Genomic DNA, 230,686 nt, shown 5'->3' with positions numbered 1-230,686 from the left:
GACGTGCGGACTCAGATGGCGGGTAGCTCCGCCAGCGGCCAGCGCGGACGCACGGTGACGCTTAACCCGGCATGGGTGCCGCCTTTCATGCGCACCATCCCGGCATAGGCGATCATCGCGCCGTTGTCGGTACAAAACTCCGGCCGGGCATAGAACACCTCTCCCCCGCGTTTTTGCATCATCTCAGCCAGTTTGCTACGCAGCGTGCGGTTGGCGCTGACGCCACCGGCAATCACCAGCCGCGTAAAGCCACTCTGATCCAGCGCACGACGGCACTTAATCGCCAGGGTATCGACCACCGCATCTTCAAAAGCGCGGGCGATATCGGCGCGGGTCTGCGCATCGTCCGGGTTGTCGCGGATGGTGTTGGCGGCAAACGTCTTCAGACCGGAGAAGCTGAAGTCCAGCCCCGGACGATCGGTCATTGGCCGCGGGAAGACAAAGCGTTTTTCCACGCCCTGCTGCGCCATTTTCGCCAGCATCGGCCCGCCCGGATAGTCCAGCCCGAGCAGTTTGGCCGTTTTATCAAAGGCTTCACCCGCCGCATCGTCAATTGACTCGCCGAGCAGCGTATATTCGCCGATGCCGGTGACGCTAATCAGCTGGGTATGGCCGCCGGAAACCAGCAGCGCGACAAACGGAAATTCTGGCGGGTTTTCTTCCAGCATCGGTGCCAGCAGGTGACCTTCCATATGGTGCACGGCGATCGCCGGCACGTTCCAGGCAAACGCCAGCGAGCGGCCAATGGTGGCGCCGACCAGCAGCGCGCCGACCAGACCCGGCCCGGCGGTGTAGGCCACGGCATCGATATCCTGCGCCTGCAGCCCGGCCTCTTTCAGCGCCGCCTGAATCAGCGGCACCGTTTTGCGCACGTGATCGCGCGACGCCAGCTCCGGCACCACGCCACCGTAGTCGGCATGAAGCTTCACCTGGCTGTAAAGTTGATTGGCCAGCAGGCCGGCCGTATCGTCATAAATGGCTATGCCGGTTTCATCGCAGGATGTTTCAATTCCGAGAACACGCATGTTTTTTCACCTCATTCAAGCGGCGCGCAGTGTAGCATGACCGCGCTTTTACTGGCGGCAATTATATGCACGCAGCGCTTACTTACTGTACAACAAGGCGATTTTTTTTAGGCGTGGCGGGCTGATTGATGTATAATCAGCGCCCTGAAAAAAGCCGGCAGCCGCACAGGCGCATCTGTTGGTGAAGATATGCTATGGTGCTTTACAACGAAGCCTGTGTTGGAGTAAAATTCCGCACCATTTTGAAATGAGCTGGCATCGACGCCAGCGGCAAAAACCGATTTTATCGAGGTGAGAGTTACATGCCGGTAATTAAAGTACGTGAAAACGAGCCATTCGACGTAGCACTGCGTCGCTTCAAGCGTTCTTGTGAGAAAGCAGGCGTTCTGGCTGAAGTTCGTCGTCGTGAGTTTTATGAAAAACCTACTACCGAACGCAAGCGCGCTAAAGCGTCAGCCGTTAAACGCCACGCGAAGAAACTGGCTCGCGAAAACGCACGCCGCACTCGTCTGTACTAATATCCTGAGGGGTCACCCTCACGTTTCACAGACAAGTTAGTAGTTATCAGGCCGTGCTTCCGAAAGGAATGCGCGGCTTGTTGCCGTTTATGGCAGTTGAAGGGGATTTATGGCTGGACGCATTCCGCGTGTATTTATCAATGACTTACTCGCACGCACGGATATCGTGGATCTGATCGATGCCCGGGTTAAGCTAAAAAAGCAGGGTAAGAACTATCACGCATGCTGTCCTTTTCATAACGAGAAAACCCCCTCCTTCACCGTCAACGGTGAAAAGCAGTTCTACCACTGCTTTGGCTGTGGTGCCCACGGCAACGCCGTCGACTTCCTGATGAACTACGATCGTCTGGAATTTGTCGAAAGTATTGAAGAACTGGCGACGCTGTACGGTCTGGAAGTGCCCTATGAAAGCGGTAGTGGCCCCAGCCAGTTAGAGCGTCACCAGCGTCAAAGTCTTTACCAGTTAATGACCGGCCTGCGGGATTTTTATCAGCAGTCGCTGGCCCAGAGCCCATCGGCAGGCGCACGTCAGTATCTGGCGCAGCGCGGCCTGAGCGATGAGGTCATTCAGCACTTCTCCATTGGTTTCGCTCCGGCAGGCTGGGATAACGCCCTGAAACGTTTTGGCCGTAATCCCGACGATCGTCAGTCACTGACGGACGCCGGCATGCTGGTGACCAACGATAAAGGCCGTACCTACGATCGCTTCCGCGAGCGGGTGATGTTCCCGATCCACGATAAACGTGGGCGGGTGATTGGCTTTGGCGGCCGGGTGCTGGGCGACGGGGTGCCGAAATACCTCAACTCGCCGGAAACCGATATATTCCATAAAGGTCGCCAGCTGTACGGCCTGTATGAAGCGCAGAAAAACCATCCACAGCCGGCCAGGCTGCTGGTGGTGGAAGGCTATATGGACGTGGTGGCGCTGGCCCAGTTTGGCGTCGATTACGCCGTAGCCTCGCTCGGCACCTCGACCACGGCGGAACATATTCAGTTACTGTTCCGTACGACGGACACGGTGATCTGCTGCTATGACGGTGACCGGGCCGGCCGCGAAGCCGCCTGGCGGGCGCTGGAAACTGCGCTACCTTATATGAATGACGGCCGTCAGCTGCGCTTTATGTTTCTGCCGGACGGCGAAGATCCGGATACGCTGGTGCGTAAAGAGGGCAAAGAGGCGTTTGAAGCGCGTATGGAGCAGGCCACGCCGCTCTCCGCGTTTCTGTTTGACACGCTGATGCCGCAGGTTGACTTACGTTCACCGGACGGGCGGGCGCTGTTGAGCACCCTGGCCCTGCCGCTGATTAGCCAGGTTCCCGGTGAAACGCTGCGCATCTACCTGCGCCAGGAACTGGGTAACAAGCTGGGGATTCTGGACGACAGCCAGCTGGAGAAGCTGCTGCCGAAACAGGCTGAAAATGCGAAACAGCCGCCTCAGCCCCAGCTAAAACGCACAACCATGCGTATACTTATTGGGCTGCTGATACAAAATCCGCAGCTGGCCGCTCAGGTTCCGTCGCTTGAAGGCCTGCAGCAGTCAGACGTGGCCGGTTTTTCTCTGTTTGTTGAGCTGGTCAACACCTGTGTTGCCCACCCCGGTATGAGTACCGGGCAGCTGCTGGAGCTGTATCGCGGCACAAAATTTAGTCAAAGCCTTGAAACGCTGGCCACATGGAACCACATGATCGTGGATGACGAAGTGGAAACCATGTTCCAGGACTCGCTGGCCAGTATGTACGATGCCGCACTGGAGCAACGGCTGGAAGAGCTGATTGCCCGTGACCGTACCCATGTACTGAGCGCTGAAGAACGCCGCGAATTCTGGGCACTGAGCCAGGCGCTGAAGAAACAATAATTTTTGCAGTGAGTGGCCGCCCACTCACTGCCCCAAATCAGAATCAAGAAGCGTTATCGGCGCAGCCAGTTTGGCCACCGCCTGCGCGCAGCACCCGCAGCGTACATCAGTACGTGAGGAGTGCGAGCACAGCCGGGGGGCAAAATGGCAAGCGAGATAGCGTCGCACAGAACATCAAGCGGCTTGAGTGCCGATACTCCGTCAGGTTGACCCTGACAGCCGCCACGACGGGCAGCGGCAATAATCCAAACGCCCTCACTGTTATTGTTGGCCTCATAGCCGACCAACACCAATCTAATTTAACAGAAGTGTGGATACCGTCTTATGGAGCAAAACCCGCAGTCACAGCTGAAACTTCTTGTCACCCGTGGTAAGGAGCAAGGCTATCTGACCTATGCCGAGGTCAATGACCATCTGCCGGAAGATATCGTCGACTCCGATCAGATCGAAGACATCATCCAGATGATTAACGACATGGGTATTCAGGTGGTGGAAGAAGCGCCTGATGCCGATGATCTGATGCTGAATGAAAGCAGTAACGATACCGATGAAGATGCGGCAGAAGCGGCTGCACAGGTATTGTCCAGCGTTGAATCTGAAATTGGCCGCACCACCGACCCGGTGCGCATGTACATGCGTGAAATGGGTACCGTTGAGCTGTTGACCCGCGAAGGCGAGATCGATATTGCCAAGCGTATTGAAGACGGTATTAACCAGGTCCAGTGCTCTGTTGCAGAGTACCCGGAAGCGATCACCTACCTGCTGGAGCAGTACGATCGTGTTGAAGCAGGTGAAGCCCGCCTGTCTGACATGATCACCGGCTTTGTCGATCCGAATGCACAGGAAGATATCGCTCCGACCGCGACCCACGTCGGCTCCGAATTGTCTGAAGAAGAACGTAACGACGACGAAGAGGAAGATGAAGAGTCCGACGACGACAGCAGCGAAGACGATAACAGCATCGATCCTGAACTGGCGCGCGAGAAATTTAACGACCTGCGCGTCCAGTACGAAAAAGCCCGTACGGTAATCAAAGCCAAAGGCCGCAGCCACGCAGACGCCGCCGCCGAGATTCAGGCGCTTTCCGACGTCTTTAAACAGTTCCGCCTGGTGCCGAAGCAGTTCGACTACCTGGTGAACAACATGCGTACCATGATGGACCGCGTTCGTACTCAGGAACGTCTGATCATGCGTCTGTGTGTTGAGCTGTGCAAGATGCCGAAAAAGAACTTTATTACCCTGTTCACCGGCAACGAAACCAATGAAACCTGGTTCAAAGCCGCGCTGGCGATGAACAAGCCGTGGTCTGAAAAGCTGAACGAAGTGTCTGACGACGTGCATCGTGGCCTGCAGAAACTGCAGCAGATCGAAGCAGAGACCGGCCTGACCATCGAACAGGTAAAAGACATCAACCGTCGCATGTCGATCGGTGAAGCGAAAGCGCGCCGTGCGAAGAAAGAGATGGTTGAGGCCAACCTGCGTCTGGTTATCTCGATTGCCAAGAAGTACACCAACCGTGGCCTGCAGTTCCTTGACCTGATTCAGGAAGGTAACATCGGCCTGATGAAAGCGGTGGATAAGTTTGAATACCGCCGCGGCTACAAGTTCTCGACCTACGCCACCTGGTGGATCCGTCAGGCGATTACCCGTTCTATCGCCGATCAGGCGCGTACCATCCGTATTCCGGTGCATATGATTGAGACGATTAACAAGCTCAACCGTATTTCGCGCCAGATGCTGCAGGAGATGGGCCGTGAACCGACGCCGGAAGAGCTGGCCGAACGTATGCTGATGCCGGAAGATAAGATCCGTAAGGTGCTGAAAATCGCTAAAGAGCCGATCTCCATGGAGACGCCGATTGGTGATGATGAAGATTCGCATCTGGGCGACTTCATCGAAGACACCACGCTGGAGCTGCCGCTGGACTCTGCCACTTCAGAGAGCCTGCGTTCTGCCACCCATGACGTGCTGGCCGGCCTCACCGCCCGTGAAGCGAAGGTGCTGCGCATGCGTTTCGGTATCGATATGAACACCGATCACACGCTGGAAGAGGTGGGCAAGCAGTTTGACGTAACGCGTGAGCGTATCCGTCAGATCGAAGCCAAGGCGCTGCGCAAGCTGCGTCACCCAAGCCGCTCCGAAGTGCTGCGCAGCTTCCTGGACGACTAACCTTTCGGTTAACGTCCTGCATGCTGCATAAAAATGGCCCCTTCACAGGGGCCATTTTTTTTTGAGTAAAGCATGCAAAAGGGTGCTCATCGACCTCCACCCGGCAATGTGCCTGACGGGCGGGCACAGGGCCCGCCGTCAGCTGGCTTTACCTTACGGGTGACAGGCTAAGCTGGCTTGCAACTCTATCCCTCCCTGTTTATACCGCAGTTCACAGAGTGAACCGCGGGTAACCAGAGCCAGCAAAACCGCGGTCACACAGACCACAATAATGCACAGGGCTAGCAGTTTCTTTGCCATCTTTGGCCTCCTTTTTCCATTGCTTTGCAGCAGGTAAAAGGCTACCCTCACACTGTCGGGTGTAAGGAGCAGCCTCACGTGATTAACATCATGTGGGGCTTTTTCTCTTTACGTCCCTTACCAGAATGGCTCAGGACATAAGATCCTGAGCACCCGCCACGCAGTCTACTCCTTTACTTTTAAATCAACGACTTCAGTTGCACTAAATCAGCGCCGCGTCTGAATTCTATGCAACAAGGCTGTAATTCCTGAAAGGCGTAACAGGCCGTTTTAACACAGTCATCTAACCGATATGCGCAGCCGGTACCTGCCCGTTAACGACCTGACATTCAGACTTTAACAGCGATCATCTGCCATCAAATTGCCGCGATCACTGCCGCCGTAATCTGTTCCGTTTTCAGCCCACCGCCGTTGCCCGCCTGCGCCGTTACCGTTTCCACCGCCCTGAGGATCGCCGCCGCCGCGTCACGCTCGCCGAGGTGCTCCAGCATCAGCGCCGCTGACCAGATGGCGGCGATCGGGTTTGCAATCCCCTGCCCGGCGATATCCGGTGCCGAACCGTGTACCGGCTCAAACATCGACGGCACGCCCGGCTGCGGGTTGAGGTTGGCGGAGGCCGCGTAGCCCAGACCGCCCTGGATCGCCGCACCAAGGTCGGTGAGGATATCGCCAAACAGGTTCGAGGCAACGATCACGTCCAGCGTCTCCGGGTTCATCACCATCCGCGCGGCGATGGCGTCAATGTGATAGCGGTTCACCGTCACGTCCGGGTATTCCCGGGCGATCTCTTCGGTGACCTCATCCCACATCACCATGGTGTATTTCTGCGCGTTGGACTTGGTGACCGAGGCCAGCCGCCCGCTGCGCTGACGCGCCATCTCGAAGCCGTAACGCAGAATGCGCTCGACGCCGCGGCGGGTAAAGATCGAGGTTTCCACCGCTACTTCATCCGGCGTGCCCTGATGGATACGGCCACCGGCGCCGCTGTACTCGCCTTCGGTATTTTCACGAATGCACAGGATATCAAAGTCGCCCTTGCGCAGCGGCCCTTCCACCCCGGCCAGCAGCCGGTGCGGGCGCACGTTGGCAAACAGGTCGAACTGCTTGCGGATCGGCAGCAGCAGCCCGTGCAGCGAGACGTTATCCGGCACTTTATCCGGCCAGCCCACCGCGCCCAGCAGCACCGCATCAAAGCGCTTCAGCATGGCGATGCCGTCCTGCGGCATCATTTCACCGTGCTCAAGATAGTACTCACAGGACCACGGGAACCACTCACCGCCGAGGGAAAAATCAAATTTTGCCGCGCTGTGTTCCAGCACCTGCCATGCGGCCCGGGTGACGTCAACGCCAATGCCGTCGCCGGGGATCACCGCTACCTGATAGCTATTCATAACTCTCCTTAACCGTTATTCAGGGCACAAAACCGGGCGGTGCAACGGCGAGGTAGCACCCAGCCGCCCGTCTCCTGCCCTTTATCATCGCCGATGCGGATAACCGGTGCTGCTTTTTTCAGAGCGATCGGCGGCAGAAGCTGCCGAATACGCGCCAGGCGCAGTCGGCGGAGGGTGCAGAGGGGCCAGGAGGCGTGACGTTACATGACCTGCCGGATCGCCCACACCGCCAGCGCATGGTCCTCATGGGAAGGCAGGCCGCTGACGGTAACCGCGCCAATCACGCCACCGCCGGCCAGCAGCAGCGGGAAGCTGCCGCCGGAGTCGGTGTAGCGCTGCGGATCCATATAGCTCATCTGCTCCATCGCCACGCCGTTGGCCTTGTTCAGCTCGCCGGTATACAGCGAGGCGTGGGCGTTGCGCAGCACGGTGTTGCGCTTACGGGCAATCCATTCGAGGTTTTCTGCGCTGGAGCCGCTCAGCGAGGTGCTGAACAGCACCTGACCAAAGGCATAAACTTCAATCGCTACCGGCAGGTTTTCGCGGGCGGCACGTTCGCGCAGCAGGCTGCCGATCTGCCAGGCGGTATCAAAACTGAACTGGCTGACGCGCACGTGGGCTTCCTGCTCAAGCAGGGTTTCAAGACTGGGAATGGCGGACATAAATCGTCTCCGGCAAGGTTAACGGTCAATGCCCTGCAGGATAGGTGAATTTATTATTTCACAAAACAACAAAAAGAAATAAAAATTTTATTTGTGAGCTTAGTCAAATATCGTGTTGCAACAACGGCAAAACGGGCCATCGCTGGCCCGTCCGGGGGTTAGCGGAAAACGCTGACCGCCTCCACCAGCCGCTGCGCCTGGTACTTCATACGCTGTGCCGCGCGAGCCCCTTCCGTGACCAGCGCACTGTTATCATGGGTCAGACGATCCAGCGCCGCTACGGCCTGGCCGACCTCGTTCAGGCCGCTGCTCTGCTCGGCGGTAGCCACGCTGATCTGCTGCAGCAGTTCGGTGACGTTCTGCACCTTCTCAACGATATCGCTGATGGCTTTGCCGGCTTCATGCACCTGCCCGGCGCCGGACTGCACCTTGAGATTACTGGCCTGAATCAGCTGGCGGATCTCGCTGGCGGCACCGGCGCTGCGCTGCGCCAGGTTACGCACCTCGCCGGCCACCACCGCAAAGCCCTTGCCCTGCTCGCCCGCCCGCGCGGCTTCCACCGCCGCGTTCAGCGCCAGGATATTCGTCTGGAACGCGATGCTGTCGATCAGCCCGGTGATGGTGGCGATCTGCCGCGCGCTCTCGGCGATCTCGTCCATGGTCACCACCACGTCCTGCATCACCTCGCCGCCCTTCGCCGCCGCACTGCTGGCGGTACGCGAGAACTGGTTGGCCTGCTCGGTGCTCTCGCCGTTGCGCTGCACGGTGCTGGTCATCTGGTTCATGGTGCTGGCGGTCTGCTGCACGCTGGCCGCCGTCTGCTCGGTGTGGCTGCTGATCTGGTCATTGCCGCGCGCCAGCGCGTCACTCGCCTGGTGCACGTCGACCACCTGATCACGCACGTCGTTGATCAGCCAGCTGAACATCAGCCCCAGCTGGCCGACGGCGCGCAGGGTCATGCCGATCTCATCCACCCGGTTCAGATGGCCCACCTGCGGCCGGGCACCGGACGCCACGTCCAGCGCCTGGCGGCACACCGACTCCAGCGGGCGCGAGATCTGGCTCTCCAGCCACAGGCTGCCCAGCAGCAGCAGCAGCGCCGAGACGCCGCTAAAGCCGGCCAGCGCCAGGCCGGATGCGCCAGATGCGGCGGCAGCCGCGATCAGCGGCAGCCACAGCGCCAGCAGCGCGCTGCGGATGCGCCAGCGCAGCGGCAGGGTTTTCAGGATGCTCAGACCGCTGAGCCAGCCGCTGCGCAGCAGCAGCCCCTTATGCAGCCGCCAGCCCTTCATTTTTCCCTGATTGATCTTCTGATACAGCTGCTCAGCCGCCCGCACCTCTTCCGCCTGCGGTTTGGTGCGCACCGACATATGCCCCTGAATCTCACCGTTACGGACCACCGGCACCACGTTGGCCCGCACCCAGTAGTGGTCACCGTTTTTACGCCGGTTTTTTACCAGCCCGGTCCACGGCAGCCCCTGGTTCAGGGTGGCCCACATATCGGCAAAAGCGGCTTTTGGCATATCCGGGTGGCGCACCAGGTTGTGCGGCTGACCGTCGATCTCGTCGCGTTCATAGCCGCTCACCTCAATAAACGCGTTGTTGGCGTAGGTGATGTAGCTGCTGGCATCGGTGGTGGTCATCAGCGTGATATCGTCGTCGAGCGGATGTTCCTGTTGTGTAACAGGTTTAGGGCTGTGCATATAACGGCCTTGTTATAAATAAGTTCACTGGCAGGGTTTAAGCACAGTTGTCGGCAGGAGGAGGAGAAACTTTACCGGTATCGGGTGGCTTTGCGTGCCGCGTCACGAAAGCAGGACAGACCCGCCGGCCGCATGCGGCGGTCAGCGAGTACGAAGGGCACCGGAGTACTGAGGTCAGTGGGTGCGGTGGTCGACGGTGTGCGGCGGTCAGTGGGTACGGTGGTCGACGGTGAGCAGCGGTCAGTGGGTACGGTGGTCAACGGTGTGCGGCGGTCAATGGTTACGGCGATCGCCGGAGTGAGGCGATCGGGCGGTCGACGGGGGGTGACGATCGGAAGCAGGCCGATCTCCCGCGTGGCCGGCGGGCAGGCGATCGGCAAACGCCTCGCGCAGCCAGTGGATAAATCCGCTGACCGCCCGCGGCACCTGCGCGGACCACGGGCGCACTACATAGAGCATATCGGCAAAGGCTCCGACGGTGTGCCACTGCGGCAACAGCTGCACCAGCGTGCCCTCCTGCAGCGCGGCGCGGGCGCTGAAGTCCGGCAGCAGGGCGATGCCCAGCCCGGCCAGCGCGGCATCGCGGATCGACTCGCTGTTGTTGGTGGCAAACGGCCCGCTGACGTTAACCGACTGCCGCTCGCCCCCGTCCAGCGGGGCAAAACTCCAGCGCGGGGTCTCCACGCCGCGCGGATAGTAGAGGCACTGGTGGTCGGCGAGCGATGCCGGGGTCGCCGGCGTGCCGGCGTGGGCCAGATAGCCGGGGGACGCCACCACCAGCGCCTGGGTGCGGCACAGCGGCAGCGCCACGTGGGTTTCCGGCAGCGTGTTGCTGTGGCGGATGGCCAGATCGAAGCCCTCGCTGGCCAGCGAGATAATCCGGTCTGACACCTCCAGCTGCACACGCACCTGCGGATGCTGGCGCAGAAACGCGGTGATGTGCGGCACCAGCTGCTGGCGGGCAAAGGCGACCGGCGCGGTGACCCGCACCAGGCCACGCAGCGGACCGGCCGAGTCACGCACGCTGAAGAAGCTCTGTTCAATGCGGGCAAAGGGTTCACGCAGATCCTCCACCAGCTTTTCGCCGGCGCTGGTCAGCCGCACGCTGCGGGTGGTACGCGTGACCAGCGGCACGCCGGCCAGCTGCTCCAGCTCTTTGATCTTCTGCGACATCGCGGCTTTGCTCACCTCCAGACGGTCGGCGGCGGCGGTAAAACTGCCCTGCTCGGCCAGCACCGTCAGCCAGTGCAGGTGATTCCACAGCGCGTCGGTTTTTAGCTCTCTCATCAGCATTGTTCACTATAGTAAATAATCATTTCAAGTATAGCGGTTTTTCCCGACGAAATAAGGGGGTAAGTTGTGCATCAGAGACGGGCAGATACAGCAGGGTGCTACCAGCAGACCCGCTGTTCACTGGCCGCATAAATCCAGCAAACAAGACAATGTCGAGGTATCTATGCCGTTACTGCAATTTGATGTGATCCAGGGCCGTTCCGAGTCTGAACTGAAAACGCTGCTGGACGCCGCGCACCGTGCCGTGCTGGCCGCCTTTAAGGTGCCTGAGCGCGATCGTTATCAGATTGTTCAGGAAAACAAGGCTTATCAGATGGTGTTTGAGGATACCGGCCTCGGCTTACAGCGCACCGATAACCTGGTAATGGTGCGGGTGTTTACCAGCCCGCGCAGCAGCGAGCAGAAACAGTTCTTTATGGCTGAGCTGTGCCGTGAGTTTAAAGAGAGCTGCGGTATTCTGCCCTCCGACGTGATGATCACCTTTATCACCAATGAGAAAGGTGACTGGAGCTTCGGCAACGGCGTGGCGCAGTATCTGACCGGCGAGCTGTAATGCTCGGACCGTACCGCCGCTGAGACGGCGCCAGGGCCACAAAAGTCAGGGGGTGCTGAACGCAGTGGTCAACGTGGTGGTGAGCGTGACGGTGAGGATAACGGAGAGAAGGCAGCCTGGGGTGGCGGCGTGCTACCGCAGGAAGTCCCCGGCGAACGCCGGGGAGCAGGTTACGCTTAGAAGTCGTAACGCAGACGCACCAGGTTCATATCACCCAGTTTGTCGGTGCTGGAGGTAAATACGTGTTCGTAGTCAACACGGAAACCGTAGTCCAGCTTGAAGGTCACGCCCAGGCCGTTGTCGATGCGCTGGTAGTCACGGCCGGAGACGTACTGCAGACGGTCACCCATCACATACGGCATCACCGACTTCAGACCATACTGATCCACCGGTACGGTGTAACCCGCCAGGTATTCGATACCCCAGGCATCACCGGCGAAGTAGTCATGCACGTTAGCTTTTTTGGTGGTCAGGAAGTTGTTGTAGTAACCGCCGCCGAAGCTGAAGGTCCAGTTATCCGGTTTCCAGGTCAGCGCGGTACCGAAGATATTCTGGTCCCAGGACTCGCTGTCGCCGTTGCCCGGGTTACGCATTTCGGCGCGGGTATAGTTCCACGCGGTGCCCCACGTCAGGTCTTTGGTGATATGGGTATCCACGCCCAGCGAGCCGCCGCCCTGGCGCTTGTAGCGCAGGCCGTTGCCCGGCAGGTATTCGCTGTCGGCAAACAGGTAAGAGGCGTAGAAGTCGGTGTTGCCGTAGCTGCTTTTGTACTTCAGCATCTTACGTGAACGGTATGAGCCGTCGTAATCACCGTTGATGCCGTTACCCGGCGCCTGGCCGACCATATCGTAGTCCCAGATATCGGTCTTCGCACCGACCACATCGTAGTAGACGCTGTTCTGCTGGCCGAAGGTCAGCGTACCCCAGGTGTCACTCTTCAGGCCGGTATAGAGCATACGACGGGTGGTGTCATGCGCGCCTTTTGCGTGGTGACTGTCCCAGTCAAACACCGCCGGGATATTCACACCCAGCTCGTAATAGCTTATCCAGCTGATGTCATCGAACAGGTAGTAATCTGCCGCGAAACGGAAACGGGTACCGCCGTCAAAGCCGTTACGCTTATAGGCATTGCTGCCGTCCGGGCCGGTGATGTTATTGAACTGCGGACGAATGCTGCCGCCCACGGTAAAGTTCAGGCGGCTCAGCGGGTTACCCGCCTGCGGATCCTGTTTCAGTACGGTAATCTCTGCGTTAGCGGCAAACGATGCACTGCCCACCACCAGTCCCAGGCCAATGGCCTGAGTTAAAATGCGCATTTTAGTTAACATTTATTTCTATCCCTTATTATTTTTTAAGAATTGTTGCGCGAAAATAATACCGCGATCTGTAAGATAAGAAATTAGCAAAAATTACTATTCTGTGCTTTCACGATGTGAATTTCTTAAATTAATATTTCAAAATATTTATTTTTTAATCGATTTAATCATTTCGTGCTTATTTACTCTAGCCAACCTAAACGAAAGTAAATAAGCGCACTCAGAAATCATAACGCAGACGCATAAAGTTGATGTCGCCCATACGATCGTTGCCTGAACGAAAAACGTGCTGATAATCAATGCGAAAACCTTTTTTTAAATAGAAGACCACGCCGAGGCCGTTCTCACGTATAAAGCGCCGCTGCGGCCCATGCCCGGCGCGCAGCCGATCGCCAAACCAGATCGGCATAACGGATTTCAGTACCGGCATCTGCACCGGGAAGTCGCGCCCGACAAAATAACTCGCCCCCCAGGCATTGTGCGCAAAGTAGCGATCTGCAGGCTGACGCGCCAGCGCAACGAAATGGTGATACCAGCCGCCACTGACCGCCACCGTCCACAGCCCCGGCTTCCAGCTTACGGCGCTGCCCAGCAGCTGCTGATTCACCCGCCGCGCGTCGCTGTGGTCATCATTGCGCAGCGAGTCGCGGGTCATCACCCCCGCCACGGCCAGCGTCAGGTCGGGGGTGACCCGATAGTCAACCGCCAGCCCCGCGCCGTTATGACGCTTAAAGCGCAGGCCGTGGCGTAACAGCCGTTCGTGCGCGCTGCTCATATAGCTGGCATACAGGGTGGCCGGCCCGAACGGCCTGACGTACATCAGGGTGTTGCGCGTTCCCCAGGATCCGTCGATGCTGAAACCGGCGCCCAGCGTGGCCGGTTCAGCGTGCAGGTCGTTACCCCAGATATCTGTTTTAGCGCTGATGGTTTCGTAATAGACGCTGTTGCGCTGCCCCCAGGTCAGCTCGCCCCAGCGCTCGCTGCGTAGCCCGCTGTACATCTGGCGGCGGACGGTGTTGCGGGCACCGCTGGCGTAGTGGCCCTTCCAGCCGACGATTTTCGGGATATCCATGCTGTTTTCATACAGGTTAACCAGCGACAGATCCTCATCAAGATTGTAATTAAGCCGCAGCATATAGCGCGAGCTGCCGTCATACAGATTGCGCTGGTATGAACCGCGATCGCTGCTGCCCATCACGTCAATCACCACGGCACGGATGCTGGCCCCCGCCGCCACATGGATGCGGCTCAGCCCCTGCTCACCGCTGCGTTTGCCTTCTTTCAGAGTAACTTCAGCCGCGACGGGGCGGGATAACAGCAGCAGCCCCAGGGAAAAAACGATCAGACAGTCTCTGCGCGCAGTATACATAGCCATCCCTCCGTGACGGATTACCCTGATACTGCGCTCGTGATCATTCAGAGTGGAGAGCACACTTAAACGCTCATTTTGTCATCATGAACGGCAATACGTGCGGGCAGCACAGATTGCTGAGGGGTTAAGCGCAAAAACTTGCACCGGATAACACTTCTGCACCGTGCACATCCCGCAGCGTCTGCCGGCTGGATTACGGGCTTCACTATCAGATGGGCCCGTCGCTCCGGGACGTTAGCGCGGGCTGTGCGATGTGGCTGACGACTTTTGTCGCCGATTCCGAAGCAGAAATATGGCCTGCTTAACACTTCTGCAACTCTGTGGCGCAGCGTCTCCCCAGCCGGGGCGTAATCGGTTAATTTGACCACGCGATGTGCTCTGCTGGTGAAGTTAAACAAACGTTAAACAAACCCGTTACCATCAGTAACCATCGCCTTTTTTCACTGTTCGCCAGGCGGCCAGGCGGGGATAATCCGTCCTATTACAAAATATTTCAGTGTGCATTTTTTACGCTTCGCCTCTGCATGACAGGGACTGCGTCACACCAGGGGAAGACCGATTTAATGATTTCTGCCACCTTATCGCTGCTACTGTTTGCCGCCTCGGCGGCGCTCTATTCGTGGAAAGCCGGACGCCACCGGCTGTGGTTTACGCTGCTGCTGATCCTGCTGGGGACCAGCCTGATCCTCAACGCCACGCTGTTGGCCAGTAATTACTTCACCGGTGACGGGATTAACGATGCGGTACTCTATACCCTGACCAACAGCCTGAGCGGTGCCGGAATGCAAAAGTATCTGCTGCCCGCCGCCGGGCTGGTAGCCGGGCTGGTGGCGATCGTTGCCCTGCTGGCGTGGGTGCTGCGGTTGCGCAGGCATACCCCTTACCGTCGGCGCTGGAGCCTGCTGGCGCTGCTGCTGGCGATCGCTTCAGTTGCAGCGACCCCCGCCTGGCACCAGACCACCGCGCTGGTGAAGTCGCAACTGGCGCGCGCCGATTCGGATTTTTCCAGCCACTATCAGGTACCGTCGAAGAACCTCTCCGGCGACCGGCCCAACCTGGTGTGGATCTACGCGGAGAGCCTGGAGCGCACCTATTTTGATGAGCAGGCGTTTCCCGGACTGGCACCGGAGCTGAACAGCATCCGTGCCGAAGCGGTCGATTTCAGCCACACCGAACAGCTGCCCGGCACCGAATACACCATCGCCGGCATGGTCGCCTCACAGTGCGGCATCCCGCTGTTCGCCCCCTTTGACGGCAACGCCTCCAGCTCACTCTCCACGTTTTATCCGCAAAACGTCTGCCTGGGCGATATCCTCAAGGCTGCGGGTTATCAGAACTGGTTTTATCAGGGGGCCAGCCTGAGCTTTGCCGGTAAAGATCTGTTCCTCTCGTCGCACGGTTTCGACCATCTGTACGGCTTTAACGAGCTGAAAAGCGTGGTGAAGGACCCGAAATACCGTAACGACTGGGGCTGGTATGACGACACGGTGCTGGATCTGGTGTTTGATAAGTACCTGGAACTGGCGAAAACCAACCAGCCGTTCTCACTGTTTACGCTGACCGTTGATACGCATCATCCGGACGGGTTTATCTCGCGCAGCTGCCAGCGCAGGTCTTATCCGTTCGAGGGCAAAGAGAACAAATCCTTTGCCGCCGTGGCCTGCGGCCAGGAGCATATTGCCCGGCTGATTGAGCGCATTCGCGCCACGCCGTACTTTAAGAACACCATTATCGTGGTCAGCTCTGACCATCTGGCGATGAACAACACCGCCTTTAAGTACCTGAACCAGCACCCGCGTTCCGATCTGTTCTTTATGCTGCGCGGCGACAGCGTGCGCAGCGATGTGCTGACCATGAAGCGCAGCACGCTGGATAACGGGGCCACGGTACTGGACGCGATGGGCGGCGATAACTTTATCGGCCTCGGGCGCAGCAGCCTGTCGTCCACCTCGCTTTCCACCACCTTCCTGGATATCAAAGAGAAGATTAACGAGTGGAAGCCGGACGTCATCGCGCTGTGGAACTTCCCGAAAACCATTAGCGACTACAGCGTTGATACGGTGAAAAACAGCTTCAGCTTCTCCGGCACCCACTTTACGCTGCCGCTGCTGCTGTCGGTTCAGGACGGACGCATCGAACCGAAGCTGGATGCGTATCTGGCCACGCCGCTGAAGCAGCAGCTGGCAAAATTTGCCGCCGGTGAGCGCTTTGTCTGGATCGACCGCTGCTACAAAATCGGCAGCGTGTGGGATGAGTCGAAGATGCTCAACAATAATCTGTGCATCGCCAGCGGCACGCTGAACGCGCCGCCGCTGATAAGTGAAGTACAGCCCGGCAGCAGCAAGGGTAAAATCAGCTTCCCGGACACTGAGGCTGATGAAAACAGCTGGCAGCAGGCGGTTGCCCGCCTGAACGTCAGCGACGCCGACCTGAAATACCGCGCAGACCGCATTCTGTTTAACCTGCCGGGGCTGCCGCAGGAGGTGCAGAAGGTGAGTGGCCTGTCATACGTTGAGCCGTGGGGCCGCTGGTCCGATGCCAACCTGCAGCCGCAGGTGACGGTGCAATACCTGCAGCCGCTGCCCGCGCGCTTCCGCCTGACCCTCACCGCCCGCGCGATTGGCCCGAACGCCCTGCGCCCGGTAACGGTACAGGTCGGCGGCTGGCAGCAGCAGGTGACCTTCAGCGAACAGGCGGGCAACGTGCAGCTGGAGGTGGATAACCCCGACGGCGCACGCGTGATAAGCCTGGTGCCGCCGGAGCCGGTGGAATCCAGCGAAGGACTGACTGACGGGTTTACCGCCCGCAGGCTGGGCATCGGCCTGGTGAGCCTGCAGGTAGAGCCGCTGCCGTAAAGCTGCAGAACGCGACGCAGCAACGGAGCTGCGTCGCGCTGACTGACGGCGGCGGCTCCCTACAGCACCAGCTCGACCTGATAGTTCTGCAGCCAGCGGTTCAGCCCGATCACCATCTCCAGGCCAACGCGTCCATCCAGCATGCTGCTGCTGCCCGGCGCTTCTGCCAGTTTTGCCCGTATCTGCTTCTCGTCCAGCAGCCCCCGCACCGGCGCATTGCTGTCCTGCAGGATCGCCGTGGCCTCTTCGCGCAGCGCGCGTTCATAGGCCGGGTCCTGGGTGGAGGGATAGGGGCTTTTCAGCCGCTGATACACCGACTGCGGCAGCAGATCTTTGCCCGCCTCACGCAGGATGCTCTTCTCGCGGCCGTCGAAGCACTTCATCTGCCACGGAATGTTAAACACGTACTCCACCAGCCGGTGATCGCAGAACGGCACCCGCACCTCCAGCCCGACCGCCATGCTCATGCGGTCTTTGCGATCCAGCAACGACGGCAGAAAGCGCGTCAGGTTCATATAGCTCAGCTGACGCATCCGCTGGTTTTCGGCGCTTTCACCGGGCAGTACCGGGCAGGCCTGGCGCGCCTGCGAGTAGCTGTCGTGCAGGAATTCATCGATCCGCAGCTGCGTCAGCAGCGCCGGATCCAGCAGGCTGGTGTTGTCCACGAATTTTCCCGAGACCGAACTCAGCCACGGGAAGATATCCCCCTGTACCGAGCCGGGGTCGAAGAACCAGCGATAGCCACCAAACACCTCGTCGGCCGACTCGCCGGAGAGCGCCACCGTTGAGTGCCTGCGCACCGCCTGAAACAGCAGATAGAGCGACGGCCACAGATCGCCAAAATGCGCCGGCGGCAGGTCCATCGCGTGGATCACCCGATCGCGCACCTCGCCGCTGGCCATTTGCAGGCTGTCGAGGATGATTTCGGCGTGCTCCGATCGCAGCATCGCGGCCACATCACGCACGAAAGGCGCATCCGGGGTCGGCCGCAGGTCATCACCGATAAAATCCACCCCGTGCGGGCGAAAATCCACCGAGAAGGAGCGAATATTCTCGCGCCCCTGCTCCAGCAGTTTTTTCGAGGCCAGCGAGGTCACCAGCGACGAGTCCAGCCCGCCGGAGAGCAGGCTGCACATCGGCACGTCGGCGACGATCTGCCGCGCGATAATGTCATCCAGCAGCTCACGGGTATGGCCGATGGTCTGCTCCAGCGAGTCGCTGTGATCGTTAGCCTCCAGCTGCCAGTAACGGTGGCGATGGTTGCCCTGCGGAGTAAACTGCATCATCTCGCCGGGCTGCAGCTCCGCCATGCCGCTGAATACCGCATGGCCGGGGGTTTTGACCAGTTCCAGCAGCTCGCGCAGGCCATCGGCGTGCACCCGCGCGGGCACCAGCGGATTGGCCAGCAGCGCTTTCGGTTCAGAGCCGAAAATCACCCCGTCGGGGGTGGTAAAATAGTACAGCGGTTTGACCCCCATCCGGTCACGCACCAGCAGCAACGACTGTGCCCGCAGATCCCAGATGGCAAAGGCATAAATGCCGTTGAGACGGCCGACAAAATCATTGCCCCACTGCAGCCAGGCGCGCAGCACCACCTCGGTATCGCTGCGGCTGGTGAAGCGCTGCCCGAGCCCTTCCAGCTCGGCTCTCAGCTCTTTGAAGTTATAGACCTCACCGCTGTAGGTGATAACGGCATCCACGCCGCGGTGTCCTGCCATCATAGGCTGTGCGCCACCCGCCAGATCGATCACCGACAGGCGCCGGTGCCCGAGGCCAACCGGCCCGGCAATCCAGATACCCTCCGCATCGGGTCCCCGCAGTGCCATGGTATCGGTCATTTTTTGCAGCGTGTCGCGCTGATCCTGCATCTGACGGCTGTAAGACAACCATCCCGTTATTCCACACATTTTTTAACTCCTGTTGGTTGTTTTTTAAATACCTCCTTAGCTTTAGCCTGTCCGGGATTAAACTTCATCTCAAAGAAATTTATTTAGTAAAAATATGATGATACGAGATTTTCTATTTTGACTGATACCTGTTTTCTTATTAAAAAAGGCCTATTACACCCCGATATTATTAAACGGCTGACGCGGATGATACGCTCGTTTCCGGAACGCGTTGTCCTCATCCGCTGCCGGGGTTTCACGAAACGCTTGCAGTTAAAAACAAAGAATTTACACTGCCAAGTCATCACTCACTGACAGGGATGCTCCCCCGTTGAAACACCTACTGCCCGCCGTGCTGCTCACCGCCGTAACCCTGCCACTGCACGCGTCCGCCCGTACCGCCCCCGACCCGCTGCTGGCGTCAAAGGTGGTTGACCGTTACGCCGATAATATCTTCTATAACACCAAGGCCAGCGGGATGGCGATCGTGGCGATTGATGCCAATCAGCGGGTGTTTGCCAGCCGCGGCGCGGTACGCCCCGGCAGCCCGCAGCGGCCGCAGAAGGATTCGGTGGTGCGCATCGCCTCGCTGACCAAGCTGATGACCAGCGAACTGATGGTTAAGCTGGCAGAGGAGAACAAGCTCAAACTTGACGATCCGCTGAGCAAATACGCCCCGCCCGGCAGCCGGGTGCCGGTGTTTAACGGCCAGCCGATCCGGTTGATCAACCTGGCCACCTACACCAGCGGCCTGCCGCGCGAGCAGCCCGGCGGCAAAGCCAACCGCGCCGTCTTCACCTGGCCGACCTACAACCAGCGCTGGAACTGGCTGAGCACCGCGAAGCTGACCTGGACGCCGGGCGAACGCGCCAGCTACTCCAACGTCGCCTTCGACCTGCTGGGGGATGCGCTTTCCCGCGCCGCAGGCAAGCCCTACCCGGCGCTGTTCCAGGAAAAAATCACCCGCCCGCTGGGGATGAAAGACACCACCTTTACGCCGTCGCCGGACCAGTGCCGACGCCTGATGATCCCGGCGAAAAGCCCGAGCCCGTGCAATAACTCGCTGGCGGCGATCGGCAGCGGCGGCGTCTACTCGACGCCGGACGATATGGGCCGCTGGATGCAGCAGTTCCTCTCTTCCGACGTGCAGGCGCGCAGCGCGCAGGTCGACCGCCTGCAGACCATGATTTACCAGCGCAGCCAGCTCAGCCAGGTGGTAGGCATGGACGTGCCGGGCCGCGCCGATGCGCTGGGCATGGGCTGGGTCTATATGGCACCGCGCGACGGTCGCCCCGGCATCATCGAGAAAACCGGCGGCGGCGGCGGCTTTATCACCTATATGGCGATGGTGCCGCAGTACAGCGTCGGCGTGTTTGTGGTGGTCGCGCGCTCTAATGAAACCCGCTTCACGCCGATGAGCGACGGCGTACACAACCTGCTCACCGAGCTGATTGGTAACACCTCCGACAGCGCGAAGCTGGCCGCCAGCATTATGGCAGACTGACCCTGCCCCGCTGGCGTCGCCGTTGCAGACCGGTTTGAGGCGGGCAACGCGCATTAACGGGCAGTGATACCGGAGTCAGCCGGTTTCAGGCGGGCATGCGCGCAGGCCGGACGCGGCGGCAAACCGGGGTTAGCCCGTTTTGCTGCCCGCCGGGTGCGGTGCCACAACGCACAGCCGCGGGCTGCGCATCAGCCGTTCCCGCGCCAGCAGCCGCCCGCGCTGATCGAAATAACGGCTGGGCCAGATCACCGACGGGTGTACCCCCAGCGCGCGGGCGATAATAAACTCACCCTTCGGCCACGGCTTTTTCAGCGCATTGGCCAGGGTGCCGGAACTCAGCCCGGCCTGGCGGGACAGCGCCGCCAGCGAGCTTTTGCGTTTCTTAATCGCCGCAACGATGTCAGCCGGATGCATATCACTTTTCATCTTCATAACGTCCTCTCCTTGTGTTTGGCACCTCATCTCCTTCAAACTTATCACTAAGTATTACTTAGTACAATTTACATGAGCAGCTTAGAGAATCCTGTTAATTGTTCAGAAGTCAGGATCGACATGCTGCCACACCGTCTGAAAGAAGCCCGTCTGCAAAAAGGGATTTCACAACAAAAACTGGGGATCCTGGCCGGTATCGACGAAGCCACCGCCAGCGCCCGGATGAACCAGTACGAGCGCGGTATTCACGTGCCCGATTTCGAGCTGGTCTGCAGGCTGGCAAAGATACTCGGCGTGCCGTCGTGCTTTTTCTACACGCTGGAAGATGAGCTGGCCGTGCTGGTGGTGGCGTGGTATCAGCAGAAGCCTGATTAATATGGCCGGGTGGCTGTTCAGGATGGGAGCCGACTCCATCCGATTGGGCCACAGGTTTTACTCTTTTTTGATCGGGCAACTGGCTTACTCTGAGAACCCGGCTTTCTTCAGGTAAGTGACCTGCGCGACAGGTCATGCAACCTGATTATATCTTGTTCCTTTTTATCATAAGCCTGCACGATTGACTCCGCCTGCCTTTCGCGGATAGTGATGCGTTTTCTGCTTCTGAATGAAAGGATTAACCCGTGAAATACTCCACTCTCCCCCTCGTTGCCGGTGCGCTGGCGCTGGGCCTGCTGCTGGCAGGCTGCGATAACAAAAAACAGGATACTCACCACATCAAGGTCGGCGTAATTAACGGTGCCGAACAGGACGTTGCCGGGGTGGCGAAGCAGGTGGCCAAAGAGAAGTACGGCCTGGAGGTCGAGCTGGTCGGCTTTAGCGGATCGCTGCTGCCTAACGACCCGACCGCCAGCGGCGATCTCGATGCCAACGTATTCCAGCACCGCCCGTTCCTCGAGCAGGATAACAAAGCCAAAGGCTCCACGCTGGTGGCGGTGGGCAACACCTTCGTCTTCCCGATGGCCGGCTACTCGAAGAAAATTAAGCAGGTCAGCGAGCTGAAGGACGGCGACACCATCGCCATGCCCAACGATCCGACCAACCTTGGCCGCGCGCTGCTGCTGCTGCAGAAAGAGAAGCTGATTACCCTGAAAGCCGACACCGGGCTGCTGCCGACCGCGGTGGATATCACCAGCAACCCGCTGCACCTGAAGATTATGGAGATCGAAGGGGCACAGCTGCCGCGCGTGCTGGATGACAAACAGGTGACCGTGGCGATTATCAGCACCACCTACCTGCAGCAGACCGGCCTTAACCCGGTGCGCGACAACGTGTTTATCGAAGATAAAGAGTCGCCGTACGTCAATATCATCGTCACCCGTGAAGACAATAAGGACGCCGCCAACGTGCGCGACTTTATAAAATCCTACCAGTCGCCGGAAGTGGCGGCGGCGGCAGAGAAGATCTTTAACGGCGGTGCGGTGCCGGGCTGGTAAATACTCCGCCCGATGCGACATCCACGCCTGAAACGCCCGCTTCTGGCGGGCGCTGCCGGGCCATTTAACGTCGGATGCCCGCGGCTGGAGCGAGTATCCGCTACCGCCCTTGCCCGTCAGCTGCTGCCCTTACACTCGGGGTAACGGCTGCAGGCGGTGAAGCTGCCGCCATCCCGCCGCGTTTTAGGCACCATAAAGCCCTGCCCGCAGCGCTTACAGCCAGCCACCGGCTGCCCCTCAACGCTCTCCACATGCAGATCCTCACCGGCAATCTCGCGCAGCTCCTGCAGATACACCGACGGTTTTTTCTGATCTGCCAGCAGCCAGACGCCACGGCTGGCGCGGGTCAGCGCCACGTAGAACAGCCGCCGCTCCTCGGCATAGGCGAAGGTTTCCGGCTGCGGGATCACCAGGTTAAGCAGCTCATCGTCCTCGATGCGGCTCGGCACGCCGTAATCCCCTTCGCTGACGTCCAGCAGCACGCTGTAATCCGCCTCCAGCCCCTTGGCGCGATGGAAAGTCATGCTGCGCAGCGCCAGATGGCTGAACGACGGCGGCTCCCCTTTCCACGGATTGACCCGGTTATAGCGCGACAGGATCAGCACCTGCAGCTGGCGTTTCTCCGCCGTCTGCCACTTACCGGCGATGCTGGCCGCAAAGGCGTTGAGCCGCTGCAGCAGCGCCAGACAGGCATCCTTCAGCGTGCTGTCGCCCCACTGAATATCCAGCGGTATCACCCGCAGCGAACGGGCAATCCCCGGCCGCGCTGAACGCACCTGCTTGCCTATCTGCGCCGGATTACGCTGCACAAAGGCCGCCGCCGCGTCAGTAATCACCTGGTTACAGCGGTAGGACTGCTGCAGCCTGCCCAGCCAGCTGCTGCCAAAATCGGCCTCAAATTCGGTGAAGATGGTGATATCCGACCCGGCAAAGCGGTAGATCGACTGCCAGTCGTCGCCCACCGCGAACACCTTGCTGTAAGGCTTCTGATACTTCAGCGCCTTGATCAGCCGGGCGCGCGGCTCTGAGATATCCTGAAACTCATCCACCAGGATCAGCGCCCAGGGGCTCTGCCAGCGCCCGGTCTCCAGCAGCGTCACGGCATCACCGATCATCGAGTCAAAATCGATATGCTGCTGCTGGTTCAGCTTCGCCGTCCAGGCTTCGGTAATCAGCCAGACCGCCTCGGCGAACAGTCGGGCGCGCGTTTTATCCTGCAACGACTCTGCCCGCTTCAGCAGCATTTCACGCGTCAGATTGCCGGAGCGGATATGGCGGATGCACACCGAGACCAGATGATGGAAGCGGTGGATATCCTTGTCGCGGATCGCCGCATCCCGCTCCTCCGGCGGCCGTGGGTCGGGCATGATGCCCAGCGCCCGCAGCAGCGCTTCCAGATGCGGCAGCAGCGTACCGTTCTCCGCCATCGCGCTGGTGGTTTCAATACAGGGGATGCCGGCCTGCTTAAAGGCTTCGCGTTTCAGGTTGGCGTGCTTCAGGTAGTCAACAAAGGCCGGCGGTGCCTTGCCGTTTTTATCCAGCGCATAGTGTTCATGCCACAGCCCCACCTGCGGGTAATGGAAGTCGGGATGGATAAAGCGTGGCTGCCCGTCGGCGTCGGCCACCTGCAACTGGCGTTCGTAGTCGAAGGTGATGCGATTGATCCACAGCCAGTTAACGATGCTGCGCTCCTGGAATGAACGCACGGTGAGGCCGGAGAGCGTACTGACCTGGCGATCGCCACCGCTGCGGCGGTCCGAGATATAACGCTGGTACTCCTCCAGGCTGCCAAAAGTGCTGACCGGGCGATCCGCCTGCGGATAGAGCGTCAGCAGCTGCTGCCAGATATCGGCAAAGCGGGCGTTGTCCGCGCTCAGCTGGCGGATAATGCCGCTAATCACCTGCGCCTCGCCGCCCGGGTTTTCCGCCCAGTTAGCCAGCTGCGGCGGCTTACCGGTCACATTCTCAATGATCGTACGGCCCAGCGCGTGGAAAGTGGCGACCTGGCAGCCCGCTTCGCCCTCCTGCAACCGCAGCTGCTGCGCCAGCCGCTCGCGCAGCTCACGGGCGGCATCGCTGTTATAGGCGAGGATCAGGATCTCCTCCGGCCGGTAAAGCCCTTTTTCCAGCACGTAGGCCACCTTGCCGACCATGGTCGCGGTCTTGCCCGACCCTGCCGAGGCCACCAGCAGATTGTTATCCTCCAGGCGGATACAGGCCTCGCGCTGCTCGTCGGTGAGCGAGTGGCCCGCCAGCCGGTCAAAGAAGGCGCGATAACGCTGCATCTCCAGCGGCACAAACTGCTCGTTATAACGGTGACGCAGATTGGGATTGGTGATCAGTTCGAACGAGCGCGGGAAACGCAGCCGCAGTGCCTCCGGAATGCGCCGCTGATCCAGCAGCGGATGCGCCAGCGCCCGCGCCACCGTACCCGGCAGGCGGGAGAGCGCCTGCGACACGTCGGCATTCGCCAGATAGCGTGACTGCTGCGCGGTCAGCGCCTGCAGCGTGGCATCTACCTGTGAAAGATTGTCGATATCCTGCGCGAGCGCCACCGCCAGCTGGCCGTTAACGGCGTTGAGCACCGCCTGCTGCAGCAGCGCGACCTTCGCGGCGGAGAGCCCGGCCAGCCGATCGGTGCGCCCGGCGGAGCGGATCTCCAGCGTATGCCACAGCAGCCCCTGCACCGTTGTTACCGCCTGAATCTCCAGACAGGGCAGCCGGCGCGGCTCCCCCTGCGTTAGCAGCAAGTCCGGCAGCTTAGGGTCGAGGGTGAGTTTCCACGGTGAAGGTAAAAACAGCCGGGCCCAGAGCCCCGGTTTCCAGGTTTTACTGCGGGAAAGCATAGGCGTTTACTTAGGGTTATCATCAGCTTCACATAAGATTATCCCTATCGCCGACGGCTGGCTATGTATCCCTAAGATTTTTCTAATGTATTACGCCGCTTAGCCTTTTCTGTCTGCTAAAAACGCCACCGCCCCCGGCAGACGGGCTGGCGGGGGCGGTGAACGACGGGCGATGGCCGGGCGGCTTAGTGCACCTGCCACTTCTCCGCCAGCTTCAGCGCCGCGGCGCGGATTGCCGCCACGCTCTCTTCGTAGTCTTCGGCCGTCAGCGTCTCCAGCTGCGCGGCGTTCTGCTCCGGCTGGCCGTGCAGCGCGATGGTTGCCAGCGCCGGCTTCATCGCCTCCGGCAGCGTCGACCAGTCGCCGAGCGCCACGCCCTTCATATAGCCGACGCACCAGTCTTCCACCACGGTGAACTCCTGGCCTTCCATCTCATTGGTGCCGAACAGCGGATCGAACTGATCCGGGTAGTCGCGCAGGCGATCGACGATATCGTTGGTCTGCTGCGCCACCAGGTTCATAAAGGTCTGGAACTGCTCTTCTGACTCCCAGTCCGGGAAGTCGCCGCCCCAGATCGTCGGCAGCCACAGCTCCACCGCTACCGGCTGCGGTGGGGTGACAACGGCGGTCAGCAGGCCGTCCAGCTCGGAGGCGTCCAGTACCGAATCATCGTTGCCGTATTCAGCCAGCACATCGTCCAGCCATTCCAGTTGTTCAGCGCTCAGTGGGCCCTGGGTCATTATTCTCTCCTCAGCGTTCGGTTGCCCGCGGCGGCGCCGGCGGGATAACAGTGCAATGGCGGGTATTCTCCCGGTCGCGGCGGCAAAAAGCTACCTTTGCCGCATGTTGTGCGGTTACAGCCGGATTATCACCCCCTGGCCGGACTGCTACAGCGAAGGCAGCGATATCAGCCTGACCGGCACCCTGCTGCGCATCACCTGGCCCGGCCCGCCAAACTACGAGAGCGTGGAACAGGGCGACGAACCGGAGACCTACTGGGCGCTAAAGAGCGATAAGCCGGTCTGTGCTAACGATGCACCGGACTGGGGGGATGAGAAGCTGCTGCAACTGACGGTAGATCCGGCGATGTATAAGACGCACCGTAACCTGATTGACCAGCACGTGCGCGTCAGCGGCACGCTGCTGTATGCCGAGACCGGGCACCACCATACGCCGATGATGATTGGGGTGGGGACGCTGGCGGCCGAGCCTGAGTAAAGCAGTGCCGGGCGCGGCATGTGCCCGGTTCTTATGCCCCTTAAAAAAGGCATAACAGCGTTAATGCATTATTTCAGGTGCATTCACCCGGATGCGCTGCGCAGCCAAAAAAACGCCCGGCCATCCCGGCCAGGCGTTTTCCTTATCGGCTGACGAACGTGCAACTTACCTTCTCGCCACCCGAGGCGCACGAAACACCAGCATAATACCGCCGATAATCGCCGCCATCCCGGCGATACCGGACCACGGCAGCGCGTTGCCGAGCAGCAGATAGTCGAGCAGCGCGGTGATCACCGGCACCAGGTAGAACAGGCTGGTGACGTTAACGATACTGCCGGCGTTGAGCAGCCGGTACAGCAGCAGCTGCGCCACCACCGAGATCAGCACGCCGAGGAACAGCACCGCGACGATAAACTGCCCGCTCAGGTCGGTGTGAAAGCCGCCGACGGGCACCAGCAGCACGCAGAGCAGCAGGCTGACGGCGTACTGCAGCGGCAGCACGTCGGCGGGCGGCTGGCGGATCTGCTTTTGCATAATCGAACCGAAGGTCATCAGCAGCAGCGCCGCCAGCGCAAACAAAATGCCGGAAAGCGCGAGGTGCGAAGCGGCCAGGCTACGCCACACCAGCAGCACCAGCCCGGACAGCGCCACCAGCAGCCCGAGCAGCCGCAGCCCCTGCATCCGCCGCTCGACCAGCGCCAGCGTCAGGATCGGCTGGATGCCCATAATGGTGGCGATCAGCCCCGGCGTTACCCCGCGATCCATCGCCTCAAAATAACAAATCGCATAACCGCCGATGATCATCAGCCCGGTCAGCGCCACCTGGCGGGCGCTACCGCGCTGCGGCAGCAGGCGACGGCGCAGCAGGCCAATCGCCAGCAACGCCAGTAGCGCAATGGCAAAACGGCAGATCAGCAGCGCCATCGGCGAGGCGTGATCGAGCCCGAGGCGGGTAAAAATCGCGGCGCTGCCCCACAGCAGCACAAAGCCTGCGGTCGCACCCTGAGATGCGAGGTGGGAAGTATTAAAACGCATGAAAAACTCCGGTTACCTGGTTTTGTAGTCGTTGGCGCAGTCAGCCGGCGGCAGACAGGTGCAGGGCGTGAACTGGCCGTTAGCGTTCGGGGCGCTTATACCCCGGCAACAACAACAGCAACAACGCGAGGTGGCGGACAGGTAACGGAGTAAAGGTGATGACGCCATGCCACAGCGACAGCCGCCGCAGGCGCGGTGCGGGCAGAAACGGGCTGTGGTCGTGGGGTTGAGAGGGTCATCACTGTTTTGTCGGTTTGATTTGATTGGGAATTAACTTAGCATGTGAATTGAGCGTAAACAACCGCTGGGGAATGCCCTGTGCGGTCATTGCACGATTCGGCATTAAGCGGTGGGGTATGCAGATTGATCAGCCCGAGCCGGGAACAGCATAATTTGCAAGCAGGACCCATAGTGTTGATTTCACTTCCTGCCGATGAGCCTGCTGGTTTAGTATTGAACCCTGAGATACAAGAAAAGCCCGCAATCAAGGTGTTTCTGTGGGTACATTTAACGGGTAATAGCTTTTAAAATAATCCTTATCACCCCACTTATACGGTTTTCTCTGATTATCGCGCTTCATCTCAGCAATAGCTTCACCCATGAGTTCCAGACATGATCTCCCCGCCTTACCCGCTTGAGGAAGCACCCTTTGAGCCCGTGCGAAGTATTCAATAACCGACTGCTTATTATAAATTTTCGGATCAGGCGTATATACGCAAATGATATAGGAACCGAATCTGTCGCGTTCCGTCGATTGTTCTTCTCTGGCGATCAGCTTATCAACCTGCGCAAGTACCTTCAACGTTGCGGGAGCCGAGCGGATCAGTGATGCAGCCAGCGCATTCATTAGCGGTATATATTGTGATTGGGGAATACTGTCGATAATACCCGGAACCACCTCCAGCCATGCCGGCTGTGATGACTTAACGCCATTAATAAGTTCATCAACGTTGGCTGTGTCTGTCAAAAGCAGATGTTTTTTATGACTGTCTACCGTTAGTAACTCCTTAGGCTGCAAAGCACTCGCAAACACTGGAACCAGTAATGCAAAGATAGCTAATAATTTCATGGCACTACCACCAAAACTTTATCAGCAGAGTTAACAACTTCTCTCCGGGTACCCAGTCCCATAACGATACACCCTTCAGAAGCCCAACCAGAAGGCCCCTTGACACGCTCACCGTGTATTCTGAATTCACTCCGACCAAAACTTTCTCCTGAAACTTGCGTTAAAATAATGGTGAGCGGTCCTTTAGAACGGGTATGAATCCCTATCCTGTAGGTTCCCTGCGGAATTGGCCCTAACCCCTTTACCTGCTGACGAGAAGGATTGTTTTTATTCGTCATCCTTCCAGAATATCCTGTCTCAACATGCCGTCCGTTATAGGAAAGCTCACCGGTGCTTTGGCTGTAAACCCACATAAATCTGTCTCCTGGTATCAGATAGCAACGGTGTTACGCTCATTCCAGCTATCCGAATGAACGATATTACCTTTCAGGTAATGCCACTTGATTTTTTCATACTTCAATTCAATACACTCAAGATGATTACATTTTTCACCATAGTCACTCTTGATGTCATACATTAGTGAGGAGATGGCTTCTACTTTTACATTCTCCATAACAATGGAAAAGTAATGCTCTTCCATACCAGCATCATTTATATTGTAGAACCTTAGCTCAGCAAGCCTGAGGGTTTTCCCCGTCGTTAACGCCTGATATAAATACGGGCTTGACGAGTCAACCTCCTTATCAACACAAAATGCTGAATGAATACGCGTTCCTGTAACTTTTCCGTTGGCATTGTCTGTCGGAGTTTCAATGCAGTGATTTAAGCATATGATTTCGATGCTGCTTTCACGATCCTGAACATCGACACTTCCTTTAATGAGGTTCCCGGCATCGTCATAGAGCCATAGATAAACGGGTATTGCCATGGTCAAATCCTGTGATGAGTTCAAAGAAGATTCTAATCTACTCAGAATGTGCGCTACGGATTTTGTCTTTACGTGGCATTGAAGAAAAGTAAATCGAAAATCAATTTTCATATGATATGAAGCAAGCAAGACAGAAAAAAAGCAAAAACAGACTTGAGTCATGAGAGAAAGCAGAATCTTACTGAGCGGCTTAAATGCAGTGGTTGTAAATTAAATCGCCATGCTCATTACCGATTATACACGGCCAGACATTGCCGATTATCTGATACTCCGCTGAACGTCTTCAAGACTGGTACACCAGCCCTGCCGTGCAGGTTGGTTGATAAGCTGGCACCCTAAAAACCGCCCTTGCACTCCGGAATGTAGCTATTACATTTTTATTCGAGCCACACTGCACATATTGAATTTAAATTAAATTAATCAGGATTTAGCAAGGCATGAGGAATATAATTACCGGGTACTCAGACGCGGGGCGAATGTGTCTCACCACATTCGCCCCGCTAACCACAAAAACTATACGGAGTAGTGATCATGGCTAAGCAGGAGTGTAATGCAGCAGAAGACAGATCAGAAGTTGCCGTTTCATCGATTCGGCATTTAACGGTGGGATATGCGAGCACGCTTCCGGATTATCAGCACGTTGCGGCGCTAAACATGAAGGGCAAGTGGCTGGAGGCGGCAGGTTTTACCACCGGTACCGAAGTGGATGTGCGGGTGATGGCCGGCTGTCTGGTGATCACCGCGCGGGAACCGGAGCCCCAGCTGATGAAATCACTGCGTAAGGTATGCAAATTTTCCGGGCGTAAACAGCAGCAGGTAGAGGCGTTTATAGGTGCGATGGCAGGTAAGTAACTGGCAGCCACCGTTCAACCGCACCACCCCCGGAAACAGCCGTGAAAACCAGCATACCTGCTGATTAATTGTTCAGCTATTGAATGCTAAGCAGGCAGCCCACATACTACCAGCCAGACGAAACTGAACGGGATTACACTGCGTGAGCAAGGCACATATCAATCCGGCAATGCTGACCTGGGCGCGCGAGCGTTCAGGTATTGCCGTGGAACGATTTGCCCGGCTGTGCGGCGTTGATGAGCAGCGGCTGAGAGAGTGGGAAGCCGGAAGCCACAGTATCACCTTCAACCAGGCGATGACCTTTGCGCACAAGGCCCATATCCCGTTTGGTTATCTGTTCCTGGCCCTGCCGCCGGTTGAACAACTACCGGTGCCGGACCTGCGCACGGTGCAGGGCAAAGGCGTTAGCCGCCCCAGCGCCGAGCTGTTGGATCTGCTGAAAATTATGCTGCAGCGGCAGGAGTGGTACAGAGAGTATCTGCAGCAGCAGATGATACCACCTGGCCGGCTTTCCGGCCGCTTTTCACGCCACGATGCGGCAGACGCTATCGTCCGGGATATGCGTCAGACGCTTAACGTCGACGCCCATCCCTCCCGCGGAAGCTGGGAAGAGTATTATCGCGAGCTGGTGAATAAAATTGAGCAGGCTGGCGTGCTGGTGATGCGCTCCGCCAGCCTCGGCCACCACAGCCGCCCCTTTAACGTGGAAGAGTTCCGGGGTTTTGCCATCGCCGATGACTATGCGCCGATTATTTTCGTGAATCATGCCGACGCCCCCGGCGCGCGGTTATTTACCTTAATCCATGAGCTTTGCCATATCTGGATTGGACTGTCTGGCGTCTCCGATGGGGGTGTTACAGCTCATCTGCAACAGGAAGCGCTGTGTAACCACGTAGCGGCAGAGTTCCTGGTGCCCGCAGCCGAGTTTATGGCCCACTGGCGCACGGACTATCCCGACTGGCAGAGCAACCTCGCTCCGCTGGAGAGCCATTTCCACGTCAGCCGCTGGGTACTGACCCGGCGGGCGTTAACGCTCGGCCTGATCGACAAAACGGCTCACGATGACTATATCCGCTCATTACAGGCGGCTTATGCCGCCCGGGAAAAAGAGCCCGGTGGCCCGAACTATTACCGGACCAAAAAAGCGCAGATTAGCCCTTCTTTCTCCCGGGCGGTGGTGAGCCAGGCGTTGAGCGGGCAGCTGCTGTTACGTGAAGCGAGCGATCTGCTCGATGGGATTAAACCTGGAAAGATTGCCCGATTTGCCGGAGAACTGGGACTATGAAATATCTTCTGGATGCCAATACTTACATTGAGGCCAAAAACTTCTATTACGGCATGGATATTTGCCCGGCCTACTGGCAGTGGCTCGACTGGCAATTTGAGCTGGGCACGGTGGCAAGCGTAGATATGATTGGCAGAGAGTTGAGAGACGGTGACGACGAGCTGGCGCAGTGGGCCAGACAGCGCCCGGCGCACTTTGTTGCTAATGATGACGAAGCAACACAGCAGATATTTCAGCAGATCCTGTCTGATGTTATGGCTGGCGATTACAACGCACGTGAGCGTGATAATTTTCTGGCAAAAGCCGATCCGTGGATCATTGCGAAAAGTAAAGCCATTGGCGCGACACTCATTACTCATGAGTCGCTGTTGCCTGTCACATCCCGCAAAATCCGCATCCCCAATATCTGCCAAAATATCGAGGTTCCGTGGATGAACACTTTCCAGTTTTTACGGCAGTTAAATGCACGCTTTGCGCTGGAATCCCGCTAATCAAGAAGTGGAATTGGACAATCTTCAGTGGTTCTGGCCGGGTATAAACCTCGCTCGAAAAAATGAAACTATCAACGTTAGCAGGTTGAAGATAACGGGTTACTCCAGAATTAGTCTCATCCCTGACATCCTCAGTTGCTCTGCATACTCCTCCCCCAGCCCCGTATCACTGACAATATGCGTAAACGCTGCCAGCGGCACCACGCCGAACAGCGCGTGCTGGCCGTACTTGCTGCTGTCGGCGATCAGCACCTTCTTTCCGGCGTTAGCCATCGCCGCCTGCTTTATCGCCGCTTTCTCCTCCGTTGGCGCGGTCACGCCCTGTTCCAGGCTCCACGCGTTGCAGCTTATAAAGGCCACGTCCGGGTGGATGCCGCGCAGCAGGCTGCGGCCGGGATCGCCGATGCAGGACTGGCTGCTGCTGTCGATGCGCCCGCCGATCACCGTCACGTCAATCTGGCGGAACGCCGATAAGAACAGCGCGACAGGCAGATCGCCGGTAAACACCCGCAGCGGCAGATGCACCAGGCAGCGCGCCAGCTCCAGCGCGGTGGTGCCGGCGTCCAGCACTATGGCATCGCCCGGCTGCACCAGCGTGGCGGCAGCGCGGGCGATGGTCTGCTTCTGCTTAAGATTGCGCTGCTGCTTCTCCGGCGTGGTCGGCTGCAGGGGAACAAACTGCTTCAGCGCCACGCCGCCGTGGCTGCGGACGATCGCGCCGCGATCGTCCAGCTTGATCAGATCGCGACGGATCGTTGCCGGGGAGGCGCGGGTGGCCGCCACCAGCTGTTCAACGGTGACCAGGTTGTGGCTTTTCAGCACCGCCATGATCTGCTCAATACGCTGCTGCGTGCTCATACAGACCTGCCTGCCATGCTTCCCCGATCCGTACCCGCGCCCGGCTGCTCCACTGCATCTGCCTTCTCTCTGCCTGATCGGGTCACAGGCTCTTTTTCTCCGCCGGCGTCTGTCACATACCGGACTTCCCCCACCAGCTTCATCGCCAGCTTAATCGCCGCCACCATGCTGGCCGGCTTGGCCTTACCCTGCCACGCAATATCAAACGCCGTACCGTGATCGACGGAGGTGCGGATAAACGGCAGCCCGGCGGTAATATTCACTCCGTCGTAGAAGCCCAGCAGCTTCAGCGGGATATGCCCCTGATCGTGATACATCGCCACCACCATATCGTACTGCCCCTCACTCGCCTGCAGGAACACCGTATCCGGCGGGCACGGGCCGGTCACCTGCCAGCCCTGCGCCCGCGCGGCGGCGATGGCCGGCGCAACGATGGCGATCTCCTCATCGCCAAACAGCCCGTTCTCCCCGGCGTGGGGGTTGACCCCGGCCACGGCGATACGCGGTGCCGCATAGCCCACCAGCTGCAAAAACCGCCCGGCGAGTGCAATTACCGAGGTAATCCGCGCTGCGCTGAGCGTATTTAAAAACTGCCGCAGCGCGATATGGGTGGAGACATGGATAACCTTCAGCCGGTCGGTATACAACAGCATCGCGACATCGCGGCTGCCGGTCAGCTCTGCCAGCAGCTCGGTGTGGCCGGGATAAGGGTGCCCGGCCAGATGCAGCGCTGCTTTGTTCAGCGGGGCGGTGGCGATGGCCTGCACCTGTCCCGCCATCGCCAGTTCGGCCGCCCGCTTCACGCAGCGGTAAGCCAGATCCCCGGCCTGCGACTGTACCCGGCCCGGCCGCAGTGCGCCGGGATCGGCCAGCGGCTCGTCCAGCACGTGGACAACACCTGGCATAAAGCGTGCCTGGGCAACCTGTGAGATGGCCCGCAGTTCGACCGCCGGAACCAGCCCCGCCGCATATACCCGTTGCAGGGTTGCCAGGCACCCGACCACCAGCACCGGTGCGCCGCTCAGCTCACCGCCCAGCGCGTTGAGAATGATTTCCGGGCCGATGCCGGCCGCATCGCCCATCGTTACCGCAATTGTGTTCATCAGTACCTCTCCTCAATAAAGGTCAGCGCGTCGCACAGCGCACTCTCTGCGCCAAAACCGCCCGCTTTGGTGATCACCGGGATATCGTCGATTTCACCGCCCGTCAGCGTGCCGAAGGGAATACAGGCGGCAACCTCACCGGCAATCCGGTAGCCATGCGCCCCCAGCGCGACGGCCACCGCGGCGGCGGTATCGCCCCCGGTGAGGATCAGCCCGCCGATGCGGGTCAGCCCGGTCACCCTATGCGCCAGCCTGCCGAGCTGCTGGCTAATCTGCCCGGCCACCTGGCGACGGGTGAGCAGATGCTGCTGGCAGTAGCGGCTGACCGTCGTGCGCTCCCGCGCCTGCTGGCGGGTGCAGAGAATGCAGTGCCGCCCGTGGGCCAGGTGACGCGCCACCTGCTCCGCCAGCTGTTGCAGTTCGCTACCGGAGGCGCTGCCAAGCAGCACGGCCATCGCCACTTCAACCACCTCAGCGTGACCGCGCTGCCTGGCCGCCTCCACCTGACGGCGGGTGACCTCATTCATCGATCCGGCCACCACCAGCACCGGCAGGGCGTGATGACGATAGGCCGCCACCGGCAGCGCGTGCGCCAGCCCGGCCGCCCCGACCAGCAGCGGCACCTGCGGCATCGCCAGCGCCGCGCGGGCAATCTGCTGCAGATCGTCGTCCGTTACCGCATCCACCACCACCATCGCGCGGCCACCCGTGCAGAGCCGGGCTAACGCACTCCCCAGCTGGTGATACCTGACCTGATGCAGGCCAATCTCATACACCGGCAGACGGCTCTGCGCGGCGATCAGCGTGCGGATGCGGGAAGAGGCCAGCGGCGTAACCGCATCGCGGGCAAACGCCGTCTCCAGCAGCGGCACCTGATGCACCCGGCACTCGCCCTGCTCGGTGGTGCGCCCGGCGGCGGGGATGGCCGCTGCGATCACCGCCAGCCGCTTGCCCGCCGCAAGCATCGCAGCTTCCACCTCGGCCCCGACGTTGCCACGAAAGGTCGAATCAATTTTTTTAAACACCAGCGGCGGATCCTGACCGGGCGTGCACCACGGATGCAGCACCTGAGCTACGGTGCGTGCCGCCGCCGCCGCCGCGCTGGCACGACTTTCGGTATTCACCACCAGCACATCGCTGCACGGTGACGGTCTCTGCTGCGGGGTGAGCAGCACCTCGGTGCGTACGCCGTTTTTTGCCAGCTGCGCGCCGGTATCGCAGGCACCGGTAAAATCATCGGCTATCACAATCAGCTTCATGCGGCCTCCTTCAGCGGATTGCGCGCGCTGCCTGTTTCTCTCCACGGGGCCAGTAACGGCGTAAGGTTCGCAGTGGTGATTTCCCTTAGCTCCATATTGCCTCCTTTAATTGGCTGTGCGCGCTGCCTGTTTCTCTCCACGAGGTTAGTAAAGGCATCAGGTTCGCAGTGGTGATTTCCCTCAGCTTCATACTGCCTCCTTTAACGGCCTGCGTGCGTTGCGCCTTGCCACCCACGAGGTCAGCAGCGGCGTCAGAATGGCGGTGGTTATCACCGACGCGGCAATCAGCGGTGCGGCGGCGGCTGCCACCTGCGCCAGCGACGGGTCGGCCTGCGCGATCGCCAGCGGCGTGGCAACCGCATTACCGGCGGTGCTGGACGCCGCCGCCCCGGCCACCCCGGAGCCACCCACCAGACGATCGGCTGCCATATTAAACAGGCCACCAACCAGCGTGGTCAGCACGCCCAGCACAATACCGGCCAGCCCGCCCTGCAGCAGCATCTCCAGATTGATGCCCGCCCCCAGCGCAAAGGCAAACAGCGGTATCAGCACCGGCCCGCCGCGGGTTAGGAACGCGCGCATCTGCGGGTCAAGATTGCCCAGCAGCATCCCCAGCGCCAGCGGCACCAGCACCGCCACCAGCGACATCAGCGGAATGCTCGCCATCCCGGCCGCGCCCAGCGCGATCATGGTAAAAAACGGCCCGTCGTTCAGCGACAGAATCGAAATCGCCCCCACGTCCCGCTGGTTGCCGAACTCGCCGACCAGCGCGGCATACAGCCCGCCGTTGGAGTTGCTCATCGCCGCGATAATCGCCAGCCCGCTCAGGCCAAACAGCCCTTCTGTTCCGAACGCGCGGTCAACGGCCAGCCCGAGCACAACGGCGACCAGCAGCTTGGTCAGGGTGATGGTGCTGCCTGCCAGCAAGGCTTTGGGGGCGGTTCTGAGGGTGATGCCTGCACCCATGCACAGCAGAAAGGCGGCGATCAGGGGGGCGGCGCCGTTTTTGAAGAGTACGGTGGTGAAACCGCCGATCTCGAGTGCCTGGGGGTGGAAAGTGTTGAGCAGTGCGCCGAGGGCTAAGGGGATCACCATCATGCCGCCGGGGATGGATTCTATTCGTTGCTTGAGGTTCATTGGGTGTGAGTCCTTTCTGGGTGATTGGGATTGGTCAGGGTGACTGTAAATAATCAGGTCGCGGGGAGGTTTGAAGGGGGTCACAGGGTGGGGAGTTTGGATGAAGTGCTATGGGGGGCAGCGGAGAACTGGTGGGCTATAGGTTAGTCGTAGAGGTATAAGTAGACCTGTTTTAGTTCCAGCCACTTTTTGAGATTTTCGGGTTTCAGCCATCAGCCGGTACTCGTCCGGCGTCAGGTTGTTCAAGGACTCATGAGGGCATTCGCCGTTGTATTCGGTAAGCCAGCGCTCTGTGATTTCCCTTGCTTCGTTCAGCGTACTGAACAGATAAAAATCCAGTATTTCTGTCCGGTACGTCCGGTTGAACCTTTCGATAAAGGCATTCTGCGTTGGCTTTCCGGGCCTGATAAATTCCAGCATTACCCCCTGCTCTTCTGCCCACTGGGCTAGAACCAGTGAGACCAGCTCTGGCCCGTTATCCATACGCATCTTCAGCGGATATCCACGGTTTGCCACGATCCTGTCCAGCACTCTCACGACCCGCTGCGCCGGGATATTCAGGTCAATTTCTATTGCCAGCGCTTCCCGATTAAAATCATCCACCACGTTAAAAGTCCGAAAGCGCCTCCCGCAGACCAGTGCGTCGTGCATAAAATCGATGGACCAGCTCTGATTAAGCGCCTCAGGCGTTGCCAGTGGAGCCGGGTTACGTACCGGCAGACGCTGTTTTCCCTTGCGGCGAAAATTCAGTTTCAGAAGACAGTAAATCCGGTGAACACGTTTGTGATTCCATGCATACCCCTGCCGACGAAGTACCTGAAAAAGCTTCTTAAATCCGTACCGCGGATAGCGTTCAGCCGCCGCGATCAGCACCACAATCACCGGCTCATTACGTCGCGTATCTGGCTGATAACGAAATACCGTCCTGCTCAGCGACAATGTCCTGCATGCCTGACGTAAGCTCATGGCAAACTACGCGGTCAGATAGCTGACCAGCTCACGCTTTATCGCTGGTCTTAAAGCTTTTTTTCAATAACGTCTTTCAGGGCGCGGCATTCGAGACTCAGGTCCGCAAACATCTGTTTCAGCCGACGGTTTTCATACTCGAGGTCTTTCATCTTTTTGATATCAGAAGCTTCCATACCGCCAAACTTCGCTTTCCAGTTGTAATACGAGGCCTCAGAGATCCCGGCTTCGCGGCAGACATCTTTAACGGTACGTCCGGCTTCGACGGACTTCAGAACGGTGATGGTCTGGTGTTCGGTGAATCGTGCTTTGCGCATGGCGATCTCCTCCAAGGACACAATCAGTATGCCGGAAGATCTCTAAAAGTGAATGGTGCGTTTAGCAGGGATACTTACATTCTGGCATTGCGTGTGGTGCGGAAATCATTACAGTGGGAGAAAGCATTGCACTTGATGCGGAACAGGCATCTTCAGTATCGAAGAAACTGACAAGCAATCAGATGCGAACTGATGGGGCATGGGTCATTTACTTAATATGATGAAGATCATTTTAACACTCATGTTATTTCAGGAAATCTTATGGAGTATTTAAACGATGAGCTGAAAGAAATACAGCAAGTAAAACGTGTGGTTCAGCAGGCCATCGACCAGTACCCTCGCCTGGCTGTATTTTGGTAAAAAACCACCTCCATAGGAGGTGGTTTAAAATTGATAATTAATTAAGTTCAATAATGTCCCTCAATGTACCCATACGCTTTCCGGAACAACTCTTTATCTTTCCCTAATCCAAACTGAGCCAGAGTCAACAAAAGCGCCTTTTGGATTTCACGCGGGCCACTGTTGGAATTTTGCCAGCCATCAAAGCGGGTAACTTTCACGATTTTATCAATTTGCTCTACAACATCACCGATTAACTTAGGGGTAGTTTCTGGGCGTGTTTCGAGGAAAAGCTTGGTCAAAGCCTGTTTATTATCAGCTTCAGTTACTGGGCGCTCGCCCGTTTCGCGCTCGGCTTGTACGGTATCTTTCGCAGCATCCAACAGGCCTTTCAACCAGTCGATGGCCTTGATAACACCAGCTTCATAGTCCTGACGCAGTTTTTCCAGACGCTCACCCAATGCCACAAATTTAGGATCATGGCTACCGCGTAAACGCCCCATAAGATCAATCTCCAGGCGTTTTGCGCGTTGTTCCTGTTCTTTAGCCGTCAGGGTAAAAATTGCGTGCTCATCCATGATCAACTCGTCAATATCATCGCGAATACGATTGATATCAGTATGCTCATGGATCATTTTGATGGTTTCAGGACCAAGCGCAGCCCAAACAAGCGCACCTGTCTGCCCCACCGGACGCACCGATTCATAAATTTGCGCCAGCCATTTATAGTCCTGACGATAAGGGGTTAAAAAAGGATCTGGATTGATAGCTGACCATAACTTGGATAACACACCAAAGCTGGCAGCGAATTCATCGCGTTTCTCGTTGGTCGGCAGGCATTCCTGCGCAGCCATAATACCTTCAAAACCTTCTATGGAACGATCCACACCAGGGAAGAAGGCCAGACATTTATTCAGTTGTAACGGCAATAGCTCTTTAAATGCCTCGATTCCCTCTACAACCCCTTCAATTTCTTCAGGGTTGTAGGCCAGAGCGGTACGCAGATTTTCGAAAACGCCGAGGTAGTCGATAATTAACCCCATGTCTTTGCGTGCATCATCGGTTTCATACAACCGGTTGGTTCGGCACATGGCCTGAAGAAGAGTATGATCGCGTAGAGGCTTATCGAGGTACATGCAGTAGCAAATTGGTGCATCAAAGCCCGTAAGCAGCTTGGCGGTAACGATGATAAGCTGTAACGGATGCACAGGATCTTTAAAGCATTCAATCAGATCCTTTTGTACCTGCTCTTCTGCATCAATGTGCTGCCAGCGTTCGAAATCAGCTTGTTTAACAGGTAGCTCCAATTCGTCATGCCATTTGAGCCAGTCCTTGTTGAGCTTATCTTTTTTACCACCCTCTTCAGCTTTAACCGGAGCCTGGTCAACGTTCATAACCACTTCAACTGCATCAAAACCGAGCTTTTCACCGAGCAAATAATACATCTGCACACAGGCTTCGCGATCGTATACCACAACCATGCCTTTCATCTTTTTCGGCATAACATGGCTGGTAAAATGCTCAACAATGTCATTACTCACCGCAGCCATGCGTCTCGGAGATTTCAGCATGACGGCCAGCTTGCCGGCGCGTCTGGACAATGCTGCTTTTTCTTCTTCATCCAGGTTGTTTTCGGTAGCCAGTTGCTCGAATTCTTCGTTGATAGCATCACGATCCACTCGGAGTTCAGCCAACCGAGGTTCGAACTTCACCGGGTTAGTCGCGCCGTCACGGATCGACTGCTTATAGCTATAGCGGCTCATATAGCGGCCAGGATCTTCTTCGGCACCGAACAACTTAAATGTATTACGATCAATGCCAGAAATCGGAGTACCCGTCAGGCCATAGAAGTGGGCATTGGGCAACGCCCAGCGCATTTTCTCGCCTAACCCACCTTCTTGGGTACGGTGAGCTTCGTCAACTAACACAATGATGTTGTCACGGTTGTTCAGGCCATTGGGGTTGCTATCGTCAATTTCGATATCTTTAAATTTAAAGATGGTGGTGATTAAAATGCCACGGCTGTCTTGCTCAATGTATTCGCCAAGTTTTTTACAACTTTGCACTTTAATCAGATTCTTAACGTCGGCCCCACCAAAGGTCTCATTAATTTGGCTGTCCAGATCTCGCCGATCCACAACGATGAGTACCGTCGGATTTTTTAACGCATTGTCGGCACGCAGCATTTTAGCAGCGTAAAGCATCAGCAAGGATTTGCCCGATCCCTGGAAATGCCAAATCAGACCTTTTTTTGGATAGCCTCTGCGAACACGCTCAACGATTTGTTTTGCTGCTTCAAATTGCGGATAACGCGGCAGGATTTTAACTCGTTTAGGTGGAGTATTTTTTCCCGTTTTGACGGTTGAAAATAATGCAAATGATTCCAGTAGCTGCAATAAGGTCTGTGGATTTAACAAACTCTCGCAACTGTTGAGTACTGATGCTAATCCCGGCAGAATCTCATCACGAAGCTCAGTTTTATGCCAGGGCCCCCAGTCTTTAACTCGGGCATTAATTGCGCCATAGGCAAAGGTTTTTCCTTCGCTGGCAAAACACAGCAAGTTAGGTACAAAGAAAGATTCAACGTTTTTCCAGTAATACTTTTTGCCGCCCATGAAATCGGCGGCGCCGTCTTGCCAGGTCACGCTAGGGCGTGTGGCGGTTTTAACTTCGCCTACTACCAGTGGTATACCGTTCACATAAAGGACAATATCAAAATAAACTTCAGTGGCCGCGACATAGTGGACCTGCTGTGCCACCACAAAGTGGTTGTTCTCTATATTGTCAAAATCAATCAGATTGATGGTGATATGGTCGCCATTTTCGCCAAAAGGCAAGGTTTTGTCAGCCATCAACCATTCCTGGAAGTTTTCATTGGCTTTTACCAAACCGGTATGGCGAGCCTCTAAAACCACTCCCCGCAGTTTATATATGACCTCATCGGCATAGTCAGATTGTCTACCTATGTAGGGGTTTAACGAACAAAGCGCGTCTTTTAGCCACTCATCAACGAAGATATCCTGCGCTTTTTTAGGCAGTTTTTCACCATGGCAATATGTCCACTTGACCCCGTTTAAACCTTTTAAACGTTCGATAATTCCATTTTCTGTGACGGTTTGTTCGCTAAACATATATTACCCCAAAAGTCTATCTGTGAGTGATATTTGCAACTCTTTTGTTAATCGTAATTGCTCGTTTAAATATGACAGTTGATCATAATATGCCTTTGCTATTTTAGTATATTTCTCATCCAAAAAAGAAGCTGGTATAGTATGTTTCTGCAAAACATTCCAATCAGCTCGAGGCATTTTAGAACCCTTTGCTGATGACATGGCTACGTTAGAAAAATACGTGCTTTTTAGGTACCAAGCTATATTAATGGCAGTCTCGGTTACTTCTGGTCTTAATACTAAAATATCTGAGCTACAGACACCTTCCATATTAGAAAGTGCAACCTTCCTTAAGTACGGCCTTATTTTACCGTATAGGATATCACCATATTCGAAAAGGCTTTTATGAGAGTTTATTTGTGAAACCTCCTCGCACTCTCTGACAAATAAGTCATCAGAGTTAATATGTTCAAAACCGATATGTTTTGAAGCACTCGACAAATCACTCACTGATCTTTTTGTTTCGGTCAGCAATTTTGATAATGGTAGTGATGGGGCTGATTTTTTTAAACTATCGCTCAACAATACGTCATTGAGTTTAATAAGTGAAGATATAGAATCAACAAGTGCATGCTCATTCCCTTGGATTTTATTTAAAATATTTAATATTTTATTCTGTTCAGCAACTCCAGGTAGTGAGAACTCAAACCCTTCCAAATCCTTATAATTAATATATGGATTGGTTGAACCCTTTGAATATAAGACAGAATGCTGAGTAAAATTTGAAGACAACATAATAAATGGCAATAGTTGAGGAATAAAACCATCAACAACTTTAGGTTCAATGACAAAAGTTGTGTTGGAAGTAATTCCATCAAAATGAGGGACTGCTACTTTCTTTAAATACGTTCTTCGTGAGCAATAAAGTATCTGTCCTTTTTTAAATACACGATGAAAAGCTGGGCCAACATATTGATCACCAAAAACACCCCATTTTCTTATCTTCAATGTATTGCTTTCAATATGCCCTCCTTCAACATATTTATCATAGGGATTATCATCCCTATTTATTGAGATTGTGGATTGCATCGCAATTTCAGAGAAATTAAAACTTTGCCTTTTTTTAGTACTCATAGATAACTCACTCACTCAAAGAACCAAAATTAGTGATATAACTATTTGTTGCTTTTTTTCTTTTTTTAATTGTTATTTTAAAAAGCTCCAATGTCTTATATACATCCACTTTCTTGTTTCTAGAATCATTAGCAACATAAAGCGGAATAGATAAATTAAATCCATTTTCCTTTATCATTCCCAACGGCACAAGTGTAGAAACCCCCATGTTTTTCTCGGGATATTTAAATGCTAAAACTATGGCGTTAATGTTCTCTTCAGATAAATAACTATGATTCCTATCACTTACAATTTCGGAGGATCCATCAATAAAAATGATATTGCCCTTCCTACTTGTGCGCTTGCATTTATTCAAAACAACAATGCATGATTCCATCGTTGAGTTATAGAATAGATTCGGCCCCAACCCAATAACGGCTTCAATAATATCAGATTCAATCACCTGCTTCCGAATGGCTTGCTCAGAATCACGGAATAGAACACCATGCGGCCAGAGCATGGCAGCACGACCGGTATCTGGCTTCAGGCTTTTGATAATATGGGTGTAAAACGCATAATCAGCACAACCCTGCGGTGGTACGCCATAGAGATTACGTCCATAAGGATCGGCGGAAAATTTGTCACGGTTCCATTTTTTTATAGAATATGGAGGATTGGCAAAAATTACATCAAACTGCTTGAGCCGGTCATTTTCAATAAACTTAGGTTCAGCCAGAGTATCACCGCGCAGCACATCAAATTCTTCAATATCGTGCAAGAACATATTCATACGGGCGATTGCGGAAGTCAGCAAGTTTACTTCCTGGCCATAAAGATGCACAGAGCGCCACTCTTCCCCTCTTGAACGAAGATCCATCACTGCATTTAGCAACATCCCGCCAGTGCCGCACGTTGGATCATAGGCAGTTTCACCCGGTTTTAAGCCCATAATGCGCGTCATTAAATGCACGACAGTACGATTGGTGTAAAACTCTGCAGCCGTATGGCCGGAATCATCAGCGAACTTTTTAATCAGGTATTCGTAGGCTTCACCAAGATCATCCTGGGCAACAGATTTAATACCGAGCGGAATTTTACTGAAATGCTCAATCAGATCAGCCAGCAGATGATCGGGCAGGCGCTCTTTATTGGTCCACTGTGCATCACCGAAGACACCATGTAAGCGTGGATTTTTGGCTTCAATCAGTCGAAGCGCATTCTGGATCGCTTCACCAATGTTTTTACTGGTATTGCGGACCTTTTCCCAAGCTGCCTCAGAGGGAATGTTGAAACGGTGAAACATCGGCATGGCGGCGTATTCAGCATCACCTTCATGGAGTTCCAGCGCTTCGTTATATTCTTCCAGATAGACATCTGACAGGCGTTTGTAAAACAGCAACGGGAAGACATACTGCTTGTAGTCTGATGCGTCGATTTGGCCACGAAGAAATTCGGCGGCTCCCCAGAGCAGCTCTTCCAGCTTTTTATTACTCATAGTACTCATACCTCGAACCCTTCTTTGATAAGCAGGGCTTCCAGCTCCTCTTCTGCTTTTTCCAGCTCAGCCAGCTTCCGTTGAAAATCTTTAAGCGCTTCTTCCACAGTGATGGTTTCTTCTTCGAGTGGTTTTTGCACATAACGAGCAATATTAAGATTGAAGTCATTTTCTTCAATCTCCTTTAGAGGAACCCAGCGCGCAACGCCTTCGATTTCTTTTGCATCTGGCCCTTGTTCAGCCTGGTCATGGTAGATTTGGTATATGTCATCAGCCTGTTTGTTGGACAGCGTATTCTGCGCACGCCCCTTGGTATAGATTTCTTCAGCATTGATGATCAATACATGATCTTTATGCGTTGCCGGGCGTGATTTGCGTAGCACCAAAATACACGCAGGAATACCAGTCCCATAGAATAGATTGGAAGCGACACCAATAATCGCCACAATGCGATTTTCTTGCAGCAATTTGGTTCGAATTACTCCCTCAGCTCCGCCACGAAATAGCACACCATGAGGTAACACGACAGCCATACGCCCATTGTCGTTAAGTGAGGCAAACATATGCTGCACCCAGGCAAAATCACCGTTTGTTTTAGGCGCTAGGCCATATTGCTTACGGCCATAGGGATCGTTCGACCACAGATCGTATCCCCACTCCTTTAAGCTAAACGGCGGGTTGGCAACAACACAGTCAAAGCGTTCTAAACGATCGCTTTGTAAAAACTTAGGTTCACGCAACGTATCCCCACGAACAATATCGAAATCCTCCTGACCGTGCAGGAACAGGTTCATTCGCGCGATGGCTTCGGTGGTCAGGTTTTTTTCCTGACCTTTAATTTTTAGCAAGCGCGGATCACCACCGTTTTCTTTTACATGGTGGATAGTCTCAAGCAGCATCCCACCAGTACCACAGGCGGGATCATAAACGCTCTCACCGGCTTTTGGATCAAGAATATTAACCATCAAGCGAACAATAGTGCGTGGGGTGTAGAACTCACCGGCTTTCTTATTGGCTTTGTCTGCAAAACGTTTGATTAAATACTCGTATGCGCGCCCCATATCATCATCACGAACACTGGCAACGCCCAGATTCACCTTATTGAAATGATTAAGTAGCGTAGCCAGTAGCTCATCTGAAAGGCGTTCTTTATTGGTCCAGCTGGCATCGCCAAAAATGCCATGCAGTTTAGAGTTTGCCAGTTCTATACCACGGAAAGAGTCTTTCAGGGCCTGACCTATGTCTTTGGTCTCAGCGAAAACATCGCGCCAGTGGCAATTTTCAGGTATCTGAATACGGTGAAACATCTTACCCTTGGCAAGTTCTGCATCCCCAACGCTCACCATCGCATCGGCAACTTCTTCGTCATATACATCACAAATGCGCTTGAAGAACAGGATGGGGAAAATGTACGTTTTGTAATCTGACGCATCAATAGGCCCAGTAATGATATGGGCAGCATGCCAAAGATGGGCCTCAAGATCTTTTAGATTAATCAGTGTCATTAATTTTTCTCTATACGATTCTGCGAAGCAGGAACCTTTTGCAGTAAATCGTGTATTTCACAGTCAAAAAGCACGCAAAGCCTTTCTAATGTATCCAGGTCAACTTTCTGAGCCGTCTCTTTGTAAAGCAAAGTGATAGTGTTGCGACTCAGTCCAGTTTCCCTGACAACATCGGCTATTCGCATCTTATGTTCGCCCATGAGCAGAGCAAGATGGCAGCGGATCATAATGGTCCTTATCGTTGTGCTTAACGATGCAAATCGTATCCCAAAATGCGAAAAAAGTAAAAAAATTCAAGCTGAAATGAAATTAAATCAGTTGGGAAAACACGTATGGACAGGAAGACATGCATGATCAACACGTTTCAGTTCAGGACACATGTCGGGCATAAATACTCGATATGTGTTCCAGTGAGGTCATATGCCAATTGGCAATACTTTTGTCTGCAGGTGCTTATAACAAATCATAGCTATCGCTATTTGTCTTTCGAGTAATCAAACGGACTAACCCCTTTCTCCCGATTAGCATCCAGATAATCCGCCCACCACTGCAGCATCAGCCTGCGCTCTCCCAGATGCTCGGCCTTATGAATGTAGGCCGCACGCACAGAGTTACGCTCCTGATGACTCATCTGCCTTTCTACCGCATCCTTCGACCACAACCCTGATTCAATCAATGAACTACATGCCATAGTCCTGAAACCATGCCCGCAAACCTCAACCTTCGTATCGTAGCCCATCACACGCAAAGCCTTGTTAACCGTGTTCTCACTCATCGGCTTACGCGGATCGTGATCGCCAACGAAGATCAGCTCTCGGTTCCCATTCATGCTTTTGATCTTTTCCAGAATAGCTAAGGCCTGACTCGGTAAGGGAACAAGATGGGGAGTGCGCATTTTTGAACCTCGATGTGAATGCTTAACACCTTCCAGTGGTTCACGTTCTCCGGGGATGGTCCACATGGCGGTTTCAAAATCTACTTCTGACCAACGGGCAAAACGCAGCTCGCTTGAACGGATGAAAACTAACAAAGTGAGTTCAACCGCCAGTCGGGTTAACGGCCTGCCAGAATAGTGATCAATGCGGTGAAGTAATTCAGGAATGCGGTTAAGTTCTAATGCAGCACGGTGCTGTCTTTTCGCCGTAGCAACCGCACCGGCAATCTCTTGCGCGGGGTTGTAGTCGATTAAGCCGCTCTGAACGGCAAAGCGCATAATCGCGGTAGTTCGCTGCTGTAAACGGGCGGCGACTTCAAGACGCCCGGATGACTCCACCGCTTTAATGGGTACAAGAAGATCCCGAGTCTTAAGCTCTGCAATGTTCCGCTTACCGATAGCAGCAAAGAGATTATCTTCTAGGCTTTTCAATACACGAGCACTATGCGATGCAGACCACTTCTGATTACTGGCATGCCAGTCTCTAGCGACCACTTCAAACGTTATCGCCTCTTGCTCCTGCTCTACCTTAACAGCTTTCTTATTATCACCAGGATCGACGCCGTTAGCTAACAACTCACGGGCTTCATCCCGACGATTTCTGGCATCAGCTAATGACACTTCAGGGTATTTCCCCAGCGCCAGCATCTTCTCCTTGCCGCCAAAACGATAACGAAGCCGCCAGTATTTGGAGCCGTTAGGGTGAACCAGCAAAACCATGCCTTCACCGTCAGTCAGTTTATAGGCTTTTGCTTCAGGCTTAGCCGAACGAACCTTGACATCACTCAGAGCCATGATGAATATCCTTTCAAGGGTTCTGTGTGGGTACAAACATTATCGAACCGGGATATACCCGCAGATGTACCCACATCATTAAGTTGATGTAGATTGAATCAGGTTGACTTATGTTGACTGAAAAAGCGAGGAAAGTCTTGCGGGGACTGGATTTTAGGCATAAAAAAAGACCTCAGTTGAGGTCTATTTACATACTGTTGGTGCCGAAGGCCGGAATCGAACCGGCACGTATCTCTACGGTTGATTTTGAATCAACTGCGTCTACCGATTTCGCCACTTCGGCACTGAAGGGTATGCGGAAAACGTTGTGGATTATACCGTTACCCCCTGCATACGCAACCGGATTCCGCATCCTTTGCGCTGAGTGTCGAAAAAACGTGCATTACTGAACCAGACTCCTCTGCTGGTTTCTACCCTACGCCCGCCCCGCCCCAGCCCAGTTATACTGGCAGCTTCACCCCAACTCTATCTTCGCAACAACCTACCCCGCGCGCCGCGAGCACCCTACAAATCTTAACGGCTTGTCGCCTTCTCACTTTCACACCCCAACCCCCCAACACCTCAGCACCTAACATGTTTACATCCCCATCATTTTGTTATCAGATCCGCTTACCCGATTCACTTAAGAATCTTCGTAGCTTACGGATACCGCATGCACTTCTATCAGGTCGATCCCACGCTTGAGAACTACTGGCGCGGCATCATTCTGTTTGGCCGTAACGTGGCCTCTTACAAGTTTGCGCTGGCGAAGGCGCTGTATGAGCTGCGCGATGCGCAGAACGAGCTGATTACGCTGGACGACCTGGCGCTGCCGTTTGCCCGGCATATCTGCGAGCACCTGCAGCAGGCACCAAAGCAGAACACCTCGAAGCAGAGCCAGTTCCTGAACGCCTGTAACGCCTTTAACCGTGGTGAGCTGGATCCGGCTGCGCTGCAGGCGGCAACGGTAAAGCTGGGCTTTGGTGCGGTGATCGATGCCTTCCATAACGTGAATAACGGCGAGATAGATAAGCGCTTCTTTCTCGACGAACGCCGCAGCCATAAGGGCATCCGTCTGACCGATAACTTCTTCCGGCTGACCGAAAGCGAGCAGTTCGCAAACCTGCTGCCGGAAACCGAAGCGCGCTGGCGGCTGGTCGAGCAGGCGTGGGCGCTGGGCGTGTCGCGCAATATGATTGCGGTCGAGTACGACGCCGCGGACCAGATGCTGTTCAGCAGGCAGGGGCTGCGGCGCACAACCATAACCAGCTGCCGCGACAGCCTGAACGGCTACCAGAAGGGAAAATGCTTTTACTGCTATCGCAGCATCAGCATCCTGTCGGGGGATGATGCGCTGGCGCAGGTCGATCACTTTCTGCCGTGGAGCCTGATGCCGCAGGGCATTCTGCGCAACCTCGACGGGGTGTGGAACCTGGTGTTGGCCTGCCGGGCGTGCAACGGCAGCAAGTCGGCGCGGATTCCCTCCGTGCCGCTGCTGAGCCGCTTGCATACGCGTAACGAATACTTTATCAACAGTCATCTGCCGCTGCGTGAAACGCTGCTGGAGCAGACCGGCAAAAGTGAGAAGGTACGCAGGCAGTACCTCAACGACCGCTGGAACACCGCCCGGCAAAGCTTACTGCATACCTGGGAACCCGAAGCACAGGGAGAGGCCACCTTCTGATGAGCATTGATTACTACCAGCGCCACGCACAGCGCTTTTTTGACGATACGGTGAACGTTGATATGTCTGCGCTGTATCAGCCGTTCCTGGCGCAGCTGCCGGCGGGCGGGCGCATCCTCGATGCCGGCTGCGGTTCGGGACGCGATGCGCAGGCGTTCCACCAGCTCGGCTATCAGGTCGATGCCTTTGACGCCTCCAGCGAGATGGTGGCGCGGGCCACGGCGCTGAGCGGGTTGCCGGTGCAGTGCCTGCGCTTCGATCGGCTGACGGCGGTGGAGCAGTATGACGGTATCTGGTGCTGCGCCTCGCTGCTGCACGTGCCTGCCAGTGAACTACCGGGTGTAATGGCAATTCTGGCGCGGGCGCTGAAGCCCAGCGGCGTATGGTATCTGTCGTTTAAGTTGGGCAGCGGCGAGCGGGAAGTCGACGGAAGGTCGTTTACTGATTTAGACCAATCACGGATTGAAACGCTGCTGGCTGAACTGCCACAGTTGTCGCTGAGATCGTGCTGGCAGACGACGGATAACCGGCCGGTTAATGCAACGCAGTGGCTTAACGCCATCGTAATCAGGCAACGTTAAGGATTAAGCCTTACCTGGCGGTGAACACGGCGCTGCTCTTTAGCGCCGGTGATACTCGACAATCACCTCTGCCAGCCCGTCATCCTCCGCATAAAAATAGGCGACGGGTACCTCCAGCACTTCAGCCAGTCGCTGTGCAGTATCGAGATCCACCTGATGGATCCCTTTCTCATAGCGGTTGATGCGCGTGCTGGCGACAAACTCATCCAGCCCGGCGGCGATGCCGAGGCTCTTCTGTGACAGGCCCTGAGATAACCTCGCCTGTTTCAGTCGTTTGCAGAAGATTTCATGGATGTTTGCTCTCGATTTCGTACGCTCGCCAAACTCCTTCCCACCTCCCCCCTAACCCAATCCCAAAACGCCCCCGCGTCAGACCCAGCCGTAATCTCCTCCTTCGCCAGCAGCCAGTACCCACTCCCGTCCTGCACAAATCCCCATGGAGCCACCAGCTGCCCGCTGTTGAGTTCATCCTGCACCATCAGAAACGACATCATCGCCACGCCCAGCCCGGCCAACGCTGCCTGGGCGCAGAGGTAGAAGTGTTCATACTCCGCCCGGCTGCTGCCCGCCGTGGAGATGCCGCTGACCTGCTGCCACTGCTGCCACGCGCCGGGACGGGTAGCGCTGTGCAGTAACCGCTGGCCGTGCAGGCTCAGGTCACTGTTCTGCTGCTCGCAGCTCTTCAGGCTCAGGCTGCTGCCCTGATGCGCGCTGCCGCTCAGCCTCAGCTCACTGTTCTGCTTCGCACCGCTGTCTACACCCAGCCCACCGCTAAGAGCACCCGCATCCCGACAAACCGGCCCCATCCACTCGTCGCAGATTTTCTCCGCGTGCTGGCCGTGAAAGCTGAAGTCGTCGCGGCGCAGCGCGAGGTCGATGCCGCTGCGGGTGAAGTCCACCGGGCCGCCGGCGGCCACCAGCTGCAGGGTGATGTCAGGGTGCTGCTGCTGGAATGAGGGCAGGCGCGGGATCAGCCAGCGCATGGCGATGGTTGGCTCGCAGGAGACGGTCAGCGCCTGCGGGCGCGTGCCCTGCTGCAGCTGCTGTACGGTGTGCTCCAGCTGTTCAAACAGCGGGGCGGTGGTGTTAAGCAGGGTTTGCCCGGCGGGGGTGAGAAATACCGCGCGGTTGCGGCGTTCAAACAGGGTAACGCCCAGCGCCTCTTCCAGCTGACGTACCTGGCGGCTGACCGCGCCGTGGGTGACGTGCAGTTCGGCGGCGGCCTGCACAAAGCTGCCGCAGCGGGCGGCGGCGTTGAAGAAGCGAAATGAGGCGAGCGGCGGCAGTGGCATAATCGTCGATGAATTCTCACAGGTTGGCATCACGATAAATCGTTTTTACCGGGCGGGCAAGCGGCTGATAATCCGGGCACTTCCCCGATCTTTGATGAGAGTTTAATTATGTTGAGCGAGCTGTTAGGCGTCGCCTTTATCACCGTTCTGGCGGTGATCAGCCCCGGCCCCGATTTTGCCATGATCACCCGCAACAGCTACGCGTACGGCGCGCGCAGCGGGCTGATGTCGGCCTTTGGTATCGCCTGCGGCGTGCAGGTGCATGTGATTTATACGCTGTTCGGTATTGCGCTGCTGATCGTGCAGTCGCCGCTGCTGTTCACGCTGATGAAGCTGGCCGGGGCGGGGTATCTGGTGTATCTCGGCTGGCGTTCGCTGAGAAGCCACGGCGCGCTGCAGGTGAGTGAGGCACGGGGTGCGGCACCGTCGCCGTTCGCCGCCTGGCGCAGCGGATTTTTAACCAACGCGCTGAACCCGAAGACCATGCTGTTTGTTGTCGCCACCTATACCCAGCTGGTGCAGCCGGGCAGCCCGCTGAGCCACGGCATCGGCTACGGGCTGTTTATTTCGGCGGCGCACTGGCTGTGGTTCAGCCTGGTGGCGCTGTTTTTCAGCGCGCCGCCGGTGCGCCACAGGCTACTGGCGTATCAGCGCCACGTGGATCGGCTGCTGGGCGTGGCGCTGATAGGGCTGGGGGCCGCGCTGGCGATGACCGGTATCACGACGTAACTCCGCGATATGTCCCGGCACGGGGCGACCGCGCAGAGAGCAACGCTGGTGATGGCGATGGCGCTGGCGATGACCGGTATCACGGCCTGAATCTGCGATATGCCCCGCTGTTGAAGGTGGCGATGCCTGGACTGGGATTCACGTTGGCACCGCCCGCCATGCTCCGCGCCGGCAATATCGCGCATCGCTACCCCGCTTCCCTTAATCCCCTTATCCCCCCTTTACAGAACACTCTGAATTCCATTACCTTGCGTGCCGCACGCAGGGTGGCTGCGGAACCTCCGCGTTTCGCGGTAGTCTGAGGATCGGGTCGCCGCGTGCCCCTTCGGGTGGCAGCGGTAAAGCACAGCAGGTTGATACAAGGCATAACAATGAAAGCAGCAGGTAAATTCTTAATCGCCGCGATGGCCGCTTCCGCCCTGTTCTCAGGGGTGGCGAACGCCGCCAGCTGGCAGGATCAGCTAAGCTCGGCAGCAAATGCGCTGGGCCAGAGCAACGGCGGCAGTGCCACCACCGCTGAAAACGGCGCGACCAGCGCCCAGAGCGGCACCTCGCTGACCGCGCTGGCCGGGCTGCTGAACGGCGGCAGCCAGTCGCTGAGCGCGGGTACCATGAGCAACGCGGCAGGCATTTTGTCGTACTGCGTGAAGAACAATCTGGTGGATAACAACGTCGACGCGCTGAAAAATCAGGTGCTCGGCAAGCTGGGGCTGGAAGATACGCAGAAGCAGCAGGAAACCACCGACTATCAGCAGGGGCTGCTCGGCCTGCTGAATACCGGCAGCAACCAGCAGGTGAACCTGAAGTCGCTGGGTGAAACCCCGCTCGGCAAGCAGGTGAAAACCAAAGCCTGCGATCTGGTGCTGAAACAGGGTATGCACTTTATCTCTTAATTGACTACGCTTAACCAGCGGCGGGGCTGTCCCCCTGCCGCCCCGACTTTACCCGGCCACCCTGCGTGGCCTTTTTTATGTCGGGATAAATCAGGTTAATCCCGGCAGCAGGGCGATGACTGCCCCTGCCACCGCAGGATAGCGCGGCAAAGCGCCCGCTCCTTACTTCACGATCAGCCGGATGCCCAGCGCCGCCATCACCGTGCCGCCCAGCCGATCCAGCGGGGCCTTAAAGCGCAGGTAGGTGTTGCGCGGCCCGCGCGATGAGAGAGCGTAAGCCACAAACAGATACCACAGGCCGTCAATCATCATCGCCACCAGCGGGATGGCGATAAACATGCCGGTGCTGACCTGCTGCGGCAGCAGCGCGGCAAATACGCCGCTGAATACCAGCGCGGTTTTTGGGTTGCTGATCTGGGTGGTGAAGGCGGTGAGAAACGCCCGCTGCATGGTTTTGCCGTTGCTGCCCGGCAGTTCGAGAGCCAGCGGATCGCGGGCGCCACGAAACATCTTATATGCCATCCACAGCAGGTAGAGGCCACCGAGGGTCTTCATTACCAGCCACAGCACCGGTACGGCGGTAAGCAGCGTATGCAGGCCGAGCAGCGCGATGGTGGCAAACACCAGGCTGCCCGCGCCCATCCCCAGTGCGGCACCGATGCCCGCCCGCCGCGATGAGGCCACCGCCGTGCGCGCGACCAGAATAAAGCTCGGCCCCGGGCTGATTGCCCCTAAGCCCAGCGCCGCCCCAATTGAAACCACCGACAGTACCGCTGCGTCCATTTCATACCCCGCTCAGTTGATGAATGATTAACATAACGGCTAAGCGTTAATGTGGGCAAGCACCGTCATGCACAGTCTGCTGCGGGTACGGTCAGTAAAGCCGGCTGTCCGCACAGTCTGCTGCGGGTACGGTCAGTAAAGCCGGCTTTCCGCACAGTTCCCCCGCTACCACAGGCTGCGCCGGGCATACCGGCAACGCATCTTCCCCGCCCGCACAGCACAATGCGCGGAGCATTCGCGGTATCGGTAAACTCGCCTTCAGCCGATGCTGCCGCCAGGGATATGATCCGCATCGCCTTTTTCCCGCCTGCCCTGCAGCCAACGTGCTCAGAGCCGCGCAGCGCCTGCTATGCTTACAGGCATCTTCCCCTGCCACGCCACCGACGGATGCCGCCATGACCGAGCCGCTGCTGATTGCCCAGACCCCTGAACTCCAGCTCCACCTGCTGCCCGCGATGGCCAACCGCCACGGGCTGATTACCGGTGCCACCGGCACCGGCAAAACCGTCACCCTGCAGAAGCTGGCGGAGAGCCTTTCCGCCGCGGGGATGCCGGTGTTTATGGCCGACGTGAAGGGCGACCTCACCGGCGTGGCGAAGCCGGGCGTTGCCAGCGACAAGCTGAACGAGCGGCTGGCGAAGATCGGCGTCAGCGACTGGTCGCCGCAGCAGAGCCCGGTGGTGCTGTGGGACGTGTTCGGCAAGCGAGGCCATCCGCTGCGCGCCACGGTGAGCGATCTGGGTCCGCTGCTGCTGGCGCGGCTGCTGGATCTGAACGAGGTGCAGAGCGGCGTGCTGCAGATCGTGTTCCGCATCGCCGACGACGAGGGGCTGCTGCTGCTCGACTTTAAGGATCTGCGGGCGATCGTGCGTTACGTCGGCGATAACGCCAAAGCCTTCCAGAACCAGTACGGCAATATCAGCAGCGCCTCGGTGGGGGCGATCCAGCGCGGGCTGCTGACGCTGGAGCAGCAGGGGGCGGAGCACTTCTTCGGCGAGCCGATGCTGGAGATCCGCGACTGGATGCGCACCGACGACGCCGGGCGCGGCACCATCAATATCCTCGCCGCCGAGCAGCTTTACCAGCAGCCGAAACTGTACGCCACCACCCTGCTGTGGCTGCTGTCTGAGTTGTACGAGCAGCTGCCGGAGGCGGGCGATCTCGATAAGCCGAAGCTGGTGTTCTTCTTCGACGAGGCGCACCTGCTGTTCAGCGAGGCGCCGGCGGTGCTGCTGCAGAAGATCGAGCAGGTGATGCGGCTGATCCGCTCCAAAGGGGTCGGCGTGTGGTTCGTGTCGCAGAACCCGGCGGATATCCCCGATGCGGTGCTCGGCCAGCTGGGCAACCGCGTGCAGCACGCGCTGCGCGCCTTTACGCCGAAGGATCAGAAGGCGGTGAAGGTGGCGGCACAGACACTGCGTGCCAACCCGGCCTTTGATACCGAACAGGCGCTGCAGCAGCTGGCGACCGGCGAGGCGCTGGTGTCGTTCCTTGATGCCAGAGGCAGCCCGTCGGTGGTCGAACGCAGCTGGGTGATCGCCCCCGGCTCACGCATGGGGCCGGTGACGGACGACGAGCGTAACGGCCTGCTTAACCACTCGCCGCTCTCCGGCAAGTATGACGAGGAGATCGACCGCGAGTCCGCTTACGAACGGCTGCAGCAGGGCGTGCAGGCGGCGGGCGACAGGAGCGGTGCCCCGCCGGTGGCCGGAGAACAGGCGGCAGCGGATGGCGGCCTGCTCGGCGGGCTGAAGGATATTCTGTTCGGCAGCACCGGGCCGCGCGGCGGCAAGCGCGATGGCGTGGTACAGAGCGTGGCGAAGAGCGCCGCACGCCAGGTAACGAATCAGATTATTCGCGGCGTTCTGGGCAGTATTATGGGTGGCCGCAGGAAGTAGCCCGCTGGCTGTCGGTGTTACCCCCGTTGTGACCAACATCGGTATCAATGAGCAGGCACCTGGCATAGCCAGGCAGCATTATGGTGAGCCGTAAGAAGCAACCGGTAAGCCAACGGTTTTGGCCGTGCCTGTGACAGGGCAGCTAACCGGTATCGGCTCAGATGGGAAGCAAACCCTATATCGGCAGCGGACTGCGGGCCACGAGATTACAGATAGCTGAAAGCAGTCAGTCAGTCAGTCAGTCAGTCAGTCAGTCAGTCAGTCAGTCAGTCAGTCAGTCAGTCAGGATAAGTTAAACGAAAAACGGATAGTTATGGATAAAGAACTCGAACTCAAACGCGCCAAACGCCTGCCGCTGTTACTGCTGCTGGCGGCAATGCTGGTGTTTACCGGCACCGTACTGTGGCCGGTGTGGTATGCGCCGAACCCGTGGATCGCCGGGCTGAAGGCGGTGTCGGAGGCGGCGATGGTCGGCGCGCTGGCCGACTGGTTCGCGGTCAGCGCGCTGTTTCGCCGGGTGCCGATCCCGCTGGTTGGCCGCCATACGGCGATTATCCCGCGCAATAAAGACCGTATCGCCGTGAACCTGGCGGCCTTCGTGCAGGACAAGTTTCTCAGTACGGCGTCGCTGCTGGAGCTGATCCGCCGGCACGATCCGGCGCAGATGCTGGCCGGCTGGCTGGCGGCACCGGATAATGCCGCACGAGCAAGCGGCTGGCTGCTGAAGATGGTGCGCGGCTTTCTCGATCTGGCCGACGACCAGCGCATTCAGGCGTTTATGCGCCGCGCGGTTCATCAGGCGATCGATAAGGTCGATCTCAGCCGGTCGGCGGCGCTGGTGCTGGAGAGCCTGACCAGGAACAACCGCCACCAGCAGCTGCTGGACGACGCGCTGGCGCAGGTGCTGCAGCTGGTCAACCGCCCCGCCACCCACGAGTTTATTGCCCTGCAGGTGGTGCACTGGCTGAAGCGCGAGCATCCGCTGAAGGAGAAGATGCTGCCGAGCGAGTGGCTGGGCGAGAAGAGCGCCGGACTGGCGGCCAGCGCGGTGCAGTCGATTCTGAACGAGATTGAGAACGATCCTGACCACCAGCTGCGCCAGGGCTTTAACCGCGCGGTGCAGCGGCTGATCGTCCGTCTGCGCAGCGATCCGGAGATGGCGCAGAAGGCGGAAGAGATTAAGCAGTACCTGAAGGAAGACGAAACGCTGAACCGCTATATCGGCCAGCTGTGGGGCGATCTGCGCGGCTGGCTGAAAGAGGATATCGCGCGTGAGGACTCAAAACTGCACGCGAAAATCAGCGCCGCCGGGCAGTGGTTCGGCGAAGCGCTGCTGAATGACGCCACCCTGCGCGCCTCGCTGAACCAGCATCTGGAAGAGGCGGCCAGCAGCGCCGCGCCGGAGTTCGCCGAGTTCCTCAGCGTGCACATCCGCGACACGGTGAAAAACTGGGACGCCGCCGATATGTCGCACCAGGTCGAACTGAACATCGGCGCCGATCTGCAGCGCATCCGCATCAACGGTACGCTGGTCGGCGGCGTCATCGGGCTGATCCTCTATCTGCTGTCGCTGCTGCCGCAGGTGATATAAAAAAACAGGGGCCGGTATCAATCCGGCCCCTGCTCTTATCGTCCCTGCCCGGCTTCGCGCCGGCGGGTGCCCTTGCAATCGCACCGCGCCAGCGGATAGCCCTCGCGTCTATCGACGCTTCAGCAACATATACAAACTCAGCGCAAAGAACGCCGCGCTCGGCAGCAGCGCGCCGAGCACCGGCGGGATGCTGTACACCAGGCTCAGCGGGCCGAAGATCTGATCCAGCACGTAGAACAGGAAGCCGAAGCTGATGCCGGTGATCATCCGCATGCCCATCGACACGCTGCGCAGCGGGCCGAAGATAAACGACAGCGCCATCAGCATCATCACCGCCACCGACAGCGGCTGGAAGATCTTGCTCCACATGTTCAGCTGGTAGCGGCCGGAAACCTGGCCACTCTGCTTGAGATATTTGGTGTAGGCATACAGCCCGCTGATCGACAGCGCTTCCGGATCCAGCGCCACCACGCCAAGCTTGTCCGGCGTCAGGGTGGTTTTCCACTCGCCGGTCAGCGTCTGGCTGCCGCGCACCTGTTTCGGGTCGGTGAGATCGGACTGATCCACCTGCGACAGCTGCCAGATCGCCCGTCCGGCATCGTATTTCGCGCTTGCCGCGTAGCGCACCGACTGCAGGCGGCGCTCGTGGTTAAAGCTGTAGATGCTGATGCCGGCCAGTTCGCTGTTGTCGCGGATGCGTTCGATAAAGATAAAGTTATCGCCGTCCTTCGCCCACAGCCCGTTCTGAGTTGAGAGCAGCGAGCCGCCCACCAGCTGCTGCGCGCGGTAGTTACGCGCCATCTGCTCGCCTTTTGGCGCAACGAACTCGCCGATGGCCATGGTGAGGATCACCAGCGGAATGGCGGTTTTCATCACCGAGGCGGCAATCTGCAGGCGGGTAAAGCCTGAGGCCTGCATCACCACCAGTTCGCTGCGCTGCGCCAGCATGCCGAGGCCCAGCAGCGCGCCAAGCAGCGCGGCCATCGGGAAGAAGATCTCCACGTCCTTCGGCACGCTGAGCAGGGTGTAGATGCCGGCACCGAGCGCGGTGTACTCGCCCTGCCCGGTTTTGCGCAGCTGATCGACAAACTTGATGATGCCGGAGAGCGACACCAGCATAAACAGCGTCGCCATGATGGTGTTAAAGATGGTTTTACCGATATAACGGTCAAGTACGCCAAACATCAGACCGACCCTCCGCGGGTAAAGCGCGCACGCAGGCGGCGCATCGGCACCGTATCCCACAGGTTAAGCAGCACCGCCAGCGCCAGGTAGCTGAGGTTAACCAGCCACATCCAGACCGCCGGATCGAGCCGGCCCTTGTTGCCGCTGGAGCGCAGCGAGCTCTGCAGCAGGAAGAACACCAGGTAGAGCAGCATCGCCGGCAGCATCGACAGCACGCGGCCCTGGCGTGGGTTGACCACGCTGAGCGGCACCACCATCAGCGCCATCACCAGCACCGAGAACACCAGCGTCAGCCGCCAGTGCAGCTCGCTTCTGAACTCGGTTTTGTCTGACCGCCACAGCGCCAGCAGCGACATCTGTTCGGCGTCATTCGGGTCGAGCGTCACCGTCTGGTGACCAATAATTGCCTGGTAGTTCTCGAAATCGGTGATGCGGAAGTCACGCAGCAGCGCGGTGCCCTCAAAGCGGGTACCGTGATCGAGGGTCACCACCTGCGAGCCATCGGCGCGCTGGTTCATATGCCCCTGATCGGCCACCACCACCGACGGGCGGGCGTTGCCGTTCGGCCGCAGCTGGGCTAAGAACACCTTGCCAAAGTTGTTGCCTTTGACGTTCTCGATAAACAGCACCGACTGGCCGTCACCGGACTGCTGGAACTGGCCGGCGGCCAGCGCCGCCGCGCCCGGGTTGGCCTTGGCGTTCTGCGTCACTTCGCTCTGATAACGCGACGACCACGGGCCAAGCCAGCCAACGTTGACCGCCGCCAGCAGTGCGGTGAACAGCATCAGCAGCATCGCCGCTTTGACCAGCACGCTCTTACCGAGGCCGCAGGCGTGCATCACGGTGATTTCACTCTCGGTGTATAACCGGCCGAGCGTCATCAGAATGGCTAAAAAGAGGCTTAACGGCAGGATCAGCTGCGCCATTTCGGGCACGCCGAGGCCGAGTAAGGTGAGGACTAAGTTTGTTGGAATTTCGCCATCCACCGCGGCTCCCAGTATCCTGACTAACTTCTGACAAAAGAAGATCAGCAGCAGGATGAACAGGATAGCCAGCTGGCTTTTGAGCGTTTCCTTAACCAGATATCTAATGATGATCACGCTGAATACGCCTGTGAAAACTTGTCTTTTTGCAGGAAAATCGCTAGTTTCATCGCTTATACGCCATTTTTTCTCATCAATGGCCCATGTCATAGCTAAAATAGTATGACAATAATCGCGTTCCGGTGGGGTTAAAACTTAAAAACTTCCCCGGAACTGACTCTGACGTTCGTGACTAAACGACGTTTACGCAACGGCACTTTTCGTTACGGAAGCGCTACATTCTAGCCGCAGCAGCCGCCGTTGTCTTTAAGATTCAGGAGAATGCATGGAGTTCAGTGTAAAGAGCGGTAGCCCGGAAAAACAGCGCAGTGCCTGTATTGTAGTGGGTGTTTTCGAACCGCGCCGGTTATCACCGATTGCTGAACAGCTGGATAAAATCAGCGATGGCTATATCAGCGCCCTGCTGCGCCGCGGCGAGCTGGAAGGCAAAGTGGGGCAAACCCTGCTGCTGCATCATGTGCCGAACATTCTCTCTGAGCGCATCCTGTTGATCGGTTGCGGCAAGGAACGCGAACTGGACGAGCGCCAGTACAAGCAGGTGATCCAGAAAACCATCAACACCCTGAACGACACCGGATCGATGGAAGCGGTCTGCTTCCTGACCGAGCTGCACGTGAAAGGGCGTAACACCTACTGGAAAGTGCGCCAGGCGGTGGAGACCTCGAAAGAGACGCTCTACAGCTTCGATCAGCTGAAGAGCAACAAGGTCGAGCCGCGCCGCCCGCTGCGCAAGCTGGTGTTTAACGTGCCGACCCGCCGCGAGCTGACCAGCGGCGAGCGCGCTATCCAGCACGGCCTGGCCGTGGCCTCCGGCGTTAAAGCGGCGAAAGACCTCGGCAATATGCCGCCAAATATTTGTAACGCGGCGTATCTGGCCTCGCAGGCGCGCCAGCTGGCGGACGCCTACAGCAGGAACATCACCACCCGGGTGATCGGCGAGCAGCAGATGAAAGAGCTGGGCATGAACGCCTACCTCGCCGTCGGCCAGGGCTCGCAGAATGAATCGCTGATGTCGGTGATCGATTACAAGGGCAACCCGGACGCGGATGCGCGGCCGATCGTGCTGGTCGGTAAAGGCGTCACCTTCGATACCGGCGGCATCTCGCTCAAGCCGGGCGAAGCGATGGACGAGATGAAGTATGATATGTGCGGCGCGGCGGCGGTGTACGGCGTGATGCGTATGGTCGCCGAGCTGAACCTGCCGCTGAACGTGGTTGGCGTGCTGGCGGGCTGTGAAAACATGCCCGGCGGCCGCGCCTACCGTCCGGGCGACGTGCTGACCACCATGTCCGGCCAGACCGTCGAGGTGCTGAACACCGACGCCGAAGGCCGCCTGGTGCTGTGCGACGCGCTGACCTACGTTGAGCGCTTCGATCCGGAAGTGGTGATTGACGTGGCGACGCTGACCGGGGCCTGCGTGATCGCGCTTGGCCACCATATCAGCGGCCTGCTGTCGAACCACAATCCGCTGGCGCACGAGCTGATCGGTGCCTCCGAGCAGGCCGGCGACCGCGCCTGGCGTCTGCCGATGGCCGACGAGTATCAGGAGCAGCTGGACTCGAACTTTGCCGATATGGCCAATATCGGCGGCCGCCCCGGCGGTGCCATTACCGCCGCCTGCTTCCTGGCGCGCTTTGCCCGTAAGTATAACTGGGCGCACCTCGACGTGGCCGGTACCGCCTGGCGCTCCGGCAAGGCCAAAGGCGCCACCGGCCGCCCGGTCGCCCTGCTGTCGCAGTTCCTGCTGAACCGCGCGGGCCTGAACGGCGACGATTAACGCCGCCACCGCCGTACAGGGCCGGTTCACCGGCCCTGTACGCTTACCCGATTAAACGAGCACCCTGATGAAAAACGCCACCTTCTATCTGCTGGAAACCGACACCCCGGTTGACGGGCTGAGCGCGCAGGAAGCGCTGGTCTGCGATCTGGCCGGCGCCCGCTGGCGTGAAGGCAAGCGGGTGCTGATCGCCTGCGCCGATGAAGCCCAGGCGATCCGGCTGGATGAGGCGCTGTGGCAGCGCCCGGCCGACGCCTTTGTGCCGCATAATCTGGCGGGGGAAGGCCCGAAATACGGTGCGCCGGTCGAGCTGGCCTGGCCGCAGCGCCGCGGCAACGCCCCGCGCGACCTGCTGATCAGCCTGCTGCCGCAGTTTGCAGATTTTGCCACCGCTTTCTATGAAGTGATAGACTTCGTTCCCTACGAAGAATCTTTGAAACAGCTGGCGCGCGACCGCTATAAAGCGTACCGCAGCGTTGGATTCCACTTGAATACGGCAACGCCGCCCATTGCCTAAGACATAGCAGATATGGAAAAGACATATAACCCGCAAGATATCGAGCAGCCGCTTTACGAGCACTGGGAACAGCAGGGCTACTTTAAACCGCATGGCGATACCAGCCAGGAAAGCTTCTGCATCATGATCCCGCCGCCGAACGTCACCGGCAGCTTGCATATGGGTCACGCCTTCCAGCAGACCATCATGGACACCATGATCCGCTACCAGCGCATGCAGGGGAAAAACACCCTGTGGCAGGCGGGCACCGACCACGCGGGCATCGCCACGCAGATGGTGGTGGAGCGTAAGATCGCCGCTGAAGAGGGGAAAACCCGTCAGGACTACGGCCGCGACGCCTTTATCGAAAAAATCTGGCAGTGGAAAGCGGAGTCCGGCGGCACTATCACCCGCCAGATGCGCCGCCTCGGCAACTCCGTGGACTGGGAGCGCGAGCGCTTCACCATGGACGACGGCCTGTCTAACGCGGTGAAAGAGGTGTTCGTTCGCCTGCATAAAGAGAACCTGATCTACCGCGGCAAGCGCCTGGTGAACTGGGATCCGAAGCTGCGCACCGCCATCTCCGATCTGGAGGTGGAGAACCGCGAGTCAAAAGGCTCAATGTGGCACCTGCGCTACCCGCTGGCCGACGGCGTGAAAACCGCCGACGGCAAAGATTACCTGGTGGTCGCCACCACCCGCCCGGAAACCATCCTTGGTGATACCGGCGTGGCGGTCAATCCGGAAGATCCGCGCTATAAAGACCTGATCGGCAAGTTCCTCGTGCTGCCGCTGGTTAACCGCCGCATCCCGATCGTCGGCGACGAACACGCCGATATGGAGAAAGGCACCGGCTGCGTGAAGATCACCCCGGCGCACGACTTTAACGACTACGAAGTGGGTCGTCGTCATAAGCTGCCGATGATCAACATCCTGACCTTCGACGGCGATATCCGCGATGCGGCACAGGTTTACGACACCAACGGCGAAGAGTGCGATGCGCACGACGATTCTATCCCGGCGGAGTTCCGTGGCCTGGAGCGCTTTGCAGCGCGTAAAGCCATCGTTGCCGCCATCGACGCGCTCGGCCTGCTCGACGAGATCAAACCGCACGATCTGACCGTTCCTTACGGCGATCGCGGCGGCGTGGTGATCGAGCCGATGCTGACCGATCAGTGGTACGTGCGCACCGCCCCGCTGGCGAAAGTGGCGGTGGAAGCGGTAGAGAACGGTGATATTCAGTTCGTGCCGAAGCAGTATGAGAACATGTACTTCTCGTGGATGCGCGATATCCAGGACTGGTGCATCTCCCGTCAGCTGTGGTGGGGCCACCGTATCCCGGCCTGGTACGACGACGCCGGTAACGTCTATGTTGCCCGCAGCGAAGAAGAAGTGCGCGCCGAGAACAACCTCGGCCCGGACGTGGCGCTGCGCCAGGACGAAGACGTGCTCGATACCTGGTTCTCCTCCGGGCTGTGGACCTTCTCCACCCTCGGCTGGCCGGAAAACACCGAAGCGCTACGTACCTTCCACCCGACCAGCGTGCTGGTCAGCGGCTTTGACATCATCTTCTTCTGGATTGCGCGCATGATCATGCTGACCATGCACTTTATCAAGGATGAAGACGGCAAGCCGCAGGTGCCGTTTAACACCGTCTATATGACCGGGCTGATCCGCGACGACGAAGGGCAGAAGATGTCCAAGTCGAAGGGTAACGTGATCGATCCGCTGGATATGGTCGACGGCATCTCGCTGGAAGACCTGCTGGAGAAACGCACCGGCAACATGATGCAGCCGCAGCTGGCGGAGAAGATCCGCAAGCGCACCGAGAAGCAGTTCCCGAACGGCATCGAGCCGCACGGCACCGACGCCCTGCGCTTTACCCTGGCGGCGCTGGCCTCTACCGGCCGCGACATCAACTGGGATATGAAGCGCCTGGAAGGCTACCGCAACTTCTGTAACAAGCTGTGGAACGCCAGCCGCTTTGTGCTGATGAACACCGAAGGCCACGACTGCGGCTTTAACGGCGGCGAACTGGAGCTGTCGCTGGCCGACCGCTGGATCCTCGCCGAGTTTAATCAGACGGTGAAAGCCTACCGCGAAGCGCTGGACAGCTACCGCTTCGATCTGGCGGCCGGTATTCTCTACGAGTTTACCTGGAACCAGTTCTGCGACTGGTACCTGGAGCTGGCCAAGCCGGTGATGAACGGCGGCAGCGAGAACCAGCTGCGCGGCACCCGCAACACGCTGGTGACGGTGCTGGAAGCGCTGCTGCGCCTGGCGCACCCGATTATCCCGTTCATTACCGAAACCATCTGGCAGCAGGTGAAAGTGCTGAAGAACATCAGCGACGACACCATTATGCTGCAGCCGATGCCGGAGTTTGACGCCGCGCGCGTTGACGAGGCGGCGATGGCCGATACCGAGTGGCTGAAGCAGGCGATCGTTGCGGTGCGTAACATCCGTAACGAGATGAACATCTCCCCTGCCAAACCGCTGGACGTGCTGCTGCGCGGCGCCAGCGACGACGCGGCCCGCCGCGTGCAGCAGAACCACACCTTCCTGCGCACCCTGGCGCGCCTGGAGAAGCTGGAGCTGCTGCCGGCCGGTGACAAAGGCCCGGTTTCCGTCACCAAGCTGGTCGACGGTGCCGAGCTGCTGATCCCGATGGCCGAGCTGATCGACAAAACCGTCGAGCTGGAGCGTCTGGCGAAGGAAGTGGGCAAAGTGGAAGCGGAGATGGAAAAAATCACCGCCAAGCTGGGCAACGAAGGCTTTGTGGCACGCGCCCCGGAGGCGGTGGTCGCCAAAGAGCGCGAGCGTCTGGCCGACTTCGAACAGGCGAAAATCAAGCTGATCGAGCAGCAGGGCGTGATTGCTGCGCTGTAAGGCTTAGGTAATGCCAACCGGTTAACGGCCGGTTAAAGGGCGATGCGGGTGAGAACCTGTATCGCCTTTTTTATTGGTGGCCGATGATGGCGCGATTAATATAGTTTTCATGGCAGAAGAAAAGCAGCAACCATCATGACAATAACAAACACACCAACAGCTTGCATGGCAATATTCGCAAAGATATAAGCCATAAAGATACCAAAGAGGATTAACAGTGTGAGTGGGAGATAAATCAAACAGGACCAAACAATCCTGTTCTTCAACCACTTCCTCAGAAATGTCATCATACCTTCGCCCTCTCCCTGTGCCGTTGCGTTTGTAATCCCACGATCTGAAGAGGTTAACAATGAAGCATTGATATTTCATCAACATGGGGTCAACGGAAGGGAACACGCTATTAGTAAATAATCCATTTTTATTATTATTTGTAGTACATCGCGCGACAAATTTAAAACCCGTTATTCGCCAGTATCCGAACGAATCTGCCTGACACTATTCCAGCCGCGACGCGATAAACTGCCTGTTGTTTTCGTGAGGCAAAAAAAACGCCCGACGAATTTCGTCAGGCGTGGATGATTATGCAGAGGTGTAAAGCGTTACGGTTTCGGCTGCGCGTCCTGAATGGCCTTAATACGCTCCGGCATATCCGGGTGGCTGCTGATCCACTCCGGCAGCTGCAGGCCGTGGCTCTGCCTGTCGCCTTCCTGCTGCAGGCGGGTGTAGATCGCCTGCATCTCGGCCAGCGAGCGGCCCTGCGCCTGCATCTGCGCAATGGCGTACTCGTCCGCCTCGCGCTCCATGCCGCGTGAGAACTGCATCTGGTCGACAAACGCCGCCGACTGCAGAATCGTGTCGCCGATGCCGCTGACGTCGCCGGTCAGCCACATATAGCCCAGCGTTACCAGCGACGAGCGCACCAGCATCTGCAGCGGATGGCGGTGATGATGGTGGCCCATCTCGTGCAGCATCACCGCCACCAGCGCATCGTCGCTTTTTGCCAGCTTCAGCAGATCGTCGCTGACGATTAGCGTGCCGTCGGCCAGCATAAAGGCGTTAGCGCCGCCGTCGAAGTGCATCACCTTCAGCTGCAGCGGCAGCGTGCCGTCGCGCAGCTCGGGGGGGATCGCCCTGCTGAACAGCTGCTGCAGCCGCTGCCGTTCGGCGGGCGGCAGCGTCACCTCGCTGAATCCCCCGTGCCGCAGCAGGGTCTGCGTCTGCTGCCCTACCTGGCGGGCGACCACGTCCGGCAGGTTACGCGCCAGCAGGTCGCTGGCGGCGGGCAGGATCACCCACAGCCATAAAGCAATGCTGGCCAGCGTTGCCAGCAGGGTCAGCGCCACGCCGCGGCGGTAGCGTTCCAGCCGGTGCACCAGCCCCGGCCGGTGGCGCTGCTGCCACCACTGGCGAAACTGTGCGTCACTCTGCGGCACAAAGCGACCGCCGTCCGGGAAGGTCAGGGTCAGCGGAATGGTGCCCAGTGCGTCAGAGACCTGCACCTCTTTCAGCAGCAGCACCTGCTGGTGACCGTCCTGCATCAGGGTCAGATGGCGATCGTTAAGCGTCAGGCGGGCCACCTCACGGGCGGCCCGTCCGGGATACTGGTAGAAGCCATCCAGCTGCAGCATCAGATCCCCACGTTAAGATCGAACGCCGCCGCCACCTCTTCGGCTACCGCCGTTCCGGCGCTGTCATGGTGCGCCTGTACGGTCACCAGCGAGATATCACCGGTCAGCGCGGTGCTGCTGGCCATATAGCGCGCCAGGCGCACTTCGGCGATCGGCGTACCGAGCCCCAGCGTGAACAGAACGATCAGGCTGTTGGTCAGCACCAGACCGAGGAAGGCACCGGTAGAGAGGGTCGATTTAAGCTGTAACGCCTCGCCGAGTTTAGTCTGGCCGAAGGCGTAGTTGCGCTGCGCCACCACCAGGTAAGCGGAGGAGAACAGGCCGCCGACGATCAGCACAACTATGGCAAGGAACAGGCTGAACAGGTGTTCGGCCATCAGCGCGCCCATCATCTGCGGATCGGTGACGCCCATTGCGGCAGCGTACACCAGGCCAACCATCAGCGAACCGATCAGCAGCCCGGTGACCACCAGGAACGGCAGGAAGATCAGGAAGCTGACCAGCACGATTTTAATAAACGCTTTTTTGCTCAGCTGCGCCTTAAACGGCAGCGTGCCGAACGACATATTATTGATATACAGGTCGTGGTTCAGCGCGCTGACCACCCCCTGAACTACCGCACCGCCGACCAGCAGCAGCACCAGCGCGATGACGCCAATGGCTAATGAGGCGCTGACGCTGCCGAGGTTGATCGCCGACAGCGCCACCATGCTGACCAGCAGATACAGGCCAATCACCATCAGCAGCGGGCAGAGGTACATCACCCAGTAGGCGCGGCCGATGCGGCACAGGTAGTTAAAACGCACGCCGCGGAAGCTGCTCATCAGCGCGTTATAGCGCCAGCTGCGGATCACAATCCACGGGATCAGCGCGAAGAACGCCAGCACAAACAAGAGCGACAGCGTCGGCAGCAGTGAAGAGAGGATAAAGAACAGCACCAGGCCCACAAAGACGATAATCCGCCCTTTAAGGATATCCATCGGCCGCGCATGGTAGTCAAAACGGTCGCCGGCGATTTCGGTGTTGCCGTAGAAATAGCGGCGGCGGCGCACGGTGGCCCACGCGGAGTAGATGCCCAGCGTGATCATGGTGAGTAAGGCATTCACCAGCCAGATCGAGAAGTACTCGCCGGCCCGGCCGTGGAACAGCACCGGGTGCTGCTGGTTGGGAGAAGTTTGGTTTTCCATTAAATTTTCTTCCTGAAAATAGAGGGGGAGAGATGATGATGAGAATAAGAAGTATCTAACTTAACCGCGTATTTTTACCACAAGGTTAAAGATGCGACAATAAATGTTTCCGGTTGTGTCATTTAAGGTTAAATAGCAGACAGGCTGGGCGTAATGTCACGGATTCAGGTCATTTAAAGAGAGAAGAGCCCTTAATGTCCCCTTTGCGGGACACTATGCTGACCCTGACGATTGCCTGAGGGCGGTAAACCCGGTTCGGTGAACGGTTGAGAAGCGGCTGTGAGCTGACCTCAACCGGCCTGCTGAACAAAGCCAGGGCCGCTAACGTTGCATCTTTACGTCAGCAATGTTATTACACGTTTCTTCCTGACCCTGACCCAGAGCGAGACGTATGACCACCGCTATACACGCCACCCTGCGGGTACGCCCGATTACCGCTGCTGATAATCCGCTGATTGCACAGGTGATCCGCACCGTCTCTGCCGAATTCGGGCTGACCGCAGATAAAGGCTATACCGTTTCCGACCCTAACCTTGACCGGCTGTTTGAGCTCTACAGCGAGCCGGACAGCGCCTACTGGGTGGTCGAGGTGAATGGTCAGGTGGTCGGCGGTGGCGGCGTGGCACCGCTGCAGGGCGGTGAGGCGGACGTCTGCGAGCTGCAGAAGATGTACTTCCTCAGCGAGGCGCGCGGCCTCGGCGTGGCGCGCGATCTGGCTATCCAGGCGCTGGAGTACGCCCGCACGCTGGGCTTTAAGCGCTGCTATCTGGAAACCACCGCCTCGCTGACCCGCGCGATCCGCCTGTATGAGCACCTCGGCTTTGCGCATATCGACGGGCCGCTGGGCTATACCGGCCATGTTGACTGCGAAGTAACGATGCTGAAGACGCTGTAACACCGCTGACCGCCCTGCCACTGCGGCAGGGCGGGGTCACGATCCCCGCATCAGCATCCGCCCGGCCAGGAAACCGCCGCGCTAAGATCGCGCGGGCCACCCGCAGCTTACCTGCCAGTGGCTGACGGCTATGCCGGATTAGCAGGCAAACGCCGACACACCGACAGTGGCTGACGACTATCCCCGGCTAGCAGGCAAACGCCGGTACGCCGCTGTGAAAACGCAGCCTGTCGTCCGGTTCGCTAATCAGTTTCGCCTCGGTCTCGCCGATCTTCTGTACCCGCGCGCTGATATCCTTCGGTGAGATCAGCTGCGCCAGCTCAAGATAATCCTGATAGTGGCGCGCTTCCGAGCGCAGCAGCGAGACGTAAAACGCCGACAGGCGATCGTCCAGATGCGGGGCCAGGCTGGCGAAGCGTTCGCAGGATCGCGCTTCGATGTAGGCACCGCAGATCAGCTTATCCACCAGCGCCTGCGGCTCATGGGTGGTGATTTCACGTATCAGGCCTTTGGCATAGCGGCTGGCGGTGATCTTCATATAGGGGATATCGCGCGCCTGCATGATCTCCAGCACCTGATAGAAGTGGTGCAGCTCCTCTTTGATCAGCAGCACCATCTTATCCACCAGCGCGTCGCCGTAGGGCAGCTCTTCACGGCTGATGATGGTTTTGGACAGCGCCTTATGCTGTTCCAGAAACCCGAGGTCGGCCTGGTCGTTATGAACAAAATCTTCCCAGGGTCTCAGCCACGCCAGCAGCGCGTCGCCGCTGGCTTTATCCGCCACGTATTTGCGGATCAGCCACATCGCGGTCTGGGCGGCTTTCAGCTCGCATACCAGGTGGTCGGTGAGTAACAGCGGCAGGTTTTCCGGCTTGCGCGCTTCGTCGATCCACGCCTGCGGAGTACGGCAGTGCAGAAAGCCGTGGATCGGGGCTAACAGAGTGTCAAACTGGGTCATAGTCATCAGAAAGGTCAGTGAAAGCGGTTAGTGGCACAGATTTGGGTTCAGAGGGCGCTGAACGCAAAGCACGGTTGCTGACGAACCCGGCAGCCGGTCTTTGCGTTAACGCGGGTCAGCGTTTCTGACACGGGCAGCAACACTGGCGTCAGTAAACAGGCCGTGATAACCCGCAACGCGCGGGCCACTGTGACCTGTTCAGAACAGCGGCCAGGGGATTACGGCGACAGCAGCCATCAGGCAGGCCGCCGCTTTTCTCCCGGCCGGCCAGATCAGTGACGGACGCCGTTGTCGTCGCCGTCTTCCTGCTCGTCTTCCTCTTCGCCTTCGTCGTCTTCGTCCTGCGCATCCGGATCTTCGAAGTAGGTGCCCCAGCCGTCGTAGTCAACGTTGAACTGCGCCACCAGATTCACCAGCTGCTCGACCTGCTTGTCGATCAGCTCGGCGTTCAGCGCGCCTTCGCTGAGGATGTCACAGCACATCACCGTGGTACCGTCGTCCAGCTCCAGCTCTTCCGGCTCGGTCACTTCGTAGCCCAGCTTGAAGGCCTCAACCGCCGCTTTCTCCAGCGCATCAAAGCTGCTGCAGGAGAAGTGGTGCTCGATGGTATAGAGCGCATCCGGATCGCTGCCGTCTTCCAGCAGTTCTTCAATAATCAGCCGTGTCTCTTCGCGCTGCTCTTCCAGTAATGCTTCGTTAGCCATAATCCATTCCTCAAGTCAAAGGTACCCTGCGTCTGTAGTGACGGCACCGGCAATTTTTAGTATTTTCCCACAGCGCCCGTCGCGCCACTACCTTTATAAAAAAGTTTCTGCATGCCGGGGTTGAAAATGAATATTCATACGGTTAAATTGAATTTTAATTCATTAATTAGTTACCGGAGTGCGTTATGAGTCAACTGTACAAACGGCATTTTCTCAGGCTGCTGGATTTTACCCCCGCCGAAATCAACGGCTTGCTGGCGCTGGCCTCGACACTGAAGACCGACAAGAAAAACGGTGAAGAAATTCAGCACCTGAAGGGCAAGAATATTGCGCTCATCTTCGAAAAAGACTCGACCCGTACCCGATGCTCTTTCGAAGTTGCCGCTTACGACCAGGGGGCTAACGTCACCTATCTCGGCCCGAGCGGCAGCCAGATCGGCCATAAGGAGTCGATGAAGGACACCGCACGCGTTCTCGGCCGCATGTATGACGGCATTCAGTATCGCGGCCACGGCCAGGCGCTGGTCGAGTCGCTGGCCGAACACGCCGGCGTGCCGGTGTGGAACGGGCTGACCAACGAGTTCCACCCGACCCAGCTGCTGGCCGACCTGCTGACCATGCAGGAGCACCTGCCGGAGAAGGCCTTCAGCCAGATGACCTTCGTCTATGTCGGCGACGCACGCAACAATATGGGTAATACCATGCTGGAAGCGGCAGCGCTGACCGGGCTGGATCTGCGGCTGGTAGCACCGAAGGCGTGCTGGCCGGACGCGCAGCTGGTGGAAGAGTGCCGGGCAGCGGCGGCGAAAACCGGTGGCAAAATCACCCTGACCGAGGATATCGCCGCCGGGGTGGCCGGTGCCGACTTTATCTATACCGACGTCTGGGTGTCGATGGGCGAGCCGAAAGAGGTGTGGGCAGAGCGGATTGCCTTACTGCGCGCCTATCAGGTCAATAAAGCGATGCTGGATCTGACCGGCAATCCGCAGGTGAAGTTCCTGCACTGCCTGCCCGCCTTCCACGACGATCAGACCACGCTGGGCCAGCAGATGGCGCAGCAGTACGATCTGCACGGCGGTATGGAAGTCACCGACGAGGTGTTTGAGTCGGCGCACAGCGTGGTGTTCGACCAGGCGGAAAACCGCCTGCATACCATCAAGGCGGTGATGGTCGCCACCCTGGCGCAGCTGGTGTAAACCGGGGCCGGGCAACCGATTACGTGGCAGGTGATTTCCGCTTGCCGTGCCATGCCGAATGCGTATAATGCCCCCCGTTTGCCGGGAGGAACCATGCCACAGAACGTTACTTATCGCTTCGTTCAACCACGTCTGCACGCAGGCGGGCAGCCGCGTTTTTCCGTTAATGGCATCACCGATCGCGTAAGAAAAGCCCCTCGCTGAGGGGCTTTTTTTTGCCCAAATTTTCACCCCCGCGACAGCGGCCCGGGTACAGCCGGGGCAACCAGGAGAGTGAGCATGGCGAATCCGTTGTATCACAAACATATTATTTCCATTAACGATCTCAACCGTGACGAGCTGGAGCTGGTGCTGAAAACCGCGGCAAGCCTGAAGGCCACGCCGCAGCCGGAGCTGCTGAAACATAAAGTCGTCGCCAGCTGCTTTTTTGAAGCCTCCACCCGCACCCGCCTGTCGTTCGAAACCGCCATTCACCGGCTGGGTGCCTCGGTGGTCGGCTTTGCCGACGGCGGCAGTACCTCGCTGGGCAAGAAAGGTGAAACGCTGGCCGATACCATTTCGGTGATTGGCACCTACGTCGATGCCATCGTGATGCGTCACCCGCAGGAGGGCGCGGCGCGCCTGGCCACCGAGTTTTCCGGCGGTATCCCGGTGCTGAACGCCGGTGACGGTGCCAATCAGCACCCGACCCAGACGCTGCTGGACCTGTTTACCCTGCAGGAGACCCAGGGCCGGCTGAACAACCTTAACGTGGCGATGGTCGGCGACCTGAAGTATGGCCGTACCGTGCATTCACTGACCCAGGCGCTGGCCAAGTTTGACGGCAACCGCTTCTACTTTATCGCGCCGGACGCGCTGGCGATGCCGTCCTACATTACCGATATGCTCGACGAGAAGGGCATCGCCTGGAGCCGCCACGACAGCATTGAAGAGGTAGTGCCCGAGCTGGATATTCTGTATATGACCCGCGTGCAGAAAGAGCGGCTGGATCCGTCCGAGTACGCCAACGTCAAGGCGCAGTTTATTCTGCGCGCCGCCGACCTGGCCGGCGCCCGCGACAATATGAGGGTGCTGCACCCGCTGCCGCGCATTGACGAAATCGACACCGACGTCGACAGCACGCCGCACGCCTGGTACTTCCAGCAGGCCGGCAACGGCATTTACGCCCGCCAGGCCTTGCTGGCGCTGGTACTGAACAGTGAACTGGATCTGTAAGGGGAACCACGATGACACAGGATAATAAGTTACAGGTTGAAGCGATCAAACGCGGTACGGTGATTGACCATATCCCGGCGCAGGTCGGGTTTAAGCTGCTGTCGCTGTTCCGCCTGACCGAAACCGATCAGCGCATCACCATCGGCCTGAACCTGCCGTCCGGCGAGCTGGGGCGTAAAGATCTGATCAAGATCGAGAACACCTTCCTGACCGACGATCAGATCAACCAGCTGGCGTTCTACGCACCGCACGCCACCGTTAACCGCATTGACGAGTACGACGTGGTGGCCAAGCTGTCGCCGGTGCTGCCGGAGCGCATCGAGCGCGTGCTGACCTGCCCGAACGGTAACTGCATCAGCCGCAGCGAACCGGTGTTCTCCAGCTTTACCGTTAAGCAGCGCGCCGACGATCTGCACCTGAAGTGCAAATACTGTGAGAAAGAGTTCGCCCACCACGTGGTGATGGCGGCGGATTAAGTCGCCGCCCGCACGCTGGCGTGAAGGCCGTCGGTCAGGCGGCAGCAGCCCGCACGCTGGCGTGAAGGCCGTCGGTCAGGCGGCAGCAGCCCGATCGCCTGAACGCTGGCGTAAAGGTCTACGGTTAAGCGGCAGCGGCCTTACGCCCGCGTAACAGCCGCCGCTGCAAGATGGCTGGCGCTAAGCGCGATTGCATTCCGCCGTTAAGGCGGGCAAGCTGTCAGCGACGCCGGGCGGGCACCATCCCGCCCGCATCCTATACACCTTAAGGAGAGAGTATGTCCCGCGAAATCAGTACTGAACACGCCCCTGCTGCCATCGGCCCTTACGTGCAGGGCGTCGATCTCGGCAGCCTGATCTTCACCTCCGGCCAGATCCCGGTGGACCCGAAAACCGGCAACGTGCCGGAAGATATCACCGCGCAGACGCAGCAGTCGTTGGCCAACGTGCAGGCGATCGTTGAAGCCGCCGGCCTGAAGGTAGGCGACATCGTGAAGATGACGGTATTTGTGAAGGATCTGAACGACTTCACCACGGTAAACGCCGCCTATGAAGCCTTCTTTACCGCGCACCAGGCGAGCTTCCCGGCGCGCTCCTGCGTGGAAGTGGCGCGTCTGCCAAAAGACGTGAAGATTGAGATTGAAGCGATCGCGGTACGCCGCTAAGCGCCTGCTTTATCCGGCAGGGGCCCCAGGCCCCCTGCCTTTACTGTGAGAACAGCAGCGTCAGATCGTCCGCGCTAAAGCTGGACGGCTCGCTCAGTTCGTCGGCCAGAATATCCCCCGCCAGCTCCGCCTTCTGCTGCTGCAGCGCCACCACCTTCTCTTCGATGGTATCCGCCGCGATCAGCTTGTAGACAAACACCGGTTTATCCTGGCCCAGTCGGTAGGCGCGGTCGGTGGCCTGGTTCTCTGCCGCCGGGTTCCACCAGGGATCGTAGTGGATCACCGTGTCCGCCGCCGTCAGGTTGAGACCGACACCGCCGGCCTTCAGGCTGATTAGAAACACCGGCACTTCGCCGCGCTGGAAGCGCGCGACCGGCGTTTCGCGATCGCGGGTGCTGCCGGTCAGGGTGACAAAAGCGATACGCGCCTTCTGCAGCTCTTCGGCGATGATCGCCAGCATGCTGGTGAACTGCGAGAAGATCAGGATGCGCCTGTCTTCCGCCAGCAGATCGCTCAGCATCTCGCGCAGCAGCGCCAGCTTGGCGGAGTGTCTGACCTTCTCCGCGCGGGCGTCGGCCACCAGCCGCGGATCGCAGCAGATCTGCCGCAGCTTGAGCAGCGCGTCCAGCACCAGTAGATGGCTGCGCCCCGCCCCCTGCTGCTGCACCGCCAGCTGTACGCGATCCTGCATCGCACTGCGCAGCTGGTCGTACAGCTCGCGCTGGCCCCCCTCCAGCGCCACGCTGCGCACGATGGTGTTCTTCGGCGGCAGCTCTTTCGCCACCTCCTGCTTGCGGCGGCGCAGCATAAACGGCCGCACCCGCTTTGCCAGCAGTTCGCGCCGCACCCGATCGCCGTCGCGCTCCACCGGTATGCGCCACTGCTGGGTGAAGTCGCGTTCGCTGCCGAGGAAGCCCGGCAGCAGGAAGTCAAACTGCGACCACAGCTCGCCGAGGTGGTTCTCCAGCGGCGTGCCGGTCAGGCACAGGCGGTGGCGGGTTTTCAGCGCGCGGATCACCGCCGCCGCCCGCGAGGCGCTGTTTTTCACGTACTGCGCTTCGTCGAGGATCAGCAGATGGTAATGGTGCGCCACCAGCTGCGGCTGATCGCGCCACAGCAGCGAATAGGTGGTGATCACCACGTCGTACTGCGTCAGCCGGTCATAGAAGGCTTTGCGCTGCGGTCCGGTCAGCGCCAGCACCTTCAGGTCGGGCGCGAAGCGCGCCGCCTCGCAGCACCAGTTGTGCACCAGCGTCGTTGGCACCACGATCAGCGCCGGGCGATCGAGGCGGCCGGCCTCTTTCTCCAGCAGCAGGTGGGCAAGAGTCTGGATGGTTTTGCCCAGCCCCATATCGTCGGCCAGCACTCCGGCCAGCTGATGCTGGCGCAGGAACTGCATCCAGTTCACCCCCTGCAGCTGGTAGTCGCGCAGCTGCGCCTTCAGGCCTTGCGGCGGGCTGACCGGCTGCACGCCCGCGTTGCCGCTGAGGCGCTGCGCCAGCTGGTGTACCGGGTTTTCACCGTCGAAAATCCAGCGGCTGCGCTCGTCACTGCTGCTCAGGCGGCCGACGTCCCAGGCCGCCAGCCGCAGCGGCCGATCCGGGGTAGCAAACAGGTCGATCAGGTTGGCCACCAGCGGTTTCAGCTGCGCGGCGCGAAACAGCAGCCGCTGCTGGCGATCGTCACGCAGCTCGATCGCTTCATCGTCGGCGATCAGGCTGAGGTTGCCGGCGGTCCAGCGGCGGTCTTCGCTGAACAGCTTTGCCAGCAGCGGCTCCAGCCGCAGGCGTCGGCGGCCAACCTTCATCGCCAGCTCAAGGTCAAACCAGCCGTCGGCCGCCTGGATCGCCCGCCCCTCGATAGCGCTGACCTCGGTGAAGTTGCCGCTGAACTCCCGATCAATGCTCACCCGCCAGCCGCGCCTGCGCAGCGCCGGGACGCTTTTTTTGATAAAGGCGTGCCACCGCTCGGGGGCCTCCGGCGCGAAGATCGCCGCCGGCAACGGCGTCGGGGTGTAGATATGTCCGGCGGGGATCGGGCTCAGGCCGAGCGCGTGGATCTCCGCCAGCCAGGCGTTCTCGGCGGCGGGCTGTCGCTGTACCTGATAGCGGCGACCGTCGGCGGCGGCGAAGCTCTCCGCCTGGCTGGCGGCCTCAACCGCCACGCCGTCGTAGTCAAAGCTGACCGTGGCGAAGTCCAGCCGCTTCTGACGATGGCCGTAGTGGCCGTAGCCGCTGACAAAATTGGCCCGCGACTCCAGCTGCAGCAGCGGCTGCGGGTCGCCACCCACCGTTGTCAGCGCTAAGGTCGCCTGCTCCTCGCGCGGCTGCAGGTTGGCCAGCATCACCGCCGCCACGTGCTTGCAGTTGTTTTTCACCGCGCAGCTGCACTCGCCGCTGGCGGAGAGCCGCCCCTGCGGCCGGCTGAAGTGGACAATCACGCTGAACGGCTCGGCTTTGCGCCCCGGCACTTCGCCGGTCAGCAGGGTGTTCTGCCACCGGATGTTCTGCACGCTGGCCACCAGTTCGCGCGCGCGGGCGACGGTACGCGTCCCCAGCCAGCGCATGATCTGATTTTGGTTATAGGTGACAGATGACATCGGGCACAATTCCTGATCAACCGGAGCAGTGAGGTTTCGCTCCACGGCAACCGGCAATAGTAGTGACTCCGGCGGGTTGAATGCAACCGCCGCCGCACGGGATGATGGCAAAATGTGCCTAAGCGTTCAGCTAACGCGCAGCCGGAGGATAAAACCACGGCGGCGGCGGGGCACTGCTCAGCAACTGTCCGCCCCTCCCGCTTCTTTGCGATAAATCAACAAAGCGCCGATTTCTTCGGCAAAAACGCTACATATAGCGCTTACTATAGCCACCACCAACAATATGTAGTGTTTCCACAGGAGGATCCCGGTGGCAATTCAGGTCATTAAACGCGACGGCTGTCTGGCAGCCTTTGACAGCAACCGTATTCTGACGGCGATCCGCGCCGCCGCCCGCGCCGCGCAGGTCGAGGATGAGGCGTACTGCCGCCGCGTTGCCGCCGCGGTCACCCGGCAGCTGGCCGGGTCGGGTAAAAAGGCACCGACGGGCAACCCGGCACAACGGAGTGAAAAGCTGCCACCAGGGGAACCCGCACAGACCGGCGAACCGCTGCAGCAGAGTGAGCAACGGCAGGCGGATGAACAGCTGCCGCTCGCTGAGCCACGACGGCTGGATATTGCGCTGATCCAGCGGGCGGTGGAGGACCGGCTGATGGCCGGGCGCTACCCGCAGCTGGCGCGGGCCTATATCGAGTACCGCCACGATCGTGACGTGGCGCGCGAGCAGCGCGGGCGGCTCGGCAGCGAGATCCGCGGGCTGGTGGAGCAGACCAATTCGGCGCTGCTGCATGAAAACGCCAATAAGGACAGCAAGGTGATCCCCACCCAGCGCGATCTGCTGGCCGGGATCGTGGCGAAACACTACGCCATGCAGCAGCAGCTGCCGCGCGAGGTGGTCAACGCCCACCGGCGCGGTGAGATCCACTATCACGACCTCGACTACGCGCCCTTCTTCCCGATGTTTAACTGCATGCTGGTGGACCTGCGCGGCATGCTGACCCACGGCTTTAAAATGGGCAACGCCGATATCGAGCCGCCGAAGTCGATCGCCACCGCCACCGCCGTCACCGCGCAGATTGTTGCCCAGGTGGCCAGCCATATCTACGGCGGCACCACCATCAACCGCATTGACGAAGTGCTCGCCCCCTACGTTGAGGCCAGCCTGGCAAAGCACCGGGCGGTGGCCCGCGAGTGGCAGGTCAGCGACGTGGAGGCCTTTGCCCAGGCGCGCACCGAGAAAGAGTGTTACGACGCCTTCCAGTCGCTGGAGTATGAGGTCAACACCCTGCACACCGCCAACGGCCAGACGCCGTTCGTCACCTTTGGCTTTGGACTTGGCACCAGCGCGGCGGCGCGGATGATCCAGCGCGCCATTCTGCAGAACCGCATCGCGGGGCTGGGGAAAAACCATAAAACGGCGGTGTTCCCCAAGCTGGTGTTTGCCATTAAAGCCGGGCTGAACCGGCGCCCCGGTGAGCCAAACTACGACATCAAGCAGCTGGCGCTGGCCTGCGCCAGTAAACGTATGTACCCCGATATCCTCAACTACGACCAGGTGGTGCAGGTCACCGGCTCGTTTAAAACGCCGATGGGCTGCCGCAGCTTCCTCGGGGTGTACGAGGAGCAGGGCCAGGCGGTGCACGAGGGGCGCAATAATCTCGGGGTGGTCAGCCTCAATCTGCCGCGAATTGCGCTGGAGTCGGCTGGCGATCGCGACCGTTTCTGGGCGCTGCTCGACGCGCGGCTGCAGCTGGCCAGAACTGCGCTGATGACCCGTATCACCCGGCTGGAGAACGTCAGGGCGCGGGTGGCGCCGATCCTCTATATGGAAGGCGCCTGCGGCGTGCGCCTGGCGGCTGACGATCCGATCGCGCCGATCTTCCGCAACGGTCGTGCCTCGATCTCGCTGGGCTATATCGGCCTGCATGAGACGCTGAACGCCCTCAGCGGCGGAGAGGTGCATCCGTACGACGATCCGAAGCTGCGGGCGCTGGGCGTGGCGATTATCAGCCGGCTGCGCGCTGCGGTGGAGGCGTGGAAAAGCGAGACCGGCTACGGTTTCAGCCTCTACAGCACGCCGAGTGAGAACCTGTGTGACCGCTTCTGCCGTCTGGATGCCGCTGAATTTGGCCTCATCCCCGGCGTGACCGACAAAGGCTACTACACCAACAGCTTCCACCTCGACGTCGAGAAGAAGGTCAATCCCTATGACAAGATCGACTTCGAAGCCGCTTACCCGCCGTTAGCCAGCGGCGGCTTTATCTGTTACGGCGAGTACCCCAGCCTGCAGCATAACCTGCAGGCGCTGGAGGACGTCTGGGATTACAGCTACGACCGGGTGCCCTACTACGGTACCAATACGCCGATTGACCAGTGCTACGACTGCGGCTTCAGCGGCGAGTTTGACTGCACCAGCAAGGGCTTTACCTGTCCGGCCTGCGGCAACCACGACAGCCGCCGCGTGTCGGTGACGCGCCGGGTGTGCGGCTATCTCGGCAGCCCTGACGCGCGGCCGTTTAACGCCGGCAAGCAGGAGGAGGTGAAGCGGCGGGTGAAACATCTGGGCAACGGGGAGCTGGGGTGAATATTCATCAGTACTATCCGGTGGACGTGGTCAACGGCCCCGGCACGCGATGTACGCTGTTTGTGGCGGGCTGCGAGCATCAGTGCCCGGGCTGTTATAACCGCAGCACCTGGCGGCTGAACTCCGGCGTGCCGCTGACCATCGCGCTGGAGGAGCGGCTGATTGCCGATCTGAACGATACGCGTATTCCGCGCCAGGGGCTGTCGCTCACCGGCGGCGATCCGCTGCACCCGGCCAACGTGGCGGAGGTCGGGCGGCTGGTGCGCCGGGTTAAGCGCGAGTGTGCGGGCAAGGATATCTGGCTGTGGACCGGTTACCGCCTGGCGGAGCTGAGCGCCGCGCAGCGGCGGGTGGTCGCCGGGGTGAACGTGCTGATCGACGGCCGCTTTGAGCAGGCGCTGAAGGACCCGGCGCTGCTGTGGCGGGGCAGCAGCAACCAGGTGATCCACCGGCTGCGCTGAGACTTAACAGACCTGGGGATTCACCGGCTGCGCTAAGAGTTAACAGATCTGAGGATCCAGCGGCTGCGTGAAGGCTTAACAGACCCGGGGATTCACCGGCTTCGCAAGGGTTCAACGCACTCTGCATGCATCGAGTGTGCCGCCGTCGCGCGGTGGCGCACTTTGCGTTACAGTAGCGCCATGTTAACTGAAGCGAAAGAACCGCTGCCGGCTGCCCCGTCCGCCGACTGGCGTCTGTACATTCTGCGCACCGCCAGCGGCGTGCTGTATACCGGCATCACTAACGATGTGCTGCGGCGTCTGGCACAGCATCAGAGCGGCAGAGGGGCGAAAGCGCTGCGCGGCAAAGGTCCGCTGACGCTGGTTTTTCACTGCGCGGCGGGCGACCGATCGCAGGCATCAAAGCTGGAGTATCAGGTAAAGCAGCTGACCCGCCAGCAAAAGCTCGGACTGGTCAGCCACCCGCCGGCCTCACTGGCCGACTGGCTGGGGGCGCTTAAAAGCGGCTGAACGGCGCGGCAAACTCGACTTCACCGGCCACGCCGTCAAACACGCCGTCGCTCAACGGATGGATCTGGAAGCTGCTGGCGCTGTCCGGCCAGCGGCAGGTCAGCTGCTGGCTGGCCGCAACGGTAAAGCCGACGCGCCCGTACCAGGCGGGATCGCCCAGCACCACCACCGCCGCGTAACCAAACTCGTTCAGCGTATCCAGCCCTTCACGGACCAGCTGCTGACCCAGCCCCTGGCCGCGTACGCTGGCATCCACCGCCACCGGGGCCAGCGCCACCCAGTGCAGGTCTTCACCGCTCAGAGTGACCGGGCTGAAGGCCGCATAGCCCAGCACCTGGCCCTCATCGTCGGTGGCCACCACGCCCAGCGTCAGCAGGCCATCTTCCCGCAGCTGCTGCACCAGTTCGGCTTCCGCCACGGTGGCGAAGCTGCGGCGCAGCAGGCCGTCTATGCTGGCGGCATCAACGCCAATTTCAGTACGAATTAACATGCTATACCTGCGCGTGCCTCCGGGGGAGCCGCGTCCTGTTTCATTCCGGCCTCAACAAAATCAGCCAGTTGCATAAGACCGATGCGCAATGGCGTCGGCATAGATTCGGGGTCGAGCGCGTCCATCAGGTTTTTCACCTGCAGGCCCAGCTCGGTATCCCCTTCAATGGTCAGACGACGCTGGAAAAACAGCGTGTCCGGATCCCGCCGGCGTGCCGCAATCAACAGCAGATCGCCAGCCGTGGCACGAAACCAGACGTCACACGCGTCGCGGTCGGCCACCCGCAGCTGTCCGTCGGCCAGGGTGACCGACCAGCGCAGATCCAGATCGCTAATCTCAATGCCTAACCAGCGTTCAGCCAGGAAGTCCACCTCCCCTTCCACCAGCGCCTGCTGCAGATGCCCGCGCAGCAGCGCTTCGATCAGCGGCTTTTTCAGCGCGAAAGGCGTAACGCCGAGCGGAAGACGCAGCAGCTGCGGGGCCTGTTGCACAACGTAATGACGTAGCCGATCCAGTCTCATTATGACTCCTTACCGATAAATTTCGGCTATTTTGCCACAATCGCCAACGGCGGCAGGCGGCTGGATCAACAAACGGGCAGAACCTCGTCGGTTTTATCAGGGAATCCGTGCCTCATCAATACGCCATTAGCTGCCTTAAATCAAAATTTGTCGCCGCCATCCTCACTACACTCATCGACTCTGCTAACCCGTGAGACTCAGTTATGGAACTGCTCTGCCCGGCCGGCAATCTGCCGGCGCTAAAAGCCGCCATCGCCAGCGGCGCGGACGCCGTCTATATCGGCCTGAAGGATGACACCAACGCCCGCCATTTTGCCGGGCTGAACTTCAACGATAAACGCCTGCAGGAGGCGGCAAACTACGTGCACCAGCGCGGGCGCAAGCTGCACGTGGCGATTAACACCTTTGCCCACCCGAACGGCTTCAGCCGCTGGCAGCGGGCGGTGGATATGGCCGCCGGTGCCGGTGCCAATGCGCTGATCCTCGCCGATCCGGCGATCCTCGACTACGCCGCCCGGCGCTATCCGCAGATTGAACGCCACGTCTCTGTACAGGCCTCGGCCACCAACGCCGCCGCGATCCGTTTTTATCAGCGTAACTTTGATGTGGCCCGGGTGGTATTGCCGCGCGTGCTCTCGATCCATCAGGTGCGGCAACTGGCCCGTGATACCACGGTGCCGCTGGAGGTGTTTGCCTTCGGCAGCCTGTGCATTATGGCCGAGGGGCGCTGCTACCTCTCCTCTTACCTGACCGGCGAATCACCAAATACCGCCGGGGCCTGCTCCCCGGCCCGTTTTGTGCGCTGGCAGCAGACCGCCGCCGGGCTCGAGTCACGGCTTAACGAGGTGCTGATTGACCGTTACGACGACGGTGAGAACGCCGGTTACCCGACGCTGTGCAAAGGTCGTTATCAGGTCGACGGGCCGCGCTACCACGCGCTGGAGGAGCCCACCAGCCTGAATACCCTGGCGCTGCTGCCGGAGCTGATGGCGGCGAAGATCGTTTCGGTCAAAATCGAAGGCCGCCAGCGCAGCCCGGCTTACGTTGCCGAGGTGGCGCGCATCTGGCGCCAGGCGATCGATCGCTGCCAGCAGGACCCGCAGCAGTTTATTCCGCGAGCCGAGTGGATGGCGGCGCTGGGCGCGCTGAGTGAAGGCACGCAAACCACCCTTGGCGCGTATCATCGCGACTGGCAGTAGGACATTATCATGAACTATTCACTCGGACCGGTGCTGTGGTACTGGCCCAAAGAGACGCTGGCCGACTTTTATCAGGCGGCCGCAGAGAGCGAGGCGCAGATCGTTTACCTCGGCGAGACGGTGTGCAGCAGGCGGCGGGCGATTAAAGTCGCCGACTGGCTGGAGATGGCCCGTCAGCTCGCTGCGGCGGGGAAACAGGTGGCGATCGGCACGCTGGCGCTGCTGCAGTCGCCGTCCGAACTCAGCGAGCTGAAACGCTACGTCGATAACGGCGAGTTTATGATCGAGGCCAGCGATCTCGGCACGGTGATGCTGGCCAGCGAGGCACGACTGCCGTTTGTCGCCGGCCCGGCGCTGAACGTCTATAACGCGCAGACCCTGCAGCTGTTGCTCAACCTCGGCATGACCCGCTGGTGTATGCCGGTGGAGCTGTCGCGTGACTGGCTGGTGGCGCTGCTGCAGCAGTGCGAGACGCTGGGCATCCGTCACAAGTTTGAGGTGGAGGTGCTGAGCTACGGCCACCTGCCGCTGGCGTATTCGGCGCGCTGCTTTACCGCCCGCTCGGAGAACCGCAGCAAAGACGCCTGCCAGACCTGCTGTATTAACTACCCGCTCGGGCGGCCGCTGCGCAGCCAGGAGGATCGTCAGGTGTTTGTGCTCAACGGCATCCAGACGCTGAGCGGCTACTGCTATAACCTCGGTAACGATCTGATCTCCATGCAGGGGCTGGTGGACGTGGTGCGCCTGTCGCCGCAGGGGAAAGAGACGCTGGACATGCTTGCCCGCTTCCGCGCTAACGAAACCGGCAAACAGCCGCTGATGCTGGCGCGGCAGGCGGACTGCAACGGCTACTGGCGGCGGGTGGCCGGGCTGGAGCTGGTCAGCTAACGGCGGTTTTACGCCGCCTGCGCGGATTGCGCAGGCGGGCGATAAGCAGCCCGAGCAGCGCATACCCCGCACCGAGCAGTAGCAGCATCATGACATCGCCGCTCACTTCCCTCAGCGGTAGCCCCATCTGGTTGACCCCGGCAATCATCCGCGTGCCCCAGGTCGACGGCAGCATCATCGCAAAGCCGCGCACCCAGTCCGGCATCGACTGCACCGGCCACAGCGTGCCGGAGAGGTAGTAGACCGGTGTGGTAATAAACGACAGCGACAGATAGATGTGCTCAATGCGGTGCAGGCATTCGGTGACCAGCTTGCCGAGACCGAGCACCGCCAGCTGAAACGGCAGCGTCAGCAGCAGCAGTTCCGGCAGGGTGGCGGTCTGGCGGTAGCCAAGCAGCCACGGCCACAGGCCGAACAGCACCAGCGACAGAAACAGCCATACCGGGATCAGCGCCGACAGCGCCCCGAGCGTCACCGCCAGCGGGGGCTGGCCCTGGCTGCGCAGGGTGATATTTACCCGCACGCTGGCAATCAGCAGCGTATGCTGCATCATCATCACCAGCAGGCCGGGGAATACGATGGCGGCAAAGCTGATCCCCGGATTGAACAGATCCTGCGTCTGGCCGATAAACGGCGTCAGCACCACCGCCGCCTGACGGGCGCTGAACCCCTGCTGCTGCATCAGCGCGCGGTTGTAGTGGCCGAGCACCTGCTGCCAGGCCGCCAGCACGTCGACCTGAATCTGCCCGTTGGCCATGCGGTTGGTGGCATCGCCGAACACCGGCAGCGATACCGCATTGCCCGCCAGCATCTTTTTCTCCAGGTCCTGCGGCAGTACCAGCACCGCAAACACCTTACGCAGCCCGAGGTCGCGCTGCGCCTCGGGCAGGCCAGGGTAGATCACCGCGGTCATTTTCGGCGTGGCGTTCAGCTGACGGATCAGCATGCGGCTGGCCGGGCTGTGATCCTGGTCAACCACCGCCACCGGCAGGTCCCAGACCGTACCGTGCAGATAAACCACGCTCATCAGGCACAGCGAGCCGATCAGCATCATCCACATCGGCTTCTGCAGCATGCCGCTCAGCGTATTAGTCAGGGTCTGCCACCACAGTTTCAATGCGCCTCCTCCGGCTGGCACAGCCGCCGGAACAGGCGGCGGCGCACCAGCAGCGCCACCGCCAGCGGATAGAGCAGCAGCACGCCGCAGACGCTGGCCACCGGCGTGCCCGGTACGTCACGCAGGAACAGGTCAAACATCGCGTTCAGCGCGTGGGTCAGCGGCTCCAGGTTGGCCACCAGCTGCGCCGGCCACGGCATCGACAGCACCGGAATGGCGGTGCCGGAGAAGGTCAGCGCAATGCTGACCAGGATCCCCATCAGGGTGTAGGCGGTGATGGCGCTGGCGGTGAAGGTAAACAGCAGCACGCCGAGGCTCTGCGCCGCCATCACGTAGAAAAACGCCACGCAGACCATATACAGCGGATTGCCGACCACCCGCGCGCTGAACACGCCGATCAGCAGCGCCAGCTCGACCATCAGCAGCACGGTGTAACAGAGCGTATACGGGGCCAGCTTGCCCAGCAGGGCCATGGCAAAGTGGCGCTGATGGATCAGCGGCCGGGCGCGCGCCAGCATATAGATAGTGCAGGTGACGGTGAACAGCTGCAGCAGGTGGATGCAGGCGGCAAACTGCTGAAAGTAGATGTAGCTGCCGCTGGCGTTAAACAGGCTGTCATACTCCAGCGTGGCCCTGGGCAGCGGGGCCATCGCCCGGCCGCTGGCGGCCGCCAGCACCGTCTGGTACGGGGCACTGAGCGCGCTGACCAGGCCGCTGAAGTCCTGGGTGGAGTAGAACCCGGCACCGTAGAACAGCGCGTTGTAGTAGAGGGTCAGCTGCGGCTGGCGGCCGGCCAGCGTGTCGGCTTCAAAAAACGGTGGGATCAGCAGCACCGCGTAGGCGCGGGCGCTCTGCAACGCCTCCAGCGCCTGGCTGCTGTTGCCGGCCAGCGTCACCTGCGCGTGCGAACCGGCATTCAGATCGCGGATCAGCGTGCGCGACAGCGTGCTGTGATCCTGGTCGACCGCCACCACCGGCAGGTTCAGCAGGGTGCCTTCAGAGAAGTCGCTGGCGATCAGCGCAAACAGCAGCAGCGGAAAGCACCAGCCGAGCCAGTGCACCACCGGCTTGCGCCAGCCGTTGAACACCTCATGGCGGAAGGCGTGCAGAAAACTCAGCAACGCCGGAACTACTTTTGCCACAGCCATAAGGCACTCATCCCCTGACGCAGGTCGGCAACCGGCCGGTCGGGATAGAGGCGCACCTCGAAGGTTTTCAGATCGAAGTCGCCGGTGGCGCGGGTGGCGCGTTTGGTGGCGTAGTCGCCCAGCGGGGCGATGTAACGCACTTCGGCGGCAATCATGCGGTTATTCAGGGCCGGCACCCGCAGCTGCACCTTATCGCCTTTGTGCACGTTCGCCAGGATATCCTCACGCAGGTCGAAGACAAACCACGCCGACGGCAGTTCCACCAGCGTCACCAGCGGGCTGCCGGCGTTCATCAGTTCACCCTGCTCCGCCGGGATTGGGCCGACCTCCCCCGCCACCGGTGCCCGCACCAGCAGCTCGTCCGTCTGTGCCTTGATCTGCAGCAGGTCCTGCTCCGCCTGGCGCAGCTGGGCGGAAAAGGCCTGCCGCTGCTCAGTACGATCGCCATGCAGCCCCTGGTCGAGGTTCGCCAGAGCCGCCTGCACCTGCTGCTGCGCGCTGTCGCGCGCCTGGCGGGCGTTATCCAGCTCCTGCGCTGAGATAAAGCCCTTCGCCGCCACCGCCACGTCACGCCGCCAGGCGGCCTGCGCATTGACCAGCCCGGTCCGCGCCTGGTCCAGCAGCGCCTGCAGGTTGCGGATGGTCTCTTCACGGGTGCCGTTCAGCGACTGGTCGAGAACCGCCTGCGCCCGATCGCGGGCGGCCTCACTGGATTTTAGCTGGGCAATCAGCTCCGGCGCGTCCAGCCGGAGCAGCGGCTGCCCGGCGCGCACGTCATCGCCTCTGCGCACCAGTTTCGCCACCACCCGCCCCCGCGCCTTAGAGGAGACAATCACCTCGCGGGCATCGACCTCCCCCTGCAGCAGCAGGTCGCGGCTGTGGGCGCGGAACAGCACGGTCAGCGCCACCGCCAGCACCATAACCAGCAGGGTAATAAAGACGTTTTTTTTCACTAACGGGCCCCTGAGACAACGGGCAGGCGGGAACGGGAGAGGCAGAACATTGCAGTATCCTTCGCAATCGACAAATCCGGAGGCGCTTACTATAAATGCAGCAGTGATGCGTTTATTGACGTTAAACCACTTTGCCGCGCCGGTGTTTGTCTTTTAACAGTGCTCGAAACGGACAATCGCCGCGCAACAGGATCGCGTAGCCTTGAGGTTTTCGTGTTTTGCCTACAGGACATTAACTGAGTGAGCCACTATGTCTGAGATCAACCCCGTTCCGCTGTCCCTGCTCGACCTCGCCCCGATCCCACAGGGCGCCACCGCGCGTGACGCCTTTCATACCTCGCTGGCGCTGGCTCAGCAGGCGGAGAAGCTCGGCTTCCACCGCTACTGGCTGGCGGAGCACCACAATATGACCGGCATCGCCAGCGCCGCCACTTCGGTACTGATCGGCTATCTGGCGGCCAATACCCGCACGCTGCGCCTCGGGTCCGGCGGCATCATGCTGCCCAACCACGCGCCGCTGGTGATTGCCGAACAGTTCGGCACGCTGGAGTCACTCTATCCGGGGCGGATCGATCTGGGTCTCGGCCGCGCGCCCGGCTCCGACCAGCGCACCATGATGGCGCTGCGCCGCCATATTAACGGCCAGGGCGATACCTTCGCGGAAGACGTGTCACGGATGGTGAGCTGGTTTGACGCCGCACAGGGCGATGCCCCGACGGTGCAGCCGGTGCCCGGCCTCGGGCTGAAGATTCCGGTGTGGCTGCTCGGTTCCAGCCTGTACAGCGCGCAGCTGGCGGCAAAGCTCGGCCTGCCATTCGCCTTTGCCTCACACTTTGCGCCAGAGCTGCTGCTGCAGGCGCTGCACCTGTACCGCGAGAACTTTACGCCGTCCGCGCGGCTGGAGAAGCCTTACGCCATGGTGTGCATCAACGTGGTGGCCGCCGACAGCGATAACGACGCGAACTTCCTGTTCACTTCGATGCAGCAGCAGTTTATCAACCTGCGCCGCGGGCAGCCGGGGCCGCTGCCGGCACCGGTAACCAACCTGCATCAGCTGTGGAGCGCCGGTGAGCAGTACGGCGTGCAGCAGGCGCTGAGCATGTCGGTGGTCGGCGGTAAAGAGAAGGTGCGCCACGGACTGGCCGCGCTGCTGCGCGAAACCCAGGCAGATGAGATTATGATTAACGGCCAGATCTTCGATCCCCAGGCGCGGCTGCACTCGTTCGCGCTGGCGATGGAGGCGTACCGGTCGCTGTGAGACGGCCCTTAATACAATACAGAACATTAAGCGATGGGAGCCGGTACACGGCATCACTGATGGCCCGTGCTGAGCTGTTACGGATGACGCTTCTGGCGTCTTTACGGAGTGTAGATGCTTCGTAAGCCGGGCACGATGCCAGCAGGCGAGGCGACCTGAAACGGGCGCAGTGTTCGCAGACAACCGGTGCCCGGCACAGTATCAGCCGCAAAAAAAAACCAGCCCGCAGGCTGGTTTTTTCTGTGCATCAGCGGCTATGCCGCCTGCGACAGGTGATTATGCATCACGACGACGGGCAGGTGCTGCACCGGCTTCTTCGCGACGCGGGCCACGGGAAGCGCCACCGTCACGGCTGAAACCGCCGCTGCGACGCTCACCGCTGCGCTCGTTGCTGAAGCGACGACCGCCTTCAGAAGGACCACGTGCGCCATCAGCAGGACCACGACGCTCACCGCCGCCGAAACCACGGCCCGGGCCGCCTGGACGACGTTCGCCGCCACGGTCAGCGCTGCGTTCAGGACGCGGCTGCGCGTCACCGATCAGCTGCATGTTCATCGGCTTGTTCAGGATGCGCGTGCGGGTGAAGTGCTGCAGAACTTCGCCCGGCATGCCTTTCGGCAGCTCGATGGTGGAGTGGGTACCGAACAGCTTGATGTTACCGATGTAACGGCTGCTGATGTCGCCTTCGTTAGCGATAGCGCCAACGATGTGACGCACTTCAACGCCGTCATCACGGCCCACTTCAATGCGGTAAACTTCCATATCGCCAACTTCGCGACGCTCGCGACGTGGACGGTCGCCTTCTGCACGGGCTTCACGCGGACCACGGTCCGGACGATCGCCACGACGGTCATCACGACGATCGTCACGCTCACGGAATTCACGGCGCGGACGCTGTGGTGCATCAGCAGCCACGATCAGTGGACGTTCGCCCTGGGCCATTTTCAGCAGTGCTGCGGCCAGCGTTTCGATGTCCAGCTCGTCTTCCGGCTGCATTTTAGCCAGCAGCGCACGGTACTGGTCCAGATCGCTGCTTTCCAGCTGCTGCTGAACTTTAGCCGCGAACTTCTCCAGGCGACGCTGGCCCAGCAGTTCTGCGTTTGGCAGATCCACTTCAGGAATGGTCAGCTTCATGGTGCGTTCAATGTTGCGCAGCAGACGACGCTCGCGGTTCTCAACGAACAGCAGCGCACGGCCAGCACGGCCCGCACGACCGGTACGGCCGATACGGTGAACGTAAGACTCGGCATCCATAGGAATGTCGTAGTTTACTACCAGGCTGATACGCTCAACGTCCAGGCCACGGGCCGCAACGTCGGTGGCGATCAGGATGTCCAGACGACCGTCTTTCAGACGCTCCAGCGTCTGCTCACGCAGTGCCTGGTTCATGTCACCGTTCAGCGCGGCGCTGTTGTAACCGCTGCGCTCCAGCGCTTCGGCCACTTCCAGCGTGGCGTTTTTGGTACGCACGAAGATGATCGCAGCGTCAAAGTCTTCAGCTTCCAGGAAGCGGGTCAGCGCGTCAGTTTTACGGCCGAATGCAGTCCAGTAGCTCTGGCTGATGTCCGGACGGGTGGTCATGCTTGACTGGATGCGCACTTCCTGCGGATCTTTCATGAAACGCTTGGTGATGCGACGGATCGCTTCCGGCATGGTGGCAGAGAACAGCGCGGTCTGGTGACCGTCCGGGATCTGCGCCATGATGGTTTCAACGTCTTCGATGAAGCCCATACGCAGCATTTCATCGGCTTCGTCCAGCACCAGGCCACGCAGGTTAGACAGGTCAAGGGTACCGCGCTTCAGGTGATCCAGCAGACGACCCGGGGTGCCCACAACAACCTGTGGACCCTGGCGCAGAGCGCGCAGCTGAACGTCATAACGCTGGCCGCCGTACAGGGCCACCACGTTCAGGCCTTTCATGTGTTTAGCGAATTCGGTCATTGCCTCAGCAACCTGCACCGCCAGTTCGCGGGTCGGTGCCAGCACCAGAATCTGTGGTGCTTTAACGGTTGGATCAATGTTGTGTAACAGCGGCAGAGAGAAGGCCGCGGTTTTACCGCTCCCGGTCTGCGCCATGCCTAACACGTCACGGCCCGCCAGCAGGTGAGGAATACACTCAGCCTGGATTGGGGATGGCTTCACGTAGCCCATGCCGTTCAGTGATTCAAGGATGTCAGCGTTCAGGCCAAGGTCGGAAAAAGTGGTTTGGATATCAGTCATGTAGTACACGTGCCTCTTAGATTGCGGCGGCCAGTCTACATAACTCGTCGTGAAAATTTTCAGTCATTTTCATCAAAAAGTGTGAACCGGCTCAAATTAGTGGTTTCGACGAACAAAAAGGCCCTCATCCGTTAAGATGATGACTTTTCGAAAATTGGGCAAAAAAAGTTCGTCAGCTATTGCTGGTCAGATTCTGATAGATCGTCTTGTGTCTGGCCAAGTAGCGCCAGCTCCAACAATGCATATCGGTGCTCAACGAAGTTGTGTACGTTGTTAGCGACCGTCAGCTTGAACAACGCTTCTGCGTTGTCCTTCTCCCCCAGACTTAGGTAGTACTTACCTAAATAGAAGTTGGTTTCACTGAGATGTTCAGCGAGCGAGGTGTTATCCGTTGCGTCCGCCTGGAGTCGTTCTGTCAGCGTTTTATTGCTGATGTCGCCCAGGTAGAACTCGACAATATTCCATCCCCATTGCTCCTTAACCGCTTTGTCGTAGCGCTGCTTTAGCGCGACTTTGGCCTGGTCTGCGTCGATCTCGCGTTCTGCGAGATACAGCCACAGGCTGCGGAAGGGATCGTTGGGATCGTCTTGATAAAACGCCAGCAGATCATCTTGCGCCAGCTTAAATCTACCGCCGTAATACAGGGCGATGCCTCGATTTAAATGCGCATAATTGTAAGTTGGATCAAGCTCAAGTACAGAATCGAACGCTTCATAGGCAGCATCATAGTTGCCTGCCTGCGTTAAATATATGCCTAAGTAATTGAATACTTCCGGCATATCTGGTCGGATGGATAGCGCTTGCGAAAAGTCATTCCGCGCCAGTGCCCTCAGACCAAGACTATCATACAACACTCCGCGCTCATATAACAGCTGTGCGCGTTCATCATCGGTCAATGACCGACTGGCAAGTATTTGTTCCATGCGAGCAAGAATGACTTCCTGTTGCAGCGTAGGCTGCAGAGGAACGGCCAGTACTTCGTTCTCACGCCATGCGGTGTTGCTGCATCCTGCCAGCGTTAAAGCTGTCGCAACAAAACACCAGCGCAAAAATGGCTTCATTACCTACTCCCGAAAACAAACATAAGGGATAATCCTGTCACCCGCCTGCCGTCCACAAGGTATCCAGCCCTCGCGATGAAACGACGTGACCTGAAAGACGGCGGGCTTTGCCCGCCGTCATCCGGGTCACGCGTAAAGGTCGTGGTACTTATTCTGCTGCAGGTGCTTCAGAAGCTGCGGCTTCAGGCTGTGCCTGCTCGCTGGCTTCTTTGATGCTCAGGCGCACGCGGCCCTGACGGTCAACTTCCAGTACCTTAACCGGTACTTCCTGACCCATCTGCAGGTAGTCGGTCACTTTCTCAACGCGCTTGTCAGCGATCTGAGAGATGTGGACCAGACCTTCTTTACCGCCACCGATCGCCACGAAGGCACCGAAGTCAACGATGCGGGTAACCTTACCGCTGTAGATACGGCCCACTTCGATTTCTGCGGTGATCTCTTCGATACGGCGGATAGCGAATTTCGCCTTCTCACCGTCGGTTGCGGCAATTTTCACCGTACCGTCATCTTCGATTTCGATGGTTGTGCCGGTCTCTTCGGTCAGCGCACGGATCACCGAGCCACCTTTACCGATCACGTCTTTGATCTTATCAACGCTGATCTTGATGGTGTGGATACGTGGTGCAAACTGAGAGATATCGCCACGCGGTCCGCTGATCGCCTGTTCCATCACGCCGAGGATATGCAGACGCGCACCCTTAGCCTGGTTCAGAGCCACCTGCATGATTTCGCGGGTGATACCTTCGATTTTGATGTCCATCTGCAGCGCGGTGATACCTTCACGGCTACCGGCCACTTTAAAGTCCATATCGCCCAGGTGGTCTTCGTCACCGAGGATATCAGACAGGACTACGAAGTTGTCTTCGTCTTTCACCAGGCCCATCGCAATACCGGCTACGGCGGCCTTGATTGGCACGCCCGCATCCATCAGCGCCAGGGATGCGCCGCACACGGACGCCATTGACGAGGAACCGTTAGATTCGGTGATTTCAGACACCACGCGCACGGTGTACGGGAACGCGTCGCCTTTCGGCATAACGGCCAGCACGCCACGTTTCGCCAGACGACCGTGACCAATTTCACGACGCTTCGGCGAGCCGACCATGCCGGTTTCACCGACAGAGTACGGAGGGAAGTTGTAGTGGAACAGGAAGTTGTCGGTACGCTCGCCCATCAGCTCATCCAGGTTCTGCGCATCACGTGCGGTACCCAGAGTGGCAGTGACCAGCGCCTGCGTTTCACCACGGGTGAACAGCGCAGAGCCGTGGGTACGTGGCAGTACGCCGGTACGCACGTCCAGACCACGGATCATGTCTTTTTCACGGCCATCGATACGCGGTTCGCCACGCAGAATGCGGCTACGCACCACGTTCTTCTCCAGCGTGTGCAGGATGTCGCTGATTTCACCGGCGTCCAGTGATTCGTCTTCCGCCTGCAGTGCTGCAGTGGTTTCAGACTTGATCACGCCAACCTGAGCGTAACGCTCCTGTTTTTCGGTGATGCGGTATGCGTCGCTCAGGCGGGTTTCAGCCAGCGCGGCGATACGTGCAGTTAACGCTTCGTTGACGGCTTCTGGCGTCCAGTCCCAATGCGGCTTGCCGGCTTCGGCGACCAGCGCGTTGATGTTGTCGATGACGATCTGCTGCTGGTCGTGGCCGAACACCACGGCGCCCAGCATCTGCTCTTCGCTGAGGATTTCCGCTTCAGATTCAACCATCAGTACCGCGCCCTGGGTACCGGCAACCACCAGATCCAGCTTGCTCACTTTCAGCTCGTCGCTGGTTGGGTTCAGCACGTACTGGTCGTTGATGTAGCCAACGCGGGCCGCACCGATTGGACCGTTGAACGGCAGGCCAGACAGCGCCAGCGCCGCTGAAGCACCGATCATCGCCACGATATCCGGGTTAACCTGTGGGTTAACGGAAACCACGGTGGCAATCACCTGCACTTCGTTAACGAAGCCTTCCGGGAACAGTGGGCGGATTGGGCGGTCAATCAGGCGTGAGGTCAGGGTCTCGCCTTCGCTTGGACGGCCTTCGCGACGGAAGAAGCTGCCCGGAATACGACCGGCAGCGTAGGTACGCTCCTGGTAGTTAACGGTTAACGGGAAGAAATCCTGGCCTGGCTTAGATTTTTTCTGACCGACGACGGTCACGAACACGGCGGTGTCGTCCATGCTGACCATAACGGCAGCCGTTGCCTGGCGAGCCATCATGCCGGTTTCAAGCGTGACGGTGTGCTGGCCATACTGGAATTTTTTAACGATCGGGTTCAGCAAAATGCGTTCCTTAACATCAGGGCAGGACGTTTTACCTGCCATGGATTTTTAATCTTCGCTTGCATCTCGCGACTAATGACAACCCTCATCCCCGGCAGGATGAAGCCTCTCATTAGCCGCGCGAAACTCTGCAACTGAAGATCACACTCAGCAACAATACAATAGTTTGTGTTTAATTGCTGCCGCTCGCGTGAAAAAAGGGGCCATAAAGGCCCCTTTCCAGCGATACGCGTACCAGGCTGCCCGTTTCATCACGTGACGTTCAGATTGCTCTGAAAACGGGAGAGGGCAGCAAGGCAGACTTAGCGACGCAGACCCAGACGCTCGATCAGGCTGGTGTAACGTGCAACGTCTTTGCGCTTCAGGTAGTCCAGCAGCTTACGACGCTGGGATACCATACGCAGCAGGCCACGACGGCTGTGGTGGTCTTTTTTGTGCTCAGAGAAGTGACCCTGCAGATGGTTAATCTGTGCGGTCAGCAGAGCAACCTGAACTTCGGTAGAACCACTGTCGTTTGCGCCGCGACCGAAATCAGCAACGATCTGCGCTTTAGTTTCAACACTTAGAGACATGTTACAACTCCAAATTATAAGATAAATGTACAGGTGCCGATCTCTAATTCAGCTACCCAGTGTAAAGCCGCGCCATTCTACTCTGCGCATTGCTTAAGCGCAAATACCGCCGTCAACTTTCACGCAGCAGAAGCGCTGGTGCCGCACAGACCCGCGCTCACCCCGTTATCACAAAGACCTGCGCCTGGCGGATTGCCCGGCGCAGTCAGCTCAGGTTAGTCGGCGTATTCCACGACCAGCCGGCGCGGAGCCACGCGGCCGTCGTCGGCGATTTCCGCCATGCCGATAAACGCATGCTCATCACCGGCGGTGACCCGTACCAGCCCGCTGGCCGGCGCCCCGGCGGCCTGTACCGGCATCCCCTGCTTAAAGTACGCAGCAACGCTGGCGGCCAGATGCACGATCGGGTACTCCGACGCCGGGCTGTCCATCGGCATCAGCAGCGCGTCGAGCAGCTCTGCCGGCGCACGCTCGCTGCGGTGCGCTTCTTCAGTCAGCGCCTGCAGCTGCTCCAGCGTCACCATTTTCTCAATCGGATAGGTCGCCACCTGCAGACGACGCAGGTAGGTCACGTGCGCGCCACAGCCGAGCTGCTCACCGAGGTCGTCGATGATGGTGCGGATGTAGGTGCCTTTGGAAACGTGGATTTCCAGCTCCAGTTCATCGCCCTCATGGCGGATAAACAGCAGCTCAAACACCTCAATCGCCCGCGATTCGCGCGGCACTTCAATGCCTTCACGGGCATATTCATACAGCTTGCGCCCCTGATACTTGAGCGCCGAATACATCGACGGGATCTGCTGCGTTTTACCACGGAAGCTTTCCAGCGCCAGCTGCAGCTGCTCTGCGCTGAAGGTGACCGGCCGCTCGCTGACCACTGAACCATCAGCGTCCGAGGTGTCGGTACGCAGGCCCAGCCGGGCGATCACCCGATAACGCTTGTCGGACTCCAGCAGATACTGCGAGAACTTGGTCGCCTCACCCAGGCAGATCGGCAGCATGCCGGTCGCCAGCGGATCCAGCGCGCCGGTATGACCGGCACGGTTGGCGTTATACAGGCGTTTTACTTTTTGCAGCGCATCGTTGGAGGAGAGCCCGGTGGGCTTATCCAGCAACAGCACGCCGTGAATATCGCGACCGCGACGGCGAGGACGGCTCATTACTCTGCTTTGCCTTCTTCCGGTTCATCATCCACCGGGCCACGGCGATCGGCGTCGTTCTTGATCACGTTGGAGACCAGGTTTGACATACGCATCCCCTCGACCAGCGAGTTGTCGTAGAACCAGGTCAGCTCCGGCACGATGCGCAGACGCATCGCTTTACCCAGCAGGGAGCGGATATAACCGGAGGCGTCGCCAAGAGCACGCAGGCCGGCTTTGATCGCATCTTCATCTTTGTCATTCAGGAAAGTAACAAACACCTTGGCGTAGGCCAGGTCGCGTGACACTTCCACCGCGGATACGGTAACCATCAGACCCAGACGCGGATCTTTAATCTCGCGTTGCAGAATGATGGCAATCTCTTTTTGCAGCTCTTGTGAAACGCGCTGCGGGCGGCCAAATTCTTTCGCCATAATTTTTCTCTCCAAATAATTCGGGAGGCCAGAAGCCTCCCAAATACAGTCACGCTGACCTTTCTCATCTTTCTGGCCGCCCTGAAGGGCGGCCCGATGAGGGGTTCCGGGACGCTTAGTCGATGGTACGCTGGATTTCGATAATTTCGAATACTTCGATCATATCGCCAACGCGGACGTCGTTGTAGTTCTTCACGCCGATACCACATTCCATACCGTTACGGACTTCGTTAACGTCATCTTTGAAGCGGCGCAGGGATTCCAGCTCGCCTTCGTAGATCACCACGTTGTCACGCAGTACGCGGATTGGGTTGTGACGTTTGATGTTACCTTCGGTCACCATACAACCGGCGATGGCACCAAACTTCGGTGATTTGAACACGTCACGTACCGCAGCCAGACCGATAATCTGCTGTTTGTACTCTGGTGCCAGCATACCGCTCATCGCCGCTTTCACTTCGTCGATCAGATTATAGATAACGGAGTAGTAACGCAGATCCAGGCTTTCTGAATCGATGACGCGACGCGCAGAGGCATCAGCACGGACGTTGAAGCCCACCAGGATCGCGTTAGACGCGGCAGCCAGCGTGGCATCCGTTTCGGTGATCCCACCGACGCCGGAACCGATGATTTTCACTTTCACTTCATCAGTAGACAGCTTCAGCAGTGAGTCGGAGATCGCTTCGACAGAACCCTGAACGTCCGCTTTCAGCACGATGTTCAGTTCAGATACTTCGCCTTCGGTCATGTTCGCAAACATGTTTTCCAGCTTGGATTTCTGCTGACGCGCCAGCTTAACTTCACGGAATTTGCCCTGACGATACAGCGCCACTTCACGCGCTTTCTTCTCGTCACGCACCACGGTTGCTTCATCACCCGCTGCCGGCACGCCGGACAGGCCAAGGATCTCAACCGGGATAGATGGACCGGCGGTCATAACTTCACGACCCAGTTCATCACGCATCGCACGCACGCGGCCGTATTCGAAGCCACACAGCACGATATCGCCTTTATTCAGCGTACCTTCACGTACCAGCACGGTAGCCACCGGGCCACGACCTTTATCCAGGAAGGACTCGATCACCACGCCGCTTGCCATACCCTGACGTACCGCGCTCAGCTCCAGAACTTCCGCCTGCAGCAGGATTACGTTCAACAGGTCGTCAATACCGGTACCGACTTTCGCCGAGACGTTGACGAACATGTTCTCGCCGCCCCACTCTTCCGGGATGATACCGTACTGAGTCAGTTCGTTTTTAACACGATCCGGATCGGAATCAGGCTTATCGACTTTGTTCACCGCAACCACAACCGGCACTTTGGCCGCTTTGGCGTGCTGGATCGCTTCGATAGTCTGTGGCATCACGCCATCGTCGGCCGCCACCACCAGGATAACGATATCCGTCGCCTGAGCACCACGAGCACGCATAGAGGTGAACGCGGCGTGGCCTGGGGTGTCGAGGAAGGTGATCATACCGTTGTCGGTTTCGACGTGGTATGCACCGATGTGCTGAGTAATGCCGCCCGCTTCGCCAGAGGCGACTTTAGTGGAACGGATGTAGTCCAGCAGTGAGGTTTTACCGTGGTCAACGTGGCCCATGATGGTCACGACTGGCGCACGGGATTCGTGGTCAGCATCGACATCACGATCGCTCATTACCGCTTCTTCCAGCTCGTTCTCGCGGCGCAGCGTCACTTTGTGACCCATCTCTTCCGCGACCAGCTGAGCAGTTTCCTGATCGATAACCTGGTTGATGGTCGCCATGGCGCCCATCTTCATCATCGCTTTGATAACCTGGGAGCCTTTTACCGCCATTTTATTGGCCAGTTCAGCTACGGTTACGGTTTCGCCGATGATGACGTCACGGTTAACAGCCTGCGCTGGCTTGTTGAAGCCCTGCTGCAGGGTGCTTGGCTTACGCTTGCCACCTTTACCGCCGCGAACCTGCGCACGCGCTTCTTCACGGTCAGTTTTCGCTTCAGAATGCTTGTTGCCTTTCTTACGCACCGGAGCTTTAGCCGGACGTGCAACGGTGCGGCTGCGGCGATCGCCTTCAACCTGCGCATCGTTTTCATCTTCGGCGGCACGGGCGTGAGTTGAAGTGGTCACGTGGTAGTCAGAGGTGTCTTCAACCTCTTTCGCCTGGGTCCACTCTTCGCCTTTCTCTTCTGCCATTTTACGTGCTTCTTCTGCGACGCGCTTCGCGTCTTCTTCAATCTTGCGGCGCGCTTCTTCTTCAGCTTTACGCTTCAGTTCTGCGGCTTCCGCTTCACGGCGGGCTTTGTCGGACTGCGAAGCCCGGGTCATATCGTCGGTATGTTGATTGCTCACTTTATCTCTTTCCGCTGCTTCACGTTTGGCTTTATCAGCTGCCTCACGCTTGGCCTGCTCCTCGGCTTCACGCTTCGCTTTCTCTTGAGCTTCGCGCTGGGCTTTTTCTTCAGCCTCGCGACGAGCCAGTTCTTCCGCTTCACGCTGCGCCTGAGCCTCAGCTTCTGCCTGTTCAGCTTCAGCCTGCGAGCCTGTTACATAGGTGCGCTTTTTGCGGACTTCGATTTGCACCGACTTGCTTTTGCCACCGGTGACGGGGATGTTCAGGGTGCTGCGTGTTTTACGCTGCAGAGTCAGTTTATCAGATCCGCCACCGTGTTCGCGATGCAGATGATTAAGTAATGTCTCTTTTTCCTGCTGGGTAACAGAGTCAGTTTCAGACTTGTTAATCCCTGCATCAGCAAACTGCTGTACCAGGCGATCAACGGAGGTCTGAATCTCTGCGGCCAGTGATTTTACGGTTACATCTGTCGTCATGCTGTTCCTTCCTGCTCGTTTATTACGCGTTGTCGCCGAACCAGCAGATATTACGTGCAGCCATAATCAGCGCACCCGCCCGTTCATCGTTCAGGCCATCAATATCTGTCAGGTCGTCAACACCCTGCTCGGCAAGATCTTCCAGCGTGCAAACGCCTTTAGCGGCCAGTCTGAAGGCCAGCTCACGATCCAAACCTTCCAGCGCCAGTAAATCTTCTGCCGGCTGGTTATCGCCGAGGCTCTCTTCTTTAGCCAGAGCCAAAGTGGTCAACGCGTTTTTAGCCCGGTCGCGCAGCGCTTCAACGGTGTCTTCATCCAGACCGTCGATCTCCAGCAGCTCGTTGATTGGCACGTAGGCCAGCTCTTCCAGCGAGGAGAAGCCTTCTTCTACCAGTACGGTAGCAAAGTCTTCATCGATATCGAGGTGTTTGGTAAAGACGTCGATGGCAGCATGAGCCTCGGCCTGGTGTTTGGCCTGCAGGTCGTCGACCGTCATCACGTTCAGCTCCCAGCCACTCAGCTGTGAAGCCAGACGCACGTTTTGGCCATTACGGCCAATCGCCTGAGCCAGGTTTCCGGCTTCAACGGCGATATCCATGGTGTGATTATCTTCATCCACCACGATAGAGGCGACATCCGCCGGGGCCATGGCGTTGATCACGAACTGCGCCGGATTATCATCCCACAGTACGATGTCAATGCGCTCGCCACCCAGCTCGCTGGATACCGCCTGAACACGCGCACCACGCATACCCACGCAGGCGCCGACCGGATCGATACGCTTGTCGTTGGTTTTTACGGCGATCTTGGCACGGGAGCCAGGGTCGCGCGCGGCGGCTTTAATTTCAATCACTTCTTCGCCGATTTCCGGCACTTCAATGCGGAACAGCTCAATCAGCATTTCCGGCTTGGAACGGCTGACGAACAGCTGCGCACCGCGTGCTTCAGGACGCACGTCATACAGCACGCCGCGGATACGGTCACCCGGACGGAAGTTTTCGCGCGGCAGCATGTCTTCACGAATGATCACCGCTTCCGCACTGGTGTTAGAGCCGTCTAACGGGCGCACTTCCAGTGAAATGTTGTCGCGGTTAACTTTCTTCACCACGCCGGTGATGATCTCACCCTGCTGATCGTGGAACTGATCGATCACCATCGCACGTTCCGCTTCGCGGACTTTCTGCACGATAACCTGTTTTGCAGTCTGGGTGGTGATACGGTCGAAGGTGACAGATTCAATCTGGTCTTCAACGAAGTCGCCCGGGTTGAACGCTTCGTCTTCGTAACGTGCCGCTTCCAGCGTGATTTCACGGGTCGGCTGAGTAACTTCTTCTACGACTAACCAACGGCGGAAGGTATCGAAGTCGCCACTTTTGCGATCGATGGTGACGCGAACGTCAATTTCCTGCTCGTATTTTTTCTTGGTGGCTGTAGACAGCGCGCTCTCCAGCGCTTCGAAAATCTTCTCGCGTGGGAGGGACTTCTCATTGGAGACCGCTTCTACAACAGCTAAGATTTCTTTGTTCATCCTGGTATGCCTCAATCCGGACTTTTAAAAGTGGGGAACCAGGTTCGCCTTCTGGATATTACTCAGCGCGAACACTTCGTCACGACCCTCAACGGTCACCGTGATCATCTCCCCATCGACAGATTTAATGATTCCCTGCCATTTGCGACGGTTCTGTACCGCCATACGCAGCACCAGGCTCACTTCTTCGCCCGTAAAACGGTCATAATGTTCAGCGGTAAACATCGGGCGGTCAAGGCCAGGTGAAGAGACTTCAAGGTTATATGGCACGGTAATCGGGTCTTCGACATCGAATACCGCACTCACCTGATGGCTCACATCAGCGCAATCATCAACATTGATGCCGTCTTCACTATCAATATAGATGCGCAGGGTGGATGTGCGGGCGCGGACAAACTCAATACCGACCAGTTCGTAGCCAAGCGCTTCTACCGGTGCTGAAATTAGCTCTGTTAATTTTTGCTCTAATGTGGACAAGGCCACCCCCAAGACATAAAAAAAGGGCTTAATAGCCCAGTGATGCTGATTCGTAATAACAAAAAACCCCGAAAATTCGGGGCTTTAAGTGACTGGACCCTGTGTATCACCAGCGGTGATACGGCACGATCCAAAAGAATTTTTTTCAAAATCGCTGTAAACAACGTTGTTTGCCTGCATACAGAATATTTGAAAAAGAACTCTAAGGGAAAGTGGTTGCGGGGGCCGGATTTGAACCGACGACCTTCGGGTTATGAGCCCGACGAGCTACCAGGCTGCTCCACCCCGCGTCCGAATACTACGCAAAACTTGCATATATAGCAAGCAAAACTGAGATTTGGTACCGAGGACGGGACTTGAACCCGTAAGCCCATGCGGGCACTACCACCTCAAGGTAGCGTGTCTACCAATTCCACCACCACGGCACTAAAGTTGCGATTTTTTTGTTTCTATCGCGTCGAAATTTTACTGAGAACTGCGTACTGCTTACTGCGGGATGTCACTGCCCGTTGCCGGTTTAGCAGGCTGAGTCTGTTGAGACTGAGCTGGTGCTGTCAGATTTTCCCACTCGCTTCCTTTCTGCGTTTTGTTGCTGTTCAGGTTACCCAGGATCAGGCTGATAATGAAGAACAGGGTCGCCAGAACTGCGGTCATACGGGTCATAAAGTTGCCTGAACCGTTAGAACCAAACAGTGTGCCGGAAGCGCCTGCACCGAATGATGCTCCCATATCAGCGCCTTTACCTTGCTGCAACATGATCAGACCCACCAGGCCGATTGCCACAATAAGGAAAACTACTAAAAGAGCTTCGTACATAATCAACCTTGTTCCTTGCGCGTTAAACGCACATCAAAAGCTTCAAACCAGTCAGAGTGATAGCCTGTTCGCTACCCATCAGAAGCGGGTGTGAATACTAACCAAAGGTGCCCTTGCGCGCAAGGGCAATTTTACACACGTGAACTGATTGCAGAAAAAAACGGCAAAACAGGCATTTCCGCCGAAAAAACGCGCGGTTATACCGCCTTCACCGCATCCGCAATTCGATGCGCCAGCGCGTTAACCTGCGCTTCGTCTTCGCCTTCCACCATCACCCGAATCAGCGGCTCGGTACCAGACTTGCGCAGCAGCACGCGGCCCCGCCCTTTCAGCTCGGCTTCCACCTCGGCGGTCACCGCTTTCACCTGCGCATCTTCCAGCGGGTCATGCTCGCCGCTGAAGCGCACGTTGACCAGGATCTGTGGCAGCAGCTTCATGCCGCTGCACAGGTCGTGCAGGCTCATATGGTTACGCACCATCGCCGTCAGCACCTGCAGGCCGGCCACAATGCCGTCACCGGTGGTGGTTTTATCCAGCAGGATCACGTGGCCGGAGTTCTCGGCACCCAGCCGCCAGCCTTTTTCCTGCAGCTTCTCCAGCACGTAGCGGTCGCCAACCTTAGCGCGGGCAAACGGAATACCCAGCTGCTTCAGCGCCAGCTCCAGGCCCATATTACTCATCAGCGTGCCGACCACGCCGCCGCGCAGCTGGCCCTGGCGCAGCGCCTCACGGGCGATCAGGTAGAGGATCTGGTCGCCGTCAACCTTGTGGCCGAGATGGTCGACCATCATGATGCGGTCACCGTCGCCGTCATAGGCCAGCCCGACGTCGGCTTTCTCAGCCAGGACGCGCTCCTGCAACAGGCGCAGGTCGGTGGCTCCACACTCTTTGTTGATGTTCATACCGTCCGGCTGAACGCCGATGGCGATCACCGTGGCACCCAACTCGCGCAGCACGTTCGGCGCGATGTGATAGGTGGCGCCGTTGGCGCAGTCGACGACGATTTTCATGCCGTTCAGGCTCAGCTCACTTGGGAAGGTGCCTTTGCAAAACTCAATGTAGCGCCCGGCAGCGTCAACGATACGGCTGGCGCGGCCCAGCTGAGCCGACTCCACGCAGGTGATCGGTTTTTCCATCTCCGCCTCAATCGCCGCTTCGACGTCGTCCGGCAGCTTGGTGCCTTCGGTGGAGAAAAACTTAATGCCGTTGTCGTCAAACGGGTTGTGAGACGCGGAGATGACGATGCCCGCCTCGGCGCGGAAGGTGCGGGTCAGGTAGGCGACCGCCGGGGTCGGCATCGGGCCGGTGAAGGCTGCAGACAGGCCGGCTGCGGCCAGCCCCGCTTCCAGCGCCGACTCCAGCATATAGCCGGAGATGCGCGTGTCTTTACCGATGATCACTTTCTTCGAGCCGTGGCTGGCCAGCACCTTACCGGCCGCCCAGCCCAGCTTCAGCACGAAATCAGGCGTAATCGGAGTTTCGCCTACTTTGCCGCGAATGCCATCGGTACCAAAATATTTACGGTTGCTCATAGTCCCTTCATCTTTTCGTTAGCGTGCTGACTGGGTGGCCTCGACGACGCGCATCGCCTCGACGGTTTCTTTAACATCGTGAACGCGCAGGATCTGTGCCCCCTGCATGGCGGCGATTACCGCACAGGCCAGGCTGCCGGTCAGGCGTTGCGACGGGCCAACGTTAAGCAGCTGGCCAATCATGCTTTTGCGCGACATCCCGACCAGCAGCGGCAGGCCAAAGTGGTGATAGTCGGCCAGATGGGCCAGCAGCTGATAATTGTGCTGGAGATTTTTACCGAAACCGAAACCCGGGTCGAGCAGCAACTGCGTTTTTTTGATCCCGGCTGCTTCACAGCGGGCAATGTGCCGGACAAAAAAGTCGTCGACGTCGCGCAATACGTCCTGATAGTGCGGAGACTGCTGCATGGTGGTCGGCTCGCCCTGCATATGCATCAGGCATACCGGCAGGCCGCTTTCCGCCGCCGCCTGCAGCGCTCCAGGCTCCTGCAACGAGCGGATGTCGTTTATCAGGTGCGCGCCGGCGCGCGCCGCTTCGCGGATCACCTCGGCTTTGGAGGTATCCACCGAGACCCACACCTCAAAGCGCTGGGCAATCGCCTCGACCACCGGGATCACCCGATCCAGCTCTTCCTGCACGCTGACCTCCGCCGCCCCCGGCCGGGTGGATTCGCCGCCGACATCAATCAGCGTCGCGCCGGCGTTGATCATCTCATTAGCGTGGGTCAGGGCCTGAATCAGTTCGTTATGTTTGCCGCCGTCGGAGAAGGAATCAGGGGTGACGTTCAGGATCCCCATCACATGCGGATGTGAAAGGTCGAGCACAGCATCTCTGGCGTACAGCTTCATAACAAAGGGTCTCCGAAAAGGGCATAAAAAAACCCCGGACGTGGCCGGGGTTGTGGATTATAGCAGGTCACAGACGGCAATCCTGACGGAATATGTCATTTCCGCCAGGCTGCTGTTACATGATTTTGTCTGAACCTGGGGTCTGCGGATCGTCAGCCGGGCGCGGGGCCTGGTTGCTGTCTGCAGCCGCTTTGGTCGCTTCATCCCAGCCGGCCGGCGGGCGCACTTCGCGGCGCGCCATCAGGTCGCTGATCTGCGGTGCGTCGATGGTTTCATACTTCATCAGCGCATCTTTCATCGAGTGCAGGATATCCATGTTCTCATGCAGAATGCGGCGGGCACGCTCATAGTTGGTATCAATCAGTTTTTTCACTTCCTGATCGATGATGCGCGCCGTTTCATCGGACATATGCTTGGCTTTCGCCACGGAACGGCCGAGGAACACTTCACCCTCTTCTTCTGCATACAGCAACGGACCCAGCTTCTCAGAGAAGCCCCACTGCGTCACCATGTTACGCGCTACGCTGGTGGCCATCTTGATATCAGAAGACGCACCGGTAGAGACATAGTCAACGCCGTAGATAATCTCTTCGGCCAGACGCCCACCGTAGGCCACGGAGATGCGGCTTTCCAGCTTCTGACGGTTAGCGCTGATCTCATCACCAACCGGTAAGAAGAACGCCACACCCAGCGCACGGCCGCGCGGGATAATCGTCACTTTGTGCACCGGATCGTAGCCCGGCACCAGCGTACCGACGATAGCGTGACCCGCTTCGTGATAAGCCGTGGACTCTTTCTGCGCTTCGGTCATCACCATGGAGCGACGTTCAGCACCCATCATGATTTTGTCTTTGGCTTTTTCAAACTCGACCATCGACACCACGCGCTTGTTGCCGCGGGCAGCGAACAGCGCCGCTTCGTTGACCAGGTTAGCCAGATCGGCACCGGAGAAACCAGGGGTACCACGGGCAATCACTGACGGGTTCATATCGGTCGCCAGCGGTACGCGGCGCATATGCACTTTCAGGATCTGCTCACGGCCACGCACGTCTGGCAGGCCAACCACCACCTGACGGTCAAAACGGCCCGGACGCAGCAGCGCAGGATCGAGTACGTCAGGACGGTTAGTTGCCGCAATCACGATGATGCCTTCATTGCCTTCGAAGCCATCCATCTCAACCAGCATCTGGTTCAGGGTCTGCTCACGTTCGTCGTGACCACCGCCTAAACCGGCACCACGCTGACGGCCCACCGCATCGATTTCATCGATGAAGATGATGCACGGCGCGGCTTTCTTCGCCTGTTCAAACATGTCGCGGACGCGGGAAGCACCCACACCGACAAACATTTCAACAAAGTCAGAACCGGAGATGGTAAAGAACGGCACTTTGGCTTCACCGGCAATCGCTTTTGCCAGCAAGGTTTTACCGGTACCCGGAGGACCGACCATCAGCACGCCTTTTGGAATCTTACCGCCCAGCTTCTGGAAGCGGCTTGGCTCACGCAGGTATTCCACCAGCTCGCCCACTTCCTCTTTTGCTTCGTCACAACCGGCCACGTCAGCAAAAGTGGTTTTAATCTGGTCTTCCGTCAGCATACGGGCCTTGCTCTTGCCGAAGGACATCGCGCCCTTACCGCCGCCGCCCTGCATCTGACGCATAAAGAAGATCCATACGCCGATTAACAACAGCATCGGGAACCAGGAGATGAAGATAGTGGCCAGCAGGCTCGGCTCTTCCGGTGGTTCACCCACAACTTTCACATTTTTGGTCAACAGGTTATCGAGTAACTTGGGATCGTTGACCGGAATGTAAGTGGTGTATCGGTTACTGTCTTTTTTGGTTACGTTAATCTCACGCCCGTTAATACGTGCCTCGCGGACCTGATCCTGGTTCACTTCCGACAGGAAGGTTGAGTAATCAACCTTTCGGCCACTCGACTCGCTGGGCCCAAAGCTCTGGAATACAGACATCAGCACGACTGCGATGACTAACCAGAGAATCAGGTTTTTCGCCATGTCACTCAAGGGATTAACCTCTTATTACAACTGTGTTAACAGACAGCGTAGGGGACTAAAGTTCCTGCACAGCTGGCATCGATATGACCCCAGTTATGGTAGTTACAGTTTGCGCCCTGTCGCTACAATGTACACTTCACGCGAACGAGAACGCGAAGCGTCCGGTTTACGAATTTTTACTTTCGTAAACAGGGAGCGAATTTGCTTAAGGTATTCTTCAAAACCATCTCCCTGAAACACCTTCACTAAAAAACTACCGCCGGGTGCCAGAACATCACGGCACATCTCCAGAGCCAGCTCACATAAATACATCGATCGAGGGATATCCACAGCCGGCGTACCGGTCATGTTCGGGGCCATGTCGGACATGACTACCTGAACCTGGGTTTCACCCACCCGATCCAACAGCGTTTTCAGCACCTGCTCATCGCGAAAATCGCCCTGCAGGAAGTCAACACCAACGATAGGGTCCATCGGCAGAATATCGCAGGCGATGACCCGACCTTTGGCGCCGATCTGGGTCACCACGTACTGTGACCAGCCGCCAGGGGCAGCACCAAGGTCAACCACGGTCATCCCAGGTCTGAACAGCTTATCGCCCTGCTGTATTTCATCGAGTTTAAACCAGGCGCGCGAACGCAGCCCTTTTTTCTGTGCCTGAAGCACGTATTTATCGCTAAAGTGTTCCTGCAGCCAGCGGCTGGAACTGGCCGAACGCTTTTTACCAGTCATACAATTTCCAACTATGATTCATTGTTCGCGATAAATAAACCGCGCAAATCGACGCTACCGATTTGGTGATACACCGGATATGGCGGTAGAATGACCCGTTTTCAATCCCAATGTAAGTAAAAAATACGATGAATCTGAGTACCAAACAAAAACAGCACCTGAAAGGTCTGGCCCATCCCCTGAAGCCCGTTGTCATGCTGGGCAACAATGGTTTGACCGAAGGCGTGTTGGCCGAAATCGAACATGCACTTGAACACCATGAACTGATCAAGGTGAAGATCGCCACGGAAGACCGTGAGACCAAAGCCCTGGTCGTTGATGCGATCGTGCGTGAAACCCGTGCAGTTAACGTGCAGGTGATCGGCAAGACGCTGGTGCTGTACCGTCCAACGAAGGAACGCAAAATCACCATTCCTCGCTGAGGACCAGAGGCAGCTCATCGCTGCCTCACGCAACTCAGCGTTCAGGTCTGGAGAAAGTGCCACGCTCCTGAGTCTGATTAAAGGCCGCGGTGCGGCCTTTTTCTTATCTTTACAAAACCCACACCTTCAATGAAGGTAGCAGAAAATCAGAGGTACTCGACCTTGAGGATCTCGAATTCTTTGTCGCCGCCGGGGGTTTTGATCACCGCCACGTCATCAACCACCTTGCCGATCAGTCCGCGCGCCATTGGCGAGTTTACCGAGATCAGATTCTGCTTAAAGTCCGCTTCATCATCACCCACGATGCGGTAGGTAGACTCTTCATCCGTATCCACGTTGAAGACGGTAACGGTAGCACCGAAGATTACCCGACCGTTGGCGTTGCTGGCCATTTTGGTGACGTCGATCACCTGTGAGTTGGAGAGCTTGGCTTCAATCTCCTGGATACGGCCTTCACAAAAGCCCTGCTCTTCGCGGGCAGCGTGGTATTCCGCGTTCTCTTTCAGGTCGCCGTGCTCGCGTGCTTCCGCAATCGAGGCAATAATGCGCGGTCGCTTAACCGTTTTCAGCTCGTCCAGCTCTTCGCGCAGTTTTTCCGCGCCCTTTAACGTCATCGGAATCTGATTCATCTCAATACCTCGTAAAATCTGTCCTGTGCAAATGTCGTCGTCCTGACGGATGGTATGCAGAAATGGCGTTCTGCGGCGCTTGCTACTGTTTTAAAAACGAAAAGAAACCCGGCCCGGGGTCGCCCCAGGGCAGGATTGATTTTGCAATTTGATACGTATTTTACCCCAGAGTTCCCTGGGGGTCATCGTTTACTTTCCACCACGATGCACCGTAGTATGACACCATCATCCGTCTGTTACCGCGAGATTATGCGATTTCCACGAATTGTTACCAGCCTGGCCTGCGCAATGGCGCTGCAGGCGCAGGCGGCCCCCGTCGAAGATTACACCCAGTATTTACCTGACGGCGCGAATCTGGCGCTGATGGTACAGAAGATCGGTGCCTCTGCCCCCTCCGTTGAGTATCACAGCCAGCAGATGGCGCTGCCGGCCAGTACCATGAAGGTGATTACCGCCCTGGCCGCGATGCTGCAGCTGGGGCCGGATTACCGTTTCCATACCCAGCTGGAGAGCAAAGGCAGCGTCAGCGGCAACACGCTGAACGGCGACCTGGTGGCGCGATTTGGCGGCGATCCGACGCTAACGCGCCAGGATCTGCGCAATATGGTGGCCAGCCTGAGAAAACAGGGCGTGGAACATATTGCCGGCAACCTGGTCATCGATACCTCGGTGTTTGCCAGCCATGATAAGGCCCCCGGCTGGCCATGGAATGACATGACCCAGTGCTTCAGCGCCCCGCCGGGTGCGGCGATCGTTGACCGTAACTGTTTCTCCGTCTCGCTCTACAGCGCGCCTAAAGCCGGTGACAAAGCCTTTATCCGCGTAGCGTCCTGGTACCCGGTGACCATGTTCAGCGAAGTGCGCACGCTGGCGAAGGGGTCACCGGACGCCCAGTACTGCGAGCTGGACGTGGTGCCGGGCGAGCTGAGCCGCTTCACGCTGACCGGCTGCCTGACCCAGCGTGCGGAACCGCTACCGCTGGCCTTTGCCATCCAGGACGGGGCCAGCTACGCCGGGGCAATCCTGAAAGCCGAGCTGAAAAGCGCGGGAATAGACTACAGCGGCAGCCTGCTGCGCCAGACGCAGGTGACACCACCGGCCACGGTGCTGGCGGAGACTCAGTCCGCGCCGCTCAGCGCGCTGCTGAAGATCATGCTGAAAAAGTCAGACAACATGATCGCCGATACCGTATTCCGCACCATCGGCCATGAACGTTTCGGCGTGCCGGGCACCTGGCGGGCGGGATCGGATGCGGTACGCCAGATCCTGCGGCAGAAGGCCGGGATCGATATGGGCAACAGTATCCAGGTGGATGGCTCTGGGCTGTCGCGCCACGATCTGATCTCACCGGCGACCATGATGCAGGTGCTGCAGTACATCGCGCAGAACGATCAGCAGCTGAATATCATCGCCATGCTGCCGCTGGCGGGCTATGACGGCACCCTGCGCTACCGCGGTGGCCTGCATGAGGCGGGCGTCGATGGCAAGGTGTCGGCCAAAACCGGCTCGCTGCAGGGCGTCTACAACCTGGCCGGCTTTATGACCACCGCCAGCGGCCAGCGGGTAGCCTTTGTGCAGTTCCTGTCCGGCTATGCGGTGCCACCGGAGGATCAGCGCCAGCGTCGTATCCCGCTGGTGCGTTTCGAAAGCCGTCTGTACAAGGACGTTTACCGTAACAACTAATCCTGCATCCACGCCGGTTACTGCCCTCTCATGAGGCGGTAACCGGCGGTCCGATTCCCCCAACAAACTTAAGCCAATACATCAACTCCCCTTACGCATCAACTTTCGGATTATTTTACCCTCCCTGCAATAAGCCCCTATAAATCATAATAAAGTTGCTTAAACCCCTTTCAACCAAAATGATTTGAAGCAGATTAAATTAATTTAGCTTCATTGACATGCTCTGATGTTCAACGTAATTTACTCGACCTGAAAGCAAATGATAATAGTTCTTACTTCGTTTATCATTTATTAAGGATGCAGAATGGAATCGTTAACCTCAGAAAGTACGCTTCGTTTCGCCACAGAAGCGGCCGCCAGCGGCTTCTTCTTTACCTCCCCCTGGAAGAGTCTGGCAACCCAGGGCTGTTTCACCACCCTCGACGCCCCGGCTGCCGGGGGAGACGCGCTCGATGGTGAGTTCCAGCAGACCGTGTCACACCAGTTCCTGCAGGCAAAACGCCAGGGAATCGCCAGGCCGGTGCTGGTCGGCGCCATTCCCTTCGATACCCGCCAGCCCTCTGCGCTGTTTATTCCTGAATCCGTACAGTTCTTCGACCGCCAGGCGTTCCAGCAACGGCTGCCAGCGGCGCAGGCGGCATTGCCGGAAGTCACCCGTCGTACCGCGCTACCTGAGCAGGCCGTGTTTATGCAGATGGTCAGCGAGGCCGTTGCGGCGACCAGCTCGCCGCGGCTGGACAAAGTGGTGCTGTCACGGTTGATGGAGATCGCCACCCGTGAGCCGATCAACGTTGGCCAGCTGATGTCCAGGGTGCTGCGCCAGAACCCGGCCAGCTACAACTTCCACGTGCCGCTGGCAGAAGGCGGCTCGCTGCTGGGGGCCAGCCCGGAGCTGCTGCTGCGAAAAGAGGGCAACCGCTACTTTACCCATCCGCTGGCCGGTTCGGCGCGGCGTGAGAGCTGCCCCGAGAAGGATCGCCAGGCCGGGCAGTCGCTGATGAACTCCCGTAAAGATCGCTATGAGCATCAGCTGGTCACCGACGCCATGCGTAACGTGCTGCACCCGCGCAGCGCCTACCTTGGGCTACCGGCGACGCCGCAGCTGCTGACCACGCCCACGCTGTGGCACCTCGGCACGCCGATTGAGGGGGAACCGAGCGATGCGGCCGATACCGCGCTGTCGCTGGCCTGCCTGCTGCACCCGACCCCGGCGCTGAGCGGCTTCCCGCACGATAAAGCGCGGGATCTGATCGCCGAGCTGGAGCCGTTCAACCGCGGCCTGTTCGGCGGCATCGTCGGCTGGTGTGATGACCAGGGCAACGGCGAGTGGGTGGTGACCATCCGCTGCGGCAAGGTCAACGGCAACCGCGTGCGGTTGTTTGCCGGCGCAGGCATCGTGCCGGCCTCCAGCCCGGAATCCGAATGGCGCGAAACCGGCGTCAAACTTAATACCATGCTGCAGGCGTTTGGCCTCAATTAAGGATAACGATGACCATTGCATACTCACGCTGGCCGGACGCGCTGGCGGCGCGCTACCGCGCGAAGGGCTACTGGCTGGATCTGCCGTTGAGCGAGATCCTGAACCGCCGCGCCGACAGCACGGCCGTTGCGGTGATCGACGGCGAACGCCAGCTCAGCTACCGCGATCTGGCGCAGCGATCGGACCGGCTGGCGGCGGCGCTACAGCGGCGAGGCCTGAAAACCGGCGATACCGCGCTGGTGCAGCTGGGCAATATTGCCGAATTCTACGTGGTGCTGTTCGCACTGTATAAGCTGGGCGTCGCCCCGGTTAACGCGCTGTTCAGCCATCAGCGTACCGAGCTGACCTCCTACGCCACGCTGCTGCAGCCTGCCCTGCTGATTGCCGATCGTCAGCACGCGCTGTTCCGTGATGATGTTTTTATGCAGCAGCTGCGGCAGTCGCTGCCGTCGCTGCGGGTGGTGGCGCTGCATAATGAGAGCCACGCCGCGCTGTCGCTGGCCGGCATGCTGGATGAAGATGCCGCTGACTTTGTGGCCACGCCGTCGGCGGGGGATGAAGTTGCGTTCTTCCAGCTCTCCGGCGGCAGTACCGGCACGCCAAAGCTGATCCCGCGTACCCACAATGATTATGACTACAGCGTGCGCGGCAGCGTGCAGATTTGCCGCTTTACCGATAATACCCGCTACCTGTGTGCCCTGCCCTCCGCCCACAACTACGCGATGAGCTCACCCGGCTCGCTCGGTGTGTTCCACGCCGGTGGCTGCGTGGTGCTGGCCAGCGATCCCAGCCCGGGCGCCTGTTTTGGCCTGATCGAGAAACATCAGGTCAACGTCGCCGCGCTGGTGCCGCCCGCGGTCAGCCTGTGGCTGCAGGCGATTGCCGAGTCTGGCAGCAACCGCGCGCTGGCCTCACTGACGCTGTTGCAGGTCGGCGGTGCCAGACTCAGTGAGTCGCTGGCCTCGCGTATTCAGAGCGAGATCGGCTGTCAGCTGCAGCAGGTGTTTGGCATGGCGGAAGGGCTGGTTAACTACACCCGGCTGGATGACAGTGAGCAGCATATTCTGACCACCCAGGGCCGGCCGATTTCACCGGACGATGAGGTGTGGGTGGCCGATGAGCAGGGTAACCCGCTGCCGGCCGGCACCACCGGCCGCCTGATGACCCGCGGCCCCTACACCTTCCGTGGCTACTACAACAGCCCGGAGCACAATGCCGCCAGCTTTGATGCCGATGGCTTTTACTGCTCCGGCGACCTGATTTCGATTGCCGAAGATGGCTATATCACCGTGCAGGGGCGTGAAAAGGATCAGATCAACCGCGGCGGTGAGAAGATCGCCGCCGAGGAGATCGAAAACCTGCTGCTGCGCCATCCGGAGGTGATCCATGCCGCGCTGGTGTCGGTAGAAGACGCGCTGATGGGCGAGAAGAGCTGCGCGATTATTGTGGCGAAAAGCGCGCTGAAGCCGGTGGTACTGCGCCGCTATCTGCGTGAGCTGGGCATCGCCGAATTCAAGCTGCCGGACCGCTTCGAGTTTACCGACTCGCTGCCGCTGACCCCCGTCGGCAAAGTGGATAAGAAACTGCTGCGCCAGCAGCTGGCTGCTCAGCAGGGCAATTAATTTTTCAGGAGAAAGCATGGCTATTCCAAAACTCGAGTCCTATGCGCTGCCAACCGCAGCCGAACTGCCGACCAACAAGGTCAGCTGGCCGTTTGAACCCGCGCGCGCCGCGCTGTTGATCCACGACATGCAGGAGTACTTCCTCAACTTCTGGGGTGACAACAGCCCGCTGGTTGAGCAGGTGGTGGCGAATATCGCCGCGCTGCGCCAGTACTGCAAGGCGCAGGGCATTCCGGTATTTTATACCGCCCAGCCGAACCAGCAGAGCGCAGAAGATCGCGCCCTGCTGAACGACATGTGGGGGCCGGGCCTCAATAAGCACCCCGATCAGCAGCGGGTGGTCAGCGCGCTGGCGCCGGACGAGCAGGACCAGGTGCTGGTGAAGTGGCGTTACAGCGCTTTCCACCGCTCGCCGCTGGAGTCGATCCTTAACGAAACCGGCCGCGATCAGCTGATTATCTGTGGCGTCTACGCCCATATCGGCTGTCTGACCACCGCCACCGACGCCTTTATGCGTAACATCAAGCCGTTTATGGTCGCCGATGCGCTGGCCGACTTCAGCCGCGACGAGCATCTGATGGCGCTGACCTACACCGCCGGCCGCAGCGGCAAAGTAGTGATGACCGATGAGCTGCTGCCGGTACCGCGCTCGAAAGCGCAGCTGCGCGCCGTGGTGCTGCCGCTGCTGGATGACGATGCAGGGGATCTGGAAGATGATGAGAACCTGGTGGATTACGGCCTCGACTCGGTACGCATTATGTCGCTGGCCGCCCGCTGGCGTCAGGTACACAGCGATATCGATTTCGTTGCGCTGGCGAAAGACCCGAGCATTGACGGCTGGTGGCAGCTGCTGTCGAGGGAGCCGGCATAATGTCCTGCCAGTTTGATTTTAGCGATAAACAGGTGTGGGTCACCGGAGCAGGCCAGGGGATTGGCTACCATACGGCGCTGGCGTTTGTGGCGGCGGGCGCCTCGGTGGTCGGTTTTGACCGTCAGTTTTCACAGAGCGACTATCCGTTTCAGCGGGTCATCGTCGACGTAGCCGATGCCGGGCAGGTGAAAAACGTCTGTGAGAGGCTGCTGGCCGATATCCCCCGTCTCGACGTGCTGGTCAACGCGGCAGGCATCCTGCGCACCGGCAGCACCGAGACGCTGGCGGTGGAAGACTGGCAGGCCTGTATGGCGGTTAACGCCGGCGGCGCGTTTAACCTGTTCCAGCAGACGCTGCCGCTGTTTCGCCAGCAGCGCGGCGGAGCGATTGTCACCGTGGCCTCCAACGCTGCGCATGCGCCACGTATCGGCATGTCGGCCTATGGTGCCTCCAAAGCCGCGCTGCGCAGCCTGTGCATGACGGTGGCGCTGGAGATGGCACCGTTCGGCGTGCGCTGCAATATCGTTTCGCCGGGCTCGACGGATACCGCCATGCAGCGCAGCCTGTGGCACCGCCCGGAAGATGAACAGCAGATGATCGCCGGCTACCCGGACCAGTACAAGCTGGGGATCCCGCTGGGTAAAATCGCGCAGCCTGAGGAGATCGCCAGCACGATCCTGTTCCTCGCCTCGGATAACGCCAGCCATATCGTGATGCAGGATATCGTGGTGGACGGCGGCGCGACGCTGGGGGCCTGATACAGGCTGCATCACCATCGCGCCATCCGTTCAGCACCGGGCCGGTGCGCTGGATCTGTAATGCGCAACAGGCCGGAAGGCTTCGGCCCTGAAGCGGAGTGCAGGATGCTGAATCTGAGCCTGCGGCAAAAAAAACGGGACGCTTATCGCGTCCCATTTTTGATTTCAGCCTGAATTAACGCTGATAGATGATCTCGACGCCTTCGTCGTCTTCTTCATCCCAGTCGTCATCCCAGTCATCATCTTCTTCCACCACCGGCTGCGCGGCTTCCAGCTGCTCACGGTGATAGTCGTCCCACATGAATTCGACTTTCTCCGGCTGCGCGGTTTTCAGCTCTTCTTCTTTCGGGTTGGCGTTGATAAACGACATCACGTCCCAGCACAGCGCGGTGACGCCTTCGCGGTTCGCCGCCGAAATCAGATAGTATTTCTCGGTCCAGCCCAGCGCGTCGGCAATCGCTTTGGCACGGGATTCCGCCTCTTCCTTATCAAGCAGGTCAACCTTGTTGAACACCAGCCAGCGTGGCTTCTGGAACAGCTTGCCGCTGTATTTTTCCAGTTCGCCGAGGATGATTTTCGCATTCTCCACCGGATCGCTCTCGTCGATCGGCGCGAGGTCGATGGTGTGCAGCAGCACGCGGCAGCGTTCCAGGTGCTTAAGGAAACGGATCCCCAGGCCAGCACCTTCGGAAGCGCCCTCGATCAGGCCAGGAATATCCGCCACCACAAAGCTCTGCTCGTGGTCCATACGCACCACGCCAAGGCTTGGCACCAGAGTGGTGAACGGGTAATCGGCCACTTTTGGCTTGGCGGCGGAGACCGCGCGGATAAAGGTCGACTTACCGGCGTTCGGCAGGCCGAGCATGCCGACGTCGGCCAGCAGCATCAGCTCCAGCTGCAGATCACGCGCTTCACCCGGCGTGCCCATGGTCTTCTGACGCGGCGCACGGTTTACGGAGGACTTGAAGCGGCTGTTACCGAGGCCGTGCCAGCCGCCTTTAGCGACCATCAGCTTCTGGGTGTGGTGGGTCATATCGCCCAGCGTTTCACCGGTGCCCTGATCGATAATACGCGTACCGACCGGCACCTTAATGATGATGTCCTGGCCACGCTTGCCGGTACAGTCACGGCTCTGGCCGTTCTGGCCGCGTTCTGCGCGGAAAGACTTCTCAAAACGGTAGTCGATCAGGGTGTTAAGGTTCTCATCGGCCAGCATATACACGTCGCCGCCGTCGCCGCCGTCGCCGCCGTCAGGGCCGCCGCGCGGGATATATTTCTCACGACGGAAGCTGACGCAGCCATTGCCGCCGTCGCCCGCCACTGCCAGGATCGTCGCTTCATCTACAAACTTCATTTTACTTCTCCGTCACTCATTCGCCCGGCCGCGATGCAGGTGGCACCGGAACGGGATTGCTCCGCCGTGGCCATAAGCGATGACCAATTGCGGAAAACATGGCGCCTGACACCACGACGATTGCCCCGATAAACCCGAGGGTATTCAGCACCGGTACAGCAAAAAAGTCGGGCCAGCCAAGCGATAACAATTCTGAAAACAGCAGGGTAAACAGCGGCGTCAGCGTAACGATCGCGCTGACCTGCGACGCCTGCGTGCGGGAAAAAGCTTCCGCCAGCGCACCGTAACCTACCAGGGTATTCAGCGCACAAAATAGCAGGCAACAGAGCTGCCAGCCGTTCAGCTGCCAGAGCAGCGTGACGCGTGCCATAGGCAACAGCGCCACCGCACATAAAGTGTACAGCAAAAACAGGATCTGCTGCGAGGCCAGCCGACGCAAAAGTATTTTTTGCGTGACGCCGTAAACGACCCACACCAGCGCGGCGCTTACCCCGAGGATCACGCCCCAGGTGTAAGTCGTCAGGCGGGTGAAAATCTCAACCAGGCTGGTGTTAAAAAACATCAGCATGCCGCACAACAACAGGGCAGCACCGATCAGCTGACTGCCGCGCATTTTCTCTTTGAGGATCAGCACGCTGGCGGCCATCATGCACGGCGGTGCCAGCTGGGCAATCACCTGCGACGCCGTCGGGCTGAGATACTGCAGCGACGAGCCAAACAACACAAAGTTGCCCAGCAGCCCGCCGGTGGCGATCAGTACGTAAACCAGCCAGCGCGGGTGACGAAAGAAATCTGCCGGGGGCAGCTGCCGTTTCAGCGCCAGGATGATGCCCAGCCCTGCCGCTGCCAGAGAAAAGCGGAAGAAGACGATGGTGAACGGATCCATCACCGTCAGCACCTGCTTCATTGCGATGGGTAACGATCCCCAGCACATGGCCGTCACCAGCGCTAAGGCAATGCCCATGCCGGCCTGCTGTTTAATGCCTGACATCTGCCGGGTCCCTCGCAGAATGTAAAAAGCCCCGCAGTCTAGTGCGGGGCTTCTCTTTTCGTCGCTAAGGGGGTTATGCACCACCCTGCGGCACGAAAACCTTACTCAGCAACGATGCTGATGTACTTACGGTTGTTCGGGCCTTTCACTTCGAATTTGACCTTGCCGTCTGCAGTTGCAAACAGGGTGTGGTCACGACCGCAGCCAACGTTGGTGCCGGCATGGAACTTAGTTCCACGCTGACGAACGATGATGCTACCAGCCAGTACTGATTCGCCGCCGAAACGTTTTACGCCCAGACGTTTTGCATTGGAGTCACGACCGTTACGGGTCGAACCACCAGCTTTCTTGTGTGCCATTTGTCAGATCTCCTCTTAAGCGCTGATGCCAGTGATCTTCACGTCAGTAAACCACTGACGGTGACCCTGCTGCTTACGGTAATGCTTACGACGACGGAACTTAACAATCTTGATCTTGTCGCCACGACCGTGAGCTACGATTTCTGCCTTGATCACGCCACCTGAAACTAAAGGTGCGCCGATCTTAACGTCTTCGCCATTGGCAATCATCAGAACCTGGTCGAACTCAACAGTTTCACCGGTTGCGATGTCCAGCTTTTCCAGGCGAACGGTCTGACCTTCGCTTACTCGGTGTTGTTTACCACCACTTTGGAAAACCGCGTACATATAAACTCCGCTCTCGCACTGACCTTTTTTTGATTATCAGGTAGCGCTATAAATATTCACAATAGGGCGCGAATTCTACGCAACTTCCCGGCTAAAGACAAGTGTCTGTTACGCTGTATTGCAGAAAAAAAAGGCAATACGAATGGGGGCGTTTCACCGCCGCGTTTTTCAAGTACAATCTGTCCACCATTTCACGCCACGGGCACGAGTTAAAGCGCCTTTCATGAGCGATCTGAGCGAGCGATAGCTGAAAGACTGATGAACTTAGAACAGATAAACGAACTCACCGCGCCGGATATGGCGGACGTCAATGCGACAATACTCGACCAGCTGAACTCGGACGTATCCCTCATTAATCAGCTGGGCTATTACATTATCAGCGGCGGTGGGAAACGTATCCGCCCAATGATCGCCGTTCTGGCCGCGCGCGCCATCAACGACTATGACGGTAAACAGCACATTACCGTGGCCGCACTGATCGAATTTATTCATACCGCCACTCTGTTACACGACGACGTGGTCGACGAGTCGGATATGCGCCGGGGTAAAGCCACCGCCAACGCCGCCTTTGGCAATGCGGCCAGCGTGCTGGTAGGCGACTTTATCTATACGCGCGCCTTCCAGATGATGACCAGCCTCGGCTCGCTGCGGGTGCTGGCGCTGATGTCAGAAGCGGTGAACGTGATCGCCGAAGGGGAAGTGCTGCAGTTAATGAACTGCAACGACCCGGACATTACCGAAGAGAGCTATATGCGGGTGATTTACAGCAAAACCGCACGCCTGTTTGAAGCCGCCGCACAGTCTTCTGCCATCCTCGCCGGTGCGACGCCGGAACAGGAGCAGGCGCTGCAGGATTACGGCCGCTATATCGGTACCGCCTTCCAGCTGATCGACGATCTGCTGGATTACAGCGCCGATGGCAAAACCCTCGGTAAGAACGTCGGTGACGACCTGAGCGAAGGCAAACCAACCCTGCCGCTGCTGCATGCCATGCGCAACGGCACGCCTGAGCAGGCCAGTATGATCCGCTCTGCTATTGAAGAAGGTAACGGACGTCACTTACTGGAACCCGTTCTGGAAGCGATGCGTCAGCACGGTTCACTGGAGTGGACCCGCCAGGCCGCCGAACAGGAAGCCGATAAGGCGATTACCGCCCTGCAGGTGCTGCCAGCAACGCCATGGCGCAGCGCGCTGGAAGCGCTGGCGCATATGTCAGTACAGCGTGATTTCTGATTGACCGATGGCGTGGCAAGCCGCGCCATTACTGACTTTAATAAGAATTCCCCTACCCTTTCCCCTGACTTCCGCCACGCATTACTGCAACATCCTCAATGGTTACCGGAGCTTTTGCGTTGCAATGCTCAAAACGTATTATTTTATCGAATAACGCTGGAACTTACTGGAATTAGTTTGCTATAAATCACCCGAAGCAGACGGTTATCCCCTGGTTCGGGGCGCATAGGATCGCGCATTTCCAGCGAAGCTGATGCCCTAAGCCGTGTGCTTCACACCTTAATTTCTGCTGTGCGCAAGGAGGACATGCACGTGAAACATTCGCAACAGGACTGGCATCCTGCCGATATTATTGCCGGATTACGTAAAAAGGGGACTACGCTGGCCGCCCAGTCACGTCAGGCCGGTCTGAGTTCGTCGACCCTGGCGAACGCGCTGTGCCGCCCGTGGCCGAAAGGCGAGTGGCTGATCGCCGATGCGTTAGCCGTTCACCCGGCGCAAATCTGGCCCAGCCGCTACTATGACCCGGAGACGCATCAGCTGATTGACCGTAAAAAGCTGATCCGCCGGTAAAAAAAAGGGCCGGTAATGCTTACCGACCCTGATTTTTATTACGCGTGAGCGCTTACTCTTCGCCTTTCACACGCTGGATGTTGGCACCCAACGCAATCAGCTTGTCTTCAATATGTTCGTAGCCACGATCGATATGATAGATACGATCGACGATGGTGGTCCCTTCGGCAATACAGCCGGCCAGCACCAGGCTCGCGGATGCACGCAGGTCGGTCGCCATCACCTGAGCACCGGACAGCGTCTCCACACCGTGACAAATCAGCGTATTGCTCTCGATTTCACCGTGTGCGCCCATGCGCACCAGTTCAGGCACGTGCATAAAGCGGTTTTCAAAGATGGTTTCGGTGATCACACCGGTGCCTTCAGCCACCAGGTTCAGCAGGCTGAACTGCGCCTGCATATCGGTCGGGAAGCCCGGGTGCGGCGCGGTACGCAGGTTAACGGCCTTTGGACGCTTGCCGTGCATGTCCAGACTGATCCAGTCTTCGCCCTGTTCGATCTGAGCACCGGCTTCACGCAGTTTCGCCAGCACCGCATCCAGCGTGTCGGGCTGAGCCGCACGACAGACCACTTTGCCGCCGGAGATCGCCGCCGCGACCAGGAAGGTGCCGGTTTCGATACGGTCAGGCAGTACGCGATAGACGCCGCCGCCCAGGCGCTCAACGCCCTCAATGGTGATGCGATCGCTGCCCGCGCCGCTGATTTTTGCGCCCAGCGTATTGAGGAAGTTGGCGGTATCGACGATTTCCGGCTCGCGTGCCGCATTCTCGATGATGGTGGTGCCGGTGGCCAGCGTCGCCGCGCTCATGATGGTCACGGTTGCGCCAACGCTGACCTTATCCATCACGATGTGCGCGCCTTTCAGGCGGCCATCAACCGATGCCTTAACGTAGCCTTCTTCCAGCCTGATCTCGGCACCCAGCTGTTCCAGGCCGGTAATGTGCAGGTCAACCGGACGCGCGCCGATGGCACAGCCGCCGGGCAGGGAAACCTGCCCCTGGCCGAAACGTGCCACCAGCGGGCCCAGCGCCCAGATCGAGGCACGCATGGTTTTGACCAGATCGTAAGGCGCGCAGTAAACGCTGACCTGACTGGCGTCCAGATGCACCGAACCATTACGCTCGGCCTTCACGCCCAGCTGGCCAAGCAGCTTGAGGGTGGTATCGATGTCCTTCAGTTTCGGGACATTCTGGATCTCTACCGGCTCTTCGGCCAGTAAAGCAGCGAACAGGATCGGCAGCGCGGCATTTTTAGCCCCGGAAATGGTGACTTCACCGCTCAGGCGGGTCGGACCCTGTACACGAAATTTATCCATTGCAACTGCTCTCTGTTGTCATACGAAAAAGACGAGAGCCTTGCCACATCGGGCAAGGCCGGTGCCGTTCAGCTTAGAAACCGTTCAGCTTACGGTCACGTGCCCACTCTTCAGGGGTGTAGGTCTTGATGGACACCGCATGCATGCGGTTATCCGCAATATAGGCCATCAGGGGAGCGTAGACCGTCTGTTGCTTTTTAACGCGGCTTAACTCAGCAAACAGCTCGCCCACGGCAATCACCTGAAAATGGCTACCATCACCGGTAACGTGGACTTCCTGCAGCGGCAGCGCGCTCATCAGGACGGACTGAATTTCACTATTTTCCATGATGCCTTCAAACTCACCAGATAATAAACAGGCACACATATTAGTGGAATCCGCCCGACTCTTAAACAAGCAATAAATGCCACGCGCGGCGGAAAAACAGCAATACCGGTAGATTACGCCGTCGTCAGCGGGCGGAGAGGTAAAGTCGCGGGCAGAGAGAGGAGGAAAAAGGGCAGCGAACTCAGCAGGTTCCGATATAGCACGGCGGACGCAGCCGCCGTGCCGGGGATCAGACGTTCTCCACAATAATTTTCTGGAGATTGTAGAGCGTAATCAGTGAAGCCAGTTTATCGGTTATGCCGATAAAGCGCGGCGCACGCCCCTGCTGGCGCGCGGTTTCGTGCAGGTGCACCAGCAGCGCAAGGCCGGGTGAATCCACACGATCCAGCCCGGAGACGTCGATCGACTCAGCCTGCTGCATCAGCGTGGCACGCTGCTGCCACAGCGGCAGCAGCGTATCGCGATCTAACTCACCGGCAAGGCGTAACACCCCCGCCTCGACCTGCCAGCGTAATGAAGCAGCCATTACTTTTTCTGTTCCAGAGTGATCGGCTCGCTGGCGTAGGATTTCAGGCGCTGGGTCAGGCCGTCAACGCCCTGGGTACGCAGAATATCGCTCCACTCGTTCTGCTTGGTGGTGATCATGCTCACCCCTTCAGCAATCATGTCAAACGCCTGCCAGTCGCCCGTGCGGCTGTTCTTACGCCACTGGAAATCAAGGCGCACCGGTGGGCGACCGTTCGGATCGATAATGGTCACGCGGATGGCGATAATGGTGGAATCACCCAGCGGCTGCTCCGGAGCAATCTGATAGGTCTGGCCGTTGTACATCGCCAGCGCCTGTCCATAGGCCTGGGTCAGGTAGTCACTAAAGGCGGCGAAGTAGGCTTCACGCTGCGCCGGGGTAGCTTCTTTGTAGTAGCGGCCCAGCACTAAAGCACCGGCATATTTGACCTGCACGTAAGGCAGCAGCTCCTGGCGGACCACCTGGCGCAGGTAGTTGGGATCCTTCCTGATCTTCGGCTGCTCGTTCTTCAGCCGGGTGAAGGTTTTTTCCGCCGCTTCGTTCATCAGCTTGTACGGGTTGGTCTGGTCGACGGCGGCATTCGCGGCCACCGGTGCAACGATCAGCATCGCGACCATCAGTAAACGTTTAAACATCACTTGCCCTCTTCTGGTGTAGTTGCCGCCGCCGGAGCAGCCGGTGCTGCCGCACCTGGCTCATCTGACGACGTTGTCTTCTTGTCTTCGCCGTTGCCGCTCTTGTAGAGGAACTGGCCAATCAGGTCTTCCAGTACCATTGCAGACTTGGTGTCCTGCAGGGTACTGCCGTCTTTGAGTATAGACGTCCCCATTTCCGGATCGTCAAAACCGACGTTCAGCGCCAGGTACTGCTCGCCCAGCAGGCCAGAGGTGCGCACCGCAAGCGAGCTGGTATCCGGAATATTATTATATTTTTCATTAATATCCATCGTGACCCGCGGCGAATAGGTTTTTGGATCGAGAGTGATATCGCTCACCCGGCCGACCGCCACCCCGCCGATGCGCACCGGCGATCCGTTTTTCAGGCCGCCGATGTTGTCGAAGGTCGCGTAGAGCTTCCAGGTCGGCTCGTTGCCGAGCGATCGCAGATCGGCCACCCGCAGACAGAGGAAGATCGCCGCCACCAGCGCCAGCAGTAAGAAGGCGCCTACCCAAATTTCGCTTTTTTTCGTTTGCATTGAATCAGTTCCCAAACATCAGTGCCGTAAGCACAAAATCCAGACCGAGCACTGCCAGCGAGGCATGTACCACGGTACGCGTGGTCGCCCGACTAATCCCTTCGGAGGTCGGAATGGCGTCATAACCGTTGAACAGCGCAATCCAGGTGACGGTAATGGCAAACACGGCACTTTTAATTACGCAGTTGAGAATATCCTGCCGCAGATCGACCGCGCTCTGCATCGCCGACCAGAAGAAGCCCGCATCGATACCTTTCCAGCTCACCCCCACCAGCGCGCCGCCGAGAATGCCCACCGCCACGAAGATCAGCGACAGCAGCGGCATACTGATAAACCCGGCCCAGAAGCGCGGTGAGATAATGCGCCGCAGCGGGTCAACCGCCATCATTTCCATACTGGAAAGCTGTTCAGTGGCCTTCATCAGGCCGATCTCAGCGGTCAGCGCCGAGCCTGCCCGGCCGGCAAACAGCAGTGCGGTGACCACCGGCCCCAGCTCGCGCAGCAGCGACAGCGCCACCATCATGCCAAGGCTGGTCTCTGCACTGTAGGTTTTCAGGATCAGGTAGCCCTGCAGCCCCAGCACCATGCCGATAAACAGCCCGGACACCACGATGATCAACAGCGACAGAACACCGACGCTGTACAGCTGTTTGATCAGCAGCGGAGCATGTCGGCGAAAACGAGGAATACCCACCAGGGCATGAAACAACATCAATCCGGCGCGCCCGAAGGAGGAACAGGTTGCAATCCCCCGTCGCCCCAGTGACGCCAGCGCTCGTAACAACATCAGTTAGTTAACTCCCTGAGCCGACTAAATCGTGAAGGTAATCCCCGGCGGGGAAGCGGAACGGCACCGGGCCGTCAGCGTTACCGTCGATAAACTGCCGTACCCGCGCATCCTGATTCGCCTGCAGCTCGGCCGCCGCCCCGTGGGCGATCACCTGCTGGTCAGCAATGATATACGCATAGTCCGCAATACTCAGCACCTCAGGCACGTCGTGTGAAACCACGATACAGGTGACGCCCAGCGAGTGATTGAGTTCATCGATCAGCTTCACCAGCACCCCCATGGTGATCGGGTCCTGGCCGACGAAAGGCTCATCAAACATGATCAGCTCCGGCTCCAGCGCAATCGCGCGCGCCAGCGCGGCCCGCCGGGCCATGCCGCCGGAGAGCTCAGATGGCATCAGCTTTGCCGCACCGCGCAGCCCCACCGCTTCCAGCTTCATCATCACCGTGCTGTGCAGCAGAGCCGGCGGCAGCGAAGTGTGCTCACGCAGCGGCCACGCCACGTTGTCGAACACGTTCAGGTCGGTGAACAGCGCACCGGACTGAAACAGCATGCTCATCTTTTTGCGGGCGGCGTACAGACGGGAACGGGATAGCGTGGGAATATTATCGCCGTTGAACCAGATTTCACCGTTGTCCGGTGCAATCTGGCCGCCGATCAGGCGCAGCAGCGTGGTTTTACCAATCCCGGAGGGGCCCATGATCGCGGTGACTTTGCCTTTCGGCACCGTAAGCGAGATGTTATCGAAAATCGGCCGGCTGCCGCGGGTAAAACTGACGCCCCGCACCTCCACCAGATTTGTCGCCGTCTGGCCCATAGTTACCTCAATCCTTGTTATTCAGACGATAAATTTATTCCCGATAGTAACGTATTACCTCCGGGACGGGACACTTTTACAGAAACTTACCGCAATCACTTAGCGAAAGCAGGCATACGTTTTACTTTTCGGCCTGAGACCGTCAAAATCACTGCCACAAAAATTTCATACCACCCAGCGTCACTGCAGACGGCAACCGACGATTATACCCGATTTAAAGGACTCTTCATGCTCGTAGCTACAGCACTATTGATTATCGGTTTAGTCTTACTGGTTTATGGAGCCGATCGTCTGGTGTTTAGTGCAGCGATCCTGTGCCGCGCGCTGGGAATGCCGCCGCTGATCATCGGCATGACGGTGGTCGGCATGGGCACCTCACTGCCCGAGCTGATCGTCGCGTTTTCCGCCGCCAGCCACGGTCAGATGGATATCGCCATCGGCACTGCGCTGGGATCGAACATCACCAATATTCTGTTGATCCTCGGCGGCGCGGCGCTGCTGCATCCGCTGACCCTGCAATCCAACCTGCTCCGCCGCGAGCTGCCGCTGATGCTGCTGGTTACCCTGGTGTGCGGCGTGATGCTGTTTGACCATCAGCTTAGCCGCAATGACGGCCTGGCGCTGGTGGCCATCGCCGCACTGTGGCTGACCTTTACCATTAAAATTGCCCGCCGCGCCGAACGGGATAACAGTGACTCCCTGACGCGTGAACAGGTGGCAGAGCTGCCACGGGACGACGTTGGCAACACCGTGGCCTTTCTGTGGCTGGCGGTGGCGCTGATCCTGTTGCCGGTCTCCACCCGCATGGTGATTGATAATGCCACGGTGATTGCCGACTATTTTGGCGTTAGCGAGCTGGTGATTGGTCTGACCCTGATTTCCGTCGGCACCAGCCTGCCGGAACTGGCCACGCTGGTAGCCGGCGCGCTGAAAGGTGAAGATGACATTGCCATAGGCAACCTGATCGGGTCTAACATTTATAATCTGGTGATTGTGCTGGGCATTCCGGCACTGCTGTACCCGGGTGGGTTCGACGCCAACGCTTTTGCCCGTGACTACTGGGTTATGCTGGCGGTCAGCGCCCTGTTTGCACTGCTGTGCCTGCTGCGCGGCCGGCGCATTGGCCGGCTGGCCGGCGGCCTGCTGCTGTGTGGCTTTATCCTCTGGGTCGGGGTGCTCTACACCTCACCTTCAGTGACACTCTGGTAAAAGGACTGAGAACGATGGCGCATATCACCCTGAATCCCGACTTTGATTTTCAGCAGGCCGGTAAGGACGTTTTGCGGATCGAACGTGAAGGGCTGGAACAGCTTGATCAGTATATCAATGAAGACTTTACCCGTGCCTGCGAGCTGATCGCCGCCTGCCTCGGTAAAGTGGTGGTGATGGGGATGGGCAAATCCGGCCACATCGGCAAGAAGATGGCAGCCACCTTCGCCAGCACCGGCACGCCGGCCTTTTTCGTCCATCCCGGCGAGGCCAGCCACGGCGATCTCGGCATGGTCAGCCCGAATGATGTGGTGATTGCGATCTCAAATTCCGGTGAATCGTCTGAAATTCTGGCGCTGATCCCGGTACTGAAACGCCTGCGGGTGCGGCTGATCTGCATGACCAGCCGCCCCGAGAGCGCAATGGGCCGCGCGGCAGAGATTCATCTGTGTGTTAAAGTGCCTCAGGAAGCCTGCCCGCTGGGCCTGGCCCCGACAACCAGCACCACCGCGACGCTGGTGATGGGCGATGCGCTGGCCGTGGCGCTGCTGAAAGCCCGCGGCTTTACCGCAGAGGATTTCGCGCTGTCGCACCCCGGCGGCGCGCTGGGGCGCAAGCTGCTGTTACGCGTTGATGATATTATGCACAGCGGCAGCGAGATGCCGCACGTCAGTCGCGATGCCTCGCTGCGCGATGCGTTGCTGGAGATCACGCGCAAAAACATGGGTATGACGGTCATCTGCAACGACCTGATGAAAATCGAAGGCATCTTTACCGACGGTGACCTGCGCCGGGTGTTCGATATGGGCATTGATATTCAGCAGGCCAGCATCGCCAGCGTGATGACGCCGGGCGGCATCCGCGTGCGGGCGAACACCCTGGCGGTGGACGCGCTTAACCTGATGCAAAACAGAAACATTACCTCGGTGCTGGTCGCGGATGGCGATCTGCTGCTGGGCGTGGTCCATATGCATGACATGCTGCGCGCCGGCGTGGTCTAACAAGGAAATTTTTGAACATGAGCAATCCGGCAGCAACCGTTGAGACCTGTTACGGCCCGGTCAGCCAGTCAGTGATGGCACGGGCCACGGAAATTAAGTTATTGATTTGCGACGTAGATGGCGTAATGTCCGACGGCATCATTTACCAGGGCAACCAGGGTGAAGAGCTGAAGGCGTTTAACGTGCGTGACGGTTACGGTATCCGCTGCCTGCTGACCTCTGAGGTCGAGGTGGCGATCATCACCGGCCGCAAGGCAAAACTGCTGGAAGATCGCTGTGCGACTCTGGGGATTACTCATCTTTACCAGGGGCAATCTGATAAGCTGGTGGCCTTCCACGAACTTCTGGATACACTAGCCCTAACGGCAGACCAGGTGGCTTACATTGGTGATGACCTGATTGACTGGCCGGTCATGGCCCGGGTGGGCCTGAGCGTCACCGTCGCCGATGCGCATCCGGTGCTGCTGCCGCGTGCCGACTATGTCACCCGGATTGCGGGTGGGCGCGGTGCCGTGAGGGAAATCTGCGATCTGATCTTAATCGCGCAGGGTAAGTTTGATGAGGCCAAAGGGCAGTCGGTATGAGTAAAACAAGACGCTGGATTACGCTATTTCTGGCCCTGGTGGCAATCGTGCTGATCGGCTGGAATCTGACCGATTCTGACGATGCCGATCGCAACGCCTCGGCGGATAACGGTGAACCGACCTATCTGAGCGATAATTCCCATACGGTGGTGTATAACCCCGAGGGCAGCCTGAGTTACCGGCTCGACTCAGAAAAAGTCACCTATTTTGCGGCAGAATCCGTCAGCTGGTTCGATAAGCCGGTGATGACTACCTATGACGAAAACAAAGTGGCGACCTGGTCGGTACGGGCTGACAAAGCCAAACTGACCAAAGATCGCCTGCTGTATCTGTATGGTAACGTCGAAGTGAACAGCCTGACGCCGGAGGCGCAGCTTAAGCGCATCACCACCGATAATGCGCTGGTGAATCTGGTCACCCAGGATATCACCTCGGACGATCGGGTAACGCTTTATGGCAGCAACTTTAACTCTACCGGTATGAAGATGCGTGGAAACTTACGGAAGAAAACCGCCGAGCTGATTGAAAAGGTCAAAACCTCTTATGAAATTCAAAATGCAAAACAACCTTAAGTTACTGACAGCCGCGCTGCTGCTGGCGGCCAGCGTGCCGGCCCTGGCGCTGACGGGCGACTCCGACAAGCCGGTTAACGTCGATTCTGAAAACCAGGCCCTTGATATGCAGGGGAACGTCGCCACCTTTACCGGTAAGGTGATAGTCACCCAGGGTTCGATCAAAATCACCGCCGATAAAGTGGTGGTGACCCGTCCCGGCGGCGACAGCAATAAGACCATCGTGGATGCTTACGGCAGCCCGGCGACCTTCTACCAGATGCAGGACAACGGCAAGCCGGTCAAAGGCCACGCGCAGAAGATGCACTACGAGCTGGCGAAGGACTTCGTTGAGCTGACGGGTAACGCTTACCTTGAGCAGCTGGACAGCAACGTGAAAGGCGATCGCATCACCTATCTGGTGAAAGAGCAGAAAATGCAGGCCTATGGCAACACCGGCAAACGGGTCACCACCGTGCTGGTACCGTCGCAGCTGCAGGACAAAGGCACGCCGTCTAACGGTCAGAAAAAGAGTAACTAATAACTATGGCAACCTTAATAGCGGAAAACCTGGCGAAGGCCTATAAAGGCCGTCGCGTGGTTGAGGATGTGAGCCTGCGGGTGAAATCCGGTGAAATTGTTGGCCTGCTGGGTCCCAACGGCGCGGGCAAGACCACCACCTTTTACATGGTTGTCGGCATCGTACCGCGCGATGCCGGGCGCATCGTCATTGATGATGAAGACATCAGTATTCTGCCGCTGCACGCCCGCGCCCGTCGCGGCATCGGCTACCTGCCACAGGAAGCATCGATCTTCCGCCGCCTGAGCGTGTATGACAATCTGATGGCGGTACTGCAGATCCGTGACGATCTGAGCAGCGAGCAGCGCTCGGATCGCGCCAACGAGCTGATGGCGGAATTCCATATTGAACACCTGCGCGACAGCCTTGGCCAGGCGCTCTCCGGTGGCGAACGCCGCCGCGTGGAGATTGCGCGCGCGCTGGCCGCCAATCCGAAGTTTATTCTGCTGGATGAGCCCTTTGCCGGCGTCGATCCGATTTCGGTGATCGACATTAAAAAGATCATCGAACATCTGCGCGACAGCGGTCTTGGCGTGCTGATTACCGATCACAACGTGCGTGAAACGCTGTCGGTGTGTGAACGGGCCTATATCGTCAGCCAGGGGCATCTGATCGCCCACGGTACCCCCGCCGAAATCCTCGCTGATGAACAAGTTAAGCGTGTCTACTTAGGCGAAGAGTTCAGACTCTGATAAGGTGTTCATCCGGGGTAAGTTTTTAATGGAATTGTGGTCCTGATTATGAAGCAAGGTTTACAACTCAGGCTGAGCCAACAGCTTGCCATGACGCCACAACTGCAGCAGGCTATCCGCCTGTTGCAGCTCTCTACGCTTGAACTTCAGCAGGAAATTCAGCTGGCGCTGGAAAGTAATCCTTTGCTTGAACAGACCGATATCCATGAAGAGGTGGACTCCCGCGAATATCAGGAAACCGATTCGCTGGATACCCGTGAAGCGCTCGAACAGAAAGATATGCCGGAAGAGCTGCCGCTGGACGCCACCTGGGATGAGATTTACACCGCCGGCACCCCGTCCGGCACCGGCACCGATTATCACGACGATGAGCTGCCGGTTTATCAGGGCGAAACCACCCAGTCTCTGCAGGATTATCTGATGTGGCAGGTGGGGCTGACCCCGTTTACCGACACCGATCGGGCGATCGCCACCTCGATTGTCGATGCGGTGGATGACACCGGCTATCTAACCGTTGCGCTGGAAGATATTCTGGAGAGCATCGGCAACGATGAGCTGAGTCTGGACGAAGTGGAAGCTGTGCTGAAACGTGTGCAGCGCTTCGATCCGATCGGCGTCTGCGCGCGGGATTTACGTGACTGTCTGCTGGTGCAGCTGTCGCAGTTTGCCGCCGATCTGCCGCTGCTGAAAGAGGCGCGGCTGATCGTCAGTGAACATCTGGATCTGCTGGCTAACCACGATTTCCGCTCGCTGATGCGCGTCACCCGCCTGAAGGAAGAGGTGCTGAAAGAGGCGATGCAGCTGATTCAGTCGCTCGATCCGCGCCCCGGACAGTCGATCAATACCCAGGAGCCGGAGTACGTAATCCCGGACGTGCTGGTGCGCCAGGTGAGCAACCGCTGGACGGTCGAGCTGAATGGAGACAGCATCCCGCGCCTGAAGATCAACCAGCAGTATGCCGCGCTGGGAACCGCCTCGCGCAACGACAGCGATTCCCAGTACATCCGCAGCAACCTGCAGGAAGCGAAGTGGCTGATTAAAAGTCTGGAGAGCCGCAATGACACCCTGCTGAAGGTGACCCGCTGCATCGTCGATCAACAGCAGGCGTTCTTTGAACAGGGCGAAGAGTTTATGCGTCCGATGGTGCTGGCCGATATCGCCAGCGCCGTTGAGATGCACGAATCAACGATCTCACGCGTCACCACGCAGAAATATCTGCACAGCCCGCGTGGCATCTTTGAGCTGAAGTACTTCTTCTCCAGCCATGTGAATACCGAAGGCGGTGGAGAAGCCTCATCCACCGCCATCCGTGCGCTGGTTAAGAAGTTGATTGCGGCGGAAAACCCCGCCAAACCGCTCAGCGACAGCAAGCTGACCACCCTGCTCTCCGATCAGGGAATTATGGTCGCGCGCCGTACTGTGGCAAAATACCGAGAGTCTTTATCCATCCCACCCTCAAATCAGCGCAAACAGCTGGTGTGAATGAACTGAGAAGGAAGACCACATGCAACTGAATATCACTGGACAGAACGTTGAGATAACCGAACCACTGCGCGAATTTGTGACCACAAAATTCGCCAAGTTAGAGCAGTATTTTGATCGCATTAACCAGGTCTATATTGTTTTGAAAGTGGAAAAGGTGACGCAGATTGCGGATGCGACGTTGCATGTAAATGGCGGGGAGATCCACGCGACCTCGGAAGAAAAAGATATGTACGCGGCGATTGACGGTTTGATTGACAAGCTGACACGCCAGATCAATAAACATAAAGACAAACTGAAACAACACTAAATTTCACCATGCATTGATGTTTTCAGCCGCCATCGGGCGCCTGAAACCGTTTTCGGCTCGTTTTCCCGTCAGGGGACGAGCCGTTAATCAATCCGGCAGCTTAACGCCTGGCCAGAGCAGCGGCCCGCGCTAACCGCCCTGCGGCAGTGAATACGTAAGTGAAACTATGACAAATAACGATCTGAAACTGGAACTGGGCGCCGTGCTGACCCTCTCCTGCACCCGTAACAACGTACACTGCCAGAGTAAAAAGCGGGCGCTGGAAATCATCAGCGAGCTGGCAGCAAAGCAGCTGAACCTTCCGCACCAGACGATCTTTGAATCGATTCTGACGCGCGAAAAAATGGGCAGTACCGGTATCGGCAACGGCATCGCCATCCCGCACGGTAAGCTGGAAGAAGATACGCTGCGCGCGGTGGGCGTCTTTATCCGCCTGGAGCAGCCGATCGCCTTTGATGCGATCGATAACCAGCCGGTCGATCTGTTATTCGCCCTGCTGGTGCCTGCCGATCAGTGTAAAACGCATCTTCACACGCTGTCGCTGGTGGCGAAGCGGCTGGCCGATAAGAGCGTTTGTCGCCGGCTGCGTGCGGCGCAGAGTGATGAAGAGCTGTATGAGATTATGACGGAAGACCACGATCGTCCATCATCGTGAGTGATGGCAGCGCGGTAACTGACGCCGCGTCGGTCCGTGGAATGAGATTAATTTGGGGGAAGAGTTAATGGTGCTGATGATCGTCAGCGGTCGTTCAGGTTCCGGGAAGTCCGTCGCGCTGCGGGCGCTGGAGGATATGGGCTTTTACTGCGTGGATAACCTGCCCGTGGTGTTGCTTCCCGATCTGGCCAATTCGCTGTCGTCGCGCAATATCTCAGCGGCGGTGAGTATCGACGTGCGTAATATGCCGGAGTCACCGGAGATTTTTGAAACCGCACTCAACAGCCTGCCCGACTGTTTCTCCCCACAGCTGCTGTTCCTGGATGCGGACCGCAACACGTTGATCCGGCGCTACAGCGATACCCGCCGCCTGCATCCGCTTTCCAGTAAGAACCTGTCGCTGGAAAGCGCTATCGACGAAGAGAGCGACCTGCTGGAGCCGCTGCGCTCCCGCGCTGACCTGATCATCGACACCTCCGAAATGTCGGTGCACGAGCTGGCAGAGATGCTGCGCACGCGCCTGCTGGGCAAGCGCGAACGTGAACTGACCATGGTGTTTGAATCCTTTGGCTTTAAGCACGGCATTCCGATCGATGCGGACTACGTGTTTGACGTGCGTTTTCTGCCCAACCCGCACTGGGATCCGAAACTGCGCCCGATGACCGGGCTCGACCGTCCGGTGGCGGCATTCCTTGACCGTCATACGGAAGTGCATAACTTCATCTATCAGACCCGCAGCTACCTGGAACTGTGGCTGCCAATGCTGGAAACCAACAACCGCAGCTATCTGACGGTGGCGATTGGCTGTACCGGCGGCAAGCACCGTTCAGTCTACGTTGCCGAGCAGCTGGCCGATTACTTCCGTTCGCGCGGTAAAAACGTGCAGTCCCGCCACCGTACGCTGGAAAAACGTAAATCATGACCGTAAAGCAGACCGTTGAAATTAAGAACAAGCTGGGGATGCACGCCCGTCCGGCAATGAAGCTGTTCGAGCTGGTACAGAGTTTCGACGCCGAGGTGCTGCTGCGTAATGAGAGTGGTACGGAAGCGGAAGCCAGCAGCGTGATCGCGTTGCTGATGCTCGACTCGGCCAAAGGCGGCCATATCGAGGTGGAGGCCAGCGGCCCGCAGGAGCAGGCGGCGCTGGCGGCGGTGATCGAACTGTTTAACGCCGGCTTCGACGAAGAGTAACCGGCTGCTGCACGCTGCCCGCTGCGATGACGCCGCCGTTCAGTAGCGTCATCGGGAGATCAGCTGCGTTCAGTGTAGCCTGTGCTGGCGCAGGAACCCCTCGCCGCCCAGCTGACGCATCTGGCGCTGGATCCACTGCTGGCGCTGGCGTACGTAGCCTGAGGGCGCCGCGGCACTGAAGCGCAGCGGGCTCGGCAACACGGCCGCCAGCAGCGCCGCTTCCGCCGGCGTCAGACGGCTGGCGGGCTTACGGAAGTAGCGCTGGGCCGCCTCCTCTACGCCAAACACCCCCGGGCCAAACTCGGCCACGTTGAGATAGACGGTTAAAATACGCCGCTTACTCCAGACGGTCTCAATGCCCACGGTCAGTCCGGCTTCCAGCCCTTTACGCAGCCAGCTGCGCCCGTCCCACAAAAAGACGTTTTTCGCCGTCTGCTGTGACAGCGTTGAGGCACCGCGCATGCGTTTTCCTTCGCTGTCGAGCACCGACTGAATCGCATCGACATCGAAGCCCCAGTGTTCGGGAAACTTCTGATCCTCCGACGCCACTACCGCCAGCGCCATCCACGGCGAAATCTGATCCATACTGACCCAGTCAGAGTGCGCCACGTAACCCCAGTTACCGCCGAACCAGGCCCCGAGCTGTCGCTCGACCATCACCGCAGAGAACGGCACCGGCAGAAAAGCAAAGGCGACAATGCCTGTCAGCCATACGCCGGGAATAACCAGCAACAGGCGCAACAGGTACGCCTTACAACGCGCCATCAGGCGGCCATTACCACGCTTCATTTACCAGACTCCACCCAGGTCTCTCCCTGTTATTTCAATTCGGCCAGCCACCATTATGACACAGGCAGCCGTTGAGGGATTTCTCACCCTGGCCGCCGTCCGACAGACACGGTTTAACGCCGGCCCTGGCCGCACTCCGCCGGCAAGTTGACATGCGCACAAATGATTTATGCTGCTTATAAATTTCGTAAGAACTCTTACGGCATATTGCTGTTTGCCAGCGAAAAACAGCGCTGGACGACCAAAAAACAGTGGCTTTCCTCCGGGGTGGCTGGTTAATTATTCTGCTGAATTGGGTCAGCATGCTTCGATAACATCATTACGCGCTGCACATTTTTGCTAGCAGAAACCAAAACGTTTCGGAAATCAGGGCGCCATAATTAAAAAAAGACTAAAAACAGGGCCTTAATACCCGGTGTGCCGGATTAATCACCAGACAACACTTTCCATCCGGTGCAGGCAAAATTGTCGACTATTTACGTCAGAGTGCTGGCAATTTGAAAGATGACAATCGTTCAAAATACAAACAAAAAAACCGCTAATTGCATTACGAACTTGACTGAACGGATGAATTAATGTTTCCTGTTCAATATCGCTGCTCAACATCACACATTTTAATGAATCTGGTAACATGTGATGATAGATTTGCTAAGGTAGTAGCGTTGATTTACCCAATACCTGAACCTGTGCTGAACACTCTTATTACACTAGCGCAGATGACCCTTTTCCCTGGTGTTGGCGCAGTATTCGCGCACCCCGGCCTCGGCCGGGGTCATTTTTTTCTAGCCCCGTTCATTCACCCATTCACGCAGTACCGCGACATCATTACGCCATTCGTGTCTGAGTTCGTCGATCCACTCCTGCACGTTGTCCCACCAGGCGGGAAGTTCCGGGCTCTGGATCTGCTTCGCCACCTGTTGTAAGTGCACCAGACCGACAGAGCCGGCGGCACCCTTAATTTTGTGCCCCTCTTCCGCAATGCCTTTCTGGTCACGCGCCATCATGTTCGACTCCAGCACCTCCAGATAACCCGGCATCATCTGTTCGAACATCTCCATGCTCTGATGAATCAGCTTTGGCCCGACCAGCTCGATATACTGCTCGAGCATGGTGATATCGAGTAAGGCCAGTTTTTTCTCATCCATAATCCTCTCCTCTGCCGGCAGTTCACCCTCCGGCTGATAATCCCAGTATTTTTTGATGGTGGCGGTCAGCGCAGGCACCGCCAGCGGCTTGCTCAGCACGTCATCCATGCCCGCATCCAGATACTCACGTTTGTCCTTCAGCACGTTCGCCGTCAGGGCCACCAGCGGCGGCAGCGGCTGCCCTGCATAGCGTTGATGGATCGCCCGCGCCACGTCCAGCCCGGTCATGTCCGGCAGCTGGATATCCAGCAGCACCAGATCGAACTCATCCGGGTCGAACATATCCAGCGCCGCCTGGCCGGTCATCGCCACCTCAACGCTGTTGCCCAGCTTCTCCAGCACCGAGCGGGCCACCACCACGTTCAGTTCAATATCCTCTACCAGCAGCACGTGCAGCGCGGGTAACGGCAGATCGTCTGCCGGCTGCTCGTCCTCGACCTCTTCCACCACCCTGGGGGCGTTGAGCATCAGGGTGAAGCAGGAGCCTTTACCCGGCGCGCTGCGCACCGTAATGTCGCCACCCATGTTCTGCGCCAGCCGCCGGGAAACGGCCAGCCCGATACCGGTACCGGTCGCCGGTTTACCGCCGCGCTGGTCTTTCACCTGATAATACATGGCAAAAATTTTGTCCTGCTCGTCCTGTGGGATGCCCATCCCGGAGTCTTCCACCTCAAAGCACAGAATGTCGCCCTCGCGGTAGCCCACCCGCACCACGATCTCGCCCTCGCGGGTAAACTTCACCGCATTGCCGATCAGGTTCCACAGGATCTGCCGCAACCGCGTGCCGTCGGCGATGATTTTGTGCGGCAGCGGCTGCCGCGGCGACAGGATGAACCTGAGCCCTTTTGGCTCCGCCAGCAGTCCTGAGAGGTTTTCCAGGTCGGCAAGAAAACCGGTGAAATCGATCGGCTGGTTATCCAGCTGCACCTTGCGCCGTTCAATTTTGTCCATCTCAATCACGTCGTTAAAGATATTGCCGAGGGTGATTGCCGAGACATGAATGGTTTTCAGGTACTTCAGCTGCTCCTGATTCAGTTCGGTGTCCAGCAGAATGCGGCTTAAACCGACGATGCCGTTCAGCGGCGTACGCAGCTCGTGGCTGATGGTTGAGATAAAGGTGGTCTTCTCACGGCTGGCGTTCTCTAACGCGTCCTGGTAGCGCTTACGCTCGGTAATATCGCGCCCGAAGCCCATCAGGCCGCTGCGCTTGCCAACCCGATCGTAATAAGGGACTTTGCGGATCTCAAAACAGGTCTTGCGGCCGTCCGGATACTGTAGCCACTGCTCATAGGTCAGCGACACATTATGGCGGAACACCTTCTCATCGGTTTCCAGCACCTTGGTTGCGGCATCATTGTCATACACGTCGTTCGGGGTCAGGCCGATCAGCTGCTTTTCACTTTTGCCGGTCAGCAGCTCCATGGCACGGTTACAGCCGGAGAACTGCTGGTCGCTGTTGCGGTAAAATACCAGATCCGGTGAGGCATCGAGGAACGAGCGTAAGAAGGAGGACTGCTGTTCCAGTTCGATTTGCGCCTGCTCGCGCCGCGCCATCTCCTCTTTTAAGCGGGTCATCACCTGCAGACGCGCCTCTTCCGCCTTAATACGGTCGGCGATCTCCTGGTTGAGCTGGGTGATGTTCTCCTTCATCTGCTGGTTCAGCTCCAGATCGCGGTGGCGCATCTCTTCCAGCTTATCCACCAGCCGGGCCAGCCGCTGGCGGGACTCTTCCAGTTGCTCCACCACCACCGACAGGAAATAGACCGCCCACGGGGTGATCAGCAGGCCGAAAAACACCGAACGCACCATGTCGATGCTTTCCACATGGCCGCGCAATACCATGGTCACCGCCATCTGCACGATCATCGCCAGCACCACCAGCGCCGATGCCAGCAGCAGCGAGAAGCGCACCAGCCCCAGTTTGACCATCAAATCCACGTAGTACTGCGCTAATAACCGTATCTGTTTCATAGAGATTCTCTTATGCTCCGATACGGTAATCATACCGGAAATGGCTAAAACACCAACGCGGGATCCGATCCGACGTTGCACAATAACGGTGCAGCACCACTGACGCCTGAACCGGGAGATAGCGGTATTTTCGACGCCGCGCCGCTTTCACCCCGCCGCAGGCGGCAAACCAGCGCGGTGCCGCGCTGTCCGTAGGTTATCAGGCCAGAGCCGCGTGCGGCCGTGCGGCAGGGAAAATCAAGCCGGTTGCATATTGACTGAATTTAATGACTGCATAACTTTCTGGGCGACACGCAGACCCGCACCAGCCGCTACAGCCCGTATTCATCAGTATGTTGCGTCCTTTCCCACGTTCTCCTCCATTTAACTAAAACGAATAACAAATCACACCATGTGAGAATTTATGCACCATTATGGTGATTAATTTTGCTTATAACCCCCCCTGTTTAATTCAAATCTGCCGCCGGGTTAAAAACAGTGCGTTTATGTGTTTACAGACCCCACGACGGCATATTCTGCTGCAAAAAAACCCAACGCCAGCATGGTGCAGAGATTTGCTCGCTGCCCTATAGTGAGTCAGCTCACACTTCCGCCCCTGCTAAATATACGCCTATAGCAGCAAAAAGTGACAATTTAACTATGAATATCAAACACTTGGCATTTCATTAGCACCAAAAACCATAACTAAGAACCCTATTTGACCTTGGTTCGCTTTCCCGATAAGTTGGAAATCCGCTGGAAGCAATCCTGAAGGGCCCTTGTGCTGGCATATCTCTGCCACAAGACCACCCCCTCGTGATATCAGTTTCTCCGTAAATGAGACCAGGAATTCAGAGCAGGCTCCATTCAGGGACGTTATCCCACGTCTTTTAATGGCTTGCCCGGCGTAGTGGTGTCCGCGTTATAGCGGCAAAAAAAGAAAATGTTACATCGCCCTGAGCGCTGCTCATCCTGGCTATGTGCTTGAAATAATATAGGTAATGTCAAAAAGAAGTTAAGGAGGCCCTCGATGTCCAGTTCAAAACCTTATCCCTATGGCTTATATGATCCCGCTCAAGAGAGCGACAGTTGTGGCGTAGGTTTTATTACCCGTAAGGACGGCGAGCAAACCCACGAGGTCCTCCGGATGGCGCACAGCGCGCTGTGCACCGTGCCGCATCGTGGCGGGATGTCAGCAGAGGGCGTGGGCGATGGTGCCGGCGTTAACGTCGATATCTCCCTGCAGTTCTTCCGCAAGGTAACCGGCCTGCCGCTGGAGTTCGGCCAGTTTGGCGTCGGCAACTTCTTTGTGCCCAAAGATGGTGCACTGCGCACCAATGCGGAGCAGCTGGTCGAAGAGACGCTGGCAAAACATGGCCTGCCGGTGATCCTCAGGCGCGATATGCCGCTGGACACCAGCGTGCTGCGCCCGGCCGCCATCCCTTCCCAGTTGCCGATCGTGCAGTGGGTGTTTGCCGCGCCACAAGACCTTGCGGATCAAACCGATTTCGAAAAGCGCATCTATCGCGCCCTGCTGGATATCGAAGCCCGTGCCTTTACCGAAAGTGAATTTGGCGGCCTCTACCCGCTGTCGCTCTCATCACGCACCCAGGTATTTAAAGCGCGCCTCAACTCTAATGAAGTGATCCCTTACTTTAAGGATCTGACCGATCCCGATCACGGCGTACGCGGCCTGTTTTTCCATACCCGTTTCTCCACCAACACCGATCCGCACACCACCATGGCACAGCCGTTCCGCCTGATGGCGCACAACGGTGAACTGAATACCGATCGTAAAAACCGCATTGCGGAGTCGGCGCTGGCCTCCGCGCGCGGTAAGACTATCGTTCGCCCTAAAGGGCAGTCCGACAGCTCGCGCCTTGACCAGAGCATTCACAGCCGCCTGATGGAAGATAACCTCGACCTGATCCTCGCCGTGGTATCGATGATGCCGCCGGCCTGGGAAAACGATGACGCGCTGTCCGCCAACGTGCGCGCGATGCTTGAGTACTTCTCGCTGTATGAAGAGAAGAATGACGGCCCGGCGGCGCTGATCTTCGGTAACGGTGAAATCATCGGCGCGCGTCTTGACCGCCTTGGCCTGCGCCCGCTGCGTTCGGTGGAAACCGCTGACTATATCGGCGCGATGTCTGAAGCCGGCCAGATTGCCTTCCCACCGGAGAGCGTACTGCGCCGCGGCCGTATTGAAGCCGGCGGTATGCTCTACTGGGACCATAACGATCGGCGCAGCTACACCACCGTGGAAGCGCTGGAGAAGCTGGCCGCCGAACAGGACTACCCGGCGCTGCTGGCACAGTCGCGCGTGACCCTGCAGGACCTGCCGGTGATCCCGGCCGAGAAACAGGGTTCCCCGCTGCGCTACAGCGGCGATCTGAAGACCTACCAGCGGTTTGTGGCCTACTACTACAACCAGGAAAGCTTCAAGTTCATGATGGACCCGATGCTGACCACCGGCGCTGAGAAGATCTCGGCGATGGGTTACGGCAACGCCATCAACGCCCTGTCCGACCACGAAGGCGGCATGGCGCACTACTTCTCCCAGCGTTTTGCCCAGGTCACCAACCCACCGCTGGACTCGATCCGCGAGGCAGACGGCATGACCCTGCGCGTGGCGCTCGGTGCCAAGCCGCATCTGGGCCGCAGCAAAGGCCGTCAGATCGTGGTGAATAGCCCGATCCTGACCCACCTTGATATGCTGCAGCTGCGCGAGCAGGACGTGGCGCCGTATGCGCGCTTCGAGATGCTCTACCTGCCGGTCACCGGCAGCGATGCACAGAGCCGTCAGGCCAACGCCGACGCGCTGGAACAGGCCATCGACGATCTGGCCCAGCAGGTGGTGGACTTCGCCCGCGAACAGGGCGGCATCGCCGTCCTGACCGACCGTCATATCTCCTCCACCCGCGCGGCGATGCCGATGCTGCTGGTGGTGTCAGCGATCAACCAGCGCCTGGTGCAGGAAGGCCTGCGTCTTGACGTTTCGCTGGTGGTGGAGAGCGGCCAGAGCATCTCTTCACACCATATCGCCGCTACGCTGGGCTTCGGTGCCTCAGCCGTCTATCCGCTCGGCGTGCAGATGCGTGCCGAAGAGAAGTACGGCGAAGGCGAAGAGGGTAACAAGGCCTTTAAGCGCTATGCCAAAGCGGCTGAAAAAGCGCTGATGAAAACCATGGGTAAAGTCGGCCTCTGTACCGTAGAGAGCTACAGCTGTGGTGAATTCTTCGAGCCGAACTTCCTGAATACCGAAGACCGCGTGCTGAAAAAATACTTCCCGAACATCAAGACTCCGGTCGGTGGCGCGGGCTTTGCCTCCATCGCCCAGATGGCGGTGGACTGGCATCAGAGCGCACTGAGAATTCAGGGCGAAGCGGAAGTGCCGTTGCTCGGCCTGTTTAAAGAGCGTGCGGAAGGCGCGGGCCACTCTTACGGCACCATCGCCGTGCGCACCTTTATTGATATGACGGAGCAGCCGATCCGCTTCTCCGACAAAGCACGCGAAGAAGATCAGTTTATTCGCCTGCTGACCCTGGCACGGCTGGATAACGCCTTCAACATCAAAGCGAAAGCCTTTGAGGACAGCAGCTTTGAGCGCATCCCTGACGCGGTGATCGACGCCTTTACCATCACGCCGGACTACCGTCAGTTCTCCAGCCTGATGCATGAAGAGCGTAAACGCCGTCCGGCCGCGTTGCGCGATATTCTGGCCTTCCCGTGCGACCTGACCCACGTCGACAGCCTGACCGAGTTCAGCCGCAAGCTGGGCCGCTATTCGCTGGTCAACAACGGCTTTGCCGTGCGTGGTCTGGTGTGCGAAGCCGTTGCTGGCGAAGCAGGACGCTTTACGCTGCGCCTCACTGACGCCATCGAGGGGCTGAAGCCGCTCGCGGAGCGTCTGCAGACCCTGGCCACCGCGCTGAAAAACCGTTTTGCCGGGCAGATTGAGCACGCTGAAGTCACCGCCGACGGCCTGCAGATCGCCGCTACCGGCGACGCGGCCGATTATCTGTCGCGCATCTTCACCACCCTGCCGTCGCTGCCGTTAAGCGAGGTGCAGCCGGCCCATGAGATCACCCGCACCTTTGCGTCCGGTGCAATGAGCCACGGTGCGCTGGTCGCCCCGGCGCACGAAGCGGTCGCACACGGTACCAATATGGTCGGCGGCATGAGCAACTGCGGTGAAGGCGGTGAGCACTACTCCCGTCACGGCACCATCCGCGCGTCACGGATTAAACAGCTGGCGTCCGGCCGCTTCGGCGTCTGGGCGGCGTACCTGGCCGATCCGATGCTGGAAGAGCTGGAGATCAAAATCGGCCAGGGGGCTAAACCCGGCGAAGGCGGCCAGCTGCCGTCACCAAAAGTAACGGTAGAGATCGCGGCCGCGCGTGGCGGTACGCCAGGCGTGGAGCTGGTTTCCCCGCCGCCGCACCATGACACCTACTCGATCGAGGATCTCGCCCAGCTGATCCACGACTGTAAAGCCGCGCGCGTGAAGGTGATCGTTAAGCTGGTCTCCTCAGAAGGGATCGGCACCATCGCCGTCGGCGTGGCGAAAGCCGGCGCGGACGTGATCAACGTCGCCGGCAACACCGGCGGTACCGGCGCAGCCTCGGTCACCAGCCTGAAGTACACCGGCCGCGTGGCCGAGATCGGCATCGCCGAAGTGCACCAGGCGCTGTGCGCCAACGGCCTGCGTGAGAAGGTGCTGCTGCGCTGCTCCGGCGCACAGCAGACCGGCAGCGACGTGGTGAAATCCGCGCTGCTCGGCGGCGACAGCTTCGAATTTGGTACCACCGCGCTGATGATGCTGAAGTGCGTGATGGCGAAGAACTGTAACGTGAAGTGCCCGGCCGGCCTGACCACCAACGCGGAGGCCTTTGACGGCGATCCGCGGCAGCTGGCGCAGTACTTCATCAACGTGGCGCAGGAAGTGCGTGAAATGCTGGCCCGTCTTGGCCTGCGCTCGCTGCGCGAAGCCCGCGGACGTTCCGACCTGCTGCACCTGATGGACCACCCGCTGGAAGTGGGCCGCCTTGATCTGCGCGCCATGCTGACCGTCGTACCGGAAGTGAAAATTGCCCGTCCGGTCTATCTGGAGAAAGATTTCGAGCTGGACGACGGCTGGGTAGCGCTGCTCGACGGTCAGCTGGTCGCCACCCGCACCAGCGATATTCAGCTGGGTGACGGCGTGACGCTGAACAACCGTAACAAGAGCGTCGGCGGTCAACTGGCGATCGATATCGAACGCAGGCTGAACCATCAGCTGAGCGCAGAACAGTTGAATGCCCTGCCTGGCGTGCTGCAAGACGATCGCGGCCGTCGCTACCTGGCGCCACGCACCGTAACCATCGCCACCAGCGGCTCTGCCGGCCAGTCTTACGGCGTGTTCTGTAACGACGGCATGATGATGACCCACTCCGGCACCTGTAACGATGGCGTGGGCAAAGGCCAGTGCGGTGGCGAAATTATCGTGCTGTCGCCGGGCGGCGGTTCGCAGGATGCCGAAGGCAACGTGCTGGTGGGCAACTTTGCGCTGTTTGGCGCCACCGGCGGACGTCTGTTCGTGCAGGGCCAGGCAGGTGACCGCTTCGCGGTACGTAACTCCGGCGCCACCGCGGTGGTGGAAGGCGTGGGCGACTTCTGCTGCGAATACATGACCAACGGCGCGGTGCTGAACCTCGGTACCTACGGTACCGGCTTCGGTAACGGCATGAGCGGCGGCTTCGCCTACCAGTACGACCCGTACGGCACGCTGGCCGGCTCCGTTGCGGCGGATTCGGTGCTGCTGGGCAGCATTACCGACGATAATGAGATGGCCCGCGTGCACCTGCAGGCGGTGGTGACCCTGCTGCAGTGGCACCTGGCTGCCACCGGCTCCGCGCGCGCGCAGTGGTTACTTGACCACTGGGAGAGCGAGAGCCAGCACTTTGTCTACGTGATGCCGCGTTCGCTGCTGCTGTATCAGGACAGCGGGGAGATCCTTAAGGCGAAAGCCCGTAAGGATCTGCTGGAAGAGCTCTCTACCGCGCTGGCAGCGCACCAGGTCAGCAAGTTTAAAGCGGCCTGGCGTGAAGGTAAGCCGATCGCCAACGGTGCCGTTCCGGCCTACGGCGCGACCGATACCCCGGAAATGCTGGTGCTGCTGAACAACTACACCGTGCTGAGCTCGGCGCAGCAGGTGGCGCTCTCCCGTCTGCCGAAAGGCACCGCGGTGGACGATGCGGCGGTCGAGAAAGCGGTGCGTAACCTGCTGATGACCGAAGACTTCGCGCTGATCGCCAAACTGCAGCGTCATGCCCGCGCGGCGATTGAGAACTACAGCGATGAGCAGCTCTCCTGCCTGATCGCCGCCAAGCGTATGGCGGACTATAAGGCTGCCCTGACCCAGCGTAATATTCGCTCGATGGACAGCCTGGCCACCTACGGCTGGATCATTTACCAGGACGCGCGTAACCGCGAGGTGCTGGGCGGGCTGCCGGACTTTGAAGAACTGTTTGCCCGTGCCGCACTGCCGGAACTGGCTGCCGCAGTGGGCAAATTAGCCTGATAATAAGACCAGAACCCTGACGGCCGGCGCGCCCGGCGGTCAGGGGTAACTGAACACGACGAAACGGGATTGAGTTACACGACATTATGAAAATTCCTTATATTCCTGAAGACGCGCCATTCAATGGCGAGCAGAAATTCTGGCTGGCTGGTTTCCTCGCCGGTTTACATTCGCGCCTGCTGGTGCTGGAAGACAAGCCGCAGGCCGGTGCTGCCGCTGCGGCAACCACGCAACTGCATATCCTGTTCGGTTCGCAAACCGGCAACGCCGAAGCGCTGGCCCAGACTGCGGCAAAAGCCGCACGTGCCAAAGGCCTGGTACCGGTCGTTCAGGGGTTGGGTGAAGTGGACATCGAGGTGTTCGCCAGCATGCGTCACGTGCTGATCGTTACCTCCACCTACGGTGAAGGTGAGATGCCGGACAACGCCGAAATGTTCTGGCAGGCACTTTCCGCCAGCACCGCGCCGCGTCTGGAGCAGATGCACTTCGCGGTACTGGCGATTGGTGATACCAGCTACGATGGCTTCTGCCAGTCCGGGAAGTTCTTCGATATGCGCCTGGAGCAGCTGGGCGCGAAGCGCGTTTACGATCGTATCGACTGCGACATCGATTTTGAAGAGCCGTCCAGCGCCTGGATTGACAGCTCGATGCCGCAGTTTGCGGCCAGCGCCGGCAGCAGCGGCACAGCGCTGGAAAACGCCCCTGAAGCGCCGGTAATTCCGGGCAGCAACAAGAATAATCCGTACGCCTCTGCGCTGGTGACCAACAAACGCCTTTCCGGCGACGCGTCAGGCAAAGAGATCCGTCACTTTGAGTTTGATCTCACCGACAGCGGCCTGAAGTATGAAGCCGGTGATGCGCTGGGCGTGATCCCGGTCAACGATCCGCTGCTGGTAGAGCTGCTGCTGGCCCAGCTGAAAGCCGATTATCAGACTCCGGTGCCGGGCTTTGACCGTAGCCTGGGTGACCTGCTGACCTATCAGTTCGAAATCTCAGAGCCGTCACGCAAGCTGATCGAATGGGTGGGCCAGAACACCACCAACCAGGAGCTGCGCCACGTGCTGCAGCATGACGATAAGGACGCGCTGGGCGTATGGCTGTGGGGCAAAGATACCCTCGACCTGCTGCAGCTGGATCTGAGCCGCACGCTGAGCAGCGCAGAGTTTGTCACCCTGCTGCGTCCGTTGCAGTACCGCGCGTACTCCATCTCCTCCAGCTCGAAGGCGCACCCGAATCAGGTGCACCTGACCGTGGCGTCGGTGCGCTACCACAGCGCCGGACGCGCGCGTAACGGCGTCTGCTCCACTTATCTGGCCGAGCGCGTGGGCCGTGGCGGCAAGCCGGCAATCTTTATCTCGCCGAATAAAGCGTTCCGCGTGCCAGCCAACAGCGCCGCGCCGATGATCATGATCGGCCCGGGCACCGGTATTGCACCGTTCCGCGCCTTCCTGCAGGAGCGTGAGGCGGCAGGCGCCACCGGCAAAAACTGGCTGTTCTTCGGCGACCAGCATCAGGAACACGACTATATCTACCAGGATGAACTGCTGGCCTGGCATGAAAGCGGCCTGCTGACCCACCTGGACCTGGCGTTCTCCCGCGATCAGGCCGAGAAAATCTACGTGCAGACCCGCATGCTGGAAAAAGGTGCTGAGCTGTTTGCCTGGCTGGAAGAAGGTGCCAGCTTCTACGTCTGTGGCGATGCGTCACGCATGGCTAAGGACGTCGACAGGGCGCTGTATGAGATCGTGGTTCAGCACGGCGGCATGTCGGCGGAACGTGCGGGCGATTACATCGACCAGCTGAAGAAAGAAAAACGTTACCTGCGCGACGTCTATTAACCGACAGAGCGGCCCGTGCTTAGGGCCGCTGCGGGTACCACCAGAAGGGGAAGCACCCTGTTCTGGCGGCAATAAAAAACGGGCCATGCGGCCCGTTTTTTTTGTTACTGCTTTGCTGTTCGGCGTTATTTGACCACGCGCAGCGCCGGGCGCCCACCGCGCGGCGGCGGCTCGTCATCCGGGCCGGCATCATCGCCGGGTACGCTGTCGTCAGGGCGATCGCCATCGATCACCGACATCACCGTTTCACTGCTGTCGTCCGCCAAGTTAGCGGCATCATGCTCGCTGACGTCATCGTAGGCCGGTTCCGGTTCAAACATGGTACCGGCACCGTTTTCACGGGCGTAGATGGCCAGAACGGCGGCCAGTGGAACAGAAACGTGTCGCGGCACGCCGCCGAAGCGGGCATTGAAGGTCACGTCATCGTTGCCCAGTTCAAGGTTGCCCACGGCACCGGGCGCAATGTTCAGTACGATCTGCCCATCGCGCGCGTACTCCAGCGGTACTCTGACGCCAGGCAGATTAATATCAACCACCAGGTGCGGCGTCAGCTGGTTTTCAAGTAACCACTCATAGAAAGCGCGCAACAGGTAAGGTCGACGGGCGGTAAGTTGCGACATTTCCATCTGGCTTAGCCCCGCGTTTGCAGGCGCATTTCACGCTCTGTTTCGGTCAGCGAGGCCAGGAAGGAGTCACGCTCAAAGACGCGGGTCATATAGCCCTTCAGCTCTTTCGAACCGGCACCGATTAACTCAATGCCCAGCAGCGGCAGACGCCACAGCAGCGGAGCCAGATAGCAGTCAACCAGGCTGAACTCGTCGCTCATAAAGAACGGCGTGCGGGCGAACAGTGGCGCAATCGCCAGCAGCTCTTCACGCAGCTGTTTGCGCGCGGTCTCGGCTTCCTGCGCCGTGCCCTGCTCAATTTTGTACATCAGGCTGTACCAGTCCTGCTCGACGCGGTGCATCATCAGACGGCTTTCACCGCGTGCAACCGGGTAAACCGGCATCAGCGGAGGGTGCGGGAAACGCTCATCGAGGTATTCCATGATGATGCGGGACTCGTACAACGTCAGTTCACGATCGACAAGCGTTGGCACGGTACGATACGGGTTGAGGTCGATCAGATCCTGCGGCAGGTTATCCGTTTCAACCTGCTCGATCTCGACACTCACGCCTTTCTCAGCCAGTACGATACGCACCTGATGGCTAAAAATGTCAGTCGGACCAGAAAACAGCGTCATTACCGAACGTTTGTTGGCAGCGACAGCCATGTAAACCTCCAAGTTTATCGAGAAAATTACTGCGAATAGCCATCCACGCGGCGACTCATTGTTGCCATTAGCCCGAAGATAGACCGCCCCTAAAACGAGTCAGGATACACGCGTCATTACCCGGCCAATAGGCACAAAGTGACACACAGTTTACCAGATTTTAGCCAGCTTGTGGGGCAGGGAACGCCGATTTGACGGGGAAAATGCCAAAGCGGAAGACGTTTCGCTTTTTTTGCAGTCACAAAATGTAAAAAACCCGGCGCCAGGCGCCGGGTTTTCGCATAACCAATTCTGCCGGAGCAGAACAGATTAACGTTTGGAGAACTGAGGACGACGACGTGCTTTACGCAGACCGACTTTCTTACGTTCAACCTGACGTGCATCACGAGTAACGAAGCCTGCTTTACGCAGTTCGCCACGCAGTGACTCGTCAAACTCCATCAGAGCGCGGGTGATACCGTGACGGATCGCACCAGCCTGACCAGAGATACCACCACCTTTAACGGTGATGTACAGATCGAATTTACCGACCATGTCCAGCAGTTCCAGCGGCTGACGAACTACCATGCGGGCAGTTTCGCGACCGAAGTACTGTTCTAATGAACGCTGGTTGATAACGATGTTACCACTGCCCGGCTTGATAAATACGCGAGCGGTAGAGCTTTTGCGGCGACCAGTGCCGTAGTTTTGATTCTCAGCCATTGCCTGTAATCCCGATTAAATGTCAAGAACTTGCGGTTGCTGTGCCGCATGGTTGTGCTCGTTGCCCGCGTAAACTTTCAGTTTACGGTACATAGCACGACCCAGCGGGCCCTTTGGCAGCATGCCTTTAACCGCGATTTCAATCACACGCTCAGGACGGCGAGCAATCATCTCTTCGAAGGTCGCTTGCTTGATACCACCGACGAAGCCGGTGTGATGGTAATAAATCTTGTCAGTACGCTTGTTACCGGTTACGGCAACTTTTTCTGCGTTCAGGACGATGATATAATCACCAGTATCGACGTGCGGAGTGTATTCCGCTTTGTGCTTACCGCGCAGACGACGAGCCAGTTCAGTCGCTAAACGACCTAAGGTTTTGCCTGTTGCGTCAACAACATACCAGTCACGTTGGACGGTTTCTGGCTTAGCTGTAAAAGTTTTCATCTAAAAGCTTACCCAAATTAAGTTACACGTTGGTGAAATCCCAAACGCTTGAATAAACGGTTGGAGCTCACACGACCATCTTGTCCAGCAAGCCCACCCCTTCGGATAGAGTTACCAGAGCACAAAGAGTTTTGGGAAAAAAACCTTTGCAGTAACGTGGGGTCGCAAGAGTATAGAGAAGTCATCCGCAAAAATCGAACGTTTTTTGCGATAAAATTCCTGTTCTGCTGCGGTCCGGATTCACGTTTCAGGGCAGATGCGGCAGGCGCAAATACTCTTCGCTCTGCATCTCCTGCAGACGGGAGACGCAGCGCTGGTATTCAAACTTCAGCCGCGTGCCCTGATAAATTTCGTACAGCGATGCTTCCGCCGAAACCACCAATTTTACGTGACGCTCGTAAAATTCATCCACCAGCGCCAGAAAGCGCCGTGCCTGGTCTTCGGTCTTGTAAATCATCACCGGCACATCATACAGCAATACGCTGTGAAAACGGCGGGAAAGCTCAATATAGTCGTGCTGGCTGCGCCCTTCCCCACACAGGGCGAGGAAATTCATCGCCAGCACCCCTTCCGCCACGCCCAGCGTCGGCAGCTGACGGTGGTTGATGGTCAGCGGCTCGTGCTCAACCCGCGGCTTACCGGCCAGCGCGACGAACATCCTCTCCATCTCTTTGCTGGTCTCTGCGCCCAGTGGCGTCATCCACAGATGGGCCGAGGTCAGGGTACGCAGGCGGTAATCGATGCCCGCATCGACGTTCATCACTTCACAGTGCTGTTTAATCATCGCAATCGCCGGCATAAAGCGTGCGCGCTGCAGGCCGTTGCGGTAGAGATCGTCCGGCGGGATGTTGGAAGTGGCCACCAGGGTGATGCCGCGGCTGAACAGCGCCTCCATCAGCGTGCCCAGCAGCATTGCGTCGGTGATGTCTGACACAAAAAATTCATCGAAGCACAGCAGGTCGGTTTCGGCTTTGAAACGATCGGCAACAATTTGCAGCGGATCGCTGTGCCCCTGCAGCTGGGTCAGCTCTTCATGCACCCGCAGCATAAAGCGGTGAAAGTGCAGCCGCTGCTTGCGCTCACCAGGAATTGACTGAAAAAAGCTGTCCATCAGCCAGGTCTTGCCACGCCCGACGCCGCCCCACATATACAGGCCCCGCACCGGCTGTTGCACCTCGGGCTTGCCTTTACCCAGCAACTTATTCAGCCTGCCCAAAAGGCCACCGCCCTGGCTCACCGCCGACGGGGTTTGCTGGCTCAACGCCTGCCAGATCCCGTTCAGACGGGTCATGGCGGCACGCTGTACCTCATCAGGCTGGTACTCACCGTTTGCCAGCGCCTGCTCATAGCGCGCCAGCGGGGACATCGTTTGCATAGTTTGGTCACATTCCCTGAAAAAAGGCCTGAACACGGCCGCCGATCGTCGAAAAAAAAGTCGCTCTACACTAAGCGAAGCAGCGGCAGGATTCCACTTCGATAACATTAGCGGTTATAGTGGTTAGTATTGATGGTGAAGGCCCTGTGAAACAACGAAGAGAAAATGGGAGTAATTTATGACGTGGGAATACGCGCTTATTGGCTTAGTGGTTGGAATTATCATCGGCGCGGTGGCAATGCGTTTTGGTAACCGCAAACTGCGTGAGCAACGCAGCCTGCAGTATGAGCTGGAAAAGAGCAAAGCCGAGCTGTCAGACTATCGTGAAGAGCTGACCAGCCACTTCGCGCACAGCGCCGAACTGCTGGACAATATGGCGCGCGATTACCGCCAGCTGTATCAGCATATGGCCAAAGGATCGAACGATCTGCTGCCAAACCTGCCGGGTGAGAAGAACCCGTTTGCCTGGCAGCTGACCGAAGCAGAAGCCGATAACGATCAGGCGCCGGTGCAGATGCCGCGCGACTATCCTGACAGCGCCACCGGCCTGCTGCGTGGTGAGCGTACCAGCACGAAATAAGCCACACTGAGAGGGGCGCACCGCGCCTCTCTGCCTGCCACCTGCCTGTACCGGCAGAACTTTCAGCACCTGCTAGCGAGAGCGTCGTCACGATGAAAAAAACATCATTTATGTTCAGCGCATTAGCCCTGAGTATGGGTATCAGCCTGGCTTCCATCCCCGTTGTGCAGGCATCGCTTCCCTCTCAGGTTCAGGGCGAGGCGCTGCCCAGCCTGGCACCGATGCTGGAGCAGGTTCTGCCTGCCGTAGTCAGCGTGCATGTTGAAGGCAGTGAAAATAAAGAGCAGCAGATCCCGGAGCAGTTGAAGCGTTTCTTCGGCCAGGGTGCGCCCGGCGCGGAACCCGGCGAGGAGCAAAAGCAGCCGTTTGAAGGGCTGGCCTCCGGGGTGATCATTAACGCCGAAAAAGGCTACGTGCTGACCAATAACCACGTGGTGGACGGGGCGGAAAAAATCCGCGTGCAGCTGAGTGACGGACGCGAGTTCGATGCCAAACTGATTGGCCGCGATGAACAGACCGACGTGGCGCTGATCCAGCTGGAGGGTGCCAGCAAGCTGACCCAGGTGAAAATCGCCGATTCAGACCAGCTGAAAGTGGGCGATTTTGCCGTCGCCATCGGTAACCCCTTCGGCCTCGGCCAGACGGCCACCTCCGGCATCGTTTCCGCGCTGGGGCGCAGCGGCCTGAACCTCGAAGGGCTGGAGAACTTTATCCAGACCGATGCGGCGATCAACCAGGGGAACTCCGGCGGCGCGCTGGTCAACCTGAACGGCGAGCTGATCGGATTGAATACCGCGATCCTCGCCTCTTCCGGCGGCAATATCGGCATCGGCTTTGCTATCCCGTCCAATATGGCGATCAACCTCGCGCAGCAGCTGATTGAGTTTGGCGAGGTGAAGCGTGGTCAGTTGGGTATTAAAGGCACCGAGATGACCGCCGATATGGCGAAGGCGTTTAACGTTGACGTGCAGCGCGGGGCCTTCGTCAACGAAGTGCTGCCGCAGTCGGCCGCGGCGAAAGCCGGTATCAAGGCCGGTGACATCATTACCCGGGTAAACGACAAAGCGATTAACAGCTTTGCCGAACTGCGGGTGAAAATTGGTACCACGCCGCCGGGCCAGGAGGTGCAGGTCACCCTGCTGCGCGAAGGTAAGCCGCTTACCGTCGGCGTTAAGCTGGATAACAGCAGCACCGCCACCAGCGCGCCGCTAACCCCGGCGCTGCAGGGTGCCACGCTGAGCGACGGCGCAGCCAAAGATGGCAGCAAAGGCGTTCACGTTGATAACGTTGAAAAATCTACCCCGGCGGCCCAGTTCGGCCTGCAGAAGGATGATGTGATCGTTGGCGTCAACCGCTCGCCGGTGCAGAACATCGCCGAGCTGCGTAAGGTGCTGGAGAGCAAACCGGCGCTGCTGGCGCTGAACGTCATCCGCGGCAATGAGAGTATTTATCTGCTGTTGCGTTAACGTCCCCGGCGGGCACCGCTACTGTGCCCGCCTCAGTCATGCTATTCTGCCCTTCGTTCATTCATTCACCGCTTAAAACCATGTTTCCTAAACTTTTGCGTTCCGTGATCTTTGGCCTGATTGTCGCCGCTGCCCTGCTGGTCGCCGTGCCCGCCCTGCGCGTGGGCGGCAACCTGCTGACGCCGCAGGTTGACAGCGCCGACGAGCAGCCCGTCAGCTATAACGCCGCGGTACGCCGCGCCGCGCCGGCGGTGGTCTACGTTTACAGCCGTAACGTCAGCAGCGGCAACGATGTGCTGGGGTCCGGGGTGATTATGGATCCGCGCGGCTATATTCTGACCAACCGTCACGTGATCAACGACGCCAGCCAGATCGTGGTACGCCTGCAGGATGGCCGCAGCCTGGTGGCGATGCTGGTCGGTTCTGACCAGCTGACCGACCTGGCGGTGCTGAAGATCAGCGCCCCCAACCTGCCTGTGATCCCGATTAATCCGCAGCGGGTGGCGCATATTGGTGACCTGGTGATGGCGATTGGCAACCCCTATAACATTGGCCAGACCGTGACCCAGGGCATCATCGGTGCCACCGGCCGCGTGGGGTTAAGCCCGTCACGTCATCAGGATTTCCTGCAGACCGACGCGTCAATCAACCGCGGCAACTCGGGCGGTGCGTTGATTAACTCGCTGGGCGAGCTGATGGGCATCAACACCCTCACCTTTGATAAAAGCAGCAACGGCGAAACGCCGGAAGGGCTCGGTTTTGCCATCCCAACCCGGCTGGCCAGCAAAATTATGGAAAAGCTGATCCGTGACGGTCGGGTGATCCGCGGCTGGATCGGCATTAATGGTGAAGAGCGTCGCCTGCCGGATCAGGTATCCGGGCTGGAACATACTCAGGGCATTCAGATTAAAGAGGTCTATCCCGGTAGCCCGGCTGCGCTGGCGGGGATGCAGGTCAATGATGTGATTACCCACGTCAACGGCCAGCCGGCGATGTCGGCGCTGGAGACGATGGATCAGGTAGCGGAGATCAGGCCGGGCACGGTGATTAAAATCACGGTGATTCGTAACGAACGTGAAATGACGCTACCGGTTACCGTTCAGGAGTATCCGCAGCAGGACAGCGGCACCCCGGCCAGTTGATCTGAGGGTTGCCCCACCGGACGGTGGGGCTGGCCGTGCAGAATTACTTAACGAACGCTTCGCCCTGGGCAATATCCTGCTTCAGGGTTTCCAGCATCCCTTCCAGCGACTGCTGTTCAAAGGCGCTGAGCGCACCGATCGGCAGGCGTTTCTCAACGCCGTTTTTACCTAACAGCAGCGGCTGTGAGAAGAAACGCGCATGTTCGCCATCGCCTTCAACGTAGGCACACTCTACCACGTTGGCTTCACCCTGCAGCGCGCGCACCAGAGACAGGCCAAATTTCGCCGCCGCCTGCCCCATCGACAGGGTAGCCGAACCGCCGCCCGCTTTCGCTTCCACTACCTCGGTACCGGCGTTCTGAATACGTTTGGTCAGGCTGGCCGCTTCCTGCTCGGAGAAGCTGACGCCCGGGATCTGCGACAGAAGTGGCAGAATGGTCACGCCCGAGTGACCGCCCACCACCGGCACGTTCAGCTGGTGCGGATCCTTACCTTTCAGCGCTGCCACAAAGGTACTGGAGCGGATGATATCCAGCGTGGTGACGCCAAACAGGCGATTCTTATCGTAAACGCCGGCTTTTTTCAGCACCTCGGCGGCAATCGCCACGGTGGTGTTCACCGGGTTGGTGATAATACCAATCAGGGCTTTCGGGCTGGTGGAGGCCACCTGCTCGACCAGGTTACGCACGATACCGGCGTTAACGTTAAACAGATCAGAGCGGTCCATGCCCGGCTTACGCGCCACGCCGGCAGAAATCAGCACCACATCGGCACCTTCCAGCGCTGGCGTGGCATCTTCACCACTGAAGCCAACGATGCTCACCGCGGTGGGAATGTGGCTGAGGTCAACCGCCACGCCGGGGGTCACCGGCGCAATATCGTACAGGGAGAGTTCTGATCCAGCCGGAAGCTGGGTTTTAAGCAGGAGGGCCAGCGCCTGGCCGATACCGCCTGCTGCACCAAGAACAGCAACTTTCATCCTAAACTCCTTATTATAAGTGCATCTGTTGAGTGCCGTAGAATCCGTCTGCCTGTGACCTTATTTTATCTGGCAGGAAAATGACGAGAGCTATGCGTGCTTTACAGTGAAAAAGCGCTAGCCGCTCGTGAATCACGGAATTTTGCGCGGTGAGAACGGCAGACGGAAAAAATCGGCGCTACCTTACACCTATAGCACTTATCGGAACAACTTCAATTTAAACACTAACAAAATGTTTACTTTTTAGTCACATCAATTCAAGGCAGGCAAATACTTTTTCGTTCCAAACTTTGTTAGACTGCGCTCCCCGGCCGGTCTGCAGACAGATTTTGTCACTTCCTGTTTGCATAAAAATTCATTTAATTGCATAATAATTTAATATCCCGCTGCGGGTATCCCTTAATAACTCACTTTTATCGGTAACCTATGCGTAATCCGTCAAAACAAGAAGAACTGATCAAGGCGTTCAAGGCCTTACTGAAAGAAGAAAAATTCAGCTCGCAGGGCGAGATCGTCAGCGCACTGCAGCACGATGGCTTTGAGAACATCAATCAGTCGAAAGTGTCGCGGATGCTGACCAAGTTCGGCGCGGTACGCACCCGCAACGCCAAAATGGAGATGGTCTACTGCCTGCCGGCGGAGCTGGGCGTGCCGACCACCACCAGCCCGCTGAAAAACCTGGTGCTGGACATCGACTATAACGATGCGCTGGTGGTGATCCATACCAGCCCCGGCGCGGCGCAGCTGATCGCCCGCCTGCTGGATTCGCTGGGCAAAGCGGAGGGTATCCTCGGCACTATCGCCGGTGATGACACCATCTTTATCACGCCTGCGCGCAGCTTTACGGTGAAACAGCTGCACGACGCGGTGCTGGTGCTGTTTGAGCAGGAGCTGTAAGCCTTAGCGCGTTGTCGCTCGTCACAGCCAGTATCAGGCCACGGCACGTGACTTCGGGCCGTTAACCCCGGTCTTATCAGTCAGAGCCGCGCCACCGCGGCTCTGACTGTTTTTCGTCTTTCCCCTTCCCCTTAAAACAGCACAATACGCTGGTTTTTTCCTGCCTGATGCGTTCTGACGGTTCACAATCACGCCAGTAGTAATGTGATCTACCACAAATAACAGCACAAATAGTTAATTTGACATATCAGTTTGATTTTTATCATATTTTTTTGATGGTGGTTAAATTTAAGGCATTGCTTATAACAACCGGTTATAAAAAAACCTATCCGAAACCAATAACCCCAACAAAAAATTATTAGCATGCTATTAATATTTCGCGTTATTAGATCTATACTTGTTTCCGTGATGCAAATCACACTAACAAGCAAAGATAATAAAATTGACGAGGAAAAATATCATGAACGTTAAAACTACTGTTGCCACCTTTGGCCTGCTTTCTGCCCTGTCATTCGGTGCTTTTGCCGCAGAATCGGTTAACACCGATCAGGCAAAAAATCTGCAGTCTGTTGGCGTGATTAGCGTCAGCGGCGTGGGCGGCTCACCGATGGATATCCGTCAGGCGCTGAACACCAAAGCCGATGCGCAAGGCGCCAGCGCCTACCGCGTGGTAGAGGCCTACAACAACGGCAACTGGCACGCCACCGCCGAACTGTATAAATAAGCCCGGCCAAACGATCATCAACAAAATCAGTACGATAACCCCAAGAATAATAAACGCTTTTTAGCCCTTTCGGTTATCGCATCACCCTTTTATGGAGTCACTATTATGAAAACTACCTTTACCATTGCTGCATTAGGTCTTGCTTCTGTTCTCTCCTTCGGTGCCAGCGCGGCCAGCCTGGTCACCAGCGAACAGGTTGCCAGCCAGAACCTGCAGCCGGTTGGCACCGTAAGCGTTAGCGGTATTGACGGCGCACCGACCGATATCCGTCAGCAGCTGTCGGAAAAAGCGGACCAGCAGGGTGCCAGCGCCTACCGGGTGATTGAGGCCTATAACAACGGCAACTATCACGCCACCGCTGAACTGTACAAATAAATAATGACGCGGGCACCTCCGTGCCCGACCGTGACATCGACGACCTGGTTAAGATGTGAAATCCCGCAGGTTGTTGAACATTGAGCTTATTGAGGAAATGAACAATGAAAATCAAAACAACCATCGCCGTGCTCGGCCTGCTCTCTACCGTTGCTTTCGGCGCGTCTGCCGCGCAGCTGGTTACCAGCGAGCAGGTACAGAATCTGCAATCTGCGGGCACCATTACCGTTAGCGGCGTCAACGGCGTACCGACCGATATCCGTCAGCAGCTGTCTGAGAAGGCGGACAAACAGGGCGCTTCTGCTTTCCGTGTGATTGAAGCACGCCTGCAGGACAACTACCACGTCACTGCCGAGCTGTATAAGTAATTCCTCGTCACCGGGCCGTCGAACGATGGCCCACTAAGACGAACCCTTTGGCCCCGCTTGTCGGGGCCCTTTTTGGCCCGCCGTCCCCAATCATCAAAGCGCAGCGTTTGTTCCCGCTGCGCTTTTGTCTGCAAGCCCCACGGCGTCTTCCCCTGACATTATCCTTCCTCCCTCAGCTACGCGCCCGATCTCTGACAACGCCTGTTACGACCACATGCCTGCCGTCGCGCCGCTTCCCCTGTGTGCTAAGTCAGGCGTAACCCCCGTGGGCCTCGCGACAGATTGCCTGCTCCTGCTCTGATCCCAGCCACTTCGATCAGGTAAGCCGGCAGCTTTCAGCCGCGATGATGGGGGATTTCAGCCAGGTAGCAGAGAGAAGACGCCATGCCAGGAAGGAAAGCCGGCAGCGTGAGCTGCCGGTGGGATTTAAATCTTGATTAGGGTGTTCTGGTATTTCTTCAGCATCGCCGCCAGCCGGGCGACCGGTTCGGTGACGCTGAGCGGAGCCTGATATTCGACCAGCTTCTGCTGATAGATATCGAACTCTGACAGCAGCCGGGTAAAGTAGTGGCGACGTTTGGTGTCGCTGCTGGCGGAGATCACCCGGTCCGCCGTGTGACGCATTTGCTTATGAAACGCCGACAGATCGGCATTGATCGGGATCTCCGCATCGCGCAGCCGCTGATGACCGATGATCAGCGTCAGTGCGAGGCGGAACTTATCGATATCACCGGGATAGAGATTCAGCAGCATAAACAGTTGCTGATAGAGCGCGGGCAGATGGTTCTCTTTGCGTCGCGCGGTGTTGGTCGTCATCGCCGCCACCGCCGCGTACATAAAGCGGTTCAGCAGGGTACGGGCCACCCGGGCCTTCGAGCTGTCGCGGATCAGCAGCAGCACCAGCAGCGCCACTATCGCACCAATCGCCTGGCCCAGCGCGCCGTCCATAAACACGCTGACCTCAAATTTCATCGGATTATCCAGCGTCAGGATGTTGATGGTGCCGACCAGTGCACCCAGCGTGCCGATCTGCCGGCGCTGGATCAGCAGCCCGGCGATAAACGCCATCACCCCCAGCGCGATCAGCAGCAGCAGCAGGCTCTGCTGGGTGGCCGGCATGATCACCATGTAGTAGAGCGATCCCAGCGGGATCGCCACGATCATGCCGTAGACAAAATCTTTCGCCATCATCACCGGGTTCGGCATACGCATCGCCAGCGCGGTGATCACCGCCAGCATCACCATTGCCCCGCTGCCCGAGGTCCAGCCGGTCCACAGCCAGAACAGCGATCCCACCCCGGTGGCAACAAAGGTACGCACGCCGTTAAGCAGCGCGTGACGGCTTTCCGCCGAACGCATCTTCACCACCGGTTCGGCGTCCAGCACCTCTTCCTCAATGCGGCTGATGCGGCTGTTGGTCTGGATCCCCTTCAGCAGCAGCAGATAACGGCTGGCGGCGCCGACCCAGCTGGTCAGCGTGGCCGGGGTATTTCTGCTGCCGCTGACGGTAATCACCCGGCGCAGGATCTTCATCCGCTTATGCACGTCAGCCACGCTGGTGACCGGCTTTTCAAAGAACAGCTGAAACTGCGGCGGCACGTATTCCGGCCGCGAGTTCTGGATCAGGAAGGTTTCGCAGGCTTGGGTAATCAGCGTCAGCGACAGGCTGTTCATCACCGTCATCCGCCGCTCCACCTTGTGCCAGCGCCCGGACTCCATCATCAGATGCGTACGCATGCCCTTCAGCGCGGTGGTGCGCCGCACCAGCCCGGCCCAGGCTTTGTCCACCTCGTCTTTATCGCCGTGCGCTACGCACAGCTGCATTAGCTGGTAGTGATCCACCAGCAGCGACTCCGCTTCGCGGTCAATATCCAGCTTGATCGAGCGCGGCGAAAACAGCAGGTCGGCGAGAATGGCGCAGACGATGCCGATGATGATCTCGCTACAGCGCTCAACGGCAAACTGCGGTGCCAGCAACAGTGAGCCGTTGGCATCTACGCTGACCACAATAATCAGCGCCGTATAGCCGGCCAGCCCCAGCGCATAGGAGTTCTCCACCTTGATCAGCGAAGAGATCCACACGCACACTCCGGCCCACAGGCAGCACAGCATCAGCATTAACGCCGGGGCACGAATGGTGGCAATCATAATGGTCAGCGCGGCGATACAGCCGATAAAGGTGCCGATAATGCGCAGCATGCCGCGGTGGCGCAGCGCGCCGGAGAAGGGATCGCCACCGGCGGCAAAGCCGGTGCCGCCCGCCACGATAGCGGCGGTCATCACCGCCCAGCGCGGGGTTTCAAGATTGAATTCAAAGCCGACAAACAGCGCCATCACGATGGCGAAGGTAAGCTTGATCGGAAAACGCAGACGATACCACTGCATGGTGCCCCCGGCCTCAGCCAAACTCGCGCAGGCGATGCATCAGCTGCATAAACGGCGACAGCGGCTCGGCTTTACGGTCGGCGGGCCCGGTTACCACCACGGTGGCCGTGGTGCCGGAAGGGAACAGATTCCCCGGCTGCCGATCGAGGTGGATCCGCACCGGCACGCGCTGCGCCAGGCGCACCCACTCGAGGTTCGAGTCAATGGTGGCCATGCCTTTGCTGTCAACGGTGCTGCTGCTGTTGGTCACCCCGGCGGCAACGCTGTCCACCGTGCCGCGCAGCAGCTGGTTGCTGCCCAGCGGGGTGATCTCAACGCGATAGCCGGGACGGATACCGTCAAGCTTGGTCTCTTCCAGGTACGCCAGCACGTAGAACGAGCCCTGTTTTACCAGCGCCACCGACGTCGACCCGCGGGTAATGAACTCGCCGGTATAGACGTTGAGGTTGGTTACCCAGCCCGCCGACGGCGCTTTGATCACCGTGCGCTCCAGATCGAGCTTCGCCAGATCGCGGGTGGCTACCGCTTTGGCCAGCTGGTGCTCGGTGGTCTGGAAATCGCTGTTCGCCTGGTCAATCGCCTCACGCGACATCGCCGAGGTGCCGAGCTGGTTACGGCGCGACGCTTCGCGGCGTTTTTCACTCAGCAGCGCCTGGTAGTAGGCAACATCGGCTTCAGCCTCTTCCAGCGCCTTCTGATAACGCGGCTGGTCGATGGTGAACAGCACCTGGTCTTTCTGCACCAGCTGGTTGTCGCGCACGCGCACATCGGTGATCAGGCCACTGACGTCCGGGGCAATCGCCACCACGTCAGCGGAGAATTTGGCATCACGCGTCCACGGGGATTCGGTGTAGAACACCCAGACGCGGAAAATCAGCACGACGGCCACCACCACCAGCAGCAGCGTAATGGCGAAACGGGATATTTTTCTTGTTAGCGCTTTCACAATGACCTCAGACGAACAAACGGGAGACAAGATAAAACAGGCAGCAGTAGAGCGCCGTATTAAACAGGGCGGGATGCCACACCAGATCGTACAGACCGGTAGGCGTGATCAGCCGACGCACCAACCAGAACAGCATCAGTGACACAATAATTTCAAAGAAGATGGGCGGAAAAGACAGCCCAAACACCACAATAACCGGAAGCACACTCATCTCTTATCCTTGTCGATACCATACCGGGCCTGAGGCACCATCAACCCGCTCCCTTTCTGGCATCGGCGAAGCCATGCAGACAAATTATGTTCATACGGTGAATGAACGTACAGACGCGAGACCGGCGTTTACTGAATAATAGCCTATCCAGCGTGCCAGTATTAAAGGGAGTAGAACGTCGGAACGATGGCCCGGCGGTGCTATAGTAACGCGCTTGACTATATCTTTTCTACCCAATGTGATCTAAATCACTTTTAAGCCAGGATTAATAATGGAAAGACTGAAGGGCATGTCGGTGTTTACCCGCGTGGTAGAGCTGGGATCGTTTACCGCCGCGTCGCAGCAGCTGCAGATGAGCGTATCGGCGGTCAGTCAGATTGTGGCCAGGCTGGAAGACGAGCTGCAGGTCAAGCTGCTCAACCGCAGCACCCGCAGCCTGGGGCTGACGGAAGCCGGCAAGATCTATTTTCAGGGCTGCCGGCGGATGCTGTCGGAAGCCCAGCAGGTGCACGAACAGCTCTACGCCTTTAACAATACGCCGATCGGCACGCTGCGTATCGGCAGCTCCTCCACCATGGCGCAAAACGTGCTGGCCACGATGACCGCCGAGATGCTGAAAGAGCACCCGGGCCTGACGGTTAATCTGGTGACCGGCATTCCGGCCCCCGATCTGATCGCCGACGGGCTGGATCTGGTGTTGCGCGTGGGTGCGCTGCAGGACTCCAGCCTGTTTTCCAAGCGCGTCGGATCGATGCCGATGGTGGTCTGCGCGGCAAAGAGCTATCTCGCGCAGCACGGCACGCCGGAAAATCCGGCCGGTATCGGCCACTTCTCGTGGCTGGAATACAGCGTTCGGCCGGATAACGACTTTGAGCTGACCTCCCCGCAGGGCACCACCACCCGCCTGTCGCCGCGCGGACGCTTTGCCACCAACGATTCACAGACGCTGATCCGCTGGCTGAAGGCCGGTACCGGCATCGCCTACGTGCCGCTGATGTGGATCATCGATGAGATTAATAGCGGTGAGGTGGAGATCCTGTTTGCCCACTATCAGTCGGTACCGCGACCGGTGTATGCGGTCTACACCCAGAAAGACAAGCTGCCGCTGAAGGTGCAGGTGTGTATCAACTACCTGACCGACTACTTCGATAAGGTGGCGGAGATATATCAGGAGTTTCGTCAGCCCTGACGGCGGGGGAAAACAGAACAGGATTGCCCTCAGGGGTGAGGGCAATCTTTATTATCAGCAACCGGGGAGGTTACTCGGTGCCGCCGACGGTAATTTTATCCAGCTTCAGCGTCGGCTGGCCCACGCCCACCGGCAGGCTCTGCCCCTCTTTACCACAGACGCCAACGCCCTTATCCAGCGCCAGGTCGTTACCGACCATCGAAATCTGCTGCATCGCCTCAATGCCGGAGCCGATCAGGGTCGCCCCCTTAACCGGTTTGGTCACCTTACCGTTTTCGATCAGATAGGCTTCCGAGGTCGAGAAGACAAACTTGCCGGAGGTGATATCCACCTGCCCACCGCCGAAGTTCGGCGCGTACAGGCCGTACTCCACGCTTTCGATAATCTCCTGCGGCGTCGACTTACCGGCCAGCATATAGGTATTGGTCATACGCGGCATCGGCAGGTGAGCGTAGGATTCGCGACGGCCGTTGCCGGTCGGCGCCACGCCCATCAGGCGGGCATTAAGCTTGTCCTGCATATAGCCTTTCAGGATGCCCTTCTCAATCAGCACGTTGTACTGGCCCGGCACGCCTTCATCATCCACCGCCAGCGAGCCGCGCAGGCCTTCAATGGTACCGTCGTCAACCACCGTACACAGCTCCGACGCCACCTGCTGACCAAGCTGACCGCTGAACACCGAGGTGCCGCGACGGTTGAAGTCGCCTTCCAGGCCGTGGCCAACCGCTTCATGCAGCAGTACGCCCGGCCAGCCGGCACCGAGCACCACCGGAATCGCCCCGGCCGGGGCCGCTACCGCGCTCAGATTAACCAGCGCCATACGCACCGCTTCGCGCGCCCAGGCTTCGGCACGCACTTCGCCATTTTCGTCGGCGAGGAAGAATTCGTAGCCGGAACGGCCGCCGCCGCCGCTGCTGCCGCGCTCGCGTTTGCCGTTATCGTCGACCTGTACGCTGACCGACAGGCGCACCAGCGGGCGAACATCCGTTGCCAGCGTGCCGTCGGTCGCCGCCACCAGCACCAGTTCATAGACGCCGGTCAGGCTGGCGGAGACCTCCTGCACGCGCGGGTCGGCCGCGCGGGCAGCGCTGTCCACCCGGTGCAAGAGGGCAATTTTATCTTCGCGCGACAGGCTTTGCAGCGGGTCCAGCGCCGGGTAAAGCGGACGGTGCAACACCGCACCAAGGGTGTGTGAACGGCCGTTGCCCTGCTCACGCACGATGCTGCGCGCGGCGGTGGCGCTCTGCTGCAATGCATTCAGCGTCAGCTGATCGGCGTAGGCAAAGCCGGTCTTCTCACCGCTGACCGCGCGCACGCCCACGCCCTGATCGATGTTGTACGAGCCATCTTTAATAATGCGGTCTTCCAGCACCCAGGATTCGTGATAGCTGGCCTGGAAATAGAGGTCGGCGTAGTCCAGCCTGCGCTCGGAAAGCTGACCAAGGATGGAAAAGAGGTCGCTGTGACTAATGTTATTGGCAGTCAGTAACTGCTCACTTACCAGATTCAGGCTCATGAATTCTCACTTAGCAGGGAGCCGCCGTCGGCTGCCTTAATGTTCAATATCGTCTATGCGTTTACGTTAGCCTGAGTCAAATCTGCTGCTACGTCAAACTCACTTATCATCGTTTTTACGAGGTTTACGCAACACCTCGTTGATTTCCGGTTTATCGATCGGCCCGCCGATGTGATAGCGCAGCACAGATATCTTACTCCACAACGGCCCGAGCACCTTGCTGGCGGCAAACACCGCCGCGCCGATCACCGGGTTGACCGCAAATGCGGTAGCCACCCCAACGGTGGCGGAGATCTCCGGGGCCACCACCGCCTGCATATCGATGCGCCGTTTCACCAGGTCCAGCTTCCCCTGCATGGCGATATCGGCTTCCAGCCCGTCCACCAGCAGGTTATCGGTGTGCATCACGCCGTTTTCAACCCACGCGGTGCCGTTAATCGAGTCAAAGTAAAAGCCCTCGCTGAAGGTATCGCTGAAGTCCAGCCGCAACTTGCGCAGCAGCGCGTCGAAGCTGACCAGCCGCAGCAGCTGCCCGGCACGACCGGTAGAGACATCGGCAATCTGCCCGGCTCCCAGGTGTGATTTGAGCACGCCGCTCAGCGTCTCCAGCGAGGGCTGCCACGGCGCAGAGCGCCAGTGCAGGTCGTAATCGAGCTTAAACGGCGCGTCGCGCAGCGGGCTGCTGACGCCAAACCAGTTGGTAGCATCGCTGATATTCTTGCCGCTCAGCACGCCTTTCAGCGACGTGCGCGCCTCGCCGGGGCGGTTGACCCACTCACCGGCCACCGTCAGGCGCGCGTTGCCGCTGTCGATCAGGCCCTGTTTCAGGGTCAGGGTATCGCCGGCGGGGGTCAGTTCCGCCTGCATGCGGCCGAATTTCTGCCCGCGCAGCCAGCATTCGTCGCAGTTAAGCCGCAGCGCCGGCCAGTGGCTGAAGTCAATGCTATTGGCATCGGCAGGCAGCGGTGAATCGCCGCCGCCGTCGGCCCACTGCGGGTTGTAGTAGAGGTACTTCAGACTGGCCTGCCACGGGCCGGACGCCTGGCTGACCAGGCTGCCGTCAATCTCGCGCCCTCTGGCGGCCACGCGGGTCTGACCGGCGACGCCCTGCGACACCGTCAGGTCCAGATCCTGCCACTGCTGGCCGCCCAGCGTCAGGGCCGGGGTATGCAGGCGGATATCGCCAGGCAGCGACGGCGTGCCCGTTTTGCCAGCGCCCGCTTTGCCGCTGCCGGCCAGGTTGCTGCTCAGCAGGCCCAGCCAGGCTTCGCCGTCCAGCGGCGGCAGGTTCAGCACCATGCCGCTGTTTTCCGGCAGGGGCGGCGTGCGCTTAACGTCGCCCTGCCAGATACCGCGATCCAGATGCAGCTGCTTACCCAGCAGCCAGCGGCTGTTGAAACGCTGCTCCGCGCCCAGCGCGCCGCTCAGCTCAAAGCCTTTCAGGTTACCGCTGGCCGCCAGTTTGACCGGCAGCGCGCTGCCCGCCGTTTTATCCAGCGGCGCAGGTAAGTGACTGCTTACATTTTTCAGGTCGCCGTCGATAGCCACCGAGTAGTTCGCGCCGCCGCCGTGCGGCAGATTAATCTGCACCTTACCCTGCCACGGCAGGCTACCGGCCAGCCGCTGGCGCAGCGCATCCGGCAGCGGTTCCAGCGTGGCCGGCTGCCAGCTGGCGTCCATATCCACCCCGATCTGGTAATCTTTCTCACCTTCGCGGGTGGTAAAACGCACCCCCAGCGGCTGGCCAAACCAGCGCGCGGTCAGCGCCTCGCTGTTCAGATTGCCGTTGTCATAGCTGAAGCGCCCGCTGAGCTGCTCGAAGCGGGTGCCAATCGGGGCGATAAACAGCGAGTTTTTGTTCAGGCTGACGTCGCCGCTGGCGCGCACCTCCCCGCCGTCCAGCGGGATATCGAGATGTAAGCGCCCACTGACGTTGCCGCCGATCTGCAGCTCGTCCAGCGCCGCGCCCAGCGAGGGTTTGAGCGGTGACTGGTTAAAGTAGTCGCGGATCTGCGGCCCGCTGCCGCTGATATCACCATCAATCAGCAGCTTCTCGCGGGTGTAATCCGGGATCACCGCCGAGATATTACGCCCCACTGCCGCGCCAAGGTGGGTCTCTGCCGCCTTCATCCACAGCCCGTTGTTCGCAAAGTCGAGGTCAATGGCCAGATTTTCCAGCGGCGGCCAGCCCGGCTCGAACTCGTAGGTCGCGTTACGCAGCGGCACCGCCACCTCGAACATGCCATCGTTATGACGGAACGGGAACTGGTGCGGGTCGCCGGCAAAAATCAGCGTGGCATCCTGTACCTGACCACCCTTGAGCGCACCGCTGAGGTAGTCGGTGAGCGAGGTGCCCATCAGCGGTTCCGGGAAGTAGCGCCACGCCTGGGCGGCGTCGCTCAGATTGATCCCGGCCAGAATATCCAGCCGCGGCGGCTGGTCTTCAGGCTGCTGATAGCGGAAATCCCCGCGCGCCCACAGCGCCTGCGCCTGCACGTCAAGCCCAACGCCCGCCAGCGTCAGCCCCTGCGGGCCATACTGCCAGCGGATGCCCCCACCCGCGTGGTGGATGTTTAGCGGCGCGCGGAACATCTCCGCGTAGGGCAGCGTGGCCTGATTAATGCTGAAATCAAGGCGTCCGTCGCCAACGCTGCCGCTGAGGCTGCCGTTTAAGTGCTCCATGCCCGGCAGCAGCTTCCACGGCTGCCAGCTGAGGTTTTGCCAGTTGCCCTGAAAGCGCGTACGTTCCGGCTGCTGCAGCGGAATATCCACCGCCAGCGCCTGCAGTTGCCCGCGCGGCTGCAGCGCCTGCCAGTTCTCCTGCAGCTGCGGTGAGAGTTTGGCAAACAGTGGCACCAGCGGGGCCAGGTGCTGCAGGTCGAGATGGGTGGCGCGCACCCGTAGTTCCTGATTGTGCTCCGGCCCCGGCAACTGAGGGTTGTCCGGCTGCCACAGCAGCGACAGCTCACCGGCAGGCCAGGGGTCGCCGTCGGTGATTAGCCGCGTCTGCGGAACGGCCAGGCTCCAGCCGCCGTTAAAACGCCTGATGTGGGCGGTCAGATCGTCAACCCGCAGTTCGTGCATCTGCGGGTCGCCCCGCCAGCGCGCGCCGCCGCGTTTCAGCCAGACGTCACCCTCGTGCACCTCGCCGTTTTTGACCGTCATCCACGCCGCAAGGCTGAAGCGGGCGCTCTCCAGGCTGGTGTTATCGCGCATCCACTGCCCCAGCCAGGGTTTGACGTCGACGTCATCGGCCTGCATCCACACCCGGCCGTTGTCGAGATAGCCGTTGCTGTCGCTGAGGTCGAGCCGCACCTGCACCACGCCGTGCTGGCCGGTGAAGCTGGACAAGCTGACCAGCCCTTCGGCGCGGTGGCGATTTTTCTCATTCAGCCAGGTGAGCTGGGGCACGGTCAGGCGGGCGCGCTGGCCGGAAGGCGTAACGAAGTCGATCAGGCTGTCGCGCAGATCGAAATGGTCAAACTGGCGTAAAAACAGGTCGTTGAGCCGATCGCTCTGCAGGTCGGGGGATGCAGCGTTACCGCCGCTCAGCGGTGTGTTGGTGACCAGGTTGAACTGCCAGAAGGTGAGATCGCGAAACTGCCAGCGCAGGTGCAACAGCGACTGCCAGACGTCCAGCGCCAGGGTAACGCGCTGGATGCTGAGCTGGCCGCCGTCGTTCAACGCGGCCTGTACGTCTTTAATTTCAACGCGCGGGCCAAAATTTTCCCATGCGCCTTCCAGCGAGCTGGCCTCGACCCGCGTGCCGGTAACGGCCGAAACGCGCTCAAGGATCGGCACACGCCAGGCATTCATATGCGGCATCAGCAGGCGTAAGCCGCTCACCACCAGCGCCGTCACCACCACCAGTGTTGCGCCTGTCAGCAGCAAAATCCTCGGCAATTGCCTCACACACGTCTCCCTGGGTTACATCATCACTACGTCAAACTGTTCCTGAGTATAGAGCGGTTCTATCTGAACCTTCACCTGTTTGCCGACGAAAATCTCGACTTCCGCCAGCGCGTGCGATTCGTCGCTTTTCAGCGCCTCGCCCACCGCGGGTGACGCATAGACCAGGAAACGGTCCGAATCATAGGCATGATGTACGCGTACTACCTCACGCATAATCTCGTAACAGACCGTCTCCACCGTTTTCAGCGTGCCGCGTCCTTTACAGACCGGGCAGTCCTTGCACAGCACGTGCTCAATGCTTTCACGGGTGCGCTTACGGGTCATCTCGACCAGGCCCAGCTGCGAGAAGCCGTTGATCCCGCTCTTCACCCGGTCCTTGCTCAGCCCCTGCTCCAGCGAATGCAGCACCCGACGACGGTGGTCTTCATTACTCATATCAATAAAGTCGATAATGATGATCCCGCCCAGATTACGCAGCCGCAGCTGACGGGCGATCGCCTGGGTAGCTTCGATATTGGTGTTAAAGATGGTTTCATCAAGATTACGGTGGCCGACGAAGGCCCCGGTATTGATATCGATGGTGGTCATCGCCTCGGTCTGATCGATGATCAGGTAGCCACCGGACTTCAGCTCCACCTTACGATCGAGCGACCGCTGGATCTCGTTCTCGACGTCATAGAGATCGAAGATCGGCTGTTTACCGACGTAGAGTTCCAGTTTAGCCGTCATCTCCGGGATATATTCACCGGTGAATTCGATCAGCTGTTCATAGGTCTGGCGTGAATCAATGCGCACCCTGTCCAGAGCCGCGCCGGCAAAATCACGCAGAATACGCTGCGACAGCGCCACTTCACCGTACAGGCGGCAGCGGGTCTGATTGCGCTTCTTACGCTGGACAACCTTGGTCCACAGGCGCTTCAGGAAGGCGGCATCGGAGGCCAGCTCATCTTCACCGACGCCTTCGGCGGCGGTGCGGATGATGTAGCCACCCAGTTCGTCACAGTGGGCGGCCACCACCGCCTTCAGGCGGTCGCGCTCTTTCTCACTCTCAATGCGCTGTGACACGCCGACGTGGGAAGCCCCTGGCATAAACACCAGGTAACGTGAGGGCAGCGTAATGTCGGTGGTCAGGCGCGCGCCCTTGGTGCCGAGCGGGTCTTTCACCACCTGCACCATCAGATCCTGGCCCTGACGCACCAGCTCGGAGATGTCGCGGACGATAAAGTTCTTCTTCTCATCACCCGCCACGCATTCGGTGTGCGGCATGATGTCGGAGGCGTGCAGGAAGGCGGCTTTTTCCAGGCCGATATCGACAAACGCCGCCTGCATGCCGGGCAGCACCCGGCTGACGCGGCCTTTGTAGATATTGCCGACGATGCCACGGCGCGCTTCGCGCTCGATGTGGATCTCCTGCAGGATGCCGCCATCAATATAGGCTACCCGCGTTTCCGACGGCGTAATGTTTACCAGTAGCTCAGCTGTCATGTTGTCCTCTCACTTCACGCAGCGCCTGAAACTGGCTGAACAGCTCGGCTGTTTCCACCAGCGGCAGGCCGACGACCGCATGATAACTTCCGTTGATTTTTCTGACAAAATTGCCACCCAGCCCCTGAATGCCATAGCTGCCGGCCTTATCCATCGGCTCGCCGCTGGCGATATAGTCACGGATATCGTCGGCGCTAAGCAGGCGGAACGTCACCTCGGTGACCACCAGGCACTCCAGCAGCCGCTGGCTGTCGGCCAGCGCCACGGCGGTCATGACCTGATGCGTCTGGCCCGACAGTTTGGCCAGCATCACCGCCGCCGCCGCGCTGTCCGCTGGTTTTTCCAGCACCTCGCCATTGAGTACCACGATGGTATCCGCCCCAAGCACCGGCAGATCAAGCGGAGCAATGGCGACGCCCGCCCGTGCTTTATCGCGCGCCAGCCGGCGCACGTAGGCTTCGGCCGCTTCACCGGCGTGGCGCTGCTCTTCCACTTCACTTGTCAGCCGTGTAAACGACAGCCCCAGCTGGGTCAGCAGTTCACGGCGGCGGGGAGAGCCAGAAGCCAGATAGAGGGATAGCATAATTTTCCTTTATTGTACGGCAAACTGGCGGCGAATTTTTCTCATCAGCAGGAACAGCCAGGGCCACAGCACACCGTCAATCACGCTGCTCCAGAAGATTTCCGGACGGAAGGAGACGTTAATCACCAGGAACTCGGCCCAGAAGACGATCACGTCCATCGCCAGTGACAGCACCATCACCATCAGAGCCTGCTGCCACAGCGCCAGGTTGCGGAACAGCTGGAATTTGAACGCCACCAGGTAGGCGATAATGCTGAACGCCAGCGCGCGCACGCCCAGCGTGGAGCCGGTAACCAGATCCATGATCGAACCCATCAGGAAGCCGCTGCCGACGTTCACCCGGTGCGGCAGCGCCAGCACCCAGTAGATCAGGATCAGCAGCAGCCATGACGGCCGGTACATAAACAGCTGCTCGGGCCACGGCATAATCTGCAGCACCAGCGCCACCAGGAAAGAGAGCCAGATCACCCAGCGACCCTGGGTGCGATAGCGGCTCAACGGCTCTCTCCGCGTGATGCCGGCGGTGTGGCGCCATTAGCGGTAGCCGGTGCGCTGCCGCGGTTGCCAGCGGCATTGCCCGTCGCGTTGCGCGGCACAGCCGCATTACCGGACACGGCCGAAGTAGCGGGTGCGGTTGCGTTACTACCGGCGGCAGCGGGCACGGCAGTTTCAGGCTGGGACGGAGCGGGCGGCCCCATCATCTCGCTGGCCGCCGGCAGCACCTGCGGCATCATCTGCATCAGACGCTCGTTGGCGACGCGGTGCACCTCCTCCGGTGCCATCGGCATGCTGCCATTACGGTCAGCGCCCCACAGCAGCAGCAGATAGCGCAGGCGCTGCAGGCCGGCGGTTGGCCGGGCCTGAATCACAGTGTAGGCGCGCTGGGTATCAACCTTCACCGAAGAAACCACGCCCACCGGATAGCCTTCCGGGAAACGCCCGCCGAGGCCGGAGGTGACCAGCACATCGCCGACGCGAATGTCGGTGTTGCCCGGCAGATGTTCCAGCTGCAGGTCTTCGGTGCAGCCGTTGCCGGCGGCGATCACCCGAATATCGTTGCGCAGCACCTGAATCGGCAGCGCGTGGGAAGCATCGCAAATCAGCAGAACCCGGCTGGTGATTTTGCCGACGGCGACGACCTGGCCGACCACGCCCTTATCACTGATCACCGGCTGGCCTTCATAGACGCCGTTGACGCTGCCTTTGTCGATCACCACCTGGTCGGTATAGGGATCGGTACCGGTGGAGATCACCTGGGTGACCATCTTCTGCTCATCCTGACGCAGCGGTGAACCCAGCAGCTCACGCAGGCGGGCGTTTTCCTGCTTAAACTGCCCGAGCATCAGCAGTTCACTGTTCTTTAAGATCAGTTCACGGTGGAGCGCTTTGTTTTCCAGCTCGATCTGCTGGCGGGAGGCCAATGTGTCAGACACATTGTCCAGAATTTGTCGTGGCCCGTTGGCCAGGAAATAGAATGGACTGACGGCAGTGTCCATGTAGGTGCGGATCTGGGTGAAGGCACCCATACGGCTGTCGGCAACGATGACACCAATGGCCACCACAACCGCTAAAAATAAGCGTAACTGCAGGGACGGCCCCCTGCTGAACATCGGCTTCATAAACTCGGCGTTTTCCTCGACAACATGAAAAAGGAGTGCGGGCAGCGCCCCGGCACTCCTTCAGGCAGATTATTCTTCGCTGAACAAATCGCCGCCGTGCATGTCGATCATTTCCAACGCTTTACCGCCACCGCGTGCAACGCAGGTCAGCGGGTCTTCTGCCACGACCACCGGGATCCCGGTCTCTTCCATAAGCAGGCGATCCAGGTTGCGCAGCAGCGCTCCCCCGCCGGTCAGTACCATGCCGCGTTCGGAGATATCAGACGCCAGTTCTGGCGGACACTGTTCCAGCGCAACCATCACCGCACTGACGATACCGGTTAATGGTTCCTGTAACGCTTCCAGAATCTCATTGGAGTTCAACGTGAAACCACGCGGAACACCTTCAGCCAGGTTACGGCCACGCACTTCAATTTCGCGCACTTCATCACCCGGATAAGCCGAGCCGATTTCGTGTTTGATGCGTTCTGCGGTCGCCTCACCAATCAGCGAGCCGTAGTTGCGACGCACATAATTGATAATCGCTTCGTCGAAGCGGTCACCGCCGATACGAACAGAAGAAGAGTAAACCACGCCGTTCAGCGAGATCACCGCAACTTCGGTGGTACCGCCGCCGATATCCACCACCATCGAGCCGGTCGCTTCGGAAACCGGCAGGCCGGCACCGATCGCGGCAGCCATTGGCTCTTCGATCAGGAACACTTCGCGGGCACCTGCCCCCTGGGCCGATTCACGAATCGCACGACGCTCAACCTGGGTCGCGCCGACCGGCACGCATACCAGTACACGCGGGCTTGGGCGCATAAAGCTGTTGCTGTGAACCTGTTTGATGAAGTGCTGCAGCATTTTTTCGGTAACAAAGAAGTCGGCGATAACGCCGTCTTTCATTGGGCGAATAGCGGCAATATTGCCGGGCGTGCGACCCAGCATCTGTTTGGCGTCATGGCCGACCGCAGCCACGCTCTTTGGGGAACCGGCACGATCCTGACGGATAGCAACGACAGAAGGCTCATTAAGAACAATGCCCTGCCCTTTGACGTAAATCAGGGTATTGGCGGTACCCAGGTCGATGGACAAGTCGTTGGAAAACATGCCACGGAATTTTTTAAACATACTGAAGGATAATCCTGCAAGCTGGGGGCGGAAAATAAAATCCGCTTACTTTACCAACCACGCGAAGCAGCGACAAGGCGCATAAACGTTCTGCTTCGGTGAAAAAACATGCTATCTCATGCCAGCGTCACAACCTTTACAGAGCACTGTAATACGAAAGCCGTAATTTCAGCATTCAACCCGGGTTTTCCGACTTTTTGGCAGACATAACATACATAATATTTAACATTTCAGTTTCGCCCCGGCTAACGTGAAAGCCGCGTCGAACCACAACCGCGCGGCTATTCTACGTGAAAAGCCGCGTAACGGCAGACTAAACTCGATATCTTTGCGAATATTTTTTCACGTTACTGTTAACCGGTTGGGAGGTGGCGAAAAAGTCCCCCTGCCCCCCGGTGACACCCAGTTCCACCAGCGTCTGCCACTCCTGTTTGAAGCGCACGCCGGTGGCGAAAACCTGCGTTGAGGTGTGCTTACAGCTTTCCAGCAGACTCTGCACAAACAGCTGATTTTCCGTGCGCCGTTCAATGTTGCGCACCAGCCCTGGATGCAGCTTGATCAGCCCGACCTGAAACTGCCTGATATAAGCGGTGCTGACCACCGTTAATCCCGCCTGGGTGACCGCCACCCGACAGCCGAAACCGTAGAGCAAACGGAACACCGGTGCCAGACGGTTGATGTGTTGACAAACATCTGCTTCTGCAAGTTCAAATAAAATGCGTTTTCGTTGTGATTTAGTGCATTGCAGCAGGCTGTCACGCAGCCAGAGCAGGAAAGATCGCTGCAGCAGCGAGTCAAGCGTCAGCGGAATGGCCAGCGTCTCTTCCGGCCACTGCGCCGTCAGCGCCACCACCCGGGCGACCAGCTGGCGGTCGTAGCGCTCAGCCAGACCCAGCTGCTGAACCAGCGGCAGGTATTCCGCCGCCAGCAGCTCTTTATCGCCATCAAAAATGCGCGGCAGCAACTCGCGGTGGTGCACCAGCCCGTCGTGCATTACCGCAGGTTTCTGGTACAACCGGGGCCCACCGCGGTTCACCGTATTCTCCAGCAGCGTGCGCCACCTGACGCTGCCGCGGGTGAAATCATTTTGTGCCCCGTCGCCGAGCGACCAGCCGTTACCCCCCTGCAGCATCGCGTTGCGGGTCGCCAGTTCGGCGCTCTCCATCACCTGCTGGGTGGTCTGCCCACCCCGCCAGCCGCTAATACCGATATGAATCATATCGCTGCTGTCGACCATCCGCGTCGGCGGCAGCGAGTCGACCGCCTTGATCAGCTGCGAGGCAATGCCGTCGGCATCCCTGACGCTGCGGTGTGGCAGCAGCACGGCAAAATCGGTGCGGAAATAGCGCGCCAGCAGCGCGCCCGGATAGCGCAACACAAAAGTAGAGAGCATGTTCACCAGTGCAAACAGATACTCCTGTACCGGCCCGCTGCCCCAGCGTTCGCGCAGGCTGTCAAAATCCGGCAGGCGGATCATCATTACCATGCCGTGGGTGCCGACCGCTTCCGAATCTTCCAGCAGCGTTGCCAGCTGGTTATCAAAAAACAGCCGGTTATTCAGCCCGGTGCGCGCGTCCTGCGCGGCAAAGGCGCGGATTAAGGTATCAATACGGGTATGCTGTTCCCCGGCCTCTTTCAGGTCGGCCAGCAGCAGGTCGATGGCGCTGCTGGCCTTGGGTGGCCACTCGTGAACCGACCCCTGGCGGATACCGGCGCGCTCACCGCGGATAATCGCCGCCGCGCGCGCTTCCAGCCGCTCCATCCCCTGCAACTGCTGCCGCAGCCAGCGATGGGCCTGCAGCAGCAGCAGCGACATGATCGTCACCACCACGATCACCGCCAGCAGCGTCGACGCGCCTATCATCGAGGTAAACCAGGTTTTGGTGGTATCGATGCGGGTTATTTCCAGCGTCACGTCGGGGTGCTGCGAGAGGGTAAGGCGGGTCTGGCGATAGCGGTTTGGCAGGTCATCAATCAGCGGCTGCTGATGGCGGGTGATAAGAAAAATCCGCTCCCCCCGTTGATACAGCGCGATGTGCTCCAGCTGTAGCGGGTTCATCAGCGGCTGCAGCGCGGGTTCAATCTGCGCCGCGGGCTGCGTCTCCAGCGCCCGGTCGATATCCTCTGCCATCCGCTGCAGGCGATCTTCCGCGCGCTGGCTGCTGAGGGTAAAAAAACTCAGCGCCGAGCCGGCCAGCATCAGCAGCACCGCCAGCAGACACAGCAGGGAAAAAATCGCAGAGAGTTTACTGGTTAATCGCATCCTTGTGCCCATATCACTGTGACGATCGCACGTTATTAGCGCGCCGCCGCAGCCCGGTTGCTGATGGCCTGAGCGAACCGGTATGGCCGCTGGCAGAGTTGAGGGAAAATATCACATCTCTGGTTACGTTTGCTTACCTTGTGCTTACTTTCACTCAGATAAAGATGAGTTTTTCCCGAGTATAGTCATTACTGTTACTGATGAAATAGCGAAGCTCCCTTTTAAGGGAATTCTTACACGCTCATTCAGACAGATCCACGCCGCGTTAGCTGGTCAATACCCTGAGCCTGTCAACCGGGACTATTTTCGTGCGGAAATTCGCTGAATGGCTCCGGACAGGCCATGATTTTACTTAATCCCCTCAGAACCCGAGTAACGACCGATGAAAGCTCACAGAAAGCTCACAGAAAATGATGTCACCCCGGAGAGCGTCTTTAACACCCGCCGCCGGGAACTGCTGAAGGCGCTGGGCATCAGCACCGCGGCGCTGGCATTGCCCACGGCGGCCCACGCCGACGTACTCTCCTGGTTTAAAGGCAACGATCGCCCGAAGGCCCCGCCAGGCAAGCCGCTTGACTACAGTAAACCCGCGCAGTACCAGGCCGACCTGATTCTGACGCCGGAAGATAAGGTCACCGGCTATAACAACTTCTATGAGTTCGGCCTGGATAAGGCTGACCCGGCGGCCAATGCCGGCACACTTAAAACCGCCGACTGGAAGGTGCAGATCGACGGTGAAGTTGCCAAACCGCTGACCCTGGATATGGACGACATCTTTAAACGTTTTCCGCTCGAACAGCGTATCTACCGCATGCGCTGCGTGGAGGCCTGGTCGATGGTGGTGCCGTGGATTGGTTTTGAACTTGGCAAGCTGCTGCAGGCAGCAGAGCCAACCAGCCATGCGCGCTACGTGGCATTTCAGACCCTCTACGCTCCGGATCAGATGCCCGGACAGCAGGATCGTTTTATCGGCGGTGGCCTGAACTATCCCTATGTTGAAGGGCTGCGGCTGGACGAGGCGATGCATCCGCTGACCCTGCTGACCACCGGCGTTTACGGCAAAGCGCTGCCGCCGCAAAACGGTGCGCCGATCCGCCTTACGGTGCCATGGAAGTATGGCTTTAAGGGCATTAAGTCGATCGTCAAAATCAGCCTGGTGCGCGACCTGCCGCCCACCACCTGGAACCAGCTGGCCGGCGACGAGTACGGCTTCTACGCCAACGTGAACCCGCACGTGGACCATCCGCGCTGGTCGCAGGCCAGTGAGCGCATTATCGGGCCGGGCGGGATCCTGGACGTGAAGCGCCAGCCGACGCTGCTGTTTAACGGCTACGGCGACCAGGTGGCCTCGCTGTACCGCGGTCTTGACCTGCGGGAGAACTACTGACATGCCGCGCCTGACGGTCAGGCAGATTACGTGGCTGAAAGGGCTGCTGCACCTGGCCGGACTGTTGCCCTTTCTCTGGCTGCTGTTCGCTATCGATCAGGGCGCGTTCAGCGCCGATCCGGCGAAGGATATCCAGCACTTCACCGGGCGGATGGCGCTGAAATTCCTGCTGGCCTCGCTGCTGGTCACGCCGGTGGCGCGCTACGCGAAACAGCCGCTGCTGATCCGCGTGCGCCGGCTGCTGGGTCTCTGGTGTTTTGCCTGGGCAAGCCTGCATCTGGTCAGCTACTCGCTGCTGGAGCTGGGGCTGAGCAACCTCAGCCTGCTGGGATCGGAGTTAATCTCGCGGCCCTACCTGACGCTGGGCATCCTCTGCTGGGCTATTTTGCTGCTGCTGGCCGCCACCTCGTTCAAACGCGCGCAGAACCGGCTGGGTAAGCGCTGGCAGACGTTGCACAACGGCGTCTATCTGGTCGCCATCCTCGCGCCTGTCCACTATCTGTGGTCGGTGAAAACCCTGTCGCCGCAGCCGTGGATTTATGCGCTGGCGGCGGCGATCCTGCTGGCATTACGCTACAAAAAGCTGCGTTCGTGGCTGACGCGTTGAAATGGCCCATCGGCCGTTAAAATGCGTGCGCTGCGGCACATTCCCGTTAACCGACTGCGCCTTTTTGTCCTGGCGCAGTTGATCATCTTCGCTGATACGACCAGTATTTAGCTGCTAATTGCAGTGATATGGTTATAATGCCCGCCTTTGAGGCTCAGACCGCGCTGATTTTTACCAGAAAAGGTGACAAATCGCTTCTGCCCATGTATTTTGTGCGATGCCTCACTTATCGCAGGAGATAGCAGCAAGATGACGGATAAGTTTCACGTACTCGTTTTGAACGGTCCCAACCTGAATCTGCTGGGCACCCGCGAACCTGAGAAGTATGGCAGCACCACGCTGGCCGAGATCGTCAGCGGGCTGACCGCCGAGGCTGAACGGCTGCACGTGCGGCTCAGCCATCTGCAGTCGAACGCGGAGTACGCGCTGATTGACCGCATTCATGAGGCGAGAGGCAACGTCGATTATATCGTCATTAACCCGGCGGCATTCACCCATACCAGCGTCGCACTGCGTGATGCGCTGCTGGCGGTAAGCATCCCGTTTATCGAGGTGCATCTGTCCAACGTGCATGCCCGCGAGCCCTTTCGCCATCATTCATATCTTTCTGATATTTCTGCCGGAGTGATCTGTGGGCTTGGCGCCGACGGTTACTCCTGGGCTTTACAGACGGCCGTAAAACGCCTGTTATCATCATCTAATTAAACAGAGTACGGAACCACACTCATGGATATTCGTAAGATTAAAAAACTGATCGAACTGGTTGAAGAATCAGGCATCGCAGAACTGGAAATTTCTGAAGGTGAAGAGTCGGTACGCATCAGCCGTTCCCCGGCCAGCATGGGTTACCCAATGATGCAGCAGGCGTATGCTGCACCTATGATGCAGCAACAGCCTGCGCTGGCAACCGCCGTTGCACCAGCGACCGTGCCCGCGATGGAAGCTCCGGCTCCTGCTGCGATCAGTGGCCATATCGTGCGTTCTCCGATGGTCGGTACCTTCTACCGTACCCCTTCTCCGGATGCGAAAGCCTTTGTTGAAGTAGGCCAGAAAGTCACCGCCGGGGAAACCCTGTGCATCGTTGAAGCGATGAAAATGATGAACCAGATCGAAGCCGATAAATCCGGTACCGTGAAAGCGATCCTGGTAGAAAGCGGTCAGCCAGTCGAATTTGACGAGCCGCTGGTCATCATCGAATAACGAGGCCAAGCATGCTGGATAAAATTGTAATTGCTAACCGTGGTGAGATCGCGCTGCGTATTCTGCGCGCCTGTAAAGAACTGGGCATCAAAACCGTTGCCGTGCACTCTACCGCGGACCGTGACCTGAAGCACGTGCTGCTGGCGGATGAAACCGTCTGCATCGGCCCGGCGCAGTCGGTTAAAAGTTACCTGAATATCCCGGCGCTGATCTCAGCGGCCGAGATCACCGGTGCGGTCGCCATCCACCCGGGCTACGGCTTCCTCTCTGAGAATGCCGATTTCGCCGAGCAGGTTGAGCGTTCAGGCTTTATCTTTGTTGGCCCGAAAGCGGAAACCATCCGCCTGATGGGTGACAAAGTGTCGGCCATCACCGCGATGAAAAAAACCGGCGTGCCGACCGTACCCGGCTCCGACGGCCCGCTGACCGAAGACATGGATAAAAACCGTGCCCACGGCCAGCGCATCGGCTACCCGGTGATCATCAAAGCCTCCGGCGGCGGCGGCGGTCGCGGCATGCGCGTCGTGCGCAGCGAAAAAGAGCTGGAACAGTCCATTCTCATGACGAAAGCGGAAGCCAAAGCGGCTTTCAACAACGACATGGTGTACATGGAGAAGTACCTGGAAAACCCGCGCCACATTGAAATTCAGGTGATGGCAGACGGCCAGGGCAACGCGGTTTACCTCGCCGAACGTGACTGTTCGATGCAGCGCCGCCACCAGAAAGTGGTGGAAGAGGCTCCGGCACCGGGCATCACCGAAGAGCTGCGCCGCTTTATCGGCGAACGCTGCGCGAAAGCCTGTATTGATATCGGCTATCGCGGCGCGGGTACCTTCGAGTTCCTGTTTGAAAACGGCGAGTTCTACTTCATTGAGATGAACACCCGTATCCAGGTAGAGCATCCGGTAACCGAGATGATCACCGGCGTGGATCTGATCAAAGAGCAGCTGCGCATCGCTGCCGGTCAGCCGCTGTCGATCAAACAGGAAGACGTGGTGGTGCGCGGCCATGCGGTAGAATGCCGTATCAACGCCGAAGACCCGAACACCTTCCTGCCTAGCCCGGGCAAGATTACCCGCTTCCACGCGCCAGGCGGTTTTGGCGTGCGCTGGGAATCGCATATCTATGCCGGCTACACGGTGCCACCGTACTACGATTCGATGATTGGCAAGCTGATCACCTTTGGTGAGACCCGCGAAGTGGCGATCTCGCGCATGAAAAATGCGCTGGCCGAGCTGATTATCGACGGCATCAAAACCAACATCGAACTGCAGATGAAAATCATGTCAGACGAGAACTTCCAGAAGGGTGGTACCAACATCCACTATCTGGAGAAGAAACTCGGCCTGCAGGAGAAGTAACTGCCGGGCGGGTCTGACTGCGGTCAGCCCTGCCGTCGCGGGCCAGCCAGCTGGCCCGCACATCTTCAGGGGCCGACTGCGTTCGGCCCTTTTTCTATGCTGAATTTGTTGAGAGAGCCGCTATGCCGTGGATTCAAATGAAGATCAACACCACCGGCGCTCAGGCTGAAGAGCTGGGCGACGCGCTGATTGAGAACGGTGCCGTCTCGGTGACCTTCCAGGACACCCACGATAACCCGGTGTTCGAACCGCTGCCGGGTGAAACCCTGCTGTGGGGCGATACCGACGTGATTGGCCTGTTTGACGCCGAAACCGAGATGCCGGACGTGGTCGCCGGGCTGGAACAGCATCCGCTGCTCGGCGCCGGTTTCCGCCATAAGATCGAGCAGATCGAGGATAAAGACTGGGAGCGCGAGTGGATGGACAACTTCCACCCGATGCGTTTCGGCGAACGGCTGTGGATCTGCCCAAGCTGGCGCGACGTGCCGGACCCGAACGCGGTCAACGTGATGCTCGATCCGGGGCTGGCTTTTGGTACCGGCACGCACCCGACCACCGCGCTGTGCCTCGCCTGGCTGGACGGCCTGGATCTGCAGGGTAAGACGGTTATCGACTTCGGCTGCGGCTCCGGCATTCTGGCGATCGCCGCGCTGAAACTTGGTGCCGCCCATGCTGTCGGGATCGACATCGATCCGCAGGCGATCCAGGCCAGCCGCGATAACGCTGAACGCAACGGCGTCTCTGAGCGCCTGTCACTGTACCTGCCGCAGCAGCAGCCGGACAACCTCAGCGCTGACGTGGTGGTCGCTAACATCCTCGCCGGCCCGCTGCGCGAGCTGGCTCCGCTGATTAGCGTCCTGCCGGTCAACGGCGGCCACCTTGGTCTTTCGGGCGTGCTGGCCAGCCAGGCGGAGAGCGTGTGCGAGGCGTATGCCGACACCTTTGCGCTGGACCCGGTAGCCGAAAAAGAGGAGTGGTGCCGCATTACCGGCGTACGTCGCTAAGGCGAACTGGTGCAGCCTGGATACGCTGTACCAGGCCTCTTCTTACGTCACATGTATCGAATATGCGGCAAACTGACGTGATTTATGTTGTTATCCCGCTCACAAAAAAAGAAAAATCTTTGTACGCAATTTAATCTAAATTTTTATAATTAACTGTATTTTAAAGATAAAATTTAAATTACCACATCCTGTAAGGCCCTGGATGGGGGGGTGAAGCAGGATTGTTCAAAGTTTGGCCTTTCATCTTCCTGAAAAAATGCGTAATATACGCCGCCTTGCGGACACACTATGGTCACTTTTTTTTCATGCGCATAGGAAATCACCAGCTTCGTAATCGTTTGATTGCAGCCCCAATGGCCGGCATTACCGACAGGCCATTCAGGACCCTTTGCTATGCAATGGGAGCCGGGATGACCGTTTCCGAGATGCTGTCGTCGAACCCGGAAGTCTGGACCAGCGATAAATCCCGTTTGCGTATGGTACACAGTGACGAACCCGGTATCCGCACCGTGCAAATTGCCGGTTGTGACCCGGACGAGATGGCCGCCGCCGCGCGCATCAATGCAGCATCAGGCGCGCAGGTGATCGACATCAATATGGGGTGCCCGGCCAAAAAAGTGAATCGTAAGATGGCAGGTTCCGCGCTGCTGCAACACCCTGAGCTGGTGAAGTCTATCCTCTCGGCGGTGGTCAATGCAGTTGACGTGCCTGTCACCCTGAAAATTCGCACCGGCTGGGACAGCGACAACCGCAATTGCGTAGAGATTGCCCAATTGGCTGAACGCTGCGGTATTCAGGCCCTGACCATTCACGGACGCACACGCGCGTGTTTGTTCAACGGCAACGCTGAGTACGACAGCATTCGGACAGTTAAGCAGAACGTATCCATTCCGGTTATCGCGAATGGGGACATTACTGACCCGCATAAAGCCAGAGCGGTACTTGACTATACGGGGGCCGATGCCCTGATGATAGGACGTGCAGCTCAGGGAAGACCGTGGATCTTCCGGGAAATCCAGCATTATCTGGACACAGGGGAGCTGCTGGCACCGAAGCCGCTGGCTGAGGTAAAGCACTTGCTCATCGGGCACTTACGGGAACTGCACGACTTTTATGGTCACGGCAAGGGATACCGTATTGCCCGGAAACACGTCTCCTGGTATCTGCAGGAGCACGCCCCTAACGACCAGTTTCGGCGCACATTCAACGCCATTGAGGATGCCAGCGAACAGCTGGAGGCGTTGGAGGCATACTTCGAAAATCTTGCGTAATTAGAAATAAAGAGCTGACAGAACTATGTTCGAACAACGCGTAAATTCTGACGTACTGACTGTTTCAACCGTTAACTCACAGGATCAGGTGACCCAAAAGCCACTGCGTGATTCGGTTAAACAGGCACTGAAGAACTATTTTGCTCAACTGAACGGTCAGGACGTTAATGACCTGTATGAGCTGGTACTGGCTGAAGTAGAACAGCCTCTGTTGGACATGGTGATGCAATACACCCGTGGCAACCAGACCCGTGCAGCCCTGATGATGGGTATCAACCGCGGTACACTGCGTAAGAAACTGAAAAAATACGGCATGAACTAATAGCCCCGGCTATCATGTTGTTTCGAAAGCGCTTGTCCCTATGGGCCAGGCGCTTTTTATTGGATGCTCCACACCACCGGCTTCACCGGGGCGTGAACGCTGGCAGGTCATCAGAGATCTAAAAAGAGCGCCTCAGCGGCCTTCCTTGCGTACCCCTGCATTGATGCAACGCCCGGCACGCTGCAACCTTCCCGACAGCGATCGGTAGCATCTCCGATGTTCACCAGCGCAAGCCCGCCTTGATGCAAATCCCGGAACGCGCCTCACCCCGCGCCGCGCCCCTCAGCTTCATCTTCCGTATTCTCTTGTTTAAGTAAAAAATAGCGCTTCTGCAGCTGTTCCAGCGCCAGCTCCACTTGCCGCCGCTGAAAGTCGGAAGGGCTGAGTGAAAAGAGGCGCAGCTGCTCTTCGGCGGGGACCGAACGGTTGAACGCCTGGGTGACGGTATACACCACCGATTTCAGCTCGCTGACCGTCATATATTTACCGCGCTGGCCGTCAAGGGCATTCAGCTTCGCCGTCAGCTGCTGTAACTGCGCCATCCCCTGCTGCCAGCCGTCCAGTGCCTCTTCAGGCAGCGCCGCGGCCTTCAGCTGCTGCTGCCACTCTGTGGCTATTGTGTTGACTGCTGCATCACCGACGTTAAGCGCCCGTGCCTGGCGGATAAGCCGCTGAGCAAATTCCAGAGCCCCGTCCGGGGGCAACGCCGTTAAGCGCGCCAGCTGTTGTTCCGTACGGCGGACAACGTCCTCCGCAGACAGGCTTTCAGGTTTCAGCCCCTGAGCCTCCCCGGGGGTGAGCGGCAGCGGCAGCGGCGACAGGGACGCCTGCAGTTGCGTTTCCCGCGGATCGGACCGCTGCAGGTGGTGCCAAATCCACTGCCCCGCCCCGCCCAGTACCAGCATGGTGAGCACACCGGCGGCAAAGGGCAGCCAGCGGCCGGGCTTTGGCGATATTTCCGGATTGCACGCGATATCAGGCTCCGGCTGTGCCTGCGCAACATACACCCACTTGATCGCGGCGGGCCGGATTTCAGCCACCGGCTCAGCACCAGACAGGCGCTGCGCGCCAGCCGGCAGGACGATATTTCGCGGTGGCGCGGCATTGTCGCCTGCCGCCGCATCGCTGTTCTCCAGCCGCACCGCGCTGGTGTGCATCAGCGCGGCCAGCGCATCGAACTGGCTCAGGTGCCGCAGCTCCAGGCGCTGCAATACCTCGTTCAGACGATTGAGCTGTTGTTCTGCGCAGTACAGCTGGCCGAGGTCGCCGTAGCTGACCGGCAGCGTGCGCATCATCTGCTGCAAACGACGGCTGAGCGTGCTCAGGATCTCCACCCGGGCATGCGCCTGCTGCGGCCACAGGCTGCCCCACTGATGGCTGATTAACGCCTCAAGGATTGCCAGCCCCTCGTTCAGCCCGGCAAGGCCCCCCAGCTGCGCGCGAGCCTGGGTGTACCAGGCCGCCGTTTGCAGCTCGACGCCGTTATGTTCGAACAGCGAGAGGCAGCGTTTTTCAACCAGCGGCCAGTTAACGTCCGGTCGCGCGGGGTGAGACAGCTTGCCCAGCTCGTCGCGCAGGGCAGCGTAATCCGGCAGGGGGCGCGGATCGCCGCCGGTTTTCAGGTAACGTTCAGATAAGTTATTCATATCAGCTTTCAGATTGTGATGACAGAAGGGCTGCGCCTGCTACAGCGAGGCGCGCGCATCGAGATACTGCTGCTGTTTCATATGGCGGATCAGCACCCTGCCTTGCGGCTGAAATTCGGTGCCGTAGCGCACCAGGCCAATCCCCTTCAGTTCGGCATCAATGGCGTAGCGCAGTTCGCCGGGAAGGGTCTGCGGCAGCATATTCACCCTGATGCTGCTGAGGCGCGGCTCGTAGCGCAGCAGCACGTCAGACAGCGTGGTCATCAGCTGGTGCGCGGTGCCGGGCATCCCCTGCAGGATGATGGTCATATCCGGCAGGCCGTAATCAGGCAGATGCGCCAGCGTACCGGCACGGCAGTTGAGGATGCACTGCATATTGTCGAGGACGGAGAGGATCGCCTGGTTTTGTTCGCTGACCTGGTTGAGGTCGAGGCCGCCGGCGAAGTTGCCGAACAGCGTTTCATAGATCGAGGGATGTGGCATCTCACTGCTCCTTAAGCGGTATCAGCGTCAGCTGGTTATTGCCCGCCTCAATCACCCGGGCTTTATCCGGGTCGAGGTCTTCGCGTGAAAGCACCACCCGCCAGGTGTTATTCGCCTGATCCGGGGCCATAAACATTCCGGCCACGGCCACAAACTGCGCTCCTTCTTCCATCGGCATATTAATAGCCACCGCGCCACCCGGCTGCAGGCGAATATCTTTCTCTGCCAGCAAATCAGCCTTAATGGCCTGGCTGTCGGTGGCGAACAGCGACGGATAATCCGTGCTGTCGAACGTTTTACGGTCTTTCAGCTGATAGATGCGCACCACCGCAGAGAGGGCCACGCCCCCGGCATTGCTGTTCACGGCCTCACGGGCGCGGATATCAAGATGCAGGGTTTTGACCTGCTTATAAAAAATCGACTTTGTGACGGCGACGGTGCCGTCGGTGACTTTCTGCGTCAGGCCACAGCCGGCCAGCAGCATCACGATGCCCGATGCCAGCACGAGCATGGGGGTTTTACCAGTGGTAATCGCCATCTTCATTGGTCTCCCTGCGGTGATTATTCTCCCGGACGCGCGCATAGCGGCCCAGATTGATGGTTATTGTTTGAGGATATGTGAGGGTCTTTGCCGGATTAAGCGGCCGTAATATCGCCGTACGCCCGAGTTGTGCGTCCCCTATCCGGGGCTGACTGCTCAGGGTCGCATCCGGTAATAAGCTGCGCTCCACCCGCAGCTGGAGCCTTACATCCAGGCGGGAACCCAGATACACATGCAGCAGCGCCGTCAGGTCCGTATGGAGGTCGCCGCCGGGCAGCCAGCCCTGCACCTCGGCCCGGTTTGTTGTTGTCAGTTGCATCAGCACCTGGCCGTTCACATCGGTTGCATACGCGCCCATCACCGGGCGCCCCTCCAGCGTGGCAGGCGTGCGCACGCTCATACACAGCGGCTTTTTCAGGGGTACCCGGCGTTTATCGTGATGCCAGACTTTCGCCTGCGTATCGGGCGCCAGCAGGCGCACCAGCGACGTCATGCCTTCTGCAGTACGACCAGGCAGCAGCATCACCGGCAGCAGCGCCAGAAAACGCGAAGCCGGGGTGGCGATAGTCTCCGCACAGCCGTCGATACCCAGACCGGCCAGCCCCAGCAGATACTGTGAGGTTTTGTCCGTTCCGCCCTCGGCAAACGTGGCCGGATAAGCGTATTTTCGCCAGATGCGGTAGTACTGGGCAATCAGCCGGTGGTTGAAGATATCGAGAAAGTCCGCCGTGGCCTCATACCCTTCCCGGCGCTGGGTAATGTCGTTGATATAGTGCGTAGGCAGCGGCGACTCAACGCCGTAGAGCCCCATAAAGGTGATGCGGATTGTCGGCGGCAGATGCGGGTGTTCCGGCGCTTCCATCCCTTTGATTTCCGACGCGGGAAACCCCATTCCCGGATGCGGACGAAAGCGCACCGGTTCATGACGCAGCTGCCAGCCGCTGCCGGTTACCGGTTTATCGGGCTGGCTTTGCTCCAGTAGCTGACAAAAACGATAAAAGTTGGTGACCGGCAACCGGTCGCCCAGTTGCGCCATCAGCCGGGCAGGCGCGGACTGTGATTCTCTTTCCACCGGATGCATTTTCCTTCTGGCTGAACGATAAGGGTGAGCTGGTTAAACTGGTTCATGTCGGCGTAGAGCGCAAAGAAGCGGTTAAGCAGTTCGCCGAACAGGTGGATATCTCCTTCCCCGGTAAAACCGCTGCTGTCGAGGGTGACTTCAATCTCCAGCCCGCGCAGCAGGAAACCCTGTTCAAAGCGCTGAATGCGGTGGTGGTCGACCTGCCGGATGGCCTCAAGCCGACGATTGTTGAGTTCGTCCTCCTGCCAGTTGTAGAGTGCCAGCGTGCCGCGCAGCACCTCGGCGCTGCTCATCATATTGAGAAAACCGGAGCCGAGATGGCTCAGCACGCGCCAGTGAAACCGGTCTTCGGCCGGGGGATACACCGGCAGCGTTGGCTTGCAAAGGTTATTTACCGTCACTGTGGCCTGCACCACCTGCTCGCAGCGATCCAGCAGTGTGCTCTGCAGCGCCCGGCGCGGCAGCTGTCCGTTGGTGCCGGTGATCTGCAGGGAGACGGTTTCACGAACAACGCTGCGGTCCTCCTCCCAGTGCATCCCGCCCAGAATGAGCCAGGTATCGTGCAGCCCGGTGACACCGCGCTTCACCCGCGTGTGGTAATAGCGGGGCGGCGCATGGCGGCGCATCATCCCGCCTTTGTGGCGAAAACTGCTGAACGGCACATATTCGGCAGCGTTGGTGCGGCTGGATCCCGTGACCGAATCCACCGAGTAAATCTCGGTATACCCGTCCTGCAAACGCTTCGGCCGCAGCAGATATTCGCTCTCCAGCCCTGAAATCGTCAGCGGATCGGCCTCCAGCGTGAACAGGTTGATCACCGGAACACAGTGCAGGCGAATGGCGTCATCCGTCACGGGCAAATCCGACGGCCACTGCTGATTAAAGACCACCTCGATATCGAAATACGCCACGCCCGCAGGCGGCGTAATGCCCTCCAGGCCGTGCAGCCGCACGAACATAAATTTCTCGCGGAAGGTGAAATACTCCAGCAGCAGCTGATAGCCGCTGAACCCGGCATCCCCTTTCGGCCACAGGCCGTCGCCCTCATCAAACCCACCCGGCGTGAAGCGCCCCTCCAGCCGGACACGCTCCGTCTGACCGGGCAGACGCAGATACAGCGCCGCCTGACGCCGGGTCAGCATCTGGTGCAGCTGGCTGCTGACCGGCGCGTCGGCCGCCAGATAAAAGTTCAGCTGGCTGAGGTCGGCATGCGACCAGTCCGCCTGGCCGCTGCAGGCCAGACGCAGACGCAGCAGCGAGCGCCCGTCCGGCTCGGTGGTCATGGTAACGCCGGAGACAATCAGCGGGTTGAGCCTCATTTCGCGCGTGGTGCGGTAGCGGCAGACGGTGTTCTTTGGCCCTACCGGGCGGGAGTAGACTTCAGTCCCCGCTGGCACCGTTTCGGCGATTTTCATGGCCTGCAGCTCCGGCGTAAACGCCACAATCGACAGCGACGGAATGGTGCGCAGATAGTGTGGCCAGAGCATGCTGACCAGCCCTTCCGTCAGCTCCGGCAGATCATCATCAATTTTTTCACGCAGCCGCCCCATCGAGAAGGCAAAGCCTTCAAACAGGCGCTCAACGTAGGGATCGGGCGTGCCAGCCTTATCAAGATCCAGCATCGCGGCCCGGTCGGGATGAGTCCGGGCGAACTCTTTCGCCGCTTCGCGGAGATAACGCATTTCCGCTTCGTAATAACGTAGGGTCAGGTCTTTCATAGAAATAATCACTCAGAATTTAGAAAGAATGTTCTTAACAAGTCAGTCTTTCCTGATCACAGAGCACCGCAGCCCGTGCAGGATCAAGCCGGATCAGCCCGGCCAGCAGCTGTTCCATCTCCGGGGCGAGGCGTTTTTTATCGGCTTCGCTGCGCCCGGCTTTCAGGCGCAGGAGCCTGAGATGACGGGCGCGGACTTCAAACAGCAGCGCGGGTTCCCACTGCGTCATGGTGATGCCGTCGGCCTGCGTACCCAGTTCGCTTAACAGGCAGGTCGCCAGCGCGTTCCTGCCGTATTGCTCGGCCACGCGCGCCATCAGCAGGCGCAGCAGCCATTTCTGCCGTTCGGTGGTGATGCCCGGACGGTTTTGCAGCCAGTTCAGCGCCGCCTCTGCGCCGTCATTGTCGGCTACGGCCACGGCTTCGGGCTCCAGCGCCAGGATGTCATCCTGTCCGGATCCGGTCTGAGCGGCCTGGATCTCTTCGCCCCAGCCGCCGGCGGTGTCCGTTACGCTCTGCTGGATCCAGCGGATCGTCACTTCATCAGCGAACGGTGTGCCGTCACTGAATGCCAGGCTTTCCAGCCCGGAAAGGCGTGACAGCAGGCCTTTCAGGTCGGCCTCAATAATGTCTGCCAGTTTCTCTCTGCCCAGCTTCAGCAGGGCCTGGTGGACATACCACTGTAAATCCAGCCACAGATGGTTGGCCCCGCGCCCGAACAGGCTGTCGGCCTGCTCCAGCATTTCGCTCCAGCTTTGCTGCAGATAAAGCCGCTTAAGGAGGGCACGCTGATCGGGTTTCGGCGCGTCGATGCGGGTTTTTCCCTCCCCCGTCAGGGGGGGCAGCTGCTGCAGCGTGTCGTGGCGCACGCATTTCATCAGGTGGTGCGCCGACAGCCAGCCGTCCGGCTGTTCGCGCAGATACGCCGACAGCGTGCGCGCCTGGGCCAGTAAATCCTGGCCGGAGGTCACGCGGCTGATTTCAGGGGCATCGTTTTGTACCACCGGTGAGCTGTCGCTGACGTTCTGCGGCACCAGCGCATCCACGCCGCCGGCTTTTTGCAGCCGCGATTCGAGGGCGCCGTACAGACCACCGAGCTCCGGGCGGGTTTCATCCGGCTCCGGGGCGGTGAGCTGAGCGATCTGCAACAGTGCGCCTGCGGTGCGCAGCGCCTCTTCCCGCACCACTTCCGGGTACAGGGAGAGGCTGTCGGTGATGCGCGAACTCGCCAGCCACTCCAGCGCGGCTTTACGGCTGCGGTCGCGCTGCGGGTGCAGCTGCGCACCAAAGCGCTCCAGCAAACCGGCCAGCAGCTCCAGCCCGTCGGCCAGCCCGCGTTCGCCTTCCCGGTGCAGCTTCGCCCAGCAGTAACAGGTCGCCACGCGGATGTCTTTGGCGCTGCCGGTCAGCAGCTTTTCTGCCAGCCGGCAGATCAGTTCGGTATCCGCCCCGGACAGCTTGTTGACCTCTTCACGGATCTGCTGGAAGTCATCGTCGTAGCCCGGGTCTGAGCCCGCCGGAGAATCGCCCGGAATCGGCAGTAACCAGTTTTCCCACAGCGCGATACGCTGGCAGGCCTGCTGCCGTAACGTTTCGGGATCGGCCTGGCAGGCGCTAAGCAATACGGTCAGGGATGACATCAGTAATCCTCCTGCACACTGGCAGTTTTGGCATCATGGGTGTCCGTCAGCGAGCCCTGCGCCTGCGTGGCGTCCACGCTGAAAATGGCTTCCGGCAGACGGAAGTTGCGCAGCCTGAGCAGGACCAGCGGCCCCTCGCCCGCTTCGGTGCGCAGGGTGTAGTTAAGCGGGCGCCCGTCCTGCGCCTTCCAGCTCAGGCTGTAGCTGCTGCTTACGCCGGGATACGCGCTGACGGTGGCGGCGTCCAGCAGGCGGATCCAGCCCCAGGTGCCGGGAATATCGGCGAACTGCCGCGTCCCCGCCTGGGTGCTTACCCAGCTCAGGGTGGCGCCCGGCGCTTCGGTGTCCGCAGGCCAGTTCACCCGCCGCCACTGCGGCATCTGGTTCATATACACCAGCTTCTGGCTGTCGATGATCATGCTGGTCTGCATCACGCCTTCAGAGGTGCCCGGGCGCAGTTCAAAGCGCATCCCGGCGGTGCCCTGGGTGAAGGCGACGTCGGCGATGTGGCTGAGGGTATTCATCGCGGCGATAAATTTTGGGTTGAAGGTCAGCCCCTGCGCGTTGATGCCGTCCGGCACCCAGTGGCTGCCCTCGCGGTGCAGCACGCCGTTAAGACGGGTTTGCAGGAACTGCGCGATGCGCCCCGCGTCGGCGTCCAGGTATTTCGCCAGCAGCGGCAGCGACGCGTCGCTGCTGGCGCTGCTGAACGGATAGCGCCCGCCAAAGGCGCCGTTCCACTCAGCAACCACCGCCTGCCGCCACTGGGCGTTCAGGCTCTCTGCCGCCGGGGTCAGCACCTGCTGCCACGCCTGCTCCAGCGGGTTGACAAACACCGTGCGGCCAAAGCCGCTCCACTCCTGCCCCAGCCCGGCGGCCACCAGGCTGCCGTAGTCGCGGGTTTCGGTCAGATCCACCGCTTTGCCCTGGAACACCGTCTGCGCCAGCGTCCGGGTCATCGCCTGCGGGTCGGCGGCGTTGGTCACCTGCTGCAGGCGTAATCGCACCTGAGTGACGCGGGTCAGCCAGGACTGCAGGCTCTGGGCCTGCGCGCCGGCGCGGGTTTTGTCCATCAGCGCCAGCAGCGGACCAAAGGTCGCATCCAGCGGACCATGAACACCGGTACTCTGATCAATGGCATCCTTGTTGTCGCCGCCCAGCAGATTTTTCGCCGATTTCACCAGCGAGTCGGAAATCGCTTCGCCGGTCTGCCCGGTCCGGCCCTGGACGTTCAGCTGGTTCATCAGCGCCACCAGCGGCGACTGGCGGACGTCCGCCATCAGGGTCAGCTGGTCGATGGAGTCCGACAGCGTGCCGGCGTGGTTCCAGCGCAGGCTGTTGAGAAACGCCAGCCACGCCCCGGCAAAATCAGCGAAATAACGCTCCGTCAGCCGTTTTTTCAGCGCGTCAGGCGAGCCCGCCTGCTGCGGCTGCTGCCTGCCGTCGGTCAGCACCCAGTCAAGCTCGTTCCGGCGCGCTTTTACCACCTTTTCAATGGCCGGCTGAACGGCCTGCTCCCATGCCTGGCGGGTGAACATCCCCGGCACCACCTCTTCGGTGCTGAACAGCCGCGCGGCGTCGGTGTCCGCCACCATATCGCTCAGGCGCAGGTCGGCGTACTGGTGCGCCACCTGAGCAAGCATTTTCTGGTACAGCGTCGGCTCACTGTTGCGCATGCCCGTCAGGCGAACCAGCCGGGTGCGGGCCTGGCTCACCAGGCCTTCGTCGGCCGCCAGGCGCCACTGCGGGTGCGCCGCCAGCTGCCCCCCATAAAACGAGAGCAGCGGCGGGGCCACGCCCTGCCAGAGGGCGTCCTTCACGCCATCCCGCGTCGGCCAGTGGTGCAGCAGCGCAGAGCTGAACCAGGCGGCGTCCATATGTTCCGGGCGTGCCAGCATCAGGTAGAGTTTCAGCTGTTCCCGGGTGGTTTTTGCCCTCTGCTCGCGCAGCGGGCTGCCCGGCGGCAGGGCATTAAAGGCGGTGATTTGGCTCTGCAGATGGTTCGCTGCCGCATCACGCAGCAGCGGTAAGGCGCCGTCCTGATAACGTGGCCAGAGTGTCGCCAGCAGGGCGTTATTCTGACTCAGCCCGGCCCGCTCATACCACGGCACGCCATGCTCAGAGCGGTACTGCAGGCGGGCCAGCGTTTTCTGCAACGCCAGCAGGGCGTGCAGGCGCTGCTCCAGCGGCTGCGTCTGCCGGGCGGCGAGCGCGGCCTGCTCCTGCGCATCCTGGATCACAGTGCGGTTGCTGATAAAGGAGAGCAGCATCCAGCCTGCCCACAGCACCATCAGCGCCGCGGTGGTGGGGAGCAGGACGTTGCGCCACGGCACGCCCGGCTTGCGCGGCCGAAGCGCGGCGGGCAGCGAGCGCAACGAATCCGGCAGCACATCCCAGCGCTTATCCATGCCCCAGTGATGCGCCACGCTGCGTTCCGCATCCTCAGAAACCTGGCTGAACACCACGCCCGCCAGCGGCAGCGGTCGGTACGGGTTGAGCATCACCGACAGCGGGTCGGTCACGCTCTCCGGCTCGCGGATGAGCTGATCGGCAAGCGCCAGCAGGAAGTTGTGCTTCACCTCATTACAGCTCTGCAGCACACCCTGCGAGGTCAGTTCCGGCGTCAGGGTAGCGAGTTTTTCAGCCAGCCCCCCGGGGCGGCACCCTGCAGGCAGCAGACAGCCTGTCGCCTGTATAATGCGACCATCCGGCTTCCCGGCACGCGGGTGCAGTGACCAGACATACAGCGGGAGTTTCCAGCCCAGCGTATCCATGCGGCTGCTGATGGCATAAGACAGGGAATCTATGGTGCCTGCAGACGGCACCGGCAACGGCTGTTCCAGTCCTGGAGCCGACAGCTGGTCAAAAGCTGAGGTAACCCACACCAGGCCATCTACCGGACGGTGGCGAAGTTTGCGCAGTGCGGTCAGCCAGGCGCTGTCTGCTGGTGTGTTAAGGTCACCGCCCCACAGCAGTAACGTGCCGCGATCTTCCTGCCAGAGCTGCTCCGTCAGGCCTGGGGTTAGCTGCTCCACTTCAGAGGCGGTGCCGGTTACCAAGAGGATACGGGTTTTGCGACCCCAGCGTCGGCCATAGAGATTACGCATGGCTATACGGATGGTGTCGACGGTGACGTTGCGTGGTGGAGTCCTGGCAACTCTTGATTCATCAGAAGGCAAAGCATTGTTCTTCTGTTCCCGCCAGCGGTGGTACTTTTCCCGCATGAACCGGAACATAAACGGCGTACAGAAAGTAATAAGCATTACTATCCATACGGCAGCAAATACAAGTACCTGCTTCAGTCGGGTATCTAGGCCATGCGAGGGACCAAAATGAAGGATCAAGGCCACCATAACTGCTGAGATGAAGGCTATCATGCCGGCAAGCCCTCCTCTGCTCCATGAACTACCCAGCATCATTATTTCTACTCCCTGAGGTAACAGTACTGACAAAACGATCAGTACCTGAGGTAAACAGCCCTAAAACAGGTTTGTTGCTAACAGACACGATGTCGGACAGTAATGTGGCTAAAAGCCACGCACTCCCTGCCCCTGGAATCCCGTTATAATTTTCCAGTACATCAATCTCCTGCGGCTCCCACGGTGTCAGATGTGATTGAGATGCTGTCATTAACTCAGCAAACCCGTCATTCCAGTGCCCGTAGTCACAAAACACGCCTGTTGTCTGACAGGCGATCGTTTGAGTTTCGAGGAACAACTCCATATCAGCTTTGAAATTTTCCATGTCCAACGGCATCGGTCGCAATATGCGGGCAGAATGAGGAAGCTGATATTTTTCAGCAACATCATCGCTGGTAAGTATTATGGTCGCGAGTGCGTCGGAATAATGTTCAGCACCTTGCTGCTGCAATATCAGGATCAAATCGATATCGAAAACGGGATTTTTAAGGCGTTCTTCGATCCAGGAAAAAGAAAGGGTTCCACAAAATGAAACCGAACCTGTTAGCGCATGCCCAGGGTAAATTCTTCCCCATACTTCGTGGAACTGAGTTTCAAAGTCATACGAAATCATGTCGCTAACGATGGTGACATTGAACGGCACTGTAGCAGGTAACATCGCGATCGCGTTTTGTACACCGGCCAGACCCAGTTCCAACAGGGAGGTCGACGTCACCAATTGAGCATCAAAATGGCTGGTCAGTGAAAAAAATTGGGGTGCATCTCCGGCTTCATTTTTCGCAATGGCGTCAGAGGTCACTCCAGAAGGTAGCAGCATGCTGCTTCCAAGCACGGCCAGATAACGTCCTGCCCAGGATTCCCACTGCTGCTGCCCGTATTCAGCTTCCTTTTGCAAAAACTGATGTTCATTGACGGTTCTGCCCCACAGCCACCCTCGCAAACAAAACAGGAAAAACCAGCCAAGAACAGGGCTGGATGCCAGCCACCAGATATTGAATATTGCCAGCGCCTTAACCATGCCGGACGCATGGAGGATAAACAGCAAAATACCCACAATCGCAGCAATACCTCCGGCTAAAAGCCATCCCATAAATGATGGCTCTGGAGGTAGATCCATTGTTGTTGCTTTCGTCCTTTCCCAGCCCATTTATTATCCTACCGTGCTGTTCTGAGTACTTGAAATTACAGTACAACCACACTGACATTTGCAGCCATCAACAACCACTGCCCGACCATTAAAAGTGCGGTGCGGTGATCCTTCCACTATGGGATTCTTTCCATGCCCTTCTACCGGGCAACTGACCATATCGCCAACCAAAGCAGCTTTTTTCCCATCGACTGTAATCCTGGAAGAGGCGGAGATCACTTCACCGCCATGCGTTGTTTTATCACCGAGTAAAACGAAGCCTTTTGTCATGTTTAATCCTCGCACAATAAATAAGAATCAATTAACTTGCATTTTGTCGATCTTATCAAAATCCGGAAATACGGTTCCATCGGATGTAACCCTACCATCTGGATATATTATTCCAGGGTAAACACCTTTGATTTTCTTTTCTGGCTCAATACATCTAATTAATTTATTTTCATCTAATGAAGGTTCAAATAAAAAATTATCACCATCAGTAATCCTGTAACTTAAAAAAATTTCCTTCCCATACAAAGACAGGTCTTTCTATTTTTTATTAAGATTCCACTCCGTTATATAAGGATAATACTTTGGCGATAGTTTCAAATCCCCTTGCACTGATCTATATTGCCCGTTTCGCGAAGCATCATTATCAAAAACGAGCGACACCCTACCGCTGTTCCGGGTACGAGATCTTTGCCAAGATGTATCGCATCTATATACTCGATACCTAAATTGACCGCACTCAACGTCCATTTACACGAGCCTCCGCCAGTAATAGCAACTTTTGCTTTCCAGGTATCCCCGCTCTCTTGCTGCATAGGGATCCCAATAACGTTATAGCTAGGTTCCGTGATTACTGAACCATCAAATCCACTGATTCTTTTTTTCTTGCATTCATACGAGATGTATCTGACCTCAAGTGGGAAAGGTTTCGTATACTGAGATGGATTTTTTACTTCAATATTAACCCACTGAGTATTCACTGGTGGTGACAGTGCACGATCATCCGCATTGACACAACCAACAATAAATAAAATTAGCGCACTGAGGAATAACTTATTTATATCCTTACACATAAATTAATCCTTCAACCTGTTTACATCAGGGTGAGTTGTTCCATCGAACACTACTGAACCATCCGGGTAGATAATCTTGTAAAATGCTCCGACTTTATGCTCTTTTGGAGCAATCATCTTAACCAGTTTAGATTCATCAAGAGTTGGATTAAATTTCACCTGGATATTTTTGGCAGGAGAAGTCATCTTTATCCGCATAAAATCTTTCTCACCAAATAAATTCAACATATCGCTTGTACTGATGCGCTTATTAATTTGTATCAAGGGATAGTACGCAGGGGATAAAAAAATCTCAGAACTTTCAGACACCTTAAAAAGACCATTTCTTGTTGCATTGTCATCAAACACAATTGTTGCACCAACTGCGGTTCCCGGAACTAAACCCTTACCGAGGTGAGTAGCATTAACATATTCAATACCCAAATTGAACTCACTCAGTTTCCAGTTACACTTACCTCCGCCATCTTTTGCAATTTTTGCAATCCATATATCAGATGAGTTCTTCTCCTGAAGAGGTATTTTTATTGAATTGAGTCCTACTTTCTCATAATGCTGGCCGTCCCGCATACTCATCAATTCACGCTTGCACGTCGTTGATACATAGAGCACCTCAAGAGGAAAAGGTTTTGTATACGATGAAGGGTTTTTTATCTTTATATTAACCCATGCAGTATTCGATGGTGGTGATAATGTTCTGTCTGTTGCCTGAGCACATCCGTTTAGCAAAAATGCAATTTGGATCAAGATAAATAAATGTAATCTCTTATACATCTTCCATTACCTCTTATCCGTATGAGGCTATCTATAAAAGCATATACCCGACGTGCAAGACTAATAATTAACTAGCCTGACACGCCTGATAGATTAAATGCTTCTGTCAGTCCTATCACTCAGCCTGCATCTTATCGACCTTATCAAAACCCGGAAATACGGTTCCATCGGATGTAACACTACCATCTGGATATATTACCCTAGGGTAAACACCTTTGATTTTCTTTTCTGGCTCAATATATCTAATTAATTTATTTTCATCTAATGAAGGCTCAAATAAAACATTATTACCATCAGTGATCCTGTAACTTAAAAAACTTTCCTTCCCATACAAAGACAGGTCTTTCAATTTTTTATTAAGATTCCACTCCGTTATATAAGGATAATACTTTGGCGATAGTTTCAAATCCCCTTGCACTGATCTATATTGCCCGTTTCGCGAAGCATCATTATCAAAAGCAAGAGCCACACCTACCGCCGTACCAGGGACAAGATCTTTGCCAAGATGTATCGCATCTATATACTCGATACCTAAATTGACCGCACTCAACGTCCATTTACACGAGCCACCACCGGTCTTAGCAACTTTTGCTTTCCAGGTATCCCCGCTTTCTTGCTGCATAGGGATCCCAATAACGTTATAGCTGGGTTCTGTGATTACTGAACCATCAAATCCACTGATTCTTTTTTTCTTGCATTCATACGAGATGTATCTGACCTCAAGTGGGAAAGGTTTCGTATACTGGGACGGGTTCTTTACTTAAACATTGATCCATTTTGTGTCCGCCGGTGGGGATAACGTCGTGTTAGCAGCCCGACTAAGATTGCAACCGTTAGCAGAAAATAACATCAATAAAAGGAGCAAAACCCTGGATCTTTTATACATTCCCCATTATCTCCTCTTCATAATAAATCATCAATGACAATATATTAATGGCATGCAAGTGCAATAATTAATTAGCCGACACACCTAAGATGCAAAACTATCACATCATTATTATTCCTTAAGCTTCATCTTATCAACTTTATCAAAGTCAGGGAAAAGCGTTTTTTCAGGGGCAACACTTCCGTCAGGGTAAATAATTTTTGGGTATTTACCTTTTATTTTCTCCTCTAACCCGACAAACCTCGTTATTTTCCTCTCATCTATTTCAGGGGAAAATTTCACAGAGCTAATCTCACCAACACGCAATGATAGGAAGTCTTTCTTACCAAATAGAGATAAGCTATTCTCTCTCTCTCCCATTTTCTTCTCTCTTATATAAGGGTAATATCCTGGAGATAAATTCACATCTCCAGTGACAAAGGTAAACTGTCCATTACGAGAAGCATCATTATCAAAGGCGAGGGTCACACCCACCGCCGTACCAGGGACAAGATCTTTGCCAAGATGTATCGCGTCTATATATTCGATACCTAAATTGACCGCACTCAGTGTCCATTTACACGAGCCACCACCAACCATAGCAACTTTTGCTTTCCAGATATCCCCGCTCTCTTGCTGCATGGGGATCCCAATAACGTTATAGCTGGGTTCCGTGATAACGGAACCATCAAATCCACTGATTCTCCTTTTCATGCATTCATACGAGATGTATCTGGCCTCAAGCGGGAAAGGTTTCGTATACTGAGACGGATTTTTTACTTCAACATTGACCCATTTTGTATCTGGCGGTGGAGATAACGTCTTGTTAACAGTTCTACTTATGCTGCACCCTGACGATGAAAACAACATCAGGTAAAGCAGAATAATTTTTGATTGATTATACATTTTCCATCACCTCTTCTCCGTATTGAGCAAACCGCAAAAGTGTATCGTTGCCTGACGGCATAGATAACGTAGGGGAAAGCGATACGCCAAGCAGCCCTTCTATATTCAGAAAGATGTTATTTCTTACTAACTCTCTCTCCGGTATGCCATTTTTATTTTCTGCCATCTGCTCCCTGAATGAATCAACGTTATGCAGATGCTCAGTAAAGGAACGTTTTTTCCACTATCCCGACATTATCAATCAGCTCTAAAACTTTGTTATACATATAGGGAACATAGGATGTCATAAAGTGTTCCAAAATATTTAAATTAGCGCCTCTGTCCGGATTACTGCCTTTGGGGAAAAATCAAAGAGGCGGAATCCACTTTTCCGCCGTGAGAGGTTTTCTCACTAATAAAAACCAGACCTTTTGCCAAATTTCATTCTCGATATAAAAATAATTAATTAATTTTCATCTTGTCAACCTTATCAAAATCAGGAAAAAGTGTTTTTTCTGGTGCAACACTTCCATCCGGATAAATTATTTTGGAGTACACACCATCAGTTTTTTTTGATGGCTCTATATATCTAACAATTTTCATCTCATCAACTTCAGGGTAAAAATAAATACTGCCAAACTTAGATACTCTGTAAGAAAGGAAATTTTCTTTCCCTAACAGAGAAAGCGATTTTGTTTTCTCTGCTATTTTCCTCTCTCGAATATATGGGTAATATTTACGCGTAATATTCAAGTCACCTATAGAGGAGGTGAATTGGCCATTACGCGAAGCATCATTATCAAAAGCAAGCGTCACACCTATCGCCGTACCAGGTACAAGATCCTTGCCAAGGTGAGTAGCATCAATATATTCAATACCAAGCGTTACGGCGCTCAAAGCCCATTTACATGAACCGCCGCCAGTCATTGCTACTTTTGCTTCCCAGATATCACTACTCCCTTGCTGCATGGGGATCCCAATAACGTTATAGCTGGGTTCCGTGATAACTGAGCCATCAAATCCACTAATTCTTTTTTTCATGCATTCATACGAGATGTATCTGACCTCAATCGGAAACGGTTTCGTATACTGAGATGGATTTTTTACTTCAATATTGACCCATTTTGTATTCGCAGGCGGGTATAATGTTTTGTTGACAGTTCTACTTATGTTGCAACCCGCCACAGTAAACAATACCAAGGAAAGCAGAATAATTTTTGATTGGTTATACATTTTCCATTACCTCTTCTCCGTATTGAGCAAACCGCAAAAGTGTATCGTTGCCTGACGGCATAGATAACGTAGGGGAAAGCGATACGCCAAGCAGCCCTTCTATATTCAGAAAGATGTTATTTCTTACTAACTCTTTCTCCGGTATGCCATTTTTATTTTCTGCCATCTGCTCCCTGAATGAATCAACGTTATGCAGATGCTCAGTAAAGGTACGCTTTTCCACTATCCCGGCATTATCAATCAACTCTAACACCGTGTTATACATATAGGGCATATAGGATGTCATAAAATGTTCAAAAATATTTAAATTAGCGCCTCTGTCCGGATTACTGCCTTTGGGGAAAAAGTCCGTTAGATCTGCCTGCGTTAATGACGCTTTAAACTCTTTCTGCTTCTGACCAGCCAGCTGCATTTCCTGCTCCGCCAGCGCAGGAACCAGGTAAAGTTTGGCCTTAAGAGGAAGTGAATTCCTGATGGTAATACACCCTGCCGGAGTCGGCAGCTCTCTCTTGCACTCTTTCCATTCCCGACTCTGGGTGACGGTGAGAAAGGCTACCGTATTGCCGTGATGCCAGAAGCAGTCCCCCCAGGCAACCATCTGGTAAGCGAGAAGTTCACCCAGTGACCAGAAAAAGCCCAGAGTACCGCCCAGCCATCCCCAGAGTTTATATAACTCATTATCCAGGTTGGCTTCCGCGGGTACGGCTGGAATCGGATCATTATCATTAACATGACGGAAATGGGTAATCTCCGACAATTGCTTCACGGCATCGCGGGTAAAGGTTCGCGGCATTCCATAGGTGTAAAGTATAGGGTTATAGCCCTTCATTTTTGCTGCATGGATTAAGGCTAATGCGCCACCTAAACTATGCCCACAGATAAACAACTTAAGATTTGCCAGCAGATCTTTTAATGTTTCGACTTCCTCTTTGAATTTCTTTTCTATCCGACTATAACCACTCCAGAACCCTGTATGTACTTTTCCAGCAGGAAGTAACGTCGTGCATTCCGTTTTTTTTATATCGCATAGATCTGAATTTACCGGACTGAACGCAAGATCCGTCCCCACATCAAATAAACTGGCCGTCCCGCGCCAGGAAATTATCACCTCATTCGAGTTATAGACATAATAAAGCTGCGTATCACCGTCTGCCTTTGTTGCTGCAGTTTCATCCTCTGTCTGTGCTGTTCCATGTGGATTCTTTTCGTCTGCCTTAGGCGAAGTATCTCGTGAGGTATCCATAAACACCGGGGGATAATATCGCTTACTGTAGGGAATATCCTGTACTAACGTATTCCATGCAGCGCCGTCTTTATAAAGCTGAGGTAAGCGGGAAAGATCCTGACACTGGTTAACAAAAAAGCTCCTAATTGACACCGTATCCAGAGTGCTGTCATTTGCATAGGCAAGCGTCGCTGCCGCCCCAAGGTTAATTCCATTCGCAATGGAATAGTCCTTTTGATGATGCAGAACAAGCTCCCATGCTCTGAAAGGGCATATTTCAATCACGTGTCGTTTTTCCAGCTGATTGGTTCTTATTTTCACTCCTTTCATAACTTTATTCTGGGGGAAATGGAATGGCGGCCAGACCTCCCCATTTCTTAACTCAACTGAAGGAAGCGTCCGGCAAAGTTCACCAATCACGGCATAATGCCAGATATACCCTTTGTCTTCAGCTTCAGGACGCACAACAGAATCATTTTCCGTATCCCTGCTAACACGCAAGGCACGTTTTTCCATTTCCATAGTCAGTTGATTACCATCTAACGTCAGCCTCAATTCAAGTCCATGTGGCATATCAATGCGAATAATTCCATCCGCATCGCTTTGACCTGTATATGTAAAGTTATCGACTGGCCCGGAAACCGGATGAGAACTTTCGGCAGTCCATGGCATATTCGCCACTGGAACATTCTTCTCATCTACAAGTTGAAATTCAACCCAATAAGGTTTCTGCTTTCCCACCGTAGCTTTTGCCTCTGTATGCGTCACAGATGTCACTAATGAACTGCCTGACATAAACATCCCTCCTTATTAAGGTTTAATAAAAAATTATTAGTTCTTTTCTCTTGTAAAATAAAATACTCCAACCTTAATTATCTCTGAAAATAATACAACAACAAAAAATACCGCCCCAACTTTGATAGACATAGTTTTAAACATCCATGGCAATGTTGAAATAGAAGGAATCATGAATATCAGCCTGAATGGTGTTTGAACATAGACTATCCAATTCACATACTTCCACTTTTTTAAGAACATTACAGCAGAAAAAACAATCGATACATTAAGCAGTAACGAAAAAGAAAAAAGGACTAGCGAATACGCCCCTTGGTGCGGATAAACATCGCTAAAAGAAAATATATCATCAATCAAAGGAATTCGTCCCTGAGAGATATTCAGCCAGATAAATCTGCAGATGTAAAAGAGGTCAAATATGCCCCAAAAATACAGTACATGTTTCCGATTTAAGATTTTCTTCATTTATTTTCCTCATAGACATCATCAGCGATAACCGGTTGCCAGTGCCACGACTTACCTGTAACAGCCCAGGCATCATCACCTTCAAGGAAAGTTTGTGTTACTTTTCTCTGCTGCCCATAGCGATGTATTACTGATTGCTGACCTGTCTCGTCGATAACATCAGATGGCAAACGTTGCCATTCCTGAATTTTATCTCTTTTCGTATTCATATAGTCCTTTCCTTCAGACCCAAAAACACGCCCCTCATCTCCCATAGAGGTTAAGCGATTAATTGCCATAATTGCAGTATTTTTCAACCCGTGATAATCATGATCGACTGTGACCCAATGTCCAGGCCCTTCTTCCTTTTGCTCACGTGGAAATTCAATTTTCATTTTACCTGGAGTTGATGAATAAAGCGGTGCTGTTTTTCCTGTTGAGTCCGATACCCCCTCAAAAACATCACCCTCTGGTGAGGTAACTTTATATTTAGTAAAAGGCTTAACCTCACCAGTCTCCGCATCTTTGATAGTGAAGGAACCTGAATATCCTTTCGGGAAAGTCACTGGTGGCGTATCTAAACTGGCAGGTCCCGTCTGATTAACATTGGTCGCTTTCAGCAAAATATTCCGCGGACATCCCAGTTCAATATTCCCACCGCTGAGTTTTATATAAGCGCCACCGCAACTTAAAATCAGTTCCTTGCTGGCATTAACCCTCACGCCTCCCTGACCACTGGTGACAGTGATATCCTGTAATGCTGAGACATTCATGGCATCCGCTTGTGCCTGAATATCAACCTTTCCTGCCCCTGCATACATTTTCATTCCTGCAGCCTGTGCAAACAAACTTACAGCTTCGCTTGCAGCTACAGTGAATGATTGCCCGGCACTGATATCGGTATTTTTACCAGACATAAGGCCAATACTTGCCCCGCCTGAAGCAAGTCGGACGGTCTCAGGACTTAGAATCCCTATTCCGGCAGGTGCACTGGCCAGCATTCCTGGCATTTTCAGATATTTCAATGCGTTGTTAAGCACTTTTTGGCTGTCGATGTCTGATACCGTTGCCTTCGCCCCTTTAGCGGCCACCTGAAGGCTTCTGGCCAGCGTGAGAGCCTGTTCCAGTTGTTCTACAGCCCGGTCCATTTCGAGCATTTTACCGCCGACGTCAGGCTGAGCATCCGCGGTCAGCAAAATGCCTTTACCGCCACGAACGCTGACCCAGTCATTAGTTCGCAGCTCTGCCCCTTCCCCCCGCAGCATTCTGGAGGCGTCCACGTTGTGCCCCAGATTAAGCTGGGTCTTTCCCCCGTACTCCGTGCTGAGTTTGATATGCTCTTCCCCGCGCCTGTCTTCCATGCGCAGTTTGTTCAGTCCGGCGGTGCGGATCACGTTGCGGGTGCCGTTCTTTTCCGTCACGTGGTCAGTGTGGCGGGAGTCGTGCAGCGCATGGGCGATATACGGGCGATCGGGGTCACCTTCGTGGAAGGCAATCGCCACCTCGGTGCCCTGAATCAGCGGGAAGTGGATGCCGTAAACGTCGCCGCCGTAGGGCTTAGCCAGGCGCACCGGCATGCTCTCCTGGCCCCGCGCTTTGTCGTCCTGGTCGGCATCAAATTTCACCCGGTACAGGCCCGCCGCATCCTGCCAGGCGTAGATGTCACTGGCTTTTGCGCTGGTGACGCGGGCCATCAGGGTGCCGCTGATTTTCGGGCGCTTCTTCGCCGCCGGACGCCAGCAGCGGGTTTCGCTGTACGGCATACCTTCCCACGCCACACTCAGCGCATTTTTACGGCTTGCCATATAGCCGATGCGGACAATGACCATGCCATTTTCCGTTTCGGACGGGAGCGTTGACGGGAGTGCCGTTTCGTTAATAGTCAGCACCTGCGCCGGAGAAAGAGTCGCATCGCTGCTGAAGCCCGATATTACCGTCTGGTCCGACAAAAAACGTTCATGCTCCAGACGCGCCCAGAAATTACCGGTCTCAGGAGCGGGAGTAATTTTATCTCCGCTCTCAAGGTGTTGCGGACGATAATGGTAGACATCGCCGTAGGTCACCCCATCACCGTCGCCACGGGTCATGTCTGCCGGGGCGGACATCAGGATTTTCTGCGCTTCACGATGGTTGTAATCATTAGCTGTTACCGAACGCGCTACCACATTGTGTCGGACGTTGATGCCCCAGACAGAGTCGACCCCGTTATCATTGGTCCCTGACGGACTGTTCAGCAACAGCGTTTTACCAAACTGCCAGGCGCTCTGCCTGTCCGCAAAGTGCACCACTTCCGTCTGAGTCTCTTTATGCAGGGTGAAGAAGTAAAAAATACCCACTTCAGCCAGCAGGCGCTCGATAAACGCCAGGTCACTTTCCTGATACTGGTTAATCTGAGTACGCTTCGGATACGACGCCTTCAGAACAAATTCGTACTCCCAGTCTTTCAGGCCGTGATCCCGCAGCACCTGCGTCACCACTTCCGGAACCGACTTATTGACGAAGAAACGGTGCGTGCGGAACTGTTTTTCCAGCAATGACAGGAAGGGCTCAATAATGATCTGCCAGGTCACCTGATCGCGTGAACCACTGATACGCTTGAAGTGGGTTATCACCCCGTGAACGACTTTTTGCTCCGCCAACGCGAACAGCGATCCTCCCCCCATTCTCAGGGTCGCTGGTTTGCTCATGAGCTGTGCGGAACTGATACCCTTGTCCCTGCTGGTGAACAGAATGGTGTAACAATACAATCCACTCATAAACTCTGTGCCGTTGAACTCTTCCACGTCAATATCAGCCGTGCAGGACGGAATATCCAGCCGGTAACGGTTGAGCGTGGTTCCTGTTATGGCTGTCTCCGCGTTTTGTAGTGTATCTGTCAGACTCATGATGTTGACTCCATGGGAATAATCTGCTGTTTTTAACGCTCTGCCCACAGGCAGATGCCAGGTTTTATCGGGGGGATCCGGTGAGGACGAAATAAGATGATTACGGCACCGGGCCCAATGGGATACACTCAGACTTAGCTCATCAGGCAATCTATTTAAAAATAAAACAGCCTGTTTTAACCATATTTGCAGATATAAATAACGTGATTAAGAAATGTAGTGAAGAATCCCTTCAAAAAATAACACTGCAACGTTGATAAGCAAGATAAAAATCAGAGTACCCACTAAAACGTTGAGAGCTGGCGATCCATCATTTTTGAATCATTTCATCGTATGGCCTGAGGATTTCCATATCATCAGACCGTATGTTATGAACCACTCCATTACTCACTTCCAGTGCGGAAAAAATACGCCGAGAGTAAGTCGAATTTTTTAAGAATGTAAAATTCGCCCGAATGAAGCACTGTCCGTCCTTATTGAATTTATAAAGCGACGAGGGGATACAAATAAATGCATTAACTATATGCAAAGGTGGATTTAATATAATCTTCTCATCTCTTAACCTCGTCCCTCTTGGATTAATAGAAATGTATTTCAATATGTAATTATCACCATTATTGAATGAGAAACAAACTCCCTCTTCATAAACAATGATATATCCCTCTTCATCAGGTGCAAGCCTGTCACCTATTCCCGGGCATCCCGTTAATGTTACAAAATAAAAAAGAGAAAAATAAAAAGTGTAATTGAATGTCGACAATGAACCTTCATCAGGGAAATCATCTCAATGAGCCCTGTATATTTTTATAAGTTACGTATGGTTATATTGTATGCAGCACCGTCATCGCTACTGTTGGCAAGCCCCAGTGATATCTGTGCCTGATGTTTTATCCACTACATCACGACAATAAGGCAAGAATATTTCTCTTTCTGTTGGAGTTACGTTATAGATACGACCATTTTTAATTTCCAGGGTGACGACCACACTTCGAGGTTTATCTTCATTTTTTTTCGACTTCAATACGTATTCAACTAAGAATTGCCCTTTATCTGGAAAGTGATAAAACGTGGGTGGAATACATAGCTTTCCATCAGTGACTTTGAGCTCAGGAGAAAAATTAAATTTTTTCTCCTTTGAGGCAATTCCTCGTCGATTGATTCCCATGTCTGCAGGTTGATAATCCTGTGCATCATTGACGTTAAAACACACATTATCGCCTTGCTGACTGACTACTGCTGTTTCATCAAATCGCATTCTGTCACCAGGCCCTGGACATCCCGTCAGGATTAGCAGACAAAAAACAACCAGCAACGTAGACCGAAGCACACAAAAACGGGTCTTACTCACCATGGAAACCCCCGTAAAGCATTTTTATAACCTTTGCGTATCACTGGTTCAGAAATGTCGCCATCAAGCGTAACGTCGGGATATTTTTTTGTTTCGAGATGGTTCCATGTCTGATAGCCAAAATTTTGCAGGATAAAATTATCCGCAATAATCTGCCCCTGCTGTTCCATCGGGTATTCACTTAACAAACGGCCATCAAGTGTATAACGATAGCTGACCATCCAGCTGACCAGCCCCCGACCGATAACATTCATCCCTCTTGCTCGCTGCCAGACATGGCTCATTTCATGAATAAACATATGTTGCAGTTCATCTGTTGACTGCGAAAAATCATCCCGATATTCGTCACGAAAGTAAATTTCACCGTTCGGCGTCATCGCCGTATGCGCATTCTGCAGATTAAACGGCAGATAACTGTCCCTGTGGATCCAGACTTTTGGGTATTCAATAGTGGAAGCGAAAACAGACTTTGCCAGTTTTATTTCACCCGCGGTCAGTAGCCTGACGCCACCTTCTTTAATGATGTACTCATCCTGCTTTTTCTCACTCATGCGCAAACTCCAGCCCAATCCCCTCATCCTCACTCCACCCCAGCGTCAGCGTTTTCGGTTTCTGCTGCGCGGCCATGTGAACAAGCAGCTGCTGGCTCAGCACCGGCAGGATCTGCTGGTTGAGCAGGCTGTCGACGTTGCGCGCGCCGGTGTCCGGCAGCAGGCAGGCGACGGTCAGCGCGTCATACAGGCTCTCGTCGATCTGCGTGGTCAGGCCATAGTGGCGGTGCAGGCGCCTGCTGACCTGGCCGAGTTTCATTTCGACGATAGTGCGCATTGCGGGCTCACTCAGCGGGCGGTAAATCACAGTCTGGAAGCGGGCCACCAGCGCGGGCTGGAAGTGTTCGCGCAGGATCGGGCGCAGCAGTTCGTGCAGATCCGCTTCGCTGGCTTCCGGCTGTTCGTCCAGCAGCTGCATCAGGCGTTCGCTGCCGAGGTTGGAGGTCATCAGGATCACGGTGTTACGGAAGTCGATCTCCCGGCCTTCACCGTCGCGCATAACGCCGCGGTCGAACACCTGGTAGAACAGATTTATCACGTCGCGGTGCGCTTTTTCGACTTCATCAAGCAGCACCACGCTGTATGGGCGCTTGCGCACCGCTTCGGTGAGGATGCCGCCCTGACCGTAGCCGACGTAGCCCGGCGGTGAGCCTTTCAGCTGGGAGACGGTGTGCGGCTCCTGATATTCGGAGAGATTGATGGTGATCAGGGATTTTTCGCCGCCGTAAAGCACATCGGCGAGCGCCAGCGCGGTTTCGGTTTTGCCGACGCCGCTCGGGCCGACCAGCAGGAATACGCCCTGAGGGCCGTTTTCAGACGTGAGCCCGGTTTTCGCCGCACGGAGGCGCCGGGCGATGGCTGCCAGGGAAATATCCTGACCGACCACGCGCCTGCCAATGTCCTGCTCCAGGTTCAGCAGTTCGGTCTGTTCGTCTTTCATCAGTGAGGAGAGCGGCACGCCGGTCCAGTCGGCAATCACCGTGGCGACGGTGCGCACGTCCACATCGACGGAGAGCAGCGGGCTGCTCTGCTGCATCGCGTTCAGCTGCTGCTGCAGGTCGCGGGTCTCATTCTGGCGCGAGAGGTCCTGGCGGGTTGCCAGCAGCCGTTCGGTCAGTTTGAGCTCTTCTTTATACTGCTTCTCCAGCGCTTCCAGCGCCGCAGTCAGGCGGGTCTCGTCCTGGGCGATAGTCGCCAGGCGTTCACCCTGTGCAGGGTCGCCGACCGCAATATCTTCCAGCAGCGCCTGCTTCTCCATTGCCAGCGAACTGAGCTGCACGCGGATGCGGGTCAGCGCTTCCGGTACCGTATCAATGCTCATCCGCACGCGGGCGGCAGCGGTGTCGAGCAGGTCAACCGCTTTGTCCGGCAGCTGGCGGCCGGTCAGATAGCGGCGCGACAGCGACACCGCCGCGCGCACGGCGGCGTCGGTGATATGTACGTTGTGGTGTCCGGCGTAACGGGCTTTGAGGCCTCTGAGCATCAGGCAGGCGGCGTTGTCGTCCGGCTCATCCACTTTAACCATCTGGAAGCGACGCTCCAGCGCGGCGTCGCGCTCAAAATACTGTTTATACTCGGACCAGGTGGTCGCCGCGACAGTGCGCAGTTCGCCGCGCGCCAGCGCCGGTTTCAGCAGGTTGGCCGCATCCGCACCGCCCGCCTGGTTACCGGCACCGATAATAGTGTGCGCTTCGTCGATAAACAGCAAAACCGGTACCGGCGACTGCTGTACGGCGTCGATGACGTTTTTCAGGCGCTGTTCAAACTCGCCCTTTACGCCTGCGCCCGCCTGTAACAGCCCGAGGTCAAGGGTGCGCAGAACCACCGGCCTGAGCGACTCCGGGACGTTGCCTTCAGCAATACGCAGCGCCAGCCCCTCCACCAGCGCGGTTTTGCCGACACCCGGCTCACCCACCAGAATCGGATTATTTTTGCGACGTCGCGAAAGGATGTCGACCATCTGGCGGATTTCGGTATCACGCCCGAACACCGGGTCGATTTTGCCCTCTCTTGCTTTGGCGGTAACGTCGAGGGTGAATTTATCCAGCGCATTTTGCAACGCAGGCGACAGCTCGCCCTCTTTCACTTCGCTGCCCGCCGGATGGCCAGTGATTTCCACGCCGCCGCCGGAGGAAACAGTCAGCGCTTCTTCCTGCTGCAGTTCGGCGCGTTCGTCCGACTGCGCATCGAGCAGCCCGCGCAGACGCTCCAGCTGGCTCTTGCCCAGGGTCAGCAGCGGCCACAGGCCGTCACAGCGAATGAGTTTCGGGCTGTCAGTCAGTGCCATCAGCAGGTGCAGGCTGCGGATCTGCTCTTCGCCCTGCAGGGAGGCCGCCATCCACGCCTGTTTCAGCAGCGCGTGGAGCGAGTCTGCAAGCGCCGGGCGGCCGCGTACTGAACGCGGCAGAGTATCCAGCCAGCCGAGCAGCGCCTGCCACATGCCGTCCATGTCCCATTCGTAGCGGCGTGCCAGCACCGTGAAGTCGCCTTCGCCCTGCTCCAGCAGTTTGAGCAGCCAGTGTTCGGGCAGGATTTCAGCGTGCGCGCGGGTCTGGCACAGAGAGGCCGCCCCTTCGAGGGCGCGGGCACAGTACGGGTTGAGACGACGTAACAGGACGGCTGAATTTTCCATTTTTCTCTCTCTTTATTTTTCCAGGACACGCTACCGCCCATCGCTGTTTACTTACCAAAGCGCATCAGGTCAGGCAGATTGGGGTTTTCCTGAACGCCCGGCGGGCAGTCGCTCAGGAAAACTGCGGACAGGGAACCCTGTCCGCAACGGATTTGCCTTTATAAATCAGGCAGTAGCACGTTCATTCCATGAATCGGAATGAATGATGTTGCCGTCTTTGTAGGTCCAGGTGATTTTTTCGTAGCGCAGTTCGATCTGCTCGAGGTGGTTGTGCTTCTCTTTCGCCGGATCTTTGATGTCGTGCATTTTCGGCGCGACTTTCACCAGCTTGACGTTCTCCAGTTTGGTGTTGAAATATTCAACTTCCTGGCCCGCGTCATTGATTTTGTACCACTTGAACTCAGCGGATTTCAGGGTCTGACCGGTGGTCACCGCTTTGTAGAGATACGGGCTGGATGAGTCGATCTCCTTGGTGAAGATAAATGGCGTGTGTACGCGGGTGCCGGTCAGCTTGCCGGTGTTGTTGTCGGTGGGGATGTACAGGGTGTGATCCTGCGCGACCACCTCGATGCTGCCTTCGCGATCCTGTACGTCAACAGAGCCTTTGATGTCAGCGCCGCCGTCGTCCTTCAGCCACAGATATACTGGAATTGCCATGTGTTAGTTCTCCATTAGGTTGTTATCAACGTCATCTTCCTGCGATGACGTAAGGGTACTGCCAGGTATCCGGCAGGCGTCTGCCTGCGGTACCAGACTGATTTCGACACGGCGGTTGAGCGCGCGCCCTTCCGGCGTGTCATTGGTAGCGACCGGGCGGCTTTCGCCATAGCCCTGCACTGCGAAACAGCTTTCCGGCACGTCGCCGGTGTCACGCATCCAGTTGCGCACCGCTTCGGCACGCTTCAGAGAGAGCGTCTGGTTAAGCCCGGGATTGCCGGTGTTGTCGGTATGCCCGGCAACGACAATCAGCCAGCCCGGTTTGGCCCTGATGCCCACCAGTGCGTTCACCAACAGCCTGGTGGAGCCGGGTTTGAGGTCGTATCTGCCGGAATCGAACAGCGACATGCTGTCGAGGCGGAGGGTTTCTGGCCCCTGAACGATTTTATTAATGACAGGCGGTGGCGGTGGCGGCGGAGCCCAGTCGCTGAGCGCCGCCTCCACCGGCGGGATCAGGCGCATGCCCTGATACAGGCCCAGGCGATAGCGAACGGGTTCGCCCCGGCGCAGCCAGTCATCCAGCAATGCCCCGTCGGCGCGCAGACGCTGCTGTGCCCGTAGTTTTGGTGTTAAAGGTTCGCCGCTGAGGTGGTGATACAGCTTCAGGTGATCGCTGACGCTGTGGATCAGCCGCTGGTTATTGATGTAAGAGGCCAGCATGGCGAGCACCAGAAAAGCGCCGCCGGTCAGCCCGACGTAACGCCAGAACATCATCCTGCTGCTGATGCCCCGCTGACGGGGCAGTGCCGACAGCAGCAGCTCAGGCAGCGGTAAAGGTTCTCCGTCAGACAGAGACCGTTCCGGCTCCAGCGCGGTGATAGCGGCAACATGCTGCTGCCAGAGGTTATCTGCCACGCTGGCGATCGGCAGCATACAGATCCCCTGCGCACAGGGTTTCATCGCCGGGAGTTCGCCCAGGCGTGCGGACAGCAGGCTGTCCACCGTGCCGCTCTGCCACGCCAGAAAGCCGTCCAGCCACAGGGCCTGACTCAGCCGTGACAGACGTCCGGCGGCATCGTCCTCCCGGGTCCATTCGCTCAGGGATACATTTCCCTGCCCTGGCTGATGCACCTGAATGCCTGCCCGGTTGCTGACGGTGGTAAACCAGACCGGCTGCGGATCCGCACTGGCCGCTGGCGGAGAAATCCAGCTGACGGTCCACAGCGGGGGCAGGCCACCCAGCGTGCTGCGGCACTGCACCATCGCGCGCTGCCAGCCCCGCAGCTGCTGCGTAAATGCATCCGCGGAGAGATGGCTTTCCGGCACAACGGCCAGCAACACCGACATCCTGTGGACCAGCGCCGGACGGACCAGGCTCAGATGCCGGACCAGCAGCGGCAGTTGCTCAGCATCCTTAACCCACAGATACCAGCCCTGGCGGGTTTCCCGGTGACGGGTTTCCGGCGCAAACAGCGCGGCGTTGTCTCCGCAGGCCAGCACGACGGCCCCCTGGAAATCTTCCGGCGGCAGGCCGTCATCCTGAATAGCCCTCAGCGCCGCCTCCCGCCTGCGTGATACCGTTCTCTGTCGCCATAACAACGCGCCACAGGCCAGCAAAACCAGCAGGCTGAGCGTTATCCGGCTGCCCACCGTGAGCGGCCAGAATCCGAAGATTAACCACAGACACAGGATGCCACTCAGGGTGGTCAGCAGGCTCCGGTAATAATCGCGCATCATTTACCCCATGCTGCCCATCTGTGCCACCATCCCGGACAATGAAGCGGAGAGGAAAAACCAGAGCGCAACCAGCGTCACGGCGCCCCCTGCCCAGGAGAGCCAGTACCCGCGGCGGCCGCTGCGTAAACGGGAAGCCCGGGCGACAATCGGCGCGTCCTGCGCAAGGGTAAACGGCGGAACCCGTTCCCTCAGCGCCCGGATCACATCCTCACGGCGTTCGTCATTTTCCGCGCGATACTGCCCGACAAAACCGAGCTGAAGCGTGCGGTACAGGCACAGCAGTACCGCCTGATCCGGCGCCGTTTCCTTAAGCAGGTTGCGAATACGCTCCCACAACTCCTCGCCCGCATTCAGCGTGCCAAAAAAATGCGCCTGTAACGGGTCACGCCGCCAGGTCAGGTAGCCATCATCCGTCTTACCGCGATTCAGCACGCTTTCATCAAGCAGCGCACACAGGGCATACACCATATGGTCGCGGCTGACCTCGCTGTAGCCCGCATCGGTCAGGGCCGTGCGGGCGTCCTGAACCAGGCGACAGGCGCGACGGTAGAGTTTTCCTCCCTCGCGAACCTCCTGTCCGCCCCGTAGCTGGCTGACCATCAGCCAGCCGGGATAGAAGATGCGTTCGATTTGACTGTGATCGGATGTCTTCATGTGCGCAGTACCGCAAAGAGTTCGAGCTTCACCTCACCGAGTGAACCCGGGGTATAGAACGTGCAGCAGCCCGCTTCCAGCATCGCCCGCGCGGCATCGGTACTCAGATCCAGTGAGAAATACTGGTTTTCCAGACGCAACGGGATGGCTGCCGGAACATGGCTGAGCGGTTTGATGACCATGCCGCTGAGGGCCACGTTAACCACGTCCGAGACATCGTCGAGGCTGCCGGCTTTACACAGCTGTGGGAATTTACTCTGCAGCTCGTGATTCGGCATTGACGAGCGAACCGACAGGTAGAAATCGGCCCCTTCGCGCAGGCGGGCATCATGCAGCGAGCCTCGCCAGATCTGATCGACATGCTCCAGGTAAATGCTGATGACACGGGAGGGCAGGCTGGCTTCCAGCAGCTTATCGAGCAGCGTCAGCAGCGGTGGGAAAACCTGTTCCGGCGCATCATGCTGCCAGGCCGGAATATCCGCGGTGTCATGCTCCAGCGAAAACGTCAGCAGGCTGCCCGCCAGGCGCACCAGCTCCCGGTACAGGAGTTCCGGATGACGCGACGGGGTCTGTAACAGCTCCGCCAGCACCGGCTCAGCGCTGTTCAGGGCATTGAGCAGCCAGAACAGGGACACATCCGCCACCGCGAAGTCCGCCATCCGTTCGTTGCTCTCGCGACGCATCGCCATCAGGCGATGGCGACGTGCCTGCAAACGACTCAGCAAATCGCTTAACCCGGCCACCAGCAGCGGGCTGGCAGACAGGGCGAGTAGCGGCGGAATAAACGACGCGTCGCGGCTCCACTGCCCCTGGGCATTGCGTACCAGACGGGCCACCGGACACGTCAGCCAGGCGCTGTTCTCCTGGGTTGCCAGCCGTAACGTCATCGCATGGCGGAGAATGGCCAGCTCACCACTTTCGTGACCGGCCAGTTCCTGCACGTCGACGCGTTCCGCTTTCCATCTGCGCGGGCGCTCGCTGTCCTGACCGTCATCCAGATTCCCGCCGTTGGCGCTCATCAAAGGCAGCGCCAGCAACACCTCTACGGAATCACGGTCTGCGGCCGCAGACAGATCGCAGACCGGCGGAAGATTGTCTGAACAGTTAGAATCCACCAAGGTACCGTCCGGGAAACGAACCACCATACGAACGGCATTCAGCCGGGAGAGTGCCAGCGCGGCATCGTCAAATTCCGCCGCCAGAACGCCCCACGGGTGAGCAATCCCCATGCGGGCGACGTTTTCCGCTACATAAGCATCCCAACGGGCCTGTTGCTGAAACTGCTGTGGGGCCAGCATGGCCCCGTCGGTCCATAACGGACGATAAATTTTCATCCCTGTTATCCCGCCTTAGGCTTTCGCTTTCGGCATCTGGGAAACCAGTGACAGGTTGACGTCCATCCCTTCCACCTGGAAGTGGGGAATGGCGAACAGCCTGACGCGGAAGAAGCCAGGGTTGTCTTCGATATCTTCGACAATCACTCTGGCATCGCGCAGCGGGTGGGAAGCCTGCAGCTCGTCGCCCGGATCGGTCATTTCCGTTACCAGGCCGCGCACCCAGGTGTTCAGCTCCAGCTCCAGCAGGCGGCGATCTTTGGTGGTACCGATGTTTTCGCGCTGGATCAGCTTCAGATAGTGCGCAATGCGCGACAGCAGGAAGATATACGGCAGACGCGCGTTGATGCGGCTGTTGGCCGTGGCGTCGGCGGTGTCGTACAGCGCCGGTTTCTGCGTCGAGTTGGCGGAGAAGAAGCACGAGTAGTCGCGGTTTTTGTAGTACGAGAGCGGGATAAAGCCGAGGTTAGCGAACTCAAATTCGCGGGTTTCCGGGATCATCACCTCAGACGGGATCTTCACCTGGTTGCCGGTGCCGAGGTCGTAAAGATGGATCGGCAGGTCGGTGACTGCGCCCCCCGCCTGCGGGCCGCGGATCTGCACGCACCAGCCGTTACTGATAAAGCTTTTCACCATGTTGGCGGCGAAGGCGAAGGAGGCATTGGTCCACAGGTATTTGTCGTGATCCGGGCCTTTCACTTCTTCCACGTAGTTAAAGCTGCGCACCGGCACGGTATCCGGGCCGTACGGCAGGCGACCGAGCACGCGCGGCATGGTCAGGCCGATATAACGAGCGTCGTCGGTTTCGCGGAACGATTTCCACTTAAGGTATTCGGCACGGTCGAAGTAGTTGCCGATATCTTTAATCGCCGCCACCTCTTCCATATGGTCTTTCAGGAAGAACTGCGGGCCGGCGGAGCCGATAAAGGGCATATGCGCGGACGCGGCCACTTTAGAGATATTGCGCAGCAGCGCCACGTCCTGCGCCGAGGCGTCGAATTCGTAAGAGGAGATCAGCGCGCCGATCGGCTCGCCGCCCGGAGTGTCGTATTCGGCGATATAGGTGTGTGCGTACAGGCCACTCTGGATAATTTCCGGGGAGTCTTCGAAGTCCTGACGCAGGTCCTCTTTCGACAGATCCAGCACTTCAATCTTCACGTTCTGGCGGAAGTCGGTTTTGTCGACCAGCGACTTCAGGCCACGCCACAGGGATTCCACTTTCTGGAAGTCGTCGTGGTGCATCACCGCATCCAGCTGGCGGCTGATCTGCTCGTCCAGCTGCGCGATATGGTGGTCCAGCAGGGCTTTATCCAGCTTTTCAACCTGAGAACCGGACTGGTTCAGGCACTCAACCAGCACCTTCATCGCGGCAGTGACGCGCTCGTCGACGCTGGCATCGGACATCGCCTGGCTGTCCTGCCAGATATTCAGGTCGCTGAGGTGCGACACCGGGCTGAGATTGATTTTTTCAAACAGCGAAGCGTAAACGCCGCTTACAGCGGGGCGATCCTGCACGGTGGTGGTGCCGGCAGATGAGGTTTCATTTTGCACAGACATTAACATTCTCTCTTTATCATTCCATGAGTTTCCCCGTCACGCTTCAGGCTGCAGGTGCGCTGGCTGCTCTCGCTCGCCCGAATCACTTACTGAAGTAAGCTCTGCGGGATTCGCTCACTCGCCGCCTTCCTGCGACCCGAATCGTGTGGGGCTATCGTCAGCAGTCAGGCCCGTTCAGGGGCCAGGGCAGACAGTTCGCTGCGCAGTTCGTCGCTCAGTGCCGGGTTTTTCAGGATGGTTTCCAGCTCTTTGCGGAAGGTGACGTTATCCAGCAGGTTGGCTTTCAGGTCGCGCAGCAGGTTGCGCATCGCCAGCATCGCTTTGAGCTGCGGGATCTGGCGGGCGACCTGTTCCGGCGAAAAGTCCTTCATATTGCTGAAGGTCAGTCTGACGTTCTCTTCGCTGCCGTCGCCGGCGAGGGTATTTTCTACGGAGATGTTTAATGACGGGGAGAACTCCGCCAGCACGCTGTCGAAGTTGTTTTTGTTGACGTTGACCTTCTCACGCAGGGACAGCGCGCGCTGCTCCTGACCGTTGCTGAAGTCGCCGGTGACCAGCAGCTTTAATGGCAGCTCGGTTTTACGGGCCACGCCGCCGGTGTGCAGGTCCAGTTTAATATTAACGCGCGCCTTAGGGATCTCACTTTGATAAGAATTACTCATAATTACTCCTGTAAAAATGGGTACGGAAAGCAGCATTACGCACACTTTCCCTGTGTGTAGAGGCGCGACTATACCGTAGTCTGACTTATGCGGGCAAAGGGGTAATTTACGAAATGTGATCTGATTTATATAGGAATTATCTGTAAATTTGAGTTAAGTTACTGAATGAAATGGTTAATGCATGAGCTAAAATAATCTCATAAGGAAATGAACATCCGGATTTTAAGACTTGCAAAGCCGCCTGTCAGACACGCAAACATTACAGAATGATTAACTGTTTCGTTAACTCACTGTCATGGATGTTGATCACTTTCTTGCCGGCGCTGAGGGTCTTAATGGTCGCTGAAAGACCTTAACACTGGCAGTAATACATACTGAATACGCCTGTGCAGGAGAGGCCGACCATGTCATGGCGCTTCACGTAAATCGCTTTTCCCTGGCGCAGGAAATGTCGGCGCTGGCCTGGTATCAGCCCTCGTCAGTGGCGTAAAGTTGAGGTGAGGCAAAGATAGTCGTTACTGATAAGAATTTTCCAGGTTCCCTCTTCCTGAACACCCGCTATCCTGTGTACACTCTGGGTCAGGAAATTTCCTTCGCAGGCACACCGCTCTCCACGGCTTCGCACAGTGCGTAACGCCCCACGAATGTAAAGATACTGCCAATATCGGAATCTGGCTAAACCATCGTCTTAAATGGGTGTCGAACAGTTGTACCGCAATTGAGTCTTTTTTGTGCGTTACCGCCCCTGAACCCCATAAACGTAACCACGAGAAAAAATGAATCAGTCGCAAAAATTCCACAGAGGTTTACTCCATCCCCGCTACTGGCTGACCTGGTTTGGCGTCAGCGTGCTGTTCCTGCTGGTGCAGCTGCCCTACCCGCTGCTGTATAAACTCGGCAACTGGATGGGCCGCACCTCAATGCGCTTCCTGAAACGCCGGGTGGCGATTACCCGTCGCAATCTGCAGCTCTGTTTCCCGGAGATGGAGAGCGCGCAGCTTGAGCGCAGGATCGTGGGTAACTTTGAATCCCTCGGCATGGGCCTGCTGGAAACCGGCATGGCCTGGTTCTGGTCAGATCGCCGCGTAAAGCGCTGGTTCAGCGTCGACGGCCTGCATAATCTGAAAGCCGCGCAGCAGGGTGGACGTGGTGCGTTAATCATCGGCGTACACTTTATGTCGCTGGAGCTGGGTGGCCGCGTGATGGGCCTGTGCCAGCCGATGATGGCGATGTACCGCCCGCACAACAATAAGCTGATGGAGTGGGTACAGACCAAAGGGCGCATGCGTTCCAATAAGGCGATGATTAACCGTCGCGACCTGCGCGGTATGGTGCAGGCGCTGAAGCACGGTGAAGCCGTCTGGTTTGCCCCGGATCAGGATTACGGCCCGAAAGGCAGCGTGTTTGCACCGCTGTTTGCGGTACCGGAAGCCGCCACCACCAGCGGTACCTGGATGCTGGCACGCATGGCTAAGCCGGCGATGATCACCGTCGTCCTGATCCGCAAGGATGACGGAAGCGGTTACGAGCTGGTGATTCAGCCAGAGCTGAAAGAGTACCCGATCGACAGCGAACAGCAGGCCGCGGCCTATATGAACCGGGTGATTGAGCGCGAGATCATGCGTGCTCCGGACCAGTATCTGTGGCTGCACCGTCGCTTTAAAACCCGCCCGGTGGGCAACGCTTCGCTGTATTGATTACCCGCCGCCAGCGCCGCCGGGCGCTGGCCTGTTTCTGCGTACCCCTGCGTTCTGCCTTACGTTCTCTGCCCTCAACCTGATTGCTCAGTCCTGTGGCTCCTGACCCCTGGCTTCTGCCACACCGCTCACACTAATTCCATATAGTGAAACTGTTTGCACCCTTTGTGATCGCAGGGGGTATTTTCTCCCCATAAGGGTGCGCGATAGTAGCGTAACTTTTAACCCACCCTCGATTATTAGTAAATCTTTCCAGCGAATTCATACCACTGCAGATCTGGCATTTGATTTGCAATGCAGTGAATGCCTGCGGCTTCCCACAGGCTGCATGCACTACAGCGTGTCATACCCATAACAATACGATTTCGCCACACAGGATGCTCTATGAAAAAAATGATGCTCTCCACTTTGGCCGTTGCGGTAACCCTGTTTGCCGCAGTGAATCAGGCTCATGCTGGCACCACGCTGGATGCGATTAAAAAGAAAGGATTTGTGCAGTGCGGTATCAGCGATGGTCTGCCAGGGTTCTCTTACGCCGACTCAACCGGTAAATTCACCGGCATTGACGTCGACGTGTGCCGCGCCACGGCTGCGGCAATTTTCGGCGATGCCGGTAAAGTGAAATACACACCGCTGACCGCCAAAGAGCGCTTTACCGCGCTGCAGTCCGGTGAAGTGGATATCCTGTCGCGTAACACCACCTGGACTTCTTCGCGCGATGGCGGCATGGGCTTTATCTTCGCCGGCGTGAACTACTACGACGGTATCGGCTTCCTGACCCACCAGAAAGCCGGCCTGAAAAGTGCCAAAGAGCTGGACGGTGCCACTGTCTGTATTCAGGCCGGTACCGATACCGAGCTGAACGTCGCCGATTACTTTAAAGCCAATAAAATGCAGTACACCCCGGTGACCTTCGACCGCTCCGATGAATCCGCGAAAGCGCTGGATACCGGACGTTGCGATACGCTGGCGTCCGATCAGTCGCAGCTGTATGCGCTGCGTATCAAGCTCGGTAAACCGGATGAGTTTATCGTGCTGCCGGAAGTGATCTCCAAAGAGCCGCTGGGCCCGGTGGTTCGCCGCGGTGATGATGACTGGTACACCATCGTGAAATGGTCGCTGTTTGCCATGCTGAATGCCGAAGAGATGGGTATCACCTCGAAAAATGTCGATCAGATGGCCGCTAAACCGACCACGCCGGATATGGCCCACCTGCTGGGTAGCGAAGGTGATTTCGGTAAAGACCTGAAGCTGGACAATAAGTGGGCTTACCACATCGTGAAGCAGGTCGGTAACTATCAGGAAGTTTTTGACCGTAACGTCGGTAAAGACAGCGCGCTGAAAATTGCCCGCGGGCAGAACGCGTTGTGGAACAACGGCGGTATTCAGTACGCGCCCCCAGTACGTTAATTCCCTTTGATTACCGGGCACCGGTCCGCCGGTGCCCTCGGCAGAATTTTCGTCACTGAGGTTGCAACATGTCTCAACGCCCAACCGTTAAAAGGGATTTTTCATTCAGTAATCCTGCGGTTCGCGCCTGGCTTTATCAGCTCGTTGCGGTTATCGCCGTGTTAGCCGTCGCCGGCTATCTGTTTCACAACACCATTATTAACCTCGCCAACCGCGGTATCACCTCCGGTTTTGCTTTTCTCGATCGCAGCGCCGGTTTCGGCATTATTCAGCACCTGATCGACTACAGCGAGGGCGATACTTACGCCAGGGTGTTTCTCGTCGGGCTGACCAATACCCTGCTGGTCTCCGCGCTGTGCATCGTGTTTGCCTCCGTGCTCGGTTTCTTTATCGGCCTGGCGCGCCTGTCGGATAACTGGCTGTTGCGTAAAATTTCGATGGTGTATATCGAAACCTTCCGCAATATTCCGCCGCTGCTGCAGATCTTCTTCTGGTATTTCGCCGTACTGCGCAACCTGCCCGGTCCGCGTCAGGCGCTGAACGCCTTCGATCTCGCTTTTGTCAGCAACCGCGGGCTGTACATTCCCTGGCCGGAGTATGCCGCCGGCAGCGGGCCATTTGTCGCCGCCGTGCTGGTTGCCGTCGTCGCCAGCTATGCGCTGTTCCGTTACCACCGTCTGCATCAGCGCAAGACCGGCCAGCTGCGGCGTACCTGGCCCGTTGCCCTCGGGCTGCTGATCGTACTGCCGCTGGCCACCAGCCTGTTTGCGGGCAACCCGGTGCACTGGGATGTGCCACAACTGAGTGGTTTTAACTTTCGCGGCGGCTTCGTGCTGATCCCGGAGCTGGCGGCGCTGACGCTGGCCCTGTCGATTTACACTTCGTCGTTTATTGCTGAAGTGATCCGCGCCGGTATTCAGTCGGTCCCCTACGGCCAGCATGAGGCGGCGCGCTCACTCGGGCTGCCGAATCCGGTGACGCTACGTCAGGTGATCATTCCGCAGGCGATGCGGGTGATCATTCCACCGCTTACCAGCCAGTATCTGAATATTGTAAAAAACTCATCGCTGGCGGCGGCCATCGGCTACCCCGATATGGTGTCACTGTTTGCCGGGACCGTGCTGAATCAGACCGGTCAGGCGATTGAAACCATCGCCATCACGATGGGTGTATATCTGATTATCAGCCTGACGATTTCGCTGTTAATGAATATCTACAACCGCAAAATCGCGCTGATTGAGCGTTAAGAGAACGGGGCAGTTATGACAGCCACTCTGCATGAAACCACACCCGCCGACGCCGGCACGCTCTCACGTGCGCTGGTCTGGGCGAGAAAAAATCTGTTCTCCAGCTGGGGAAATTCGCTGCTGACCCTGTTCTGCCTGTGGGTGATGTGGTCGCTGATCCCGCCGGCGCTCAACTGGCTGATTTTCCAGGCCAACTGGGTCGGCAGCACCCGGGCAGACTGTAGTAAAGAAGGGGCGTGCTGGGTATTTATCCACGCGCGCTTTGGCCAGTTTATGTATGGCCTCTATCCGCAGGAGCTGCGCTGGCGCATCAATCTGACGCTGATCGTCGGCCTGCTGTCGATTATTCCGATGTTCCTCCGCGCGCTGCCGCGCCGCGGGCGTTACATCGCCGGCTGGGCGGTGATCTACCCGCTGCTGGTCTGGCTGCTGCTGTACGGCGGGTATTTTGGACTTGAACGCGTGGAGACCCGCCAGTGGGGCGGCCTGACGCTGACGCTGATCATCGCCTCGGTGGGGATTGCTGGCGCGCTGCCGCTCGGTATTCTGCTGGCTTTGGGCCGCCGCTCGCGGATGCCGGTGGTGCGCACCCTTTCGGTGGTGTTTATCGAGTTCTGGCGCGGCGTGCCGCTGATCACCGTGCTGTTTATGTCCTCGGTGATGCTGCCACTGTTTATGGCAGAGGGCAGCACCATCGATAAGCTGGTGCGCGCGCTGGTCGGGGTGATCCTCTTTCAGTCCGCGTACGTGGCGGAAGTGGTGCGGGGCGGGCTGCAGGCGCTGCCTAAGGGGCAATATGAAGCGGCTGAGTCGCTGGGGCTCGGCTACTGGAAAACCCAGGGGCTGGTGATCCTGCCCCAGGCGCTCAAGCTGGTGATCCCCGGACTGGTCAATACCATTATCGCCCTGTTTAAAGATACCAGCCTGGTGATCATCATCGGCCTGTTCGATCTGTTCAGCAGCGTGCAGCAGGCCACCGTCGATCCCGCCTGGCTGGGAATGTCGACCGAAGGCTATGTCTTTGCCGCACTGATCTACTGGATCTTCTGTTTCAGCATGTCGCGCTACAGCCAGCATCTGGAGAAGCGTTTTCACACCGGGCGTTCGCCACACTGAGGTTTACCATGACAAAAATGATGACGTCTTCTGACGACGCAATGATGATTACGCTCGATAACGTGAACAAGTGGTATGGACAGTTTCACGTGCTGAAAAATATTAACCTGCAGGTGAAGCCCCGCGAGCGCATCGTCCTCTGTGGACCTTCCGGCTCCGGTAAGTCGACCACCATTCGCTGTATCAACCACCTGGAAGAGCATCAACAGGGGCGGATTGTGGTCGATGGCACGCTGCTAAATGACGATCTGCGCAATATTGAACGTGTGCGGACGGAAGTCGGCATGGTGTTTCAGCACTTTAATCTGTTCCCACATCTCAGCGTGCTGCAGAACTGCACGCTGGCGCCGATCTGGGTGCGCAAAACCTCGAAAAAAGAGGCGGAAGCCTTAGCCATGCACTACCTCGAACGGGTGCGTATCGCCGAGCACGCGCATAAGTTTCCCGGCCAGCTCTCCGGCGGGCAGCAGCAGCGCGTGGCGATCGCCCGCTCGCTGTGCATGAAACCCAAGATCATGCTGTTTGATGAACCGACCTCCGCACTGGACCCGGAGATGGTGAAGGAGGTGCTGGATACCATGATTGGGCTGGCGGAGGATGGGATGACTATGCTTTGCGTGACCCATGAAATGGGCTTCGCACGCACCGTTGCCGACCGGGTGATCTTTATGGATCGCGGTGAGATTGTTGAGCAGGCTCCGCCGCAGGAATTCTTCTCTAACCCGCAGTCTGAACGCACCCGCGCTTTCCTCTCCCAGGTTATCCATTGAGCCCTGTCGCAGGCTGGCGCTGCTGAACATGCCGCCCGGCGACGGGCGGCATTCTCTGCTCCTCCTGAATACCCGCGTAGTCAGTAATCCCTTCAGCGCCTCTGTCAGGGTCAGTATGTTACGGCCCACAGCGCGGATATCAGCGTCACGCCTCTTTGAACACGGTATATGAAAACGTGCGCCAGCCAGTGCCGGAGAACGGGTAACGGGTAACGGGTAACGGCGTTATTCGGATTATGTTTTCTTCATGATATTGCGGCTATCCGCCATGCTTTTTTAATACCTGCATCCTGTAGATCGCCTGGATTTTATTCTTTTTTTGCTGTTTTTAGCAGCCGTTTTACCGTTTTTAAGTGCTGAAAACGCAAAAAAGCCCCGTGCTTTCGCACGGGGCTTCTTTACTTGTTTGATGCCTGGCAGTTCCCTACTCTCGCATGGGGAGACCCCACACTACCATCGGCGCTACGGCGTTTCACTTCTGAGTTCGGCATGGGGTCAGGTGGGACCACCGCGCTAAAGCCGCCAGGCAAATTCTTAATTTACCGAACTCACGCTTTAAAACTGGTGCTGATACCCAGAGTCGAACTGGGGACCTCACCCTTACCAAGGGTGCGCTCTACCAACTGAGCCATATCAGCACACTTTATCTTCTTTACTGCTTAATTTGATGCCTGGCAGTTCCCTACTCTCGCATGGGGAGACCCCACACTACCATCGGCGCTACGGCGTTTCACTTCTGAGTTCGGCATGGGGTCAGGTGGGACCACCGCGCTAAAGCCGCCAGGCAAATCTTGGTGTCTGAAACGAATCTTTTGTGCTGATGCCGCGTTGGCTGCGCTCGTCAGTTCAGTCACATACCAACGTATGCTCCTTCTCTGCCTTCGCTTGCCGCCTTGCCTCAGCGCAAAATCTTCCGTTTCCTACAAATTTGTTATCCGGTAAAACAAGCTGAAAATCTTTGCGTCTCTCGAACGCCACCAGAACGCTTCTGGCGTTGTAAGGTTAAGCCTCACGGGTCATTAGTACCGGTTAGCTCAACGCATCGCTGCGCTTACACACCCGGCCTATCAACGTCGTAGTCTTCAACGTCCCTTCAGGATTCTCAAGGAATCAGGGAGAACTCATCTCGAGGCAAGTTTCGCGCTTAGATGCTTTCAGCGCTTATCTTTTCCGCACTTAGCTACCGGGCAATGCCATTGGCATGACAACCCGAACACCAGTGGTGCGTTCACTCCGGTCCTCTCGTACTAGGAGCAACCCCTCTCAATTCTCCAGCGCCCACGGCAGATAGGGACCGAACTGTCTCACGACGTTCTAAACCCAGCTCGCGTACCACTTTAAACGGCGAACAGCCGTACCCTTGGGACCTACTTCAGCCCCAGGATGTGATGAGCCGACATCGAGGTGCCAAACACCGCCGTCGATATGAACTCTTGGGCGGTATCAGCCTGTTATCCCCGGAGTACCTTTTATCCGTTGAGCGATGGCCCTTCCATTCAGAACCACCGGATCACTATGACCTGCTTTCGCACCTGCTCGAGCCGTCACTCTCGCAGTCAAGCTAGCTTATGCCATTGCACTAACCTCACGATGTCCGACCGTGATTAGCTAACCTTCGTGCTCCTCCGTTACTCTTTGGGAGGAGACCGCCCCAGTCAAACTACCCACCAGACACTGTCCCCACGCCGGATTACGGCGCCAGGTTAGAACATCAAACGTTAAAGGGTGGTATTTCAAGGATGGCTCCACGCAGACTGGCGTCCACGCTTCAAAGCCTCCCACCTATCCTACACATCAAGGCTCAATGTTCAGTGTCAAGCTATAGTAAAGGTTCACGGGGTCTTTCCGTCTTGCCGCGGGTACACTGCATCTTCACAGCGAGTTCAATTTCACTGAGTCTCGGGTGGAGACAGCCTGGCCATCATTACGCCATTCGTGCAGGTCGGAACTTACCCGACAAGGAATTTCGCTACCTTAGGACCGTTATAGTTACGGCCGCCGTTTACCGGGGCTTCGATCAAGAGCTTCTCGCAGCGCGATAACCCCATCAATTAACCTTCCGGCACCGGGCAGGCGTCACACCGTATACGTCCACTTTCGTGTTTGCACAGTGCTGTGTTTTTAATAAACAGTTGCAGCCAGCTGGTATCTTCGACTGCCTTCGGCTCCACCCGCGAGGGGGTTCACCTACCGACAGCGTGCCTTCTCCCGAAGTTACGGCACCATTTTGCCTAGTTCCTTCACCCGAGTTCTCTCAAGCGCCTTGGTATTCTCTACCTGACCACCTGTGTCGGTTTGGGGTACGATTCGATGTTACCTGATGCTTAGAGGCTTTTCCTGGAAGCAGGGCATTTGTTACTTCAGCACCGTAGTGCCTCGTCATCACACCTCAGCGTTGATAAGGTCCCGGATTTACCTAAGACCTCCGCCTACATGCTTAAACCGGGACAACCGTCGCCCGGCTAACATAGCCTTCTCCGTCCCCCCTTCGCAGTAACACCGAGTACGGGAATATTAACCCGTTTCCCATCGACTACGCCTTTCGGCCTCGCCTTAGGGGTCGACTCACCCTGCCCCGATTAACGTTGGACAGGAACCCTTGGTCTTCCGGCGAGCGGGCTTTTCACCCGCTTTATCGTTACTTATGTCAGCATTCGCACTTCTGATACCTCCAGCAGACCTCACAGTCCACCTTCGACGGCTTACAGAACGCTCCCCTACCCAACAACATTTACATGTCGCTGCCGCAGCTTCGGTGCATGGTTTAGCCCCGTTACATCTTCCGCGCAGGCCGACTCGACCAGTGAGCTATTACGCTTTCTTTAAATGATGGCTGCTTCTAAGCCAACATCCTGGCTGTCTGTGCCTTCCCACATCGTTTCCCACTTAACCATGACTTTGGGACCTTAGCTGGCGGTCTGGGTTGTTTCCCTCTTCACGACGGACGTTAGCACCCGCCGTGTGTCTCCCGTGATAACATTCTTCGGTATTCGCAGTTTGCATCGGGTTGGTAAGCCGGGATGGCCCCCTAGCCGAAACAGTGCTCTACCCCCGAAGATGAGTTCACGAGGCGCTACCTAAATAGCTTTCGGGGAGAACCAGCTATCTCCCGGTTTGATTGGCCTTTCACCCCCAGCCACAAGTCATCCGCTAATTTTTCAACATTAGTCGGTTCGGTCCTCCAGTTAGTGTTACCCAACCTTCAACCTGCCCATGGCTAGATCACCGGGTTTCGGGTCTATACCCTGCAACTTAACGCCCAGTTAAGACTCGGTTTCCCTTCGGCTCCCCTATACGGTTAACCTTGCTACAGAATATAAGTCGCTGACCCATTATACAAAAGGTACGCAGTCACACCACGAAGGTGCTCCCACTGCTTGTACGTACACGGTTTCAGGTTCTGTTTCACTCCCCTCGCCGGGGTTCTTTTCGCCTTTCCCTCACGGTACTGGTTCACTATCGGTCAGTCAGGAGTATTTAGCCTTGGAGGATGGTCCCCCCATATTCAGACAGGATGTCACGTGTCCCGCCCTACTCATCGAACTCACAGAATGTGCGTTTTTGTGTACGGGAGTATCACCCTGTACCCTGCGACTTTCCAGACGCTTCCACTAACGCACAAACTGATTCAGGTTCTGGGCTGTTCCCCGTTCGCTCGCCGCTACTGGGGGAATCTCGGTTGATTTCTTTTCCTCGGGGTACTTAGATGTTTCAGTTCCCCCGGTTCGCCTCATGCCACTATGTATTCATGACATGATAGTGTGTCGAAACACACTGGGTTTCCCCATTCGGGTATCGTCGGTTGTAACGGTTCATATCACCTTACCGACGCTTATCGCAGATTAGCACGCCCTTCATCGCCTCTGACTGCCTAGGCATCCACCGTGTACGCTTAGTCGCTTAACCTCACAACCCACAAGCGTCCCGCAGGACAACTCGAAAGCTGCAAGCATTTGAGAGACTCGAACATATCGTTGATTTCATTCTTATTACGGAGAATGAAAACGATACGTCGTTTCAATTTTCAGCTTGTTCCGGATTTTTAAAGAGCGTAATACTTCGCAGCATACTGTTAACCAGTACACTCTGAAGTATTGAAAACAGACAATATGGTGGAGCTAAGCGGGATCGAACCGCTGACCTCCTGCGTGCAAGGCAGGCGCTCTCCCAGCTGAGCTATAGCCCCATACAGTCGTGCAGTAAACCTTTCCAGTACCAACTCCGGAGAGTTATTTTCCTTTTCTTTTCAGAAAGAGAAAATGTAATTTTGTCTCAGGCAAGGCGTGAGGTCGCGAAGCATAGTGAGCTATGCGAGACGGCCGAACAACGCAGCATGAGGCGAAATTTGGTAGGCCTGAGTGGACTTGAACCACCGACCTCACCCTTATCAGGGGTGCGCTCTAACCACCTGAGCTACAAGCCTGTCGAGGTGTTTTCTGCTCGTTACTTTTTCATCAGACAATCTGTGTGGACACTACGCGGGAATGTATCTTGAGGTAAGGAGGTGATCCAACCGCAGGTTCCCCTACGGTTACCTTGTTACGACTTCACCCCAGTCATGAATCACAAAGTGGTAAGCGCCCTCCCGAAGGTTAAGCTACCTACTTCTTTTGCAACCCACTCCCATGGTGTGACGGGCGGTGTGTACAAGGCCCGGGAACGTATTCACCGTAGCATTCTGATCTACGATTACTAGCGATTCCGACTTCACGGAGTCGAGTTGCAGACTCCGATCCGGACTACGACGCACTTTATGAGGTCCGCTTGCTCTCGCGAGTTCGCTTCTCTTTGTATGCGCCATTGTAGCACGTGTGTAGCCCTGGCCGTAAGGGCCATGATGACTTGACGTCATCCCCACCTTCCTCCGGTTTATCACCGGCAGTCTCCTTTGAGTTCCCGACCGAATCGCTGGCAACAAAGGATAAGGGTTGCGCTCGTTGCGGGACTTAACCCAACATTTCACAACACGAGCTGACGACAGCCATGCAGCACCTGTCTCACGGTTCCCGAAGGCACTAAGGCATCTCTGCCGAATTCCGTGGATGTCAAGGCCAGGTAAGGTTCTTCGCGTTGCATCGAATTAAACCACATGCTCCACCGCTTGTGCGGGCCCCCGTCAATTCATTTGAGTTTTAACCTTGCGGCCGTACTCCCCAGGCGGTCGACTTAACGCGTTAGCTCCGGAAGCCACGCCTCAAGGGCACAACCTCCAAGTCGACATCGTTTACAGCGTGGACTACCAGGGTATCTAATCCTGTTTGCTCCCCACGCTTTCGCACCTGAGCGTCAGTCTTTGTCCAGGGGGCCGCCTTCGCCACCGGTATTCCTCCAGATCTCTACGCATTTCACCGCTACACCTGGAATTCTACCCCCCTCTACAAGACTCTAGCCTGCCAGTTTCAAATGCAGTTCCCAGGTTAAGCCCGGGGATTTCACATCTGACTTGACAGACCGCCTGCGTGCGCTTTACGCCCAGTAATTCCGATTAACGCTTGCACCCTCCGTATTACCGCGGCTGCTGGCACGGAGTTAGCCGGTGCTTCTTCTGCGGGTAACGTCAATCGACGAGGTTATTAACCTCATCGCCTTCCTCCCCGCTGAAAGTACTTTACAACCCGAAGGCCTTCTTCATACACGCGGCATGGCTGCATCAGGCTTGCGCCCATTGTGCAATATTCCCCACTGCTGCCTCCCGTAGGAGTCTGGACCGTGTCTCAGTTCCAGTGTGGCTGGTCATCCTCTCAGACCAGCTAGGGATCGTCGCCTAGGTGAGCCATTACCCCACCTACTAGCTAATCCCATCTGGGCACATCCGATAGCGTGAGGCCCGAAGGTCCCCCACTTTGCTCTTACGAGGTTATGCGGTATTAGCTACCGTTTCCAGTAGTTATCCCCCTCTATCGGGCAGTTTCCCAGACATTACTCACCCGTCCGCCACTCGTCACCCAAGAGCAAGCTCTCTGTGCTACCGTTCGACTTGCATGTGTTAGGCCTGCCGCCAGCGTTCAATCTGAGCCATGATCAAACTCTTCAATTAAAAGTTCGATTTGCTGCAACAAGTGCAGCGATGCTCATCTGTAAAACGTCATAATGAATTTCATTATGTGTTCACTCGTGAGACTTGATATTTTTTGACACCCGAAGGTGTCTGATATCAATCCTGCGAGTGCCCACACAGATTGTCTGATAAATTGTTAAAGAGCGGTGCAATCAGTGCCGAAGCTTCCTGTTGCGAGGTGGCGTATATTACGCTTTCCTCCTTCGGAGTCAACTTCTTTTTGAGAAGTTTTTTCCGGCGATTCAGAGTACTTCCTGAACCTCTCAACACGCTGGCCTGTAAGCCGTTGTTCCGTGTCGATGGATGCGCATTATAGGGATCCGAATTTAATGCACAAGCCTTTTTTAGATCTTTCTTATCGGTTGCTTTCTTTTCATTCTCTTCGTTGATATATCAGGCTAATCGCGCATTTTTAAGGCATTTTTAAGGGGCGAAAAGCGCTGCAGGATCGTTTAGTCTCAACGCGTACCCTTAAGGATCTAACAGAGAGGCTGTCATGAGCACGAATTTGCGTAGTTATAAAGGTATGAGTCCGCAACTGGGCGAACGGGTGAGAGTCGATAGCAGCAGCGTGGTGATTGGCGATGTCCGGCTGGCGGATGATGTGGCAATCTGGCCGCTGGTCGCCATCCGCGGTGACGTCAACCGCGTGACCATCGGGAAACGCAGCAATATCCAGGACGGATGCGTACTGCACGTCACCCATAAGTCTGCGGTAAAGCCTGAAGGTCACCCGCTGGTGATTGGAGAGGATGTTACCGTTGGCCATAAGGTGATGCTGCACGGCTGCAGGATTGGCAACCGGGTACTGGTTGGCATGGGAACGATCGTACTGGACGGTGTAGTAATAGAGGATGATGTGATGATTGGTGCCGGTAGCCTGGTCGCGCCGGGCAAGCGGCTGGAGAGCGGCCATCTCTATTTAGGCAGCCCGGCCCGCAAAGTCCGCCCGTTAACGGAGGCTGAAATTGCCGGCCTGCTCTATTCCGCGAACAACTATGTCGGCTGGAAGGATGACTACCTGGCCGAAGAGAGCCAGACCTGACCCCGATCGTTTTACCTGCTCTCCTTTATTGCCGGGTTCACGCGCTCATCTCCTGCTTCAGCCGGGCAATCACCGGGGTGATATCCGGCATAACGCCGTGCCACAGCATAAAGGCATGCGCAGCCTGGCCCACCAGCATTCCCAGGCCGTCAGCCATCTGGCTGGCTCCCTGCAGACGGCACCAGTGCAGGAACGGGGTATCTCCCACCTGATAGAACATGTCGTAGCAGCGCGTACCGCTATTCACCAGCTGTGCTGGCAGGTCGGGCACCGCGCCGGATACGCCACTTGAGGTGGCGTTGATCACCAGCTCAAACTCTGCGCCGGCCAGTTCGTCACGAGCGAGCGCCCGCACGCCGCCGTGGTGGGCAAACAGCTGTGCCAGCTCCTCAGCCTTTGCGTGCGTGCGGTTAACAATGGTCACGCTGCAGCCAGCAGAAAGCAGCGGCAGGATCACGCCGCGCGCGGCCCCTCCCGCCCCAATCAGCAGGATCCGATCGCCGGACCGGATCAGCTGCTGGCGCTGAAGATCGCTTAACAGGCCAATACCGTCGGTGTTGTCACCGAGCAGACGGCCATCGTCCAGCTTCTTCAGCGTGTTCACCGCACCGGCCAGCGCCGCACGCTCGGTCAGCTCATCGGCCAGCTCGAACGCCTGCTGCTTAAACGGTAGCGTCACGTTGGCACCGCCGCCGCCCGCCGCGATGAATTCAGCCACGCTGGCCGCAAAGTCATCCACCGGTGCGCACAGACGATCGTAAGGATGGGGAATCGCGGTCTGTTCAGCAAACAGCTGATGGATGCGCGGAGATTTACTGTGATTAATCGGATTGCCGAACACTACAAATGAGGACATCGTATTTTATCCCTGACGAATAAGGTCACCGGTGATGACATCACGAATTTCCGAAGGATTCTGACGGCCGCCGGTTTCTGCCACCAGCACCGGGAAATCGTCACCGAACTGAGCCCGCACTTCAGCCACGTTGCGGCACGGCTCAAGACCTGTCAGATTGGCACTGGTAGAGACCAGCGGTTTACCGAAGGCCTGGCACAGTTCAACCACGCCGGCATGATCGCTCACGCGCACCGCCAGTGAGCTAAACCGCCCGGTCAGCCAGCGCGGCGTATCCGCCCTTGCCGGCAGTACCCAGGTCACCGGGCCAGGCCAGCGGGAAAACATACGCTGGCGTTGCTCAGGGGTGAGCCGCTCATCGGCAATATAGGGCATCAGCTGCTGATAATCCGCAGCGATCAGGATCAACCCCTTCTCCACCGGGCGTCGTTTCAGCGCCAGCAGCTGCATTACCGCCGCTTCGCTGTCGGGGTCACAGCCTAAACCAAACACCGCTTCTGTCGGGTAGGCAATAACCGCTGACTGGCGCAGCTGCGCCACGCACTGCGATAAAGAGTCATTCACGTGATTCATCTTCACTACTGTTTCCTGCTATGACGGGTTTTCCACAGGCTTTACTGGCGCAAAAACGCTTCACGCCTCTGGCCGTTTTCTTTTCAATCAGCAACGGGAAATGGCAGTACGCGCACTCCCCTTCCTGCGGGGTAAAATTCACCGCAAACTGACAATCCGGATAACGGTCGCAGGCGTGGAAGGTTTTGCCGTAGCGCGAGCGCCGCTGCACCAGCTTGCCGCTGGAACACTGCGGGCAGGCGAGCGTAGTCTCATCCGGTTTATCGATGGTTTCGGTGTGATCGCATTCGGGATAGCGGCTGCAGGCGATAAACATGCCGTAGCGCCCCTGCCGCAGTGCCAGTTCGGCACCGCATGCAGGACAGAACTGTCCCTCAAGTACTTTAATGATGTGCCCGTCAGCCTGACGCTGAAGTGGGCGAATGAAGTCGCACTCCGGGTAGTGTGAGCAGCCCATAAAGGCACCGTGTTTTCCGGAGCGAATAACCAGCTCTGCCCCACACTGGGGGCAGGGATCATTTTTGTGCACAGCGAAAAGCGCTGTTTTGTTCATAACGTTGTCTACACCCGATCAATCTTCAGTGCAGTGTACCTTCATTGACGTCGAAAAGTAGCTCTTCCATTTGCTGGTAGGCATTTTCACATCCCGGGATGTTAAACAGCACCATCAGCACCACCCATTTGAGATCGTCCAGATCAAACTCGAGGGTATCCAGCGCCATAATACGTTCGATAACCATTTCGCGGGTGTCCAGATTCAGCACCTGAATTTGCTCAAGGAACAGAATAAAGCCGCGACAATTGGCATCTAAACGATGGCCCTCTTCCTCGGTGTAGATACGCATAGACAGCGGATCGGATGCCAGCTGAATCGGAGCGACCAGACCATCCTGATAATCTCCCAGCTTTTCCAACCAGTTCAACGCATTATAAATATCTTCACGATGAAAACCGGCGTCGGTTAAATCATCAGTCAGCTTATCCTGATCGACGCGCATTTCGGCATCGCTATGGATATAGGTTTCAAATAAGTACATTAGAACGTCGAACATGGCTTGCCCTCCTCAATCGGACATAGCCGCCGGGTACAGCTGCGATCCACCCTGCTAACTCCAGCTCAAGCAGCTTAGCTACGATGGCTGGCACAGGTTGGCCGGCACGTTCAGCGACGACGTCAACAGGTGTAACCTCATCTCCTACGTTAGCCAACAGCTCGGGAAATGGCAATGAAGGAATGCCACTCTCTGTGGAAATGTTTACCAACTGTGGCCGTTCGGGCAGCCAGGTCAAATCGCTCTGTAACTGTTCAATAATATTATTTGGATGGGCAACCAGCAACGCCCCCTGTTGAATAAGCCAGTGGGTTCCTTCACTGCCGGGATTTCCCAGCGCGCCTGGCAGCGCGAAAATGTCGCGGTTTTGCTCCAGCGCCAGCCGTGCCGTCACCAGCGACCCGCTGCGCATCGCCGCTTCCACCACCAGCACGCCCAGACTTAACCCGCTGATGATCCGGTTACGGCGGGGAAAATGGCTGGCCACCGGCGGCAGGTGCAGAGGAAATTCCGAGACCAGCGTGCCCCCGGCGTCGACAATCTGGCGGGCCAGCAGCCGGTTGCGAGCAGGATAGATGGTGCTCAGCCCGCACCCCAACACCGCCAGCGTTTTTCCCTGTACCTCCAGCGCCGCACGATGCGCCACGCTGTCAACGCCCAGCGCCAGGCCGCTGGTGATGGTCAGCCCACTCAGCGCCAGCGCCTGGCAGAACCAGCTGCCCCACTCGCGGCCATAATGGGAACAGTTGCGGCTACCGACCACCGCCAGCTGTGGCGACGATAGCAGTGCCGCATCACCCTGCACGAATAACATCAACGGGAAATTACTGATGTTTCTCAGCCGGTCGGAGTAGCGGGGGTCGTTGGCAGTCAGGAAAACGTTGCCGTCCGTTTCCAGCCACGCCAGCGTTTGTTCGATGATGCGAGGGTCATAATCCAGGAATGCCCGCTGCTGCTCGACAGACAGACCCGCTGCTGCCAGCTCCACACCCGCAGGCCGGTGCAACGGCACCAGTTTGTCCAGCAACTGCAGGCGACGAAGGCTGGATAATCCCGCCACCCCGGATAATCGCAAGGCACACTCGACTGGCAACATCGTCTCTTCCCTGATTTGCCCCTTCCGGCGGAAGGTTCCCTGCGGTGAATGCTGTCAATCACCGACTGAAATGTCTACAATACGACGAATAATTCTTTCATCCCTTGAATACAGATCTGGAACGTTATGTCAGTTTTGCAGGTATTACATTTTCCTGACGATCGCCTGCGCATCGTCGCGACCCCGGTTAAGGCAGTAAACGCCGATATTCAGCGTATCGTTGATGATATGTTTGAAACGATGAAGGCCGAAGAAGGCATCGGTCTGGCCGCTACTCAGGTCGATATTCACCAGCGTATTATCGTGATTGACGTCTCAGAGAATCACGACCAGCCGCTGGTGTTAATTAACCCGGAACTGCTGGAACAGAGCGGCGAAACCGGCATCGAAGAGGGCTGCCTGTCGATCCCGGAACAGCGTGCGCTGGTACCGCGTTCAGAGAAAGTTAAGATCCGCGCGTTAGACCGTGATGGCAACAGCTTTGAGCTGGAGGCCGATGGCCTGCTTGCGATCTGCATTCAGCACGAAATGGATCACCTGGTCGGTAAACTGTTTATTGATTATCTCTCGCCGATGAAGCGTCAGCGCATCCGTCAGAAGCTCGAAAAACTGTATCGCCAGAATGCCCGTGACTGAGAGCCTTGACTAAAGGGAACACCGTGTCCGAATCGTTAAAAATCATTTTTGCCGGCACCCCTGACTTTGCAGCGCGTCATCTTGACGCGCTGTTGTCTTCCGGGCACCAGATCGTCGGCGTATTTACTCAGCCCGATCGCCCCGCCGGCCGCGGCAATAAGCTGACTGCCAGCCCGGTTAAACAACTGGCTGAGCAGCATCAGATCCCGGTGTATCAGCCTAAGTCGCTACGCCCCGAAGAGAACCAGCAGCTGGTCGCCCAGCTGAACGCTGACGTGATGGTGGTAGTGGCCTATGGCCTGATTCTGCCGAAAGCCGTGCTGGAGATGCCGCGGCTTGGCTGCATCAACGTCCACGGTTCGCTGCTGCCGCTGTGGCGTGGTGCCGCCCCGATCCAACGCTCACTGTGGGCCGGTGATGCCGAAACGGGCGTGACCATCATGCAGATGGACGTTGGCCTCGATACTGGCGATATGCTGCATAAGCTGGCGCTGCCGATTGAGCCAACCGATACCAGCGCCACGCTGTATGACAAGCTGGCACAGCTTGGGCCGACCGGCATGCTCACCACGCTGCAGCAGTTAGCCGACGGCACCGCAGAGGCAGAAGTGCAGGACGAAGCGCGGGTCAGCTACGCTGAGAAGCTGAGTAAAGAGGAAGCGCGTCTGGACTGGTCGCTGTCTGCCGCCCAGCTGGAGCGCTGCGTCCGTGCGTTTAACCCGTGGCCGGTCAGCTATTTCATCATTGATGAACAGCCGGTTAAAGTCTGGAAAGCCTCGGTGCTGCCTGCGGTCAACGGCCATCAGCCGGGCGAAATTCTGCAGGCAGATAAGCAGGGCATTCAGGTGGTGACCGCGAATGGCGTGCTGAATATTGAAGAGCTGCAACCCGCAGGTAAAAAAGCGATGAAAGCTCAGGACCTGCTTAACTCCCGCCGTGAATGGTTTACGCCTGGCAATATCATTGCCTGATCCCCCCGCCCGGCAGCATTGCCGGGCCGTTTGACTTGCGAATCTCACTATGAAAACAAAGATCAATTTACGCAGCGTTGCCGCGCAGACTCTCGAAAAAGTCATTGAGCAAGGGCAGTCTCTCAGTAACGTGCTGCCTGCCGCACAGAAAAGCGTGGGCGAGAAAGACAGTGCTCTGTTACAGGAGCTGTGCTACGGCGTGCTGCGTACGCTGCCGCAGCTGGAGGGGATCGTCAACAGGCTGATGTCCCGCCCGATGACCGGCAAGCAGCGGGTGCTGCACTTCCTGATTATGGTAGGCCTGTATCAGCTGATGTTTACCCGCATTCCGGCGCATGCCGCACTGGCGGAAACCGTCGAGGGGGCGGTAAGCCTTAAGCGACCGCAGTTAAAAGGGTTGATCAACGGCGTTCTGCGTCAGTTCCAGCGCCAGCAGGAAGAGCTTACACAGCAGATGAACGTCGGCGAGCAGCGTTATCTGCATCCGAAATGGCTGCTGGAACGGCTGCAACGGGCCTGGCCTGCAGAGTGGCAGCAGATCGTCGAGGCTAATAACCAGCGCCCACCGATGTGGCTGCGCGTTAACCGCCAGCACCACACCCGTGACGCCTGGCTGCAGCTGCTGCAGGAGAGCGGCAAACAGGCGTTTGCTCACCCTGAGCATGCGGATGCGCTGCGCCTGGAGGCACCGTGCGCCGTCAGCCAGCTGCCGGGATTTGAGCAGGGCTGGGTCACGGTACAGGATGCCTCCGCTCAGGGCTGCGTTGCCCTGCTCGATCCGCAGAACGGCGAGTCAATTCTCGACCTCTGCGCCGCGCCGGGCGGAAAAACCACCCATATTCTGGAAGCGGCACCTCAGGCTCAGGTGATGGCGGTCGATGTGGATGCTCAGCGCCTGACCAGGGTCAGTGAGAACCTGCAGCGCCTGGCTATGCAGGCAGAGGTTAAGCAGGGAGACGGCCGCACGCCGGCAGAATGGTGTGGAGATCGGCAGTTCGACCGTATCTTACTGGATGCCCCCTGTTCGGCCACCGGTGTGATTCGTCGCCATCCGGATATCAAATGGCTGCGCCGCGATCGCGATATCCCTGAACTGGCCGCGCTGCAGCAGCAGATCCTCGATGCGGTCTGGCCGCACCTGAAAACCGGCGGCACTCTGCTTTACGCCACCTGCTCAATTTTGCCGGAAGAGAATCACCTGCAGATAAGCGCATTTCTGCAGCGCCACGCCGATGCCCGACTGACGGAAACCGGCACCCAGCAGCAGCCGGGCATTCAGGTGTTCCCACAGCCGGAAGGCGGTGATGGCTTCTACTACGCTAAATTGATAAAACAGTAACAGAGATGGCACCGTCCCGCGGTGCCATAACCCGCACGATCACCAGACAGACTGAATATCATGAAAATTATCATTCTTGGCGCAGGACAGGTTGGCGGTACGCTCGCAGAGAACCTTGTCGGTGAAAACAACGATATTACCGTGGTCGACACAGACCCTCTTCGTCTGCGCCAGCTGCAGGATAAGTTTGATCTGCGGGTGGTTCAGGGCCATGGTTCGCATCCACGCGTGCTGCGGGACGCCGGCGCGGAAGATGCCGACATGCTGGTTGCCGTGACCAACTCTGACGAAACCAATATGATCGCCTGTCAGGTTGCCTATTCGCTGTTTAACACCCCAAACCGCATCGCCCGTATCCGCGCGCCGGACTACATCCGCGCCGCAGATAAGCTGTTTATCCCTGAAGCCGTGCCGATCGACCATCTGATCTCTCCCGAACAGCTGGTGATCGACAATATCTACCGGCTGATCGAGTATCCGG

199 protein-coding genes, 6 tRNA genes, 4 rRNA genes and 2 pseudogenes (1 of these 211 only partly in view) are annotated in these 230,686 nt (G+C 57.7%); 79 read left to right on the top strand and 132 right to left on the bottom strand.

All coding sequences use genetic code 11. The features are described from left to right. Positions 1-11: 11 nt before the first annotated feature. Positions 12-1,025, bottom strand: coding sequence for a tRNA (adenosine(37)-N6)-threonylcarbamoyltransferase complex transferase subunit TsaD (tsaD, locus tag GKQ23_RS04285; protein WP_056231391.1), 1,014 nt, complete (start codon positions 1,023-1,025; stop codon positions 12-14). Positions 1,026-1,327: 302 nt separating this feature from the next. On the opposite strand from tsaD, the gene rpsU reads away from it, so the two are divergent. The 3 genes from rpsU (at position 1,328) to rpoD (ending at position 5,567) form a co-directional block, all read left to right on the top strand. Continuing rightward, on the top strand, positions 1,328-1,543 hold the full coding sequence (rpsU, locus tag GKQ23_RS04280) for a 30S ribosomal protein S21 (RefSeq protein WP_001144069.1): 216 nt from the start codon (positions 1,328-1,330) through the stop codon (positions 1,541-1,543). Between the two features lie 109 nt (positions 1,544-1,652). After that, positions 1,653-3,398 (top strand): DNA primase, encoded by a 1,746-nt coding sequence (gene dnaG, locus GKQ23_RS04275; protein WP_056231390.1) that lies wholly within the window; start codon positions 1,653-1,655, stop codon positions 3,396-3,398. Positions 3,399-3,722: 324 nt separating this feature from the next. Further along, positions 3,723-5,567, top strand: a complete 1,845-nt coding sequence (gene rpoD / locus GKQ23_RS04270; protein ID WP_056231387.1) for an RNA polymerase sigma factor RpoD — start codon at positions 3,723-3,725, stop codon at positions 5,565-5,567. A gap of 153 nt (positions 5,568-5,720) precedes the next feature. Here the strand turns inward: rpoD and GKQ23_RS04265 are convergent, their stop codons facing one another. The 5 genes from GKQ23_RS04265 to GKQ23_RS04245 form a co-directional block, all read right to left on the bottom strand. Continuing rightward, positions 5,721-5,867, bottom strand: a complete 147-nt coding sequence (locus tag GKQ23_RS04265; protein WP_212409838.1) for a Hok/Gef family protein — start codon at positions 5,865-5,867, stop codon at positions 5,721-5,723. Between the two features lie 356 nt (positions 5,868-6,223). Continuing rightward, complete coding sequence (locus GKQ23_RS04260) at positions 6,224-7,258, bottom strand: tartrate dehydrogenase (RefSeq protein ID WP_212409837.1); 1,035 nt, start codon at positions 7,256-7,258, stop codon at positions 6,224-6,226. A gap of 200 nt (positions 7,259-7,458) precedes the next feature. Continuing rightward, a complete protein-coding gene (locus GKQ23_RS04255) occupies positions 7,459-7,920 on the bottom strand; it encodes a heme-degrading domain-containing protein (RefSeq protein WP_056231384.1) in 462 nt (153 codons plus the stop codon). Between the two features lie 158 nt (positions 7,921-8,078). Beyond that, positions 8,079-9,623: a PAS domain-containing methyl-accepting chemotaxis protein gene (locus GKQ23_RS04250; RefSeq protein ID WP_101505978.1), complete on the bottom strand. Its 1,545-nt coding sequence runs from the start codon at positions 9,621-9,623 to the stop codon at positions 8,079-8,081. A 273-nt stretch (positions 9,624-9,896) separates the two neighbouring features. Then, the gene (locus tag GKQ23_RS04245; RefSeq protein ID WP_212409836.1) at positions 9,897-10,910 is read right to left on the bottom strand and encodes a LysR family transcriptional regulator; all 1,014 of its coding nucleotides are present in this window, start codon (positions 10,908-10,910) and stop codon (positions 9,897-9,899) included. Positions 10,911-11,079: 169 nt separating this feature from the next. Between GKQ23_RS04245 and GKQ23_RS04240 the strand changes: the two genes are divergently transcribed. Continuing rightward, complete coding sequence (locus tag GKQ23_RS04240; RefSeq protein ID WP_101506738.1) at positions 11,080-11,469, top strand: tautomerase family protein; 390 nt, start codon at positions 11,080-11,082, stop codon at positions 11,467-11,469. Positions 11,470-11,645: 176 nt separating this feature from the next. On the opposite strand, the gene GKQ23_RS04235 is transcribed toward GKQ23_RS04240, so the two are convergent. Then, positions 11,646-12,797, bottom strand: coding sequence for a porin (locus GKQ23_RS04235; protein ID WP_212409835.1), 1,152 nt, complete (start codon positions 12,795-12,797; stop codon positions 11,646-11,648). A gap of 208 nt (positions 12,798-13,005) precedes the next feature. Further along, positions 13,006-14,160 (bottom strand): porin, encoded by a 1,155-nt coding sequence (locus tag GKQ23_RS04230; RefSeq protein WP_212409834.1) that lies wholly within the window; start codon positions 14,158-14,160, stop codon positions 13,006-13,008. Positions 14,161-14,720: 560 nt separating this feature from the next. On the opposite strand from GKQ23_RS04230, the gene opgB reads away from it, so the two are divergent. Continuing rightward, the gene (opgB, locus tag GKQ23_RS04225) at positions 14,721-17,012 is read left to right on the top strand and encodes a phosphatidylglycerol--membrane-oligosaccharide glycerophosphotransferase (RefSeq protein ID WP_056231367.1); all 2,292 of its coding nucleotides are present in this window, start codon (positions 14,721-14,723) and stop codon (positions 17,010-17,012) included. A 59-nt stretch (positions 17,013-17,071) separates the two neighbouring features. On the opposite strand, the gene asnB is transcribed toward opgB, so the two are convergent. Beyond that, entirely contained in the window at positions 17,072-18,919 is a 1,848-nt protein-coding gene (asnB, locus tag GKQ23_RS04220; protein WP_212409833.1) for an asparagine synthase (glutamine-hydrolyzing), read from the bottom strand. A 310-nt stretch (positions 18,920-19,229) separates the two neighbouring features. Between asnB and ampH the strand changes: the two genes are divergently transcribed. Beyond that, the gene (ampH, locus tag GKQ23_RS04215) at positions 19,230-20,402 is read left to right on the top strand and encodes a D-alanyl-D-alanine-carboxypeptidase/endopeptidase AmpH (RefSeq protein WP_212409832.1); all 1,173 of its coding nucleotides are present in this window, start codon (positions 19,230-19,232) and stop codon (positions 20,400-20,402) included. 129 nt (positions 20,403-20,531) lie between these two features. On the opposite strand, the gene GKQ23_RS04210 is transcribed toward ampH, so the two are convergent. Next, entirely contained in the window at positions 20,532-20,834 is a 303-nt protein-coding gene (locus tag GKQ23_RS04210) for a helix-turn-helix transcriptional regulator (protein WP_056231360.1), read from the bottom strand. Positions 20,835-20,954: 120 nt separating this feature from the next. Between GKQ23_RS04210 and GKQ23_RS04205 the strand changes: the two genes are divergently transcribed. Beyond that, positions 20,955-21,209: a helix-turn-helix transcriptional regulator gene (locus GKQ23_RS04205; RefSeq protein WP_056231357.1), complete on the top strand. Its 255-nt coding sequence runs from the start codon at positions 20,955-20,957 to the stop codon at positions 21,207-21,209. A gap of 245 nt (positions 21,210-21,454) precedes the next feature. After that, the gene (nlpA, locus tag GKQ23_RS04200) at positions 21,455-22,267 is read left to right on the top strand and encodes a lipoprotein NlpA (protein ID WP_371820058.1); all 813 of its coding nucleotides are present in this window, start codon (positions 21,455-21,457) and stop codon (positions 22,265-22,267) included. A 116-nt stretch (positions 22,268-22,383) separates the two neighbouring features. Here nlpA and GKQ23_RS04195 read toward each other — a convergent pair whose 3' ends face one another. Together GKQ23_RS04195 and GKQ23_RS04190 are read right to left on the bottom strand one after the other, a co-directional pair. After that, the gene (locus GKQ23_RS04195; RefSeq protein WP_212409831.1) at positions 22,384-25,113 is read right to left on the bottom strand and encodes a UvrD-helicase domain-containing protein; all 2,730 of its coding nucleotides are present in this window, start codon (positions 25,111-25,113) and stop codon (positions 22,384-22,386) included. A 185-nt stretch (positions 25,114-25,298) separates the two neighbouring features. Beyond that, the gene (locus GKQ23_RS04190; RefSeq protein WP_212409830.1) at positions 25,299-25,853 is read right to left on the bottom strand and encodes a UPF0149 family protein; all 555 of its coding nucleotides are present in this window, start codon (positions 25,851-25,853) and stop codon (positions 25,299-25,301) included. A gap of 55 nt (positions 25,854-25,908) precedes the next feature. Between GKQ23_RS04190 and GKQ23_RS04185 the strand changes: the two genes are divergently transcribed. Then, positions 25,909-26,331, top strand: a complete 423-nt coding sequence (locus GKQ23_RS04185; protein ID WP_212409829.1) for a DUF4431 domain-containing protein — start codon at positions 25,909-25,911, stop codon at positions 26,329-26,331. A gap of 165 nt (positions 26,332-26,496) precedes the next feature. Here the strand turns inward: GKQ23_RS04185 and GKQ23_RS04180 are convergent, their stop codons facing one another. The 4 genes from GKQ23_RS04180 to tssD all read right to left on the bottom strand — a co-directional run bounded on the left by GKQ23_RS04180 (position 26,497) and on the right by tssD (position 29,303). Continuing rightward, a complete protein-coding gene (locus GKQ23_RS04180; protein WP_212409828.1) occupies positions 26,497-27,366 on the bottom strand; it encodes a DMT family transporter in 870 nt (289 codons plus the stop codon). Positions 27,367-27,850: 484 nt separating this feature from the next. Then, positions 27,851-28,435: a hypothetical protein gene (locus tag GKQ23_RS04175; protein WP_212409827.1), complete on the bottom strand. Its 585-nt coding sequence runs from the start codon at positions 28,433-28,435 to the stop codon at positions 27,851-27,853. Further along, positions 28,432-28,788, bottom strand: coding sequence for a tlde1 domain-containing protein (locus GKQ23_RS04170; protein WP_212409826.1), 357 nt, complete (start codon positions 28,786-28,788; stop codon positions 28,432-28,434). The genes GKQ23_RS04175 and GKQ23_RS04170 overlap by 4 nt, the downstream gene beginning before the upstream one ends. 17 nt (positions 28,789-28,805) lie before the next feature. Then, positions 28,806-29,303: a type VI secretion system tube protein TssD gene (gene tssD, locus GKQ23_RS04165; protein WP_212409825.1), complete on the bottom strand. Its 498-nt coding sequence runs from the start codon at positions 29,301-29,303 to the stop codon at positions 28,806-28,808. A gap of 531 nt (positions 29,304-29,834) precedes the next feature. On the opposite strand from tssD, the gene symE reads away from it, so the two are divergent. The 3 genes from symE to GKQ23_RS04150 all read left to right on the top strand — a co-directional run bounded on the left by symE (position 29,835) and on the right by GKQ23_RS04150 (position 31,931). Continuing rightward, complete coding sequence (symE, locus tag GKQ23_RS04160) at positions 29,835-30,155, top strand: endoribonuclease SymE (RefSeq protein ID WP_056231340.1); 321 nt, start codon at positions 29,835-29,837, stop codon at positions 30,153-30,155. 142 nt (positions 30,156-30,297) lie between these two features. Beyond that, positions 30,298-31,440: an XRE family transcriptional regulator gene (locus GKQ23_RS04155; RefSeq protein ID WP_212409824.1), complete on the top strand. Its 1,143-nt coding sequence runs from the start codon at positions 30,298-30,300 to the stop codon at positions 31,438-31,440. Then, on the top strand, positions 31,437-31,931 hold the full coding sequence (locus GKQ23_RS04150) for a DUF4411 family protein (protein ID WP_212409823.1): 495 nt from the start codon (positions 31,437-31,439) through the stop codon (positions 31,929-31,931). Before GKQ23_RS04155 ends, GKQ23_RS04150 begins: the two co-directional genes overlap by 4 nt. 99 nt (positions 31,932-32,030) lie before the next feature. On the opposite strand, the gene GKQ23_RS04145 is transcribed toward GKQ23_RS04150, so the two are convergent. From GKQ23_RS04145 to GKQ23_RS04090, 12 genes and pseudogenes are all read right to left on the bottom strand, one after another. Beyond that, positions 32,031-32,789, bottom strand: a complete 759-nt coding sequence (locus tag GKQ23_RS04145; protein ID WP_212409822.1) for a DeoR/GlpR family DNA-binding transcription regulator — start codon at positions 32,787-32,789, stop codon at positions 32,031-32,033. 134 nt (positions 32,790-32,923) lie between these two features. Beyond that, positions 32,924-33,892: pseudogene (locus GKQ23_RS04140) on the bottom strand (D-threonate 4-phosphate dehydrogenase); the annotation flags it as partial. Continuing rightward, positions 33,892-35,151, bottom strand: a complete 1,260-nt coding sequence (locus GKQ23_RS04135) for a four-carbon acid sugar kinase family protein (protein ID WP_212409820.1) — start codon at positions 35,149-35,151, stop codon at positions 33,892-33,894. The gene GKQ23_RS04135 and the pseudogene GKQ23_RS04140, both read right to left, overlap by 1 nt. 186 nt (positions 35,152-35,337) lie before the next feature. After that, on the bottom strand, positions 35,338-36,288 hold the full coding sequence (locus GKQ23_RS04130; RefSeq protein WP_212409819.1) for a 2-keto-3-deoxygluconate permease 1: 951 nt from the start codon (positions 36,286-36,288) through the stop codon (positions 35,338-35,340). A gap of 172 nt (positions 36,289-36,460) precedes the next feature. Next, positions 36,461-37,571: pseudogene (locus GKQ23_RS04125) on the bottom strand (IS3 family transposase). Between the two features lie 407 nt (positions 37,572-37,978). Beyond that, the gene (locus GKQ23_RS04120) at positions 37,979-41,041 is read right to left on the bottom strand and encodes a type I restriction endonuclease subunit R (protein WP_212409818.1); all 3,063 of its coding nucleotides are present in this window, start codon (positions 41,039-41,041) and stop codon (positions 37,979-37,981) included. A 3-nt stretch (positions 41,042-41,044) separates the two neighbouring features. Beyond that, the gene (locus tag GKQ23_RS04115) at positions 41,045-42,154 is read right to left on the bottom strand and encodes a restriction endonuclease subunit S (protein WP_212409817.1); all 1,110 of its coding nucleotides are present in this window, start codon (positions 42,152-42,154) and stop codon (positions 41,045-41,047) included. A 7-nt stretch (positions 42,155-42,161) separates the two neighbouring features. Further along, positions 42,162-43,628 (bottom strand): class I SAM-dependent DNA methyltransferase, encoded by a 1,467-nt coding sequence (locus GKQ23_RS04110; protein ID WP_212409816.1) that lies wholly within the window; start codon positions 43,626-43,628, stop codon positions 42,162-42,164. 5 nt (positions 43,629-43,633) lie between these two features. Continuing rightward, positions 43,634-45,133, bottom strand: coding sequence for a class I SAM-dependent DNA methyltransferase (locus tag GKQ23_RS04105; RefSeq protein ID WP_212409815.1), 1,500 nt, complete (start codon positions 45,131-45,133; stop codon positions 43,634-43,636). Next, entirely contained in the window at positions 45,133-45,360 is a 228-nt protein-coding gene (locus tag GKQ23_RS04100) for a helix-turn-helix transcriptional regulator (RefSeq protein ID WP_212409814.1), read from the bottom strand. The genes GKQ23_RS04105 and GKQ23_RS04100 overlap by 1 nt, the downstream gene beginning before the upstream one ends. 248 nt (positions 45,361-45,608) lie before the next feature. After that, positions 45,609-46,862: an integrase arm-type DNA-binding domain-containing protein gene (locus GKQ23_RS04095; protein ID WP_212409813.1), complete on the bottom strand. Its 1,254-nt coding sequence runs from the start codon at positions 46,860-46,862 to the stop codon at positions 45,609-45,611. 198 nt (positions 46,863-47,060) lie between these two features. Next, positions 47,061-47,145, bottom strand: a tRNA-Leu gene (locus GKQ23_RS04090). 369 nt (positions 47,146-47,514) lie between these two features. Here GKQ23_RS04090 and GKQ23_RS04085 point away from each other — a divergent pair. Beyond that, positions 47,515-48,525, top strand: a complete 1,011-nt coding sequence (locus GKQ23_RS04085) for an HNH endonuclease domain-containing protein (RefSeq protein ID WP_212409812.1) — start codon at positions 47,515-47,517, stop codon at positions 48,523-48,525. After that, positions 48,525-49,106: a bifunctional 2-polyprenyl-6-hydroxyphenol methylase/3-demethylubiquinol 3-O-methyltransferase UbiG gene (locus tag GKQ23_RS04080; RefSeq protein WP_212409811.1), complete on the top strand. Its 582-nt coding sequence runs from the start codon at positions 48,525-48,527 to the stop codon at positions 49,104-49,106. The genes GKQ23_RS04085 and GKQ23_RS04080 overlap by 1 nt, the downstream gene beginning before the upstream one ends. Before the next feature lie 39 nt (positions 49,107-49,145). Here the strand turns inward: GKQ23_RS04080 and GKQ23_RS04075 are convergent, their stop codons facing one another. Both GKQ23_RS04075 and GKQ23_RS04070 read right to left on the bottom strand, forming a co-directional pair. Then, the gene (locus tag GKQ23_RS04075; RefSeq protein ID WP_212411548.1) at positions 49,146-49,400 is read right to left on the bottom strand and encodes a helix-turn-helix domain-containing protein; all 255 of its coding nucleotides are present in this window, start codon (positions 49,398-49,400) and stop codon (positions 49,146-49,148) included. Then, positions 49,373-50,398: a LysR substrate-binding domain-containing protein gene (locus GKQ23_RS04070; protein ID WP_212409810.1), complete on the bottom strand. Its 1,026-nt coding sequence runs from the start codon at positions 50,396-50,398 to the stop codon at positions 49,373-49,375. The genes GKQ23_RS04075 and GKQ23_RS04070 overlap by 28 nt, the downstream gene beginning before the upstream one ends. 111 nt (positions 50,399-50,509) lie before the next feature. Between GKQ23_RS04070 and GKQ23_RS04065 the strand changes: the two genes are divergently transcribed. Both GKQ23_RS04065 and GKQ23_RS04060 read left to right on the top strand, forming a co-directional pair. Further along, positions 50,510-51,127, top strand: a complete 618-nt coding sequence (locus tag GKQ23_RS04065) for a LysE family translocator (protein ID WP_212411546.1) — start codon at positions 50,510-50,512, stop codon at positions 51,125-51,127. A gap of 371 nt (positions 51,128-51,498) precedes the next feature. Further along, positions 51,499-52,020, top strand: a complete 522-nt coding sequence (locus tag GKQ23_RS04060; RefSeq protein WP_212409809.1) for a DUF2501 domain-containing protein — start codon at positions 51,499-51,501, stop codon at positions 52,018-52,020. Between the two features lie 162 nt (positions 52,021-52,182). Here the strand turns inward: GKQ23_RS04060 and GKQ23_RS04055 are convergent, their stop codons facing one another. Continuing rightward, positions 52,183-52,803 carry a LysE family translocator gene (locus tag GKQ23_RS04055; RefSeq protein ID WP_212409808.1) on the bottom strand — a complete coding sequence of 207 codons (621 nt, stop codon included), beginning with the start codon at positions 52,801-52,803 and terminating at the stop codon, positions 52,183-52,185. 395 nt (positions 52,804-53,198) lie between these two features. On the opposite strand from GKQ23_RS04055, the gene GKQ23_RS04050 reads away from it, so the two are divergent. Further along, the gene (locus tag GKQ23_RS04050; RefSeq protein WP_212409807.1) at positions 53,199-54,701 is read left to right on the top strand and encodes a helicase HerA-like C-terminal domain-containing protein; all 1,503 of its coding nucleotides are present in this window, start codon (positions 53,199-53,201) and stop codon (positions 54,699-54,701) included. Positions 54,702-55,014: 313 nt separating this feature from the next. After that, the gene (locus GKQ23_RS04045) at positions 55,015-56,292 is read left to right on the top strand and encodes a DUF445 domain-containing protein (protein WP_212409806.1); all 1,278 of its coding nucleotides are present in this window, start codon (positions 55,015-55,017) and stop codon (positions 56,290-56,292) included. 108 nt (positions 56,293-56,400) lie between these two features. On the opposite strand, the gene lptG is transcribed toward GKQ23_RS04045, so the two are convergent. Together lptG and lptF are read right to left on the bottom strand one after the other, a co-directional pair. Then, positions 56,401-57,477 carry an LPS export ABC transporter permease LptG gene (gene lptG, locus GKQ23_RS04040; protein ID WP_101505787.1) on the bottom strand — a complete coding sequence of 359 codons (1,077 nt, stop codon included), beginning with the start codon at positions 57,475-57,477 and terminating at the stop codon, positions 56,401-56,403. After that, the gene (lptF, locus tag GKQ23_RS04035) at positions 57,477-58,577 is read right to left on the bottom strand and encodes an LPS export ABC transporter permease LptF (RefSeq protein ID WP_212409805.1); all 1,101 of its coding nucleotides are present in this window, start codon (positions 58,575-58,577) and stop codon (positions 57,477-57,479) included. The genes lptG and lptF overlap by 1 nt, the downstream gene beginning before the upstream one ends. A 268-nt stretch (positions 58,578-58,845) precedes the next feature. Between lptF and pepA the strand changes: the two genes are divergently transcribed. From pepA to GKQ23_RS04020, 3 genes are all read left to right on the top strand, one after another. Beyond that, a complete protein-coding gene (gene pepA, locus GKQ23_RS04030; protein WP_056231292.1) occupies positions 58,846-60,357 on the top strand; it encodes a leucyl aminopeptidase in 1,512 nt (503 codons plus the stop codon). A 67-nt stretch (positions 60,358-60,424) separates the two neighbouring features. Then, positions 60,425-60,874 (top strand): DNA polymerase III subunit chi, encoded by a 450-nt coding sequence (locus tag GKQ23_RS04025; RefSeq protein ID WP_056231289.1) that lies wholly within the window; start codon positions 60,425-60,427, stop codon positions 60,872-60,874. 12 nt (positions 60,875-60,886) lie between these two features. Continuing rightward, positions 60,887-63,742: a valine--tRNA ligase gene (locus GKQ23_RS04020; protein WP_101505786.1), complete on the top strand. Its 2,856-nt coding sequence runs from the start codon at positions 60,887-60,889 to the stop codon at positions 63,740-63,742. 599 nt (positions 63,743-64,341) lie between these two features. Here the strand turns inward: GKQ23_RS04020 and GKQ23_RS04015 are convergent. Both GKQ23_RS04015 and GKQ23_RS04010 read right to left on the bottom strand, forming a co-directional pair. Beyond that, on the bottom strand, positions 64,342-65,367 hold the full coding sequence (locus GKQ23_RS04015; RefSeq protein WP_101505793.1) for a M48 family metallopeptidase: 1,026 nt from the start codon (positions 65,365-65,367) through the stop codon (positions 64,342-64,344). A gap of 2 nt (positions 65,368-65,369) precedes the next feature. Next, the gene (locus GKQ23_RS04010) at positions 65,370-66,557 is read right to left on the bottom strand and encodes a YjgN family protein (RefSeq protein ID WP_056231276.1); all 1,188 of its coding nucleotides are present in this window, start codon (positions 66,555-66,557) and stop codon (positions 65,370-65,372) included. Between the two features lie 391 nt (positions 66,558-66,948). Between GKQ23_RS04010 and GKQ23_RS04005 the strand changes: the two genes are divergently transcribed. Continuing rightward, positions 66,949-67,452 (top strand): GNAT family N-acetyltransferase, encoded by a 504-nt coding sequence (locus GKQ23_RS04005; RefSeq protein WP_101505783.1) that lies wholly within the window; start codon positions 66,949-66,951, stop codon positions 67,450-67,452. A gap of 187 nt (positions 67,453-67,639) precedes the next feature. Here the strand turns inward: GKQ23_RS04005 and GKQ23_RS04000 are convergent, their stop codons facing one another. Together GKQ23_RS04000 and rraB are read right to left on the bottom strand one after the other, a co-directional pair. After that, on the bottom strand, positions 67,640-68,410 hold the full coding sequence (locus GKQ23_RS04000) for a tRNA-(ms[2]io[6]A)-hydroxylase (RefSeq protein WP_056232296.1): 771 nt from the start codon (positions 68,408-68,410) through the stop codon (positions 67,640-67,642). Positions 68,411-68,682: 272 nt separating this feature from the next. Then, the gene (gene rraB / locus GKQ23_RS03995) at positions 68,683-69,114 is read right to left on the bottom strand and encodes a ribonuclease E inhibitor RraB (protein ID WP_101505782.1); all 432 of its coding nucleotides are present in this window, start codon (positions 69,112-69,114) and stop codon (positions 68,683-68,685) included. Positions 69,115-69,299: 185 nt separating this feature from the next. Between rraB and argF the strand changes: the two genes are divergently transcribed. The 4 genes from argF to ridA all read left to right on the top strand — a co-directional run bounded on the left by argF (position 69,300) and on the right by ridA (position 72,666). Then, positions 69,300-70,310 (top strand): ornithine carbamoyltransferase, encoded by a 1,011-nt coding sequence (gene argF / locus GKQ23_RS03990; RefSeq protein ID WP_101505781.1) that lies wholly within the window; start codon positions 69,300-69,302, stop codon positions 70,308-70,310. Between the two features lie 279 nt (positions 70,311-70,589). Further along, positions 70,590-71,525 carry an aspartate carbamoyltransferase gene (gene pyrB / locus GKQ23_RS03985; protein ID WP_212409804.1) on the top strand — a complete coding sequence of 312 codons (936 nt, stop codon included), beginning with the start codon at positions 70,590-70,592 and terminating at the stop codon, positions 71,523-71,525. An 11-nt stretch (positions 71,526-71,536) separates the two neighbouring features. Continuing rightward, positions 71,537-72,001: an aspartate carbamoyltransferase regulatory subunit gene (gene pyrI, locus GKQ23_RS03980; protein ID WP_056231263.1), complete on the top strand. Its 465-nt coding sequence runs from the start codon at positions 71,537-71,539 to the stop codon at positions 71,999-72,001. 278 nt (positions 72,002-72,279) lie between these two features. Continuing rightward, entirely contained in the window at positions 72,280-72,666 is a 387-nt protein-coding gene (gene ridA / locus GKQ23_RS03975; protein WP_056231260.1) for a 2-iminobutanoate/2-iminopropanoate deaminase, read from the top strand. Positions 72,667-72,706: 40 nt separating this feature from the next. Here ridA and GKQ23_RS03970 read toward each other — a convergent pair whose 3' ends face one another. Continuing rightward, positions 72,707-75,265, bottom strand: coding sequence for a DEAD/DEAH box helicase (locus tag GKQ23_RS03970; RefSeq protein WP_212409803.1), 2,559 nt, complete (start codon positions 75,263-75,265; stop codon positions 72,707-72,709). Positions 75,266-75,581: 316 nt separating this feature from the next. Here GKQ23_RS03970 and nrdD point away from each other — a divergent pair, with 316 nt between their 5' ends. From nrdD to GKQ23_RS03955, 3 genes are all read left to right on the top strand, one after another. Continuing rightward, on the top strand, positions 75,582-77,849 hold the full coding sequence (nrdD, locus tag GKQ23_RS03965) for an anaerobic ribonucleoside-triphosphate reductase (RefSeq protein WP_371820199.1): 2,268 nt from the start codon (positions 75,582-75,584) through the stop codon (positions 77,847-77,849). Next, a complete protein-coding gene (gene nrdG / locus GKQ23_RS03960) occupies positions 77,846-78,310 on the top strand; it encodes an anaerobic ribonucleoside-triphosphate reductase-activating protein (protein ID WP_212409801.1) in 465 nt (154 codons plus the stop codon). The genes nrdD and nrdG overlap by 4 nt, the downstream gene beginning before the upstream one ends. Before the next feature lie 180 nt (positions 78,311-78,490). Then, entirely contained in the window at positions 78,491-78,820 is a 330-nt protein-coding gene (locus GKQ23_RS03955) for a GIY-YIG nuclease family protein (RefSeq protein WP_056231251.1), read from the top strand. On the opposite strand, the gene GKQ23_RS03950 is transcribed toward GKQ23_RS03955, so the two are convergent. Beyond that, the gene (locus GKQ23_RS03950; protein ID WP_056231248.1) at positions 78,807-79,310 is read right to left on the bottom strand and encodes a GNAT family N-acetyltransferase; all 504 of its coding nucleotides are present in this window, start codon (positions 79,308-79,310) and stop codon (positions 78,807-78,809) included. The two genes, GKQ23_RS03955 and GKQ23_RS03950, sit on opposite strands and share 14 nt — an antisense overlap. Continuing rightward, entirely contained in the window at positions 79,304-79,831 is a 528-nt protein-coding gene (locus tag GKQ23_RS03945; protein ID WP_056231245.1) for an SCP2 domain-containing protein, read from the bottom strand. Before GKQ23_RS03945 ends, GKQ23_RS03950 begins: the two co-directional genes overlap by 7 nt. Before the next feature lie 203 nt (positions 79,832-80,034). Between GKQ23_RS03945 and GKQ23_RS03940 the strand changes: the two genes are divergently transcribed. Then, a complete protein-coding gene (locus tag GKQ23_RS03940; protein WP_212409800.1) occupies positions 80,035-81,030 on the top strand; it encodes a peptidase U32 family protein in 996 nt (331 codons plus the stop codon). Between the two features lie 9 nt (positions 81,031-81,039). Beyond that, positions 81,040-81,918 carry a U32 family peptidase gene (locus GKQ23_RS03935; RefSeq protein WP_212409799.1) on the top strand — a complete coding sequence of 293 codons (879 nt, stop codon included), beginning with the start codon at positions 81,040-81,042 and terminating at the stop codon, positions 81,916-81,918. Here GKQ23_RS03935 and GKQ23_RS03930 read toward each other — a convergent pair. Genes GKQ23_RS03930 through GKQ23_RS03920 form a run of 3 tightly spaced genes read right to left on the bottom strand, consistent with a single transcriptional unit; the run spans position 81,911 to position 85,136 of the window. Continuing rightward, the gene (locus GKQ23_RS03930; protein WP_212409798.1) at positions 81,911-83,035 is read right to left on the bottom strand and encodes an ABC transporter permease; all 1,125 of its coding nucleotides are present in this window, start codon (positions 83,033-83,035) and stop codon (positions 81,911-81,913) included. The two genes, GKQ23_RS03935 and GKQ23_RS03930, sit on opposite strands and share 8 nt — an antisense overlap. Further along, positions 83,032-84,183, bottom strand: a complete 1,152-nt coding sequence (locus GKQ23_RS03925; RefSeq protein WP_212409797.1) for an ABC transporter permease — start codon at positions 84,181-84,183, stop codon at positions 83,032-83,034. Before GKQ23_RS03925 ends, GKQ23_RS03930 begins: the two co-directional genes overlap by 4 nt. Further along, a complete protein-coding gene (locus tag GKQ23_RS03920; RefSeq protein ID WP_056231233.1) occupies positions 84,165-85,136 on the bottom strand; it encodes an HlyD family secretion protein in 972 nt (323 codons plus the stop codon). Before GKQ23_RS03920 ends, GKQ23_RS03925 begins: the two co-directional genes overlap by 19 nt. A 250-nt stretch (positions 85,137-85,386) precedes the next feature. Between GKQ23_RS03920 and GKQ23_RS03915 the strand changes: the two genes are divergently transcribed. Then, positions 85,387-86,394, top strand: coding sequence for a luciferase-like monooxygenase (locus GKQ23_RS03915; RefSeq protein ID WP_212409796.1), 1,008 nt, complete (start codon positions 85,387-85,389; stop codon positions 86,392-86,394). A 276-nt stretch (positions 86,395-86,670) separates the two neighbouring features. Here GKQ23_RS03915 and GKQ23_RS03910 read toward each other — a convergent pair whose 3' ends face one another. The 17 genes from GKQ23_RS03910 to rlmE form a co-directional block, all read right to left on the bottom strand. Then, a complete protein-coding gene (locus tag GKQ23_RS03910) occupies positions 86,671-88,614 on the bottom strand; it encodes a DEAD/DEAH family ATP-dependent RNA helicase (protein ID WP_056231229.1) in 1,944 nt (647 codons plus the stop codon). Positions 88,615-88,630: 16 nt separating this feature from the next. Beyond that, a complete protein-coding gene (gene yrbN, locus GKQ23_RS24145; RefSeq protein ID WP_223300471.1) occupies positions 88,631-88,681 on the bottom strand; it encodes a protein YrbN in 51 nt (16 codons plus the stop codon). 109 nt (positions 88,682-88,790) lie between these two features. Then, positions 88,791-89,675, bottom strand: coding sequence for a lipoprotein NlpI (gene nlpI, locus GKQ23_RS03900; RefSeq protein ID WP_056231226.1), 885 nt, complete (start codon positions 89,673-89,675; stop codon positions 88,791-88,793). Positions 89,676-89,823: 148 nt separating this feature from the next. Further along, positions 89,824-91,953, bottom strand: coding sequence for a polyribonucleotide nucleotidyltransferase (pnp, locus tag GKQ23_RS03895; protein WP_212409795.1), 2,130 nt, complete (start codon positions 91,951-91,953; stop codon positions 89,824-89,826). 302 nt (positions 91,954-92,255) lie between these two features. Continuing rightward, the gene (rpsO, locus tag GKQ23_RS03890) at positions 92,256-92,525 is read right to left on the bottom strand and encodes a 30S ribosomal protein S15 (protein WP_052898306.1); all 270 of its coding nucleotides are present in this window, start codon (positions 92,523-92,525) and stop codon (positions 92,256-92,258) included. Positions 92,526-92,740: 215 nt separating this feature from the next. After that, positions 92,741-93,685: a tRNA pseudouridine(55) synthase TruB gene (truB, locus tag GKQ23_RS03885; protein ID WP_212409794.1), complete on the bottom strand. Its 945-nt coding sequence runs from the start codon at positions 93,683-93,685 to the stop codon at positions 92,741-92,743. Then, positions 93,685-94,098, bottom strand: a complete 414-nt coding sequence (rbfA, locus tag GKQ23_RS03880; RefSeq protein WP_056231217.1) for a 30S ribosome-binding factor RbfA — start codon at positions 94,096-94,098, stop codon at positions 93,685-93,687. Before rbfA ends, truB begins: the two co-directional genes overlap by 1 nt. A 115-nt stretch (positions 94,099-94,213) precedes the next feature. After that, entirely contained in the window at positions 94,214-96,907 is a 2,694-nt protein-coding gene (gene infB / locus GKQ23_RS03875; protein ID WP_056231214.1) for a translation initiation factor IF-2, read from the bottom strand. Between the two features lie 22 nt (positions 96,908-96,929). Further along, positions 96,930-98,435 (bottom strand): transcription termination factor NusA, encoded by a 1,506-nt coding sequence (nusA, locus tag GKQ23_RS03870; RefSeq protein WP_056231211.1) that lies wholly within the window; start codon positions 98,433-98,435, stop codon positions 96,930-96,932. A 24-nt stretch (positions 98,436-98,459) separates the two neighbouring features. Continuing rightward, positions 98,460-98,912, bottom strand: a complete 453-nt coding sequence (gene rimP, locus GKQ23_RS03865) for a ribosome maturation factor RimP (RefSeq protein WP_056232293.1) — start codon at positions 98,910-98,912, stop codon at positions 98,460-98,462. 213 nt (positions 98,913-99,125) lie between these two features. Further along, positions 99,126-99,202: transfer RNA gene (locus tag GKQ23_RS03860), tRNA-Met, on the bottom strand. 48 nt (positions 99,203-99,250) lie between these two features. Then, positions 99,251-99,337: transfer RNA gene (locus GKQ23_RS03855), tRNA-Leu, on the bottom strand. A 61-nt stretch (positions 99,338-99,398) separates the two neighbouring features. Beyond that, complete coding sequence (secG, locus tag GKQ23_RS03850; RefSeq protein ID WP_056231208.1) at positions 99,399-99,728, bottom strand: preprotein translocase subunit SecG; 330 nt, start codon at positions 99,726-99,728, stop codon at positions 99,399-99,401. A gap of 197 nt (positions 99,729-99,925) precedes the next feature. After that, positions 99,926-101,260: a phosphoglucosamine mutase gene (gene glmM / locus GKQ23_RS03845; RefSeq protein WP_056231206.1), complete on the bottom strand. Its 1,335-nt coding sequence runs from the start codon at positions 101,258-101,260 to the stop codon at positions 99,926-99,928. 18 nt (positions 101,261-101,278) lie between these two features. Continuing rightward, positions 101,279-102,109 (bottom strand): dihydropteroate synthase, encoded by an 831-nt coding sequence (folP, locus tag GKQ23_RS03840; protein WP_056231203.1) that lies wholly within the window; start codon positions 102,107-102,109, stop codon positions 101,279-101,281. 115 nt (positions 102,110-102,224) lie between these two features. Further along, a complete protein-coding gene (ftsH, locus tag GKQ23_RS03835) occupies positions 102,225-104,126 on the bottom strand; it encodes an ATP-dependent zinc metalloprotease FtsH (RefSeq protein ID WP_056231201.1) in 1,902 nt (633 codons plus the stop codon). Positions 104,127-104,228: 102 nt separating this feature from the next. Then, positions 104,229-104,858 (bottom strand): 23S rRNA (uridine(2552)-2'-O)-methyltransferase RlmE, encoded by a 630-nt coding sequence (gene rlmE, locus GKQ23_RS03830; RefSeq protein WP_056231198.1) that lies wholly within the window; start codon positions 104,856-104,858, stop codon positions 104,229-104,231. A gap of 128 nt (positions 104,859-104,986) precedes the next feature. On the opposite strand from rlmE, the gene yhbY reads away from it, so the two are divergent. Next, complete coding sequence (gene yhbY / locus GKQ23_RS03825; RefSeq protein WP_056231195.1) at positions 104,987-105,280, top strand: ribosome assembly RNA-binding protein YhbY; 294 nt, start codon at positions 104,987-104,989, stop codon at positions 105,278-105,280. A 146-nt stretch (positions 105,281-105,426) separates the two neighbouring features. Here the strand turns inward: yhbY and greA are convergent, their stop codons facing one another. Beyond that, positions 105,427-105,909, bottom strand: a complete 483-nt coding sequence (gene greA, locus GKQ23_RS03820; protein WP_056231193.1) for a transcription elongation factor GreA — start codon at positions 105,907-105,909, stop codon at positions 105,427-105,429. A gap of 249 nt (positions 105,910-106,158) precedes the next feature. Here greA and dacB point away from each other — a divergent pair, with 249 nt between their 5' ends. The 5 genes from dacB to dhbA all read left to right on the top strand — a co-directional run bounded on the left by dacB (position 106,159) and on the right by dhbA (position 112,323). Further along, positions 106,159-107,592 (top strand): serine-type D-Ala-D-Ala carboxypeptidase, encoded by a 1,434-nt coding sequence (dacB, locus tag GKQ23_RS03815; protein ID WP_101505775.1) that lies wholly within the window; start codon positions 106,159-106,161, stop codon positions 107,590-107,592. 304 nt (positions 107,593-107,896) lie between these two features. Beyond that, entirely contained in the window at positions 107,897-109,072 is a 1,176-nt protein-coding gene (locus GKQ23_RS03810) for an isochorismate synthase (RefSeq protein ID WP_056231187.1), read from the top strand. Positions 109,073-109,080: 8 nt separating this feature from the next. Continuing rightward, positions 109,081-110,694 carry a (2,3-dihydroxybenzoyl)adenylate synthase gene (locus GKQ23_RS03805; RefSeq protein ID WP_212409793.1) on the top strand — a complete coding sequence of 538 codons (1,614 nt, stop codon included), beginning with the start codon at positions 109,081-109,083 and terminating at the stop codon, positions 110,692-110,694. Between the two features lie 16 nt (positions 110,695-110,710). After that, positions 110,711-111,565, top strand: coding sequence for an isochorismatase family protein (locus tag GKQ23_RS03800; RefSeq protein ID WP_056231180.1), 855 nt, complete (start codon positions 110,711-110,713; stop codon positions 111,563-111,565). After that, entirely contained in the window at positions 111,565-112,323 is a 759-nt protein-coding gene (gene dhbA, locus GKQ23_RS03795; protein WP_212409792.1) for a 2,3-dihydro-2,3-dihydroxybenzoate dehydrogenase, read from the top strand. Before GKQ23_RS03800 ends, dhbA begins: the two co-directional genes overlap by 1 nt. A gap of 175 nt (positions 112,324-112,498) precedes the next feature. Here dhbA and cgtA read toward each other — a convergent pair whose 3' ends face one another. The 4 genes from cgtA to rplU form a co-directional block, all read right to left on the bottom strand. Then, positions 112,499-113,677: an Obg family GTPase CgtA gene (gene cgtA / locus GKQ23_RS03790; RefSeq protein WP_056231173.1), complete on the bottom strand. Its 1,179-nt coding sequence runs from the start codon at positions 113,675-113,677 to the stop codon at positions 112,499-112,501. 16 nt (positions 113,678-113,693) lie between these two features. Beyond that, positions 113,694-114,659: a DMT family transporter gene (locus GKQ23_RS03785; protein WP_056232291.1), complete on the bottom strand. Its 966-nt coding sequence runs from the start codon at positions 114,657-114,659 to the stop codon at positions 113,694-113,696. A 110-nt stretch (positions 114,660-114,769) separates the two neighbouring features. Then, the gene (gene rpmA / locus GKQ23_RS03780) at positions 114,770-115,027 is read right to left on the bottom strand and encodes a 50S ribosomal protein L27 (protein WP_017349604.1); all 258 of its coding nucleotides are present in this window, start codon (positions 115,025-115,027) and stop codon (positions 114,770-114,772) included. Positions 115,028-115,042: 15 nt separating this feature from the next. After that, positions 115,043-115,354: a 50S ribosomal protein L21 gene (gene rplU / locus GKQ23_RS03775; RefSeq protein WP_056231170.1), complete on the bottom strand. Its 312-nt coding sequence runs from the start codon at positions 115,352-115,354 to the stop codon at positions 115,043-115,045. Positions 115,355-115,612: 258 nt separating this feature from the next. On the opposite strand from rplU, the gene ispB reads away from it, so the two are divergent. Together ispB and GKQ23_RS03765 are read left to right on the top strand one after the other, a co-directional pair. Next, complete coding sequence (ispB, locus tag GKQ23_RS03770) at positions 115,613-116,587, top strand: octaprenyl diphosphate synthase (protein ID WP_056231167.1); 975 nt, start codon at positions 115,613-115,615, stop codon at positions 116,585-116,587. Positions 116,588-116,893: 306 nt separating this feature from the next. Then, positions 116,894-117,160, top strand: coding sequence for a helix-turn-helix domain-containing protein (locus GKQ23_RS03765; protein ID WP_082502251.1), 267 nt, complete (start codon positions 116,894-116,896; stop codon positions 117,158-117,160). A 52-nt stretch (positions 117,161-117,212) separates the two neighbouring features. Here GKQ23_RS03765 and murA read toward each other — a convergent pair whose 3' ends face one another. The 7 genes from murA to mlaF form a co-directional block, all read right to left on the bottom strand. Next, the gene (gene murA / locus GKQ23_RS03760; protein ID WP_056231164.1) at positions 117,213-118,475 is read right to left on the bottom strand and encodes a UDP-N-acetylglucosamine 1-carboxyvinyltransferase; all 1,263 of its coding nucleotides are present in this window, start codon (positions 118,473-118,475) and stop codon (positions 117,213-117,215) included. 73 nt (positions 118,476-118,548) lie between these two features. Next, positions 118,549-118,803: a BolA family iron metabolism protein IbaG gene (gene ibaG / locus GKQ23_RS03755; protein WP_056231162.1), complete on the bottom strand. Its 255-nt coding sequence runs from the start codon at positions 118,801-118,803 to the stop codon at positions 118,549-118,551. 229 nt (positions 118,804-119,032) lie between these two features. Continuing rightward, complete coding sequence (gene mlaB, locus GKQ23_RS03750; RefSeq protein ID WP_212409791.1) at positions 119,033-119,329, bottom strand: lipid asymmetry maintenance protein MlaB; 297 nt, start codon at positions 119,327-119,329, stop codon at positions 119,033-119,035. Next, complete coding sequence (gene mlaC / locus GKQ23_RS03745) at positions 119,329-119,964, bottom strand: phospholipid-binding protein MlaC (protein ID WP_056231156.1); 636 nt, start codon at positions 119,962-119,964, stop codon at positions 119,329-119,331. The genes mlaB and mlaC overlap by 1 nt, the downstream gene beginning before the upstream one ends. After that, on the bottom strand, positions 119,964-120,524 hold the full coding sequence (mlaD, locus tag GKQ23_RS03740) for an outer membrane lipid asymmetry maintenance protein MlaD (protein WP_212409790.1): 561 nt from the start codon (positions 120,522-120,524) through the stop codon (positions 119,964-119,966). The genes mlaC and mlaD overlap by 1 nt, the downstream gene beginning before the upstream one ends. Before the next feature lie 4 nt (positions 120,525-120,528). After that, a complete protein-coding gene (gene mlaE / locus GKQ23_RS03735; protein ID WP_056231152.1) occupies positions 120,529-121,311 on the bottom strand; it encodes a lipid asymmetry maintenance ABC transporter permease subunit MlaE in 783 nt (260 codons plus the stop codon). A 7-nt stretch (positions 121,312-121,318) separates the two neighbouring features. Then, the gene (mlaF, locus tag GKQ23_RS03730) at positions 121,319-122,131 is read right to left on the bottom strand and encodes a phospholipid ABC transporter ATP-binding protein MlaF (RefSeq protein ID WP_056231148.1); all 813 of its coding nucleotides are present in this window, start codon (positions 122,129-122,131) and stop codon (positions 121,319-121,321) included. Between the two features lie 228 nt (positions 122,132-122,359). Between mlaF and GKQ23_RS03725 the strand changes: the two genes are divergently transcribed. From GKQ23_RS03725 to npr, 11 genes are all read left to right on the top strand, one after another. Beyond that, positions 122,360-123,340 (top strand): calcium/sodium antiporter, encoded by a 981-nt coding sequence (locus tag GKQ23_RS03725; RefSeq protein WP_056231146.1) that lies wholly within the window; start codon positions 122,360-122,362, stop codon positions 123,338-123,340. A 14-nt stretch (positions 123,341-123,354) separates the two neighbouring features. Further along, the gene (gene kdsD / locus GKQ23_RS03720) at positions 123,355-124,341 is read left to right on the top strand and encodes an arabinose-5-phosphate isomerase KdsD (protein WP_056231143.1); all 987 of its coding nucleotides are present in this window, start codon (positions 123,355-123,357) and stop codon (positions 124,339-124,341) included. Between the two features lie 17 nt (positions 124,342-124,358). Then, positions 124,359-124,925: a 3-deoxy-manno-octulosonate-8-phosphatase KdsC gene (gene kdsC / locus GKQ23_RS03715; protein WP_212409789.1), complete on the top strand. Its 567-nt coding sequence runs from the start codon at positions 124,359-124,361 to the stop codon at positions 124,923-124,925. Beyond that, entirely contained in the window at positions 124,922-125,497 is a 576-nt protein-coding gene (lptC, locus tag GKQ23_RS03710) for an LPS export ABC transporter periplasmic protein LptC (RefSeq protein ID WP_212409788.1), read from the top strand. The genes kdsC and lptC overlap by 4 nt, the downstream gene beginning before the upstream one ends. Then, complete coding sequence (gene lptA / locus GKQ23_RS03705) at positions 125,469-126,017, top strand: lipopolysaccharide ABC transporter substrate-binding protein LptA (RefSeq protein WP_056231134.1); 549 nt, start codon at positions 125,469-125,471, stop codon at positions 126,015-126,017. The genes lptC and lptA overlap by 29 nt, the downstream gene beginning before the upstream one ends. A 5-nt stretch (positions 126,018-126,022) precedes the next feature. Further along, complete coding sequence (gene lptB, locus GKQ23_RS03700; protein WP_056231132.1) at positions 126,023-126,748, top strand: LPS export ABC transporter ATP-binding protein; 726 nt, start codon at positions 126,023-126,025, stop codon at positions 126,746-126,748. A gap of 48 nt (positions 126,749-126,796) precedes the next feature. Next, positions 126,797-128,230 (top strand): RNA polymerase factor sigma-54, encoded by a 1,434-nt coding sequence (rpoN, locus tag GKQ23_RS03695; protein WP_056232285.1) that lies wholly within the window; start codon positions 126,797-126,799, stop codon positions 128,228-128,230. A 22-nt stretch (positions 128,231-128,252) separates the two neighbouring features. Beyond that, positions 128,253-128,540 (top strand): ribosome hibernation promoting factor, encoded by a 288-nt coding sequence (hpf, locus tag GKQ23_RS03690; protein WP_056231129.1) that lies wholly within the window; start codon positions 128,253-128,255, stop codon positions 128,538-128,540. A 166-nt stretch (positions 128,541-128,706) separates the two neighbouring features. Then, a complete protein-coding gene (gene ptsN / locus GKQ23_RS03685; RefSeq protein ID WP_056231126.1) occupies positions 128,707-129,195 on the top strand; it encodes a PTS IIA-like nitrogen regulatory protein PtsN in 489 nt (162 codons plus the stop codon). A 67-nt stretch (positions 129,196-129,262) separates the two neighbouring features. After that, complete coding sequence (rapZ, locus tag GKQ23_RS03680; RefSeq protein WP_056231123.1) at positions 129,263-130,117, top strand: RNase adapter RapZ; 855 nt, start codon at positions 129,263-129,265, stop codon at positions 130,115-130,117. Then, positions 130,114-130,386: a PTS phosphocarrier protein NPr gene (npr, locus tag GKQ23_RS03675; protein WP_056231120.1), complete on the top strand. Its 273-nt coding sequence runs from the start codon at positions 130,114-130,116 to the stop codon at positions 130,384-130,386. The genes rapZ and npr overlap by 4 nt, the downstream gene beginning before the upstream one ends. A gap of 69 nt (positions 130,387-130,455) precedes the next feature. On the opposite strand, the gene mtgA is transcribed toward npr, so the two are convergent. Together mtgA and arcB are read right to left on the bottom strand one after the other, a co-directional pair. Next, positions 130,456-131,151 carry a monofunctional biosynthetic peptidoglycan transglycosylase gene (gene mtgA, locus GKQ23_RS03670; protein WP_371820197.1) on the bottom strand — a complete coding sequence of 232 codons (696 nt, stop codon included), beginning with the start codon at positions 131,149-131,151 and terminating at the stop codon, positions 130,456-130,458. A gap of 806 nt (positions 131,152-131,957) precedes the next feature. Further along, positions 131,958-134,291 (bottom strand): aerobic respiration two-component sensor histidine kinase ArcB, encoded by a 2,334-nt coding sequence (gene arcB / locus GKQ23_RS03665; RefSeq protein WP_056231114.1) that lies wholly within the window; start codon positions 134,289-134,291, stop codon positions 131,958-131,960. Positions 134,292-135,300: 1,009 nt separating this feature from the next. Between arcB and GKQ23_RS03660 the strand changes: the two genes are divergently transcribed. Further along, positions 135,301-140,832 (top strand): glutamate synthase-related protein, encoded by a 5,532-nt coding sequence (locus tag GKQ23_RS03660; protein ID WP_212409786.1) that lies wholly within the window; start codon positions 135,301-135,303, stop codon positions 140,830-140,832. Positions 140,833-140,918: 86 nt separating this feature from the next. Next, complete coding sequence (locus tag GKQ23_RS03655) at positions 140,919-142,670, top strand: sulfite reductase subunit alpha (protein WP_212409785.1); 1,752 nt, start codon at positions 140,919-140,921, stop codon at positions 142,668-142,670. 125 nt (positions 142,671-142,795) lie between these two features. Here the strand turns inward: GKQ23_RS03655 and sspB are convergent, their stop codons facing one another. From sspB to zapE, 5 genes are all read right to left on the bottom strand, one after another. Next, positions 142,796-143,296 (bottom strand): ClpXP protease specificity-enhancing factor, encoded by a 501-nt coding sequence (gene sspB / locus GKQ23_RS03650; RefSeq protein ID WP_212409784.1) that lies wholly within the window; start codon positions 143,294-143,296, stop codon positions 142,796-142,798. 5 nt (positions 143,297-143,301) lie between these two features. Then, positions 143,302-143,943: a stringent starvation protein SspA gene (gene sspA / locus GKQ23_RS03645; protein ID WP_056231101.1), complete on the bottom strand. Its 642-nt coding sequence runs from the start codon at positions 143,941-143,943 to the stop codon at positions 143,302-143,304. Between the two features lie 309 nt (positions 143,944-144,252). Next, on the bottom strand, positions 144,253-144,645 hold the full coding sequence (rpsI, locus tag GKQ23_RS03640; RefSeq protein ID WP_056231096.1) for a 30S ribosomal protein S9: 393 nt from the start codon (positions 144,643-144,645) through the stop codon (positions 144,253-144,255). A gap of 15 nt (positions 144,646-144,660) precedes the next feature. Beyond that, positions 144,661-145,089, bottom strand: a complete 429-nt coding sequence (gene rplM / locus GKQ23_RS03635) for a 50S ribosomal protein L13 (protein ID WP_056231094.1) — start codon at positions 145,087-145,089, stop codon at positions 144,661-144,663. A 247-nt stretch (positions 145,090-145,336) separates the two neighbouring features. Then, positions 145,337-146,464 (bottom strand): cell division protein ZapE, encoded by a 1,128-nt coding sequence (gene zapE, locus GKQ23_RS03630; protein WP_212409783.1) that lies wholly within the window; start codon positions 146,462-146,464, stop codon positions 145,337-145,339. Positions 146,465-146,642: 178 nt separating this feature from the next. On the opposite strand from zapE, the gene zapG reads away from it, so the two are divergent. The 3 genes from zapG (at position 146,643) to degS (ending at position 149,652) form a co-directional block, all read left to right on the top strand. Next, positions 146,643-147,044: a Z-ring associated protein ZapG gene (zapG, locus tag GKQ23_RS03625; protein WP_056231087.1), complete on the top strand. Its 402-nt coding sequence runs from the start codon at positions 146,643-146,645 to the stop codon at positions 147,042-147,044. A 92-nt stretch (positions 147,045-147,136) separates the two neighbouring features. Next, positions 147,137-148,510, top strand: a complete 1,374-nt coding sequence (gene degQ, locus GKQ23_RS03620) for a serine endoprotease DegQ (protein ID WP_212409782.1) — start codon at positions 147,137-147,139, stop codon at positions 148,508-148,510. Positions 148,511-148,590: 80 nt separating this feature from the next. Further along, positions 148,591-149,652, top strand: coding sequence for an outer membrane-stress sensor serine endopeptidase DegS (degS, locus tag GKQ23_RS03615; RefSeq protein ID WP_056231082.1), 1,062 nt, complete (start codon positions 148,591-148,593; stop codon positions 149,650-149,652). A 43-nt stretch (positions 149,653-149,695) separates the two neighbouring features. On the opposite strand, the gene mdh is transcribed toward degS, so the two are convergent. Then, complete coding sequence (gene mdh / locus GKQ23_RS03610; protein ID WP_056231078.1) at positions 149,696-150,631, bottom strand: malate dehydrogenase; 936 nt, start codon at positions 150,629-150,631, stop codon at positions 149,696-149,698. 426 nt (positions 150,632-151,057) lie between these two features. Between mdh and argR the strand changes: the two genes are divergently transcribed. The 4 genes from argR (at position 151,058) to yhcN (GKQ23_RS03590) (ending at position 152,995) form a co-directional block, all read left to right on the top strand. Continuing rightward, positions 151,058-151,528, top strand: a complete 471-nt coding sequence (gene argR, locus GKQ23_RS03605; RefSeq protein ID WP_056231075.1) for a transcriptional regulator ArgR — start codon at positions 151,058-151,060, stop codon at positions 151,526-151,528. Between the two features lie 460 nt (positions 151,529-151,988). Next, positions 151,989-152,252 carry a peroxide/acid stress response protein YhcN gene (gene yhcN / locus GKQ23_RS03600; RefSeq protein WP_056231072.1) on the top strand — a complete coding sequence of 88 codons (264 nt, stop codon included), beginning with the start codon at positions 151,989-151,991 and terminating at the stop codon, positions 152,250-152,252. A 105-nt stretch (positions 152,253-152,357) separates the two neighbouring features. After that, positions 152,358-152,627 (top strand): peroxide/acid stress response protein YhcN, encoded by a 270-nt coding sequence (gene yhcN / locus GKQ23_RS03595; RefSeq protein WP_056231070.1) that lies wholly within the window; start codon positions 152,358-152,360, stop codon positions 152,625-152,627. Positions 152,628-152,731: 104 nt separating this feature from the next. After that, positions 152,732-152,995, top strand: coding sequence for a peroxide/acid stress response protein YhcN (gene yhcN / locus GKQ23_RS03590; protein WP_056231067.1), 264 nt, complete (start codon positions 152,732-152,734; stop codon positions 152,993-152,995). A gap of 426 nt (positions 152,996-153,421) precedes the next feature. Here yhcN (GKQ23_RS03590) and aaeB read toward each other — a convergent pair whose 3' ends face one another. Genes aaeB through aaeX form a run of 3 tightly spaced genes read right to left on the bottom strand, consistent with a single transcriptional unit; the run spans position 153,422 to position 156,537 of the window. After that, positions 153,422-155,380 carry a p-hydroxybenzoic acid efflux pump subunit AaeB gene (gene aaeB / locus GKQ23_RS03585; RefSeq protein WP_056231065.1) on the bottom strand — a complete coding sequence of 653 codons (1,959 nt, stop codon included), beginning with the start codon at positions 155,378-155,380 and terminating at the stop codon, positions 153,422-153,424. 13 nt (positions 155,381-155,393) lie between these two features. Further along, entirely contained in the window at positions 155,394-156,326 is a 933-nt protein-coding gene (aaeA, locus tag GKQ23_RS03580) for a p-hydroxybenzoic acid efflux pump subunit AaeA (RefSeq protein WP_212409781.1), read from the bottom strand. 7 nt (positions 156,327-156,333) lie between these two features. Further along, positions 156,334-156,537, bottom strand: coding sequence for a p-hydroxybenzoic acid efflux pump operon protein AaeX (gene aaeX / locus GKQ23_RS03575; RefSeq protein WP_056231059.1), 204 nt, complete (start codon positions 156,535-156,537; stop codon positions 156,334-156,336). A 271-nt stretch (positions 156,538-156,808) separates the two neighbouring features. Here aaeX and aaeR point away from each other — a divergent pair, with 271 nt between their 5' ends. Next, positions 156,809-157,726, top strand: a complete 918-nt coding sequence (gene aaeR, locus GKQ23_RS03570) for an HTH-type transcriptional activator AaeR (RefSeq protein WP_056231056.1) — start codon at positions 156,809-156,811, stop codon at positions 157,724-157,726. A gap of 70 nt (positions 157,727-157,796) precedes the next feature. On the opposite strand, the gene tldD is transcribed toward aaeR, so the two are convergent. The 8 genes from tldD to csrD all read right to left on the bottom strand — a co-directional run bounded on the left by tldD (position 157,797) and on the right by csrD (position 170,217). Next, positions 157,797-159,242 carry a metalloprotease TldD gene (tldD, locus tag GKQ23_RS03565; protein WP_056231053.1) on the bottom strand — a complete coding sequence of 482 codons (1,446 nt, stop codon included), beginning with the start codon at positions 159,240-159,242 and terminating at the stop codon, positions 157,797-157,799. Positions 159,243-159,341: 99 nt separating this feature from the next. Beyond that, a complete protein-coding gene (gene yhdP, locus GKQ23_RS03560; protein ID WP_212409780.1) occupies positions 159,342-163,154 on the bottom strand; it encodes an AsmA2 domain-containing protein YhdP in 3,813 nt (1,270 codons plus the stop codon). 15 nt (positions 163,155-163,169) lie between these two features. Continuing rightward, positions 163,170-164,639 (bottom strand): ribonuclease G, encoded by a 1,470-nt coding sequence (gene rng / locus GKQ23_RS03555; RefSeq protein WP_056231046.1) that lies wholly within the window; start codon positions 164,637-164,639, stop codon positions 163,170-163,172. Further along, positions 164,629-165,222 (bottom strand): nucleoside triphosphate pyrophosphatase, encoded by a 594-nt coding sequence (locus GKQ23_RS03550; RefSeq protein WP_212409779.1) that lies wholly within the window; start codon positions 165,220-165,222, stop codon positions 164,629-164,631. Before GKQ23_RS03550 ends, rng begins: the two co-directional genes overlap by 11 nt. 9 nt (positions 165,223-165,231) lie before the next feature. Then, positions 165,232-165,720 carry a rod shape-determining protein MreD gene (mreD, locus tag GKQ23_RS03545; protein WP_056231040.1) on the bottom strand — a complete coding sequence of 163 codons (489 nt, stop codon included), beginning with the start codon at positions 165,718-165,720 and terminating at the stop codon, positions 165,232-165,234. Continuing rightward, positions 165,717-166,841 (bottom strand): rod shape-determining protein MreC, encoded by a 1,125-nt coding sequence (gene mreC / locus GKQ23_RS03540; protein WP_212409778.1) that lies wholly within the window; start codon positions 166,839-166,841, stop codon positions 165,717-165,719. Before mreC ends, mreD begins: the two co-directional genes overlap by 4 nt. A gap of 69 nt (positions 166,842-166,910) precedes the next feature. Beyond that, positions 166,911-167,954 (bottom strand): rod shape-determining protein MreB, encoded by a 1,044-nt coding sequence (gene mreB / locus GKQ23_RS03535; RefSeq protein ID WP_003855260.1) that lies wholly within the window; start codon positions 167,952-167,954, stop codon positions 166,911-166,913. A gap of 313 nt (positions 167,955-168,267) precedes the next feature. Continuing rightward, on the bottom strand, positions 168,268-170,217 hold the full coding sequence (gene csrD / locus GKQ23_RS03530; protein ID WP_056231038.1) for an RNase E specificity factor CsrD: 1,950 nt from the start codon (positions 170,215-170,217) through the stop codon (positions 168,268-168,270). Positions 170,218-170,599: 382 nt separating this feature from the next. Between csrD and msrP the strand changes: the two genes are divergently transcribed. From msrP to fis, 8 genes are all read left to right on the top strand, one after another. Then, positions 170,600-171,604 (top strand): protein-methionine-sulfoxide reductase catalytic subunit MsrP, encoded by a 1,005-nt coding sequence (gene msrP, locus GKQ23_RS03525; RefSeq protein WP_101505768.1) that lies wholly within the window; start codon positions 170,600-170,602, stop codon positions 171,602-171,604. Position 171,605: 1 nt separating this feature from the next. Continuing rightward, on the top strand, positions 171,606-172,211 hold the full coding sequence (msrQ, locus tag GKQ23_RS03520) for a protein-methionine-sulfoxide reductase heme-binding subunit MsrQ (RefSeq protein ID WP_101505767.1): 606 nt from the start codon (positions 171,606-171,608) through the stop codon (positions 172,209-172,211). A gap of 249 nt (positions 172,212-172,460) precedes the next feature. Continuing rightward, the gene (aroQ, locus tag GKQ23_RS03515; protein ID WP_056231029.1) at positions 172,461-172,916 is read left to right on the top strand and encodes a type II 3-dehydroquinate dehydratase; all 456 of its coding nucleotides are present in this window, start codon (positions 172,461-172,463) and stop codon (positions 172,914-172,916) included. A 21-nt stretch (positions 172,917-172,937) separates the two neighbouring features. Then, on the top strand, positions 172,938-173,411 hold the full coding sequence (accB, locus tag GKQ23_RS03510) for an acetyl-CoA carboxylase biotin carboxyl carrier protein (RefSeq protein ID WP_056231026.1): 474 nt from the start codon (positions 172,938-172,940) through the stop codon (positions 173,409-173,411). An 11-nt stretch (positions 173,412-173,422) separates the two neighbouring features. Beyond that, positions 173,423-174,772 (top strand): acetyl-CoA carboxylase biotin carboxylase subunit, encoded by a 1,350-nt coding sequence (accC, locus tag GKQ23_RS03505; protein ID WP_056231024.1) that lies wholly within the window; start codon positions 173,423-173,425, stop codon positions 174,770-174,772. A 122-nt stretch (positions 174,773-174,894) separates the two neighbouring features. Next, the gene (gene prmA, locus GKQ23_RS03500; protein ID WP_056231022.1) at positions 174,895-175,776 is read left to right on the top strand and encodes a 50S ribosomal protein L11 methyltransferase; all 882 of its coding nucleotides are present in this window, start codon (positions 174,895-174,897) and stop codon (positions 175,774-175,776) included. Between the two features lie 305 nt (positions 175,777-176,081). Next, positions 176,082-177,047, top strand: coding sequence for a tRNA dihydrouridine synthase DusB (dusB, locus tag GKQ23_RS03495; protein ID WP_212411544.1), 966 nt, complete (start codon positions 176,082-176,084; stop codon positions 177,045-177,047). A 25-nt stretch (positions 177,048-177,072) separates the two neighbouring features. Further along, positions 177,073-177,369: a DNA-binding transcriptional regulator Fis gene (fis, locus tag GKQ23_RS03490; RefSeq protein ID WP_000462905.1), complete on the top strand. Its 297-nt coding sequence runs from the start codon at positions 177,073-177,075 to the stop codon at positions 177,367-177,369. 263 nt (positions 177,370-177,632) lie between these two features. Here fis and GKQ23_RS03485 read toward each other — a convergent pair whose 3' ends face one another. The 29 genes from GKQ23_RS03485 to tssB all read right to left on the bottom strand — a co-directional run bounded on the left by GKQ23_RS03485 (position 177,633) and on the right by tssB (position 210,339). Beyond that, the gene (locus tag GKQ23_RS03485; protein WP_212409777.1) at positions 177,633-179,015 is read right to left on the bottom strand and encodes a VasL domain-containing protein; all 1,383 of its coding nucleotides are present in this window, start codon (positions 179,013-179,015) and stop codon (positions 177,633-177,635) included. 39 nt (positions 179,016-179,054) lie between these two features. After that, positions 179,055-179,498, bottom strand: coding sequence for a type VI secretion system baseplate subunit TssE (gene tssE / locus GKQ23_RS03480; RefSeq protein ID WP_212409776.1), 444 nt, complete (start codon positions 179,496-179,498; stop codon positions 179,055-179,057). Position 179,499: 1 nt separating this feature from the next. Beyond that, a complete protein-coding gene (tssJ, locus tag GKQ23_RS03475; protein ID WP_212409775.1) occupies positions 179,500-180,036 on the bottom strand; it encodes a type VI secretion system lipoprotein TssJ in 537 nt (178 codons plus the stop codon). Beyond that, positions 180,017-181,120, bottom strand: coding sequence for a type VI secretion system baseplate subunit TssG (gene tssG, locus GKQ23_RS03470; protein ID WP_212409774.1), 1,104 nt, complete (start codon positions 181,118-181,120; stop codon positions 180,017-180,019). Before tssG ends, tssJ begins: the two co-directional genes overlap by 20 nt. After that, positions 181,075-182,838 (bottom strand): type VI secretion system baseplate subunit TssF, encoded by a 1,764-nt coding sequence (gene tssF, locus GKQ23_RS03465; RefSeq protein WP_212409773.1) that lies wholly within the window; start codon positions 182,836-182,838, stop codon positions 181,075-181,077. Before tssF ends, tssG begins: the two co-directional genes overlap by 46 nt. A gap of 34 nt (positions 182,839-182,872) precedes the next feature. Beyond that, a complete protein-coding gene (gene tssA / locus GKQ23_RS03460) occupies positions 182,873-184,477 on the bottom strand; it encodes a type VI secretion system protein TssA (RefSeq protein ID WP_212409772.1) in 1,605 nt (534 codons plus the stop codon). Beyond that, positions 184,477-187,896 (bottom strand): ImcF-related family protein, encoded by a 3,420-nt coding sequence (locus GKQ23_RS03455; RefSeq protein ID WP_212409771.1) that lies wholly within the window; start codon positions 187,894-187,896, stop codon positions 184,477-184,479. The genes tssA and GKQ23_RS03455 overlap by 1 nt, the downstream gene beginning before the upstream one ends. Then, a complete protein-coding gene (locus tag GKQ23_RS03450; protein ID WP_212409770.1) occupies positions 187,883-189,043 on the bottom strand; it encodes a hypothetical protein in 1,161 nt (386 codons plus the stop codon). The genes GKQ23_RS03455 and GKQ23_RS03450 overlap by 14 nt, the downstream gene beginning before the upstream one ends. A 3-nt stretch (positions 189,044-189,046) precedes the next feature. Next, positions 189,047-189,313, bottom strand: a complete 267-nt coding sequence (locus GKQ23_RS03445; RefSeq protein WP_101506813.1) for a PAAR domain-containing protein — start codon at positions 189,311-189,313, stop codon at positions 189,047-189,049. Positions 189,314-189,340: 27 nt separating this feature from the next. After that, the gene (locus tag GKQ23_RS23820; RefSeq protein ID WP_249168472.1) at positions 189,341-189,559 is read right to left on the bottom strand and encodes a hypothetical protein; all 219 of its coding nucleotides are present in this window, start codon (positions 189,557-189,559) and stop codon (positions 189,341-189,343) included. 68 nt (positions 189,560-189,627) lie between these two features. Beyond that, positions 189,628-190,104 (bottom strand): hypothetical protein, encoded by a 477-nt coding sequence (locus GKQ23_RS23815; protein ID WP_249168471.1) that lies wholly within the window; start codon positions 190,102-190,104, stop codon positions 189,628-189,630. Positions 190,105-190,107: 3 nt separating this feature from the next. Further along, positions 190,108-190,875 carry a hypothetical protein gene (locus GKQ23_RS03435; protein WP_212409769.1) on the bottom strand — a complete coding sequence of 256 codons (768 nt, stop codon included), beginning with the start codon at positions 190,873-190,875 and terminating at the stop codon, positions 190,108-190,110. A 115-nt stretch (positions 190,876-190,990) separates the two neighbouring features. Then, entirely contained in the window at positions 190,991-191,497 is a 507-nt protein-coding gene (locus GKQ23_RS03430) for a hypothetical protein (RefSeq protein ID WP_249168470.1), read from the bottom strand. Between the two features lie 375 nt (positions 191,498-191,872). Continuing rightward, entirely contained in the window at positions 191,873-192,646 is a 774-nt protein-coding gene (locus tag GKQ23_RS03425) for a hypothetical protein (protein WP_212409768.1), read from the bottom strand. Further along, positions 192,639-192,812, bottom strand: a complete 174-nt coding sequence (locus GKQ23_RS23810) for a hypothetical protein (protein ID WP_249168469.1) — start codon at positions 192,810-192,812, stop codon at positions 192,639-192,641. The genes GKQ23_RS03425 and GKQ23_RS23810 overlap by 8 nt, the downstream gene beginning before the upstream one ends. Before the next feature lie 275 nt (positions 192,813-193,087). Further along, positions 193,088-193,666 carry a hypothetical protein gene (locus tag GKQ23_RS03415; RefSeq protein WP_249168468.1) on the bottom strand — a complete coding sequence of 193 codons (579 nt, stop codon included), beginning with the start codon at positions 193,664-193,666 and terminating at the stop codon, positions 193,088-193,090. 184 nt (positions 193,667-193,850) lie between these two features. Next, the gene (locus GKQ23_RS03410; protein WP_212409766.1) at positions 193,851-195,878 is read right to left on the bottom strand and encodes a lipase family protein; all 2,028 of its coding nucleotides are present in this window, start codon (positions 195,876-195,878) and stop codon (positions 193,851-193,853) included. 36 nt (positions 195,879-195,914) lie between these two features. Beyond that, positions 195,915-196,343 carry a hypothetical protein gene (locus tag GKQ23_RS03405; protein WP_212409765.1) on the bottom strand — a complete coding sequence of 143 codons (429 nt, stop codon included), beginning with the start codon at positions 196,341-196,343 and terminating at the stop codon, positions 195,915-195,917. Beyond that, positions 196,340-199,207: a type VI secretion system Vgr family protein gene (locus tag GKQ23_RS03400; RefSeq protein WP_249168467.1), complete on the bottom strand. Its 2,868-nt coding sequence runs from the start codon at positions 199,205-199,207 to the stop codon at positions 196,340-196,342. The genes GKQ23_RS03405 and GKQ23_RS03400 overlap by 4 nt, the downstream gene beginning before the upstream one ends. 310 nt (positions 199,208-199,517) lie before the next feature. Then, a complete protein-coding gene (locus GKQ23_RS24140; RefSeq protein ID WP_371820045.1) occupies positions 199,518-199,967 on the bottom strand; it encodes a putative T6SS immunity periplasmic lipoprotein in 450 nt (149 codons plus the stop codon). Between the two features lie 87 nt (positions 199,968-200,054). After that, positions 200,055-200,558, bottom strand: a complete 504-nt coding sequence (locus tag GKQ23_RS03395) for a putative T6SS immunity periplasmic lipoprotein (protein ID WP_371820044.1) — start codon at positions 200,556-200,558, stop codon at positions 200,055-200,057. Continuing rightward, a complete protein-coding gene (locus GKQ23_RS03390) occupies positions 200,552-201,106 on the bottom strand; it encodes a type IV secretion protein Rhs (RefSeq protein WP_212409763.1) in 555 nt (184 codons plus the stop codon). The genes GKQ23_RS03395 and GKQ23_RS03390 overlap by 7 nt, the downstream gene beginning before the upstream one ends. After that, positions 201,099-203,738, bottom strand: a complete 2,640-nt coding sequence (tssH, locus tag GKQ23_RS03385) for a type VI secretion system ATPase TssH (RefSeq protein ID WP_212409762.1) — start codon at positions 203,736-203,738, stop codon at positions 201,099-201,101. The genes GKQ23_RS03390 and tssH overlap by 8 nt, the downstream gene beginning before the upstream one ends. Positions 203,739-203,903: 165 nt before the next feature. After that, positions 203,904-204,395, bottom strand: a complete 492-nt coding sequence (locus GKQ23_RS03380; RefSeq protein ID WP_056234940.1) for an Hcp family type VI secretion system effector — start codon at positions 204,393-204,395, stop codon at positions 203,904-203,906. A gap of 3 nt (positions 204,396-204,398) precedes the next feature. Beyond that, positions 204,399-206,129 (bottom strand): OmpA family protein, encoded by a 1,731-nt coding sequence (locus GKQ23_RS03375; protein WP_212411534.1) that lies wholly within the window; start codon positions 206,127-206,129, stop codon positions 204,399-204,401. 3 nt (positions 206,130-206,132) lie between these two features. Further along, positions 206,133-206,786, bottom strand: coding sequence for a type VI secretion system protein TssL, short form (gene tssL, locus GKQ23_RS03370; protein WP_212409761.1), 654 nt, complete (start codon positions 206,784-206,786; stop codon positions 206,133-206,135). Next, the gene (gene tssK / locus GKQ23_RS03365; RefSeq protein WP_212409760.1) at positions 206,783-208,120 is read right to left on the bottom strand and encodes a type VI secretion system baseplate subunit TssK; all 1,338 of its coding nucleotides are present in this window, start codon (positions 208,118-208,120) and stop codon (positions 206,783-206,785) included. The genes tssL and tssK overlap by 4 nt, the downstream gene beginning before the upstream one ends. A gap of 15 nt (positions 208,121-208,135) precedes the next feature. Further along, complete coding sequence (gene tssC, locus GKQ23_RS03360) at positions 208,136-209,683, bottom strand: type VI secretion system contractile sheath large subunit (protein WP_212409759.1); 1,548 nt, start codon at positions 209,681-209,683, stop codon at positions 208,136-208,138. A 158-nt stretch (positions 209,684-209,841) separates the two neighbouring features. Then, a complete protein-coding gene (gene tssB, locus GKQ23_RS03355) occupies positions 209,842-210,339 on the bottom strand; it encodes a type VI secretion system contractile sheath small subunit (protein ID WP_212409758.1) in 498 nt (165 codons plus the stop codon). 776 nt (positions 210,340-211,115) lie between these two features. Here tssB and lpxP point away from each other — a divergent pair. The 5 genes from lpxP (at position 211,116) to GKQ23_RS03330 (ending at position 216,579) form a co-directional block, all read left to right on the top strand. Further along, entirely contained in the window at positions 211,116-212,036 is a 921-nt protein-coding gene (lpxP, locus tag GKQ23_RS03350; protein WP_212409757.1) for a kdo(2)-lipid IV(A) palmitoleoyltransferase, read from the top strand. Positions 212,037-212,420: 384 nt separating this feature from the next. Continuing rightward, positions 212,421-213,446, top strand: coding sequence for an amino acid ABC transporter substrate-binding protein (locus tag GKQ23_RS03345; protein WP_056234955.1), 1,026 nt, complete (start codon positions 212,421-212,423; stop codon positions 213,444-213,446). 68 nt (positions 213,447-213,514) lie between these two features. Next, positions 213,515-214,693, top strand: coding sequence for an amino acid ABC transporter permease (locus GKQ23_RS03340; RefSeq protein ID WP_212409756.1), 1,179 nt, complete (start codon positions 213,515-213,517; stop codon positions 214,691-214,693). Positions 214,694-214,708: 15 nt separating this feature from the next. After that, entirely contained in the window at positions 214,709-215,809 is a 1,101-nt protein-coding gene (locus GKQ23_RS03335) for an amino acid ABC transporter permease (protein WP_212409755.1), read from the top strand. 8 nt (positions 215,810-215,817) lie between these two features. After that, positions 215,818-216,579, top strand: coding sequence for an amino acid ABC transporter ATP-binding protein (locus tag GKQ23_RS03330; protein WP_056234961.1), 762 nt, complete (start codon positions 215,818-215,820; stop codon positions 216,577-216,579). A gap of 411 nt (positions 216,580-216,990) precedes the next feature. Here the strand turns inward: GKQ23_RS03330 and rrf (GKQ23_RS03325) are convergent. The 7 genes from rrf (GKQ23_RS03325) to GKQ23_RS03295 form a co-directional block, all read right to left on the bottom strand. After that, positions 216,991-217,106 (bottom strand): 5S ribosomal RNA (gene rrf, locus GKQ23_RS03325). A gap of 35 nt (positions 217,107-217,141) precedes the next feature. Next, positions 217,142-217,217: transfer RNA gene (locus GKQ23_RS03320), tRNA-Thr, on the bottom strand. Between the two features lie 31 nt (positions 217,218-217,248). Next, positions 217,249-217,364: ribosomal RNA gene (gene rrf, locus GKQ23_RS03315) — 5S ribosomal RNA — on the bottom strand. Between the two features lie 213 nt (positions 217,365-217,577). Continuing rightward, positions 217,578-220,485: ribosomal RNA gene (locus GKQ23_RS03310) — 23S ribosomal RNA — on the bottom strand. Between the two features lie 204 nt (positions 220,486-220,689). Continuing rightward, positions 220,690-220,765 (bottom strand) — tRNA-Ala (locus GKQ23_RS03305). 160 nt (positions 220,766-220,925) lie between these two features. Beyond that, a tRNA-Ile gene (locus tag GKQ23_RS03300) sits at positions 220,926-221,002 on the bottom strand. A gap of 74 nt (positions 221,003-221,076) precedes the next feature. After that, positions 221,077-222,616, bottom strand: a 16S ribosomal RNA gene (locus GKQ23_RS03295). Together the 16S, 23S and 5S rRNA genes with 3 tRNA genes alongside form the textbook arrangement of a ribosomal RNA operon. A gap of 517 nt (positions 222,617-223,133) precedes the next feature. Between GKQ23_RS03295 and GKQ23_RS03290 the strand changes: the two genes are divergently transcribed. Then, entirely contained in the window at positions 223,134-223,682 is a 549-nt protein-coding gene (locus GKQ23_RS03290; protein WP_212409754.1) for a gamma carbonic anhydrase family protein, read from the top strand. A gap of 37 nt (positions 223,683-223,719) precedes the next feature. Here the strand turns inward: GKQ23_RS03290 and aroE are convergent, their stop codons facing one another. Genes aroE through dprA form a run of 5 tightly spaced genes read right to left on the bottom strand, consistent with a single transcriptional unit; the run spans position 223,720 to position 227,259 of the window. After that, positions 223,720-224,538: a shikimate dehydrogenase gene (aroE, locus tag GKQ23_RS03285; RefSeq protein WP_212409753.1), complete on the bottom strand. Its 819-nt coding sequence runs from the start codon at positions 224,536-224,538 to the stop codon at positions 223,720-223,722. 6 nt (positions 224,539-224,544) lie between these two features. Beyond that, the gene (gene tsaC, locus GKQ23_RS03280; protein ID WP_199177702.1) at positions 224,545-225,111 is read right to left on the bottom strand and encodes an L-threonylcarbamoyladenylate synthase type 1 TsaC; all 567 of its coding nucleotides are present in this window, start codon (positions 225,109-225,111) and stop codon (positions 224,545-224,547) included. After that, on the bottom strand, positions 225,095-225,664 hold the full coding sequence (locus GKQ23_RS03275) for a type I DNA topoisomerase (RefSeq protein ID WP_056232387.1): 570 nt from the start codon (positions 225,662-225,664) through the stop codon (positions 225,095-225,097). Before GKQ23_RS03275 ends, tsaC begins: the two co-directional genes overlap by 17 nt. Before the next feature lie 25 nt (positions 225,665-225,689). Further along, on the bottom strand, positions 225,690-226,163 hold the full coding sequence (gene smg / locus GKQ23_RS03270; protein ID WP_056232390.1) for a DUF494 family protein Smg: 474 nt from the start codon (positions 226,161-226,163) through the stop codon (positions 225,690-225,692). Then, the gene (gene dprA, locus GKQ23_RS03265) at positions 226,135-227,259 is read right to left on the bottom strand and encodes a DNA-protecting protein DprA (RefSeq protein WP_212409752.1); all 1,125 of its coding nucleotides are present in this window, start codon (positions 227,257-227,259) and stop codon (positions 226,135-226,137) included. Before dprA ends, smg begins: the two co-directional genes overlap by 29 nt. A gap of 126 nt (positions 227,260-227,385) precedes the next feature. On the opposite strand from dprA, the gene def reads away from it, so the two are divergent. The 4 genes in view from def to trkA are tightly spaced (at most 60 nt apart) and all read left to right on the top strand, a layout consistent with a single transcriptional unit that may run on beyond the window. Next, positions 227,386-227,895 (top strand): peptide deformylase, encoded by a 510-nt coding sequence (gene def / locus GKQ23_RS03260; protein ID WP_056232395.1) that lies wholly within the window; start codon positions 227,386-227,388, stop codon positions 227,893-227,895. A 23-nt stretch (positions 227,896-227,918) separates the two neighbouring features. Continuing rightward, positions 227,919-228,866, top strand: a complete 948-nt coding sequence (gene fmt, locus GKQ23_RS03255) for a methionyl-tRNA formyltransferase (protein WP_212409751.1) — start codon at positions 227,919-227,921, stop codon at positions 228,864-228,866. A gap of 49 nt (positions 228,867-228,915) precedes the next feature. Further along, positions 228,916-230,205 (top strand): 16S rRNA (cytosine(967)-C(5))-methyltransferase RsmB, encoded by a 1,290-nt coding sequence (rsmB, locus tag GKQ23_RS03250; protein ID WP_212409750.1) that lies wholly within the window; start codon positions 228,916-228,918, stop codon positions 230,203-230,205. Positions 230,206-230,265: 60 nt separating this feature from the next. Beyond that, positions 230,266-230,686, top strand: the 5' portion of a protein-coding gene (gene trkA, locus GKQ23_RS03245; RefSeq protein WP_056232401.1) for a Trk system potassium transporter TrkA. The gene runs 956 nt beyond the window's last position; only the first 421 of its 1,377 coding nucleotides appear in the window; its start codon is at positions 230,266-230,268; its stop codon lies beyond the right edge, outside the window.

The sequence above is a fragment of the Erwinia sp. E602 genome (assembly GCF_018141005.1).
Taxonomy (GTDB): domain Bacteria; phylum Pseudomonadota; class Gammaproteobacteria; order Enterobacterales; family Enterobacteriaceae; genus Erwinia.
The sequence above is the reverse complement of the archived record's forward strand: the minus strand, read 5'-3'. Positions and strand labels throughout refer to the sequence as shown.

Coding starts and splice junctions, on each gene's coding strand:
- truB (WP_212409794.1), bottom strand. CDS start 93,685: ATGAGCCGTCCTCGCCGTCGCGGTCGCGATATTCACGGCGTGCTGTTG.
- GKQ23_RS03455 (WP_212409771.1), bottom strand. CDS start 187,896: ATGATGCTGGGTAGTTCATGGAGCAGAGGAGGGCTTGCCGGCATGATA.
- GKQ23_RS04195 (WP_212409831.1), bottom strand. CDS start 25,113: ATGCTTTCCCGCAGTAAAACCTGGAAACCGGGGCTCTGGGCCCGGCTG.
- dhbA (WP_212409792.1), top strand. CDS start 111,565: ATGTCCTGCCAGTTTGATTTTAGCGATAAACAGGTGTGGGTCACCGGA.
- zapE (WP_212409783.1), bottom strand. CDS start 146,464: ATGCAAACGATGTCCCCGCTGGCGCGCTATGAGCAGGCGCTGGCAAAC.
- GKQ23_RS03375 (WP_212411534.1), bottom strand. CDS start 206,129: ATGCGCGATTATTACCGGAGCCTGCTGACCACCCTGAGTGGCATCCTG.
- tssJ (WP_212409775.1), bottom strand. CDS start 180,036: ATGGCGATTACCACTGGTAAAACCCCCATGCTCGTGCTGGCATCGGGC.
- GKQ23_RS04250 (WP_101505978.1), bottom strand. CDS start 9,623: ATGCACAGCCCTAAACCTGTTACACAACAGGAACATCCGCTCGACGAC.
- GKQ23_RS03810 (WP_056231187.1), top strand. CDS start 107,897: ATGGAATCGTTAACCTCAGAAAGTACGCTTCGTTTCGCCACAGAAGCG.
- yhcN (WP_056231067.1), top strand. CDS start 152,732: ATGAAAATCAAAACAACCATCGCCGTGCTCGGCCTGCTCTCTACCGTT.
- tssL (WP_212409761.1), bottom strand. CDS start 206,786: ATGAAGACATCCGATCACAGTCAAATCGAACGCATCTTCTATCCCGGC.
- symE (WP_056231340.1), top strand. CDS start 29,835: ATGGCTAAGCAGGAGTGTAATGCAGCAGAAGACAGATCAGAAGTTGCC.
- mdh (WP_056231078.1), bottom strand. CDS start 150,631: ATGAAAGTTGCTGTTCTTGGTGCAGCAGGCGGTATCGGCCAGGCGCTG.
- GKQ23_RS04260 (WP_212409837.1), bottom strand. CDS start 7,258: ATGAATAGCTATCAGGTAGCGGTGATCCCCGGCGACGGCATTGGCGTT.
- dacB (WP_101505775.1), top strand. CDS start 106,159: ATGCGATTTCCACGAATTGTTACCAGCCTGGCCTGCGCAATGGCGCTG.
- GKQ23_RS04255 (WP_056231384.1), bottom strand. CDS start 7,920: ATGTCCGCCATTCCCAGTCTTGAAACCCTGCTTGAGCAGGAAGCCCAC.
- GKQ23_RS04135 (WP_212409820.1), bottom strand. CDS start 35,151: ATGAAGCTGATTGTGATAGCCGATGATTTTACCGGTGCCTGCGATACC.
- rpsU (WP_001144069.1), top strand. CDS start 1,328: ATGCCGGTAATTAAAGTACGTGAAAACGAGCCATTCGACGTAGCACTG.
- csrD (WP_056231038.1), bottom strand. CDS start 170,217: ATGCGATTAACCAGTAAACTCTCTGCGATTTTTTCCCTGCTGTGTCTG.
- tsaD (WP_056231391.1), bottom strand. CDS start 1,025: ATGCGTGTTCTCGGAATTGAAACATCCTGCGATGAAACCGGCATAGCC.
- GKQ23_RS23810 (WP_249168469.1), bottom strand. CDS start 192,812: ATGGCAGAAAATAAAAATGGCATACCGGAGAGAGAGTTAGTAAGAAAT.
- GKQ23_RS03335 (WP_212409755.1), top strand. CDS start 214,709: ATGACAGCCACTCTGCATGAAACCACACCCGCCGACGCCGGCACGCTC.
- GKQ23_RS03925 (WP_212409797.1), bottom strand. CDS start 84,183: ATGGCTGTGGCAAAAGTAGTTCCGGCGTTGCTGAGTTTTCTGCACGCC.
- rpsI (WP_056231096.1), bottom strand. CDS start 144,645: ATGGCTGAGAATCAAAACTACGGCACTGGTCGCCGCAAAAGCTCTACC.
- prmA (WP_056231022.1), top strand. CDS start 174,895: ATGCCGTGGATTCAAATGAAGATCAACACCACCGGCGCTCAGGCTGAA.
- secG (WP_056231208.1), bottom strand. CDS start 99,728: ATGTACGAAGCTCTTTTAGTAGTTTTCCTTATTGTGGCAATCGGCCTG.
- argR (WP_056231075.1), top strand. CDS start 151,058: ATGCGTAATCCGTCAAAACAAGAAGAACTGATCAAGGCGTTCAAGGCC.
- GKQ23_RS03425 (WP_212409768.1), bottom strand. CDS start 192,646: ATGTATAATCAATCAAAAATTATTCTGCTTTACCTGATGTTGTTTTCA.
- nlpI (WP_056231226.1), bottom strand. CDS start 89,675: ATGAAGCCATTTTTGCGCTGGTGTTTTGTTGCGACAGCTTTAACGCTG.
- GKQ23_RS04210 (WP_056231360.1), bottom strand. CDS start 20,834: ATGAAGATGAAAAGTGATATGCATCCGGCTGACATCGTTGCGGCGATT.
- tssD (WP_212409825.1), bottom strand. CDS start 29,303: ATGGCAATACCCGTTTATCTATGGCTCTATGACGATGCCGGGAACCTC.
- GKQ23_RS04020 (WP_101505786.1), top strand. CDS start 60,887: ATGGAAAAGACATATAACCCGCAAGATATCGAGCAGCCGCTTTACGAG.
- tssC (WP_212409759.1), bottom strand. CDS start 209,683: ATGTTAATGTCTGTGCAAAATGAAACCTCATCTGCCGGCACCACCACC.
- aaeR (WP_056231056.1), top strand. CDS start 156,809: ATGGAAAGACTGAAGGGCATGTCGGTGTTTACCCGCGTGGTAGAGCTG.
- GKQ23_RS03380 (WP_056234940.1), bottom strand. CDS start 204,395: ATGGCAATTCCAGTATATCTGTGGCTGAAGGACGACGGCGGCGCTGAC.
- tssK (WP_212409760.1), bottom strand. CDS start 208,120: ATGAAAATTTATCGTCCGTTATGGACCGACGGGGCCATGCTGGCCCCA.
- GKQ23_RS03485 (WP_212409777.1), bottom strand. CDS start 179,015: ATGAATAACTTATCTGAACGTTACCTGAAAACCGGCGGCGATCCGCGC.
- GKQ23_RS03445 (WP_101506813.1), bottom strand. CDS start 189,313: ATGACAAAAGGCTTCGTTTTACTCGGTGATAAAACAACGCATGGCGGT.
- GKQ23_RS03970 (WP_212409803.1), bottom strand. CDS start 75,265: ATGTCATCTGTCACCTATAACCAAAATCAGATCATGCGCTGGCTGGGG.
- mlaC (WP_056231156.1), bottom strand. CDS start 119,964: ATGTTTAAACGTTTACTGATGGTCGCGATGCTGATCGTTGCACCGGTG.
- msrQ (WP_101505767.1), top strand. CDS start 171,606: ATGCCGCGCCTGACGGTCAGGCAGATTACGTGGCTGAAAGGGCTGCTG.
- GKQ23_RS03430 (WP_249168470.1), bottom strand. CDS start 191,497: ATGCAGCAAGAAAGCGGGGATACCTGGAAAGCAAAAGTTGCTAAGACC.
- ptsN (WP_056231126.1), top strand. CDS start 128,707: ATGACAAATAACGATCTGAAACTGGAACTGGGCGCCGTGCTGACCCTC.
- degQ (WP_212409782.1), top strand. CDS start 147,137: ATGAAAAAAACATCATTTATGTTCAGCGCATTAGCCCTGAGTATGGGT.
- rplM (WP_056231094.1), bottom strand. CDS start 145,089: ATGAAAACTTTTACAGCTAAGCCAGAAACCGTCCAACGTGACTGGTAT.
- smg (WP_056232390.1), bottom strand. CDS start 226,163: ATGTTCGACGTTCTAATGTACTTATTTGAAACCTATATCCATAGCGAT.
- GKQ23_RS04235 (WP_212409835.1), bottom strand. CDS start 12,797: ATGTTAACTAAAATGCGCATTTTAACTCAGGCCATTGGCCTGGGACTG.
- argF (WP_101505781.1), top strand. CDS start 69,300: ATGAGTCAACTGTACAAACGGCATTTTCTCAGGCTGCTGGATTTTACC.
- GKQ23_RS04100 (WP_212409814.1), bottom strand. CDS start 45,360: ATGATCCGCTGCCATCTTGCTCTGCTCATGGGCGAACATAAGATGCGA.
- GKQ23_RS03765 (WP_082502251.1), top strand. CDS start 116,894: ATGCACGTGAAACATTCGCAACAGGACTGGCATCCTGCCGATATTATT.
- mlaB (WP_212409791.1), bottom strand. CDS start 119,329: ATGGCTGCTTCATTACGCTGGCAGGTCGAGGCGGGGGTGTTACGCCTT.
- rng (WP_056231046.1), bottom strand. CDS start 164,639: ATGACAGCTGAGCTACTGGTAAACATTACGCCGTCGGAAACGCGGGTA.
- aaeX (WP_056231059.1), bottom strand. CDS start 156,537: ATGAGTGTGCTTCCGGTTATTGTGGTGTTTGGGCTGTCTTTTCCGCCC.
- GKQ23_RS04055 (WP_212409808.1), bottom strand. CDS start 52,803: ATGGACGCAGCGGTACTGTCGGTGGTTTCAATTGGGGCGGCGCTGGGC.
- GKQ23_RS03275 (WP_056232387.1), bottom strand. CDS start 225,664: ATGAACAAAACAGCGCTTTTCGCTGTGCACAAAAATGATCCCTGCCCC.
- mtgA (WP_371820197.1), bottom strand. CDS start 131,151: ATGGCGCGTTGTAAGGCGTACCTGTTGCGCCTGTTGCTGGTTATTCCC.
- GKQ23_RS04060 (WP_212409809.1), top strand. CDS start 51,499: ATGAAAGCAGCAGGTAAATTCTTAATCGCCGCGATGGCCGCTTCCGCC.
- mlaF (WP_056231148.1), bottom strand. CDS start 122,131: ATGGGCCAGACGGCGACAAATCTGGTGGAGGTGCGGGGCGTCAGTTTT.
- nusA (WP_056231211.1), bottom strand. CDS start 98,435: ATGAACAAAGAAATCTTAGCTGTTGTAGAAGCGGTCTCCAATGAGAAG.
- GKQ23_RS04000 (WP_056232296.1), bottom strand. CDS start 68,410: ATGACCCAGTTTGACACTCTGTTAGCCCCGATCCACGGCTTTCTGCAC.
- sspB (WP_212409784.1), bottom strand. CDS start 143,296: ATGGAAATGTCGCAACTTACCGCCCGTCGACCTTACCTGTTGCGCGCT.
- GKQ23_RS04130 (WP_212409819.1), bottom strand. CDS start 36,288: ATGAACCTCAAGCAACGAATAGAATCCATCCCCGGCGGCATGATGGTG.
- GKQ23_RS03345 (WP_056234955.1), top strand. CDS start 212,421: ATGAAAAAAATGATGCTCTCCACTTTGGCCGTTGCGGTAACCCTGTTT.
- GKQ23_RS03450 (WP_212409770.1), bottom strand. CDS start 189,043: ATGGGCTGGGAAAGGACGAAAGCAACAACAATGGATCTACCTCCAGAG.
- lptB (WP_056231132.1), top strand. CDS start 126,023: ATGGCAACCTTAATAGCGGAAAACCTGGCGAAGGCCTATAAAGGCCGT.
- GKQ23_RS04205 (WP_056231357.1), top strand. CDS start 20,955: ATGCTGCCACACCGTCTGAAAGAAGCCCGTCTGCAAAAAGGGATTTCA.
- GKQ23_RS03940 (WP_212409800.1), top strand. CDS start 80,035: ATGGAACTGCTCTGCCCGGCCGGCAATCTGCCGGCGCTAAAAGCCGCC.
- yhcN (WP_056231072.1), top strand. CDS start 151,989: ATGAACGTTAAAACTACTGTTGCCACCTTTGGCCTGCTTTCTGCCCTG.
- GKQ23_RS03910 (WP_056231229.1), bottom strand. CDS start 88,614: ATGACTGATATCCAAACCACTTTTTCCGACCTTGGCCTGAACGCTGAC.
- tssH (WP_212409762.1), bottom strand. CDS start 203,738: ATGGAAAATTCAGCCGTCCTGTTACGTCGTCTCAACCCGTACTGTGCC.
- aroQ (WP_056231029.1), top strand. CDS start 172,461: ATGACGGATAAGTTTCACGTACTCGTTTTGAACGGTCCCAACCTGAAT.
- GKQ23_RS03935 (WP_212409799.1), top strand. CDS start 81,040: ATGAACTATTCACTCGGACCGGTGCTGTGGTACTGGCCCAAAGAGACG.
- mlaD (WP_212409790.1), bottom strand. CDS start 120,524: ATGCAAACGAAAAAAAGCGAAATTTGGGTAGGCGCCTTCTTACTGCTG.
- GKQ23_RS04190 (WP_212409830.1), bottom strand. CDS start 25,853: ATGACCCAGGGCCCACTGAGCGCTGAACAACTGGAATGGCTGGACGAT.
- GKQ23_RS04180 (WP_212409828.1), bottom strand. CDS start 27,366: ATGCGTTTTAATACTTCCCACCTCGCATCTCAGGGTGCGACCGCAGGC.
- ridA (WP_056231260.1), top strand. CDS start 72,280: ATGTCCCGCGAAATCAGTACTGAACACGCCCCTGCTGCCATCGGCCCT.
- fis (WP_000462905.1), top strand. CDS start 177,073: ATGTTCGAACAACGCGTAAATTCTGACGTACTGACTGTTTCAACCGTT.
- GKQ23_RS03660 (WP_212409786.1), top strand. CDS start 135,301: ATGTCCAGTTCAAAACCTTATCCCTATGGCTTATATGATCCCGCTCAA.
- GKQ23_RS04110 (WP_212409816.1), bottom strand. CDS start 43,628: ATGAGTAATAAAAAGCTGGAAGAGCTGCTCTGGGGAGCCGCCGAATTT.
- aaeB (WP_056231065.1), bottom strand. CDS start 155,380: ATGCAGTGGTATCGTCTGCGTTTTCCGATCAAGCTTACCTTCGCCATC.
- tssE (WP_212409776.1), bottom strand. CDS start 179,498: ATGCCACATCCCTCGATCTATGAAACGCTGTTCGGCAACTTCGCCGGC.
- GKQ23_RS03330 (WP_056234961.1), top strand. CDS start 215,818: ATGACAAAAATGATGACGTCTTCTGACGACGCAATGATGATTACGCTC.
- arcB (WP_056231114.1), bottom strand. CDS start 134,291: ATGAAACAGATACGGTTATTAGCGCAGTACTACGTGGATTTGATGGTC.
- rbfA (WP_056231217.1), bottom strand. CDS start 94,098: ATGGCGAAAGAATTTGGCCGCCCGCAGCGCGTTTCACAAGAGCTGCAA.
- cgtA (WP_056231173.1), bottom strand. CDS start 113,677: ATGAAGTTTGTAGATGAAGCGACGATCCTGGCAGTGGCGGGCGACGGC.
- rpmA (WP_017349604.1), bottom strand. CDS start 115,027: ATGGCACACAAGAAAGCTGGTGGTTCGACCCGTAACGGTCGTGACTCC.
- GKQ23_RS03800 (WP_056231180.1), top strand. CDS start 110,711: ATGGCTATTCCAAAACTCGAGTCCTATGCGCTGCCAACCGCAGCCGAA.
- GKQ23_RS03340 (WP_212409756.1), top strand. CDS start 213,515: ATGTCTCAACGCCCAACCGTTAAAAGGGATTTTTCATTCAGTAATCCT.
- GKQ23_RS03410 (WP_212409766.1), bottom strand. CDS start 195,878: ATGTCAGGCAGTTCATTAGTGACATCTGTGACGCATACAGAGGCAAAA.
- pyrI (WP_056231263.1), top strand. CDS start 71,537: ATGACACAGGATAATAAGTTACAGGTTGAAGCGATCAAACGCGGTACG.
- zapG (WP_056231087.1), top strand. CDS start 146,643: ATGACGTGGGAATACGCGCTTATTGGCTTAGTGGTTGGAATTATCATC.
- GKQ23_RS04085 (WP_212409812.1), top strand. CDS start 47,515: ATGCACTTCTATCAGGTCGATCCCACGCTTGAGAACTACTGGCGCGGC.
- GKQ23_RS03945 (WP_056231245.1), bottom strand. CDS start 79,831: ATGAGACTGGATCGGCTACGTCATTACGTTGTGCAACAGGCCCCGCAG.
- lptC (WP_212409788.1), top strand. CDS start 124,922: ATGAGTAAAACAAGACGCTGGATTACGCTATTTCTGGCCCTGGTGGCA.
- glmM (WP_056231206.1), bottom strand. CDS start 101,260: ATGAGCAACCGTAAATATTTTGGTACCGATGGCATTCGCGGCAAAGTA.
- GKQ23_RS04265 (WP_212409838.1), bottom strand. CDS start 5,867: ATGGCAAAGAAACTGCTAGCCCTGTGCATTATTGTGGTCTGTGTGACC.
- rlmE (WP_056231198.1), bottom strand. CDS start 104,858: ATGACTGGTAAAAAGCGTTCGGCCAGTTCCAGCCGCTGGCTGCAGGAA.
- pyrB (WP_212409804.1), top strand. CDS start 70,590: ATGGCGAATCCGTTGTATCACAAACATATTATTTCCATTAACGATCTC.
- aroE (WP_212409753.1), bottom strand. CDS start 224,538: ATGTCCTCATTTGTAGTGTTCGGCAATCCGATTAATCACAGTAAATCT.
- GKQ23_RS04105 (WP_212409815.1), bottom strand. CDS start 45,133: ATGACACTGATTAATCTAAAAGATCTTGAGGCCCATCTTTGGCATGCT.
- GKQ23_RS04050 (WP_212409807.1), top strand. CDS start 53,199: ATGACCGAGCCGCTGCTGATTGCCCAGACCCCTGAACTCCAGCTCCAC.
- accC (WP_056231024.1), top strand. CDS start 173,423: ATGCTGGATAAAATTGTAATTGCTAACCGTGGTGAGATCGCGCTGCGT.
- tssB (WP_212409758.1), bottom strand. CDS start 210,339: ATGAGTAATTCTTATCAAAGTGAGATCCCTAAGGCGCGCGTTAATATT.
- mlaE (WP_056231152.1), bottom strand. CDS start 121,311: ATGTTGTTACGAGCGCTGGCGTCACTGGGGCGACGGGGGATTGCAACC.
- GKQ23_RS04005 (WP_101505783.1), top strand. CDS start 66,949: ATGACCACCGCTATACACGCCACCCTGCGGGTACGCCCGATTACCGCT.
- GKQ23_RS04095 (WP_212409813.1), bottom strand. CDS start 46,862: ATGGCTCTGAGTGATGTCAAGGTTCGTTCGGCTAAGCCTGAAGCAAAA.
- GKQ23_RS04120 (WP_212409818.1), bottom strand. CDS start 41,041: ATGTTTAGCGAACAAACCGTCACAGAAAATGGAATTATCGAACGTTTA.
- lpxP (WP_212409757.1), top strand. CDS start 211,116: ATGAATCAGTCGCAAAAATTCCACAGAGGTTTACTCCATCCCCGCTAC.
- GKQ23_RS04150 (WP_212409823.1), top strand. CDS start 31,437: ATGAAATATCTTCTGGATGCCAATACTTACATTGAGGCCAAAAACTTC.
- GKQ23_RS03415 (WP_249168468.1), bottom strand. CDS start 193,666: ATGAAAAAAAGAATTAGTGGATTTGATGGCTCAGTTATCACGGAACCC.
- GKQ23_RS03655 (WP_212409785.1), top strand. CDS start 140,919: ATGAAAATTCCTTATATTCCTGAAGACGCGCCATTCAATGGCGAGCAG.
- GKQ23_RS04145 (WP_212409822.1), bottom strand. CDS start 32,789: ATGAGCACGCAGCAGCGTATTGAGCAGATCATGGCGGTGCTGAAAAGC.
- GKQ23_RS03405 (WP_212409765.1), bottom strand. CDS start 196,343: ATGAAGAAAATCTTAAATCGGAAACATGTACTGTATTTTTGGGGCATA.
- tssF (WP_212409773.1), bottom strand. CDS start 182,838: ATGAAAGACCTGACCCTACGTTATTACGAAGCGGAAATGCGTTATCTC.
- GKQ23_RS03435 (WP_212409769.1), bottom strand. CDS start 190,875: ATGTATAAGAGATTACATTTATTTATCTTGATCCAAATTGCATTTTTG.
- dprA (WP_212409752.1), bottom strand. CDS start 227,259: ATGTTGCCAGTCGAGTGTGCCTTGCGATTATCCGGGGTGGCGGGATTA.
- npr (WP_056231120.1), top strand. CDS start 130,114: ATGACCGTAAAGCAGACCGTTGAAATTAAGAACAAGCTGGGGATGCAC.
- rpsO (WP_052898306.1), bottom strand. CDS start 92,525: ATGTCTCTAAGTGTTGAAACTAAAGCGCAGATCGTTGCTGATTTCGGT.
- opgB (WP_056231367.1), top strand. CDS start 14,721: ATGATTTCTGCCACCTTATCGCTGCTACTGTTTGCCGCCTCGGCGGCG.
- GKQ23_RS03950 (WP_056231248.1), bottom strand. CDS start 79,310: ATGTTAATTCGTACTGAAATTGGCGTTGATGCCGCCAGCATAGACGGC.
- folP (WP_056231203.1), bottom strand. CDS start 102,109: ATGAAGCTGTACGCCAGAGATGCTGTGCTCGACCTTTCACATCCGCAT.
- rplU (WP_056231170.1), bottom strand. CDS start 115,354: ATGTACGCGGTTTTCCAAAGTGGTGGTAAACAACACCGAGTAAGCGAA.
- GKQ23_RS04230 (WP_212409834.1), bottom strand. CDS start 14,160: ATGGCTATGTATACTGCGCGCAGAGACTGTCTGATCGTTTTTTCCCTG.
- GKQ23_RS03390 (WP_212409763.1), bottom strand. CDS start 201,106: ATGAGTGAGAAAAAGCAGGATGAGTACATCATTAAAGAAGGTGGCGTC.
- GKQ23_RS04245 (WP_212409836.1), bottom strand. CDS start 10,910: ATGAGAGAGCTAAAAACCGACGCGCTGTGGAATCACCTGCACTGGCTG.
- rraB (WP_101505782.1), bottom strand. CDS start 69,114: ATGGCTAACGAAGCATTACTGGAAGAGCAGCGCGAAGAGACACGGCTG.
- murA (WP_056231164.1), bottom strand. CDS start 118,475: ATGGATAAATTTCGTGTACAGGGTCCGACCCGCCTGAGCGGTGAAGTC.
- msrP (WP_101505768.1), top strand. CDS start 170,600: ATGAAAGCTCACAGAAAGCTCACAGAAAATGATGTCACCCCGGAGAGC.
- tsaC (WP_199177702.1), bottom strand. CDS start 225,111: ATGAATCACGTGAATGACTCTTTATCGCAGTGCGTGGCGCAGCTGCGC.
- ftsH (WP_056231201.1), bottom strand. CDS start 104,126: ATGGCGAAAAACCTGATTCTCTGGTTAGTCATCGCAGTCGTGCTGATG.
- GKQ23_RS04025 (WP_056231289.1), top strand. CDS start 60,425: ATGAAAAACGCCACCTTCTATCTGCTGGAAACCGACACCCCGGTTGAC.
- ibaG (WP_056231162.1), bottom strand. CDS start 118,803: ATGGAAAATAGTGAAATTCAGTCCGTCCTGATGAGCGCGCTGCCGCTG.
- def (WP_056232395.1), top strand. CDS start 227,386: ATGTCAGTTTTGCAGGTATTACATTTTCCTGACGATCGCCTGCGCATC.
- GKQ23_RS04070 (WP_212409810.1), bottom strand. CDS start 50,398: ATGCCACTGCCGCCGCTCGCCTCATTTCGCTTCTTCAACGCCGCCGCC.
- hpf (WP_056231129.1), top strand. CDS start 128,253: ATGCAACTGAATATCACTGGACAGAACGTTGAGATAACCGAACCACTG.
- GKQ23_RS03550 (WP_212409779.1), bottom strand. CDS start 165,222: ATGCTATCCCTCTATCTGGCTTCTGGCTCTCCCCGCCGCCGTGAACTG.
- GKQ23_RS03400 (WP_249168467.1), bottom strand. CDS start 199,207: ATGAGTCTGACAGATACACTACAAAACGCGGAGACAGCCATAACAGGA.
- mreC (WP_212409778.1), bottom strand. CDS start 166,841: ATGAAGCCGATGTTCAGCAGGGGGCCGTCCCTGCAGTTACGCTTATTT.
- GKQ23_RS04045 (WP_212409806.1), top strand. CDS start 55,015: ATGGATAAAGAACTCGAACTCAAACGCGCCAAACGCCTGCCGCTGTTA.
- tldD (WP_056231053.1), bottom strand. CDS start 159,242: ATGAGCCTGAATCTGGTAAGTGAGCAGTTACTGACTGCCAATAACATT.
- tssA (WP_212409772.1), bottom strand. CDS start 184,477: ATGTCATCCCTGACCGTATTGCTTAGCGCCTGCCAGGCCGATCCCGAA.
- infB (WP_056231214.1), bottom strand. CDS start 96,907: ATGACGACAGATGTAACCGTAAAATCACTGGCCGCAGAGATTCAGACC.
- yhcN (WP_056231070.1), top strand. CDS start 152,358: ATGAAAACTACCTTTACCATTGCTGCATTAGGTCTTGCTTCTGTTCTC.
- GKQ23_RS23815 (WP_249168471.1), bottom strand. CDS start 190,104: ATGTGTAAGGATATAAATAAGTTATTCCTCAGTGCGCTAATTTTATTT.
- lptG (WP_101505787.1), bottom strand. CDS start 57,477: ATGTTTGGCGTACTTGACCGTTATATCGGTAAAACCATCTTTAACACC.
- GKQ23_RS04080 (WP_212409811.1), top strand. CDS start 48,525: ATGAGCATTGATTACTACCAGCGCCACGCACAGCGCTTTTTTGACGAT.
- GKQ23_RS04185 (WP_212409829.1), top strand. CDS start 25,909: ATGGCGGGTATTCTCCCGGTCGCGGCGGCAAAAAGCTACCTTTGCCGC.
- GKQ23_RS03395 (WP_371820044.1), bottom strand. CDS start 200,558: ATGGTGAGTAAGACCCGTTTTTGTGTGCTTCGGTCTACGTTGCTGGTT.
- rapZ (WP_056231123.1), top strand. CDS start 129,263: ATGGTGCTGATGATCGTCAGCGGTCGTTCAGGTTCCGGGAAGTCCGTC.
- dusB (WP_212411544.1), top strand. CDS start 176,082: ATGCGCATAGGAAATCACCAGCTTCGTAATCGTTTGATTGCAGCCCCA.
- GKQ23_RS03915 (WP_212409796.1), top strand. CDS start 85,387: ATGTCTGAGATCAACCCCGTTCCGCTGTCCCTGCTCGACCTCGCCCCG.
- tssG (WP_212409774.1), bottom strand. CDS start 181,120: ATGCATCCGGTGGAAAGAGAATCACAGTCCGCGCCTGCCCGGCTGATG.
- rpoD (WP_056231387.1), top strand. CDS start 3,723: ATGGAGCAAAACCCGCAGTCACAGCTGAAACTTCTTGTCACCCGTGGT.
- pepA (WP_056231292.1), top strand. CDS start 58,846: ATGGAGTTCAGTGTAAAGAGCGGTAGCCCGGAAAAACAGCGCAGTGCC.
- lptA (WP_056231134.1), top strand. CDS start 125,469: ATGAAATTCAAAATGCAAAACAACCTTAAGTTACTGACAGCCGCGCTG.
- kdsD (WP_056231143.1), top strand. CDS start 123,355: ATGGCGCATATCACCCTGAATCCCGACTTTGATTTTCAGCAGGCCGGT.
- sspA (WP_056231101.1), bottom strand. CDS start 143,943: ATGGCTGTCGCTGCCAACAAACGTTCGGTAATGACGCTGTTTTCTGGT.
- asnB (WP_212409833.1), bottom strand. CDS start 18,919: ATGTGTGGAATAACGGGATGGTTGTCTTACAGCCGTCAGATGCAGGAT.
- GKQ23_RS03290 (WP_212409754.1), top strand. CDS start 223,134: ATGAGCACGAATTTGCGTAGTTATAAAGGTATGAGTCCGCAACTGGGC.
- mreB (WP_003855260.1), bottom strand. CDS start 167,954: ATGTTTAAAAAATTCCGTGGCATGTTTTCCAACGACTTGTCCATCGAC.
- accB (WP_056231026.1), top strand. CDS start 172,938: ATGGATATTCGTAAGATTAAAAAACTGATCGAACTGGTTGAAGAATCA.
- GKQ23_RS04010 (WP_056231276.1), bottom strand. CDS start 66,557: ATGGAAAACCAAACTTCTCCCAACCAGCAGCACCCGGTGCTGTTCCAC.
- dnaG (WP_056231390.1), top strand. CDS start 1,653: ATGGCTGGACGCATTCCGCGTGTATTTATCAATGACTTACTCGCACGC.
- GKQ23_RS04240 (WP_101506738.1), top strand. CDS start 11,080: ATGCCGTTACTGCAATTTGATGTGATCCAGGGCCGTTCCGAGTCTGAA.
- GKQ23_RS03725 (WP_056231146.1), top strand. CDS start 122,360: ATGCTCGTAGCTACAGCACTATTGATTATCGGTTTAGTCTTACTGGTT.
- yhbY (WP_056231195.1), top strand. CDS start 104,987: ATGAATCTGAGTACCAAACAAAAACAGCACCTGAAAGGTCTGGCCCAT.
- kdsC (WP_212409789.1), top strand. CDS start 124,359: ATGAGCAATCCGGCAGCAACCGTTGAGACCTGTTACGGCCCGGTCAGC.
- GKQ23_RS04115 (WP_212409817.1), bottom strand. CDS start 42,154: ATGAGTACTAAAAAAAGGCAAAGTTTTAATTTCTCTGAAATTGCGATG.
- greA (WP_056231193.1), bottom strand. CDS start 105,909: ATGAATCAGATTCCGATGACGTTAAAGGGCGCGGAAAAACTGCGCGAA.
- rsmB (WP_212409750.1), top strand. CDS start 228,916: ATGAAAACAAAGATCAATTTACGCAGCGTTGCCGCGCAGACTCTCGAA.
- GKQ23_RS04175 (WP_212409827.1), bottom strand. CDS start 28,435: ATGAAATTATTAGCTATCTTTGCATTACTGGTTCCAGTGTTTGCGAGT.
- ispB (WP_056231167.1), top strand. CDS start 115,613: ATGAACTTAGAACAGATAAACGAACTCACCGCGCCGGATATGGCGGAC.
- rpoN (WP_056232285.1), top strand. CDS start 126,797: ATGAAGCAAGGTTTACAACTCAGGCTGAGCCAACAGCTTGCCATGACG.
- GKQ23_RS03955 (WP_056231251.1), top strand. CDS start 78,491: ATGTTAACTGAAGCGAAAGAACCGCTGCCGGCTGCCCCGTCCGCCGAC.
- GKQ23_RS04170 (WP_212409826.1), bottom strand. CDS start 28,788: ATGTGGGTTTACAGCCAAAGCACCGGTGAGCTTTCCTATAACGGACGG.
- degS (WP_056231082.1), top strand. CDS start 148,591: ATGTTTCCTAAACTTTTGCGTTCCGTGATCTTTGGCCTGATTGTCGCC.
- GKQ23_RS03805 (WP_212409793.1), top strand. CDS start 109,081: ATGACCATTGCATACTCACGCTGGCCGGACGCGCTGGCGGCGCGCTAC.